The 230,686-nt window shown below is 61.2% G+C and carries 187 protein-coding genes and 3 tRNA genes (1 of these 190 only partly in view); 140 read left to right on the forward strand and 50 right to left on the reverse strand.

Annotated features, from left to right (window positions below; translation table 11 throughout):
• On the reverse strand, nucleotides 1-240 hold the 5' portion of the coding sequence (locus LG373_RS09840; RefSeq protein ID WP_225749689.1) for a peptidase M6. 3,171 nt of this gene lie to the left of the window's left edge; the window shows 240 of its 3,411 coding nt (coding positions 1-240); it begins with the start codon at nucleotides 238-240; its stop codon lies off the left edge, out of view.
• A 158-nt stretch (nucleotides 241-398) separates the two neighbouring features.
• Between LG373_RS09840 and LG373_RS09845 the strand changes: the two genes are divergently transcribed.
• From LG373_RS09845 to LG373_RS09865, 5 genes are all read left to right on the forward strand, one after another.
• Entirely contained in the window at nucleotides 399-1,259 is an 861-nt protein-coding gene (locus LG373_RS09845; RefSeq protein WP_216530006.1) for an exodeoxyribonuclease III, read from the forward strand.
• Entirely contained in the window at nucleotides 1,252-2,430 is a 1,179-nt protein-coding gene (locus LG373_RS09850) for an SLC13 family permease (protein ID WP_216530005.1), read from the forward strand. Before LG373_RS09845 ends, LG373_RS09850 begins: the two co-directional genes overlap by 8 nt.
• Nucleotides 2,431-2,462: 32 nt before the next feature.
• Nucleotides 2,463-3,026 carry a GTP cyclohydrolase I FolE gene (folE, locus tag LG373_RS09855; RefSeq protein ID WP_114566396.1) on the forward strand — a complete coding sequence of 188 codons (564 nt, stop codon included), beginning with the start codon at nucleotides 2,463-2,465 and terminating at the stop codon, nucleotides 3,024-3,026.
• Nucleotides 3,027-3,128: 102 nt separating this feature from the next.
• Nucleotides 3,129-3,398, forward strand: coding sequence for an ACT domain-containing protein (locus LG373_RS09860; RefSeq protein ID WP_225749690.1), 270 nt, complete (start codon nucleotides 3,129-3,131; stop codon nucleotides 3,396-3,398).
• A 192-nt stretch (nucleotides 3,399-3,590) separates the two neighbouring features.
• Complete coding sequence (locus tag LG373_RS09865; protein ID WP_225749691.1) at nucleotides 3,591-5,051, forward strand: CorA family divalent cation transporter; 1,461 nt, start codon at nucleotides 3,591-3,593, stop codon at nucleotides 5,049-5,051.
• Between the two features lie 132 nt (nucleotides 5,052-5,183).
• Here the strand turns inward: LG373_RS09865 and LG373_RS09870 are convergent, their stop codons facing one another.
• Nucleotides 5,184-6,977: an FAD-dependent oxidoreductase gene (locus tag LG373_RS09870; protein ID WP_225749692.1), complete on the reverse strand. Its 1,794-nt coding sequence runs from the start codon at nucleotides 6,975-6,977 to the stop codon at nucleotides 5,184-5,186.
• Nucleotides 6,978-7,227: 250 nt separating this feature from the next.
• Between LG373_RS09870 and LG373_RS09875 the strand changes: the two genes are divergently transcribed.
• From LG373_RS09875 to nhaA, 3 genes are all read left to right on the forward strand, one after another.
• The gene (locus tag LG373_RS09875) at nucleotides 7,228-8,166 is read left to right on the forward strand and encodes a LysR family transcriptional regulator (protein WP_225749693.1); all 939 of its coding nucleotides are present in this window, start codon (nucleotides 7,228-7,230) and stop codon (nucleotides 8,164-8,166) included.
• 84 nt (nucleotides 8,167-8,250) lie between these two features.
• The gene (gene nrdD / locus LG373_RS09880; RefSeq protein ID WP_216529850.1) at nucleotides 8,251-8,601 is read left to right on the forward strand and encodes an anaerobic ribonucleoside-triphosphate reductase; all 351 of its coding nucleotides are present in this window, start codon (nucleotides 8,251-8,253) and stop codon (nucleotides 8,599-8,601) included.
• A gap of 114 nt (nucleotides 8,602-8,715) precedes the next feature.
• On the forward strand, nucleotides 8,716-10,206 hold the full coding sequence (gene nhaA / locus LG373_RS09885; RefSeq protein WP_225749694.1) for a Na+/H+ antiporter NhaA: 1,491 nt from the start codon (nucleotides 8,716-8,718) through the stop codon (nucleotides 10,204-10,206).
• Between the two features lie 66 nt (nucleotides 10,207-10,272).
• On the opposite strand, the gene mscL is transcribed toward nhaA, so the two are convergent.
• Complete coding sequence (gene mscL, locus LG373_RS09890) at nucleotides 10,273-10,725, reverse strand: large conductance mechanosensitive channel protein MscL (protein WP_216529848.1); 453 nt, start codon at nucleotides 10,723-10,725, stop codon at nucleotides 10,273-10,275.
• Between the two features lie 147 nt (nucleotides 10,726-10,872).
• Between mscL and LG373_RS09895 the strand changes: the two genes are divergently transcribed.
• The 9 genes from LG373_RS09895 (at nucleotide 10,873) to LG373_RS09935 (ending at nucleotide 25,226) form a co-directional block, all read left to right on the forward strand.
• Nucleotides 10,873-12,129: an isochorismate synthase MenF gene (locus LG373_RS09895; RefSeq protein WP_225749695.1), complete on the forward strand. Its 1,257-nt coding sequence runs from the start codon at nucleotides 10,873-10,875 to the stop codon at nucleotides 12,127-12,129.
• Complete coding sequence (gene menD / locus LG373_RS09900; RefSeq protein WP_225749696.1) at nucleotides 12,126-14,003, forward strand: 2-succinyl-5-enolpyruvyl-6-hydroxy-3-cyclohexene-1-carboxylic-acid synthase; 1,878 nt, start codon at nucleotides 12,126-12,128, stop codon at nucleotides 14,001-14,003. Before LG373_RS09895 ends, menD begins: the two co-directional genes overlap by 4 nt.
• 85 nt (nucleotides 14,004-14,088) lie before the next feature.
• On the forward strand, nucleotides 14,089-15,027 hold the full coding sequence (locus LG373_RS09905) for an alpha/beta fold hydrolase (RefSeq protein ID WP_225749697.1): 939 nt from the start codon (nucleotides 14,089-14,091) through the stop codon (nucleotides 15,025-15,027).
• An 842-nt stretch (nucleotides 15,028-15,869) separates the two neighbouring features.
• Complete coding sequence (menB, locus tag LG373_RS09910) at nucleotides 15,870-16,709, forward strand: 1,4-dihydroxy-2-naphthoyl-CoA synthase (RefSeq protein WP_225749698.1); 840 nt, start codon at nucleotides 15,870-15,872, stop codon at nucleotides 16,707-16,709.
• A 107-nt stretch (nucleotides 16,710-16,816) separates the two neighbouring features.
• Nucleotides 16,817-19,639, forward strand: coding sequence for an o-succinylbenzoate synthase (gene menC / locus LG373_RS09915; protein ID WP_225749699.1), 2,823 nt, complete (start codon nucleotides 16,817-16,819; stop codon nucleotides 19,637-19,639).
• 90 nt (nucleotides 19,640-19,729) lie between these two features.
• Nucleotides 19,730-21,259: a basic amino acid/polyamine antiporter gene (locus LG373_RS09920; RefSeq protein ID WP_225749700.1), complete on the forward strand. Its 1,530-nt coding sequence runs from the start codon at nucleotides 19,730-19,732 to the stop codon at nucleotides 21,257-21,259.
• 129 nt (nucleotides 21,260-21,388) lie between these two features.
• The gene (locus LG373_RS09925) at nucleotides 21,389-21,967 is read left to right on the forward strand and encodes a xanthine phosphoribosyltransferase (protein ID WP_114566449.1); all 579 of its coding nucleotides are present in this window, start codon (nucleotides 21,389-21,391) and stop codon (nucleotides 21,965-21,967) included.
• On the forward strand, nucleotides 21,964-23,397 hold the full coding sequence (locus tag LG373_RS09930; protein WP_225749701.1) for a uracil-xanthine permease family protein: 1,434 nt from the start codon (nucleotides 21,964-21,966) through the stop codon (nucleotides 23,395-23,397). Before LG373_RS09925 ends, LG373_RS09930 begins: the two co-directional genes overlap by 4 nt.
• A gap of 509 nt (nucleotides 23,398-23,906) precedes the next feature.
• Nucleotides 23,907-25,226 (forward strand): hemolysin family protein, encoded by a 1,320-nt coding sequence (locus LG373_RS09935; RefSeq protein WP_114566414.1) that lies wholly within the window; start codon nucleotides 23,907-23,909, stop codon nucleotides 25,224-25,226.
• 63 nt (nucleotides 25,227-25,289) lie between these two features.
• On the opposite strand, the gene LG373_RS09940 is transcribed toward LG373_RS09935, so the two are convergent.
• Nucleotides 25,290-26,081, reverse strand: a complete 792-nt coding sequence (locus LG373_RS09940; protein WP_225749702.1) for an amidohydrolase family protein — start codon at nucleotides 26,079-26,081, stop codon at nucleotides 25,290-25,292.
• A 343-nt stretch (nucleotides 26,082-26,424) separates the two neighbouring features.
• Between LG373_RS09940 and groL (LG373_RS09945) the strand changes: the two genes are divergently transcribed.
• The 6 genes from groL (LG373_RS09945) (at nucleotide 26,425) to LG373_RS09970 (ending at nucleotide 35,426) form a co-directional block, all read left to right on the forward strand.
• Nucleotides 26,425-28,011, forward strand: coding sequence for a chaperonin GroEL (gene groL / locus LG373_RS09945; RefSeq protein WP_225749703.1), 1,587 nt, complete (start codon nucleotides 26,425-26,427; stop codon nucleotides 28,009-28,011).
• Between the two features lie 208 nt (nucleotides 28,012-28,219).
• Nucleotides 28,220-28,855 carry a YigZ family protein gene (locus tag LG373_RS09950; RefSeq protein ID WP_216529838.1) on the forward strand — a complete coding sequence of 212 codons (636 nt, stop codon included), beginning with the start codon at nucleotides 28,220-28,222 and terminating at the stop codon, nucleotides 28,853-28,855.
• Between the two features lie 172 nt (nucleotides 28,856-29,027).
• The gene (locus LG373_RS09955) at nucleotides 29,028-30,947 is read left to right on the forward strand and encodes a serine/threonine-protein kinase (RefSeq protein ID WP_225749704.1); all 1,920 of its coding nucleotides are present in this window, start codon (nucleotides 29,028-29,030) and stop codon (nucleotides 30,945-30,947) included.
• Nucleotides 30,948-31,018: 71 nt separating this feature from the next.
• Entirely contained in the window at nucleotides 31,019-31,915 is an 897-nt protein-coding gene (locus LG373_RS09960; RefSeq protein ID WP_216529836.1) for an acetamidase/formamidase family protein, read from the forward strand.
• A gap of 173 nt (nucleotides 31,916-32,088) precedes the next feature.
• Nucleotides 32,089-33,768 carry an MFS transporter gene (locus LG373_RS09965; protein ID WP_225749705.1) on the forward strand — a complete coding sequence of 560 codons (1,680 nt, stop codon included), beginning with the start codon at nucleotides 32,089-32,091 and terminating at the stop codon, nucleotides 33,766-33,768.
• 35 nt (nucleotides 33,769-33,803) lie between these two features.
• Nucleotides 33,804-35,426, forward strand: a complete 1,623-nt coding sequence (locus LG373_RS09970; protein ID WP_114566421.1) for an amidohydrolase — start codon at nucleotides 33,804-33,806, stop codon at nucleotides 35,424-35,426.
• A 109-nt stretch (nucleotides 35,427-35,535) separates the two neighbouring features.
• On the opposite strand, the gene LG373_RS09975 is transcribed toward LG373_RS09970, so the two are convergent.
• Nucleotides 35,536-37,647 carry a helix-turn-helix domain-containing protein gene (locus tag LG373_RS09975; RefSeq protein ID WP_225749706.1) on the reverse strand — a complete coding sequence of 704 codons (2,112 nt, stop codon included), beginning with the start codon at nucleotides 37,645-37,647 and terminating at the stop codon, nucleotides 35,536-35,538.
• Here LG373_RS09975 and LG373_RS09980 point away from each other — a divergent pair.
• Nucleotides 37,627-39,171, forward strand: a complete 1,545-nt coding sequence (locus tag LG373_RS09980; RefSeq protein WP_225749707.1) for an MFS transporter — start codon at nucleotides 37,627-37,629, stop codon at nucleotides 39,169-39,171. The genes LG373_RS09975 and LG373_RS09980 overlap by 21 nt on opposite strands.
• Nucleotides 39,172-39,233: 62 nt before the next feature.
• On the opposite strand, the gene LG373_RS09985 is transcribed toward LG373_RS09980, so the two are convergent.
• Both LG373_RS09985 and LG373_RS09990 read right to left on the reverse strand, forming a co-directional pair.
• The gene (locus LG373_RS09985; protein ID WP_216529832.1) at nucleotides 39,234-40,103 is read right to left on the reverse strand and encodes a bifunctional hydroxymethylpyrimidine kinase/phosphomethylpyrimidine kinase; all 870 of its coding nucleotides are present in this window, start codon (nucleotides 40,101-40,103) and stop codon (nucleotides 39,234-39,236) included.
• 122 nt (nucleotides 40,104-40,225) lie between these two features.
• Nucleotides 40,226-40,423: a DUF6724 family protein gene (locus LG373_RS09990; protein WP_114566450.1), complete on the reverse strand. Its 198-nt coding sequence runs from the start codon at nucleotides 40,421-40,423 to the stop codon at nucleotides 40,226-40,228.
• A 148-nt stretch (nucleotides 40,424-40,571) separates the two neighbouring features.
• On the opposite strand from LG373_RS09990, the gene LG373_RS09995 reads away from it, so the two are divergent.
• The 11 genes from LG373_RS09995 to LG373_RS10045 all read left to right on the forward strand — a co-directional run bounded on the left by LG373_RS09995 (nucleotide 40,572) and on the right by LG373_RS10045 (nucleotide 54,116).
• Nucleotides 40,572-43,247 carry an ATP-binding protein gene (locus tag LG373_RS09995; protein WP_225749708.1) on the forward strand — a complete coding sequence of 892 codons (2,676 nt, stop codon included), beginning with the start codon at nucleotides 40,572-40,574 and terminating at the stop codon, nucleotides 43,245-43,247.
• 486 nt (nucleotides 43,248-43,733) lie between these two features.
• A complete protein-coding gene (gene serS, locus LG373_RS10000; protein WP_114566426.1) occupies nucleotides 43,734-45,023 on the forward strand; it encodes a serine--tRNA ligase in 1,290 nt (429 codons plus the stop codon).
• A 34-nt stretch (nucleotides 45,024-45,057) separates the two neighbouring features.
• A complete protein-coding gene (locus LG373_RS10005; protein ID WP_225749709.1) occupies nucleotides 45,058-46,371 on the forward strand; it encodes a hypothetical protein in 1,314 nt (437 codons plus the stop codon).
• On the forward strand, nucleotides 46,364-46,858 hold the full coding sequence (locus tag LG373_RS10010; RefSeq protein ID WP_225749710.1) for a hypothetical protein: 495 nt from the start codon (nucleotides 46,364-46,366) through the stop codon (nucleotides 46,856-46,858). Before LG373_RS10005 ends, LG373_RS10010 begins: the two co-directional genes overlap by 8 nt.
• 4 nt (nucleotides 46,859-46,862) lie before the next feature.
• The gene (locus LG373_RS10015; RefSeq protein ID WP_225749711.1) at nucleotides 46,863-48,149 is read left to right on the forward strand and encodes a PLP-dependent aminotransferase family protein; all 1,287 of its coding nucleotides are present in this window, start codon (nucleotides 46,863-46,865) and stop codon (nucleotides 48,147-48,149) included.
• Between the two features lie 55 nt (nucleotides 48,150-48,204).
• Nucleotides 48,205-49,200, forward strand: a complete 996-nt coding sequence (locus LG373_RS10020; protein ID WP_181792531.1) for a D-alanine--D-alanine ligase — start codon at nucleotides 48,205-48,207, stop codon at nucleotides 49,198-49,200.
• Between the two features lie 231 nt (nucleotides 49,201-49,431).
• Nucleotides 49,432-49,962, forward strand: a complete 531-nt coding sequence (locus tag LG373_RS10025; RefSeq protein ID WP_181792532.1) for a YtxH domain-containing protein — start codon at nucleotides 49,432-49,434, stop codon at nucleotides 49,960-49,962.
• A gap of 159 nt (nucleotides 49,963-50,121) precedes the next feature.
• A complete protein-coding gene (locus LG373_RS10030) occupies nucleotides 50,122-51,081 on the forward strand; it encodes a PRC-barrel domain protein (RefSeq protein WP_225749712.1) in 960 nt (319 codons plus the stop codon).
• Nucleotides 51,082-51,903 carry a TVP38/TMEM64 family protein gene (locus tag LG373_RS10035; protein WP_114566429.1) on the forward strand — a complete coding sequence of 274 codons (822 nt, stop codon included), beginning with the start codon at nucleotides 51,082-51,084 and terminating at the stop codon, nucleotides 51,901-51,903.
• Between the two features lie 180 nt (nucleotides 51,904-52,083).
• The gene (locus LG373_RS10040) at nucleotides 52,084-52,992 is read left to right on the forward strand and encodes a TM2 domain-containing protein (RefSeq protein ID WP_225749713.1); all 909 of its coding nucleotides are present in this window, start codon (nucleotides 52,084-52,086) and stop codon (nucleotides 52,990-52,992) included.
• A 185-nt stretch (nucleotides 52,993-53,177) separates the two neighbouring features.
• Nucleotides 53,178-54,116 (forward strand): aldolase, encoded by a 939-nt coding sequence (locus tag LG373_RS10045; RefSeq protein WP_114566431.1) that lies wholly within the window; start codon nucleotides 53,178-53,180, stop codon nucleotides 54,114-54,116.
• Nucleotides 54,117-54,338: 222 nt separating this feature from the next.
• Here the strand turns inward: LG373_RS10045 and LG373_RS10050 are convergent, their stop codons facing one another.
• On the reverse strand, nucleotides 54,339-55,508 hold the full coding sequence (locus tag LG373_RS10050; protein WP_225749714.1) for an IS110 family transposase: 1,170 nt from the start codon (nucleotides 55,506-55,508) through the stop codon (nucleotides 54,339-54,341).
• A 938-nt stretch (nucleotides 55,509-56,446) separates the two neighbouring features.
• A complete protein-coding gene (locus LG373_RS10055) occupies nucleotides 56,447-57,922 on the reverse strand; it encodes a response regulator transcription factor (protein WP_225749715.1) in 1,476 nt (491 codons plus the stop codon).
• 301 nt (nucleotides 57,923-58,223) lie between these two features.
• Here LG373_RS10055 and LG373_RS10060 point away from each other — a divergent pair, with 301 nt between their 5' ends.
• From LG373_RS10060 to LG373_RS10075, 4 genes are all read left to right on the forward strand, one after another.
• Nucleotides 58,224-59,720, forward strand: a complete 1,497-nt coding sequence (locus LG373_RS10060; RefSeq protein ID WP_216529826.1) for an FAD-dependent oxidoreductase — start codon at nucleotides 58,224-58,226, stop codon at nucleotides 59,718-59,720.
• A gap of 334 nt (nucleotides 59,721-60,054) precedes the next feature.
• Nucleotides 60,055-61,383, forward strand: coding sequence for a serpin family protein (locus tag LG373_RS10065; RefSeq protein WP_216529825.1), 1,329 nt, complete (start codon nucleotides 60,055-60,057; stop codon nucleotides 61,381-61,383).
• Between the two features lie 143 nt (nucleotides 61,384-61,526).
• Complete coding sequence (locus LG373_RS10070) at nucleotides 61,527-63,080, forward strand: catalase (protein ID WP_216529824.1); 1,554 nt, start codon at nucleotides 61,527-61,529, stop codon at nucleotides 63,078-63,080.
• 335 nt (nucleotides 63,081-63,415) lie between these two features.
• Nucleotides 63,416-66,880 (forward strand): S8 family serine peptidase, encoded by a 3,465-nt coding sequence (locus tag LG373_RS10075; RefSeq protein ID WP_225749716.1) that lies wholly within the window; start codon nucleotides 63,416-63,418, stop codon nucleotides 66,878-66,880.
• A gap of 92 nt (nucleotides 66,881-66,972) precedes the next feature.
• On the opposite strand, the gene LG373_RS10080 is transcribed toward LG373_RS10075, so the two are convergent.
• A tRNA-Leu gene (locus tag LG373_RS10080) sits at nucleotides 66,973-67,056 on the reverse strand.
• A 291-nt stretch (nucleotides 67,057-67,347) separates the two neighbouring features.
• On the opposite strand from LG373_RS10080, the gene LG373_RS10085 reads away from it, so the two are divergent.
• The 3 genes from LG373_RS10085 (at nucleotide 67,348) to LG373_RS10095 (ending at nucleotide 70,621) form a co-directional block, all read left to right on the forward strand.
• Complete coding sequence (locus LG373_RS10085; protein WP_216529822.1) at nucleotides 67,348-68,760, forward strand: Sapep family Mn(2+)-dependent dipeptidase; 1,413 nt, start codon at nucleotides 67,348-67,350, stop codon at nucleotides 68,758-68,760.
• Nucleotides 68,761-68,833: 73 nt separating this feature from the next.
• A complete protein-coding gene (locus LG373_RS10090; protein WP_114566436.1) occupies nucleotides 68,834-69,715 on the forward strand; it encodes a tyrosine-protein phosphatase in 882 nt (293 codons plus the stop codon).
• 192 nt (nucleotides 69,716-69,907) lie between these two features.
• Nucleotides 69,908-70,621 carry a LytTR family DNA-binding domain-containing protein gene (locus tag LG373_RS10095; RefSeq protein ID WP_225749717.1) on the forward strand — a complete coding sequence of 238 codons (714 nt, stop codon included), beginning with the start codon at nucleotides 69,908-69,910 and terminating at the stop codon, nucleotides 70,619-70,621.
• Between the two features lie 153 nt (nucleotides 70,622-70,774).
• On the opposite strand, the gene ngr is transcribed toward LG373_RS10095, so the two are convergent.
• On the reverse strand, nucleotides 70,775-71,548 hold the full coding sequence (gene ngr, locus LG373_RS10100; protein WP_225749718.1) for a nigerythrin: 774 nt from the start codon (nucleotides 71,546-71,548) through the stop codon (nucleotides 70,775-70,777).
• 201 nt (nucleotides 71,549-71,749) lie between these two features.
• Between ngr and LG373_RS10105 the strand changes: the two genes are divergently transcribed.
• The 13 genes from LG373_RS10105 to LG373_RS10165 all read left to right on the forward strand — a co-directional run bounded on the left by LG373_RS10105 (nucleotide 71,750) and on the right by LG373_RS10165 (nucleotide 88,000).
• Entirely contained in the window at nucleotides 71,750-73,462 is a 1,713-nt protein-coding gene (locus tag LG373_RS10105; RefSeq protein ID WP_114566439.1) for a glucose-6-phosphate isomerase, read from the forward strand.
• Nucleotides 73,463-73,480: 18 nt separating this feature from the next.
• Nucleotides 73,481-76,000, forward strand: a complete 2,520-nt coding sequence (gene hypF, locus LG373_RS10110; RefSeq protein WP_114566440.1) for a carbamoyltransferase HypF — start codon at nucleotides 73,481-73,483, stop codon at nucleotides 75,998-76,000.
• Nucleotides 76,001-76,031: 31 nt separating this feature from the next.
• Nucleotides 76,032-76,271 (forward strand): HypC/HybG/HupF family hydrogenase formation chaperone, encoded by a 240-nt coding sequence (locus tag LG373_RS10115; RefSeq protein WP_114566454.1) that lies wholly within the window; start codon nucleotides 76,032-76,034, stop codon nucleotides 76,269-76,271.
• An 8-nt stretch (nucleotides 76,272-76,279) separates the two neighbouring features.
• A complete protein-coding gene (gene hypD, locus LG373_RS10120) occupies nucleotides 76,280-77,374 on the forward strand; it encodes a hydrogenase formation protein HypD (protein WP_114566441.1) in 1,095 nt (364 codons plus the stop codon).
• A 615-nt stretch (nucleotides 77,375-77,989) separates the two neighbouring features.
• A complete protein-coding gene (locus tag LG373_RS10125; protein ID WP_225749381.1) occupies nucleotides 77,990-79,138 on the forward strand; it encodes a serine/threonine protein kinase in 1,149 nt (382 codons plus the stop codon).
• A 235-nt stretch (nucleotides 79,139-79,373) separates the two neighbouring features.
• Nucleotides 79,374-80,513, forward strand: coding sequence for a DMT family transporter (locus LG373_RS10130; protein ID WP_114567326.1), 1,140 nt, complete (start codon nucleotides 79,374-79,376; stop codon nucleotides 80,511-80,513).
• 84 nt (nucleotides 80,514-80,597) lie between these two features.
• Nucleotides 80,598-81,158, forward strand: coding sequence for a hypothetical protein (locus LG373_RS10135; protein WP_216529971.1), 561 nt, complete (start codon nucleotides 80,598-80,600; stop codon nucleotides 81,156-81,158).
• A 264-nt stretch (nucleotides 81,159-81,422) separates the two neighbouring features.
• Complete coding sequence (locus LG373_RS10140) at nucleotides 81,423-82,721, forward strand: MFS transporter (protein ID WP_114567324.1); 1,299 nt, start codon at nucleotides 81,423-81,425, stop codon at nucleotides 82,719-82,721.
• Between the two features lie 141 nt (nucleotides 82,722-82,862).
• Nucleotides 82,863-83,459 carry a TetR/AcrR family transcriptional regulator gene (locus LG373_RS10145; protein WP_114567323.1) on the forward strand — a complete coding sequence of 199 codons (597 nt, stop codon included), beginning with the start codon at nucleotides 82,863-82,865 and terminating at the stop codon, nucleotides 83,457-83,459.
• Between the two features lie 175 nt (nucleotides 83,460-83,634).
• Nucleotides 83,635-85,119: an amino acid permease gene (locus LG373_RS10150; protein ID WP_225749719.1), complete on the forward strand. Its 1,485-nt coding sequence runs from the start codon at nucleotides 83,635-83,637 to the stop codon at nucleotides 85,117-85,119.
• 169 nt (nucleotides 85,120-85,288) lie between these two features.
• Nucleotides 85,289-86,773: a glutamate decarboxylase gene (locus LG373_RS10155; RefSeq protein WP_225749720.1), complete on the forward strand. Its 1,485-nt coding sequence runs from the start codon at nucleotides 85,289-85,291 to the stop codon at nucleotides 86,771-86,773.
• A gap of 331 nt (nucleotides 86,774-87,104) precedes the next feature.
• The gene (locus LG373_RS10160; protein WP_225749721.1) at nucleotides 87,105-87,542 is read left to right on the forward strand and encodes a hypothetical protein; all 438 of its coding nucleotides are present in this window, start codon (nucleotides 87,105-87,107) and stop codon (nucleotides 87,540-87,542) included.
• The gene (locus LG373_RS10165) at nucleotides 87,530-88,000 is read left to right on the forward strand and encodes a hypothetical protein (protein WP_225749722.1); all 471 of its coding nucleotides are present in this window, start codon (nucleotides 87,530-87,532) and stop codon (nucleotides 87,998-88,000) included. Before LG373_RS10160 ends, LG373_RS10165 begins: the two co-directional genes overlap by 13 nt.
• Before the next feature lie 4 nt (nucleotides 88,001-88,004).
• Here the strand turns inward: LG373_RS10165 and LG373_RS10170 are convergent, their stop codons facing one another.
• The 4 genes from LG373_RS10170 to arcA all read right to left on the reverse strand — a co-directional run bounded on the left by LG373_RS10170 (nucleotide 88,005) and on the right by arcA (nucleotide 92,798).
• Nucleotides 88,005-88,592, reverse strand: a complete 588-nt coding sequence (locus tag LG373_RS10170) for a helix-turn-helix transcriptional regulator (protein ID WP_216529973.1) — start codon at nucleotides 88,590-88,592, stop codon at nucleotides 88,005-88,007.
• 223 nt (nucleotides 88,593-88,815) lie between these two features.
• Nucleotides 88,816-89,937, reverse strand: a complete 1,122-nt coding sequence (locus tag LG373_RS10175) for an aminotransferase (RefSeq protein ID WP_225749723.1) — start codon at nucleotides 89,935-89,937, stop codon at nucleotides 88,816-88,818.
• 105 nt (nucleotides 89,938-90,042) lie between these two features.
• The gene (locus tag LG373_RS10180) at nucleotides 90,043-91,479 is read right to left on the reverse strand and encodes a basic amino acid/polyamine antiporter (RefSeq protein ID WP_114567319.1); all 1,437 of its coding nucleotides are present in this window, start codon (nucleotides 91,477-91,479) and stop codon (nucleotides 90,043-90,045) included.
• A gap of 101 nt (nucleotides 91,480-91,580) precedes the next feature.
• Complete coding sequence (gene arcA, locus LG373_RS10185) at nucleotides 91,581-92,798, reverse strand: arginine deiminase (protein ID WP_114567318.1); 1,218 nt, start codon at nucleotides 92,796-92,798, stop codon at nucleotides 91,581-91,583.
• Between the two features lie 379 nt (nucleotides 92,799-93,177).
• Between arcA and LG373_RS10190 the strand changes: the two genes are divergently transcribed.
• From LG373_RS10190 to LG373_RS10200, 3 genes are all read left to right on the forward strand, one after another.
• Complete coding sequence (locus LG373_RS10190; RefSeq protein WP_225749791.1) at nucleotides 93,178-94,143, forward strand: helix-turn-helix transcriptional regulator; 966 nt, start codon at nucleotides 93,178-93,180, stop codon at nucleotides 94,141-94,143.
• A 268-nt stretch (nucleotides 94,144-94,411) separates the two neighbouring features.
• Entirely contained in the window at nucleotides 94,412-95,662 is a 1,251-nt protein-coding gene (locus tag LG373_RS10195) for an Nramp family divalent metal transporter (protein ID WP_114567317.1), read from the forward strand.
• 663 nt (nucleotides 95,663-96,325) lie between these two features.
• Nucleotides 96,326-97,102, forward strand: coding sequence for a carboxymuconolactone decarboxylase family protein (locus LG373_RS10200; RefSeq protein ID WP_114567316.1), 777 nt, complete (start codon nucleotides 96,326-96,328; stop codon nucleotides 97,100-97,102).
• A 260-nt stretch (nucleotides 97,103-97,362) separates the two neighbouring features.
• Here LG373_RS10200 and LG373_RS10205 read toward each other — a convergent pair whose 3' ends face one another.
• Nucleotides 97,363-97,647: a hypothetical protein gene (locus LG373_RS10205; RefSeq protein WP_147269873.1), complete on the reverse strand. Its 285-nt coding sequence runs from the start codon at nucleotides 97,645-97,647 to the stop codon at nucleotides 97,363-97,365.
• Between LG373_RS10205 and yedE the strand changes: the two genes are divergently transcribed.
• Genes yedE through LG373_RS10220 form a run of 3 tightly spaced genes read left to right on the forward strand, consistent with a single transcriptional unit; the run spans nucleotide 97,630 to nucleotide 99,264 of the window.
• On the forward strand, nucleotides 97,630-98,790 hold the full coding sequence (gene yedE, locus LG373_RS10210) for a YedE family putative selenium transporter (RefSeq protein WP_225749724.1): 1,161 nt from the start codon (nucleotides 97,630-97,632) through the stop codon (nucleotides 98,788-98,790). The two genes, LG373_RS10205 and yedE, sit on opposite strands and share 18 nt — an antisense overlap.
• A 17-nt stretch (nucleotides 98,791-98,807) precedes the next feature.
• A complete protein-coding gene (locus LG373_RS10215) occupies nucleotides 98,808-99,014 on the forward strand; it encodes a sulfurtransferase TusA family protein (protein WP_114567314.1) in 207 nt (68 codons plus the stop codon).
• 13 nt (nucleotides 99,015-99,027) lie between these two features.
• Nucleotides 99,028-99,264 carry a DUF3343 domain-containing protein gene (locus tag LG373_RS10220; protein WP_114567313.1) on the forward strand — a complete coding sequence of 79 codons (237 nt, stop codon included), beginning with the start codon at nucleotides 99,028-99,030 and terminating at the stop codon, nucleotides 99,262-99,264.
• Nucleotides 99,265-99,344: 80 nt separating this feature from the next.
• Here the strand turns inward: LG373_RS10220 and LG373_RS10225 are convergent, their stop codons facing one another.
• The 6 genes from LG373_RS10225 to pxpB all read right to left on the reverse strand — a co-directional run bounded on the left by LG373_RS10225 (nucleotide 99,345) and on the right by pxpB (nucleotide 104,825).
• Nucleotides 99,345-100,109, reverse strand: a complete 765-nt coding sequence (locus LG373_RS10225; protein ID WP_114567312.1) for a LamB/YcsF family protein — start codon at nucleotides 100,107-100,109, stop codon at nucleotides 99,345-99,347.
• A 12-nt stretch (nucleotides 100,110-100,121) separates the two neighbouring features.
• Nucleotides 100,122-100,961 carry a putative hydro-lyase gene (locus LG373_RS10230; RefSeq protein WP_114567311.1) on the reverse strand — a complete coding sequence of 280 codons (840 nt, stop codon included), beginning with the start codon at nucleotides 100,959-100,961 and terminating at the stop codon, nucleotides 100,122-100,124.
• A gap of 99 nt (nucleotides 100,962-101,060) precedes the next feature.
• Nucleotides 101,061-102,410, reverse strand: a complete 1,350-nt coding sequence (accC, locus tag LG373_RS10235; protein WP_114567310.1) for an acetyl-CoA carboxylase biotin carboxylase subunit — start codon at nucleotides 102,408-102,410, stop codon at nucleotides 101,061-101,063.
• 12 nt (nucleotides 102,411-102,422) lie between these two features.
• On the reverse strand, nucleotides 102,423-102,893 hold the full coding sequence (gene accB / locus LG373_RS10240) for an acetyl-CoA carboxylase biotin carboxyl carrier protein (protein WP_114567309.1): 471 nt from the start codon (nucleotides 102,891-102,893) through the stop codon (nucleotides 102,423-102,425).
• Nucleotides 102,894-102,919: 26 nt separating this feature from the next.
• The gene (locus LG373_RS10245; RefSeq protein ID WP_216529978.1) at nucleotides 102,920-104,095 is read right to left on the reverse strand and encodes a biotin-dependent carboxyltransferase family protein; all 1,176 of its coding nucleotides are present in this window, start codon (nucleotides 104,093-104,095) and stop codon (nucleotides 102,920-102,922) included.
• A 1-nt stretch (nucleotide 104,096) separates the two neighbouring features.
• Complete coding sequence (gene pxpB / locus LG373_RS10250) at nucleotides 104,097-104,825, reverse strand: 5-oxoprolinase subunit PxpB (protein WP_225749725.1); 729 nt, start codon at nucleotides 104,823-104,825, stop codon at nucleotides 104,097-104,099.
• A gap of 76 nt (nucleotides 104,826-104,901) precedes the next feature.
• Here pxpB and LG373_RS10255 point away from each other — a divergent pair, with 76 nt between their 5' ends.
• Both LG373_RS10255 and LG373_RS10260 read left to right on the forward strand, forming a co-directional pair.
• A complete protein-coding gene (locus tag LG373_RS10255; protein WP_114567306.1) occupies nucleotides 104,902-105,615 on the forward strand; it encodes a sulfite exporter TauE/SafE family protein in 714 nt (237 codons plus the stop codon).
• 63 nt (nucleotides 105,616-105,678) lie between these two features.
• On the forward strand, nucleotides 105,679-106,122 hold the full coding sequence (locus LG373_RS10260; protein WP_216529980.1) for a universal stress protein: 444 nt from the start codon (nucleotides 105,679-105,681) through the stop codon (nucleotides 106,120-106,122).
• A 287-nt stretch (nucleotides 106,123-106,409) separates the two neighbouring features.
• Here LG373_RS10260 and LG373_RS10265 read toward each other — a convergent pair whose 3' ends face one another.
• Nucleotides 106,410-107,579, reverse strand: coding sequence for an IS110 family transposase (locus LG373_RS10265; RefSeq protein WP_225749726.1), 1,170 nt, complete (start codon nucleotides 107,577-107,579; stop codon nucleotides 106,410-106,412).
• 1,318 nt (nucleotides 107,580-108,897) lie between these two features.
• Here LG373_RS10265 and LG373_RS10270 point away from each other — a divergent pair.
• Complete coding sequence (locus LG373_RS10270; RefSeq protein ID WP_225749727.1) at nucleotides 108,898-110,196, forward strand: hypothetical protein; 1,299 nt, start codon at nucleotides 108,898-108,900, stop codon at nucleotides 110,194-110,196.
• On the opposite strand, the gene LG373_RS10275 is transcribed toward LG373_RS10270, so the two are convergent.
• Nucleotides 110,150-111,070 carry a DMT family transporter gene (locus LG373_RS10275; protein ID WP_225749728.1) on the reverse strand — a complete coding sequence of 307 codons (921 nt, stop codon included), beginning with the start codon at nucleotides 111,068-111,070 and terminating at the stop codon, nucleotides 110,150-110,152. The two genes, LG373_RS10270 and LG373_RS10275, sit on opposite strands and share 47 nt — an antisense overlap.
• A 291-nt stretch (nucleotides 111,071-111,361) precedes the next feature.
• Between LG373_RS10275 and LG373_RS10280 the strand changes: the two genes are divergently transcribed.
• Nucleotides 111,362-112,546, forward strand: coding sequence for a pyridoxal phosphate-dependent aminotransferase (locus LG373_RS10280; protein ID WP_225749729.1), 1,185 nt, complete (start codon nucleotides 111,362-111,364; stop codon nucleotides 112,544-112,546).
• 161 nt (nucleotides 112,547-112,707) lie between these two features.
• Here LG373_RS10280 and LG373_RS10285 read toward each other — a convergent pair whose 3' ends face one another.
• Genes LG373_RS10285 through LG373_RS10295 form a run of 3 tightly spaced genes read right to left on the reverse strand, consistent with a single transcriptional unit; the run spans nucleotide 112,708 to nucleotide 116,686 of the window.
• Nucleotides 112,708-113,778, reverse strand: a complete 1,071-nt coding sequence (locus LG373_RS10285; protein WP_225749730.1) for a low specificity L-threonine aldolase — start codon at nucleotides 113,776-113,778, stop codon at nucleotides 112,708-112,710.
• 58 nt (nucleotides 113,779-113,836) lie between these two features.
• On the reverse strand, nucleotides 113,837-115,048 hold the full coding sequence (locus LG373_RS10290; RefSeq protein ID WP_225749731.1) for a 4Fe-4S binding protein: 1,212 nt from the start codon (nucleotides 115,046-115,048) through the stop codon (nucleotides 113,837-113,839).
• 48 nt (nucleotides 115,049-115,096) lie between these two features.
• The gene (locus tag LG373_RS10295; protein WP_225749732.1) at nucleotides 115,097-116,686 is read right to left on the reverse strand and encodes a response regulator transcription factor; all 1,590 of its coding nucleotides are present in this window, start codon (nucleotides 116,684-116,686) and stop codon (nucleotides 115,097-115,099) included.
• Nucleotides 116,687-116,846: 160 nt separating this feature from the next.
• Here LG373_RS10295 and LG373_RS10300 point away from each other — a divergent pair, with 160 nt between their 5' ends.
• Nucleotides 116,847-117,461, forward strand: a complete 615-nt coding sequence (locus LG373_RS10300; RefSeq protein ID WP_225749733.1) for an iron-sulfur cluster assembly scaffold protein — start codon at nucleotides 116,847-116,849, stop codon at nucleotides 117,459-117,461.
• Complete coding sequence (locus LG373_RS10305) at nucleotides 117,458-118,495, forward strand: hypothetical protein (protein ID WP_225749734.1); 1,038 nt, start codon at nucleotides 117,458-117,460, stop codon at nucleotides 118,493-118,495. Before LG373_RS10300 ends, LG373_RS10305 begins: the two co-directional genes overlap by 4 nt.
• A 740-nt stretch (nucleotides 118,496-119,235) precedes the next feature.
• Here LG373_RS10305 and LG373_RS10310 read toward each other — a convergent pair.
• Nucleotides 119,236-121,371, reverse strand: a complete 2,136-nt coding sequence (locus LG373_RS10310) for an aldehyde ferredoxin oxidoreductase (RefSeq protein ID WP_114567297.1) — start codon at nucleotides 121,369-121,371, stop codon at nucleotides 119,236-119,238.
• A gap of 354 nt (nucleotides 121,372-121,725) precedes the next feature.
• Here LG373_RS10310 and LG373_RS10315 point away from each other — a divergent pair, with 354 nt between their 5' ends.
• From LG373_RS10315 to LG373_RS10350, 8 genes are all read left to right on the forward strand, one after another.
• Nucleotides 121,726-122,493 (forward strand): 4Fe-4S binding protein, encoded by a 768-nt coding sequence (locus LG373_RS10315; protein WP_114567296.1) that lies wholly within the window; start codon nucleotides 121,726-121,728, stop codon nucleotides 122,491-122,493.
• Between the two features lie 61 nt (nucleotides 122,494-122,554).
• Complete coding sequence (locus LG373_RS10320) at nucleotides 122,555-123,238, forward strand: molecular chaperone TorD family protein (protein WP_225749735.1); 684 nt, start codon at nucleotides 122,555-122,557, stop codon at nucleotides 123,236-123,238.
• Nucleotides 123,239-123,290: 52 nt separating this feature from the next.
• Nucleotides 123,291-125,489, forward strand: coding sequence for a molybdopterin-dependent oxidoreductase (locus LG373_RS10325; protein ID WP_216529345.1), 2,199 nt, complete (start codon nucleotides 123,291-123,293; stop codon nucleotides 125,487-125,489).
• Nucleotides 125,489-126,031, forward strand: a complete 543-nt coding sequence (locus LG373_RS10330; RefSeq protein ID WP_114567294.1) for a 4Fe-4S dicluster domain-containing protein — start codon at nucleotides 125,489-125,491, stop codon at nucleotides 126,029-126,031. Before LG373_RS10325 ends, LG373_RS10330 begins: the two co-directional genes overlap by 1 nt.
• Nucleotides 126,032-126,037: 6 nt before the next feature.
• Nucleotides 126,038-126,931: an NrfD/PsrC family molybdoenzyme membrane anchor subunit gene (gene nrfD, locus LG373_RS10335; protein ID WP_216529346.1), complete on the forward strand. Its 894-nt coding sequence runs from the start codon at nucleotides 126,038-126,040 to the stop codon at nucleotides 126,929-126,931.
• A 237-nt stretch (nucleotides 126,932-127,168) separates the two neighbouring features.
• Complete coding sequence (locus LG373_RS10340) at nucleotides 127,169-128,350, forward strand: hypothetical protein (protein WP_225749736.1); 1,182 nt, start codon at nucleotides 127,169-127,171, stop codon at nucleotides 128,348-128,350.
• 229 nt (nucleotides 128,351-128,579) lie between these two features.
• Nucleotides 128,580-129,095, forward strand: coding sequence for a ferritin (locus tag LG373_RS10345; protein ID WP_114567291.1), 516 nt, complete (start codon nucleotides 128,580-128,582; stop codon nucleotides 129,093-129,095).
• 670 nt (nucleotides 129,096-129,765) lie between these two features.
• On the forward strand, nucleotides 129,766-130,560 hold the full coding sequence (locus LG373_RS10350; protein WP_114567334.1) for a ZIP family metal transporter: 795 nt from the start codon (nucleotides 129,766-129,768) through the stop codon (nucleotides 130,558-130,560).
• Nucleotides 130,561-130,635: 75 nt separating this feature from the next.
• Here the strand turns inward: LG373_RS10350 and LG373_RS10355 are convergent, their stop codons facing one another.
• Nucleotides 130,636-131,181, reverse strand: a complete 546-nt coding sequence (locus tag LG373_RS10355; RefSeq protein WP_114567290.1) for a hypothetical protein — start codon at nucleotides 131,179-131,181, stop codon at nucleotides 130,636-130,638.
• A 127-nt stretch (nucleotides 131,182-131,308) separates the two neighbouring features.
• Here LG373_RS10355 and LG373_RS10360 point away from each other — a divergent pair, with 127 nt between their 5' ends.
• Nucleotides 131,309-132,496, forward strand: a complete 1,188-nt coding sequence (locus LG373_RS10360) for an iron-containing alcohol dehydrogenase (RefSeq protein WP_216529415.1) — start codon at nucleotides 131,309-131,311, stop codon at nucleotides 132,494-132,496.
• Between the two features lie 35 nt (nucleotides 132,497-132,531).
• On the opposite strand, the gene LG373_RS10365 is transcribed toward LG373_RS10360, so the two are convergent.
• The 4 genes from LG373_RS10365 to LG373_RS10380 form a co-directional block, all read right to left on the reverse strand.
• Complete coding sequence (locus LG373_RS10365) at nucleotides 132,532-133,221, reverse strand: LrgB family protein (protein WP_216529348.1); 690 nt, start codon at nucleotides 133,219-133,221, stop codon at nucleotides 132,532-132,534.
• 3 nt (nucleotides 133,222-133,224) lie between these two features.
• On the reverse strand, nucleotides 133,225-133,695 hold the full coding sequence (locus tag LG373_RS10370) for a CidA/LrgA family protein (protein ID WP_114567288.1): 471 nt from the start codon (nucleotides 133,693-133,695) through the stop codon (nucleotides 133,225-133,227).
• A 230-nt stretch (nucleotides 133,696-133,925) separates the two neighbouring features.
• Nucleotides 133,926-134,297: a phage holin family protein gene (locus LG373_RS10375; protein WP_114567287.1), complete on the reverse strand. Its 372-nt coding sequence runs from the start codon at nucleotides 134,295-134,297 to the stop codon at nucleotides 133,926-133,928.
• Nucleotides 134,298-134,478: 181 nt separating this feature from the next.
• The gene (locus LG373_RS10380; protein ID WP_114567286.1) at nucleotides 134,479-135,255 is read right to left on the reverse strand and encodes a dimethylarginine dimethylaminohydrolase family protein; all 777 of its coding nucleotides are present in this window, start codon (nucleotides 135,253-135,255) and stop codon (nucleotides 134,479-134,481) included.
• Nucleotides 135,256-135,598: 343 nt separating this feature from the next.
• Here LG373_RS10380 and LG373_RS10385 point away from each other — a divergent pair, with 343 nt between their 5' ends.
• The 10 genes from LG373_RS10385 (at nucleotide 135,599) to LG373_RS10430 (ending at nucleotide 147,346) form a co-directional block, all read left to right on the forward strand.
• Nucleotides 135,599-136,252, forward strand: coding sequence for a GntR family transcriptional regulator (locus LG373_RS10385; RefSeq protein ID WP_216529349.1), 654 nt, complete (start codon nucleotides 135,599-135,601; stop codon nucleotides 136,250-136,252).
• Between the two features lie 16 nt (nucleotides 136,253-136,268).
• On the forward strand, nucleotides 136,269-137,567 hold the full coding sequence (gene rlmD, locus LG373_RS10390; protein ID WP_225749738.1) for a 23S rRNA (uracil(1939)-C(5))-methyltransferase RlmD: 1,299 nt from the start codon (nucleotides 136,269-136,271) through the stop codon (nucleotides 137,565-137,567).
• Between the two features lie 124 nt (nucleotides 137,568-137,691).
• Nucleotides 137,692-138,810, forward strand: a complete 1,119-nt coding sequence (tilS, locus tag LG373_RS10395) for a tRNA lysidine(34) synthetase TilS (protein ID WP_114567282.1) — start codon at nucleotides 137,692-137,694, stop codon at nucleotides 138,808-138,810.
• Between the two features lie 86 nt (nucleotides 138,811-138,896).
• Nucleotides 138,897-139,601 carry a nucleoside triphosphate pyrophosphatase gene (locus LG373_RS10400; RefSeq protein WP_225749739.1) on the forward strand — a complete coding sequence of 235 codons (705 nt, stop codon included), beginning with the start codon at nucleotides 138,897-138,899 and terminating at the stop codon, nucleotides 139,599-139,601.
• A gap of 221 nt (nucleotides 139,602-139,822) precedes the next feature.
• Complete coding sequence (gene hpt / locus LG373_RS10405) at nucleotides 139,823-140,365, forward strand: hypoxanthine phosphoribosyltransferase (protein ID WP_114567332.1); 543 nt, start codon at nucleotides 139,823-139,825, stop codon at nucleotides 140,363-140,365.
• A gap of 17 nt (nucleotides 140,366-140,382) precedes the next feature.
• Entirely contained in the window at nucleotides 140,383-142,641 is a 2,259-nt protein-coding gene (ftsH, locus tag LG373_RS10410; protein WP_225749740.1) for an ATP-dependent zinc metalloprotease FtsH, read from the forward strand.
• On the forward strand, nucleotides 142,638-143,945 hold the full coding sequence (folP, locus tag LG373_RS10415; RefSeq protein WP_225749741.1) for a dihydropteroate synthase: 1,308 nt from the start codon (nucleotides 142,638-142,640) through the stop codon (nucleotides 143,943-143,945). Before ftsH ends, folP begins: the two co-directional genes overlap by 4 nt.
• Nucleotides 143,942-144,769, forward strand: coding sequence for a biotin--[acetyl-CoA-carboxylase] ligase (locus tag LG373_RS10420; protein WP_225749742.1), 828 nt, complete (start codon nucleotides 143,942-143,944; stop codon nucleotides 144,767-144,769). The genes folP and LG373_RS10420 overlap by 4 nt, the downstream gene beginning before the upstream one ends.
• A gap of 386 nt (nucleotides 144,770-145,155) precedes the next feature.
• On the forward strand, nucleotides 145,156-146,556 hold the full coding sequence (locus tag LG373_RS10425) for an MATE family efflux transporter (RefSeq protein ID WP_181792592.1): 1,401 nt from the start codon (nucleotides 145,156-145,158) through the stop codon (nucleotides 146,554-146,556).
• A gap of 190 nt (nucleotides 146,557-146,746) precedes the next feature.
• Entirely contained in the window at nucleotides 146,747-147,346 is a 600-nt protein-coding gene (locus LG373_RS10430) for a biotin transporter BioY (RefSeq protein WP_225749743.1), read from the forward strand.
• Between the two features lie 112 nt (nucleotides 147,347-147,458).
• Here LG373_RS10430 and LG373_RS10435 read toward each other — a convergent pair whose 3' ends face one another.
• The 3 genes from LG373_RS10435 to LG373_RS10445 all read right to left on the reverse strand — a co-directional run bounded on the left by LG373_RS10435 (nucleotide 147,459) and on the right by LG373_RS10445 (nucleotide 150,602).
• A complete protein-coding gene (locus LG373_RS10435) occupies nucleotides 147,459-148,568 on the reverse strand; it encodes a 3-oxoacyl-ACP synthase III family protein (protein ID WP_225749744.1) in 1,110 nt (369 codons plus the stop codon).
• A gap of 688 nt (nucleotides 148,569-149,256) precedes the next feature.
• Complete coding sequence (locus LG373_RS10440; protein ID WP_225749745.1) at nucleotides 149,257-149,994, reverse strand: gamma-glutamyl-gamma-aminobutyrate hydrolase family protein; 738 nt, start codon at nucleotides 149,992-149,994, stop codon at nucleotides 149,257-149,259.
• A 44-nt stretch (nucleotides 149,995-150,038) separates the two neighbouring features.
• Nucleotides 150,039-150,602 (reverse strand): TetR/AcrR family transcriptional regulator, encoded by a 564-nt coding sequence (locus tag LG373_RS10445; RefSeq protein WP_114567272.1) that lies wholly within the window; start codon nucleotides 150,600-150,602, stop codon nucleotides 150,039-150,041.
• A gap of 204 nt (nucleotides 150,603-150,806) precedes the next feature.
• Here LG373_RS10445 and LG373_RS10450 point away from each other — a divergent pair, with 204 nt between their 5' ends.
• On the forward strand, nucleotides 150,807-151,298 hold the full coding sequence (locus LG373_RS10450) for an HsmA family protein (RefSeq protein WP_114567271.1): 492 nt from the start codon (nucleotides 150,807-150,809) through the stop codon (nucleotides 151,296-151,298).
• 14 nt (nucleotides 151,299-151,312) lie between these two features.
• On the opposite strand, the gene LG373_RS10455 is transcribed toward LG373_RS10450, so the two are convergent.
• Together LG373_RS10455 and LG373_RS10460 are read right to left on the reverse strand one after the other, a co-directional pair.
• Nucleotides 151,313-152,248 (reverse strand): HAMP domain-containing sensor histidine kinase, encoded by a 936-nt coding sequence (locus LG373_RS10455; protein ID WP_216529356.1) that lies wholly within the window; start codon nucleotides 152,246-152,248, stop codon nucleotides 151,313-151,315.
• Between the two features lie 110 nt (nucleotides 152,249-152,358).
• Nucleotides 152,359-153,054: a response regulator transcription factor gene (locus LG373_RS10460; protein ID WP_123192755.1), complete on the reverse strand. Its 696-nt coding sequence runs from the start codon at nucleotides 153,052-153,054 to the stop codon at nucleotides 152,359-152,361.
• Nucleotides 153,055-153,177: 123 nt separating this feature from the next.
• Between LG373_RS10460 and LG373_RS10465 the strand changes: the two genes are divergently transcribed.
• The 12 genes from LG373_RS10465 (at nucleotide 153,178) to LG373_RS10520 (ending at nucleotide 170,834) form a co-directional block, all read left to right on the forward strand.
• On the forward strand, nucleotides 153,178-153,987 hold the full coding sequence (locus LG373_RS10465) for a type III pantothenate kinase (protein WP_216529357.1): 810 nt from the start codon (nucleotides 153,178-153,180) through the stop codon (nucleotides 153,985-153,987).
• A 97-nt stretch (nucleotides 153,988-154,084) separates the two neighbouring features.
• Nucleotides 154,085-155,773 carry a formate--tetrahydrofolate ligase gene (locus tag LG373_RS10470; protein WP_114567268.1) on the forward strand — a complete coding sequence of 563 codons (1,689 nt, stop codon included), beginning with the start codon at nucleotides 154,085-154,087 and terminating at the stop codon, nucleotides 155,771-155,773.
• 424 nt (nucleotides 155,774-156,197) lie between these two features.
• A complete protein-coding gene (locus tag LG373_RS10475; RefSeq protein WP_114567267.1) occupies nucleotides 156,198-156,809 on the forward strand; it encodes a cyclodeaminase/cyclohydrolase family protein in 612 nt (203 codons plus the stop codon).
• 14 nt (nucleotides 156,810-156,823) lie between these two features.
• Nucleotides 156,824-157,675 carry a bifunctional 5,10-methylenetetrahydrofolate dehydrogenase/5,10-methenyltetrahydrofolate cyclohydrolase gene (locus tag LG373_RS10480; protein WP_225749747.1) on the forward strand — a complete coding sequence of 284 codons (852 nt, stop codon included), beginning with the start codon at nucleotides 156,824-156,826 and terminating at the stop codon, nucleotides 157,673-157,675.
• Nucleotides 157,676-157,679: 4 nt separating this feature from the next.
• Nucleotides 157,680-158,474 carry a nitroreductase family protein gene (locus LG373_RS10485; protein ID WP_216529359.1) on the forward strand — a complete coding sequence of 265 codons (795 nt, stop codon included), beginning with the start codon at nucleotides 157,680-157,682 and terminating at the stop codon, nucleotides 158,472-158,474.
• 105 nt (nucleotides 158,475-158,579) lie between these two features.
• Nucleotides 158,580-159,086: a tRNA (adenosine(37)-N6)-threonylcarbamoyltransferase complex ATPase subunit type 1 TsaE gene (gene tsaE, locus LG373_RS10490; protein WP_114567264.1), complete on the forward strand. Its 507-nt coding sequence runs from the start codon at nucleotides 158,580-158,582 to the stop codon at nucleotides 159,084-159,086.
• A 4-nt stretch (nucleotides 159,087-159,090) separates the two neighbouring features.
• Nucleotides 159,091-161,559 (forward strand): tRNA (adenosine(37)-N6)-threonylcarbamoyltransferase complex transferase subunit TsaD, encoded by a 2,469-nt coding sequence (gene tsaD / locus LG373_RS10495; RefSeq protein ID WP_216529360.1) that lies wholly within the window; start codon nucleotides 159,091-159,093, stop codon nucleotides 161,557-161,559.
• A gap of 1,087 nt (nucleotides 161,560-162,646) precedes the next feature.
• Nucleotides 162,647-164,422, forward strand: coding sequence for a potassium-transporting ATPase subunit KdpA (kdpA, locus tag LG373_RS10500; protein ID WP_216529361.1), 1,776 nt, complete (start codon nucleotides 162,647-162,649; stop codon nucleotides 164,420-164,422).
• Nucleotides 164,423-164,516: 94 nt separating this feature from the next.
• Entirely contained in the window at nucleotides 164,517-166,595 is a 2,079-nt protein-coding gene (gene kdpB, locus LG373_RS10505; protein WP_216529417.1) for a potassium-transporting ATPase subunit KdpB, read from the forward strand.
• A gap of 30 nt (nucleotides 166,596-166,625) precedes the next feature.
• Nucleotides 166,626-167,246: a potassium-transporting ATPase subunit C gene (locus tag LG373_RS10510; protein ID WP_225749749.1), complete on the forward strand. Its 621-nt coding sequence runs from the start codon at nucleotides 166,626-166,628 to the stop codon at nucleotides 167,244-167,246.
• A gap of 92 nt (nucleotides 167,247-167,338) precedes the next feature.
• Nucleotides 167,339-170,134: a sensor histidine kinase KdpD gene (locus LG373_RS10515; protein WP_225749750.1), complete on the forward strand. Its 2,796-nt coding sequence runs from the start codon at nucleotides 167,339-167,341 to the stop codon at nucleotides 170,132-170,134.
• The gene (locus LG373_RS10520; protein WP_114567259.1) at nucleotides 170,127-170,834 is read left to right on the forward strand and encodes a response regulator; all 708 of its coding nucleotides are present in this window, start codon (nucleotides 170,127-170,129) and stop codon (nucleotides 170,832-170,834) included. Before LG373_RS10515 ends, LG373_RS10520 begins: the two co-directional genes overlap by 8 nt.
• Nucleotides 170,835-171,251: 417 nt before the next feature.
• Here LG373_RS10520 and LG373_RS10525 read toward each other — a convergent pair whose 3' ends face one another.
• Entirely contained in the window at nucleotides 171,252-171,998 is a 747-nt protein-coding gene (locus LG373_RS10525; RefSeq protein ID WP_225749751.1) for a ubiquinone/menaquinone biosynthesis methyltransferase, read from the reverse strand.
• Nucleotides 171,999-172,156: 158 nt separating this feature from the next.
• Here LG373_RS10525 and LG373_RS10530 point away from each other — a divergent pair, with 158 nt between their 5' ends.
• Nucleotides 172,157-174,313, forward strand: a complete 2,157-nt coding sequence (locus LG373_RS10530) for a UvrD-helicase domain-containing protein (RefSeq protein WP_225749752.1) — start codon at nucleotides 172,157-172,159, stop codon at nucleotides 174,311-174,313.
• 143 nt (nucleotides 174,314-174,456) lie between these two features.
• On the opposite strand, the gene LG373_RS10535 is transcribed toward LG373_RS10530, so the two are convergent.
• Nucleotides 174,457-176,727: a TIGR04190 family B12-binding domain/radical SAM domain protein gene (locus tag LG373_RS10535; protein WP_255616297.1), complete on the reverse strand. Its 2,271-nt coding sequence runs from the start codon at nucleotides 176,725-176,727 to the stop codon at nucleotides 174,457-174,459.
• 750 nt (nucleotides 176,728-177,477) lie between these two features.
• Between LG373_RS10535 and LG373_RS10540 the strand changes: the two genes are divergently transcribed.
• The 8 genes from LG373_RS10540 to LG373_RS10575 all read left to right on the forward strand — a co-directional run bounded on the left by LG373_RS10540 (nucleotide 177,478) and on the right by LG373_RS10575 (nucleotide 184,883).
• Nucleotides 177,478-178,833 carry an amidohydrolase family protein gene (locus LG373_RS10540; RefSeq protein ID WP_114567256.1) on the forward strand — a complete coding sequence of 452 codons (1,356 nt, stop codon included), beginning with the start codon at nucleotides 177,478-177,480 and terminating at the stop codon, nucleotides 178,831-178,833.
• Between the two features lie 3 nt (nucleotides 178,834-178,836).
• Nucleotides 178,837-179,037, forward strand: coding sequence for a CASC3 protein CASC3 (locus tag LG373_RS10545; RefSeq protein ID WP_114567255.1), 201 nt, complete (start codon nucleotides 178,837-178,839; stop codon nucleotides 179,035-179,037).
• Between the two features lie 389 nt (nucleotides 179,038-179,426).
• Nucleotides 179,427-180,254 (forward strand): twin-arginine translocase TatA/TatE family subunit, encoded by an 828-nt coding sequence (locus tag LG373_RS10550; protein ID WP_225749754.1) that lies wholly within the window; start codon nucleotides 179,427-179,429, stop codon nucleotides 180,252-180,254.
• 3 nt (nucleotides 180,255-180,257) lie between these two features.
• A complete protein-coding gene (tatC, locus tag LG373_RS10555) occupies nucleotides 180,258-181,094 on the forward strand; it encodes a twin-arginine translocase subunit TatC (RefSeq protein ID WP_114567253.1) in 837 nt (278 codons plus the stop codon).
• Nucleotides 181,095-181,258: 164 nt separating this feature from the next.
• Nucleotides 181,259-181,642, forward strand: coding sequence for a hydrogenase maturation nickel metallochaperone HypA (hypA, locus tag LG373_RS10560; protein ID WP_114567252.1), 384 nt, complete (start codon nucleotides 181,259-181,261; stop codon nucleotides 181,640-181,642).
• A gap of 3 nt (nucleotides 181,643-181,645) precedes the next feature.
• A complete protein-coding gene (hypB, locus tag LG373_RS10565; protein ID WP_114567251.1) occupies nucleotides 181,646-182,299 on the forward strand; it encodes a hydrogenase nickel incorporation protein HypB in 654 nt (217 codons plus the stop codon).
• 104 nt (nucleotides 182,300-182,403) lie between these two features.
• Nucleotides 182,404-183,222 (forward strand): NAD(+) synthase, encoded by an 819-nt coding sequence (gene nadE, locus LG373_RS10570; RefSeq protein ID WP_114567250.1) that lies wholly within the window; start codon nucleotides 182,404-182,406, stop codon nucleotides 183,220-183,222.
• 146 nt (nucleotides 183,223-183,368) lie between these two features.
• Nucleotides 183,369-184,883, forward strand: coding sequence for an FAD-dependent oxidoreductase (locus LG373_RS10575; protein WP_114567249.1), 1,515 nt, complete (start codon nucleotides 183,369-183,371; stop codon nucleotides 184,881-184,883).
• A gap of 164 nt (nucleotides 184,884-185,047) precedes the next feature.
• On the opposite strand, the gene LG373_RS10580 is transcribed toward LG373_RS10575, so the two are convergent.
• A complete protein-coding gene (locus LG373_RS10580; protein WP_114567248.1) occupies nucleotides 185,048-186,541 on the reverse strand; it encodes an FAD-dependent oxidoreductase in 1,494 nt (497 codons plus the stop codon).
• A 310-nt stretch (nucleotides 186,542-186,851) separates the two neighbouring features.
• Here LG373_RS10580 and LG373_RS10585 point away from each other — a divergent pair, with 310 nt between their 5' ends.
• The 5 genes from LG373_RS10585 (at nucleotide 186,852) to groL (LG373_RS10605) (ending at nucleotide 192,742) form a co-directional block, all read left to right on the forward strand.
• Nucleotides 186,852-188,414, forward strand: coding sequence for a LuxR C-terminal-related transcriptional regulator (locus LG373_RS10585; protein WP_225749755.1), 1,563 nt, complete (start codon nucleotides 186,852-186,854; stop codon nucleotides 188,412-188,414).
• A gap of 61 nt (nucleotides 188,415-188,475) precedes the next feature.
• Nucleotides 188,476-189,756 (forward strand): sensor histidine kinase, encoded by a 1,281-nt coding sequence (locus tag LG373_RS10590; RefSeq protein ID WP_225749756.1) that lies wholly within the window; start codon nucleotides 188,476-188,478, stop codon nucleotides 189,754-189,756.
• On the forward strand, nucleotides 189,746-190,444 hold the full coding sequence (locus LG373_RS10595) for a response regulator transcription factor (protein ID WP_225749757.1): 699 nt from the start codon (nucleotides 189,746-189,748) through the stop codon (nucleotides 190,442-190,444). Before LG373_RS10590 ends, LG373_RS10595 begins: the two co-directional genes overlap by 11 nt.
• Before the next feature lie 326 nt (nucleotides 190,445-190,770).
• Entirely contained in the window at nucleotides 190,771-191,058 is a 288-nt protein-coding gene (gene groES / locus LG373_RS10600; RefSeq protein WP_114567246.1) for a co-chaperone GroES, read from the forward strand.
• A 46-nt stretch (nucleotides 191,059-191,104) separates the two neighbouring features.
• Nucleotides 191,105-192,742: a chaperonin GroEL gene (groL, locus tag LG373_RS10605; protein ID WP_114567245.1), complete on the forward strand. Its 1,638-nt coding sequence runs from the start codon at nucleotides 191,105-191,107 to the stop codon at nucleotides 192,740-192,742.
• Nucleotides 192,743-193,427: 685 nt separating this feature from the next.
• On the opposite strand, the gene LG373_RS10610 is transcribed toward groL (LG373_RS10605), so the two are convergent.
• Entirely contained in the window at nucleotides 193,428-193,853 is a 426-nt protein-coding gene (locus LG373_RS10610) for a DUF2510 domain-containing protein (RefSeq protein ID WP_225749758.1), read from the reverse strand.
• Between the two features lie 233 nt (nucleotides 193,854-194,086).
• Here LG373_RS10610 and LG373_RS10615 point away from each other — a divergent pair, with 233 nt between their 5' ends.
• The 4 genes from LG373_RS10615 (at nucleotide 194,087) to LG373_RS10630 (ending at nucleotide 196,080) form a co-directional block, all read left to right on the forward strand.
• Nucleotides 194,087-194,968, forward strand: a complete 882-nt coding sequence (locus tag LG373_RS10615) for an arsenic efflux protein (protein ID WP_216529365.1) — start codon at nucleotides 194,087-194,089, stop codon at nucleotides 194,966-194,968.
• 126 nt (nucleotides 194,969-195,094) lie between these two features.
• Nucleotides 195,095-195,697, forward strand: a complete 603-nt coding sequence (locus tag LG373_RS10620; protein ID WP_216529366.1) for an HD family phosphohydrolase — start codon at nucleotides 195,095-195,097, stop codon at nucleotides 195,695-195,697.
• Nucleotides 195,698-195,873: 176 nt separating this feature from the next.
• Nucleotides 195,874-195,949, forward strand: a tRNA-Lys gene (locus LG373_RS10625).
• A 57-nt stretch (nucleotides 195,950-196,006) separates the two neighbouring features.
• A tRNA-Gln gene (locus tag LG373_RS10630) sits at nucleotides 196,007-196,080 on the forward strand.
• Nucleotides 196,081-196,157: 77 nt separating this feature from the next.
• On the opposite strand, the gene LG373_RS10635 is transcribed toward LG373_RS10630, so the two are convergent.
• Complete coding sequence (locus LG373_RS10635; RefSeq protein WP_225749759.1) at nucleotides 196,158-197,084, reverse strand: FAD:protein FMN transferase; 927 nt, start codon at nucleotides 197,082-197,084, stop codon at nucleotides 196,158-196,160.
• Nucleotides 197,085-197,224: 140 nt separating this feature from the next.
• Here LG373_RS10635 and LG373_RS10640 point away from each other — a divergent pair, with 140 nt between their 5' ends.
• The 12 genes from LG373_RS10640 (at nucleotide 197,225) to eno (ending at nucleotide 206,837) form a co-directional block, all read left to right on the forward strand.
• On the forward strand, nucleotides 197,225-198,730 hold the full coding sequence (locus LG373_RS10640; protein ID WP_225749760.1) for a LuxR C-terminal-related transcriptional regulator: 1,506 nt from the start codon (nucleotides 197,225-197,227) through the stop codon (nucleotides 198,728-198,730).
• A gap of 132 nt (nucleotides 198,731-198,862) precedes the next feature.
• Entirely contained in the window at nucleotides 198,863-199,906 is a 1,044-nt protein-coding gene (locus LG373_RS10645) for a twin-arginine translocation signal domain-containing protein (RefSeq protein ID WP_225749761.1), read from the forward strand.
• Between the two features lie 112 nt (nucleotides 199,907-200,018).
• On the forward strand, nucleotides 200,019-200,588 hold the full coding sequence (locus LG373_RS10650) for an ECF transporter S component (protein WP_114567403.1): 570 nt from the start codon (nucleotides 200,019-200,021) through the stop codon (nucleotides 200,586-200,588).
• A 296-nt stretch (nucleotides 200,589-200,884) separates the two neighbouring features.
• A complete protein-coding gene (infA, locus tag LG373_RS10655; RefSeq protein ID WP_114567402.1) occupies nucleotides 200,885-201,103 on the forward strand; it encodes a translation initiation factor IF-1 in 219 nt (72 codons plus the stop codon).
• A 101-nt stretch (nucleotides 201,104-201,204) separates the two neighbouring features.
• Complete coding sequence (gene rpmJ / locus LG373_RS10660) at nucleotides 201,205-201,318, forward strand: 50S ribosomal protein L36 (RefSeq protein ID WP_006363204.1); 114 nt, start codon at nucleotides 201,205-201,207, stop codon at nucleotides 201,316-201,318.
• Nucleotides 201,319-201,340: 22 nt separating this feature from the next.
• Entirely contained in the window at nucleotides 201,341-201,709 is a 369-nt protein-coding gene (rpsM, locus tag LG373_RS10665; protein ID WP_114567401.1) for a 30S ribosomal protein S13, read from the forward strand.
• A gap of 11 nt (nucleotides 201,710-201,720) precedes the next feature.
• Nucleotides 201,721-202,119, forward strand: a complete 399-nt coding sequence (rpsK, locus tag LG373_RS10670) for a 30S ribosomal protein S11 (protein ID WP_009306916.1) — start codon at nucleotides 201,721-201,723, stop codon at nucleotides 202,117-202,119.
• Nucleotides 202,120-202,138: 19 nt separating this feature from the next.
• Complete coding sequence (gene rpsD / locus LG373_RS10675) at nucleotides 202,139-202,765, forward strand: 30S ribosomal protein S4 (protein WP_114567400.1); 627 nt, start codon at nucleotides 202,139-202,141, stop codon at nucleotides 202,763-202,765.
• Nucleotides 202,766-202,794: 29 nt separating this feature from the next.
• A complete protein-coding gene (locus LG373_RS10680) occupies nucleotides 202,795-203,745 on the forward strand; it encodes a DNA-directed RNA polymerase subunit alpha (RefSeq protein ID WP_114567399.1) in 951 nt (316 codons plus the stop codon).
• A gap of 12 nt (nucleotides 203,746-203,757) precedes the next feature.
• Nucleotides 203,758-204,321: a 50S ribosomal protein L17 gene (rplQ, locus tag LG373_RS10685; RefSeq protein WP_114567398.1), complete on the forward strand. Its 564-nt coding sequence runs from the start codon at nucleotides 203,758-203,760 to the stop codon at nucleotides 204,319-204,321.
• 183 nt (nucleotides 204,322-204,504) lie between these two features.
• Nucleotides 204,505-205,362 carry an energy-coupling factor transporter transmembrane protein EcfT gene (locus tag LG373_RS10690; protein ID WP_225749762.1) on the forward strand — a complete coding sequence of 286 codons (858 nt, stop codon included), beginning with the start codon at nucleotides 204,505-204,507 and terminating at the stop codon, nucleotides 205,360-205,362.
• 182 nt (nucleotides 205,363-205,544) lie between these two features.
• Entirely contained in the window at nucleotides 205,545-206,837 is a 1,293-nt protein-coding gene (gene eno, locus LG373_RS10695; protein WP_216529371.1) for a phosphopyruvate hydratase, read from the forward strand.
• Nucleotides 206,838-206,945: 108 nt separating this feature from the next.
• Here eno and LG373_RS10700 read toward each other — a convergent pair whose 3' ends face one another.
• Both LG373_RS10700 and LG373_RS10705 read right to left on the reverse strand, forming a co-directional pair.
• Entirely contained in the window at nucleotides 206,946-207,794 is an 849-nt protein-coding gene (locus LG373_RS10700; protein WP_225749763.1) for a cysteine hydrolase family protein, read from the reverse strand.
• Nucleotides 207,795-207,822: 28 nt separating this feature from the next.
• Nucleotides 207,823-209,205 (reverse strand): uracil-xanthine permease family protein, encoded by a 1,383-nt coding sequence (locus LG373_RS10705; protein WP_225749764.1) that lies wholly within the window; start codon nucleotides 209,203-209,205, stop codon nucleotides 207,823-207,825.
• Nucleotides 209,206-209,427: 222 nt separating this feature from the next.
• On the opposite strand from LG373_RS10705, the gene LG373_RS10710 reads away from it, so the two are divergent.
• The 8 genes from LG373_RS10710 (at nucleotide 209,428) to LG373_RS10745 (ending at nucleotide 220,304) form a co-directional block, all read left to right on the forward strand.
• Nucleotides 209,428-211,050, forward strand: a complete 1,623-nt coding sequence (locus LG373_RS10710) for a PucR family transcriptional regulator (protein WP_216529374.1) — start codon at nucleotides 209,428-209,430, stop codon at nucleotides 211,048-211,050.
• Nucleotides 211,051-211,222: 172 nt separating this feature from the next.
• Nucleotides 211,223-212,326 carry a ring-opening amidohydrolase gene (locus tag LG373_RS10715; RefSeq protein WP_216529375.1) on the forward strand — a complete coding sequence of 368 codons (1,104 nt, stop codon included), beginning with the start codon at nucleotides 211,223-211,225 and terminating at the stop codon, nucleotides 212,324-212,326.
• A 92-nt stretch (nucleotides 212,327-212,418) separates the two neighbouring features.
• Nucleotides 212,419-213,681 (forward strand): hypothetical protein, encoded by a 1,263-nt coding sequence (locus LG373_RS10720; RefSeq protein WP_216529376.1) that lies wholly within the window; start codon nucleotides 212,419-212,421, stop codon nucleotides 213,679-213,681.
• A gap of 68 nt (nucleotides 213,682-213,749) precedes the next feature.
• The gene (locus LG373_RS10725) at nucleotides 213,750-214,589 is read left to right on the forward strand and encodes a DUF2877 domain-containing protein (RefSeq protein WP_225749765.1); all 840 of its coding nucleotides are present in this window, start codon (nucleotides 213,750-213,752) and stop codon (nucleotides 214,587-214,589) included.
• Nucleotides 214,590-214,610: 21 nt separating this feature from the next.
• Nucleotides 214,611-216,155 (forward strand): acyl-CoA synthetase FdrA, encoded by a 1,545-nt coding sequence (gene fdrA, locus LG373_RS10730; protein WP_216529378.1) that lies wholly within the window; start codon nucleotides 214,611-214,613, stop codon nucleotides 216,153-216,155.
• A 15-nt stretch (nucleotides 216,156-216,170) separates the two neighbouring features.
• Entirely contained in the window at nucleotides 216,171-217,583 is a 1,413-nt protein-coding gene (locus LG373_RS10735) for a DUF1116 domain-containing protein (protein ID WP_216529379.1), read from the forward strand.
• An 801-nt stretch (nucleotides 217,584-218,384) separates the two neighbouring features.
• Nucleotides 218,385-219,641, forward strand: a complete 1,257-nt coding sequence (glp, locus tag LG373_RS10740; protein WP_225749766.1) for a gephyrin-like molybdotransferase Glp — start codon at nucleotides 218,385-218,387, stop codon at nucleotides 219,639-219,641.
• A 183-nt stretch (nucleotides 219,642-219,824) separates the two neighbouring features.
• Complete coding sequence (locus LG373_RS10745) at nucleotides 219,825-220,304, forward strand: molybdenum cofactor biosynthesis protein B (RefSeq protein WP_114567392.1); 480 nt, start codon at nucleotides 219,825-219,827, stop codon at nucleotides 220,302-220,304.
• Between the two features lie 64 nt (nucleotides 220,305-220,368).
• Here LG373_RS10745 and LG373_RS10750 read toward each other — a convergent pair whose 3' ends face one another.
• From LG373_RS10750 to LG373_RS10765, 4 genes are all read right to left on the reverse strand, one after another.
• Nucleotides 220,369-221,223, reverse strand: a complete 855-nt coding sequence (locus tag LG373_RS10750) for a DmsC/YnfH family molybdoenzyme membrane anchor subunit (RefSeq protein ID WP_114567391.1) — start codon at nucleotides 221,221-221,223, stop codon at nucleotides 220,369-220,371.
• Nucleotides 221,220-221,846, reverse strand: a complete 627-nt coding sequence (locus LG373_RS10755; RefSeq protein ID WP_225749767.1) for a 4Fe-4S dicluster domain-containing protein — start codon at nucleotides 221,844-221,846, stop codon at nucleotides 221,220-221,222. Before LG373_RS10755 ends, LG373_RS10750 begins: the two co-directional genes overlap by 4 nt.
• Before the next feature lie 124 nt (nucleotides 221,847-221,970).
• Nucleotides 221,971-222,603, reverse strand: a complete 633-nt coding sequence (locus LG373_RS10760) for a DMSO/selenate family reductase complex B subunit (protein WP_114567389.1) — start codon at nucleotides 222,601-222,603, stop codon at nucleotides 221,971-221,973.
• Nucleotides 222,604-222,618: 15 nt separating this feature from the next.
• Nucleotides 222,619-225,066 carry a DMSO/selenate family reductase complex A subunit gene (locus tag LG373_RS10765; protein ID WP_225749768.1) on the reverse strand — a complete coding sequence of 816 codons (2,448 nt, stop codon included), beginning with the start codon at nucleotides 225,064-225,066 and terminating at the stop codon, nucleotides 222,619-222,621.
• Nucleotides 225,067-225,279: 213 nt separating this feature from the next.
• On the opposite strand from LG373_RS10765, the gene LG373_RS10770 reads away from it, so the two are divergent.
• The 3 genes from LG373_RS10770 to LG373_RS10780 all read left to right on the forward strand — a co-directional run bounded on the left by LG373_RS10770 (nucleotide 225,280) and on the right by LG373_RS10780 (nucleotide 229,489).
• Nucleotides 225,280-226,878, forward strand: coding sequence for a helix-turn-helix transcriptional regulator (locus tag LG373_RS10770; RefSeq protein ID WP_225749769.1), 1,599 nt, complete (start codon nucleotides 225,280-225,282; stop codon nucleotides 226,876-226,878).
• Nucleotides 226,879-227,512: 634 nt separating this feature from the next.
• Nucleotides 227,513-228,904 carry an alanine racemase gene (gene alr, locus LG373_RS10775; RefSeq protein ID WP_114567386.1) on the forward strand — a complete coding sequence of 464 codons (1,392 nt, stop codon included), beginning with the start codon at nucleotides 227,513-227,515 and terminating at the stop codon, nucleotides 228,902-228,904.
• A gap of 12 nt (nucleotides 228,905-228,916) precedes the next feature.
• Entirely contained in the window at nucleotides 228,917-229,489 is a 573-nt protein-coding gene (locus tag LG373_RS10780) for a uracil-DNA glycosylase family protein (RefSeq protein WP_225749770.1), read from the forward strand.
• Between the two features lie 84 nt (nucleotides 229,490-229,573).
• On the opposite strand, the gene LG373_RS10785 is transcribed toward LG373_RS10780, so the two are convergent.
• The gene (locus LG373_RS10785) at nucleotides 229,574-230,497 is read right to left on the reverse strand and encodes a CorA family divalent cation transporter (RefSeq protein ID WP_225749771.1); all 924 of its coding nucleotides are present in this window, start codon (nucleotides 230,495-230,497) and stop codon (nucleotides 229,574-229,576) included.
• Nucleotides 230,498-230,686 lie beyond the last annotated feature (189 nt).

Here is a 230,686-nt window from a genome sequence, read left to right on the forward strand (position 1 = left end):
TTGTTCGAATGCCAAGCGGTTTTCGAACGAGCCGTCGGCAAGGTAGGCGGCCTTTTGCTCTGCGGTGGGCGTGCACGGGGATTCGCCTGTTTCGTGCGCGAGCGCCCAGCTCGGCGCAAGGAAAAGCGCGCATGTTAGGGCGATGCCCGCGGCAAGCGCGACCGCAATGCCGTGCAGTCGGCGTTGTTCGGGCGTGCGCTCGAGCGACAGGGCTGTTTCGTGGCGGGCGAAGCGGTCCATGCGGTCCTCTTTTCAAGAAAGAAATCGATAGCCCGTATAGTATCGGTTTGCTCGATCGGGCACCACCTTTGCCGAGCGCGAAGGTTGCATTTTCCTGCGGCAGGCTTCGCGCGCGCTTCCGCTATACTGGACGCGATCAATTCGAGGGAAGGATTCCCATGCGCTTTATATCGTGGAACGTGAACGGCTTGCGGGCCGTGCAGAAAAAGGGCTTCGAGGACATCGTGTCCGAACTCGATGCGGACATTGTGGCTTTGCAGGAAACCAAGCTTCAGGAAGGTCAGGCAACGCTCGATTTGCCGCAGTACCGCGAGTATTGGAGCTATGCGGAAAAGAAGGGCTATTCCGGCACTGCCGTGTTTTCCAAAGAGGTTCCTTCTCGCGTGATTCACGGCATTGGCTCTCCGTATCTGGATACCGAAGGCCGCGTGACGGCGCTCGAGTTTCCCCAGTTCTGGTTCGTTGACGTGTACACGCCCAACGCTCAAAACGAGCTTGCGCGCATCGATCATCGTATGGAATGGGACGATGCGTTCCGGGATTTCTGCAAGGGGCTTGAAGAGGGCGTCTTGCCTGCCGGCGTGCCGGTTGAAAGCCCTGCTCCGGGAGAGGGGCACGTTACCATTTCCGAGCTGCCCTTGACGCAGCCGGGCGATAGCGCCGATCCGAAGCCCGTTGTCGTGTGCGGCGATTTGAACGTTGCGCACCAGGAGATAGACCTGAAGAATCCCGGCCCGAACCGCGGAAAAGCCGGATTCTCCGATGAGGAGCGCGGCAAGTTCGACGAGCTGCTTGCGGCGGGCTTCACCGACACGTTTCGGCATTTGCATCCCGACGTGACGGGCGCGTACTCGTGGTGGAGCTATCGCTTCAAGGCGCGCCAGACGAACGCGGGATGGCGTATCGACTACTTCTTGGTGAGCGATTCCCTTGCGCCGAAGATTACGAGCGCGTGCATATACGACGAGGTGTACGGCAGCGACCACTGCCCGGTCGGGTTGGAATTGGACCTTGCCTGATAGCGCACGCCCTTCCTTGGCGGGGCGCGGTGCTTTGACGTGCGGCTGGGTTCGGGCGTGCGCGTGCGGGGTTGTTCGTCGTATGCGCCGCGAGCCGGTCCTGTGCGTTGCATTTCTGTGCGCCGCGCTTTCCGCGCTGTTCGTTCCGCTTGATGCCGCCTACGCTTCGTACATTGACGCACGGGTGTTGATCTTGCTGTTCTGCTTGATGGCAACGGTTGCAGGCTGCAAGGCAAGCGGCTTGTTCGACATGCTTGCAAAGCTGTTGCTGCAAGGGGACCGATCGTTTCGCGTGGTGTCGTTTACGCTGGTCATGCTTCCGTTTTTCGCATCTATGCTGGTGACCAACGACGTTGCCCTGATCGCGTTCGTTCCGTTTGCCGTGCTGGTGCTGACGCATGCCGGACGCACGCGCTCCTTGGCGTGGGTCGTGGTCTTGCAGGCCGTGGCTGCGAACTTGGGCGGCATGGCCACGCCTGTGGGCAACCCCCAGAACCTGTACCTGTTCCTGCGCTACGACGTGGGGCTTGCTGAATTTCTGGGGCTGCTCGCTCCCTACGTGGCGCTTGCCTTTGCGGCGTTGGCGGCAGCGTCGTTGGCGTCGGGGTCGGGACGCGCTCGCGTGGTCGTGCCCCTTGCGGCGAAGGGCGTCGACGTGCGGCGCGTGGCTTTGCACGGCGCGCTGTTCGCTGCGTGCTTGCTTGCGGTCGCGCGCGTGATGGACGCGTGGCTGCTTTTGGTTGCGGTGGTGGCGGTGCTGCTGCTGTTCGATAGGCCCGCGCTCAAGGCGGTCGATTACGGATTGCTGCTCACGTTCGTGTGCTTTTTCGTGTTCGCAGGCAACATGGGGCGCATCGACGAAGTGCGCGCTGCACTCGAGGGGCTTATGGACCAAAGCGCCTTGGCGGCATCGATTGCGGCGAGCCAGGTTATCAGCAACGTCCCGGCCGCAGTGTTGCTTTCGGAGTTTACCGCCGATTGGCGAAGCCTGCTGCTCGGCGTGGACATCGGCGGGCTGGGAACGCCGGTCGCGTCGTTGGCCAGCCTTATCGCGCTGAGGATATACTTGCATTCCGAAGGGGCTGGCATCGGGCGCTTCCTTGCTACGTTTGCCGTGGTGAATGTAGCATTTCTGGCGTTGCTGCTTGGCTTGTGGGCATGCATGCTATGATGCTGGGACAAAACGACGAAGGAAAGCTTGGTATGGATAGAGCGAAAATAGAACAAGGCGTACGGCTGATTTTGGAGGGCATGGGCGAGGACCCCGATCGCGAGGGCTTGCTCAAGACTCCCGAGCGCGTGGCCAAGATGTACGAAGAGGTATTTTCCGGTTTGACCGAGGATCCCTCCGAACATTTTGAAACCACGTTCGACGAGCACCATGAAGAGATGATCCTGGTTCGGGACATCCCCTTCTATTCCATGTGCGAGCATCACCTGGTTCCGTTTTTCGGCTTGGCCCACGTTGCCTACATTCCCGCCGCCGACGGCCGCATTTGCGGGCTGTCGAAGCTGGCGCGCCTGGTTGACGTGTTCGCCAAGCGCCCTCAGGTGCAGGAGCGCCTTACCTCGCAAATCGCCGACACGCTGATAGAGGAGCTGCATCCTCAGGGCGTCATCGTGGTTTTGGAGGCCGAGCACATGTGCATGAGCATGCGCGGCGTGAAGAAGCCGGGCACGAAAACCATGACGAGCGCCGTTCGCGGTGCGTTTGAAAAGAGCCAAGCTACCAGGGCCGAAGCGCTTTCGCTTATCTTCGCGCGCTAGAGCTGGTGGCGCCGCGCACGTGCTTCATGTGAAACATGGCCGCGCGGTCGGGTATTATGGGTGCGAGCAGATTGTGGATGCAGGCGAGAAAGGGATTACCTTATGAAGTGCGTAGTTTCCGTTTTGGGCAAGGATCGCAGCGGCATCGTTGCAAAGGTTTCGATGGCCCTTGCCGAGTGCGGCGCCAACATCGACGATATCAGCCAGACCATTCTGGACGACATCTTCTCGATGACGATGCTCGTCACGCTTGATACTAAGGTCGCCGATTTCAACACCGTGCAGGAAAAGCTCGAGGCGGTCGGCGAAGACCTGGGCGTGCAGATCATCATTCAGCGAGAAGACGTGTTTCAGTTCATGTACAAGATTTAGCTTCGAAGCTAAATAATCGCAGGGCCGATGCCGCTGCGATTGCAAACGTGCCGTCAGAATTTCCTGGCGGCACGTTTCGTTTGGTAACGTCATGGTCTTCGTCGCGGGCTTTCGCATTGCTTGGCTTACAATGTGCTCGCGTACGTGAGCTTCTTTGCCGAGCTTGTCCATCGAGCAAAATGTAGGTGATACATGCATCGCGGAAAAGAGAAAAGCCCTAAAGCGCTGCGCCTTGTGAGCGCGCTCCTTCTTGTCATTGCGTTGTTGGGGCTGGTTAATGCGTTGGTCCTGCTTTTTAACGTCCACGCTATCATCCAAGACCCCGAAAGCGTCAGGCAGTTGTTCGACGGGCAGGCTCTTGATAACGAGACCGTTATCTTGTTCGTGGCGGTAATCGCAGGCATAGGCATAGCGGAATCCTTGCTGCAGATTTTTTCAGCTGCGATGGGTTTTCGCGCCGCGCATGGAAAAGCTCCTGCCGAAACGTGCCAGGTTCTTGGTTTAGGGCTGATTGGCGCCGCGCTGATCTCCTCGTTGGCCACGGGTCTGCTTTCGGGCTTTACGTACCAGCATATTGTTTCGTCTGCGGCTTCCGTGATCTTGCCCGTTCTGTATTACGCGGCGGCTCGTCGTGCCACCGCGGAAACGTTTTGGCAGGGCATCAAAGAAGAGCAAGACCATGAGGACGAAAAGGCCGAAGTCGATTCGGCGGCTTCGCATGCTTTCGAAGCTCCTTGCTCGTACCGACTTGAAGGGCGGCTGGTTCCTGTTGCCGATTCCGACCAGGCGGACGTGTTCATTGTGGGCAGGGATCCCGCCTTGTGCGGCGAGGCGTGTTCGTCTGACGACTTTGCAGAGAATCTCGTGCGTCATTGTCATGCGGACGTGCTGCCGTCGAACGTGAGCGGAACCCTTTTGCTTCCGGTTGACATGCTTCCCGAGGAGGTGAAGAAACACGCCGCGCGCCCCCTTGAGGCTGCATACGTGTTGGACGAGGGGCACTTGGTTTTTGCGACCGAAGACCCGTTGTTTCCCGTGCTGTTCAAGCTGTACGTCGATCGGCAAACGTTTGAAAAGACCAGTTCAGCCGCAGTTCTATTCGAGTTTTTGCGCTATCTCATCGGAAACGACGCAACGTATCTTAACGAAGTTCTCGAGCGCTTGGACAAGCTTGAGGAGAACACGTCCGAAGAGGTCAACGAGATACCGAAAGACTTCGAGGAGTTCGTGATGTCGTTGCGCCGTTCGCTTCGGGAATTGCTGCGCTTCTACAAGCAGTATTCTCACATGGGGCGAACCTTGGCAACGGCACGCAGCTCGGCGCTTACCGAGGATGATCGTGCGCTTTTCACCATACTGGCCGATCAATCTCAACGGCTTGCCGATGACACGCAGGATTTGCTGGACTATGCTCTGCAAATCAAGAACCTGTACCAGGCGAAAATAGACGTACGGCAAAACAAGGTCATGCAGATTCTTACTGTGGTCACGTCCATATTCATGCCCTTGACGCTGATAACGGGATGGTACGGCATGAATTTCAAGGTTATGCCCGAACTGGGCTGGAGCATGTCCTACTTCGTCTTGATAGCGGTGGCTATCGTGATCGTGACGGTGGAGATAATCATCTTCAAGCGCAACAAGTGGTTCTAGCGGTTTGAATCGATTGGCTCGGCGGCGTTCTTGTGCAGGCTGCGCGCCCGGCTTGGAGCGGGCGGGGTTGCTGCAAAGCCCCGTCCCCTCCAAGCCGGGCGCGCTTTCGCTTCGGCGGGGCGCGCCCGGAATTTACTTATCGGTCTTGCCGTCCTGGCTCATGATGCCGCCAGCTGCCATGAATCCTCCTACGAATGCAAGTCCCAGATCGGCGTACATGCCGGTGAGGGGCTTGCCGGCGGGGTTGCCCTCGCCCGAAGAACCGCCTGCGGTATGCCATCCTGCGTACAGGCCGGGAATCGGCTTGCCGTCCGTGCTTACCACTTGCATGTGCGGCGTGATGCGCAAGCCGGTTTTCGAGCCGAATACGTGCCCGCCCAGCTTCGCTCCGTAGAACGGGGGCTCGTCTATGGCGATCATCCACTCGGGCGGGTACGGATAGGTTGCGCTGTAATCTTCGCCTTTCGCGCACGCTTCGTTCCATTGCCGTACCGCATCGGTGAGCACGCCTTGCCTGAGTTCAAGCTTTGCTTCCAGCTCTTCTATCGTGTCGCACTTGAAGACGGCTCCCCCGTCGATCATTTGCTGGAATCCGGTGTGCCAGTCGCGCAACCATTCGGGCACGCGGTCGATGAAGGGGTCGTCGGCTGCCACTATTTTTGCCTTTCGGCAAATAACCTGCCCGAAGAAGTTGTTCTGCACCAGTTGGTCGAATTTCGAATCAAAGCAGCAGTACGTTTTTCCGCCCGGTTGACTCATCTCGATGGCGGCCGTGTCGCACAACCCTGCCGACGACGGAGGGGCGTCGGTGGCGTACGGGTAGCTGGTGGCCGACGTGGATATGAAGGGTACGCGCTGGCCGTCGCGGTTGATGCGCAGCCAAGGCTGCCTCAATGCTTGGTTGCCGTCTTTGTTGATGTGGGAGTCCATCATGGTGTCGAACTCGTCGTAGTCGCGCCACCACACGCCTCCGTCGAACGCACCGGTTGAATCGTATCCCGAAAGGTCTGCGCCTACGCCTTGTCCCATGCGGATGCATTCTCCGGTGCCGTTCGGCGGGGTGGCGATGTTCGCTATGCCGGGCAAGCAGGTGGCGGAGTACTTGGCCATCATGGCGCGGTTCATTTCCATGCCGCCAGCCGTCAGCACCACGGCGCGCGTCGCTCGGACGAAGCGCTCCTCTTTCCGCTGCGTCGTCTTGACGCCCAGCACGCTTGTCCCGTCGAAAACGAGCGCGTCAACGTTGCAGCTGACGCGGATGTCGACGCCCGCGTTCCGAGCGGTTTTCTCCAGCTCTTGAAATGGGATGAGGTTGACGTTGATTCCGTTCGTGGGCGTGGACATGCCCTCCCATTCCAGCAGTCCGTTTCCGGCAGGCGAGGGATTCATGGGCACCCACTTTGCGTTTGCCTTTTCGTTCATCCAGTCGATGCACTTCGGTCCTTCGGCGGCCATAGCTCGAAGAAGATCGGGATCGCCCGTCATTTGCTGGCAGTCCATGACGAATTCTACGATGTTGTTCACGTCGTAGGGGTACGACGGGTAGGCCCAGTGAGCAGCTTCGGCTTGCTTGTGCCCGCCGAAGTTGGAGAACACCGACGAGTGCTTCGAGTTGCCTCCTGTTTCTTCGTTGCGCTCCAGCATGAGGACGCGATAGCCCGCTTGCGCCAATCGAATGGATGCGTTCATTCCTCCCGCGCCCGATCCCACCACGACGACCTCGGTTTCCTCGTCCCATGTTGAAGGGGGCTCCACCGGGTCGATGGGCGCCGCGGCTGCTTCAAAGTTTGCTTGCGCTCCCGTGCCCGCTGTAGTTGCGGACATGGAGGCGCCGCCCTGCGGCGAGCATCCTGCCAAGCCTGCAAGCGCGCCGGTTCCTCCCAAGATCGCGGCGCCTTTCAGAAAGCTTCTACGGTCAAGTTCCATGGTCGATTCCCCTTTCCCTGCGTTGTTCGGCTCCCCAGCCGAGTTGAAGCACGCCGTCCTATTCGCGGGTCGAGCGAGTTTGCTTTCGATGCCGCACGGCGCGTATCGCCATCGTATGCCCGGTTCCTCGCCCGCACCTGAAGCCTTTTCGCATAGGGCGAAGGTATTTTTGGGGCGCTGTCCAAAACGGGTAAGAGGGTGTAAAATTTTCTTTACAACTGTTCGTCGTTGGACCAGGGAGGGGACACCGATGGATACACGGTATGTGGAAGAGTTTTTGGTTTTTGCCGAAGATGCGAACTACTCAGCGGCTGCAAAAAGGCTGTTCATCACGCGTCCGACGTTAACCGAGCATATTCACGCGCTTGAAGACGAGCTTGGATGCTTTCTGGTGGGGAGATCTCAAGGCAAGGTGGTCTTGACTCCTGCGGGAAAGCAATTCGTGCAGTCGGGAGCGAAGCTTCTGGACTTCGTTCATGCTCTGGTGGACGACTATCAAAACATGGCCGACAATCTTTTGACGGTTACGGTTGCCCAGACCAATCTGCCTTGGCTGGAGACCATCTTGTACAAGGCGCGCTGCGAAGTGCAGCGTCGCTATCCTATGAAGCGCATCGACATCGTGACGGTTAACGGACCGTGCAGCACGGTCGAGGCGCTTAGGGATGCAACGAACGACATTGTGGTTGCAGGCGCGAAAAGCTATGTTTCCAAGGACGATCGCGGCGCGTATCCCGAAGGCATCCAGGGATTTCGCTTGGGGTCAGAGGAAATCCGACTGCTTGTTACGCAGGGAAACCCGCTGTTCGATCAAGATGTTGTTCGCGCTCGTGACCTGGACGGGATGGCCGTCATGCTGCCTCCCGACATCTACCGGGGCTATATCCGCGATGGGGTGGCGGACCGGTTTCGTTTGCGCGGCGCCGACGTTGATCTGAAGACCATGGGGTTCTCCGACCATTTCGAGTACTTCACGTACGATTTCAAAGACAGCATCGGCGTGGTTCCCACGACGCTCGTTCCCCGGTTCGGGCTTGACGAACGGGAAGAATGCCGCACGTTCGTCTTGGAGGATCTGCCGCTGCGTACCGATTTCTACGCGCTGTATACCGATGAATTTGCTCGCTCCGAAAACGGGTCGCTGTTGGTGGCCGCTATGACCAAGCTGGCTGCCGCGTCTGTTCGGTAAAGCCCCCTTGCTTCAATGATGCTCTTTTAGTAGCATATACGAATGCACGACAACCTCACCGCATGAGCAAAAAGGAGCACACGCATGACTCAGGCAACCAAGCAGACCATCGACGGCGTTGACGTCTCGATCGAATACACGAGCGCATCGGACGCCCCGGTTACCGACGCGGAGATTCGCGCCTACATCGATCGCGGTAACGCGCAGCACCCGAACAGCTCTGTGACCAGCCTTGATCTTGAAGTTGATGGCCAGGATGTGGGCATTCGCTACGGATTGGCACCCGTTCCGTTCGATCGTATTCGTCGCATTACCGGATACTTAGTGGGCACCATGGACCGCTGGAACGACGCGAAGTCTTCCGAAGAGCACGATCGCGTGAAGCACGGCGTTGCACGCGACGAGCGCTCGTTCGCCTGCGCGAACGGCTGCTAGCGATTTCGTACCACGCTGCGCGCTCGGGGTTTCCGGCGGGCGAAAAAATCGTATTCGTTGACGGGTCGCGACATTTGTTTGCGACTCGTTTCGTATACTAAAGCAATGACCGCGATGAAAGATACCACTGTGAAAACCCCGCAGCCTTCAGACGACCGAGCCGAGCGGCGCGAGCCGATCGGCTCTTCCGAAGATACGACGGCTCCCGCATGCTTGAGCGGCGATCCTTCGTGCGCCCCTACCGAGCGCATCCTGGAACCCGAAGTGCGCGGGCACCATCGCCGGCGTCGCAAGCTTTTGGAGTTCACGCACTCGTCCACCCGGGCTACCATGCTCATGTTGGCCGCTGCCGTGGCCGCGCTCGTTATCGAGAACACGCCCATCCTTCCGTACTTCGCCGAGTTTTGGCATTCGTTCAATATCGGGTTCTCGCTGGGCGATTTCGCGCCCCATCTTACGCTGGAGCACTTCATCAACGATTTCCTTATGGCGATCTTCTTTTTGCTGGTAGGTTTGGAAATCAAGTTCGAAATGACGGCGGGAGAGCTGACGAACCCCCGCAAGGCGCTGCTTCCCATCGTTGCCGCTGCGGGCGGCGCCGTGCTGCCCGCGCTTGTTTACTTGGCGGTGAACGCCGGTAGCGGCGCAATGCAGGGCTGGGGCGTTCCCATGGCCAACGACATCGCGTTTTGCCTGGGCATCCTTGCCCTTTTGGGAAATCGCATTCCATCGGGGCTGCGATCGTTCCTGTCTACGCTGACCATCGCCGACGACATGATCGCCATTTTGGTCATCGCCGTGTTCTATACGGCCAATCTGAACATCGTGTGGCTTGCGGGCGGCTTGGCGCTGTTTGCTGTGCTCATCTTGTTCAATCGCCTGCACATCTACGACCTGCCTCCCTACCTGCTGGTGGGCTTGCTCATGTGGGTGTGCTTCCTCATGTCCGGCGTGCACGCCACCATCGCGGGCGTTTTGCTCGCCCTGGCCATACCGGCGCGCTCGCAGGTCAAGCTGGATCGCGCGCCAAGCTGGTTCGAAGCCCGCGCGCGACGCGCCGACGAGCGCTACGACCCAGGCGAGCCCGACATCGTGCAGAAGGAGTATCTGAACGAGCTCAAGGAAATCGGCCGCGTTTCGCGCCTGTCCATTCCGCCTGTCACGCGGCTTGATCATCACCTGCACGTTCCCGTGTACTTCTTCATCCTGCCCCTGTTCGCGTTCTCGAACGCCAGCGTGGTGCTGGTGGGAATGGATCCGATGGCCATCATTACGAACCCGGTTACTATCGGCGTGTTCTGCGGTTTGCTGTTCGGCAAGCCGCTCGGGATTTTCCTGGCAACGTGGATTACGGTGAAGCTGAAGTTGTCCGATCTTCCTCGCGGCGTGAACTGGGGCCACATCGTTGGCGTGTCGGTGTTGGGCGGCGTGGGGTTCACCATGGCCATCTTCGTAACGAACCTGGCGTTCGTTGACGCCGCTACCATCGCGGTGGCGAAGGCGGCCATTCTGGCGGCGTCGCTCATTGCGGGCATCGTGGGCTTTCTGGTGCTGCGCAAGGTTACCGACGAAGTCGAGGTCGAATCCGAGGGTGAAGGGGCGTAGCGCGCGGATCTTGCGCGCCCTGCGCCCCGTTCGGCGGTTGCCTTGTGGAAGCGGTGCGCGATGCGCCTACTTTGCAACGATGGTCGGTTTTGCCGGCTCGGGCAGTTCTGCGGTGCAATGGGCGCAGCGCGTTGCCCCTTCCGCCACTTCTTCCAGGCAGTACGGGCAATGCGGGGCCTTCGTTTCCTCGATGGTCTTCCCGCGCTGCGCAAACGACTGCATCTTGTTCAGCGCCTTCACAATAAGGAACACCACCAGCGCGATTATCAGGAACTGGATAACTGCGCTGATGAAGTTTCCGTACGCGATGGCCGAATCTCCGGCGCCCAGGGGAATGAACAGCTTCATGTCGGAGAAATCGACGCCGCCGATGAATGCGGACACGATAGGCATGATAAGGTCTTGCACCACGGAGTTGACGATGGCGGTGAATGCGGCGCCGATAACCACCGCTACGGCAAGATCCATCACATTGCCCCTGTTGATGAACTCCTTGAATTCCTCTAAGAACTTCTTCATGGTTGTCCTTTCTGCTGAAAAGCGGTAGCTTGCGTGACTCTGCCAAGCGCCTTCCGTCAGTATAGAGGGGTCGTGCTAGAATGCCATGGTTGTAGCAACAATGAAGCAGGTCCGAAACCTTTTCGGATAGTCACGGATGGAGGCGCCATGACGCGGGTTTACTCGTACACGAAGCCGATCGAGGCCGATATGGTGGATGCGTTTTGCGTGCTTCAGAAGGGGTTCACCGATCAGTTCGTGTATTACCGCAAGGATCGACCGGTTCGTTTCATGGGACTGGGCCGGTGCATTGCGCTGCCGTCGCTGGCTGACGTGGAGTGCGATCTTGAAGGTCCCGCAGCGCAGCAACCCGTGTTCTTTTCCTTCAACCGTTTCGATGCCGAGAATCCGTCGCCTACCGACGAGCTGTTCGAGGCATTTCCTCGCTTGCGGTTCATGTTGCCGGAAATCGTGCTGATAGAAACCGAAGATGGCGTGCATTTGCAGGTGAATTCGCTCGGCCCCGTGTATGCCGGGCGCATCGAGCGCTTCGAGCGCCAGGCTCTTTCGGCCCCCAAGCGCCGCCGCGAAACCATTCCCTATCGCGTGGAGCCCGACTCGCGCGAGGCATGGCGCGAAGCCGTGGGCGTCGGCCTGGCTGCTATCGAGCAAGGACGCGTGGACAAAGTGGTGCTGTCCCGCCGACAGAAGCTGGTTGCCGACCGCCCCTTTTCGTCAAAGGATCTGCTGGTCAACCTCATTGACGGCGAGGCTCGCGGCACGGTGCTCCTGTACCGGTACGCCGACGTGTTCTTCTGCGGCTGCACGCCTGAACTGCTCGTGCGCAAGCGTGGTGCCGAAGTGGAGAGCATGTGCCTGGCCGGTACGTGCCCGGCCGGCGCGACGGAGCAGGAGCGCGCCCATCTGGCCGATGCGCTGGTGGGCGACCAGAAGAACCGGGCGGAGCACGACTACGTGGTTCGGTTCATCCGCGAAGTGTTCCGCCGCACGTGCTACGACGTGGACGTGCCCGCCAACCCGGGCATTCTGCCGCTTACGCACGTGCAGCACCTGTTCACGCCCGCGCGCGCTCGCATGCTCGAGGGCGTTGACCTGTGGACGATGATGGGCGACCTGCACCCAACCCCGGCGGTTGCGGGCACGCCGGTGGGCGAGGCCCAGATGCTCATTCGGCGCATCGAGGAGTACAACCGGGGCTTTTTCGCGGGGGCGTGCGGGTACGTTGATGGTGCGGGCGACGGTGAGTTTTCCGTTGCGTTGCGCACGGGCGTGTTCGACGGCGAGATAGGCTGGGTGTACGCTGGCTGCGGCATCGTGGCTGGTAGCGATGCCGACGACGAGTACGATGAGATCGGCATGAAGCTGAAGACGGTTCTCAGCGCCTTTGAAGGGAGCCAGGCATGAGCGAGGCGAAAGGGCGGGGCCAGCGCCTCGTTTCGTCCGAGTATAAGCCGGCGGCTTCGTCTTGCTATCTCGACGGCGTGGAGTTTTTGGCGGCGTTTTTCGACGAGCTCAGTTGCTGGGGCGTGCGAGACGTGGTGGTGAGCCCCGGGTCTCGTTCCACGCCGCTTTCGATGACCGCGTACGAGCTGTCGCGCCGCGCGCCCGAGCGCATGCGGGTGTTCGTCGACGTCGATGAGCGCGGGGCCGCGTTTTTCGCGCTTGGCATGGCGAAGGCGACCGGCCGGCCGGTCGCCGTGGTGTGCACGTCGGGGTCGGCGGTGGCGAACTACTATCCCGCCGTCCTTGAGGCGGAGTCCTCGCGCGTGCCGCTGATCGTTTTAACGGGCGACCGCCCGCCGCGCCTGCAGGGATTGGGCGCGCCGCAAACGTGCGACCAGCTCAATGCGTACGGCAGCCATGTTCGCGCGTTCAGGCAGATGCCCCTGCCCTCCGCCGACCCTGCGGCCGTGGGTTTTGCCCGCCAGGCGGCGCGCGAAGCGTGCATCGCGTCTCTGGGCGAAGGGGTGCTTCCCGATGAAGGCCTCCGATTGGCGGCAGCATGCTGGGGCGGCCCCGTGCACCTCAACTTTCCGTTCGACGAACCGCTCAAGCCCGACCTTTCCGCGGAAGGGGTGTTTGACGTCGGCAGGTCTTTGTCGGAGGCGTTCGGGGTCATGCGTTCGCGTGCATCGTTCGGCATGCAAGATGCCGCACGCGTTTCTTCGTTGCTTGCCAACCGCCGCACGCTCGTGTTGGCGGGGGAAGGCTCGTGCGCAACGGAGTTCGAGGCGCGCAAGGTGCTTGCGTGGGCCGAGGCGTTCGACCTCCCCGTTTTGGCAGATCCGCTTTCCGGCCTGCGCTGCTTTGCGGATAACGTGGTGATCGACAACTACGATTCTCTGTTCGGCGTTGGCGGGTCGGTCCCCGAAGAGCGCGCTCCGCAGGCGGTTATCCGCTTCGGGCGCTTCCCGGTGTCGAAGAAGGCGACGCAGATGGTGGCGTCGCTTCGCCCGATGCAGATTGTCGTCGATCCGCTTGAAACGCGCGATTGCAATGCGGCCACCGATCTGTTCGTGCGTTGCAAGCCGGTCGAGTTCGCGGGGTCGTTGCGCGTGGCTTGCGACCTGGGGACCATCGATCATGAGCCTTCGGATCGGCAGCGGGATTTCGCAGGCGCTTGGAAGGCCGCGAACGATGCGGCGCGAAGCTGCTTGCTTGCGGCTGACTCCGTCGAGGCGGGCTTCGAGGGCGCGTTCGTGCGGCGCGTCGTGGAGCTTACGCCCTCCGGATCGTGCCTGTTCGCAGCCAACTCCATGAGCGTGCGTGCCGTGGACACGTTCTGCCTCAAGGGCAACAAGTCCTTGACGGTGCTGTGCAATCGCGGGTTGAACGGTATCGACGGCACGGTGTCCACGGCGCTGGGCGCTGCTCAATCGTTCGCGCAAACGACGCTGCTCACGGGCGATCTTACCCTGCTGCACGACGTGAACGCCCTTGCCCTGCAACGCGAGCTGCGCGTTCAAGCGGCGCAGGGCGGCGGTTCGCCCAGCATCGTGATCGTGCTGCTCAACAACAACGGCGGCGGCATCTTCGACATGCTGCCCCAGAAATCCGACGAGGACTACTTCGAGCGGCTGTTCCTCACCCCGCAAGACGTCGATTTCGCCGCCGCTGCGCAAGCGTTTCGCGTGCCCTATCGACGCGCCGAGACCGTTTCGCAGTTCGACGAAGCGTACCGGGCATGTCTTGGCGTTCCCGGTATCAGTCTGATCGAGGTTCCGGTTCCCCTGGAAGGCCTGCGGGAGCGATACGCGCCGTATTGGAATCTTTCCTAATGGGGGCCGATGCGCGTGCGCTGCGCCGGTCCAGCCTGTTGAACCGGTTCAGATGCCCGCTTGCGCCATGCGGTTCGGAGGTGCGATGAGCGAAGTCTTGCAGCACGAGTTCGGAGATGCGATGAGCGGGGTTTTGCAGCATGAGAGCAGCTTCGATGTGCGCGGCGTGCGCTACCGCTACCTGATCTGGACGGGGGCTTGCCGGTCGCTTCCCCCGGTTATCTTGCTTCATGGGTTTTCCCAGAGCGCCGACTCGTGGGATCAAGTTGCCCCCTTGCTTGCTTGCCATCGCATGGTATATGCGCTTGACCTGGTTGGACATGGAGGGTCGGCCGCTCCTGCGGATTCGTTTTCCTATGCGCTGCAAGCTCAGGGGGAGGCTCTGCTTTCGTTTGCCGCGCACGCGGCGGCGGAAAACGGCGGGCGCCGCCCTGCGGTGATCGGGTATTCGATGGGCGGTCGTATTGCACTGTCTTCCCTGGTTGGACAGCCGGAAGCGTTCTCTCGTACGGTGAGCTCGCTTGTTCTGGAAAGCGCTGGGCTCGGATTCGCCACCGATGCCGATCGTGCTTGTGCGGCAGATCGCGATGCGGCCAATGCCTCCCGCTTGCGGGAGCAGGGCCTGAAGGCGTTCATGGATGCATGGGAGCGTCTTCCGCTGTTCGCTTCCCAACGACGTTTGCCCCCGAACGTGCGGTCGCACGTGCGCGCCGGACGGCTCGCTAATGACGCGGAGGCGCTTGCGCGTACGTTCGAGCATGCCGGCCAGCATTCTATGCCAACGCGCAAAGAGGTGCTTTCCGCGCTGGCTACTGTTTGCGACCAGGGAGTTTCGGTTCAGTATCTGACCGGGTCGCTCGATCGGAAGTACTGTGCGCTGTCCGAAGAGCTGCGCTGCGTTCCCGACGTTGCCGTCGAGGTAGTTCAAGGTTCGGGACACAACGTGCATCTGGAGGCGCCCGCGGATTTCGTTCGATGCGTCGAGGCGTTCCTGGCGCCCGCGCCCCTCAGGCCGCGCGCATAGCGTTGTTGGTTTTTGCTTTGCGGCGTAGGTGCGAAGCGTCCTCTCGGGCGGGAGGCGCGGTGTTTACGGGTGCGCCCATGGGGAGGGGTGCGCGCCTCCCGGTGCCCCTGCGCGTGAGCGCCCTTGCGCCAGCGGTCGGCGACGTCCTGAGCCAGCTCGATCGGCCGCGCCTCTGCTCCCTTGCCGACCGTCCGCCTGCTCCGCGCATGGGGAGCGCGCACGAAAAACCCCTGTCGCTGGCAGGTTTTGACGGTTTGAGGTCGTCGAGTCGAGCAGCGTGTTTGCCAAAGTTCGACCTGCTTTTCGTTTTGCCTGCTCACAGCCTTGATCTGCCAGGCTGCCTTTTCCAGAGCACCTGCCTTGCCAGATCAATCGACCTCAAACCGTCAAAACCTGCCAGCGAGGGCGGTTTTTCGTGCGCAAGCCTCTTTCCGGGTGCAGGGTTGCGGCTGGGCGCTGCCGCTGACGGGGTGCGACGGTTCTGACAGGGCGCCCTGCCGCCAACAAGGCGCGGCAGCGGCGTGCGGCGACGGCAGGACGCGGCGTGCGACAGCGCGTTCCGGCGCTGCCAGCAGGCCCCGGCGGTTCTGACAGCGCGTGGTAGCGGAGGGCTTGCGAGAGCGGTCGAACGGGCGCTGCTCGGCGCGCGGCTCGCCCCGGCGGCCTGGCTTGTGCGCGACGGCGGGCGTTTTCCGCCGATTCCCCAGGTTGCGTCGTTTCTTTCCGGAGATATTCTGCGGAGACGTGCGCCTTTTCCCATTACGCGTTACTATAAGCCAATCCAACCGAAAACCTCCCATACGGCGTGCTCGGCTGATCGAGCGCGTAATGAAAGGACGGCCATGAGCGATACTGCGTGGCAGGCGGGCAAATCGTATCGAGAAATCGTGTACGAGACGTGCGACGGCATTGCCAAAATCACCATCAACCGGCCCGAACGTCGCAACGCCTTCACTCCGCTCACCGTTACGGAGCTTTGCGACGCGTTCAGCGTGGCACGCGACGACGCTTCGGTCGGCGTCATCATCCTGACGGGCGCGAACCACGGCGGCCGTCCCGAAGACGAGGCGTTCTGCTCCGGCGGCGACCAGAAGATTCGCGGCAACGGCGGCTATGTGGGCGAGGACAACATCCCGCGCCTCAACGTGCTTGACCTGCAGCGCCTCATCCGCGTTGTCCCCAAGCCCGTTATCGCCATGGTCAACGGCTATGCCATCGGCGGCGGTCACGTGCTGCACATTTTGTGCGACCTGTCCATTGCGGCCGAAACGGCCAAGTTCGGCCAGACGGGTCCGAAGGTCGGCAGCTTCGACGCTGGTTACGGCGCGGGCTATCTGGCCAACATCGTAGGCCAGAAGAAGGCGCGCGAAATCTGGTACCTGTGCCGGCAGTACACGGCGGCCGAGGCTTTGGACATGGGCCTGGTCAATAAGGTGGTTCCCTTCGACCAGCTCGAGCAGGAGTGCGTGAGCTGGGCGCGCGAAATGCTGCAGTTCAGCCCCACGGCTCTGCGATTCATGAAGGCGTCGTTCAACGCGGCCACCGACGGTTTGGCGGGGATTCAGCAGCTTGCCGGCGATGCGACGCTTCTGTATTACACTACGGACGAGGCGAAGGAAGGTCGCGACGCGTTCAAGGAGCATCGCGCGCCCGACTTCACTCAGTTCCCGAAGTTTCCCTAAGATGGTGAATCCTGGCGTGCGGCGGCGTTCGCGCGCCAGGCGCGATGATAGTGCCTGGTCGTTGCGGCCAGCGACGAAGTGCTTGAGAGGCGGGGCGGAGTGCGGCGATGATCGGCGCATTTGAAAGCATGGTGCGGCAGTGCCCGCAACGTACGTGCTTCACGTACGTTGACGAAGCGGGTGCGGAGCTGTCGTTTTCGTATCGCGAAACGCGGATGCTGTCTGCGGCCATCGCGCGCAACTTGCAGTCCCATGGAGCGAATCCGGGAGACTGCCTTGTTGTCGATCTACCGAACTGCCCTGCGTACGTGTTCCTTATGCTGGCCGCTGCGTACGGCGGCTTCACGCTGATAGCGCTCAACAACCGTTTGACGAGCGCCGAGAAGATGAGTCGCGTCATGGAGGTGGAGCGCACGTCCGATGCGCGCATCGCCGCACGTATCGACGAGGGCAACGTGAAGCGTGTACTCGATCGGGCGTCGGCGCTTCTTGCCGGCGAAGAATCGACCGCGTCGCCTGCGTCGCGCGCTGCCGCTCGGCCGAGTCGACCGACGTTCTCCACGCTTGTTGCGGCCGCTTCGGCCGAGGCTCGCTCGACGAAGGCCCTGGGAAGGGCGGGTACGGGCAGGGCTTCCGCCCGTCGACGCGACGCCGTTGCTCGCCAAGATGCTCTTGAGGGCATCATCCACTTTGCCGAGCATGCCGCGCACGTGTTCGATTCCAGCATGCGAGCCGTGATCATGTTCACCTCGGGAACGACCGGCCGCGCAAAAGCAGTACCTCTCACCTGGGATAACGTGTGCCGTTCCTCGGAGATATCCAACACCGCCCTCAACCGTCGGGCCGAAGGGCTGTGGCAGGCCGCGCTGCCGCTGTACCACATAGGCGGGTTCCAGGTGGTGGTTCGCAGCTTTTTGAACAACAACAGCTTCGTGCTGTACCGCCGTTTCGATCCCGACCGCCTGTTGGGCGACGCTGCAAGCAAGGGCGCTACGCACGTGTCGGTGGTGGACAAGATGCTGCAGGATCTGCTTGCTTCGGGCCGTGCGGAAACGCTGAAGCGCTACGCCTGCATTCTTTTGGGCGGCGGAGCAACGAACCCGCAAACGCTCGAGCGCTCCTGTGCGCTGGGTCTTCGCGTGTACGCAAGCTACGGCATGACCGAGACTTCAAGCCAGATTGCCCACGCCCAGGTCACGTCTTCGTTCCAAGGCGGGCTGCGCCTGCTTCCCGGTTACAAGGCCCGCATTGTCGATCCGGGCGAGGATGGCTTCGGCCGTTTGGCGGTGAAGGGTCCCGGTGTGTTCGCGGGGTACCTGAACGCCCGCGCAGCTCATACGGTGGACGGGTACTTCCTCACGGGCGATACCGCCGCCATGTACCAGGGCTCCATCTACGTGAAGGAGCGTACCGAGGACATGTTCGTCTCGGGCGGGGAGAACATCTATCCCGCCGAGATCAAGGAACGGCTTCTGCGCGTTCCGGGGGTCGCCGATGCGCATGTGTTCGGGGTTCCCGACGAGCGATGGGGGCGCCGACCCGTGGCGTTCGTGGAGCGCGAACGGGCGCAGGAGGCATCAAGGTCGTCTGCGCTGGACAACTGCCGATTCGCGCATGCCGTGCGCGCTCATCTGGCGCCGCGGCTCTCGAAGCTGTACCTGCCGAAGCACGTGTGCGTGCTTGACGAGTTTCCGCGCAGCGGCATTGGCAAGGTGGACCGCGCTGCCCTCGAAAGGCTGTACGACCAGCGCATCGAGGTGGTGCGCGTAACCCTGCACCGCATTCGCCTGCCTTTCGAGCGCCCCTTTAAAACTCCGAAGGGCGTGATGGCCCAGCGCGAGTCCATCATCGTGGAAGTGACCGACCATGCCGGCCGTACCGGGTTGGGCGAGTGCGTCGCGTTCCCGACGGACTGGTATCTACCGGAAACGCTTGATCAGGATGCTCGGATTCTGCGGGACGTGCTGGCGCCCCTTGTGCTGCGCGCGACGATGCTCCATCCAAGCGAGGCATCCGCCCTGTTTGCCACGCAGCCTGAATCGGCTTCGTTTCCCTTGGCGTGCGGCGCCATGGAGCCTGCCCTGTGGGATTTGTACGGCAAGATAGTCGGTAAGCCGTTGTGGCAGCTCATAGGCGGGTCGAACAAGAAGTCGCCGCGCATCGGGGGACCGCTGTCCGCCTCCGTTTCCGCCGGGGCGGTTTTGGGGTTGGCTTCCGAAGCCGACACGGTGGCCTCGGCGCGCCGTTGCGTGGAGGCGGGCTACCGGCGCGTGAAGCTGAAGGTGGCTCCCGGTACGCTTGGATGCGTGCGCGCGGTGCGCGAGGCGTTCCCCGACCTCGCCATTACGCTTGATGCGAACCAGAGTTTTTCCGATCGCGACGCGGACGAGTTGCGCGCGCTCGACGCTTGCAACGTGGCTTGGATCGAGGAGCCGCTTGATCCCCGTCGCGTTTCGGGGTCGGATTCCTCAGATATCTTCACCCGGCTGGCGCGGCTGCAAAGAACCATGCGAACCCCGTTGTGCCTTGACGAGTCGATTGCCCGTCCGGCGGATCTTGCCCGCGCGCTTTCGCACCCCGAACTGAAATGCTATGCCGTGAAGATCGGCAAGTTCGGAGGCGTGCAGCCTGCGCTCGATTTTGTGAACGCAGCGGCTGAGCGCGGCATAGACGTATGGATGGGGGGCATGTACGACACGGGCATCTCCAAGCGTTTGCATGCTGCGTTCCAGACGCTGCCCAACGTTACGGCGCCGGGAGACATAGGGTCGACCGCTCGATATTTCTCGCATGACGTGACCGATCCTCCGTACACGGCTGAACGCGGCCTGGTCACGTTGAACCGGGAAGGCAACCCATACGGCATAGGATGCGATCTCAACCGCTCGGTTCTGGCGAACGTGCTTGTTGGTCGGACAGTGGTCGAATAGCTTTATCCAAAATGTTGCATAACCGTCTGTTCGAAAAGCGATGCAGTGGGGTATGATGCACGGTATCGTACAAAGAGGAACGGGGATTTCATGAGCGCACCCGCAGCGAATCACGCGGCCGCATCAACTTCTGCGGCGGGATCTGGCAGCATTACAGGAGCGGACGGGTCCTCTGGATCGCCGCAAATTCATGGCAACTTAGGAATATTTCGCCTGGTCACTACTGTCATTACGCTGATTGTCGGCGGCGGTGTATTCACGCTGGCGGGCGATCAGGCCGCTGGCGGCGCAAGCGGCGCGGCTATCCTTACGGCATGGAGCATTTCCGGTATCGGCGTGCTGTGCCTGGTGATGACGTTTTATGCACTCTCTCGCATAAAGCCTCAGCTAAAGGGTGGAATTTACAGCTACGCAAGCGCCGGTTTCGGCGACTTTCTGGGGTTCAACAGCGCGTGGGGCTACTGGATCAGTGCGCTTTTGTGCACGGTCAGCTTCTCTGCGCTGCTGTTCGGCGCCCTCTCGTACTTCTTCCCCATTTTCGGCGGTGGAACCAATCTGCCTTCCGTGATCGGGGCCAGCGTTCTCATCTGGTTCTACGTGTTCTTGGTGTCGCGCGGCATCAAGGAGGCCACGGGCGTGAACGCCGTCATCACCATCAGCAAGTTCGTGCCTATTTTCGTCGCCATCACGGCCATCATCTTCTTGCAGAAGTTCGATCCGGCGGTGTTCATGGCCAACCTCACCACGGGTTCCGATCCGGGGCTTCCCTTCTTCGACCAGGTGAGCAGCACTATGATGATCACCATCTGGGTGTTCGTGGGCATCGAGGGCGCCGTGGCCATTTCCGGGCGCGCCAAGAAAGAGCGCGACGTAGGCAAGGCCACTATTATCGCGTTCGTGTGCGTGTTGGCAATCTACCTGATGGTCAGCATGCTCAGCATGGGCGTGATGCCGCTTTCCCAGCTTGCCCAGCTGGAGAACCCGGCTTTGGCGGGCGTCATGGAGTACGCCGTTGGCCCGTGGGGCGCCATGCTCATCAACGGCGGCGTTGTGCTGTCGCTGGTGGGGGCCATGCTGGGATACACGGTGCTGTCGAGCGAGTCCCCGTATGAGGCCGCCGAGCAGGGCGTGTTCATCAAGGCGTTCGCGAAGACCAACAAAAAGGGCGCGCCTATCGTGACGCTGGTGGTCACGAACATTATCATCGAGGTGTTCCTGGTTCTCATGCTGTTCTCGGACAGCACCTACCAATTCTTCTACACGCTTTCGGCGGGAATGATCCTGCTTCCGTACTTGTTGTCGGCGGCGTACTTCGCCAAGATCACGTTCACCGAGCCCGGGGCGTTTAAGGGCCGCATCGGCGGCAACATCGTTTTGTGGCGCATTTTCGGAATCATCGGCGTGCTGTACAGCTTCTTTTTGGCGTGGGCAAGCGGGGCGGTGGGCCTTACCATCATGTCGCTTTTGTACGCGCCGGGCATCCTGATGTACATCAAGGGCAAAAAAGAGCGCAACGAGCCTTATCTGGTAAGCCTGCGCGACAAAGTGGTGGTGGCCGTCATCCTTTTGGCTGCGGCGGTTTCCATCGTTCTGATCGCAACCGGGCAGGTTGTTATCTAATTTTCCGCGTTCGAGTGCGCGCGTTCCTTTACACTGGTTCGCAGTAGAAATGCGGCTGGTGGCCGCATGGTAAGGGAACGCGCGGCTTTGTGCTGCGCGACGGACAATCGTGCAAGTACGGAGGAGAACGTGGAACTGCTGGAGGAACGCATCAGGCGTGATGGGGTGGTGAAGTCGGAGGGCGTCCTGAAGGTGGACAGCTTCCTGAACCATCAACTGGACATTGATCTCTTCGATGAGATGGGCGCCGAGTTCAAGCGGCTGTTCGCTGATGCTCCCGTAACGAAGATTCTTACCATCGAGGCTTCCGGCATTGGAATAGCCTGCGTGGTTGCTCGGCATTTCGGGGTGCCGGTGGTGTTTGCGAAGAAAGCTCAGTCGATCAACCTGGATGGCGAGATGTACACCACGTGCATCCAGTCGTTCACGCACGGTCGCGTGTACGACGTCATCGTGTCCAAAAAGTTCTTGGGGCCGAACGACCACGTTTTGATCATCGACGACTTCCTGGCTAACGGGTGCGCGCTGAACGGGCTGATCGAGCTTGTGGACGAAGCGGGCGCAACGGTCGAGGGCATTGGCATCGCGGTCGAGAAGGGCTTCCAGCCGGGCGGCGCCGATCTGCGCGAACGCGGGTATCGCCTGGAGTCGCTTGCCATCGTCGAGAGCATGGATCCGGAAACGGGCGAGATCGGGTTTCGCCGATGAAGACGTTCGCAACCGAGAACCTGTTCAAGCTTGACGGCGACATCCCCCTGCTTCGAGCCGTTCCTTTTGGCGTTCAGCACATCCTTGCGATGTTCGTCGCCAACCTCGCGCCCATCGTCATCGTGGCCAGCGCCGCCGGCTTGAGCGACGGGCAGACCGGCACGCTCATCCAAAGCGCCATGCTGATTGCGGGCATCGGCACGCTCATTCAGCTGTTCCCGTTGTGGCGTGTGGGGTCGGGATTGCCTATTGTCATGGGCATCAGCTTCACCTTCGTGACGGTGCTGTGCGGCATCGTGGCTACGTACGGCTACAACGTGGCTATTGGCGCCATCATCATCGGTGGCATCATCGAGGGCGTTTTGGGCCTGTTCGCGCGGTATTGGCGTCGCATCATATCGCCCATCGTTGCGGCGGTGGTGGTGACGTCCATCGGGTTCTCGCTTTTGGGCGTGGGCGCTGCTTCGTTCGGCGGCGGCAACGGCGCGCCGGACTTCGGTTCTCCGCAAAACTTGCTGCTGGGAACCATCTCGCTTGTTTCGTGTCTGGTGTTTCAGGTTCTGGCCAAAGGCAAGACCAAGCAGTTGTCGGTTTTGTTCGGCCTGATCATTGGCTATGTGGTTGCGTTGGTGCTGGGCGCGGTCGACTTCAGCGGCTTCGAGGGGCTTAGCTTGTTCGCATTCCCCCAGTTCATGCCGTTTGCTCCGGAGTTTAATCTGGGCGCCATCGTTTCGGTGACGCTGATCTTCCTGGTGTCGGCTACCGAGACCATCGGCGACACGTCGGCCCTTACCATGGTGGGCCTGAACCGCGAGGTCAAAGAGAAGGAGCTTTCGGGCTCGATCGCTTGCGACGGTTTCGTCAGCTCGTTGTCGGCGTGCTTCGGGTGCCTGCCCATCACGTCGTTCTCGCAGAACGTCGGCCTGGTGGCCATGACGAAGGTTGTGAACCGCAAGGCTATCGCCACGGGTGCGGCCATCATGATTTTGGCGGCGTTCCTGCCGGTCATCAGCGCGGTGTTCTCGTCTTTGCCCGAGGCGGTGCTGGGCGGTTGCACCATCATGATGTTCGGCAACATTATCGTGAGCGGTTTTCAGATGATCGCGCGGGCGGGCTTCACGCAGCGCAATATCTTGATCGCCGCGCTTTCGCTGGCGGTTGGCATTGGCTTTACACAGGTGGCGGACTTGTTCGCGGTGTTCCCGGAGCTGATCCAAAGCGTGTTCGCGCAGAACTGCGTGGCCATGGTATTCCTGGTTGCCGTAGTGGCGAACCTGGTGTTGCCCAAAAACATCAAAGTGGAGGGAGACCCGGGGGCGGCTGATTCTATCCAGGGCGACTCGCCTGTTGAGGGTGCCGCTGGGGAGGGAGTTGCTTCAGCCGGGGCGCCCTCGCAGTCTGCTGACGCGGGAGATCTAGCGCGCGCCTAGTATACGACGAAGCGAAGCGAGCGCCGTCGGACCTTGCGGGGTCCGACGGCGCTCGTGCGTGATGGGCGCCGCGCCGCGCCGGGCGCGGGTGTCGGGTACGCGCATCGGGCGCGGCGGGGCTGCGCGCCGGGCACGGCGGAGGCTGTCGGCGCCGCTGCAGGGATATTGTCGCCCGAAACGTACGGTTTTGCCGCGAAAACCGTACGTTTCGGGCGACAATGCGTTCTTCGTTGTGCGCTCGGACCCGCGACCCGCGCTCGGACCCGGGGCCCCGAACCCGCGACCTGCGCCCGGCCCCGAACCCGCGACCTGCGGCCCGCGCCGCGGCCCATGCCCTTGCGGCCCCTGGTTGTCCTTTGGTAACACTTCTGTATAAAGCGTAGTTTTTCACTCAGGCTCTCCTGCGAACTGGTACAAATAGTAGGGACAGCAAAAGCGCTGCTTGGCAGGTGGCCTAGGAAACCGCCTTCAGCAGACATTGACAACCGAACCTAAGGAGACCAGCTTTAATGCCTGTTGCGTTAAGCCTTTTTCTTGTCCTGTTCTTTCTCATCATGAATGCGTTTTTCGTCGCCGCCGAGTTTTCGCTCGTTCGCGTGCGCAAATCCCAGGTTGAGATCCTTGTCGAAGAGGGTCGTCCCGGCGCCAAGTACACCAAATTGGTCGCTGACAACGTTAACGCGTACCTTTCCGCTTGCCAGCTGGGCATCACCCTTGCCTCGCTCGCGCTGGGCTGGCTGGGCGAACCTGCCGTTTCCGCGCTCATTTCTCCGCTGCTTTCGGCGTTCGGTCTGCCCGAGGCCGCCATTCACGCTATCGCCATCGCCGTTGGCTTCATCATCATTACGGCGCTGCACATCGTGGTGGGCGAGCTTATTCCGAAGTCGCTCGCTATTTTCTCAACTGAAAAGTACTCCCTGCTCACGGCCACGCCGCTTGTGTGGTTCTACCGTCTGACCTACCCGGTCATGTGGCTGTTCAACACCATTACGAACGGCGTCATGAAAATGCTCGGCCATGATGCAGCCAGCGAGCACGAGGTGTACACCGACGAAGAAATCAAGCTGCTGATCGACGAGAGCACCGAAAGCGGCCTGATCGATCCCGAGCAGAACGCCTACGTGGACAACATTTTCGACCTGGGCGACAAGGACGCCGAGGCTATCATGACTCCGCGCACCGACCTCATCTGCATCGACCTGGAGGATTCGCTCGAGGAGAACATGCAGCTGGTGCAGCGCTACAAGTACACGCGCTACCCGGCATGCCGCGGGACGAAGGACCGCATCGTGGGCTTCGTGCATGTGAAGGACCTGTACACGCTGTCTGAGCATGCAACGGTGGATGACCTGCGCATCCGAACGATTCAGGCCGTCCCCGAGGGCGTGCCCATCGCCAAGCTGCTGCAGACGCTGCAGGAAAAGCGTACCAAGATCGCGGTGGTCATCGACGAGCACGGCGGTACTGCCGGCATCGTTACCATGAGTGACATCATGGAGCAGATCGTGGGCCGCATCGACGACGAGTACCAGCACGGCGACACCGACGAAGTGGTGAACATGGAAGACGGCAGCTATCTGGTGGACGGTTCGCTGCCTATCGACGAAGTGGGCGATCTGATCGGCTTCAAGCCCGTCGAGTCGGAGGAGTGCGAAACGGCGGGCGGCTTGCTGCTCACGCTGTTCGACCGAATTCCCGACGAAGGCGACTCGGTGTCGGTCGAAGGCGGCGGCAAGAAGGCGTCGTTCACCGTTGTGGACATGGACCGCCACCGCATTGACAAGATTCGCCTTGTGCTGGAAGACCTGCCGGAGGGCGAAGACGAATAACGCGCATCAAAAAGAGGGCTCGCAATTCTGCGGGCCCTCTTTTACGAAAGCGTGGTTTCTCGGCTACCCCACCTTCACGCCGGCGAACCGCTCGGCGTTGTGCCAAAGCATGTTCTCCAGCTCGTCTTCGCTGAAACCTGCGGTAACGAATTGGTCGTATTCGGCGGCAGGATCCCACATGGGGAAGTCCGACCCGAACATGATACGGTCGGTGCCCCACATGCGCGCCAACTCCACGGTGCGGCGTTGTCCCAGGAAGAACTGCGAACTGGACGCGTCCACGAACAGATTCTCGTTGTGCAGGATGTCGTAGCCTACGTCGTAGCGCGACCAGCAGCCGAAATGCGCGGCATCCACCACAAGGTCGGGGAACGTCTTCAGGACGTTCAGCAGCCGCTGTGGATGCGAATAGTCGTATCGGTAGTCGCCGGTATGCAGCACAATAGGCATGCGGCCTTCTATGATTTCGTACACGTTCATAAGGCGCGGGTCGTCCATATTCACATGCTGCGTGTCGGGGTGCAGCTTCATGCCGTGCAGACCCAGGCCGATGGCCCGCTCGATTTCCCTTTCGGGATCCGGGTAATCTTGGTGCATGGTCATGAAACCGATGAACTCAGGATGCAGCCGGCATTGCTCGGCGATGAAATTGTTGATGGTTTCCACGCTGCCCGGCGTGGTGGCCACCGAATGTACAATGAAGTGCGTGATAGGCGCACGCTCCTTCGAGGCCAGCAGGTGCTCCACCGTGCCTTTGCCGTACATGTCGATGACGTAGAAGTCCCCGATGGCGTCGACGGCGCGCGAGGCGATTTTATCCGGGTAGATGTGGGCGTGGGCGTCGATGACGGCCATGGACTCGTGCTCCTTTGCAATGTGCGGTTTGTGCGGTGCGACGTTGGGCAACGTATGCGGCGCATCGCTGTCCAAGAGCCGTGCAACTTTCGATTGTAGAACATCGCGGTTTCGGGCGCATTAGGCAGAAGGGTATTTCTGGGTGTCACTTTGCATTGGTCACGAGGAAAAAGGGCCGAAAGACTAGCACTCGAAGCAAAAGAGTGCTAACTTTTTCGACAGTGACTTTAACAAGCTCCCGCACGCCTGAAACGGCGATGTTGAACCGCTTGAGGGCGCGGGACGCCTATCGTGCGCGCGGTGATGGCGAAGCGCCGCACACCGATGAGAAGGGAACCGAACTATGTCCAAAGACATTGCTTTCGACAACGAAACCCGTGCGAAAATGGCCGCTGGCGTGAACAAGCTGGCTGACGCCGTAAGGGTGACGATCGGCCCCAAGGGCCGCTACGTTGCCATGCAGAAGGAGCACGAGAAGCCGAACGTTTCCAACGATGGCGCAACCGTGGCGGCCAACGTCGACCTTGAGGATCCCATCGAGAACATGGGCATGAAGATCGTGCGCGAGGCTGCTGTGGCGGCCAACAACGATGCGGGCGACGGCACCACGACGGCAACCATCCTGTCCGACGCCATTGTGAGCGAAGGCGTGCGCTGCGTTATCTCGGGTTCCGATCCGCTGGCGTTGCGCCGCGGCATCCAGCGCGCCGCAGACGCGGTGGCGCAGGAAGTGCTCAAGGACGCCGTCGAGGTTTCCACGCGTGAGCAGATAGCCGAGATCGCAACGGTTTCCGCAGGAGATCGGGTCATCGGCGAAAAGATCGCCGAGGCCATGGACGCTATCGGCAAAGACGGCATCATCTCTGTGGAGAAGTCCCAGAACTTCGGCATCGAGGTGAAGATCCTCAAGGGCATGATGTTCGACAACGGCTTTATCTCCCCTTACATGGCCGATGATCAGGGCCGTTTGGAAGGCGAGCTGAAAGAGCCCTACATCTTTCTGACCGATCAGCGCCTGGGCGACAATTTCGCCGACATCGTGCCCGTGCTGGAGGAGGTCATGCAGTCCGGCCACCCGCTGCTGATCGCCGCCGAGGACGTGCGTGGCGAGGCGCTTAACGCGCTGCTCATGAACCGCCGCCGCGGCACGCTGATCAGCGTCGCGGTAAAGGCGCCCGCTTTGGGCGACCGTCGCAAGGCGGAGCTTGAGGACTTGGCCATTCTTACTGGCGGCGAGGTCATTACTCCCGATCGCGGCCTGTCGCTCTCCGATGCGCGCAAGAGCATGCTCGGTCGCGCTGCAAGCGTGCAGATCACCAAGGACCGTACGACCATTCTGGGCGGCAAGGGCAAGCCCGAGGACGTCGAGCAGCGTTGCGCGCAGCTGCGCGCCGAGATCGAGCGCACGCAGATCGACTACGATCGCGACGTGCTGCGCGAGCGCTTGGCGAAGCTGTCCAGCGGCATCGCGGTGATGGAAGTGGGCGCTGCTACCGAGTCCGAGATGAACGAGATTCGCAGCCGCATCCAGGACGCCTTGCTGGCCACGCGCTCTGCCGCCGAGCAGGGCCTGGTAGCTGGCGGCGGCGTGGCGCTGCTGCAGGCTGCCGCTGTGCTGGACGATCTGAAGTGCGACAACCCCGAGGAGCAGCTGGGCGTGGACATCCTGCGCAAGGCGCTTGAAGAGCCGCTGCGCGCGCTTGCCGAGAACGCGGGCTACCGTGGCGACGTTGCGGTCGAGACGGTCAAGGAGCTGCCGCAGGGCCATGGCTTGGATTGCATGACCGGCGAATACGGCGACATGATTTCTCGCGGCATTGCCGATCCCGCCAAGGTGACGTGCACGGCGTTGCAGGCTGCGGCTTCCGTTGCGTCCCTGATCCTGATCACGAACGCGTCGGTGAGCGACATGGTTCCCGAAGAGGACTAGTGCTCGAATTCGCGTTCCTCGCATTCTGACACCGGCCCGCGCTCATGTGCGGGCCGGCGTTTTTTACGGGGCGGTTGCGTGCGACAAAGGCGGGATTCATGTTGAAGGTGCTTTACTGCCTTCGGGTTCGGAGCTTTCATCGCGGTGTTCTCACGCGATGCCCTCGGCGAGTTCTCGCAGATTCGCCCATCCGTGCTACACTTTTCCCATGACTTCCTACACCACCATAGAGGGGCGGGCAACCGCCGAGATCGAAGAGAAGAAGAGCCGGTTCATCGCCAGCTTGGCCCACGTGGAAACCGAGGAGGAGGCGCTCGCCTTCCTCGAGGAGATCCGCGCGGCGAACCGCATGGCGCGCCATAACGTGTACGCGTACGTGCTGCGCGAAGGCGGCGCAGGCTCTTCGGGCCGCGTGCGGTACTCCGACGATGGCGAGCCGCAGAAGACGGCCGGCCTTCCCACCCTCGAGGTTGTTCAGCACGCAGGTCTTACCGACGTCATCGTGGTGGTCACGCGCTACTTCGGCGGCGTGCTGCTGGGAACGGGCGGCCTGGTGCGCGCTTACACGCAGGCGACGCAGGCGGGCGTCGAGGCGGCGCAGCTCGTGGTGGTTTCGCGCTGCGTGGACATCCGCATTCGCACGGCGTACGCAAAGTACGACCAGCTGATGCGCATCGCGACGGACTGCGGCGCGAAGGTGCTCGATACGGTGTACGACGATGCCGTTACCCTGCAACTGCGCATGCTCGACGGCACGCAGGACCCGCTGCTGAAAAAGCTGACGGAACTGGAGCGCGGACAGGAAAACGTTACGGTGAGCGACCCCTTGGAGGCTGCGTTCTAGCCGTCTCTCGCTCGGCGCGTTCGCGCCCGCCGAGCTCGCACGCCCCGCGCCCACCGCGTCCCGCGCCTGCACACCGCCCGCCCTCCGCGCTCTGCCGTTATTGCCATCGCGGTGCCGTGGTGACCCCGGCATCTGAGCGCCCTTTGGACGCATCTGCTCTATAATGTCCCCCATGGCGCGCAACCAGCAACTCATATTGAATCGATACCGGCCAATCGCGGAAGCGGGGGCGGGTGGCTTCGGCACCGTGCAGGTGGCGTGGGACACGCGCATTCAGCGCCGCGTTGCCATCAAGTGCATCGAGCTGGACGACGTCGACGCTGCCCGGGCCGCTCTTCCGGGGGCGAATGCAGCGCCGTTGCCGAATGCTTCGCGCGATGCGGCTTACGACGATCCTCTGTTTTCCGACGACGAAGACGAGGCGCTGTTTTCCCAGATTGGCGCTTCGGTTGATCTGTTGGAAGATGCCCCGCTCGTGCGTTCTCTTGCGCATATTCCGGGCTTGGACGAAGCGCGCACGGCGGCCATGCTTACCGATGCGAGCATTGTGGCGGTGTACGATTTCGAGGTGCAGGACGCTACGGCGTACCTCATCATGGAATACGTCGAAGGCATGTCCTTGAGCGAACTGCTTCGCCGACATGGCGACCGTTTGACCCTCGATATTGTGGCGGCGGTATTCTCGGCGGTGTCGCATGCGCTTGAGGTGGCGCACAGCAACCAGGTGCTTCACCTGGACATCAAGCCCGACAACATCCTGATCAACCATCAAGGTCAGGTGAAAGTGACCGATTTCGGCCTGGCGACGTTGGCGGATGCTTCGGGTTTCGGCGCGGCTGGAGGCGGCACTATCGGCTACATGCCGCTTGAGCAAATGCGGCAGGAAAACCTGGACGTGCGCTGCGACGAATGGGCGTTGGCTTCGGTCGCGTACGAAATGCTCACAGGAGAAAATCCGTTCCTTGCGTCCGATTTGAAGCGTGCCGAGCTTGCAATCGAGGATGCGGAGCTCGTGTTGCCGTCGTTGTGTTGGGAAGGGCTTGACCCTGCAATTGACGACGTGGTGTTCTATGCGCTCGACCCCGATCGCGAAGAACGCTACGCAACGATTTCCGATTTCGCAGAGGAACTTGAGCCGTTCCTGGGCGATTCAAAGCGCGGCGTTCGCGAGCTTGCAGCTATTGTCGGATATGCCGATGAGCAGGATGAAGAACCTGTCGAGGACGAGCCTTGCCTTCCGCGCGTGCCTTTGCGCGAGCGCTTCACGCCGCTGCATCGTGCGATTGCGACCCATGCGGTGGGCGGTGCGGGCAGCGCGCTGCTGGCGTTCGTGGCGCTTTGGAACATGCCGCAGACAAGCGGTTTCGCGAATCCTCTGTTCTGGGGGATCTTCGCGCTCATCGTGCTTGCGGGTGCGTTGCGGCCGCACCTGGGCGCGCTGCTCGGGTATTTCGCGCTGGCTGCCATGTTCATCGTGCAAGGCGTTCCGGCGGCAGGGTGCGTGCTGCTGGCGGCTGCGGCCACGTGGTGGTACTTCGTTGGGCGCGAGGGGGACGCCGAAGCGAACGCTGCTTTGGCGGTGCCGCTTGCGGGCGCGTTCGGCTTGGGGCAGCTTGCGCCGTTGGCGGCCGGACTGAGCCTGGCTCCCGTGCGGGCTATGGGGACAGCTGCATTCTCGGTGCTGATCGCCGTCATGCTGGCCGCCTGCGGGTCCCATAACCTTCTGAGCTGGGACGTGCTTGCGAACTGGAACGTGGGCGCGCGCAGCGACCTGGCGGGCACCATGGGCGCGCTGCTCGTGCAGCCTCCGCTTTGGTGCGTTGCCGGTAGTTGGATCGCGTCGGCCGGTGCGCTGGCTGCGATTCGCTTGCGGCCGACGCGCGCGTTTGCGGTTCTGGGTACGTGCATGGCCGGTGCGCTTCTGCTTGGAGGCGTCGCCGTTGCGGCATGGGTTGCATCGGGTCAGGTTACGTGGATGCCCTCTCTCGGGAATCTGGGGCTCACCGCGATATCCATTGCGTTGGCGCTTGCGGCGTGCGCGTTCGTGCCCGACCCCGTGTACTACGACGAAGACGATTGGGCGGAAGAATAACCTGCTTATCGTACTGTTGGGCAGGCTTCGTACTATAATCGAGCCGAAAACCTGCGAGGAAAGGAAAACCCATGCAGCAACTGGGAGACGAACGTGTTCTGTTCGCGTTTGCGCGCGATTTGGAGCCGGCGCTTACCGTGGAATCGGGCGAGACGGTGCGTATTCGCACGAAGGATTGCTTCGGCAATCAAGTTCGGACGTCCGAGGACGCGCTTGACGAAATCGATTGGGACGCCATCAATCCGGCTACCGGCCCTGTTTTCGTGAAAGGCGCTCGTCCGGGCGGTGCGCTCAAGGTGGTTATCGAGAACATCGAGCTGGACGACCAGACCGCTTCGTGCACGGGCAAGGACGAAGGCGTGTGCGGCGATCGGTTCGATGCGTGGAGCACGCGCCTGTGCGCCATCAAGAACGACGAGCTGGTGTGGAACGACAAGCTGTCCATTCCGTTGAATCCCATGATCGGCGTTATCGGCGTTGCTCCGGCGGGCGACCCGGTGAACTGCGGAACACCAGGGAGCCATGGCGGCAACATGGATAACACCGCCATTACCACGGGAGCCACGCTGTACTTCCCGGTGGCGGTGGAGGGCGCGCTGTTCGGCTGCGGCGACATGCACGCCGCCATGGGCGATGGCGAGATCAGCGTTTCGGGCGCGGAAGTGGCCGGCTACGCTACGGTCACGCTTACGGCGCTGCCGGATCTGCACGTGACGGACCCCATCATCGAGAACGAGACGCATCTGGGGATCATCGCGTCCGCCGAGTCGCTTGACGCCGCCGCGGATCGCGCGGTGCACGAGATGGTGGATTTGCTGCATGACCGCACGGGCACGCCCCAGGACGAGTTGGTGATGCTGTTGTCCCTGGTTGCTGACGTGCAGGTCTGCCAAATGGTCGACCCGGAAAAGACCGTGCGCTTCATGGTGCCGAAGTACGTGCTGGAAGCGTTGGAGTTCAGCTTGTAGCGAAGCGATGCACGAAGACGCCCTTGTTCCTTTGCGACATCTTCGTGCTTCCTGCTTGTAATGGCATAGAACAATTACCGTTGAAACGGTAATTGTTCTATGCCATCTCCCCCTTATTCGTTCCTACAATGCATGGTGTTGAACGAATTGTCACTATACAAGGGGGTATGCACATGGCAGCGAAACCGGCCGCTTCGGCGGCTCAGGCGAAAGACGGGGCCTCGAAATTCCTGGTCCTTCCCATCATTATTCTCATCATGGCCCAAATGGGCACGTCGGGAGAGAACAGCGCTCTCAGCTTGGCGAACACGGAACTAGTTAACCAGCTGGGCGCGACGGTTCCCGATATTCAGCTGGCCAACATGGTCTATTCTCTCATGGCCGGTGCGCTGATGATCGCCGGCGGCCTGCTGGGAACCGTTATCGGCTGGAAGCGCAACTTCCGCATGGGCGCGTTGCTCTGCGCGGCCGGAGAAATCCTCATGGCGTTCTCTCCGAACATGCTCGTGTTCATCTGGGGCGGCCGCGTGCTCGTGGGCTTCGGCGCCAGCTTCATGATTCCGTCGGTGCTCGGCTTGATTCCAAAGATCTACCAGGGTAAAAACCGCGTGCAGGCGTACGGCTGCATCGGCGCCGCTTCCGGTTTGGCCGCCGTGCTGCCCTTGCTTTTGGGCGTGCTCATGGAGATGGCAGGCTTTCGCATTACGTATGTGGTGCTGGGCTGCTACTTCCTGGTCGTGTTTCTGCTTTCCTTCAAGCTCCCTGCCATCGAGGAAGGCGGCGAGCGCGCGAAGTTCGACGGCGTGGGCACCGGCATTGCTGCAGGCGGCCTGTTCCTGTTCCTCGTTGGCCTTTCCCGTATTTCGGTTTGGGGCCTGCTCGAGCCTTTCGAGGCTGCTCCGTTCACCATTTTCGGCATGTCCCCGGCTCTGCCGATGACGCTGCTCGGCCTGTTGATGCTGGTCGCACTCGTGTTCGTGGAGAAGCGCATCGAGAAGAAGAACGGCAGCGCGCTGCTTCCGCAGGTGTTCCTCAAGACGCCGCAGGTGCTTGCCGGCTTGGTCGCTTCGGCTCTGACCTTCTTCTTCATGGGCATCCAGTCCATCCTCCTGGCGCCGTATCTGATGCTGGTCGCCGGCTGGTCTCCGGTCACCATGGGCGCCATGTCCCTTATGGTGGGCATTCCCACCTTCCTGCTCTCGCTCGGTATTCCGAAGCTGTTCCCGAACGCCAATCCGCGCCGCGTGCTGCAGCTTGGCTACATCGTCATGGCTGGCTCGCTTGTTCTCATGTGCTTCTCGATTTCCGAGGCGGGCGTCGGTTTTGGTATGTACGTTGGATTCTTCCTGGTGGGCGTTGGCGCCGGCATTTCCAGCTCCCATACGAACAACGTGGTCGCGCTGGCTCTCAATGACCGCGACGCAGCGCAGTCGGGCGGCATTCAGACCACGATGCGCAACGTGGGCCAGGCCATCGGCGTTGCCGCGCTGGGCGCCGTGCTGCTGTTCGGCATTACGTCCAACATCGACTCCGCCATGAAGGCCGATCCCACCATCACCCCGGAGGTTCGCCAGGCTGTGTCCCAGCGTTCCATCACGCTCATGAGCGACGAGAGCTTCCTGGCTACTATCGACGACATCGAGATGAGCGATGCGGAGCGCGAGAGCCTGGCCGCCATCAACGCGACGGCGCGCGTGGACTCCACCAAGACCGCCTTCATCGTGGCTGCCATCATCATGGCTGCGGGCTTGCTGACAACGCCGTTCATCACGGTCCTTCGCAAGGAAGAGGAAGCGGAGACATCCGCTCGGCCCGCGGCTCTTGTGGCCGATGAGCTTGAAACGGCTCGATAGACAGGGAATACACGGAAGTAAGGAGGGCATGCGTTATGAAGACGCTGTATTGCAACGGAGATTTTGTTCCCATGACCGATGCGAACGCCACGTTCGAGGCGCTGCTGGTTGAGGACGACGGCACCATCGCGTTTGCAGGCGCCCTAGATGAGGCGCGCAATCGCGCGGGCGATGCTCGGGAAATCGATCTTGAGGGAAAGACCGTGCTCCCGGGATTCATTGACCCCCATAGCCATTTGACGGGTACCACGCAGTACATCTCCACGGCAAGCTTATCGGAATGCACGTCGTTCGACGACATCGTGAACGCGCTGACCGCCTTTATCGAGAAGCGCGGCATTACGGCCGACGGCGTGGTGATGGGCACGGGGTATGACCAGAACTTCCTGGTCGAAGGCCAGCATCCGACGAAGGACGTGCTTGATCGGGCGTCTCGCGAGATCCCTATTTTCATCGTCCACGCGTCGGGTCACATGGGGGTCGCGAACTCCCGATCGCTCGAACTGGTAGGCGTCACAGCTGAAACGCCTGATCCCGAGGGGGGTCTGTACGGGCGCGTCGAGGGCAGCATGGAGCCGAACGGCTACGCTGAGGAGCCTGCCACGCTGTTCAACTTCTACGCCATGTGCCAGCCCCGCATGAACTTGGACGTCCCGGCGATGTTTGATGAGATGCAGGATTACTATCTTGAGAACGGCGTAACCACTGCGCAAGACGGTGCCACGCAGCCGGATTTCGCGGATATGCTGGCTGCATTCGCCCGTGCGGGGAAGATGAAGCTCGACATCGTGGGCTACCCCATGGACGGCCACGGCGTCGAGGGCATGCTCGAGCGCAATGCTGACTTCGACAGCCAGGATTATATCGGCCATTTCCGCTTGGGCGGTATCAAGATGTTCTTGGACGGATCTCCGCAGGGCCGTACGGCTTGGATGACCCAACCTTACGAACCGGGCGAAGACGGAGCCACTGATTACGTGGCGTACGGTACTATGAGCGATGACGAGGCGTATGCGTTTATTCGCAGCGGCATCGACACCAATCACCAAGTGCTGTGCCACTGCAACGGCGATGCTGCAGGCGATCAGCTCATCGCCCAGTACAAGCGCGCGCTCGAAGATTCGCCGAACCCGAACAAGCATAAGCTTCGCCCGGTCATGATCCATTGCCAGACGATTCGCCAAGATCAATACCAGGCCATGGCTGAAATAGGGATGATCCCCAGCATCTTCACATCGCATATTTGGTATTGGGGCGACATTCATCTCAACAACTTCGGCCAGGCTCGCGGTGGTCGCATTAGCGCCGTGCGCGACGCTTTGGACGCGGGCCTTCCATTCACGTTCCATACCGACGTGCCCGTTGTTCCCCCGAAGATGCTGGAAACCGTCTGGTGCGCGGTCAATCGCATTACGAAAGCCGGCGTCCAACTGGATGAAAGCCAGAAAATCGACGTTTTCGATGGGCTGAAAGCTATCACCATAAACGGTGCGTACCAATACGGTGAAGAAGACCGCAAGGGTACGCTTGAGGTGGGAAAGCTTGCCGACCTAGTCATTCTTGATGCGAATCCGCTCAAGGTGGATCCGATGGACATCCGCTCCATAAAGGTTCTCGAAACCATCAAAGAAGGCACGTCGGTTTACCGCTGCGCGTAATCTTTCGTTCCGCGCAGCATGCAATGCCGAAAACGGGTTTTGCCCCAAAGCCCGTTTTACCTCCTGGAGCCCGCACGATTCCGTGCGGGCTCGCTGCGTAGCGGGGAGGTTAGGCGGGGAAATATGCCGTCAAGGCATCTTGGGAAACCTGGCGTTCGGTGAGTATTCGCTTGAACTGCTCGGTTAACGAAGATACGGCGCTGCGATCGTTTTCCGAAACCAACAGTACCGCCACTGTCTTTACAAGCGCGCCGATCAAGTTGAAGTTGTCCACAGGAAAGAACACTGCGCAGGTCGAGAGCACTTTGGAGCTGAACAAGGGAAGAACCAGGGTAGACCCCGAAGCAAAGAACGATGCCTCGAACAATCTTGCAAACTGCTCGTTCTTCATGTCGAGAATTTTCCGATCTGCCAGCTCCCGGTGCACCTCATGGGCCAACTCCCTCATGTCGTCTGCTTGCGTAACAGCGTCGACCTCTATACAGTGCAGCTGCGTTTCAAGGTCGTTATTGAGCATGGGGATGGATGTCATGATGCGCATGATGTCCTGCTCGTCGATGGCCTCGGAAACGGTGATCGTGGGGAACGTGCTATCCAGTGGCTCGAACGATATAAGGAAGTCGAAGCGACTGGATAGCGCTGTCGATTCAGCGGGGGACTGCTCCACATCGTTTTCCGTAATTACGTCTACGATTCTGATTTTGGATGCAAGCTTCTCGATGCGGTATTTGCCGTACGCTGCCTGCTCGACCCCTGCATTCACCACAAGGCCCACGCGGAACACGCGCTCGGTATGCACGTGGTCAAGGTATTCGAGCAACGCCATGATGATGCGGGTGTAGTCGGCCCCAAAGACATTGAAGTCTTGCAATTCAGGTGCGTCGTGCAATGCTTCGGATAGCAGCAGAAAGCCGTCCATGTTGTCGTATTTCACTACGTGTTCGATGGGTCCGGGAATGGAGAGGTTGCAGGATTTCCTTAAAAGGGCGCCGTCTGTCAGTACGAGCAGTCGTTGGCGCAGCGCGTGGTCGGGTGCTTGCCCGAAACGCTGTTCGAAGGTTCTTTCAATGCGCTCTACCGCCTCGATGGTGCGAGGGGCTGGCTCGTACTCTTCAATGTTTCGCCTGCTCCATTGCCAGGTGCCGCAGGAGAACAGGTTGGATGCCAGCGCTATCTCGTGGTCGTTGACGGGCATTCCCAGGTGTCGCTCGAACCGGGTTTTCAGCTTGCGAGCAAGTTGGGGGTGGGCTGCTTTGAACTCGGATGACTCGTTGAGCGTGTGGCCAAGCCTCAAGCGGGCGCACATCACTTTGAGGTAGAACGACGTTTGCTGCCGTGAGTTCTTCGAAAGTTGCAGCCCCATTTCCTGCTCGGCCTCATCGGCTACGGTCTGCAAAAAGCGCGCATCTTGCCCCATGAACGTTGGCTCGATGCGGTTTTGCATCATGCGTCGGTCAAGCTTGTAGAAAAAGTACTCTATAAAGAACCGTATCGCAACCTCGGATCCTTCGATGCTGAGCCTGTCTTTCTTGCGGATGGACAATCGAAACGACTTCAGCATGAAGCTCCACCATTTCATGTCCATTTGAAGTTGCTGCTTGTTCGTAAACAGGCTGTGCGCAAGGGAGTCTACGGTAAAAGCCTTTGGCGAGCAGGTGATAAGGAGAATCCCGCGGTAAAACCGCTCCAGGCGAGGTCTCATTTCGATGGCGTTGTCGGCGACCATGGCTTCAAGACGACTTTGCTCGCCGCGTGCGAGGGCCATGCGGATGCCGTTGCCGCGCTTGCTGCGTATGCGCGAAGCGAATCCGGCGTGTGCAAGGTGCTCGTTTACGACCTTTGCGTCGGTGCGCACGGTTTTTTCCGAACAGCCGATGATGCGCGCCAGCTCTTCAACGGGCGTGTAGTGATCAAGATACAGCAGGTGATTCAGCAGCATGCTTTGACGCACGTTCATGGCGGTCCTTCTTCGGTGTTCTGTCCGTCTGGCTGATGCGAGGGTGCGGGTGCACCGACACATCAATTTTACCGAAGATGCGGTAATTCTTCTACAGAAGGCGCGAAAAGGCGTGGGTACAATGGGTTGAGCGACGTGTTCAGCCAGCAGATAGCAGGGGGTGCTGACGTGGCATTGGGGAATAACTCTCGTGTTCGAGCTGCGGATAGAGTCGAAGGAGCGCCGTTTCTTGTAGCTCCTCTTGTGGTTATCGTTCTTGCTCAAATTGGAACGTCAAGCGACAACGCTGCGCTTGGCATTGCCGTACAGCAGCTGGTTGGCGCGCTTGGGGCGACCGTTGCCGATGTGCAGATGGCAAACCTCGCTTACTCCCTTATAGCGGGATCGTTCATGATCGCTGGAGGCATGGTGGGGGTGGTTGTCGGATGGCGCAAGACGCTGCGCATCGGCTTGGTTCTGGCTATCTTGGGAGAGATTGTAGTAGCGCTTTCTCCGAATATGGGCGTGTTCACTTGGGGAGGGCGCTCGATCGTCGGTTTGGGCGCAAGTTTCATCACGCCGTCGGTGCTTGGCTTGATTCCCGCATTGTACGAGGGCCGCGCTCGGGCGACTGCATTCGGATTCGTGGCTGCTGCATCGGCTGTTTCCGCTTTGGTTCCCATCCCTTTTGGTCTTCTGCTTGATACTGCGGGATTCCGCGTAACGTTCGGCGTGATCGCGGCTTATTTCGCGATCGTGCTTGTTTGCACGCGCTTGCTTCCGAACCTTTCGAAACCGGATGCTTCCATGAGCATTGATGTGGGCGGTATTGTGCTGGCAGCAAGCGGTTTGGCTTTCTTGTTGTTCGGCATCGCGCGCGTGTCTTCGTGGGGGTTCGTCGAGCCGTTGTCGGAATGTCCCTTCACTATTGGAGGGATTGCCCCTACGCTGCCTGCGATAGCTACAGGTTTGTGCCTGCTTACTTGCTTGGTGCTGTTCGAGCGCAGACGAGAGTCCCAGGGAAAGGCCGCATTGCTGCCCCGCGCGTTCGTGGATGCGCCGTGCGTCCGCGCAGGATTGCTCGCGGTGGGGGTGCCGTTGTTTTGCATGGGGGCTCAGGGAATCATCGTGACGCCGTACCTGCAGCTTGTAGCTGGATTCAGCGCGCTTCAGACGGGCTTGCTCTCGCTGCTTTCGGGCATCCCCATGCTCTTGTGCGCCATGCTGGTGCCAAAGCTCGTGAGGAAAACTCGCCCTCGCTTGGTCATTCGCGTTGGGTACGGCTTGATTATCGCGGGTGCGTGCAGCATGGCACTTTCGTTTGAGCCGCACGGTGTAACGCCGCTGCTGTTCTTTGCTACTTCGCTGGTTGGGGCTGGGTTGGGCGTTGTCAATTCTCAGGCGAACAATGCGGTGGCTTCGGTAGTCGATCCCGTTGCCGCTCAGCAATCGGGCGGCATTCAGGGCACGGCGCGTAACGTAGGCATGGCGCTCGGGACGGCGATCATGGGGTCTTTGCTGCTCGTGACGATGCAAGTTGGCGCTTCTGCTGAATTGAGCGCGCTTGAGGGAGACGCCGTGGGTTCTGCGGCCGTTATGGTCCAGGAAGAGATTTCGTTCTGCGACGACGCCACGTACGAGGAGCTTGCCGTTCGATCAGGTGTCGAAGGCGGCGACGAAAAGGTTGTTGTGGAGTCGCTTGCCGCCGCACGCTGCAGCGCAGCAAGCGTGTCGATGTTCGTACTTGCCGGGATTGTGGGTGTAGCCTTTATCGGCACCCGTCATATAGTTCGAGAGTTGCAGGGATAGAACAAGGGGGCAGGGTCGTGAATGAACCCTTGCCCCCTTGCGCCCCTCGCCCTGCCCTGGTTTTACAGAAGCCCGCAAACCTTTCCCAACAGGGGCTCGAAGCTGACGCCCCGGTCTTTGAATTCGGGCTGCTTCGCGCTGACGATCATGGCGTCGTGCACGAAGTCGCCGGCGAACGCAACTGCTTCGGCCAGGCTGCGACCAGCCATAACGGCTGCCAGCAGGCACGAAGCGTACAGGTCGCCCGTTCCGTGCAGCATGTAGGGAAGGTACTCGTTGCGCACTTCCACCGTATCGCAGTCTGCTCCGCCCACGAAGTTGCGTATGCAGGTTTCCCCTTCGCGCTGAATGCCTTTCAGCACAACGTGCTTCGCGCCCTTCGCCACCAGCGCGTCGATCATGCGCTTGGCTTCGTCGTCCGAAATGTCGGTGCCGCGCCACTCTTCGCCCAAGATGATGGCCGCTTCGGTCAGGTTGGGGGTCAGGATGTCCGCTCCGCACGCCAGCTCGGCCATGGCGGCGCAAAGCTCCGGGGTGTACGTGGGGTAAACCTTGCCGTGGTCGGCCATGACGGGATCGACCACGCGCAGCGCGTTGGGATACATGGCGTACAGGTCCCGAATGCGGTCGACCTGCTCCGGCGCGCCTAGAAAGCCCGAGTACACGGCATCTATTTCCACGCCGATCTTTTCCCAGGCGCCCAGGTAGTCCTCCAGCATTTCGGTGGTGTCGTGCATGTACCAACCCGGAAAAGCCGTGTGGGATGAAAACAGCCCCGTCGGAACGGGGCATACGTCGCATCCGGCCGCGGACAGCACGGGGATGGCCACGCCGAGCGAGCATTTGCCGTAGCCGCACAAATCGTGCACGGCGGCAACGCGAGGAATGTAGTCGCCTTCGCGACGGTACAGATACGTATCGGACTCTGACATGGATGGACCTTCCTGTTCGAGTTTCGCCGTCAGACAAGAGCGCTTCGGGCTGCGTGCAGCCACTGAGCCTCCATGCCTATGGTGAAGCTATGCGGATCGGTTGACGGGTCGAAAACGACGGATTACTTGCTTTCGTCCTCGTCATCGTCGTCGAAAAACGACCAATCGTCTTCACCGGGTTCCCGGTTGACGAACGTTTTGCGCGTACGGCGTTCCATGATGATGCACGCGATAAGGCTGATGACAAGTCCTGCGCCCACCAGGCATCCAATGCCGGCGTACGTTTCGAAAAGAAAGTGGTACAACGCACCGAAATCCATGATTACCTCGTTGTTCTGCCCGTGGCGATCGCTGTCGCCGCGGAAGGTTTGCACTCCAGCGTTAGAGTATACTATGCCCAACCGATTCCGATATGGGTTGGTTCCGAGATTCCTTTATTCTTTTCGCTCATCAAAGAAGGGCGTGTGCATGTCGGCTGTGAACAGGGGGAAGGGAGAGCGCCGCGCAATTGCGACGGCTGTCTCTGTTGCGGCCGTCCTCCTTGTGATCGTGGCCGTGTTCAGCCTGACCGCGTTCATCGATCAGAAGCTCAATGAAAGCGCCGAGCAGCAAGTGGTCACCTTCACCGAGCAGGCTGCGGGAAACGTGTCCGATCGCGCGGTCATGATGGAGGACGCGATCGGCGCGTTTACCGTGCAGTCGTCCGATCCGCAGGCTCTTCTTCCGGCTCTTTCGGCGTTGCAGGAGCGCTTGGGCTTGGCGGGCGCCGCCTTTGCGGGAATGGACGGCACGGGCGTGGAAAGCGACGGCTCGCCGTTCAGCGTCGATCAGATCGAAGGGCCTGAAACGGCCTTGTCCCAGGGCGACCCGTCGTATTCCGGAACCTTCACAACCCAGGACGGCGTTCGCGTGCGCACGGTGCAGCGCCCGCTGTACATCGACGGCCAGCAGGTGGGCGCGCTGTATGCGCAGATTCCATTGAGCCTGTTCGCCATGCCCGAGCATCTGGACATGTTCGACGGGCGCGGCTACTTTATTCTGTTCCAGGCCGATACGGGCGAGATCCTGGTTCCTCCCGCCGACAAAACCAAAACCGTTCTGCCTCCCGAGGCCAATCTGTACGAGTTTCTGGATGAGGCTTCTCGGTACGAAGAGCCCCTGTCTCTTGCATCTCCGGAAAGTTTGAACAACGCTCTTTTGTCGCTTCAGGCTCGGCAGGGAAGCGACCTGGAGGGCCTGTTCAATATCGTGTACGACCGCTCAAGCGGTTTGGTTACCGCGCCGGTTGACGGCAAGGTCTCGTACGTGTGCGTCGCTCCGGTAAGCAAAGGTCCTTGGTACGTGTGCAGCGTGGTGCCGGTCGAAAACGTGCGCGCCGAAGCGGCGGTGGTCACCACCACGTTCCAGGCGGTGTTCGGAATTGTCATGGTGTGCCTTATCGTGGCGGGCTTCATGGTGTTCGCCGCGTATCGCCGCCGGGTGCGCGAGCGAAACGTTGCCATGATGGCCCAGCTGTACCGCGCGCTTTCCGACAGCGTGGACCTTGCCGTTAACCTGTACCATCCCGAGGATCGCCAGGTTACGCCTATCGTGGCGAAATCGGCGGACATCATCGGCTACGCGCTGGACGATTTCCTGAAAAACGAGCGCTTGGCAAGCGAGATGGGGCTTTCCGAAAAAGGAGTCGATCTGTTCAACCGAATCAGAAAAGGGCTGGTCGACGAATTCGAGCACGGCGAATTCTCGTTTCGCAGCACGCGCACAGGCTCTGCCCGCTGGGTTGCCTATTCGGTTCGGCCGCTGGTGTTCGAGGGCAAGCAGCAGGTGCTTATCGTTTTGCGGGACTCCACGCCCGACAAGCAGATTCAGCTGTCCATGAAGGATGCCATGAATGCTGCAGAAGCCGCCAACCAGGCAAAATCTGATTTTCTTTCGCGCATGTCGCATGAGATTCGCACGCCTATGAACGTGATTATCGGCATGCTCCAGATTGCGCGCGGCAACGTGGACGATCCCGAGAAAATGCGCGTGAACCTTGCCAAGATCGGCACGGCGTCGGATCATTTGCTGGGCTTGATCAACGACGTTCTGGACCTTTCGAAGATCGAGAACGGGAAGATGACCCTTGCCAGCGATCCCTTCCGTCTAGCCGACCTGCTCGATCATGTGGAGGAAGTTATTCGCCCGCAGTGCGAGCAGCGCAGCCAGGAGCTCACGGTGCGCGGGCCTGCTTGTGCGGACGCCGTGTACGTGGGAGACACGGTGCGTTTGAAGCAGCTCCTGATCAACCTTTTGTCGAACTCCGTTAAGTACACGCCCGAGGGCGGCCACGTGAAGCTTGAAACGAACGCCGCCGCTGCTCCGGTCATGGGGTATCGTCAGGTGGTGTTCGTGGTGTCTGATGACGGCATCGGCATGTCGGAAGAATTCGTCGAGCGCATGTTCGAGCCGTTCGTCATGGAGGGCCGTTCGCACGAGCAGGGCACGGGGCTGGGCATGTCCATCGTCAAGAATGTCGTAACCATGATGGGCGGATCGATTGAGGTTGACTCCACTATAGGGAAGGGCACGACATTCACGGTTACGTTGAGTTTGCGAATCGCGTTTGAGGCTGAGCTCAAGTCGTTTGAAGACGACGCGCGCGACCGTGGCTCTAACGGGCCTTCGACCCCTCGCAGCGATGCTCCCGACGAAGAGGGGTCGCTTTCCCTTGCGACGCTTTCCGCCCCTCGCGCCATCGAGCGCAGCGAGCTCGAAGGGCTGCGCGTGCTGATTGCCGAAGACAACGATCTGAATGCGGAAATCGCTTGCGAGCTTTTGGCGGCAGAGGGTCTTTCCATCGAACGCGCACGGGACGGCGAGGAGGCATGTGCCCTGTTCGAAGCGTCTGACGTGGGGCATTACGACGTGGTGCTCATGGATGTGCAGATGCCCAAGATGAACGGCTACGACGCCACGCGTTGCATCCGTGCCCTTGATCGCGAGGACGCGCGTACCGTGGCTATTGTGGCTATGTCGGCGAATGCGTTTTCCGAGGACGTGAACGCGTCGCTTGCCAGCGGCATGGACGCGCACCTTTCCAAGCCCATCGAGGTTCGCCGCGTTCTGTCTACCATCGTGGAGTACACGCGCAAGCGCCGTTAGTTCGCTTTTCCGCCGTACGTCCCGGCGCGCTGCCGCGTGCTGCCGCTGGTGCCGTGCGCCCCCGACGCGCTGCCGCGTGCTGCTGCGGTGCGCTTCCGCGTGCTGCTGCGGTGCGCTGCCGAAAAGAACGAGTTTTGCGGCGATTTTCCGCCTTCGAGAGGGTTTCTTCTCGAAGGCGTTTTGCATCTCACCAGGTCACAAAGCTGCTAGGGGCTTTTATCCTGGTTTGAGGACCAGCAAAACTCGCTCATTTTGACAGCGCGTCGGGGCGTGCGGTTTGCGGGCGCGGCCGGGTCGCGCGGGCATGCGGCCGGGTCGCGCGGGCATGCGGCCGGGTCGCGCAAGCCCTCGGCGCACGGCTGGGGGATCGGGCATCCGGGCTCGAAGGCGGGCTGAACATGCCAACGGCGTGAAGGACCGGCAAGCTGCGCCGGGCGTGAGGTATACTGGTCCAATTATCGTATCCAACCAAGAAGGAGCGCTACCATGCTCGACATCAAGTTTGTCCGCGACAACCAGGAAGCGGTCGCTGAAGCGATGAAGAACCGCAATGCTTCATGGGATGCGTCGCGCTTCTCTCAGCTTGACGAAACGCGCCGCGCGGCCATCGCGAAGGAAGAAGCGCTGCAGGCCGAGCGTAATGCCGCATCCAAATCTATCGGGGCCATGATGGCCGCAGGCCAGAAGGACGAGGCCGAAGCCGCGAAAGAGCGCGTGCGCGCCATCAACGAAGAGATCGCCTCCATCGGTAAAGAGCGCGAAGCCGCCGACGCCGACCTGCGCGAGCTCATGATGCGCACGCCCAACATGCCGGCCGACTCCACGCCCGTAGGCCAGAGCGAAGACGACAACCCCGAGGTGCGCCGCTGGGGCACGCCCCGCGATTTCGCCGCTGAAGGCATCGAGGCGAAGCCGCACTGGGACCTTGGTCCTGAACTGGGAATCATCGACTTCGAGCGTGGCGTGAAGCTGGCCAAGAGCCGCTTCTACCTGCTGGGCGGCCTGGGTGCTCGCCTGGAGCGCTCGCTCATCAACTTCATGGCCGACACGCATGCCAGCCGCGGTTACAAGGAATGGTGGTGCCCGGCTATGGCGAACGGCACCACGCTTACGGGCACGGGTCAGCTTCCGAAGTTTGAAGAGGACCTGTTCAAGACCACGAACGGCCTGTACCTCATCCCCACGGCCGAGGTTCAGCTGACCAACATCCATGCGGGCGAAGTGCTCGATGCCGACCAGCTCCCCCTGCACTACTGCGCGTTCACGCCGTGCTTCCGCGAAGAGGCCGGCAGCGCGGGTCGCGATACGCGCGGCATCATTCGCGTGCACCAGTTCAGCAAGGTGGAAATGGTGAAGTTCGCGAAGCCCGAGGAAAGCTTCGACGAGCTTGAGGGCATGGTCGCCGATGCCGAGCACATCCTGCAGAAGCTGGAGCTGCCGTATCGCGTGATCAGCCTGTGCACGGGCGACATCGGCTTCTCCGCCGCCAAGACGTACGACCTTGAGGTGTGGCTGCCCAGCTACAACGGCTACAAGGAGATATCCTCCTGCTCGAACTGCGTCGACTTCCAGGCGCGCCGGGCGAACATCAAGTACCGCGATCCCGAGAACTTCAAGGGCACGCGCTACCTGCACACGCTGAACGGTTCCGGCTTGGCAGTGGGCCGCACCATGGCCGCCATCATCGAGAACTATCAGCAGCCCGACGGTACCATCAAGGTTCCCGACGTGCTGGTTCCCTATATGGGCGGCGTTGAGGTCATTGCGCCGGAATAGCAATTTCCAGGCGTTGTAGAGGAGTAACGCAAGCGTGGTAACGAAACGCAAGCGCACCGTTGAATCGAAGAAAAAGCCGGGAGATACCGGCAAGGTCGCGCGGGTTGAAGAACCCGCGCGCCGCGTTGCGCCGAAAAAAGTTGAGGCGGCGGATGATCGATCCGCCAAAGAGCAGGCGCCGAAGACGCCGTCCGCCAAGAAACCCGCCGGCAAGGATGCGGCGGCCAAAACCCCTACGCCGCGTAAGCCGAAGCGCGTGAAGGGCAAGCCCTCGGTCAAGGCTGCCGGCAAGCCGGTTGCCAAGCCCGCCGCGAAATCCGTTTCGGCTCCGAAAGCCGCCCCGGTTTCGAAAGCTGCTCCTGCGTCGGCTCCGACGTCGGATCCCGCAGCCTCTTCGTCGACGCCTGCGTCCGCCCACGATGCTCGGACTGCGGTACCGGCTTCCAAGGAAGCCGGCCGTCCCGCGCAGGCATCGGCTTCCCAAAGCGTCCCCAAATCTGCCCCCAAGCCTGTGTACAAGTCCGGCGCACAGGCGTATGCCCAGCCGGGCGCCAAGCTTTCGAACGAAGGCGATCCCGCCGACGCTTCCGATCAGATTGGGAGTCAGCGCAAGAAGGCGAAGACGACGAAGTCGTTCAAGCTTCGCTGGCCAGCGGTTGCGGCGTTGTCTGTTTTGACAGTGTTGGTGCTGATCGTTGGCGTGTTTTCGTGGGATCGATGGCTGCGTTACAACGATGCAGCCGAGTTTCAGGGCGAATGGCGCACGCCCGGCTCTACGGCGGTCGTCGTTATTGACGGCCAAACCATCAAGCTTACTCCCGATGTGTCGTACGCCTATACTTTGGATACGGGCGCCAAGACCATCTCGTTTACCTTCGGGAACATGCAGGGCGAGGGCCGCTATCGTTTTTCGCTCGATCGGTCCCAGCTGGTCATCACCGACGGAAAAGAGTACACGTGGTTCTCCACGCTGATCGACGATATTGGTTGGATGTTTGATCAGGCGTTGCGCTCGTTGCAGGACCAGCCTGCCGAGAGTCCGACGCCAGGCGAAAACGTGACGGTGCTCGATCGTTTGTCGGGCGACGCTTCGGCTTCCCCGCGCGAAGGAGCTCCCGTTGCTTCGGGCGAAGACTCTGCTGCGAGCCAGGACGCAGATGCGAACGGAGGCGAGGGTGCATCCGGCGATGCGAACGCGGGCGCTGCCGAAGGAGCGGCATCCGCCGATGGGACGGGCGCTGCCGAAGGAGCCCCTTCGGTCGAAGGCGCAAGCTCGACCGGCACCTCGAGCCCGGTCGATTCTGAAACCGCTGCTCCTTCGCAGCTGTTCGATGTGCGCGATGTCTAGTTCTCGGATTCACTGCGGTCGCGATGCAGCGCCCCTGTCGTCTTCCGGCCCTTTTCGCGCTCCCAAGCTTTCCCTTGAGCGCTTGACCGTTCGGGCCGACCGCGTTGTATGCGACGTGCTGCTGGCGTCGGGATCGCCGCGTATGACCTCGCCGGCGCTCATGACTTGCGTGTGTCGGGCATACCCGAACCTTCCGCGTCATGCGTGCGTGAACGATGCGGGCGACACGTTCGCGGACGTCATGAACTGCACGTCGATCCCGCACCTTCTGGAGCATTTGGTCATCGACGAGCAGGCTCAGTCGGCTTCCTCTCAGGCGCCGTCCGATGCGTCGACCGACGTCGGGCCGGTGTTTGTCGGGACAACCGAGTGGACGGACGAATTCGCGGGCCGAGCGCGGATCGAAGTGAGCTTCACCGACGATTTGGTTGCTTTGCGGGCTTTTCGCGACGCGGCCCGTTTTCTGAACGAGACGGTGGTACCCTGACCCCATGACTACAGCTCATCTGACATTTGACCAAACTGATGACAAGATAGCCGATCGCGTCAAGAAAATGCGATCGTCTGCCGTGCGCGACCTGTTCGCGGCTGCCACGCGCCCCGATGTCATCAGCCTGTCGGGCGGCATGCCCGATGTATCGCTGCTGCCCCAGGCTTCCATCAAGAAAGCCGTGCGCGCCGCATGCGATGACCAGCGCTCCGTTGCCTTGCAGTACGGCGCAACTGATGGTCGCAAAGAGACGAAGCAGGTGTTCTGCGATCTCATGCGCGATATAGGCGTGCGAGCCAAGCCTGAGAACATCCTGATCACGTCCGGTGCGCAAGAGGCGCTTGACCTCATTTCCAAAGCGTTCATCAATCCGGGCGACATCATCTTGGCCGAAGGCCCCACGTACCTGGGCGCGCTTCAGGCGTTCAGCGCGTACGAGCCGGACGTTCGCTGCATCGCGTTCGACGAAGAAGGCATGCGCACGGATCTGCTGGAAGCCGAGCTGAAGCGTATCGGCAAGGGCAATCCGCGCCTCAAGTTCTGCTACACCATTCCCAATTTCCAGAACCCCGGCGGCGTGACCATGTCGGCCGCGCGCCGCAAGCGTTTGCTGGAATTGGCCGACGAATACGGTTTCATGGTGGTCGAGGACGACCCGTACGGGCGCTTGCGCTATGACGGGGGCCACATGGTTCCGCTCAAGGCCATGGATGATCGCGTGGTGTACCTGGGAACCATTTCCAAGGTGTTCGCTCCGGGGTTGCGCACGGGATGGATCGTGGCGCCGCGGGACGTGCTGGCGAAAGTCAACCTGGTCAAGCAGGGGACCGACCTGTGCGGAAGCTCGTTCGATCAGGTGGTCGTAGAGCATTACTTCACCGATACCCCGTGGCAAAAAACGCTGCAGAAGTTCGTGCAGACGTACCATGTGCGTCGCGACGCGATGCTGTCTGCGCTTGAAGAGTATTTCCCGCCAGAGGCCTCGTGGACGCGTCCCGAAGGCGGCTTTTTCGTGTGGGTGACGCTTCCCGATTACTTCGATACCGGCAGCATGCTGAGCGAGGCGCTGGAAGCGGGCGTGACGTACGTGCCGGGAGACAGCTTCTTCCCGGGCGCGGTTGCGGGCAAGAATTCCATGCGCATCAACTTTAGCTTCGAAAGCCCCGAGAACATCGCGGAGGCCGTTCGCCGCTTGGCTCACGTGATCGAGGATCGTTTGGAGCTGTACCGTGCATTCCTGGAGGCCGGCGCCATCCAGGCTCCGTCTGCCAGCCAGCCGACGGACTGACGCCCTTGCAACGTTGGCGCACCAGTGATTTTGAGAACCGATTGTAGGAGCAAACATGGGCCTGAAAGTAGCAGTTTTGATGGGCGGCGCTTCGTTCGAGCGCGAGTTTTCCCTGGCCAGCGGCAAGCATGTGTGCGCAGCTCTTGAGGAAGCTGGCCACAAGGTGGTTCCTTTGGACACCACGTCCGACCTGGTCCCCACGCTTCGAAGCGAGCGCCCCGACGTATGCTACAGCGCGCTGCACGGAAAGCACGGCGAGGACGGTACCATTCAAAGCTTGCTCGAATTCGTGGGCATTCCCTTCGTGGGCTCCCCGGCTAGCGTGTGCCAGCGCACCTGGAACAAGGACTCGCTGCATTCGGAGATGGCCACGTATCGCGCCATCACCGGCGATGCTCCGGTTGCTTCGTGGCCGCAGGGTCTTTACATCGCTCGCGACGCGTTCAAGAGCATGGGCGCTGCAACGGCGCTCGACCTGGTGGAAGACCGCGTGATCGGCGGCTATCCCGTGGCGGTCAAGCCTGCTCACGGCGGGTCCGCCATGGGCGTGCATCGCGTGGATTCGGTGGATCAGCTGGGCGAGGCTATCTTGGACGCGCTGTCGTTTGACGAAGCCGTGGTCATCGAACAGTGGGTCGAAGGCGTCGAGATGGCCGTGTCCGTGCTGGGCAACGGCTGGGACGCGTACGCCTTGCCGCCGGTCGAGATCGTTGCGAAGAGCGGCATGTTCGACACCGAAGCTCGCATGACTCCCGGCGCGGTCGAGTATTTCGCGCCTGTGCGCCCCGCTTCTCTTTCGCAGGACGAGGCGGAGGCTCACGCCATTCGTGCGGAAATAGAGCGTGCGGCCCTCGAGGTGTATCGGGCCTACAACGTGCGCGACCTTGCCCGCATCGACCTCATCTGGGACGGTGCTCAGGCGCGCGTATTCGAAGTGAACGTGTCTCCGGGCATGGCGGAGTCGTCCTTGTTCCCCGCCGCGTGCGCCGCAGCAGGGCTTTCGCTTCCGGCTGTGCTTGACGAGCTGGTCAACAACGCGCTTGCTCGATAGCGCGGAACAGGGTAGGCAAGCAAGACGACGGAGCGTTTTTCTACAGTTCAGCCAAAAGGGGAGTCCGGGTGGCTTCCCTTTTTCGTTTCGCCAGCCTGCTCTTTTGCTGCATCCGCCTTCGCCACTCAACAAACCGGCAACCGAATAATAGAGCGCTGATGTTTTCCTATCCGGGCGGGTAAGGGTGCGCCTATAATAGTTGCACAGACAAACGTCCAAAAGGAGGCCGTTATGGGCAACAAATTCGGAGTTTTTCTCGCTGGCGGACTCGCTGGCGCTGTGATCGCGCTGCTGTACGCTCCCCGTTCGGGCCAGGAGACGCGTGCTCTTGTGACTGATAAGGTGAACGCCGCATGGGGCGAGGCTCAGGAGTTCGGCACCCAGGCTGCCGGCAACGTTCAGCATGTGTACCAGGATGTTGCCAGCAAGGGCCAGCAGTTCGCTCAGGACGCGCAGGCGAAAAGCCAGGAGCTGTACGGCCAGGCCAGCGCTCGCGTGCAGGAGGCTGCCGACAACATCAAGCCCGCGTTCTCTCAGAAAAACGACGAGCTTCGCGACAAGATCGAAGCTGCTCGTCAGCGCATTGCATCCCAGGTAGCAAAGAACGCGGAAGAGGCTCAGGCAACTGCCGCCGAGACTATTCCGGTTGCAGCGGATACCGCCCATGACGTGGTCGACGCTGCACAGGACGCCGCAGAAGAGGCCGTTGATGCCGCTGCTGACAAGGCGCAGGATGCTGCCGACAAGGTCGCCGGCGAATAAAGCGACGCGAGATATAGGCGAGGTGAAGCGGTTGCGCGGATCAAGCGGTCGGAAACGGTCGCGCCGCGCACCGCTTTTTACATATAGATGGTAGCGAAGGCGCCGGGACTGCGGAGGAGAAGCCGCGCCGTGCGCCCGATCGTTGCGGAGAAGAAGGTTATGGCAAGCAAACTTATCACGACCGACGAACTCACGGGGGTTCGCGTCATTGGCGGGAAGAACGGCACGAAGCGCATTGGCAAAGTGCGTCGTTTCGTGTTTCACCCGAAGGAAAAGCGCTGCGTCGGCTTCATCGTGAAGCGCCCCGACCTTCTATGGATGTTCCGACGGAAGGACAAGTTCGTGTCCATAGAGGGATACGACCTGGTGGATGGGCGTATTTCCATTCGCAACGTCCCTGAGGCGACGGATCGCGCTGCTTGCAAGGCGCTTGGCGTCGACTGGGACGAATGCGTGCTCTGGATCGGCCTGCCCGTGATGACTGAAAGCGGCGACGCGTTCGGAACGGTGGGCAACGTCACGTTCAACCGCATTACGGGAGAGGTTGTTTCGTTCGATACCGATTCCGGCGCTACTGCAAACGCCCTCTTGGGCAAGCGCACTGTTTCGGCGGACCTTATCAAAGGCTTTCGCCGCGGCATGGGAGCGGCCCTTGCGCAGGTTGGGCAGGAAGGCGTGGCTTCCGACGACGTCGTGCTGGGGGCCATCATGGTTTCCGACGAGGTGAAAGATCTTGCAGCTGAGGGCGGAGTTGCCGAAAAGGCAGGTCAGGCTACGGCTGTTGCGATGGACAAGGTTCATACGACCGTCGACAAGGTGAAGCCGGTTGCTTCCGAGGCGGCTAAGAAAACGGGCGAAGCCGTGAACAAGGGCGCCTACGCCACCGGGAAGCAGATTGCGAAATCCAAGACGATGTTCTCCGATTTCAAGGATGAGTACGACAAGGCGCGCGGCCCGAAGCCGAGCAAGCAAGAGAACGCCATCGAAAAGACGGCAAGCCCCTCCCCGTCAGTTGCCGAAAAGCAGCCGGCCAAGCAGCCTACGAAGAAGCCCGCGCCCAAGAAGAACATGTTCGCGGCGTTCAAGGATGAATTCGACAAAGCACGTCACGAGGATTAAATGGGCAATCATACAGAAGATCACGACTCTCGGTTTGATACGGGAAAGCTGAAGCAGAAAGCGGCTGAGCGCAAGCAGGAGCTGCATGAGAAGGCCGAGCAGGAAGTTACTGTGCGCGGCCATAAAATGGAGAAGGGCGACATCTTCAAGTTCGTCGGCCTGATCGGGTTCTTCGCGATCATGGTTTTGATCTGCGTGCTTCTGTGGCCGTACGTTCACGACGTGTTCGAACCCGGCGGCATCGATCGCATCATAAACGACGTGCGCGGCGCGGGTCCGGTTGGATTCCTTATTCTGCTAGGGCTTCAGTTTCTTCAAATCGTGGTAGCGTTCATCCCTGGCGAGGTTGTTCAGATTGCGGCTGGCATGCTGTACGGCCCTTGGATTGGCGGGCTGATCATCCTGACGGGTTGCGTCATATCGAGCGCTTTCATTTTCTCGCTCGTACACAAGCTGGGCGCGCCGTTCGTGCAAAGCATGGTGCCCACGCAGTATTTGGATAAGTTCCGCAGGTTCGAGTTGACCGGCAAATTGAACATCGTCGTGTTCATCTTGTTCCTGATTCCCGGCCTGCCCAAAGACGTGTTCACGTACTTGGTGCCGCTGACGGATATGCGCATGCGCACGTTTCTCATTCTTTCGAATATAGGGCGCATTCCCGGAATCATCGTGTCTACGTATGCGGCTGACGGCCTGGTGGACGGGCGCTTCATGGAGAGCGCCATCATATTCGTGGTGGCCGGTGCCATCGCCGTGCTGGGAATTGTTTTGCGCGACCCCATCATGCGCTTTCTGGAGAAGCGCTCGAAGGGCAATCGCTAGCGGTTCTCTTGCGCTACGCGGCGGGCGTTTTCGAGTCTGCGGGCACGGGCTGCTTCGCATACCTTAAGAAACTATGAGGACGTTAACGATATTATGACGGAACCCTCTGCGACGTTACGTCGCGCTCTACTATGACGTTGAAGAACAACGATGTTGAAACGCAGGACGAAAGAGGTCGCTATGACCAAGAAAAAACCTTTGAACAGCGCCGAGGACGCGGTTGCTGCTGCGGAAGCCGAGTTGAAGGCGGCCCAGGAAAAACTCGAGGCGGCAAAAGCGCGGCTGGCTGCCGAAGCGAACGACGAGAAGAAGGCGGATGGGCTCGATGCTGCCGAGGCGTCTGTTGAAGAGCCTGTTGAGCAGGAAGCCGAAGTCGACAAGGTCGTGGACGTGGTTGCAGTGGAGGCTTCGGCCTGCATTCTAGATGATGCCTCGACCGCTTCGGCCGACGACGAATCCACGGTCTTAGTTGAGGAAGTCGAGACAATCCAGGAAGCCGAGCCGGTCGAGCCGCTGGGGACGGCTGAGCAGGAGAGCGCCCCGTCCGCTCCGGAGCCTCCTGCGTCCCCGGCATCCGAGAATCCCCAGTGGGTTCCGTATTCGAGTGCGCAGGTCCCCCCGTACGGGGTCCCCGCACAGCAGCCTTCTTACGGCGCGCCGCAAACCGCACCGCAGGTGCCTGCGAGCGGTTCTTATGGCGGGTCCTCATCTCAGCAGCCTGGTTACGCTGCGCCCCAGACGCCGCATGCCGGTCCTGGCGCCGTGCCGCCGCAGCAGCCCTATTACGGGTATCAGCAGCCGTACTACCAGCAGCCGTACGCGCAGCCTGTTGTGGCTACGAAGGATCATGTGGCTGCCGGTTTGCTGGCCATCTTCTTGGGATGGCTGGGCATTCACAAGTTCTACTTGGGGTACAACACTTCCGGTTTCGTCATGCTGGGAGTTTCTATCTTGGGCGGAATCCTTACGCTGTCGCTTGCGTGCTGGGTGATCTGGGTCATCGCTATCATCGAGGGCATCATTTACTTGACGAAGTCGCAATCTCAGTTCGAGCAGATCTACGTCCTCAATAAGAAGGAATGGTTTTAGCGCATCGGCGGTCCGCTGTTTGCCCGCAGTTGCATTGCTTCGCCGCTCGTCCAAATGTTCAGGGGTTTTTCCATGAATAGGGGCGGGCGGCTTTTCTTTTTCGCTAGAATGGCGGTATCGATAAGGCCTAAGCGCAGGAATTCGCGCACCGCCTTCCCGAATAAGGATCCTATAAGGAGGAAATCATGCCCAAAATCACTCGTGACCAGGTGAGAGTTCCGGCTGACGTCATGCCGGAATCCCGTGACGAGTACATTGAGAACTACATGAAGGCTACCCGTGGCACGGGTCGTCTCATGCTGTTCGCGTGCGATCAGAAGGTCGAGCATCTGAATGCCGACTTCTACGGCGAGGGCATCGACATCGCCGACGCTCAGCCGGAGCACCTCTTCGAGATCGGTCGTCAGGGCGTGTGCGGCGTGCTGGCTGGCCAGCGCGGCCTGATCGCGCAGTATGCTGCCGATTATCCGGAGATCAACTACCTGGTGAAGATGAACTCCAAGACCAACCTCGTTGGCGTGAAGCAGGACGATCCCTATTCGCCGCAGCTGCATGATCTGGATGCTGTGCTGGCTATGCGCGAAGCTGGCGTGAACATCGTGGGTCTGGGTTACACGCTGTACCTGGGCAGCGAGTACGAGTCCACCATGATGGCCGAGGCTGGCGAGCTGATCGCCCAGGCTCACGCAAACGGCATGTTGGTAGTGCTGTGGATCTATCCGCGCGGCAAGGCCGTCGCGGCAGAGAAGGACCCGGATCTGATCGCCGGCGCTGCTGGCGTGGCGCTGTGCCTGGGTGCCGATTTCGTCAAGGTGAACCCGCCGAAGCCCGAAGACGGCCGCACTCCGGCCGAGGCTCTGAAGGTTGCCGCCATGGCTGCCGGCCGCACGGGCCTTGTGTGCGCGGGCGGTTCGACGGTTGACGCCGAGACGTTCCTGACCCAGCTGCACGACCAGATTCACATCGGCGGTGCCTGCGGCAACGCGACCGGCCGCAATATCCACCAGCGCTCGCTGGCGGAGGCCGTGCGTTTGACGAAGGCCATCAGCGCCATTACGCTGGCCGACTACTCCGTGGAGGACGCGCTCGACGTCTTCAACGGCGACGAAGATTTCTCGCTGTAAGTTTCGCCGCATAGAACATGCCGACGGGCCCCTTTCGAGGGGCCCGTTTTGCGTGCGCCGGGCATAGCGCTCTTGGCGTGCGGGGCGCGCAGGTTGCGGGGTGCGTGGGGGGGGGTGTTTCTATGGTTTTGTCAATTGCTTTTTCGGGATCGGGCCGTTTGATTCGGGCATGCTCGCGCAAACCCCGGCGGCAGGGCTCTTCTTCGGCGATTCGGCCGAGGACTAGGCTCGGACGTACGGGCGGGCGTCCCGCATGACGGCGAAGATGACCTTCAGCCTCTTTCGCGCCACGGCTTTGAGGGCCTTGTTGTGCCGCATTCCCCGCGCGCGGCACGCATCGTAGTAGCGGCCGAACTCGTTGTCAGTGCCGACGAGGGAGTTGCAGGAGAAGACGAGCAGGTTCTTGAGCTCCTTGTTGCCGGTCTTCGACGACGACGCCGAGTCCAGAGAGGTGCCCGACTGCCTGTTGCTCGGGGCGAGCCCGGTAAAAGACGCCAGCTTGTCGTGGCTCGAAAACAGGCCGATGTCGACTCCGGCGACGAGCGCCGAGGCGGTCGTCGGGCAGATGCCCGGAACGGTGAGCAGCGCCCGGTACACGGCGTCGCCGGCGAGCAGCGCGTCCATGGACTCCCTGACGGATGGCGCCCTGGGGAGGTCTTCCTCTATCCGCTCGGCGAGCATCCTCACCGCCGCGTCCTCCGCGGCCGTGTGCGGCCTGCCCGACTTCGCCGAAGCCAGGGCCGCGTCCCAAAGCCCGTCGGCCGCCGCCTCGGGCGCCCCCGACTTCTTCACGGCGAAGGTGCGGTAGCCCTTCCTGCCCGCCGCGGCTATGCCGGGGGCGCCCCCGAACCTGGACAGGACGCCCACCTGCCACGCCGCCCCCAGGTCGACGGCCGCCTCGAAGGCGGGGTCGACCTCGAGCAGCGCCGAGCGCAGGCGGTTCTTCGACTGCGTGGAGCATTTCGTCAGGAAGCGCCGCTGCGATGCGAGCAGCCTTATCTCGGCGCCGCTGCCGGCGTCCTCGGCCACGGGCCGCAGGCACCACGGCATCCCGATGGCGGTGCGCGCGATGACCTCGGCGTCTATCTCGTCGGTCTTGGCGGCACCGGGGAACATGTCCCGGGCGCGCTTCATCGCCAGGCCCGGCAGGTAGGCGACCTCCATGCCCGCGGCCCTCGCGCGCTCGAGCACGAGGGCCCCGATGTTGCGCTTCTGGTCGACGACGACGAGCGCCCCTTCGCCCGCGAGCGCGAGCGTCTCGTCTATGGGGCCCTCCCTGTTCTCAAGCGCCTTGTTGAAGAGTATCTCCCCGGACGCCCGGGAGACGGCGCACGCCCGATGCGCCGCCTTGCCCACGTCGAATCCGATGCAGATTGTCCTTGCGGCCTCCATGATGCTATCCTTTCGGCATGTTGGCTGACCGCGCGGGCCGCAGCTTCGGCACCCACATTACAGAGCCGCGCCCTTTCGGGCCGGCAGGTTTCTATCAGCCTTCGCCGCGGCGCCCGTCCCCGGTGGCAACACCCCCCGGGCCTTCGCGAGAGGCAGGGACGAAGGGCCATCCGGGGCGGGTCGGCCAGCAACCCCGCAGGGTCTGCTTCATCGTAATCCGCTTGCGGATCGAGCTGGAAAAGAAAAGACCCGGCAGAGCCAGGTCTAACTGTAATGGGTGCGAGTTGCGTGCAGGTCGCGGGATGCGCGGTGCGCGCGCGGTTCGCGCAGGTTGCGGATCGTGCGTGGGGTTCGCGGCGGCGTCGCCCTCCCGCGTGGATCGCGCAGGTTGCGGATCGCGCGGAGCGCGGGTCACGGGGTGCGTGGGGCGTGTGGCGCGTGCGGCGGCGTCGCCCTCCCGCGTGGATCGCGCACCTCGTGGTGAGCCCCCCAAAAAAATCTGGGCGCGAATCGGGACCTGTGACAATTTTAGACGTGGAAAAGCCGCGTTTTAACAGCGGACATACGCTTTTTGGCAGAGATTGGGGGGTTTGCGGCTCCTGAACGCGAGAAATTCCATCTATAGCGAACAAGTAATCGCATAATGCCTGGTCGCAGATTTTATCTTCCCTTTTTGTGCGCGCCGTCGCGCACGAAAAGCCACAAACCTCGGAATCTCTGCCATTTTCGAGCCTTCCGCGGGCAGGTTGCGGCAGCGCCTTGTCGGCAAAAAGCATGGCCGCGTTTTGGGATGCAGCCGATTGGCGGCTTCTTGCGCTCGTGAAATTGTCACAGGGGGTCCCGATTCGCGCTTCCGCAGCGCGGCCGCTGCGAGGCGGCCCGCAACTACCACCCCGCTCTATATCCGCCGTCCCGCCCGCGTCCGCGCGGGGATGGACTCACTCCGCTTGATCGGTGAACAGGTCGATGATCTCCTGCTTCGAGTGCACTTCCAGTTTTGCATAGATGTTCTTGATATGTCCGCGAACGGTGTTGGGGGACAAGTACAGAGCCTCGCCGATGTACGTGCTGCTTCTTCCGCGAGCAAGTAGCAGCAGTATTTCCGACTCTCTATCCGTTAGCTTGCATCGAACGGAAATCTCTTGTCCCGTCGCGCAAAACGAGCCGTTCTCGGTAGAAGAAGGTGCGCTTCCTTCCGCATCGTTGCTGCTGGTCGTTGTGGCGGAGCGTTTTCTGATGCGCAGCATGAACAACAGCGCAAGGGAAAGGAGGTATACGGCGATGCAGAACACGAGCATGGTCTTGAACGGCGGGTTTATGTCCAGTCCCGCTATGGCCGAGCCACCCACGATCCCCAGCATCGATGCCAGTCGAATAAGCACGACCGACGTTCCCATAAACACGTACGGGTTCAACCGGCTTTCGTGAGACTCGCGGACGATCAGGAACATGACGCTCGTCGATATCAGGCTATGGCCGGCTACGAACGCGGCGCTTACGAAGTAGCCGTATTGGAAGTTCGCGAACGGCCACACAATCAGCACTCCGGTCAGAAGAGGGAAGAGCGCGCGGTACGCGCGCGACGCGCTGAACGTCTTGGGGAATCCGTACGCCATGACAAAGAAAGCGACCGATGCGGCGATGACTCCCAAGGAGGAGGCAAGGGACGATCCTTCGAAGTTGTAATGCTGCACAACCATGAACCCGTTGATGATTCCGACGGTGCATCCCAGCACCAAAAGCGAGAGCAATCCCTCTCCGATCGAGAGGAACCCCTTCAGGTACGAGCGCGTCGCGTTGGTTCCAAGCTGCGACGCCGATCCGCGGGAAGGCTCGTTTTGCGGCGCCGCGTTCGCTTCGCATTTCGCCTTTCGGCAAAGGGCCACGTTTGCTAGTAGCAAAACCAGAACGGCGATCAGGATGACAGGGGAGGGGGCGTGCCGGAGAGCGTAGGAAACCAAAGATGCAAGCAGCATGGCGAAAGCAAGCGCCTTCATGCTGTCGGCGGGTTTCATGGTGGTGAACAGTTCTACCCAGGCCAGGGTCAGCATGGCGGTGGAGATCCCTTGGGCCAGCGCAAGAACCAGAAGAGAGACCGCTGGATCCATCGTGGAAAAACCACCGGCAAACGAAAAGCAAGCTGCGGCTGCGAGAATCGCCGAGGGAACAACGATCGGCACGGACATTGCGGGCAGCCGCCCGCGCAGCGCAGCTATGACGATGAGGGTATCGGCCAGCAGCACGAACAGGGCCGACGCAACGCTGAAATCAAAGCCGGCAATAAGCACAGTGGTTGTGTCGGACGTTAGCACGGCCGTTGAATACAGGACCGATTGGGCCGCTTTGAATGCCGAGAATCCAAGGGCGCACCACATGACAAGAAGGTGGCGCTGTTTAGAACGCACGTCGTCCATCAACCGCTCCCCTCCCTGGTCGTGTTGTTGGATCGCGATTCATTGTGCGACAGGATCGAGCTCGTGCCAACCCTGTTTTGGCCGAAAAGGTTGGGCGAGGGCGTATTCAACCCAAAATGAGGGAGGGGCTGAGCGGCGGATTCGACCCAGAATGGGAGATGTGCGGGCTTCGAGGGCACTTTAACCTGAGTTTGTCGAAGGGCTGTGCGAGCTTGTTTTCGACAGACGAATTGGTGTGGTCAGGACGGCGGTTTGCAGACGAAGTGCTTCTCGCTCGGTCTTGATCGGAATGGAGGGCATCATGCAGCAGGGGATTTCACGACGCAGTTTCATTGGAAGCGCCGCCGTTGGAAGCGCGGTTTTGGCTTTGGGGGCATTGGCCGGCTGCGCTCCGCAGGCGGATCAAGGAGGCTCCAGCACGTCGGCTGCCTGGGATCAGGAGGTTGATCTTTTGGTGTGCGGTGCCGGCGGGTGTGGGTTGGCGTGTGCGGTAGAGGCGAAGGACAACGGAGCAGAAAACGTTCTTGTTATTGAAAAGGGCGATATGATCGGCGGCACTACGGCCATGTCTCAAGGCATGATCGCTGGCTACGATACCAAGTTTCAGAAAGAACAAGGCATCGAGTTGACGTTTGACCAGATGTACGCGAACCTGATGAACAATGCGTCGTATCGCCTGGATCCCGCGTTGACCAAAATCACCGTCGAGAATTGCGGTAAGACTATCGACTGGTTGGCAGATCGTGTGGGCGTCTCTTTCCTTGACAGGATAGACATTTACTACGGGCCGTTGCAGATGATGCATAACGTGGACGGCGCGGGCGGCGGTTTCGCGATTGCCTTCTCGGCTTGTCTTGACGATTTGGGCGTGCAGGTTGAGAAGGGCACGAAGCTGGTGGAAGTGCTTCTGGATGCCGAAGGGCGCGTTGAAGGCGCGGTTGTGGAGTCCAAGGGCAAGCAGCGGCGCATCAAGGCAAAGGCGGTTATGCTGGCAACGGGCGGGTTTGCCCACAATGCCGAGCTGGCTGCTCGGTTCGATCCCGAAAAAGCCGGTACTTTCGGCATAGGGCATCCTAACTGCGAAGGCGATGGCTTGGTGGCGGCATCAAATTCCGGGGCGCTTCTGTCGCACATAAACCACATGATGTGCATCCTCAAGGATTACACCATCATGAGCGAACACGAGGGAACCTCGGCCAGTGCGAACTTGAATGGGTTCACGAATCTCCCGAACATGATTTTAGTTGGCTCCGACGGCAATCGATTTGTTGACGAGACCAGCAAGGGGTACATGAGCCAAGATCTCAACAGCCCTATTTTCGACAAGATGCATCGTGACGGTGCGGGGTATGTGTGGGAGATATCCGACGAGGCCACGGTTGCAGCTGCTGGTGGCAAGGTGGTTCGCGGCGAAGGTCTTGAGTACGTGAAGGGCTCCGATGCCGCAGAGCTTGCGAAGAGCATGGGCGTCGATCCGATCGCCCTTGCCGCTACGATCGATGCATACAATGCCGCGGTTGACGCTGGCGTAGACAAGGAGTTTGGCGGCTTCCCCACGACTAAGCTGGTTGCGCCGTATGTGGCTGTTCCCGTGGTTCCGTGCGAAATCATTACGTATGGCGGCGTTGCTCGAAGCGAAAAAGCCGAGGTCCTGCGTGCTGACGGACAGATTATTCCCGGATTGTTCGTAGGTGGCGAGGCAAGCTGCAATTCCGCCTACATGGGATTCACGCTTTCCAATTGCTTTACCTGGGGGCGCATCGGCGGGCAGAGTGCCGCTTCGTATATTCAGAGCTAATTACCCTCCTCCCTCCCTTCAGCGAAAAGGTCTGCTTTTCCAGATCTTCTTCGCTGGGCAGCCGCGCACGCAGGTCGTGCGCGGCTGCTTTTTTGCGAACAGGTGCGCGTCCGCTGCCCGCCCTCGTCCCCGTCCCCGCCCGCTTGCGTCCATCGTGGCGGTCGAAACCCCAGATGCATTTCTTTGGCCGAACGCCGACATAGTTCGATGCACGATCGTGTTATGGTTCAAGGCGACGATACGCCGCCCCCTCAAGGGCGCACGGTGCAGGGTGGAATCCATGCGCCCAGGTCATCGACATGTCGCGCGTGAAATTCGCATACGAGGAGGTTGCATGATGGATGACAGGCTGTTTCGCAAGGGCGCATGCGCGCTTGCGTTGGTTTTGACAACAGGCGCGGTCTTGGCGGCATGCTCGAACTCGAACGGCGGCGTTGTGTCTTCGTACGACGGCGTGGCAACGGTGCTGCAAGCCGCTCTTCCGCAAAAACCCGCTGCCGACGACTATGAAGCTCAGAGTAAAGTTCTCGAAGACAACAAACTTGACCAGGCGTTCCTCGATAACTTGAGCACGTTCTCCTACCGGAGCGCACCTGCCGTGTTTGCGGAGGCGTCCGAAGCAAACGAGAACTACTCGCCCGCAAGCCTTTACTACGCTCTGGCGATGACGCAAATGGGAGCCGCAGGCAGCACGCAGGACGAGATCGCGGCCTTGCTCGGTGCGGACAACGTCGACGTTACCGCGCAGCAGTGCGGTAATTTGCTGCGTCTGCTTGCCGCCGATCAATACTCGAACGTCAAGCTGGCCAACTCCGTATGGATGAGCCCCGACGCCGAATTCAACCAAGGGTTCGTCGACGTCATGCGCGATCAATTCTACGCATCGTTGTTCCAGACGGATTTCGGCACCCCCGAAGCGGACAAGGCGATGGGGCAATGGGTTGCCGATAACACCGAGGGAACGCTGGCTCCGCAGTTCAAAAGCGAGAGTCAGCAGCTGATTTCCCTGATCAACACTGTGTATTTCAAAAGCGAGTGGTCAAGGGCATTCGATGCCGAATCCGTTTCCCCCGAAACGTTCAACGCCGAAACCGGAAAAGTGACGGCGGATTTCATGGTTCAACGGCTTGACGGACCTCAGGAGATTCGCGCGACCGATACGTACACGCGCGCAAGCTTGGGCTTTGCGGACGGAAGCCAGATGACGTTCGTGCTCCCGGCGCAGGGCGTGCATGCTCGGGATTTGCTGGCCGATGCCGCCGCGCTCGAAGAGGCGTTCACGGCTGATTCGACTGGAGAAGCGTTCGTAACGTACCATGTTCCGAAGTTTAGTTTCGACAGCTCGTACGACTTGGTTTCATCGCTGAAAAAGCTTGGCGTGAACAGGGCTTTCAGCGATCAGGCGGATTTCTCGAACCTTACCGACATCCCGGCGTACGTATCAAGCGTGGCGCAGGAGGGCCACATCGGGCTTGACGAAAACGGCGTCGAAGCCAGCGCGTACACCAAGGTCGACATCATGGCCATGTCAGCCCTTCCGGATCCTGCGGTTGTGGGCGAACTGGATTTCAACCTGGATCGCCCGTTTTTGTACGAGATCAAATCCAAGCAAGGGGCGGTGCTGTTTCTGGGCATGTGCGGGGACCCTTCTGCAGGGAAGTAGCTCGCCAGTACGCAGGTGTACATAATTCGATACTGTGTTGTAAATAAGAATTTGTCTCATTAAGGGGCAACAATCCTTCCTACCCTGGTAAGATCGTCGCAACAAGACAGGCGATTCTCAACCAGAAAAGAAGGAGCCCTCCCATGACCGACCAGTTCGATACCACCAGGCTTACCAACGAAGTCGGAAACCCCGTCGCCGACAACAACCACACGCTGACCGCAGGAGAGCGCGGCCCCATGATGCTCCAGGACAACTGGATGATCGAGAAGTTGGCGCACTTCGATCGCGAGGTTATCCCCGAGAGGCGCATGCACGCGAAGGGGTCGGGCGCGTACGGCACGTTCAAGGTGACCGGCGACATCACGCGCTACACGAAGGCGAAGGTGTTCCAGCCCGGAGCCGAAACCGAGGTGTTCGTGCGCTTCTCGACAGTGGCGGGCGAGCGCGGCGCGGCCGATGCCGAACGCGATATTCGCGGCTTCGCCATGAAGTTCTACACGCCCGACGGCAACTGGGATCTCGTAGGCAACAACACCCCGGTGTTCTTCCTGCGCGATCCTAAGAAGTTCATCGACCTCAACCACGTGGTGAAGCGCGACCCGCACACCAACATGCACTCCGCCCAAAGCAACTGGGATTTCTGGTCCAGCTTGCCCGAAGCGCTGCACCAGGTGACCATCGTCATGTCGGATCGCGGCATCCCGGCCAGCTACCGCCACATGCACGGTTTCGGCAGTCATACGTTCAGCCTGATCAATGAGGAAAATCAGCGTGTGTGGGTGAAGTTCCACCTCAAGACCAACCAAGGCATCAAGAACCTCACCAACGAAGAAGCCGGCCAAATTATCGCAGGCGACCGCGAAAGCCACCAGCGCGACCTGTTCGGCGCTATCGAGCGCGGCGAGTTCCCCAGCTGGCGCTTCTGCGTTCAGATCATGGACGAAGCTACGGCGAAGAACTACAAGGAGAACCCGTTCGACATCACGAAGACGTGGAGCCAGAAGGAATTCCCGCTTATCGAAGTGGGCACGCTCGAGCTGAATCGCAACCCGCAGAACTACTTCGCCGAGGTGGAGCAAGCCGCGTTCGCGCCGACGCACTTGGTGCCGGGCATTGGACTGTCGCCCGACAAGCTGCTGCAGGGCCGCCTGTTCGCATACGGCGACGCGCAGCGCTACCGCCTGGGCGTCAACCACAACCACATTCCGGTGAACAAGCCGCGCTGCCCCTATGCCGAGTTCCACCGCGATGGAGCCATGCGCACGGACGGCAACTTCGGCAGCACGATTGGCTACGAGCCTAACAGTTACGGCCAATGGCAGCAGCAGGCGGACGCGGCCGAGCCGCCGATGGACCTGTTCGGGCCGATGGATGCATGGGATCCGGCGGACGACCCGACCGACGACACCTTCTATCAGCCGGGAGACTTGTATCGCCTGATGGAAGAGCCGCAGCGCGCCGTGCTGATCGCGAACACGGCGGCCGACATGAACGGCGTGACCGAGAACATTCGCTTGCGCCATGCGGCCCACTGCTACAAGGCCGATCCCGAGTACGGCGACCGTCTGGCCGACGCGCTGGGCGTGGACGTAGCTCGCGTGCACGAGTTGGCTGCGATGACGCACGAGGAACGCATGGCCGCTACCGGCCAGCAGGTTCCGGCTCGCAAGAAGGGCGGGGAAGCGCGCGCCTAGCTCCCAGTTCCTTCACCTTGCGCGCCCGAATGTTTCACGTGAAACATTCGTTCGCTATCAAGAGGGTTGATTCATACATTGCTTTCCCATATACGGCCGCTTCTGCTTGCTCCTTTGCAGAAGCGGCTCGTTTCGCGTGGCGTCGATAGGCAAGCCCGCAGGATCCCGATGCCGCTGCCGAGCTGCTTAGGCGATGACGCGCCTGCTTCGTCTGCTTCAAATATGCGCCGATCGGGGTATATTCGCACATTGCCTGCGCGCTTGCCTTACGCGTGCGGGGTCTTCTTGCTACTATGGCACCATCCGACTTCGCCTTTCACAGAGGGATGGACCACATGAGACGACTTTTTTCGCTCGTTTTGGCCGCAGTGCTTGCATGTTCGGCGGTCCCCGCGTTTGCCGATCCCCCTTCAGCGCCGAGCGATAACCCGATGGTCGGCATCGGCAGCGAAGCGCGTTCGATCGACGACCTGCTGCAGGCGGGCGATTATGCGCCTGGGCGCGTGCTCGCTCGTGTAACAAGCGAGTTCGCTCCCGTTGCTCCGCGCTCGAACTACTCGAACGATGCTGCTTCTTGGTCGGCGGAGTCGCTGTTCACGTACGAATCAGGCGCCTCCGAGCCCGCAGCGCGCATGCTGTCGGAAAGCGAAACGCCTGCCGATCAGGTGATTCTTATCCAGTCCGATACCATGACGACCGAGGATCTCCTGCGTCAGCTGGCGGGGACTCCGGGAGTGGTGGCCGCCGAGCCCGATTACGTGCGCACGATCAGCGACCCCGAAAGCGCGCCTTCCGTTCGACCGGAGCCTTCCGCCGGCGCAGCGCGCGCCGCCGACTCTGCCGAGGCCGCGACCAACGATCCGCTGCTTGACCAGCAGTGGCAGCTGTCTTCCACCTCCGAGGCGCCGGGCGGTTCGAATGCGCGGGCGCTGTGGCAGAAACTGGGCATTCCTGAAGATTCATCCAAGCTGAAGAGCGTTGTGGTCGCCGTGGTCGATACGGGCGTGGACTACACGAACCCCGATCTTCGGGACGTCATGTGGAGCAACCCCGGAGACATCGGCTTGCCCGGCGAGAAGGGAAGCGCCGGCTACAACTTCGGTGACAACGTCGACGATCCCATGGATGTCGACGGGCATGGCACGCATGTGGCGGGCATCGTTGCGGCTGCGAACAATAACGCCGAAGGGGGCTCCGGAGTGGCGCCCAATGTCCGAATCATGGCGCTTCGCATCGCTAATGCAGCGGGGCAACTTCCCACTTCGGCCCAGATAGGCGCGTATGATTATCTGAAGCGGGCAGCGCGCGTTGGCGTGCCGGTCGTGGCTGCGAACGATTCCTGGGGAGGGATGGGCACCAGCGGCATTCTTGACAGCGTGATGGATGATGCGTACCGCAGCGCCAATATCTTGTCGGTGTGCGCATCGGGGAACGAATCTCTTGATAACGACCGGTCGCCCGGCAATCCTTCCGGTGGTTCTTCGGAGGGCGTCATTGCCGTGAACGCCGTTGACCGCCAGGGTGCGCTCGCAGCCTTTTCGTCGTACGGTGCGGCGACGACCGATCTTGCAGCACCTGGCGACGCTATCTTGTCAACCGTGCCGGTAGGCCAAGGAATGGCCGATCTCGAGGATAAAGACCTCATTGTCTTGCAAGACGATTTCGAGAAGCCTGACGGCCTCTTCACGTTCGACGTGGCCGGAAACGCGCCGGCATCGGTCGTGCGTACCGGCGAGGCATGGGCCGGGTCCGCCGCATCGGGGCACAGCCTGCAATGGAGCCTGCCTGCTGCGAAGGCAGGCCAAGAGGCGCATGTCGTGCTGACTCCCGCCGATGGGGCATGGGCGGATCAAACGGCGGGCGCGTCGTTCGAGGACGCGCACTATCTGGCGTTTGACGCGAAGGTGACTGATTCGACCGCGTCCGGCTCCGCGCGCATTCTGCACGTGTACCTGTCGTCGACTGATCCGGACGATCCTTGGATCGAGCTGTCTCCGGGTAAAAATCTGGCCGTTTCCTACGACTCATGGTCGACTGTCGCAGCGCACATTCCCGACGAGGCGCGCGAATCGATCGATTGGAAGAATCTGTCCGTCAAGATCACGCGCAACCTGGTGCCGTTCGACGAGGGGTCCGACCTCCTGTTCAACATCGATAACGTCTCGCTGATAACTTCGATCATTCCGTACGACAATTTGAGCGGAACCTCGATGGCCGCTCCGGTGGTGAGCGGCGCCATCGCTTTGCTGGCAGGGAAGTTTCCCGATGAGGATGCATCGACGCTGCGTGCTCGCGTGCTGGGCGGCGTCGAGCGCACCACGAAGCTTGCCGGTACTTGCACCTCGGACGGCAAGCTTGACCTTGTGCGCGCGGCAACCGATCCGTATCCCGTTGTGGATGCGCTCGAGCCCGCCGCGCGTGAAGCCGCAGCTGCTCACGCTACGGCGACCATCCGAGGGAGCTGGTTCGGCGATGCTGAAGGGCGCGTTCTCCTTGATGGCGAAGAGCTTGCCGTGACGGCGTGGGGCGATCAGGGCATTGCCGTCGCGCTGCCCGAACAGCTTGAGGCGAAGATGCGCTACGTGCAGGTGGTGCGTGCCGACGGCGCATCGGGAAGGCACCTTCTTCTTGTGGGGCAAGAGGAGCCTCCGGTCTACTATGAAGATTTGCCTGCTCCTAACTTTCAAGATTTGGGGATAGTGGATACTGGGCAATCGACTTCGTGGCAGGTGGCGTCTGCGAACGCGACCGTATATGCAGCAAGCGAGAAAGCGGTCACGATGCAGGGGGACCAGTCGGTTTTCGTTTTGCTGGCGTACGACCCGCTTGCCAAGACGTGGTCGGTCGAGCGTGCGCTCGACGGCGTGTTCGATCATCCGTTTCTCATGGCGGCGCATGGCGACGTGCTTTACCTGTTCGATCCGGCCAAGTACCTGCTGTACCAATACGATACGGTTGCCCGTACGCTGAGCGATCCGCTTGACTGCTCGTCGCTGAAAGCCTGCGTGGATCAGGGAACTGAGCTTGTGTTCGGCGGTGTGGCATGCGACGGGGCATCGCTGTGGTTGAGCGGCGGGTGCTTGCCTGATGGCACCGCCGTGACGCTTGCCGCGCGCATCGACGTGCGAACGGGCCAGGCAACGGCTCTGCCTCCCCTGGGCAGCGGGCGCGTCACGCCCGTCGTGCACGTGCTCGATGGAACGTTGACGGTGGCGGCAGGCAATGCATCGGTCCAGCCTAGCAGCCTGGTTGGCTCGGTCGAGCAGCTTCGCGAAGGCGCTTGGAAGGCGACGGACGTTCCGGATGCCGTCGAGAGCCTTCAGAGCGGGGCCGTTGCCTCGGCGGTGCTTCCGAGCGGCGTGGGCATCGATGGCGTCGCGACCAAGGGCGAGCGACTTGTTTTCACGGGGCTCGTCAGCGCAGATGACGCAGGTGCCGACACGTACGTGTTCGATCCGGCAACGGGCGCATGGCAGGCGGTGCGCGAGCGCTTTTCGGCAGGGAAGATGGTCTACGGCGGCGCCACGGTGCTGAATGACGCGCTTTACGTGCTGGGCGAAGACGTGCTTTCCGGCTCAACCGTGTTTAAGCGCCTGGCGCTCGAGGCGGCTCCCGAGCCCACGCCGCCCACGCCTCCGGTGTCTCCGACGACGCCCGTGTCGCCTGAGAATGGGGCCGGGGCGGATCCGAAGGCGCTCGTGCGCACCGGCGACGTTGTGCCGCTTGCGTCGACCGCGATCTTGGGCGTGATTGCGATCGCCTGCGGCACGCTTGCGTTCGCGCATCGCAGGCGCCGGTAGTCTCGTTCGCGGATCCGTGCGATCGCGCAAAGCCGTGAAAAGCGAGTACCCCGCAAAGCCGAAGGGCCTTGCGGGGTACTTGATGAGCGAGATGGTGCCCGAGGCGAGAGTCGAACTCGCACGTCGTTAGACAACGGTTTTTGAGACCGCCGCGTCTGCCATTCCGCCACTCGGGCGCAGCATGAAAGTATACCCGAAGCTTGGCGACCCGTCGAGAAAAAACTCGGCATGTTCGCACCGCTATTCGCTCCGCACACCGTCGCACCTCTGTCGCGCTCCCGTTCGCTCCCTTTTCGCCGCGCGCGGGCAGAGCGCCCGCTGCCCGAACGACAATCGGTTAACAGGTGCACGTCTATCTGGCGCAGGATCTTGCCAAGGCTCATAATGAGGACACGTACCGTTGGCGGCACCATGCAAGCGAGCCTTGCCGCCAAGCTCGGCGCACTCGACAGAGAGGCGGAATCTTTATGGATCAAACGGAACTCGCTCAAAAAATCGACGCGTACCTCGAGGACAATTGGGAGGCGATGGTCGGCGACATCGAAACGCTCGTTCGCATTCCCAGCTTCGAGGAACTAGACAAGAAAGCCGAAGGCGCTCCCTTCGGCCCTGGCCCGAAGCAGGCGCTCACCGCAGCGCTCGAACTTGCTTCCGACATGGGTTTTGAGACCCATGATGCAGAAGGCTACATCGGGTTCGCGGACTTTCCCGGCGCAAGCGAAACGCAGATCGGCATCATCGGCCACATGGACGTCGTGCCCGCGGGCCCGGGGTGGACGTTCGAGCCGTATGCCGTCACGCGCAAAGAGGGCTACCTGGTAGGGCGCGGCACGTTGGATGACAAGGGTCCCAGCGTGGTGGCGCTGCATGCCGTGAAGTTCTGGAAAGATCAGGGTGTGGAATTCCCCTACACCGTCCGTTTTCTTTTCGGCGCGAACGAGGAATCGGGCATGGCGGATGTGGCGTACTACCACAAGCATTACGATGATCCGGCGTTTTTGTTCACTCCCGACGCCGAGTTCCCTGTGTGCTACGGCGAAAAGGGCGGTTTCGACGGCGTGATATCCAGCAAGCCCCTTCAGGAATGCGCGCGCGTGATCGTTTCGTTCGAGGGCGGCGCAGCCACCAACGCCGTGCCGGGCATAGCCCATGCCGTGGTGAAGGCGAGCGCAAGCGAGCTGCCGAGCACCGACCGTATTGCCATAAGCGAAGCCGGCGAAGGCCTGGCCCGCTTGGAGGCGTCCGGCAAAGGCGCCCATGCGTCGATGCCTGACGAAGGGGTCAATGCTATCGGCCTTATTGTGGACTACTTGCTGGATCAGGGCTTGTGCAGCGCCGACGAGCGCGCCTTCCTCGAGCTTGACCAGAAGCTTCTGAACCATACTGACGGCAGCGGTGTGGGCATTGCCACGTCGGACGAGTACTTCGGTCCGCTGACCGTTGTGGGGGGCACCATCAAGCTGGAAGACGATCGGTTCGTGCAGACGCTCGACAGCCGTTTCCCCACGTCGATTACGGCTGATGAGATAACCGACCGGCTGCGCAAGCTGACCGACGAAATTGGCGGCACGTTCGAAAGGACGCTGCTTATGGAGCCGTTCCTGGTGGAGCCGGATTCTCCGGTCATCCAGGCGCTGCTCAATGCGTACAACGAGGCAACCGGCGAGGATGCCAAGCCGTTCACCATGGGCGGCGGGACGTACGCCCGCGAGTTCAAGAGCGGCGCTAGCTTCGGGCCCGAGAAGCCTTGGGTCGAAAATCCCGAATGGGTGGGCATGATGCACGGCCCCGACGAGGCCGTCAGCGAGGAACTGCTCAAGCAGTCTTTCAAGATCTACGTGCTTACGCTTGATAAGCTGATGAAGCTCGACCTGCAATAACGGTAATGGATGCGACGCCCCGGCGGCTTTCGGCAATCGCCGGGGCGTCGTGCGCAAAAAGGAGAGGAAGCAGATGGTCGATTCCGTTCCGGACGATTTTTATCCCGCCCTTGGCATAGCGGACGCCGAGGGCTTCGAGCGGGCAGATGACGGGCGCATCGAGTTCGAGGGTCTTCCGAACACGCGTGACTTGGGAGGCCTCCCTTCGGTTGACGGGAGGTTCGTCAAGCGTGCGCGCCTGCTGCGCTCGGGCGCTCTTGCGCGCGCCACCGAGCGCGATTTGAAGGTTCTTGCGGATGAGTTCGATCTTCGTACGGTGGTGGACCTGCGAACCGAGGAGGAGCGCCGCGAGCATCCCGATCCCGAAGACGCCCTGCTGGACGTGCGGTTTCGCGATGCTCCGGTGCTGTCTGCATCCACGTTCGGGGTAACGCACGAAGGCGGGATCCTTTCGGCCCTCAAGGCGCTGCGGGCGGTTCAGAAGAACCCGGCCGGCATGATGATGGACGTGTATGCTCGCATGGTGCTCGACGAGCAAAGCCAACGCGGGTTCTCCCAGTTCTTCCAAGACGTTTTAGCTGCTGAACAGGGGGCGGTGCTGTGGCACTGCACTATCGGCAAGGATCGCGCCGGTTTGGCCACCATGCTGATGCTCCATGTTCTAGGCGTGCCGCGCAACGTTATCGTGAAGGACTACGAAGCCACGAACCGTTACGTGGAGGCGCGCTCGCAAGACATTATGGACGCGCTGGCCGCGTACGGTTTGGCGGACAAGCTGGATGCAAGCCTTAAAGTGCTCAACTCGGCCGACCCTCGGTTCTTGCAAGCGGCGTTCGATGCGGTGGACCGGGAGTACGGAAGCTTGGATGAGTACGTGCGCGTTGCGCTTGGCGTGGCGGACGACCAGCGCGATGCCTTGCGGCACCGGTATTTGGCGGACGGCCCGCAGGGCTAAGGCGTTCTCGCGAATCCGCAAGCGACCGCGCTTGTTGCGCGGTGCGTGCGCTCGCCTCAAGGCCTTTCGCCGCCGATTGCGGCCCTTGTTGAATTGGTCTAGCCCTATATTTCTGCTTTTGCGCGGTTTGGGCTTGCCATGACTTATAATGAAAGAATCTTTAAGCGTTTGTTCGGAATCTAGGAGGTATTAGTGTTGAAAGCCATGATTGCCGACGACGAGGCCCCCGCACGTTCTGAACTCAAGTTCCTGTTGGACGAGCTTGGGCAGACCGAGGTCGTGGCCGAAGCTGCTAGCGTGCGCGAGGCTATCGAAAAGCTCAAGGAGTATCCCGTTGACGTGATGTTCCTTGATGTCAACATGCCCGAGGCTACGGGATTGCAGCTGGCGGAGGCCTTGCAGCATCTCAAGTTCCCCCCTGCTGTTGTGTTCGTGACCGCGTACAGCGAATACGCCCTGGACGCGTTTAAGGTCAGCGCGATCGACTACCTGGTGAAGCCGGTTGAGACCGAGCGCTTGTCGCAGGCTATCTCGCGTGTTCGCGAGCATGTGTCCCTGCATTTGCAGGCCCAGAAATCGGAGCGTATTCCGGTGGAGAAGGGCGGCAAGAAGATCCTTATCGGCATCGACAAGATCCGCTTCGTTATGGCTCGCGACGACTATGCGTATCTGCAAACCGACACGGATCGCTATTTCTCGACCGTCAGCTTGGCTCAACTGGAGAAGCGCCTGGACGGGCACGGGTTCTTCCGCGTGCATCGCGGCTATCTGGTGAACCTGTCCATGGTCGAGGAAATCGAGTCCGTGTCTGGTGGAACGCTGCTGCTTACGCTGAACGCCGTGGAGGAGAAGATCCCCGTATCCCGTCGCCGCGTTTCGGCGCTCAAGAAGGCGCTCGGCCTGTAACGCCGCCCTCGCGCCCGTCTTGGCGCAGGACTTTTATCTGCATTTAGCAAGCGGGACCCGACACTATCGGGTCCGCTTTTTCGGTAGCGCGTCCGGCGGGGGCGCGTTTTCATTTGGTAGCGGGCAAGCGTTTCGGGCATGCCCGACGGCGGCTTAGTACGCCGTGAACGAGCTCTTCGGCGCCAAGCAGATGGGGCAGGCGGTGAAGTTCTCGCCCTTGTGGATGTAGCCGCAGATGGGACACAGGTAATAGCTTCCATCGAACGGCGTGTCGATGGTGGTGTAGGCGTCCATGTACAGCTTCGCGTGGTAGGCTTCCGCCAGCTTGGCGCGCGTGAACACCTGCACGGCCTTGTTGTTGCCCTCTTCCTGGGCTTTCTTGATGAACGAGGGGTACATGTCCGAAGTCTCGTAGATTTCGCCGTTCGCTCCGGAGATCAGGTTGACGTCGCTCTTGTGGCCCTCGACGGTGGGCGGCTGGGGCTTTTCCGTACTGGGATCCAGTTCCTTTGCCAGGTTGTATTCCAGCTCGATATGGATTTTCTCGGCATCGGCCGTGCACTGGAACAGGCGCGCGAGCGTATCGAACCCTTCATCTTTGGCAACCTTGGCGTACGCCTCGTACTTCGTGGTGGCACCCGTTTCGCCCTCGATGGCGGAGAGCAGGTTCTCATAGGTGGTCCCCACCGTGGTCTTGCTGTCGGGCACGATGTTGAAGTTGCTGGCAGTGCTCGCCTCGGGGATCGAGGTGGGGTCCAGCACCTCGGCCGTGTACTGCGCGGCTGCGGGATCGGTCGAGGCGGCGGGCTGATCCGTGCTGGCGGGCTGGCTTTCGTTGGCGCATGCCGCAAGCAGCCCCAACGTCGAAACCGATGCTGCTCCCACAGCGGCGCCCTTCAAAAGATCTCGTCTGGTGATCTCGGACATGGTGCTTCCTCCCTCTTGTTTTGAACGGGCGCAACGCCCGTTTCTTAAACGATACTTTATATTAATTAAAAATAAAAATCAATAAAATTGATACAAAAGAACTAGACGATCGTTCACAAGTCCACCACAAGAAATCTCCTCTTATACGCGCTGACCTCCTGCGTTTGCTAGAATGAAAAGACTTACGTGAAAGAAGGTATCATGCTGTCCGGTGACATGGAAAAACTGTATCCTTCCGCAAAGATACTCGTGAAAGAGTGCGTAGCCAGCAGGCTGCACGCGAAGGATGCTACTCTGTACGGCTTTTCCGAAGAAGCGCGCGCATGCGCCGAGAACTATATGGGATGGACGGATCTTGCAAGCAATCCGCCTTGTCCTCTGTCCGAGATCCAGTCGTTCGCCGACTCGATCATCGCGCAGGGCCTCGAAACGGTCGTGCTCATTGGGCAAGGCGGCTCCACGCAGGCTCCCATGACCATTACCAAGTACAACAAGCCGGACTCGTCTGCGGTCACGTTCCGCACGCTCGACTCCGATTCCCCGGTGCGCGTGCGGGCGATGCTCGCCGAAGCCGACCCGCACACCACGCTGTTCATCATCTCGTCGAAAAGCGGCGGCACCATCGAGCCGCGTCTGGCTCTGCGCGCCGTGCGCGATGCGGTAGCCGACCGCATCGGCGAGGAAGAGCTGGTGCAGCATTTGGTTGCCATCACCGATCCCGGCTCCCAGCTTGAGCGCCAGGCGCGCGAAGAGGGCTGGGCTGCGGTGTTCTCCGGCGAACCTACGGTGGGCGGGCGCTTCTCGGCGCTGTCGGTGTTCGGCCTGCTTCCCGCAGCGCTTGTGGGCATCGATCTTCAGGAGTTTATGCGGCACGCGGTCGAAGCCGAGCATCAGTGCAGCGAAGACGCCATCGACAACCCGGCCATCGTGCTTGCGGCGTTCCTGTACGACAACTACCTGCAGGGTCGCAACAAGTTCTCGTTCTTGACGCAGAAGCGCGGCCGCGTGCTGGGCTTGTGGATCGAGCAGCTGGTGGCCGAGAGCCTGGGCAAGGAAGGCCAGGGCATCCTGCCGAACATCGAGGTTGACACGCTGCTGCTCAAGAAGGATCCGGGCGATCGCAGCGTCATCACGTACCTGACGAAGACGGACTTGTGGGACGAGCGCCGCAACTTCGAGATGAGCCTGTCCTACATCGACCCCGCTATCCCTCGCCAGAACTATCGGATCGACTCCGTCGAGGAGCTGGCCGAGCATTTCGTGATGTGGGAATGCGCTATCGCCATGTGCGGCTACCTGATGCGCGTGTGCCCCTTCGATCAGCCCGACGTTGCGTCGGCTAAGGCGGTCGTGCTCGACATTCTGCGGGACGGCCAGCCTGAGCCCGATTTCGTTCAGGACTTCATCGGGGACGTGCTCATGGGCGAAGCCGAGGTGCGCTTGGCGCCCTGCTTCAAAGACTGCACCGACATTCGCGGTGCCTTGCGCGCGCTGCTGAGCAGCATCCAGCCGGGCGATTTCTTCGCGCTCAACGCGTTCTTGCCGTTTACCGGCGAAGGTCGGCGCGAAGCGCTCGAGACCATTCGTCATGGCGTAGCCGACAAGCGCGGCGTGGTATCGTGCTTGGAAGTGGGACCTCGTTACTTGCATTCCACGGGTCAGCTTCACAAGGGCGGTCCGAACTGCGGCGTGTTCTTGATCCTGTCGGCAGACGAGCTGAAGGACATCCCGCTCAAGCAGGAGGCCGAAAGCCTGGGATCGCTGGCGAAAGCGCAGGCTTCGGGCGACCTGCTCACGCTGGCCGAGCGCGGTCGGCGCGTAGTGCACCTGCACTTGCCCGACAACTCGGGCGTGACCCTGCGAGCGCTGGCCGAGGTGGTCACGAGCATTCTGGAGGAACTTGACGCGCGATAATCTTTGGGAGGCGTATTCATGAAAGAAGCGCTCAACATACAAGTCAAAGGTATCGTACAAGGGGTGGGCTTCCGCCCCTTCGTCTATCGTTTGGCTAAAAAATACCTGATCAACGGATGGGTTTTGAACGCTACCGACGGCGTGTTCATCCATGCCGAAGGAGATTCGAAGCTGCTTGACGAGTTCGTGATAGAGCTGTCGGAGAACCCGCCGGCGGCGTCGCAGGTGAACGAGATCGAGCTCAAGGAAGTTCCGCTGGAAGACTTCGAGTCGTTCGACATTCGGTTTTCCGATGCGGGCGAAGTCGAGCGAACCACGCTTGTCTCGCCCGATCTCGCAACGTGCGACGATTGCGCGCGCGAGCTGTTCAACCCGAACGACCGCCGCTATCGCTATCCTTTTATAAACTGCACGAACTGCGGGCCGCGCTTCACTATCATCGAGAAGCTGCCCTACGATCGCAAGAGCACGTCCATGAAGGATTTCCCCATGTGCGCGCGCTGTTCGTCGGAATACGCCGACCCGCTTGACCGTCGTTTCCATGCGCAGCCCGATGCGTGCTTCGAGTGCGGTCCGCATATCAGCTGGCGCGAGCACGAGGGCGGGGCCGTCGACGCTCCGTTAACCGAGGCGCTGTGGGGGGCGACGCGCGAGCAGAGCGATGCGATTTTCGCGCGCGCCGTCGAGCTGCTGCTGGCAGGCAAGATCATCGCCGTGAAGGGCCTGGGCGGGTTTCACTTGGTGTGCGACGCCAACAACGCGGACGCGGTTGCGCTGCTGCGCACGCGCAAGCATCGCGAAGGCAAGGCACTTGCGGTCATGGCGGCCGACGTCAAGGCGGCGCGCGCCGTATGCGAGGTGAACGAAGCCGAGGCGGGCGTGCTCGCATCGACGTCTCGACCCATCGTCTTGCTGCGCAAGCGCGCCGACGCGCAGGTGGCGCCCGGCCTTGCCGACGGTCTCTCCGAGCTGGGCGTGATGCTGCCCTACACCCCCGTCCAGCACCTGCTCCTGCACGATTTCGCCCATGCAGGCAGCTCGAAAGACCAGGGACGGGGCCTTGTTCCCCTGCTGGTAATGACGTCGGGTAACGTGCACGACGAACCCATCGTCATCGACGACGAAGACGCGTACGGCAAGCTGTTCGGCATTGCGGACGCGTTCTTGGGGCACGATCGCGCCATCCGCACCCGCTACGACGATTCGGTTGTGCGCGTCATCAGCGCTGGTGGTGCGGGCGATGCAGTGCAGTTCATCCGCCGTGCTCGCGGGTATGCGCCGTTGCCGCTTTCGCTGGCTTGTCCTAAGCCGGAGGAAGACCAGGCTGCGGCAAGCCCTGCGGCTGCCAGCCGGCAGGGCAAACGAGAAGCGCTGTCTATCCTGGCGGTGGGTCCCGAGCAGAAGAACACCTTCACCCTGACGCGCGACGCCGAAGCGTTCGTGTCGCAGCATATCGGCGACATGGAAAACGCCGAAACCTACGATGCGTGGCTGGCGGCGAAGGATCGCTACCAGCAGCTGTTCGAGATTTCCCCGCAGCGCTTGGCGTGCGATCTGCATCCCGAATACCTGACGTCGAAGTGGGCGCACGAGGAAAGCGCCGCGCGCCAGGTTCCGCTGGTCGAGGTGCAGCATCATCACGCGCACGTTGCGTCGGTGTTGGGAGAGCACGGGCTGTTCGGTCCCGCGTGCGGAATCGCCTTCGACGGCACGGGCTATGGCGTTGACGGGGCTATCTGGGGCGGCGAAGTGCTCCTGGCCAATGCGTCGGCGTTCGAGCGGTTCGCGAACTTCGCGTACGTGCCCATGCCGGGCGGTGCGGCCGCGGTGAAGCACCCGCTGCGCATGGCGTACGGCGTGCTGTGGGCATTCGACCTGCTGGAGCATCCTGCGGCGGCGGACGTTCTTGCGGCGCTGGGGCCGCAGGCCGCTTTGTGCGACCAGATGATCGAGCAAGGGATAAACACGCCCATGACCTCGTCGGTCGGCCGCTTGTTCGACGCGGCGAGCGCCCTTTTGGGGGTGTGCGCGGAGTCGCGCTACGAAGGCGAACCGGCTATCTTGCTGGAAGGCGCTCTTGCCGCCCCGGCTTCGCCCGATGCGAACGGCAAGGCGTCCGATTCCGATGCGGGCGATCGCTACGCTATCGCGGTGATTAAGAACACGGCAACCGAGAGCAGCACGGCGCAGGACACGTCGGTCGTCCTGTTCGACGCGGCCCCTGCTTTCGAAGCACTGCTTGACGACAAGGCCGCCGGCGTGCCCGTTTCCCTGATCGCCCGTCGCTTCCATGACGCGTTCGCCCAGGCTGTCGTTGCGGCGGCGGAACTGGTTCGCGGGCTGTACGGCATCGACGTGGTGGCCCTTTCCGGTGGCGTGTTCATGAATCGCTACCTGGTTGAACGCGCGCTCGCTTCCTTGGAGGCGGCCGGCTTCACGGTTGCCGTCAACCGCGATCTGCCGCCCAACGACGGCTGCGTTTCCTTCGGCCAGGCTGTGGTAGCATGGGCCTCGAACGACGAGGGCGGGCAAGCGTAGCGCTCGCATATATAAGAAAGAAGGCATGACCATGTGCTTGGCAATACCCGCGAAAGTGATCGAGCTCAAAGACGATCGTCTGGCAACGGTCGACATCTTGGGCGTGACGCGCGACATATCCCTTGACTTGACGCCGCAGGCGGCCGTCGGTGATTTCGTGCTGGTGCATGCAGGGTTTTCCATCGAGGTGGTCGACCCCGACTTTGCTCAGGAAACCATTGATCTGATCAGGGAGTTTCCCGATCTTGCCGGCGACGAGATTCCTGCCTAGGGGGAGCCATGGCCAATCTTGAACAAGAGCTGGCAGCGTTCAAGGATCCGAAACTGGCGCGCGGTTTGATCGACTCCATAGGCAAGCTAGCGCCTGTCCAGGGCGCTACGCTCATGGAGGTGTGCGGAACCCACACGGTGGCTATCGCGCGCAACGGCATTCGGAACCTCATGCCCGAAAGCGTGCGGTTGGCATCGGGTCCCGGTTGCCCGGTGTGCGTGACCTCGAACAAGGATATCGACACGGTGATCGCGCTCACGCGCGTCCCGAACGTCACCATTGCCACCTTCGGCGACATGACGCGCGTGCCAGGCTCAACGTCGAGCCTGCTTAAAGAGCAGGCGTCGGGACGTTCCGTGCAGATCGTGTACTCGCCGCTCGATGCCATTGCCTTGGCGCAGCAGCAGCCCGAGCGCCAGATCGTGTTCGTGGGAGTGGGCTTTGAGACCACGACGCCCTTGGTGGCCATGGCCATCAAGCGAGCCGCCGCGCTGGACCTGAAGAACTTCAGCGTGTTCGCCGCGCACAAGAACATGCCGGGCGCGCTGGAGGCCATCATCAACGATCCGCGCCTTTCGGTGGACGCGCTTATCCTGCCTGGCCACGTAAGCACCATCATCGGCGTGGAGCCGTACCGCTTCCTGGCTGAGAAGTACGGCATTCCGGGAGTCATCACTGGGTTCGAACCCGTTGACGTGCTGCAAGGCATCGCCATGATCATGTGTCAGCTTCACGAGGGTCGCGCAGACATCGAGATAGCGTATGCGCGCGGCGTCATGCCGCAGGGCAACCCCGTTGCGCTGGCGGCCATCGACGAGGTGTTCGAGACCTGTCCCGCTACGTGGCGCGGGTTGGGGGAGATACCTGGATCGGGGTACCGCATTCGCGAGCGGTTCGCTCGGTTCGATGCCGTAAGACGCTTTGCGCCGTCCGTGGAGCCTACGCAGGATCCGAAGGGCTGTCGTTGCGGCGACGTGCTGCGCGGCATCATGGCGCCTGACGAGTGCCCGCTGTTTCGCACGGTATGCACGCCCGAAAACCCTGTGGGTCCATGCATGGTTTCAAGCGAAGGCAGCTGCGCCGCTTATTACCGATATTACTAGCGGGCAAGGGCGCGTCCCGGTGCTTGCGGTGGGACGCGCCCTTGTTCGAGGATTTTGCGGTGCGCTGCGCCGTGCGGCATGCTGCTCGGCCGCGCGCCCAAAACCGATTCGTTTTGGCAAGGTGCTCAACTCTGTGCTTTTTCTTGCACCCTGCTTAAAGTTGGCAATAAATTTTTTTGCTTCGATATTGTGCATGCAGGGACGGTTTGCAGGGCGTTTTAGAGCCGCATCGTTGTGCATGCCCCTTCAATTTTTTCACGTTTTATACGAGCGCTTCTGAATATAATCGGGAAATATCCAATATGGGGGCAAAAATTGCATAATGGCCCGAAATAGCGCGTTCTCAATTATTGTGCAGTTGAACAATAATGATTTCAAAATGGTTAAAACTATTCGTAAATTTCATGTTGCAGGTGAACAAAAAAGATGGTATAACTTGCTCATCGGCAAATCTGGCAAACATGCCACGGTAGGATTCCGAGGAGCTTTCATGAACCATCTGTCTCCAAAGTTCTCCTGCAGCCGCGGCACTTTTGCCGGCTGAGCTGCAGTACACAATAGTGTGCCACCCATTTTAGGCAACGCAGGATGCGCTGCCGGAGAAAGGAGACTGTCATGGCGAAGATAGTCAATTCTTGGAACGACTGGGATCCGTTGAAGCGCGTGATCGTCGGCCTCTGCGACAACTCGGTCATCCCGCCCGAGGAGCCCGCGACCTCCGAGAAGGTGCCCGTCGACTCCGAGATGCGCGGCATGTGGGGCCTTCGCCCGCTGCGCACGGTCGAGGTCGGCAACGCCTGCCTCGAGAACCTCGTGAAGGCGCTCGAGGAGCGCGGCGTGGTCGTCGACCGCCCGACGCCCCTGCAGTGGAACCAGGCCATCGGCACGCCCGACTTCCGCAACGACTCCATGATGACCTGCATGCCGCCCCGCGACATCCTGCTCACCATCGGCAACGAGATCATGGCCTCCGCCAACTCCTTCCGCTGCCGCTACTTCGAGTACCTGGCCTACTGGCCGCTGATGAAGCAGTACTTCGACGAGGACCCGGACTTCCTGTGGACCCAGGCCCCCCGTCCCCGCTTGACGGACAAGTCCTACAAGCACAACTACTACGATGAGAAGATCAGCCTGGAGGAGCGCCTGGTGCGCACCGCCAACAAGGACTTCGTCACGACGGAAGTCGAGCCGATGTGGGACGCCGCCGACGTCATGCGCATGGGCAAGGACCTGTTCATCCAGCACGGCCTGACCACCAACCGCACGGCCATGGACTGGTTCCAGCGCTACTACCCCGAGTACCGCGTGCACGCCGTGAACTTCCCCGGCGACCCGTACCCGATCCACATCGACGCGACCTTCGTGCCGCTGCGCCCGGGCCTGATCATCAACAACCCGCAGCGCAAGCTGCCCGAGGAGCAGCGCGCGATCTTCGAGGCCAACGACTGGCAGATCGTCGACGCCGCCCAGCCGGCGCACTCCGAGCCGCCCGAGTTCTGCTACAGCTCCGTGTGGCTGTCCATGAACTGCCTGGTCCTCGACCCCAAGACGGTCATCGTGGAGGCCTCCGAGGTCTACCAGCAGGAGGAGATGGACAAGCTCGGCATGAACGTCATCCCCGTCGACCTGCGCGGCGCCTACGCCTTCGGCGGCGGCCTGCACTGCTCCACGGCGGACGTCTACCGCGAGGGCGAGTGCCTCGACTACTTCCCGAACCGCGTCGCCGACCCGACCCTGGTCCGTCCGGAGATGTGGAACGACTAGTCGCTTAACCTGACCAACCCTTGCTGAAGCAAGAGTAGTCTCGTACAACAGAAAGGGGATCTGGTTCCGAATAAGAGTCAGGTCCCCTTTTTGGTTCCAACCTACAACTACCGCATGTGTGATTCGGCCATATAAGGTCGAATAGGGCTGTCGCATCCCTAATTCGGTCTCGCATGGCACGAGTTGCGGAGGGGTAGAGGGGATTATTTTGTTGCTACTGGTTTAAGGAGGACCAATGGCAGACAACGCTAACAAGGAAATCAAGACCGCAACGGCCGATGACGGCTCGACCGGCTACGAGATGAAGATCGGCCTTGGCACCATTGCCATGCTGATCTCGGCGACGGGCATGGGCTTGGTGCCCCTGTTCAGCCGCTGGGCAACTCGTACGGACATGTTCGACGGAGCGATGGGCCTGAACGCCGGTGACTCCATCGGCGCTTTGATGGCCGTGGGCCGCATGAGCATGGGCGTGCTGTTCTTCGTCGTCATCATGTTCGCTACGGGCAAGGTTGAGACGTTCAAGAAGCTCAAGCTGACCCCGGCAATCGCGCTGGGCGGTTTGATGATCGGCATGTCGCTGGCGTGCTACGTAACGTCCACGCTGCTGACCACCATCTCGAACGCCGTTCTGTTCATCTACATCGGCCCTGTCGTCTGCGTAGTGCTCGCTCGCATCTTCCGCAAGGAACCCATGTCTGCATTGCAGTGGGTATGCCTGGTGGCAGTGTTCATCGGTATGTTGTTCGGCAACAACCTGATGGGTTTCAACGAGTCCGGCTTCTTCGTAGACTTCAACCTGGTTCCGTCCACGCCTGAGTTCCCGCAGAAGGGCCTCGGCGACGCATTCGGTTTGGCTTCCGGCTTCTTCTATGGCGCTTCGATGTTCTTCAACGGCTACCGCAAGGATGCCGACACCACGGCTCGTGGCGTGTGGAACTTCATCTTCGCCGTGCTCGGTGCCGGCGCCATCACCGTTGTGCTGAACGCCCTGGGTGCAAACCCCGGCATGGAGAACTGGGCTCTCAACATTCACTTCACCGCATTCAACTGGATCGGCGCCCTGCTTCTTTGGGTCATCTGCGGTCCTCTGGCTCTGGGCTTCCTGTTGGTGGCTGGCCGCAACCTGCCGGCTGCTGACTACGGCACCATCGCGTACTGGGAAGTTCCCGTGGCCATCTTCGTGGGCCTGGTTGTGTTCGGCGAAGCCTTGACCATCAACACGATTCTTGGCGGTATCCTCATCATCGGCGGCGGCGCTATCCCCTCCATCAAGGGCATGCTCACCGCTCGCAAGCAGAGGAAAGAGGAAGAGATTCGCGAGAATCTTGCCGCTCGCTTGGACGAGGAAGAAGCCAAGGAGCACCTGCAGTAGGTTTGGCGGCATGCACCCGATTTCCGGGTGCATGCCTTTCCGCTATCAAGCGGTAACCCATAACCGGAAAGGAAGGTGTGGTTTATGAAGATCACGAGCAACCTGACTCACATCGCCACCGAGATGGAGTTCGAAGCTCCGCTGACTGAAGAGGAGCTGCGCGCCGCGTTCGAGGGCAACGGCTTCCAGGGATTCGCCGCCGAGCTCGACATCGCCGAGCGCACCGAGGACCACGTGCAGATGATGTCGCTTGCCGATCTGCTCGGGTTCGCGAAGGCCTCCGGCCTGTCCGCGGTGACCTACGACGTGACGTACTTCCCGCATGCCGACGCCGCCGAGGTGGACTACCAGCTCAACCAGCTGGCCCACGACCTGGAGATCAGCGCCGAGGTCATCCGCGACCTGTGCGCCGACGAGATCCAGGAGTACCTGGCGCTCGACGCCAAGCGCGACGCGAGCCTGCCCGTCCACAGCATCGTGGAAGCGTACACGGGCGGCACGGCGTTCGCCTGGTACGGCATGCGCGACTACCCGCGCCTGAAGAGGGTCATCCTGGCCAAGCTGGCCCAGGGCGGCCAGAAGGCCAAGAAGTCCTTTATCTTCCGCGCCAGCAAGGCGCAAGCGGATCTGCTTGACGAGTACTGATAGTCTATTTGTGCAAAGGACCCGCTTATGCTGCAATAAGCGGGTCCCCCTTTTCCCGATGCCGAAATGGGGCTGGCATCGGTGCCCCTCGCTCCCAATTCGCGATACGTTAAGTAACGACTTGCATTGAAGCGGAGGCACTTGGGGTATTATAACCTCAGTAAAGGCGTTTTCCCGACTGTTAGGGGGCTTCAATGGAGCAACTTATACGCCGGCGGTCTGCGTTTCTTTCTGACGTGGCCGTTCATTTCTTAGGGGATTACCATGAAAGCTAATTCTGACACACAAGGCACGCTTAAAAAGGTAGCCGTATCGTCCTTTCTTGGCAACTTCATCGAATGGTTCGATTACGCTACGTACTCGTACTTCGCGATTGTGATCGCAAACGTGTTCTTCCCGAACGACGACCCGGCACTTGCGCTTATGCAAACGTTTGCCGTGTTCGCACTGTCGTTCCTTCTGCGCCCGATCGGCGCTATCTTCTGGGGCAGCATGGGCGACAAGAAGGGTCGCAAGTGGGCGCTGTCCACCTCGATCTTCTTGATGACGGGCGCCACGTTCTGCATTGGCTTGCTGCCCGGCTACCTGACCATCGGCTTGGCGGCTCCTATCATGCTGCTGTTGCTCCGCATGGTTCAGGGCTTCTCGGCTTCTGGCGAATACGCAGGTGCTGCAACGTTTTTGGCCGAGTATGCGCCGAAGGACAAGCGCGGCGTGTACTGCTCGCTCGTACCGGCGTCGACGGCGGTCGGCTTGCTGGTCGGCTCGACGTTCGCCACCATCATGTACTCGGTGCTTCCTACCGAGGCCGTGAACGATTGGGGCTGGCGCATTCCGTTTTTGCTGGCCGGTCCGCTTGGCTTGATTGCGCACTACATTCGTACCAAGCTTGAGGATTCTCCGACGTATCAGGAGATGCAGAAGGCCATCGACAAAACCGACGACTCGAACCATCCCATTCGCGACCTGTTCCGCCATCACTCCAAGGAGCTTTTCATCTCCTTCGGCGCCTGCGTGCTGAACGCAGTGGGCTTCTACGTGGTGCTTACGTACCTGCCCGTGTATCTGGAGACGGCCGTGGGCATGGATCCGAGCCAGTCGTCGCTGATCACTACTATCAGCTTGATCGTGTACGTGGCGTTCATTTTCGGAAGCGGTCATTTGTCCGACAAGTTCGGCCGCAAGAAGATGCTGATCATTGCGTGCGTGTCGTTCATCGTTTTGACGGTGCCGGCGTTCATGCTGCTCAACACGGCCGACTTCTTCATCGTTTTGGCTGTTGAGCTGGTGCTCTGCTTGGCGCTGACCATCAACGACGGTACGCTGTCCAGCTATCTGACCGAGACGTTCCCCACGGCTGTGCGCTACACCGGTTTCGCGCTGTCCTTCAATATGGCCAATGCGATCTTCGGCGGATCGGCTTCGTTTATCTCTACGGCGCTGATCGCCGCCACCGGATCCAACCTGGCTCCGGCGTGGTACATGGTGGGCGTGTCCTGCCTGGCGCTTGTTGCAATGATTCTGTCGCACGAGCACACGGGCAAGGATCTGGCCGACGTATAGGCTCTTTGAGCTGCTGTTTTAAGGGTTGTGCTTGCTGCACAACAAGGCATGAAAGAAGCGGCGCCGTTCGAGCTTGCTGGCTCGAACGGCGTCCGTGCACAAGGCGGCGCGAAGGCGTGCCGCCGAGGTGATGGAGGGCCTATGAGCGAGACAACGCAAACGCCTAAATCGTTGAAGGCGCAAATCACGCGCACATCGTTGGTTCTTGCGGCCGCGGCGCTTTTGCGCGAGCAGGGACCGAAGGCGGTCACGTACCGCAAGGTGGCGAAATGGGCAGGGGCCGCATCGTCCTCGGTGGGCTACTACTTTGATTCCGTGACACAGCTTCTTCATGAGGCGGGCCGTTACAACATACAGCTTTGGGCGGAGCGTGCGGAGAAGGCTGCGTCGGCGGCGGAGGGCATGGAGGTCGAAGAGTGCCGCAAGCATGTGGTTGACCTGCTGATTCGCGCGTGCTTGCCGGATGACAGCGTTGTTCCTTCGGCTCACTACGCTCAGCTGATCGCCGCTGCCGAATCCGAGGTGGTTACCGAAGCGTACCAGAAGGGCCGCGTTTCGTTGGACGCCGCTATTGGTCGCATTCTCTCGCACGCGCAGATCGACATGCCGCCGCGTATGGTGGGCACCATCGTGGACGGCGCTGCCGTAGCCGCCATTTCCGAAGGCTACGACGTGTCTTCGTTCGCATCCGAGCTGCTTGCTTCGGCGATCGAGGTGTACGGGCGCGCCGCCCGGTAGCAAGCAATCTACAGCCAACGTTTCAGCGACGGGAAGGTTAACGCCTTCCCGTCGCTGCTTTTGCGACTCCTTCCTTTGATACAACGGTTGCAGGCACGCGCGACCGTGCGCTCGCGTGCCGATTTGCAGCAATCCGTAGAAGCGCGCGCAGGTGCAAAGGAAGGAGTGAAGCAGTATGAGCGAACCTCGTCGACAAGCGGCAGCTGCCGCAGCCGATCCGGGTCCCGTAGGCAAAGCGAGCAGGCCCTCGTTTACGCGATCCCTGACGTTCTTCGGGTTCTTCGCTATCACCGCATCCATGGTGATGACGGTGTACGAGTACCCCTCGTTCGCCTCGTCAGGTTTTCAGCTGGTGTTCTTTTTGATCATCGGCGGAATTCTGTGGTTTCTGCCCGTTGCGATGTGCGCGGCGGAGATGGCCACGGTCAAGGGGTGGGAATCGGGCGGCATTTTTGCCTGGGTCGGCAATACGCTAGGGAGGCGTTGGGGCTTTGCGGCCTTGTTCTTCCAATGGTTCCAAATTACCGTAGGGTTCGTGACCATGGCGTTTTTCATCTTGGCGGCATTGGCGTACGTGGTCAAATGGGACGCGCTGTACGACAACCCGTTGGTGATGTTCTTCGGCGTGGCGGCCATCGTATGGATTCTTACGTTGACGCAGCTGGGCGGCACGAAGTTCACGGCGCGCATTTCGAAGGTCGGCTTCATCGGCGGCATTCTGGTGCCGGTCTTGGTGCTGCTCGTAGGGTTGATCTACTACTTCGCCACGGGCGGCGTATCTCAGATCACCATGGATGCTGCCACGTTCGTTCCCGATTTCACGAAGGTTGACACGCTGGTTATTTTTGCGTCGTTCATCTTGGCGTACATGGGCGTCGAGGCATCGGCTTCGCACGTGAACGAGCTGCAGAACCCGAACCGAAACTACCCGTTGGCCATGATCGTTCTAGCGGTGCTGACCATTGCGTTGGACGCGCTGGGCGGGCTGGCCGTTGCCACTACGCTGCCGGCATCCGTTCTGGACGGCAACCTATCGTTCGGCGTGATCGAGGCGTTCCGCGCTATCTTCGTGACGCATATCGGCCCTTCTATGGAGTGGGTCGTGTTCGTGGTTGCCCTGTTGCTGGCGTTGGGCGTTTTGGCGGAGATTTCCGCATGGATCGTAGGCCCGTCGCGCGCGCTTCTGGATACCGCGCATGACGGCATTCTTCCGCCGTCGTTCAAAAAGGTGAACAAGCATGGCGTGAGCGTGAAGACGGTCGTGATTCAGGCGATCATCGTAACAGTGTGGGACGCGGTACTGTGCGGCTCCATCGCGCTTTCCGGCGGCTCGAGCTCGTCGGTGGGGTACCTGACGGCTATCGGCTTGACGGTGGTCATTTACCTGGTGGGATACGTGCTGTTCTTCCTGGGGTACTTCGTCCTTGTTTTCAAGAAGAAGAACCTGCAGCGGTCGTTCCAGCTTCCCGGAGGCACGCCGTTCAAGGCTGTTGTGGCGGGGGCGGGGCTGTTCATGACGGTGGCAACGCTGATCATATCGTTCTTCCCGTCGTCGAACCTTTCGGATCAGGCGAACCTCGTGTACCAAACAACGCTGGTGGTGGCGTTCGCGGTCTCGGTGGCTATTCCGTTTGCGATTTACGCGCTGCGGCACCGGTGAGCGCCGGAAGAGGCTGCTTCCGATGGCCCTGCGGGACCGGGAGCAGCGGCGGGCACGGGCGTGTCCGGCGGTGCGGGCGTTGCGGCTGCTGCCGCGAATGCGCGCCTCCAGGACTTGGCGCGCGGCAATGACAAGCACCATACAACAAAGGATGCATAGGAGGCTCATCATGGACAAGCAATCTACTACGAGCAAGATTTTGGAGAACATGGACGAGGGAACGCGCTACTTGACGCCTATCTTCGGGTCTGAGGCAAGCGATGCGCAGATGCCGCTCATGAAGATGAACGACAAGCCGGTCGAGCCGCGCATCGCTTACGAGATGATCAAGGAATACCTGTCCATCGAAGGCAACGCAACGCAGAACCTCACCACGTTCTGCCAGACGTACATGGAGCCCATGGCCACGAAGATCATGGCCGAGACCATGGAGAAAAACGCCATCGACAAGGACGAATACCCCATGACGGCCGACTTGGAGAACCGTTGCGTGGCCATGATCGGCGACCTGTGGCATGCCGATTCGAACGAGCAGCCCATGGGCACGTCGACCGTCGGGTCGTCTGAGGCATGCATGCTGGGCGGCTTGGGCATGCTGTTCCGGTGGAAGAAGCTGGCTGCGGCAGCCGGGGTGGACATCTATTCCGCCACGCGTCCGAACCTGGTCATTTCGTCGGGTTATCAGGTGTGTTGGGAAAAATTCTGTCGCTACTGGGATATCGAGATGCGCCTGGTTCCGCTTGAGAAGGACCATCTGTCGCTCAACATGGACACGGTCATGAACTATGTGGACGACTACACCATTGGCATCACGGCAATTCTGGGCATTACATATACCGGCAAGTTCGACGACGTGAAGAAGCTGAACGAACTGGTGGAGGCGTACAACCAGGAGCACCCGAAGCTGCCGATTCGCATCCACGTGGACGGTGCGTCGGGCGGTATGTTCGCGCCGTTCGTGGAGCCTGACCTGGAGTGGGACTTCCGCTTGAAGAACGTGTGGTCCATCAACTGCTCCGGGCATAAGTACGGCCTGGTTTATCCGGGCATCGGCTGGGTCGTCTGGCGCAGCAAGGAAGCGCTGCCCGAGGACTTGATCTTCTGGGTGAGCTACCTGGGCGGCGAAGAGGCAACCATGGCCATCAACTTCTCGCGCTCGGCTTCCCAGATTGTGGGGCAGTACTACGTGCTGATGCGCAACGGCTTCGAGGGGTTCCGGGAAATCCAGGAACGTACGCTTGACGTGGCCCGCTACCTTGCCGCCGAGATCAAGGACATGGGCATGTTCGAGCTGTACGAAGATGCTGGCCACATTCCCATTGTGTGCTGGGGTTTGAAGGAAGATGCGGACGTGGCGTGGTCGCTGTACGACCTGTCCGATCGCCTGCGCATGAACGGGTGGCTGGTGCCCGCGTACCCGATGCCCGCCGACCTGCAGGAAACGACGGTGCAGCGCGTGGTGGCGCGCCAGGACTTTTCGATGCAGCTGTGCGTCAAGCTGGTGGAGGACATCAAGAAGGAAATCGATACGCTGAGCAAGGCTCGATTCGTGACGGGCAACACGCAGGGCGTCATCAACACCGGGTTCGATCATGGCGGGCGCAGCGCCGCCAGCGTAAGCGGCAAGACGGAGGACGCGGCCAAGGCGAGGTAGGGGCGGCGGCTTCCGCAGGATTGCAAGTGCCCCGGCCTACGTTGGCCGGGGCACTTGTGCGTGCAGGCAACGTACGGGATGGCAACGTGCGTGCAAGCAACCTGCATGCAAGCAGCGTACGGGATGGCAACCTGGGTAGCGTCCCGCGGAGGGCTCGAAAATGGCAGAGATTCCGAGGTTTGTGGCTTTTGGCTCGCGACGACGCGCACGAAAAGGGAAGATGAAATCTGCGACCAGGCATTATGTAATCACTTGCTCGCTATAGGCGGAATTTCTCGCGTTCATGAGCCACAAACCTTCTAATCTCTGCCAAAAAGTGTATGATGCGCGTATGGTTGTGATCATCGGATACGAATCGGCTCTGGAATACTGGCGCACGGTCGGCCCTCGATTCCTGCAGGGGTTGAAAAAGCGCCGGTCAGCCACCGCGCGCGCTCGAAAAGCGCTGCAGGCGCAGGAGAAGCCGCGTCTTTCTGCGGGCAATCGTCGACCGGGTGGATGCAGTATTCCGGTGCATGCGCTCGTCGGCAGCGCATCGGCGCGGACTCAAACGGGGAGCATCGTCTGTCACGTGCGAAGCTCGTTGCCGGAAGAGTCGGTGGTGGACGCGGGGCAAGGATTCTTCGTGAGCACGCCGGAATTTTGCTTTTTGCAGATGGCGAGCAAGCTGAGCCTTGCTCGGCTCATCCAGCTTGGCTGCGAGCGTTCGTCGAGAGTGCAGAGTACGCCTATGGGCGCACGGAGGCGCTGCGCGCGTTGGGCTTCGTGATGGAGAACGCCGCGTCTCCGATGGAGACCGTGCTGGCGCTTCTGCTGTGCCTGCCGTATCGGCTGGGCGGATACGGGATCGAGAAGCCGCAGTTTAACTACCGTGTGGACGTGCCTACCCATATAAGGAAACTCGCGGATCGAAGGTACTGCGAATGCGATCTGTGCTGGCCGGACTCGAATCTAGCGGCCGAATACGATAGCGCGCGGTACCATCTCGATCCCGAGCGGCAGGAGAGCGATGCGCGCCGGCGCGGAACGCTCGTCTCGCTGGGATTCACCGTGCTGACCGTCTCGCGAAAGCAGGTGATGGATGGCGGCGCGTTCAACCGGCTTGCCCGTCAGATAGCGAACCTGACGGGCAAGCGGCTGCGCTACGTCGATCCCGAGTTCACTCGAGCCCACCTCGCGCTGCGCGAGGAGTTGCTTCGGGGGATGCTCGTCGAGGAAGAGGCGTGACCGCTTATCCGAAGAACATGAAGCCGAAGTAGCCGAGGCAGGCGCCGACCGAGGCTCCGATAAGCATGAACAGGGCGGTTTTAAGCGGGCGATGCTCGCGAGCGCGCCTGCTGCTTCGGCAGTCCCGGTCGACGGGCTGACCTTTTTGGAAGGCCAGGAGCTCGCGGTACGTCACCAAGTCATGCTGCTTTTTAAGGCGCTCGGCTGCAATGGCGGCCGCCATGGCAACGCCGTAGAGCAAGAGAGCGATGATCGTGCTGGGCACGATGCCCCAGCCCCAAAACGAGATGCCCCCTACGACCATCACCACGGCTGCAAGGGCGAACGCGAGCATGACGAGTCCCAGGGCGTTCAGTTTCTTTCCGTCGTGTTCGACTGCTTCTTTCATGGCTTCCATGTCTCCTTTGATCAGTTCGTCGATAGTGACGTCGAACAGAACGCTTAGGAGCAGCAGGCTTTGCACGTCGGGATAGGTCTTGTCGGTTTCCCAGTTCGAGACGGTTTGCCGTGATACGTAGATCTTGCCGGCCAAATCTTCCTGGGACAATCCTCGTTGCATCCGATACCGCTTGATTTGCTTGCTTAGTTCCACGCGCGTCCTTTCGACGGCTAAGAGGCTGCCATGATGTTGGCCATGGTACCACCAAATGATTTCGACATAGGCTTCCGCGGATCGAGGATTTGCTGTCAAAAGGTTTTTGCATGCGTATGACCTGGGAAAATAAAACCCTCTTACGTTCGGGACGCGTTTGCGAGCCAAGCGTAAGAGGGCGTGAAAAGATGGGGGACGCGCGTTGCCGCCGGCGCGGTCGATGCTAGTCGAACTGCCTCAAGGCCGTGCTCAGGCGTGCAAGGCCTTCGCGCAGCGTGGCTTCAGCGGCGCAGTATCCCAAGCGCGCGCCGCGCGGCAGCTCGAAGCGACTGCCGGGAACCAGCAGCACGCCTTGATCGCGCAGCAGGTCGATGCAGAACTGCTCGTCGTCTACGGGAATGTCAAGCTGGATGTAGGATGTGGACACCGCTTTGGGCGGCACCCAGGAAACGCGCGGCTCGTTGTCGATCCACTCTTGGGCGATAGCCAGGTTGTTCAGCACGATGGCCCGGTTGCGCTCGAGCACCTTCTCGCGGTTCTTCAGCACGTGCACGGCAAGGGCGTCGTTGAACACGCCGTCGCAGATCATCGTGTAGTCGCGGTACACGCGGAAGCGATCGACCAATTCCGTGTCGTTGGAGACGATCCACCCGATACGCGCGCCCGGCACGGAGTACGTTTTGGAAAGGCTGTTGGATACCACGGCCTTGTCGTACAGGTTGGCCATGGAAACGAACGACTCCGTATCCTGCAAGGGGAGGTACACTTCGTCGGACAGTACGTACGCGCCCACCGAGCGCGCGATGTCGGCAATCTGCTGCAGCATGTCGGCCGAGAGCACGGTGCCCAAGGGGTTGCTGGCGTTGTTGATGCAGATGAGCTTCGTGTTGGGGCGTATCAGCTGTTCGAGTTCGCGGATGTCCGGGTTCCAGTCGTGCTCCTGGCGGATGTGCCAGTACTCCACTTCGGCACCAAGCGTGCGCGGAATCTCGTACAGCGGCTGGTAGGTGGGGTATTCCGCAATCACGTGGTCGCCGGGCTCCACCAGCGCCATGAGCGCCAGCAGGTTCGCGCCCGTTGCGCCGTTGGTTTGCAGGATGTTGCCCGGATTGCCAGCGCGGTACAGCTTGGCCACTTCGGCTTTGAATTCGGGCGATCCTTCGATCCAGCCGTAGTTCATCTTCTCGCGGTTCAGGCGCTCGTAAAACGTGGCGCCTTCCTCGTTGTCGAGCGCCAAAATCTCCCCCATGGTCATAGACGCGATGGTGGATTGGGCTATGTCGTACGTGGCGCTTTTCTCCCACACGTTGAGCCAGTCTTCCACGCCGATGGTTGCGATGTTCATGCGAAGCCCTCCTTTGTTGAAAAAGGGAGACGAGCCTGAGCCCGTCTCCCTTTGCGTGTTGGTTTGCGAATCCGGTGCGCCCGGATGCTTGCGGGGCGGGTGCGGTTAGATGGAGATGATGCCCATGCCCACCATGACCAGGGAGGCAACGCCCAGGGCAGCGATAACGCCCATGCCAACGATCTCGGACTTCTTGAGACCGACGCCCTGCTGCTTGCGCGCAGCGGCGAACACGAAGAAGCCGGGGATGTAGCCGACGCAGGTCAGAAGCAGGAAGCTCCAGCCGTTGTAGAGGCAGCCCACCACCAGGAACACGGTGGCGATGGCGCCGATGGCGAACTGGCCCCACTCCTTCTTTTCCGCGGAGTGCTTGCACTGGAACGCGGAGGCCAGCGCCCAGGTGACCACGATGGCCACCGTGCACATGCTGAACGCGAAGTTGTAGGCGTCCTGGCTGAAGATGGTGATGATCATGAACACCTGGGTGCACACGGCCACCAGCAGAAGGCTGAACTGCGGAGCGCCCTTGTCGTTCAGCTTGCCCCAGCCAGCCGGGAGCAGCTTGTGCTCGGCCATTTCGCTGGTGGTTTCAGCCGGCAGAATGGTGAAGGAAAGCCAAGAACCCAGAACGCTGATGATGATGGCGATGGAGATGAACGCGCCGCCCCAGCCCGGAGCCATTTTGTCGAACACGTACAGCATGGCGGGCTTGTCCATGGCGGCGATTTCCGTGTAGGGAAGGTAGCCGTACGGAAGCACGGACGCGCCAATGTAGATAACCAGCAGGCAGACCAGGCCGATAACGGTGGCCTTGCCGGCGTCGCTCTTCTTTTCGGCGCGAGAGGACACCACGGCAGCGCCCTCGATGCCGATGAACACCCACATCATGATGATCATGCAGTTCATGACCTGCTCGCCGATGCCGCCCAGGCCCACGGCCGTGGCGCCGTATTCGCCTGCGGCGACGGCGTTGTTGTACAGCGTGCCCCAGAAGTCGGCGGTGAACACGCCGGCGTTAAACATGAACAGGGCAAACAGGATGAAGATGCCGATGGAGGCAACCTTGCACACCATGACGATGGCGTTCAAGAACGATGCGCTTTCAACGCCGCGGATAACCAGCAGCGTGAGCAGCCACATGACCACCGAGGCGATGAGGATGCAAGGTACGGTGTTTCCCGGAAGGAAATCGGGATAGAAGTATCCCACCGTGGACATCATCATCGTTGCGAAGGCCACGTTGCCAAGCCAAGCGGAAAGCCAGTAGCCCCAGCCGGAAAGGAATCCCGCCAGGGGGCCGAAGCCCTCGCTTGCGTACGTGAAAATGCCGTGCAGGTCGGGGCGCTTTGCCACCAGGTTGTTCAGCGAGAGCGCCAGCAGCAGAAAGCCGATGCCGACCACAAGCCATGCCACCAGCGCGCCGCCGGGGGAGGCGACCTGGGAAAGCTGGCCGGTCAAAGCGAAAACGCCCGAGCCGATACACGAGCTGACGACCATGCCAATCAGCCCAAACAGGCTGATGCCCTTCTTCTTTTCTTCCATTGATTCTCCTTGCTCGTCCGAGGGGGGTAACTGTGCCCTGCATACATCAGCCCCGGTTCTCGTTCGCGTGTGGGGACCGGGGCTGATGGAGGGGGTAAAGATTAGTCTTCGCGCCAGATGGGCATGCTCATGCAGCGCGGGCCGCCACGGCCGCGGGACAGCTCGGCGGAAGGCACGACGACCAGGTTGAGGCCCTTGTCCTCAAGCACCTTGTTCGTCACGTCGTTGCGCTCGTACACCACGATGGTGCCCGGAGCGATGCACAGCGTGTTCGAGCCGTCGTTCCACTGCTCGCGCTCGGCCGCGATGCGGTCGCCGCCGCCGCAGGGGATGAGCTCAACAGGGCAGCCGACGTACTTCTCGAGGATGGCCTCGAGCGTGTCGTTCATCTCGCGGACCTTGATGCCGTCGCCCTCGGGGGTGATCTCGAACACGGTCAGCGGGCCCATGATGCCCGGATGGATGGTGAACTTGTCCACGTCGATCTGGGTGAACACCGTGTCGAGGTGCATCATGGCGCGGTTGTTCGGGATGTTGAACGCCAGGATGGTCTCGACGGGGCTGGTCTCGTCATGGAAGATGTTCTTAGCGATCTGGTCGATGGCGTCGGGCTCCGTACGCTGGGAGATGCCGATGGCCAGAACCTTATCGTTGATGTTGAGAATGTCGCCGCCCTCGATGTGGAACGTGTTGTAGCGGCTGTAGTACTCGGGGGTGCCCTTCAGCATGGGATGGTACTTGAAGATGTACTCGCCGTAGATGGTCTCGCGGTTGCGCGTCTCGGAGTACATGCGGTTGATGGACACGCCGTTGCCGATCATCGCGAACGGGTCGCGGGTGAAGTACAGGTTCGGCATGGGCTTGACGACCATCTTGGAAGACTCGGAAACCAGGTCAACCAGGGAGTTCGACTTGTCGGTGTGCAGCTCGGTAAGGTTGATGCCCTCCATGGTCTTCAGGACGAAGTCCTTGGCATCGGGGTAGTTCTCCTGCAGGTAGTCGAAGATGATCTTCTGGTAGCGCTCCGTGCGGATGCCGGCCTCTTCGATCCACTGCTTCAGGAACTGCTCGCGCAGCGCGGGATCGGCCTCCAGAACCTCGGCCATAAGATCTTCGAGGTAGAACACTTCAACGCCGTTGTCGCGCAGAGCCTGCGCGAAGGCGTCGTGCTCCTCCTGGGCGACCTTCAAGAACGGGATGTCGTCGAACAGCAGCTCTTCGAGCGTGTTCGGCGTCAGGTTCAGAAGCTCTTTACCCGGGCGGTGCAGCAGGACTTGCTTCAAAGGCTTGATTTCGCTTTTGACGTTTACTCCAGCCATTGCAACCCTCCTTCTTCCTTTCGTCGGGCCCCGGCGTCTTGCCGGGGCCTGCCGTGCCTCACGTGAGGCTATCTTCGCCAAGTTCGCGCCTCGGCGGCGATACCTCGGCGCGTTGGCTCCACCATGCGCCCTGGAGGTTGTGAAGAAAAGATGTAAAGGGGGTGTACCGATAGATGGATAGAGGGTGTACTCGTGCTGCAAGCCGCCCTACACCTTCGATAAACCCCAGGTGGTCGCTCGATTGATATATCCTGACCATTTTTCTTCCTAAGGTTGCCAAAGAGAGGGTAATGCCGCCCTAAACGCAAGGCGTTGCTGTATCATGGGAGCTGGTTCCCGACAATGCGAGAGAACTGAACGGAAGGGAAGGTAGTTGCCTGTGGGTCTCGTGCTCTTCCATGTCACCCTTATTGTGTTGTTGATATCGATCCTTGCTTCGGCCATGTGTCTTTCGGCGTACTTGGTTTCGCGCAAGCGGTTGATGCTGTTCGCCTTTTTCGCGTTTCTGTTCTATTTCTTCGACGTCGAGTTCGTCTTTCAGGACGAGTTTGTCTCGTATGTCCTTGGCTCCGAGCAGGGTCAAATCTATCTAGTTATACGATCGCTGACCAATGTTATTACGGGCGGCGGGTTCCTTGTCTCGTTTTGGTTTTTGGTGTGCGACTACCTGGGGGAAACAAGGCGCGCGCTTTTGGTGGCTCCGGGGGTTGTGTTCGCGGTGATGAGCGTGGCGGTGCTGGTGGCGCTGCCCGAGGGCGACTTGCAGCGTTTCTTGTTCTACGGCATGCGCGAGCTGTTCGTGTTCTGGATGCTGCTGTTCACGGGGTTTCGCTACTTCTCGTCGAAGGACGATGTCGAGCGCAGCCGCCTGTGGAAGCATCGGTGGCTGTACGTGATGGTGGCGGTTCTGAACACGGCTGTGCTGTTGGAGGACATGACCTTCTTCATGCTGCTGAACGAGCCTGTGATTCAGCTGGGTCCCATCACGTTTTCGGCTGAGCGCAACTATGCGGAAGAGGCGTTGCTGATGAGCTGCGCGTTCTTTGCAGGAAGGGATGCGCGCCGGGTTTTGCAGCTTCGCTTCGATCGTCCGCCGATGCGCGGCGATCAGCGGCAAGACGAGCAGATCAGCGAGAACCTTATGCTGTACGCGAAGCGCCATCAGCTTTCCGAGCGCGAGAGCGAGGTCCTACACCTGGTGTTGCTGGGGAAGGACAACCAGAACATCGCGTCCACGATGCACGTGGCGCTGAGCACGGTGAAGGTGCACGTGCACAACATCTTGCAGAAAACGGGCCGCACCAACCGCCAAGATTTGATCCAGGATTTCTGGAAGACGTCGTAGGGCGAGACGGCAGCGGTGGGTTGATTCGGCGACTCGTTTTGGGCGGCTGACCTGAAAACGGGCCGGCAATCACGCTTTTCCGTCTCATGCCGATTGCCTTGCCCGCGTGCCGCTTCGCTGTATACTCGCACGCTTTAATCTGCTAAAGTAAATCGGTCATTATGCCAGTTGCAGGCCTAGAAGGCCCGTAATGGAATCGGACGTGCCGGGGGGACGGCATGTCTGCTGCAGGCATATCGTTGCTTTAAGGGCTAAGAAAGGAGTGGGTATGAGCAGTACGCTGGTTCAGAAGTTCAAGAACGTCGGCCCGGGCGCACTGGTTGCCGCCGGCTTTATCGGTCCCGGCACGGTTACGACGTGCACGGTTTCCGGAGCAAGCTATGGCTACACCATGCTGTGGGCACTGCTGTTCGCCACCGTTGCGACCATTATCTTCCAGGAGATGGCGTCGCGCGTTGGTATTGTTTCGGGTAAGGGTTTGGGTGAAAACATCCGCGATCGTATTCCGAACAAGATTTTGATGTGGATTGCGATCGTGATTGTTATCATCGCCATTTTCGTGGGCAACATTGCTTACGAAACAGGCAACATCACGGGCGGTATTTTGGGCATTCAGGCTGTTGCGCCTGATGTTCCGATGATCCCCATCGTTGTGGTTCTGGGTATTTTGGCGTTCGCCGCCATGTGGATCGGCTCGTACAAGGTGGTCGAGGTTATCCTCACGGCTATCGTCGTGTTCATGGGCGTCGTGTTCTTTGTGACGGCTCTTGCTTCCAGCCCGGATTGGGGCGCCATTGCGACGGGCCTGTTCGTCCCCACGCTTCCGGAAGAAGGCTCGAAGGGCATCCTGACGGCAGTGGGCCTGATTGGAACCACCATCGTGCCGTACAACCTGTTCTTGCACGCGTCCGGCGCTTCCGAGCGCTTCAAGGATCCGGAGCAGGTATCCGACGCTCGTTTCGACACCGTTTTGAGCATCGGCCTGGGCGGCATCATTTCCATGGCGATTCTGATTTGCGCCGCCGCGAACATCTACGGCACCGAGGCAACCGTGGCCAACGGCAAGGACATGGCGCTTGCGCTGCAGCCTTTGCTCGGCTCGTGGGCTACGTGGATGATCGGCCTGGGCCTGCTGGCCGCCGGCTTCTCCAGCGCCATCACGGCTTCGTTCTCTGCTGCGTATGCGGTGAACGGCGTTCTGGGTTGGAAGAAGACGACCAAGGATATCCGCTTCAAGGCTATCTGGATTATCGTGCTGGTGGCTGGTTGCTGCATGGCCATCGTGCTGGGCAAGAGCCCGACCGAGCTTATCCTGGTTGCGCAGGCCGCAAACGCCATTCTGCTTCCCATTATGGCGTTCTTCGTGCTGTACTGCGCTAACGGCAAGGATCTGGGCAAGTGGAAGAACCACGTGTTCGCGAACTGCGCGGGCGTGGTCATCATCGTCATCACGCTGTTCATGTGCTATCGCAACATGTCGAGCTTCTTGGCGTCGCTTCAGAAGCTTATCGGCGGCTAACGCCTTCCCCTGTTGCTTGAGTTACGCGCGCCCGCCCTCTTGGCGGGCGCGTTGCGTTTTCGGGCTCGCGACCTGCTCTGGGCGTGAGGCGCACGGGAAGAACGCTGCTCGTTATGCGGTCGCGCGCCGGGCTCGATGCGTGCGGTGCAGGCTTTGGCGCGAAATTGCGGGTCTGCGCTCTCGGCCAAGAGCCTTCGGCAACCGTCGAATTCGTTGCGTTTCGATGACCTGGCATGTTGATGCAAGTGCTCAAAACAACTGCGGCTGATGGGTCGGTTGGGGAGCGCAGACCCGCAATTTCGCGCCAAGTTTTGCGTCGTGGGCTGTCGAACTGTTGCCGAAGCGGCCCCGGATGGCCCGCTTCGCGTGGTTCCGCCGGCGCTTTCGGGGATTTTCGGCGTTGGGGGGCTTCTGCCTCGCTCGGACGCGAGCGAGACGCCTCGAAACGCAGCCGACCGGACGACGCTGGTTTCGGCCTGTCGCCGTGCAAGGATTGGCGCGCGGGTTCGCCCGGGTTCGTCAAGGTGCTTTTCCCAGATGGTGCATGCGCCCCTATGGCATTGGTATGTTTCGTTTTGGATAACAGTTGACCAAGCCCTCTTTCGGCAGGGTATTATGAGCGCGAAACAAGAGCATAGTGTCTCAACGACCGAAGGAGCAAGTATGGAATCGAACATCGTCGAGCAAGCGCACGCTTACCGCAACCGTCTTTTCCCTGGATTCGACTCGCCGTTTTCCGTCACCGACCCGGAGTTTCAGGAGCGTTTCGACGCATTCGCTTTCGGAGAGGTTCCGGCAAGCGACAACCTTGACGACAAGACAAGGCTGATGGCTATTCTGGCGGCGCTTGTGGGGTGCCGGGGCATCGAGGCTTTTCAGGCTATGGCCAAGGGTGCGTTTAACGTGGGAGTTACCCCTGTTGAGGTGAAGGAAATCGTCTACCAGGCTGTTCCGTATCTGGGGCTTGGGTGCGCGCTTCCGTTTTTGCATGCGACCAACGAACTGCTGGAGCATCGTCTGGTTTCCCTGCCGCTTGAGGGCCAGGCTACAACCACGATGGCTACGCGTGCGGAAGCTGGCGCCAAGAAGAAGGCCGAGTTGTTCGGGGCTGATGCGGTAGGAACGGTTGCGTCGGGATATGCGGATGCGGCTCGCATCGACGGCTGGGTGGAATCCCATTGCTTCGGAGATTGCTATACGCGCACCGGTCTTGACGATGCTCAGCGCGAGATGGTCGCCTTTTGCTTTCTTGCTGCGCAAGGGGGCCATGACGAGCAGTTGACCGGTCACGCGCGAGCCAACATGCGTTTGGGGAACGACGCAGGGTTCCTGGTCAGCGTCCTGGCGCAATGCGTTCCCTACATCGGATACCCGCTTGTTCTGGATGCGCTTCGCTGCGTGGAACGCGCTGCTGGCACGTTTGAGGATGCTGACGCGTAGGTTTCGTATTGTGCGGGAGCGCGAAGTGCGCATTCCCGCTAACTTTGGCTGCGAAATAGGTCGTTCTTGTTCGACCGGGCTGGCTTTCGACGGAGGCTTCGCGCTCTTTCTGCGCGGGGCCTCCGCTTGTTTGTTGGCGGCTAGGTCGGGCGCGGTCCTCAATGCCCCGCTGCTCGCAGCGTTGAGGCCGCTGATCCCAAATTCTTGCACCTCATCTCTTCGATCGCGTATAGTCTTGGTTGCCTTCTTGGACGGTCGGGCTATTCTGCCGGCTCGACCTTCTGCACCAAGAGCGGCTCATATATTGCTAATTGAATAGGCTTCGAGGGAAGCCGACGGGTCGCTTGTCTGCTGCGCCCCGTGCGTTCTGCACCGCTGCTTGCTGTCGAACAATCCGCACCTTCCAATGTAAGGGCGCGCTTTGCGCCGCCTTCGATTGGAAGCGTGCTGTCGCGCGGTTTTTCGCTTGCGTAGCGTTTGCGCGCAGGTCGAAACGGGTGCGCGGTTTTGAAGGGAAAGGTGTTGTTATGGATCTGCTGAATCAAAAGAAAGGCCTGCTTGCCGTGGGGGTGGTTGCAGGGGCCATGCTCGCGTTGCTTGCTTACTTCGGGAATCCGGCGAACATGGCCATGTGCGCGGCGTGCTTCATTCGCGATACGGCTGGCGCGTTGAAGCTGCACAGCGCATCCGTCGTGCAGTATTTCCGCCCCGAAGTGGTGGGCTTGGTGGTGGGCGCGTTCGTGATCGCCCTGGCCACGAAGGAGTACCGCTCCACCGCGGGGTCGTCCCCGATGATCCGTTTCGTCTTGGGGTTCATCATGATGATCGGCGCGCTGGTGTTTCTTGGCTGTCCGCTGCGCATGGTCATTCGCATGGCCGCGGGCGACCTGAACGCTTACGTGGGCCTGATCGGCTTGGTGTTGGGCATTACGACGGGAACGCTGTTTCTGAAGAAGGGGTATTCGCTGGGGCGGGAGCGCGACACGAACAAGTCCGCAGGCGCCGTGCTCCCCCTTGTGCTGGCCGCGCTGATGATCATCGGGTTGACCGCGGGTGTGTTCGCCGCCAGCGAGACGGGGCCCGGCAGCAAGCACGCCCCCGTGCTCATTGCGCTGGCTGCTTCGCTTGTTGTGGGCATGTTGGCGCAGAAGGCGCGCATTTGCTTTGCGGGCGGTGTGCGCAACGTCATGCTCATGCGGGATTTCGACCTGCTGCTTCCCATTGCGGGATTGTTTGTGGTCATGCTTGTATACAACCTGGTCACAGGCAATTTCAAGCTTAGTTTCGAGGGTCAGCCCATCGCTCATTCCCAGCATCTGTGGAATATTCTGGGCCTGTATGCCGTTGGATTCGCGGCGGTGCTCGCCGGCGGCTGCCCGCTGCGCCAGATGACGCTGGCGGGTCAGGGGTCATGCGATGCCGCCGTCACGTTTTTGGGCATGCTGATCGGCGCGGCGTTCGCCCACAACTTCGGCTTGGCTGGCGCGGCGGCTTCGGCGGCTACGGCGGAAGCCGCAGCTGTGGCGGGCGGTCCTGCGCTGGCGGGGCAGATCGTGCTGGTAGGGTGCATTGCCGTGCTGTTCGTGATTGGCGCAGTCAACCTGCGCAGCAAACAGAAGAGCGCGGGCATTGCGGCGTCGTCGGCATCGGCAAGCGTTGAGGACGCATCCGCCGCAGCGGCGAACTAGACACGAAGGGAGCAACTATGATCGAAGTGGACGCGCGGGGCCTTTCGTGCCCGGAACCGGTGATGATGGCCATGCAAGCCGTGAAAGCGCACTCCGGGCAATCGGTTCGCGTGCTGGTGAGCACGGCTATCGCGCGCGACAACGTGATGGCAATGGCGCGCAGGAAAAAGAAGACGGCCGCGGTCGAGCAGATCGGCGACGATTTCGCCATCGTGATCGAGTGACGGCGAGGTTGGCATGCGGACGAAATCCCCGGTTCTTGTGGTTGCGTTCGGAACCACGACGGATGCGATGGCGATGGAGCAAGCGGGAAGGCGACGCGGTTTGCAGGGTCGGTTGATTCCCATACCGCGCCAGCTATCTGCGGGCTGCGGTCTGGCCTGGCGGGAGCCCGCATGCAACGGTCAGGCGCTGCGCCACGTGCTGGAGGCCGAGCGCATAGATTTCGACGGCCTGCATAGCATGGAGCTGTAGGGCTGTGGCCGCAAGTCGGCGTTGATGCATCAGGGGAGGTCGCGATTGATTCGCATCCTCCCCTGATTCGCTTTGCCGTGTTATTGCGCGCCGACCGGCTTGATGACGATGCCGTCCTCTTCGAGCGCGCTGCGCGTGCGGCTGACGAACGCGAGGGCGGTGGGGGAGTCTCCGTGCACGCAGATGGTGTCGGGGTGCAGATCGATCAGCTTTCCCGTTACCGAAAGGATGGCCCCGTCTCGAATGGCGTTCTTCACGCGCTCGATAGCCTGCTCTTCATCGCGAATGAGCGCAGCGGGATCGTTGCGGTTGACCAGCTTGCCCTCGTCGGTGTAGTTGCGGTCGGTGAAGAACTCTTCGGCCGTGATCAGCCCTTGCTTGCGGCCCGCGTCAACGAGCGCGCTGTTCGCCAGCCCGACCAGAACCAGGTTCGGATTCACGTCGAAGACCGCTTGCGCCAGCGCGGCAGCTAAGTCGGGGTTGATGGCCGCATGATTGTAGAGCTGCCCGTGCGGTTTGACGTGCGCAAGCTGCACGCCTTGCGCCTGGCAGAACGCTTGAAGCGCGCCGATTTGGTACACCATGTACGCGTACGCCTCGTCGGGCGACAGGTTCATGTCGCGGCGACCGAAACCTTGCAGATCGGGGTAGCCCGGATGCGCGCCGATGGCGATGCCGGCGTCCTTTGCCATGCCGACCGTCTTGCGCATGACCATCGGGTCGCCTGCATGCTGTCCGCACGCGACGTTCGCGCTTGAAACAAGCGGAATGATCTGGTCGTCCAGTCCCAGCGTGTAGCGTCCGAAGCTTTCGCCCAGGTCGCTGTTGAGGTCGATTCGGTACATAAGCCTGCCTTCTTACTCTTTCAGGTTGATGTTCTTCGTGTCGGTGATCAGCATGCAGCCCGGTGCGTGCGTGATGGCGAAGGGCGGCTTGCTGTTCATCACGATGGACTGAGGCGTGACGCCGCATGCCCAGAACACGGGAACTTCGCCCTCGCGGATTTCCACCGGATCGCCGAACTCGGGGCGCATGATGTCGTTCACGCCGATGGCGGTGGGGTCGCCGATGTGGATGGGCGCGCCGTGCACTTTCGGGATGGCGCCGGAGATCTGCACCGCCTTCACCACCTGGTTGTAGGGGATGGGGCGCATCGACATGACCATGTTGCCGGACATGCTGCCGGCGGGCGTGCACGGCACGCCGGTCAGGTACATGGGCACGTTGCAGCCCATGGTGTTGTGCCGAATCTCGATGCCGGCCTCGATGAGCTCGCTTTCGAACGAGAACGAGCAGCCGATGACGAACGACACCAGATCGTCGCGCCAGTAATCCTGGACGTTCTCCACTTCGGCCACCAGCTTGCCGTGCTCGTAAATGCGGTAGCGCGGGAAGTCGGTGGCGATGTCGCAGTCGGTGGCGCAGATGGTGGCCTCGCGCGCACCCACCTCGGTCACTTCGAGAAGCGGGCACGGCTTGGGGTTGCGCTGCGCGAACAGCAGGAAGTCGTAAGCTTGCTCTTTCGGCAGCACGATGAGGTTCGCCTGCGCGTATCCGGGGCATAGACCGCTGGTCGGCGCTGTGAACTGGCCGGTTCGGATGAGGCGCCGCGCTTCAACGGGCGATGCGGCAAGCATCTGCGCCCAAACGTCCTCGGCAACGCCTTCGGGTTTGGCGGGTTGCGGAGCATTCAGCATGGTAGAACTCCCTTCTTGGTAGCTGCGGTCTTGTCCAAGATGACGAAAGAGCTTCTCGATTTCGCGTTCGACGTTGCTAAACGAAGCTCCGTCCGTGAATCAAACCTCGCCCTTCATGAAGCGCTCGATGAAGCTGGTGTCGGCCGTGCCGGCGGCGAACGTCTCGTTCTCCATGATGGCGTACTGGAAGTCCAGGTTCGTCTTCACGCCCACGACCACCATTTCCTCAAGGGCGGTGCGCATTTTGGCGATGGCTTCGGTGCGGTCGCGTCCGTGCACGATAATTTTCGCGATCATCGAATCGTAGTAGGGCGACACGTCGTAGCCGTCGTACGCCGCCGTGTCCACGCGCACGCCGTTGCCGCCGGGCAGGTGCATCTGCGATATGACGCCGGGGGAAGGCAGGAAGCCGCGCTCGGGTTCCTCGGCGTTCACGCGGCACTCGATGGCGTGCCCGCGATAGGTGATGTCGTCCTGCGTGAACGTGAGCGGGTCGCCCGCCGCCACGCGAATCATCTCCTGCACCAGGTCGGTCCCCGTGACCATTTCGGTTACGGGATGCTCCACCTGAATGCGCGTGTTCATTTCCATGAAGTAGTAATTCAGCTGGTCATCCAGCAAAAATTCGATGGTGCCCGCCGACGAGTACCCCACGGCTTGCGCGGCGCGCACTGCTGCGGCCAGCATTTCGCTGCGGACCTCGTCCGTCATAACGGGCGAAGGGCTTTCCTCGATCATCTTTTGGTGATTGCGCTGCACGGAGCAATCACGCTCTCCCAGCGCCACCACGGTGCCGTGCGTATCGGCGATCACCTGCACCTCGACATGCCGCGGGTTCATGACGCAGCGCTCCAGGTACATGGTGTTGTCCCCGAACGCGCCCACGCTCTCGCGCTGTGCGATGTTGAACTGCTCGGCGAAGTCCGTTTCGGACAAGCTGACGCGCATGCCCTTCCCGCCGCCGCCCGACGATGCCTTGATCATGATGGGCCAGCCAATTTCGCGGGCTATGACCAGGGCTTCTTCCGGGTGGTGCACCGGTTCCTTCGTTCCGGGGACCACCGGGACGCCCGCTTCCATCATGGTCTTGCGCGCTTGGCTTTTATTGCCCATGCGGTCGATGACCTCGGGGGCCGGGCCTATGAACACGATGTCGTTTTCGCGGCAGAGCTTGGCGAACGTGGAGTTTTCGGACAGGAATCCGTAGCCCGGGTGGATGGCTTGCGCGCCCGTGCCTTTCGCCGCCGACAGGATGGCCGCGATGTTCAGGTAAGAGTCGCGCGCGGCCGGCGGGCCGATGCACACGCTCTCGTCGGCAAGGTACACGTGAAGCGAGTGCTTGTCGGCGGTGGAGTACACGGCCACTGTCTTGATGCCCATGGCACGGCATGCGCGGATGATGCGAACCGCGATCTCGCCGCGGTTGGCGATGAGGATCTTCTCGAACATGAGCGGGCCGCCTTAGGCGTGGTCGCCGGTGGCGATGCGGAACAGCGGCTGATCGTATTCAACTTGGGAGCCGTTTGCGGCAAGCACTTCCATCACGATGCCGGGTGCGGGCGTGGTGATCTCGTTCATCATCTTCATGGCCTCGACGATGGCCAGCGTTTGGCCGGACAGCACTTCCTGGCCCACCTTCACGAACGGATCCTCGTCCGGGCTGGGGGCAAGGTAGAACATGCCCACCATGGGGCTGCGCACCAGGATGGAATGATCGTCGTCGCTGGCATCCACGGCTGCGGCTTCGTGGCTTTCGGTTTTTCCGGCCAACAGGGCGCTGACGCGATCGGCCATGAGCGGCAAAGCGGTGGACGAGAGCGGCCCGTGGTTGCGCTCGAGCTCGATCTTCAGGTCGCCGTCGTCAACGCGCAGGGCCGTGAGCTCGGCCTTGTCCATAATGGCGATCAGCTCTTCGATGGCTTTCGTGTTCATGACGTCTCCTCGTATCTCTCGTTCGCTCATACCGTCGTGCGGTGGGCGGTGGTTTCCGGTGTTGCGATCTTCTCGTCGTTCGACGTGCGTACGGTTCCTAAAACGTTGCGGTTTCCGACGCGTTCAGCGCGATCGGCGCGGTCGATCCACAAGGTGTCGGCCTGCGATTTGCGCGCTTGCTCTTCCAAGATGGGGGTAAGCCTCCGCGCCGTTCGACGGGGCGATATGCCGTCGGCGCTTGGTCGGCGCACCTTGAGTGCCAGCGCTTCGAACAGGTGGGCTTCGTCGCGCAGCAAGCGCTGCGCTTCCTGGACGGAGATGGGCTCGAAGCGGATTTTGCGTCCCGGGGGTCGCTGCACGAGCCGGGGTATGTCCACCGTGGCCACCGTGCCTATTTTGGCGTATCCGCCGGTGGTCTGCCGGTCGGCCAACATGATGATGGGCCTGCCGTGCGACGGAACCTGCACGGCGCCAAGGGCGATGCCGTCGGACACGATGTCCGAGCCGTGCTTCGTCTTGATAACGGGACCGTCCAGGCGGTAGCCCATGCGGTCACATTTCGTCGTGGTGGTGAACGGCTGGCTGTAAAAGGTTTCGATTCCTTCGTCGGCAAACATATCCTCTTGCGGTCCGGGCACCACGCGTACCACGATTTCGTCTTGATCGAACTGGTAGAACTCGTCATCGTTGTCGATGCGATGGGACCCGAGGTTCGGCAGGAAGTCCACGCTTTTCGTGGTGAAGGGCAGGTAGTCCCCGGTAGTCAGCGCGCCTCCGCGCCATCCGCCCAGCTCGCACTTGAGATTGGTCGAGCGGCTGCCCATGATCTCAGGTACGCGCACGCTTCCTCCGGCAATGGCCAGGTAGCCGTAGCAGCCGGTTCGGGGTGCTTTGAACCGCAGTATGGAGCCGCGACGCACCGTGATTGCCGCGTACATGGGAATCGGCTTGCTGTCCAACGTGGGGGAGAAATCGCCGCCTGTGATGGCTATGATTGAGTTCGTGGTGAAGCGCACCGTGGGGCCTGCGAGCGCGAACTCCAGCACGGGGGCGTCGGGGTCGTTTTCCACAAGCAGGTTGGCGATGGCGTATGCTCGGCGATCCATGACGCCGTTCGTGGCGAACCCGCTGCCTTGGTATCCGAAGCGGCCGTTGTCTTGAACGGTGGTGATGACGCCGGGTTTTTTCACGACAAGACCCATGTTACTCGCCTTCCACGAAAATGCCGTACGAGTACGTGCCGGCGGCGAGCCGTGCCTCTATGGCGGTGTACTCTTCGGGCGTTATGGGCACGAATCGCAGGTATTCTCCCGCAGCGTACAGAATGGGATCCTCGCGGTCGGGGTCGTAGGGACGCAGCGGCGTGCGGCCGATGATCTGCCAGCCGCCCGGCGAAGCCAGCGGGTAAATGCCCGTTTGAGCGCCGCCGATGCCCACGCTGCCCGGCTCGATGCGCGTACGGGGAACGGCTAGGCGCGGCGTGTGCAGGCGTTCGTCCAAGCCGCCCAAATAGGCGAAGCCAGGAAGAAAGCCCAGCATATCTATAAGGTAGTCGCGCCCGGTGTGTATGGCGATGACTTCTTCTTCGGACATGCCTGCATGCTCTGCCACATTTGCCAGGTCGGGGCCGAATTCCCCTCCGTAGCACACGGGGATGGGGACGATCTTACGCACGCTCAAATCAGCTTCTTCCACGTCGCGCAGCTTGCCCCGCAGCTTCGCGGAAAGCTCATCGAACGTAACGATCAAGGGGTTGTAGTACACCATAAGCGAGCAAAACGTAGGCACCAGCTCGGTGACGCCCGCGATGGGGTCGGCCGTAAGGTTTTCCGCAGCCATGCGAATCTTGGCGCTGGTTTCCGCCGAAATCGTTTTTGCGAACTCGAGGTTAAGGGCCGAGTCTCCCGCGATGGTGATGGTGAATCCCGCCATGCTCGTCCATTCCTTGGCGTGTAGATGCTACACTGGTACGCTGGGTCGTTATGAATAAGGATTGATTGTAGCATATATGGAAAAAGCGCTCTTCTTGGCGGCGTTCTTCTTCGCCTACACCGTTCAGGCTATTACGGGATTCGCGGGCAATATCTTCGCGATGCCGGTGGGCACCACGCTGTTGGGGCTGCACTCCACCGTGGCGATTCTCAACGCCATGGGCTTTTTCGCGTGCGGGTTGCTGACCGTTTTGAACCTGAAGAGCGTGAACTGGCGCGAACTGGGCAAGATCATCGGCGTTATGGTGGTGTTCATGTTCGTGGGCATTTGGCTGGACACGCTTATGCCGCTTCACGTGCTGCTGAAGATATACGGCGTGGTTGTCATTGCGATCGGCCTGAAGAACCTGATTGTTCCCCAGCAGAAGTTCATGCCGGAGTGGGCCTTGTGGATTATCCTGGCGCTTGCGGGGCTTATTCAGGGCATGTTCGTGTCGGGCGGTGCGCTGCTGGTTATCTACGCCGTGCAGAAGCTGCGCGATCGTCAGCAGTTCCGCATCACGCTTTCGGCTACGTGGACGATCCTCAATCTCATCTATGCTGGCATTGCGTTTCAACAGGGGAATTTCACCGGGGACGTGTTGCAGATTATCGTGCTGTGCATCCCGTTGGCCGTGCTCGCCACCTTCTTGGGCAACAAGCTGCAAAAGAAAATCAGCCAGGAAAAGTTTCTCAAGCTTACGTACGTCATGCTGCTGTGCATAGGTGTCATCCTCCTGATAACTTCGTAGTTTCGCCGCCGAGTTGGAATTGGGTTACAATAAAGGCACGGCAACAGTAGGGAAGGAGCGGTCATGGCACAGCGGTACACGCGTATTTTTGCGGCGCTCGACGGGGCGTCGACGCAGGAGGCAGTGGCCCAGCGTGCAATAGCGCTCGCGGCGGACAACCACGCCGATCTGATGTTCGGTCATGTTATCGATTCGGTTCCGTACGAGGCTTCGGGCGTTGACTTCGAAGCGCTGTGCGTTGAGGGCAAGAAGCGCATCGAGGCTGATTTGGCCGATTTGCTGGCAGAGGCCCAGGCGAACGAGAACATCCCGTCGGTCGACTTGACCGTGCGCGCGGGACGCATTACCGACACGCTGGCGAAGCAGCTGATCGAGCCGGCAGACCCCGATCTGGTTATATGCGGAGAACGCGGCCTGTCCAACATCAAGTACGTGTTCGTGGGCAGCGTGTCCACGTTCCTGATTCGCAACATGCGTTGCGACGTTTTGGTGGTCAAGCAAGACTAGACTTGCTTGGGCTTGAGCGTGCGACGGCTCGGGCGTTGCTGCTTCGGCACGCGCTTGGAGCTTGCAGGTTGGGGCCGTGCGCGCTAGGTTGCGTGCGTGATGGGTTGCATCGTGTTTCAAGCGCCGTCCGTGTGGGCGGCGCTTTTGCTGGGATGCCAAGAACCCGAAACGTTTGGGGGGTGTTTCTATGGTTTTGTCAATTGCTTTTTCGGGATCGGGCCGTTTGATTCGGGCATGCTCGCGCAAACCCCGGCGGCAGGGCTCTTCTTCGGCGATTCGGCCGAGGACTAGGCTCGGACGTACGGGCGGGCGTCCCGCATGACGGCGAAGATGACCTTCAGCCTCTTTCGCGCCACGGCTTTGAGGGCCTTGTTGTGCCGCATTCCCCGCGCGCGGCACGCATCGTAGTAGCGGCCGAACTCGTTGTCAGTGCCGACGAGGGAGTTGCAGGAGAAGACGAGCAGGTTCTTGAGCTCCTTGTTGCCGGTCTTCGACGACGACGCCGAGTCCAGAGAGGTGCCCGACTGCCTGTTGCTCGGGGCGAGCCCGGTAAAAGACGCCAGCTTGTCGTGGCTCGAAAACAGGCCGATGTCGACTCCGGCGACGAGCGCCGAGGCGGTCTTCGGGCCGATGCCCGGAACGGTGAGCAGCGCCCGGTACACGGCGTCGCCGGCGAGCAGCGCGTCCATGGACTCCCTGACGGATGCCGCCCTGGCGAGGTCTTCCTCTATCCGCTCGGCGAGCATCCTCACCGCCGCGTCCTCCGCGGCCGTGTGCGGCCTGCCCGACTTCGCCGAAGCCAGGGCCGCGTCCCAAAGCCCGTCGGCCGCCGCCTCGGGCGCCCCCGACTTCTTCACGGCGAAGGTGCGGTAGCCCTTCCTGCCCGCCGCGGCTATGCCGGGGGCGCCCCCGAACCTGGACAGGACGCCCACCTGCCACGCCGCCCCCAGGTCGACGGCCGCCTCGAAGGCGGGGTCGACCTCGAGCAGCGCCGAGCGCAGGCGGTTCTTCGACTGCGTGGAGCATTTCGTCAGGAAGCGCCGCTGCGATGCGAGCAGCCTTGTCTCGGCGCCGCTGCCGGCGTCCTCGGCCACGGGCCGCAGGCACCACGGCATCCCGATGGCGGTGCGCGCGATGACCTCGGCGTCTATCTCGTCGGTCTTGGCGGCACCGGGGAACATGTCCCGGGCGCGCTTCATCGCCAGGCCCGGCAGGTAGGCGACCTCCATGCCCGCGGCCCTCGCGCGCTCGAGCACGAGGGCCCCGATGTTGCGCTTCTGGTCGACGACGACGAGCGCCCCTTCGCCCGCGAGCGCGAGCGTCTCGTCTATGGGGCCCTCCCTGTTCTCAAGCGCCTTGTTGAAGAGTATCTCCCCGGACGCCCGGGAGACGGCGCACGCCCGATGCGCCGCCTTGCCCACGTCGAATCCGATGCAGATTGTCCTTGCGGCCTCCATGATGCTATCCTTTCGGCATGTTGGCTGACCGCGCGGGCCGCAGCTTCGGCACCCACATTACAGAGCCGCGCCCTTTCGGGCCGGCAGGTTTCTATCAGCCTTCGCCGCGGCGCCCGTCCCCGGTGGCAACACCCCCCGGGCCTTCGCGAGAGGCAGGGACGAAGGGCCATCCGGGGCGGGTCGGCCAGCAACCCCGCAGGGTCTGCTTCATCGTAATCCGCTTGCGGATCGAGCTGGAAAAGAAAAGACCCGGCAGAGCCAGGTCTAACTGTAATGGGGGCGCGTGCCTGGAACGCGCCCCGGGGCATGTGCGGAGCGCTTTCGAGGCGTGCCCCGAGGCATGCTCTCCCAAGCGTGCCCCGAGGCGTGCCTCCCCCCAAACGTGCCCCAAAATCGCGGCTCTGCGCTCCACGAAGGCTTCCGCGCGCGCATGATTTTGAGCACTTGCATCAAAAGAGCAGGTGGGAAAACTCTAGTGAACCGGTCTATTATTTAAGGTGCGTTTTAGAGAGCACAGGCCCGCGATTTCGTGCCAAGTGGAGGCATGCCCGCTGCTAAATTGCCGTCGGCGCATGGTCGAGGGCCGCGTCGGTCGTCCGCCAGTTGACGAAGGCCATGAACGGGCGGTTTTCCGGGGTGGGTCGGCCTGCGCTCGGATGCGCGGCGTTCGCGCACGAACCCGCTCCTCCGCACGGATCCGCTCCCCGTGCAAACCCGCGTCCCGCGCGAACCCGCTCCCATATCCGCTTCGCACGCCCGCCGCTTGCCTGCGTTCGGCGGAATCGGTTTTGCAGCGAAAGCTTCTCGCTTGGTCAAATGCTGTTTGCTAGAGGGCCTTGCGCTTGAGGAGCGCCAAATCGGAATCAAGCGACATCAAGTTGACCGGGCGCGATTTGGGCATCCTTCTCGCAAGGCGCGCAAACCGGAATTCAACTTGCGAAAACCCCACTCTGATATTCGCCCAAGACGGCACGCGTTCTAGGTCGAACCTTTTCTCGGGTGCGGTCAAACGTATGTCAATGGGGTCCAACGGCGAAGAGACGTGCTGCCAAAAAGAACAGGACCCTGGCAAGGGTCCTGTTTAAAGGCGGGGCTTCTTGGAGCGCGGATTGTCGCGGATCCGCTCAGGCTGGAATTTATGAAAACAGCCCATACAAGGAGGTGCCAACGGCAACGAATGGGTGTTTCCAACGTTCCCGCCTTGCATATACTATAGTTCCTTGGCTACTGATTATCAATATATAAAAAATTGATACTTACTATATTGATAATTGATAGTATAGTTGCTTCAAGTTGATAGCAACCGGATGGAGGCGGCATGGGACGATGTGCGACCGAGGATATCGTAGAGCTTATGAACAACGAATGCTTCTATCGACTGCGCAGCGTTATCGACAGAGGGTTGCTGCTGTTCGAAGATCTCGATCAATACGAGCTCCCGGAGGGGTACACGAAAGACGAGATTTGGTTGATCTTGACTGCCATTCGCAAGCAGGTTGCCATATTCGTTCCCGACGATCCGTATCGCGAGGCCGATTGCTGGTTCATAACCACAAGCGCCATGGCCTTCGACTCGAAGATGTTGGAGATGCGGTGCATGGCGGGCTTTCCGCTGGACAAGGCGCTTGCGTCCTTGAAAGGATCTCCGTTTGTCACGCGCTACATCGAGCGCACGCTGGCTCGGGTTCTGGAAACGGAGGGCGCGCAGGTATCCGACGATCGGATACACGAGATATTCCTAGGCGGTCCGCTGCGCAGTGATCTTGACCGTGTGATCAGCAACTACTTTGAAGTGAGCAGCGACGCCGACCTGCTTGCCGAGCGCGATATCACGTACGGACTGGTCGAAACGCTGTACTATCGATTAACCGAAGGGGTCGACGTTCGCAACGTGCCGCGCAGGGGCGAAGTGTGCCCGCTTGACGAGCGCATTGCGCCGCCCACCTCGGCAGCCGCGATCGACGCCGTATGCCGCCGCGCCCGGCTTGACGACGACGAGTTCCGGTTTGGTCCCGTGCTGCGCATAATCAACGTGTCCTGGTTCTTTTGGAACTTCGACGTGTTTCCCTGCCTGAACTCGCTGGTGGGCGTTTTGCTCAGGAACATCATGGCCATCAAGTGGGGCTATCCGGTGCTGAGCTGGCTTCCCGTGGGATACTACCCCTTCGGGGAGTTGAACACGCCGCGCATGAAAGCGCTGTTTACCAACTGGTCGGTCGATTACGGGTTCGGTTTCGACTTCACGTCCTATTTCTCCACGTACGTCAAGCTGTACTTGGCGGAACTTGACAAACTGGAAGCGTCGGTCGAGCAGTTCCAGCGGCTTAGCGACCTGATCGGCCGCATGTTCGGCGCCGATTTGAATTACCGTCAGCGCTCCATTCTTGCGACCTTGTGCAAAGAACCCGACGCCCTGTTGCGCATCGGGCCTCATCAGCGTACGTTTCGTGTGGCGTATGCAACGGCTCGGGGCGATTTTCTGGAGCTTGAGCAGAAGCGGTACCTTGTACGGGAGCAGCGGGGACGAGCGTTCGTGTTCCAAGCATGCCCGGAGCTGCGTGAAAAGATCGTCAGCCTTGGCGAGGCGGCTTTCGAAGAGCCGGGGCAGCGCGAGTGATTGAGGGACGCGACTTGAGCCGAGCGCGTGCGAAGCTTTCGCTGAACAGCGCGCCTCCCAAGATGAGCGCACCGCCGACAACCTGGATGGGCGCGAGCGATTCGTGCAGCAAGGCGGCGGCTAGAATCACGGCAGAAAGCGGCTCGAGGTAGCCCAGCACCGCTACGGTTTGCGCGGAAACGCCGCCGAAAGAAGAAAAGTACAGGTAGCACCCGAGCCCTGTGTTGATCAAGCCCAACGTAAGAATCCAACCCCATTCATCGGGTGCTATGCGAAATCCCAGATCGCCTTTCCAAGCCATGAACAAAAGCACAAGAAAGAAGCTGGTCACCAGTTGAAGGGCGGAGCTTGCGACGCCGTCCACGCGGTCGGCTTTCTTGCTGAAGATCACCATGGCGGCGTGCATGATAGCCGACATCCATCCGCAGAACATGCCCCAAGCGGAACCGCCGCCGTCAAGCGTTTGCGCGTTCACCAAGACGGCTCCAACAAGCACGGTGCAGAATCCTACCACGTTGGAAAACGTAAGCCGTTCCTTGAAGAGAAACGGGGAAAGTATCATTACCATAATGGGAGCGCAGTAATAGGCGAGCGACGAGATTCCAACGCCTACCAGGCGATACGCCTCGTACAGAAAAATCCAGCTTGCACCCATGGCTGCGCCTGACGCTGCCAGGTACACAAGGTCGGCTCCTTTGGGCAAGCAGGCGGGCAAGCGTCGGGCGGCAATCAGGACGCACACCATCAAAGCGCTCCCTATAAGGGTGCGCAGCAAAACGATGGCATCGCTTGGCAGCGTGATGTGGGCGGCAATGATGCCGTTCGAGCCGAATAGGATCAGCGAGGCGATGAGTTTCACGTACGAAGATTTCATACGCGTTAGTGTGACACGACTTCATCGGATGCGAAAGCGCGCATCGCTCGCAAGCGCGTTTCGGATTGCCGCCGGAACGGTCGGACTTGTTTCAGGGCTGGTTTGGTTGCGGAAGCGAAAGCGGCGCTGTTGGAGGAAGGCTGCTTTTCGAGCGTGCGTGCAGTGCAGCCGGTTTGCACGTGAAGCTCCGCGCATCGATGACCTGCCGTTTGCGTGCGAAGACGCCTCGCGCGCATGACGTTGTGCTACTCTTGTCCGAAAACAATGCGAGACAAGGGAAGTGATGACGTCATGGTGAACGAGAGGATGTACGGGCTGGGGAACGAGCCGTCGGCGATTCGCGAGCTGTTCGCGTACGGGCTGGTGCGCAAGGCTGAAATCGGCGCCGACAACGTGTTCGACTTCAGCATTGGAAACCCGAGCGTCCCCGCGCCCGACGCGGTGAAGCAGGCTGCGCTCGAACTGCTCGATCAGCCAGCCGTGTCGCTTCATGGCTACTCGCCTGCCGCCGGCGTGCCCGAGGTGCGCGCCACCATCGCCGAGAGCATCCGCCGCCGCTTCGACGTGCCCGCTTCGGCTGAGCACATTTACATGACCGTGGGCGCGGCGGCCTCCATCGCCATATCCCTGTCGGCCGTCACGCAGCCGGGTGACGAGGTTATCGTGATCAGCCCCTTCTTCCCGGAATACAAGGTGTGGATCGAAACGGCTGGCTGCGCGTGCGTAGAGGTTCCCGCGCACGTGCCCGATTTTCAGCTTGACATCGATGCCTTGGCGGCGGCCATCGGCCCCAAGACCAGCGCCGTTATCATCAACACGCCGAACAACCCCGTGGGCGCCGTGTACTCGCGCGCGAACCTGGAGGCGCTTGCGAAGCTCCTGACCGAGAAAGAGGCTGAACTGGGTCGCGAGCTGTTCCTGATCAGCGACGAGCCCTACCGCGAAATCGTCTACGAGGGCATCGAGGTCCCCTACGTGCCGTCTTTGTACGCGCGCACCATCGTGTGCTATTCGTACTCGAAGTCGCTTTCGCTTCCGGGCGAGCGCATCGGGTACGTGTTCGTGTCCGACGCCATGGACGACGCGGACCGCGTGTTCGCCGCCGTGGCCGGGGCGGGTCGCGCGCTCGGCTACATTTGCGCTCCGGTGCTGTTCCAGCGCGTGATTGCCGCATGCGTGGACCAGCCGAGCGACGTGGAGGCGTATGCCGAGAACCGCAAGCTTCTGACCGACGGCCTGAGCGCGCTGGGGTACGAATACGTGGAGCCGCAGGGCGCGTTCTACCTGTGGGTGCGCGCGCTGGAAGACGATGCGCAGGCGTTCAGCGATCGCGCCAAGGAGCACGAGCTGCTGATCGTGCCGTCCGACAGCTTCGGCGTGGGCGGCTGGGTGCGCATCAGCTATTGCATCGCGCGCGAAACCATCGTGAACAGCATGCCGGCGTTCAAGGCGCTCATGGAGTCGTATCACGGCTAGGACCTGTCGTGCAGCTTGGTGAAGCTTCGGCTTGCCGGGTTTTTCGATGCTGGCGAATGCCGTCGTGTTCCGTTGGCATCGAAGCGCAGCGGCGCTTGTTTCGTCTTCCGATCTTCAGGGGGCGCTCCGGGGCGAGGATTCGTCTCGGAGCGCCCCCCTTCTTACAGCAGTTCCAGCAGCTGGTCTACGGCTTCGGGCCTGGTTGCCCAGCTGGTTGCGAAGCGAACGACGGTGCGACCGTCGGGCGTGCGCTCCCAGAATCCGAACGAGACGTCGCGTGCCAGGCGATCGCGCGTGGCGTCGTCGAGGATTACGAACTGCTGGTTCGTGGGTGAATCGATGGCTAGCTGGTAGCCCTTGCTGCGGAATCCTTGGGCGATGCGCTGCGCCAGATCGACGGCGTGGCGCCCCATCGCTTCGTAGCGAAGCTCGTCCTTGTCCTCCTCGAAGAGCGTAGCGAACTGAATGCCCAGCACGCGCCCCTTCGCCAGCAGGGCCCCGCGCTTCTTGACCAGCGTGAAGAAGCGCTCGTCCAGCGGATGCCCGAACGCGGCCAGGTTCTCCTGGGATGCCGGGCGCGAGAACACGACGGCTTCTCCGAACAGCGCTCCCACCTTGGTCCCGCCGATGTAGAACGCGTCGCACAGGCGCGCGATATCGCGCAGGGTGACGTCCGATCCAACGGCGGCCAGCCCGTAGCCAAGGCGCGCGCCGTCCAAGAACAGGCGCATGCCGAAGTCGTGGCACACGGCGGCAAGGTCTTCCAGCTCGGGCAAGGCGTACACCGTGCCGTACTCGGTGGGGTGCGATACGTACACCACGCCCGGCGCTACCATGTGCTCGTGGTTGGCGTCGTTCCAGTACGTCTCGCACAGGTTGCGCACGTCGTTGGCATGCAGCTTGCCGTTATGGTGCGGCAGCGCGAGCACCTTGTGGCCGCAGGCTTCCACGGCGCCTGCTTCATGCGTGTGGATGTGTCCGGTGTCGGCCGAGATCACGCCTTCCCAGGGGCGCAGCAGCTGGTCGAGCGCCACTGCGTTCGTCTGCGTGCCCCCAACCAGGAAGTGCACCGATGCTTCGGGTGCGTTGCAAGCGGTTCGCACCAGGTCGCGCGCCGCTGCGCAGTAGTTGTCGGTGCCGTAGCCGGGCGTTTGGTCGAGGTTGGTGGCTGCAAGACGTTCGAGGATGGCCGGGTGAGCCCCCTCCATGTAATCGCTGTCGAAGTGAAGCATGGCGTGCGTTCGGGTCCTTTCTTGCTGGGAGAGCGCACGGCTTTGCCCGTTCCGCAGTTCAGCGGCGACTTGGCAGTACGCGTCTTTTCGGGACGATGATCCGATGCGGCTCGAGCGCGAACAGCTCGGTTGCCGTTAGGGTTTCCTCGCATGATAGCGCACCGTAGCGGCAAGTTTCGGCGCAGACCCCGCAATCGCGGCAAAGGGGAGCGTCGAATTCGAGCACCGTGCCGCCGCCCGCCGCCTTGCCGGCCTTGCGCAGCGCGCCGGTGGGGCAGAACTGGGCGCACAGCGTGCATCCCGAGCAGTGGTCGACGTCGATGCTCAAGCGCGGTGCAAGGCTGCGCGGCACAACGGGGTTGTTGGCGGGCAGCCCGAAGCCGTGCAGGTCGTCGAGCAACTGCCAACGTCGGCGATCGGGTTCGGGGTCCGTTGCGGCGCGGTGCGGGTTGACCAGCGATTTTACAGGGGTTGGCAGCGCTTCGGCTGCCGCATCTGCCAACGTCGAGCGCGCCTGCGAAAGCAGATCGCGCCGCGAAAGCTGCCCGGCGGGGCTCTGTGCGTCCGCCAGGCTTTCGGCTTCCTCGCATGCGCATGTTGTTAGATCGATGCCCCAGATATGGGCGATGCGCTGGGCGTCCAGGGCGGCCTGGGGAAGCCGCGTCACGGCCTGACGATGTTCGCAGGAGGCGCAAGGAGCGCTCAGGAGGAAAACGCGCTGTGCGCCAGCGCATGCAGCATGCAGGATGAGTGCAGCGTCCACCCAGGCCAAGCAAGGAAGAATCAGGGTGCGTTCGACGTCGAGCCCCAGGTTCTCTGCGCCGCGCACGCAGGCGAATCCCATCGTTGCGGGGTTTGGGGCGAACGGCGGATCGTCCGCTTCGCCGTATTCGCACGCTGCACGCTGCTCTGCTTGGGCTTGCTCTCGGGCGGCGGATCCCGCCGCTGCGCACGCTGCGAGCAGCGTGTCGTCATCGTGCGGGGAGATTGCGATCAGCGCATCAACGGGGCAGGCAGTCACGCACGCTCCGCAGTACGCACAGCTTTGCAGATCGATGCGCGGGCCGGAAGCGGCGTCTTTGCCGATGGATTCGTATTCCCTGGCGCCGCAGGTTCCCGCTTCTACGCGTGCTGCTCCCGTGGGGCAAGCGTCAGCGCAGGTCGTGCAACTGGCGTGCAGGTCGCGCTCGGAAAGGCAGCGTCCGCTCGTCAGCACCGCCAGTGGCGGCCGGTCGACAATCCGCTGCGCAACATCTATAACGTTCGGCATGGCGCGTCCCCCTTGCTTGCGCGGTTTCGCAACGCCGTTGCACGGGCGCTACGACGTGTAGTGCTGCATGTAGTCCAAAATCTCCTGACGAGAGTGCAGGCCCGTCTTCGCGTAGATGCGCTTGATATGCGCATGCGTTGTGCCGGGGCTGATGAAGAGCTCTTCGGCAACGCGCTTTTGCGTGAATCCTAGCGCGTACAGGGCCAGTACCTCCACCTCTCGTTCGGAGAGCATGAACTGTTTGCCTATCTCTTCGGCGTTGTGCTGCATGGACGCTTGGCGCATGTCGGCAAGCGTTTCGTGCTCGTCGAGGCCCATGATCTTCGACAGCACGCTTTGCTGCTTCTCTTTCCGCTTGTCTTCCTTCTCGTTTTCCAGTTGGGCAACGCTTAAGAACTGCGTGAGGACCACCTGGGTTGACAGCACGATAGCCGTTCCCATGACGGCGCACATGAGCATGTCGTTGGCGGACAGCTCGTAGAACTCGATCAGGGCCACGCGCGTGACGGCGCGGCACCCCCAGCACACCATCCAGCCTGCGATGGCGTAGTAGTACGGGTCGCGCCAGCCGCAGCTCATGAACGCGATGATGATGTACCAGCTGAATGCCACCATGAGCGCGTTGAGCGTGGTGGTGAAGATGGCGCCGATGTCCAGCGCATCCGGAAACGCCGCATAGCAGATCAGCGCCAGGCATGCCAGCAGTTCCATCAGCACGAAAATCCCCACGGTCATGATGCGCTGATGCCGCTTCGCAACCAGGAAAACGATAGTGCCGCTGATGCCTACGACTACCAGGAATTCGATGAACCGCGTAACGGGCGTAAACGATATGGGCTGGCCGTTGGGGTATCCGCGCAGCATGCCGTCGACTGCGGCCAGGCACCCGACGCCGATAGCGGTAGCTATGAGGAATCGCTTGCTGGTCAGCATGCTCTTTGCAAATCCGAAGTAGTCGCTAGGAAGCGTAATGGAGCGGATGTCGTGAGCAAGCGCCTGCTTGCGTGCCCAGCGGATGCAGGGGTATTGCGCTAGAGCGAGGGCGCACGCCACCAGGTTTCCCAGGGCGATGGGCATGAGCGTGCACAGATAGATTTCAATTTCGCTGAGGATGAGCGCGGCGAACACGTACACGGCGGCCGTGATGGTTGCCGCCCCGCGCGCTCGCAGCAGCCAGTAGAAAATGGCCCCCGACGACGCAAGGGTGCACAAGGTGCTCATGGCGAAATGGGCTTCCCAGCTTTGCACGCCGAACATTTCGAACGCGCCCAGAGCTGCAAGGCCGACGGCTTCGAAGAAGATGCAGACGTGCACGAGCGCGTTGGTAAACGACTTCTTTACCCTTCGCTTCGTAATGGCGATGTACAAGAAGAACACGCCCAGGAAAGCGAGCGCCACCAGCATGGCTCCGTCGGTGAGCATGCCCGCATCGGTGCTGGTGTAGCTTCCGTAGCTTGCTACGATCAGGCCGGCGCGACCGAATGCCAAGCCCACGATCGAGGGCAGCAAAGGCGAGAATTTCCGAAATTCATTGCGAGCGCCGTCTTCCTGCTCGCCTTCGAGCGGTGCCGGGGCGAACAGCGACACCTCGTCATGCTGACCAGCTTCTCCTGCAGCATCGTGCAACCGATCGTCCAACCGTGCCCTCCCCCGAAGCGATCCGTTGATATTCCTGATAACAAGGCCTTTCTTGCAAATTATCCCCAAAGAGGGTACGGAAGCCTTGCGTCGAGGCTCATCATAGCACAGTGTTCTATTCAGGTTTGTAACGGGCGCTTGAGGCTAAGGAGGCGGGGTCGTGGGAGATACGAGAGACGTATACCTCGAGCCGAACGAGCGGGCGGTTATCCGCACCGCCGATGTGTACCAGACGATTATCGACGACGGGGTGTCGGGGTATTCCGATACCCTGCTTGCCGTGGTGGCGAACTTCAGCAACGGCGGCGCGCCCGAGGGTTTCAACGCGCAGAGCATGGTAGGGAAGTCCAAGCGCGGCGAGGTCGCGTTGAGGCTGTTCGCTGTGGTCGATCCGGCAACGGGAACGCTTGCGCGCGTAGGGTTCAAGACGCGCGGCTGCCTTGCCATGACGGCGTGCGCGAGCGTGGTTTGCTCTATGATCGAAGGGAAAACCTTTGACGAAGCGCTTGCCGTGTCTGCCGAGGACGTGAAGGAAGCGCTCGACGGCGTTCCGTGGGACAAGGCTCATACGCCGGTGTTCGCCGTGGAGGGCGTGCGCGCTTTGGTCGGCGACTGGCTCATCCGCCAAGGGGCGACGCTGGATCGGCTGAATCGCGAACTGCCGTGCGACGAATATTCGGTCACGTGCATGCTGTGCGAGCACTGCTCGCTGCGCGATTCGCGCATTGACTTGCAGGTGAGCGAGGCATTGGCGAAAGCGGGCGTGAGGGCATGAGCGAGGTGCAGGATACGCTGTCGGCGGGCGCCGATCTTCAGGATGCGCCCTGCGATTGTGAAGCGGCTGAAGAAGTTGTCGATCAAGAAGCGGTTGCGTTGGAACTTGCCGAGCGCAATGCGCTTGCGGCCGTGTTCGACGACGTGCGAGAGCAGTCGTCCGACAGCCAGTTGGTCGAACCGACGCGCTGGGTTGACCTGGAGTTGGTTCCTGCCCATATGACGGCGGACGAATTCGAGATGTTCGTGTACGAGTACCTTGAAGACCAGCAAGCTGCTGCTCAGGAGCAGGCGAGCGAGGACGAACCTGCCGTTGTGTATCGAAGCGCCACGCGCGCAGTGGGGGTTCCTCCTGCGATTGTGGCGCCCGCGCCTGTCGAGGAGCCGGACGGCGCCGCTTCCGTGGATTGCGCCTGTTCGCCGGCGTTGGATGACGCCGTGCTCGAGGTTGCCGATGCCGGCAATCTCGAGGTTGTTGATGTTGCCGTCGATCTGGACGAAGCGGCTGCTTCGGAGCCTTCTGTGCAAGACGATCGCAGCCCCTTCGCCAATTTGAACATTCCCGCAGGTTATCGGCTGGTCGAGCTTGAAGGGGAGTGGGTTTTGGTTCCGACCGACGAAGACCCGGAGCCCGTCGAGCGCGTGGTCGATTGTACCGGGATCGTGGCTTTGGTGGGAGCGCGCAGCTACTATCTGTACGACAGCGGCCGCATGACCGACACGTTTGCGCACTGGGCGTTTTTGGCGGCCGAGGACAACAACGTGGTGACGTTCGTGGATTGCATTCGCGAGGAATCCCGCGTCTACCCGCGTCCGCTGCCTGCATCGAGCTTGAAGAACCCGCCGTTTCGGTTGACTGACGAGGAGATTGACCGAGCATGGGACGAGGTGCGCGAATCGGGCCTCTATCCCGATGTTCAGCAGACGCGCGCATCGAACGGCGACGTGTACTACTTCTCGACCGAGTACCTTACGCCCACATACGCGGGCTCTCTTGCCGAGTGGGCTTCCGTCGAGCGCTACATGAACGTGTAGCTCGCTTTGCGGGCCGGGCCGGCGGCGATGCGCCGTTGCCCCCGCGTCTGCCGCCGACGTGAACCCGGCTGCGCGCGGCTCGGGGCGGGCCGCGGAGCCTTGCGCAGCCGGGCTCACGTCGGCCCCTTCTCATGGCCTTGCGCACGAAAAACCGCCATCGCTGGCAGGTTCTTGCGGTTTGGGGTCGTCGGAAGACTCCTTGCTTTTGGCGGTAATAGAGCGATCTCGCGTTACGCCAGGTCAAAAATCTATAGAAAATTGCTAGGTGTTCGGATGCCTCTCATCGCACTTCGACAACGACCTCAAACCGTCAAAACCTGCCAGCAAACGCGGTTTTTCGTGCGCAACGGGGCGAAGGGGGGCGCGGGGCTTGCGGATGCGTGCCCCATGCGGGATGCGGGCCCCGTGCGGGATGCGATCCCCCCGCAGCAGCGTGGGCGCAAATCGGGGCCTGTGGCAAAAACGGAGAACCTCGAGGGCGCCCGCACGAACGGCGCGCCGGTAAAAGGCGTGGTCACATTTGAAGTGCGGATGAAAAGCGGCTTCATTCGGTTTTGCGGGCGTTCGGGATTGTCTCAGCCCCCCTCGCGCCCAACTTTTCCACCGCCCCTCATCTGCCATTCCCGCTACCCTGTTACACAGCGAGGCCCCGGAGCAATTCCGGGGCCTCGTGCTTGGAGGGAGGGGGAGAGGGGTACGGGCATCTGGCTTGCGCCAAGGTGCCCGTATGCGAAATGGCGTTACGGCAGCAAGTTCAAGCCGGCAAGTTCTTCCTTGACGTCGGCCATGCCGTAGTAGTCCAGGCAATCCTTCGTCGGGCAGCCCAGCTTTTCGTCCCAGCCGAACTTAGCGTACGTCATTTCGAGCGCCTTGTTCCAGTCGTCGCGATCCATTTTGTCGGTGCCTTCGGTGAAGGGCTGCTTGTCGGGATCCTTGGTGAACACCCACTCGGTGATGACGTCGTGGACGTTGCGCATGTCGTTGCAGCCTATCGTGCCGTCGGGGTCCATCATGCCGCGCACCGTTGCGGCACGCTGCAGCGTCATGATGCGCGCGCCCGCTTTGTACAGGTCATCCGTGGACACCTGCTCGCCGGTGACGGCGGTGAAGAACTTGGCTTCCAGATCCAGGTCGCCGCGGTAATCGCGCGTCTTCGAGGGGCTCATGGACATGGGCCACACCCAGTTGCACAGCGTAAGCGAGTCGTGCAGCACGTCGGTCACGATGCTCCACCAAGCGAAGTTCGCCTTGTGCTCGTTCATGGGGGTGTAGTTCTTGTCGGCGTCGATGGCGTCCTCGCCGCCCCAGATCTCGGCAGCTATCTGCTTCTTTAGGTCGAAGGGCAAGCCGCAGCCCTGGAAGTTGACGGCGGAGTGGATCATGTCGTCGCGGTTGAACATCATGTTGTACACGCCGCCCACCTGGCCGAAGCATTCGATGGCGTGGTGCACGGGCCAGCCGCGGTAGTTGATCAGCGCGGAAGCCGGCTTGTCGAACCATCCCATGTCGTCCCAGCGCTTGCACCACACGATGGGGCCGTGCGCGATGTAGGACATCTCGTTGTCGCCCTTGGCAATGTGCTGCAGCACCTTCACCATCAAGCTGGGATCGTTGCTCTTGAGGCCCTCCCAGTCGAACAACGCGTATTCCTCGGGCGGCAGCACGCGCTCGAAGATGCCGGTCGCGTAGCAGTGCGCGATGTCGCGGTACAGCTGCGCGTAGTTGCACCACAAGCCCAGGTCGTCGACCGTAGAGCCCATAGCCTGGTTCCAAATTACAAAATCCTCGGAGCCGTTTTCAACGGTGGTCTTGTCTCCCAAAATCTTGATCATGTACAGGAACGGGAAGTTCGGCACGCAGGTGTTGCCCGTGATCTCGAAGCCGCCGTTGTCCTTGCTGCCGGGTACGCGCAGGTCCGAGTAACAGTGGATGGGGCAGCTGTGGCAGCCGTTCATCTTGATGGTGTACTTCTCGGCTTCAGGGCCGTCGTCCTTTACGGACTTCATGCAGCGGTAGCCCACCGTGTTCAATTCGCCGGGCTTGGGCTCGCCGGTTTCGATGGGGCCGCCTTCGGCCTGCGCCCAGTACAGACCCTTGCGCGCCGTCCAGCGGGAGCCCTTGTCGTAGTACTCGGCCCATTCCTGCTGCGTGGAGGGAACCACGTGGTTGTTGTTCGATCCCACGATATCGCGCAGCATGTAGTCGGACAGCTCCGCTACCGTTTGCGGGTCGGCTACGTTCACGCTGCCGTTGCCTTCGACCACCAGAGCCTTGATCTTCTTCGATCCCATGATGGTGCCCACGCCGGCGCCTGCCGAGTGGTTGCGCGAGTTCATGAGGCATGCGTACGGAACCAGGTTCTCGCCGGCGGGGCCGATGGTGGCCACGCATGCGCTCATGCCCTCGATGCGGTTCAGCGTTTCGGTGGTGGCGCGGGTTCCCATGCCCCAGATGAAGCTGGCGTCCTTGATTTCCACCTGGTCGTCTTTGATGTGCAGGTACACGGGCTTGCTGGAAGCGCCCTCAAGCACGATGGCGTCGTAGCCGGCCAGCTTGATCTTCGCGCCGATCATGCCGCCGCAGTGCGCATCGACCGGAAGGTGGTCGGTGGTGAAGGTGGACAAGAAGCTGATGGTGGTGCGGCCGGCCAAGGGCACGCCCGATGCCGTCAGGGGGCCAACGGCGAAGACGATCTTGGACTCGGGCGCCAAAGGATCGGTTCCTGCGGGAACTTCGTCGTAGATGATCTTGTTGGCAAGGCCCATGCCGCCGATGTAAGCCTTGTAGGGGTCGGTCGGTTGCGTCGTGATCGCGCCCGTGCTGAGGTCGACGCGGAGGATCTTACCGGCCCATCCGTACGATTTTTCGTCAGCCATGTTTGCATCTCCAAATTCTTGATAGTCGGCTCTTTGTTGTGTGAGAACCCAGGGGATGCGTGCGGAACACGGTGACAGAATTCGTCGCCGCCCAGTATGCCTTGCTCTTCTGAAGTGCGCGTACCCTGTTTGAGGGTATTTCGCAAAAATGCCCGATTAAAGCCAAAAGCACCTCAAAGAGGGTAGGGACGTTTGCGTAGGGTAGGCATACTGCAATTGTTGTGTGAACCAGGAAACGCAGAAATGCAAGGATAGCGCGGGACGGGCCTCCCTGGGCGCAAAGGAAAGCGCTCGCAGGGCGGCGAAACCACTGAAACGAGACTCACCATATATGTGAGGGGGGAGTATCAGGCTATGTCAGATACCAATCTGAACAACAACACCTCCGAGGAACAGCGCGCTCAGGCCAAGGAGCCCGCAGCGGCTGGATCCGCTGCGACGCCCGCCGCGTCCGAGGAGACTCCGAAGAAGAAAAACATCACGCGCCGCGACGTGCTGGCCATGGCCGGTTGCGGTGTAGCCGGCTTGGTGGTCGGTGGCGTGCTGGCTTCGTGGGGCGTGACGTCCGCCTCGATCGCCTCGGGGCGCATCGACATTCGCACGACGCCCACCAAGATGATCGTGACCGACCGTGCCCGCTGTTCGGGCTGCCAGCGTTGCGAGATGATGTGCACGCTGAAGAACGACGGTCGCGTGTGCCAGCACATTGCTCGCGTGCGTGTGTGGGAAAACTACAACTGGGGGGCCGGCCCCGACACCGGCGACGGCGTGTTCGGCGACGGCAACGGAGCTTGCGAGTTCACGGTGGAGCATTGCAAGCAGTGCGCCGACCCGCAGTGCATGAACTACTGCCCGGTTCACGCCATCTACTGCGACGAAGAAAGCGGCGCGCGCACGGTAGACGTCAAGAAGTGCATCGGATGCGGCATGTGCCACATGGCGTGCCCGTGGAACATGCCCGTGGTGGACTCCGAAACGGGCGTCTCGACGAAGTGCATTTCGTGCGGCCGCTGCGCCGAGCAGTGCCCCAATGGCGCCATCAAGTTCATCGACTGGGAAGACATTGCTCAGAAGGTCATCGATCAGGGCGTCGTGAGGACGGCGACCCTCGTGCAGGGATAACCCCGGTTCATCTGTTGTTGATGCGCGACAAGCGCATGATTCAAGGAGAGGAGGAAAGGCGATGATGAAAGACGAGGCCATGCTTTCGGTGCTGTCGATGTGCTTTGCGCCGGTTGAGGAAGCCGAATGGAAGCAGGCGTCGACCGGTGCCGCGTGGTCGGATTTCCTTGACGCCGCGCGTTGCGCCATGCAGGACGATCGAGCCTTCGGGGAAACTCCCAGCCCTATCGCCAATGCGCGCAGGCGTTGCCCGTTGCAGGAATTTCTTTCCGTCGGCGAGGTGAACGCCTTGTTCCGTCCTCCTACGTACCAGGAAAAGCGGGCGTTCGCGGCTCGGCATTTCGTTGGCGGGCTTCCCGAGTCGGCTTTGCCCGTCGAGTCTTTGTACCGACCTTGGACCAGCGCGGCAGGATCTTCGCCGTTCTTGCGCAATACGGGTGGATTGTACTGGGGGGATTCGGCGCTGTACATGCGCGATCTCATCGAGCGCTTGGGCTTTCAGGTGCCGCCGGAGTTTTCGGCGTGTCCCGATCATCTAGCCCTTGAGCTTGATCTTGCGGCAACGCTGCTGCGTTTTGACATGCGCGACGAAGCGCGACTGTTCCTTGTGGAACGGCTTGGCTGGCTTACGGCGTATCGGTTGCGGTTGCTGTCGCTTGAAGACGATGCGAGTTTCTACATTGGCCTGATCGACGTGCTCATGGGGATATGGGCGCAGGTTTCGCCGACGGAGATGAGCGCATGACGGGTGTCGAGCACATCGAATGCACGTGCATGCATATAGAGAGGAAACAACTATGTCAGAACACGCTATAACCAGGCGAGGCTTTCTGGCTGGGAGTGCCGGGGCGGTCGCGCTTGCGACGGCGTCCGGGTTCGTGAGCTTCGACGCGTGGCAGCAGGCTCACGCTGACGAGCCGACGAACGGGGAGACGAAGACGGTCCACACGCTGTGCAATGCTTGCTCGAGCAAGTGCGGCTTCTCCGCCTACGTCGTGAACGGGCGTTTGACGAAGCTTATCGGCGACGCCGACCATCCCTACGCCAAGGGCAAGCTGTGCGCCCGCGGCTACGGCTATTCCCAGATTGCCTATTCGAAGGATCGTCTGACCGATCCGCTCAAGAAAAACGACAAGGGTGCGTTCGAGGCCATCACGTGGGATCAAGCATACAGCGAGATCGCCGAAAAGGTGAAGGGCATCATCGCCTCCGACGGCCCTCAGGCCCTGGCCATGGTCCAGGACCCGCGCCCGTCGGGCAAGTACTACACGAAGCGCTTCATGAACGCGCTGGGTTCGGCGAACGTGTACACGCACGGCGCCGCCTGCAACCTGTCGAAGGAAGCCGGCTTCACGCAGGCTATCGGCGCGGGCAATTACTCCAGCGATGTGGCGAACTCCAAGATGACCATGTTCATCGGCCGCAGCTACGCTGACGCCATTCGCCCCAGCTCGGTGGCTTCGTTGCAGAAGGCTCATGACAAGGGCGCGCATATCGTGCTGGTGGACCCGCGCTGCAACAACTCCATCAAGTTTGCCGACGAGTGGGTGCCCATCAATCCCGGCACCGACCTTGCCCTGGTGCTTGCTATGGCAAACGTGCTGGTCACGCGAGACCTGTACGACAAGAACTACGTTGCCGAGAACACCGTGGGCTTCGATCAGTGGGCGAAAGAGCTTGAAGCGTATCCGCCTTCGTGGGCCGAAAAGGTCACGGGCATCCGCGCCGAGACGATCGATCGCTTGGCGGTGGAATTCGCCCAGGCCGCTCCTGCGGCTTCCATCGAGCCCAGCTGGCGCGGCGCGTTCGGCTGCTCGTACGTGAACTCCGGTGAGACGGCGCGCGCCATTGCGCTGTTCAACACGCTATTGGGCTGCTGGAACCAGAAGGGCGGCGCGCTGTTCACTTCGAGCGTTTCCGCTGGCGACGTGGACAAGGCGCAGTTCCCCAGCGTTCCCAAGCCCGAAGGCAAGATTGCCGGCTCCGAAGAGTATCCGCTGGCGCTTTCGGGAATGGGCACGAACCTGTTTGCGGCGCAGCAGGCCAAAGAAGGCGTGTTGAAGGGCATGTTCTTCTACAACTCGAACATGGCTGCCGGGTACTCCAACACCGCGTACCTCAACGAAGCGCTGTCCAATTTGGACCTGATGGTGGTCGTGGACGTGCAGATGTCCGAAACCGCCATGCTGGCCGACTACGTGCTGCCCGACACCAGCTACCTGGAGCGCTTGGAGCTGCCCGAGTTCATCGGCGGCAAGGTTCCGGCGGTGTCGTTGCGCGATCAGGTGCTCGACAAGATTCATCCCAATACCAAGCCGGTCGATCAGATTTTCAGCGAGCTGGCCGACGCGTGCGGCGTGGGAGAGTACTTCCAGTTCAGCGTGGACGAACTGGCTGACGCGCAGCTGAAGACCGTGGGCCTTTCGCTCGACGCGCTCAAGCGAACGGGCACGGCATACTTCCCCGAAAAGGAGTTCTCGTACGGAAACGCTCCCAAGTGGAAGACCCCCTCGGGCAAGGTTCAGTTTGCCAGCGAGGCGTGCGAGAAGGCGGGGCTGTCCGCGGTTCCCGTGTGGGTGGAGCCGGCAATCATGCCGATCGGAAACGAACTGCGTCTGATTGGCGGCAAGCAGGCTATCCACAGCCACACGCAGACGGCGAACATCGAAGACCTCATGCAGATCACGAAGGACTACGATCTGACGCGCGTTTGGATCAACGCCGACGTGGCCGACAGCCTGGGCATTGCCGATGGCGACGAGGTGGAGGTTTCGAACGATCAGCACACGGGTCGCGTTCGTGCAAAGGTGACGCAGCGCATCAATCCTACGGCGCTGTACATGCCCAGCCACTACGGCTGCTCGGTGCCCGATCAGCATACGGCGTACAACGTGGGCTTGCGCCAAATGGATTTCGTGCCCTTCCACATGGAGCCCGGATATGGGTCGGCGATGACGCAGGAAGCGGTCGTCACGGTTAAGAAGGTGGGTGCGTAATGGCTCGCTACGGAATGCTCATCAACACGAAGAAGTGCATTGGCTGCTACGCCTGCCGCGTGGCCTGCCAGCGCCAGAACGATCTGTTGCCTACGCAGCACTTCATTCGCTACGAGGAACAGGAAACGGGAACGTATCCCAACGTGGGGGTGGAGACGGTGCCGTTGCAGTGCATGCACTGCGAGGACGCTCCCTGCGTGGCGGTGTGCCCGACGGGCGCTGCGTTCATCGGCGCCGACGGCGTGGTGGGCGTTGACCACGGTCGCTGCATCGGATGCAAGTACTGCATGGCGGCGTGCCCCTACCAGGTGCGTTCGTTCAACGAGGAAACGGGAACCGTTGACAAGTGCCGCTTCTGCACGGTGTCGGCCGAGGTGACGGGCACGAAGATGTGCTCGTGCGTGGAGGCGTGCCTGACGGATGCCCGCATCTTCGGCGACTTGGACGATCCCGAGTCCAAGATATCCAAGGCCATTGTCGCGGAGGGCGCTCAGCCTATTTCCGGCGACTTGACCAAAGTCAAAGTATTCTACGTGAGGTGATGAACGATGACGTTTGAACCGATTTGGGGCTCCATCATCGCATGGTACCTGTTCCTCGCCGGTCTCGGCGGCGGCGCGTTCGTCACCTCCGCCTTCTTGGGCTGGCGTCATCCCGAAGCGGTGAACATGCGCAAGATCGGCCATATCGTGGCTCCTGTTGCGGTGGTCATCGGCTTGGTTTTGCTGATGTTCGACGCCGAGGGCGGCCTGCACAATCCGCTGCGCTTCGCGCTGCTGCTTACGAACTTCGGGTCTGTTATGACCTGGGGCGTGGTGTTCCTGGCTGGCTTCACCGTGCTTGCTCTGGTGGCGCTTTTGCTGGACATCCTGAAGAAGAACGTGCCGGTGTGGCTTGACATTGCGGGAACGGTGTTCGGCGTGGCCGTAGCCATGTACACGGGTGCCCTGCTGGGCGTGTGCAAGACGTTCCCCTTGTGGAACAACGCGCTGCTGCCTGTTTTGTTCCTGGTATCGGCTTTGTCGGCCGGTGCAGCTTCCGTGCTGCTCATCAGCATTGTGAAGCATGCCGACGAGTTCAACCGCGTGGGCGTGCTGAAGAAGTTCCACTTCTGCCTGCCCATCATCGAGTTGGTTTTGGTGGCTGCGCTGCTGTTCATCACGTCGAGCAACTCGGTTGCAGGGTGGAACTCGGTGGTCAGCTTGGTGTCCGGAGGATATGCGGCGCTGTTCTGGTTCGGCTTGGTGCTGATTGGCTTGGTGATTCCTACCGCCCTGGAGACGTGGCTGCTGTTCTTCAGCCCGAAGGAGTTCGAGGAAAGCCGCAAGGCACATTGGATCAGCTTCGGCTCCGATGCAGGCGTGCTCATAGGCGGCTTTCTGCTGCGCTACCTGGTGGTTGTTGCTGCGCTGCCCCTTACGATGGTCGTGCCTGCTCTGTAGTCCGAGGCACACGGCAAACGTGCGTGCGCGCCGCTTTCTTGGGAAGGCGGCGCGCTTTTTGTCGGGTCTGCAGGTTTGGCCCGCGCGCTGGGCGAGCGTGCGGAAGCGCTTCGGCTGACGCTGGATCCCTTGCGTTTCGGGGTTCTTCTTGGGATGGTTTCTCTTCGGAACCGCTTGGCACAATGTAAGGTTGGTTTTCTTGTATTGCTTTATAATGGGAACCTTCAAACGAAGGGAATGAGCATAAGCACTACGACGTCATACGAACGCGAATGGTCACCGGTGGGCCTTGCTTTGTCATGCGTGCTGGCCGCATTCGGCTTGTGCTTGCACGCCGACAACCAACTGCTTGCCGTGTACGCTCTCGAGGGCGTTGCGGGCCTGTTCGCATGCTCGTTTCTTATCGGGGTGGTGTCGCTTTGCATGGCGGTGCTGGTTTCGGCGCACGATGAAGAGCAACGACGCTGGTCGATAGGCATTGGCTTGTTCGCCAGCATTGTCGGCGTAGGGTTTGCCCTGCTGACGGGTCTGTTGCCTGCGGCGGTATGCGCTGCGGGATCGGGGCTGTTCCTGGGCTTTGGCCTTACCTGCCTGCTGCGCCAGTGGGGGCGTTATTACCGGCTGTTCACGCATCGCGGCGCGCTTCTGAACACGGCGCTTTCCTTTTTGGCGGCTGCATGTTGGTGGTTCGCGATGGAATTTGCCGGAACTCCCTTTCTGTTCTGCCTGGGTCTTCTTGTTCTGGCCGTTTGCGGAGGGCTGCCGCTTCTTGCGCGGGAAATCGTGCTTGCCGACGAGGTGCGCGCCGGTCTTCGCGACGACTACGTTGCGCCTAAGCCTATCTCCACCATGTCTCAGGCCATGCGCAACGGATGGGCTGCCGTGCTGGGCCTCATGTTCAACTTCTTCATGATCGGAGCGACGTTTTGGCCGTACGCGGGTGGATTGTCCGCAACGGGAATTTCCCCGAAGCCTTTGGCGTACCTGCTTGTGTTCGCACTGGTGTGGTGGGTTGTTTCTCGTACGCGTGAAATCGTCGGCGGCGCTATGGAGTCGTTCTACCGTGCGGCGCTGCCGTGTTCGGCGCTGCTTCTTCTGGCGTATCCTCTGCTGAGTTCGGTTGATGTTTTGCAGGGCTCGATCGCGCTCCAAGTGATTTCGTATCTGGGCGTGGCCGTGTTCAATATTTTGGGCCTGGTGGTGCTGTTCTGGACCGCCAAAAGCTCTGAGGTGGGCTTTTCTCGCGTGTTCGCCATGTTCTGCACAAGCTGCGCCGCAAGCGTTGCGGCGGGGATGGTTGCGTTTCAGTTGCTGGGCGACGGCGCTCAGAAAATCGCGTTGCTCATGTTGGCTGTCTACGTGGTGGTTGTCCTTCTTGCCCAGGTTAGGGCTCGCATCGTCCGGTCTATGGCGCAGTAGGTTGCGCGCCCGCCGCCGGGTGCGAAGGCATCGGCTGGCTGCCCGGTTGCCTAGTTGGGCGTGGCGCGCGGCTTCTCGCTCGGCGGCGGGTACGATCGGCCTCTTTCCTTGCGCACTCTGTGAATTCGCGGCAACGCGTATGTCTTAAATGATTGATCAGCGGTATCATAAATGCAGATGAACAGGGGCGTCGCATGCGGCGCTCGCGGTTACAAAGGAGGAGTTTTTCATGGATGCTCGCGTATACGAACTGCTGAACGACCAGATCAACAAAGAGCTGTACTCGGCGTACCTGTACCTGTCTTTCGCCGACTACTACGAAGAAGAGGGTCTGGAAGGCTTCGCCAATTGGTACGAGATTCAGGCCCAGGAAGAGCGCGATCACGCGATGATCTTCCGCAACTACCTGCATGAGAACGGCCAGAGCGTGAAGCTGCTGGCTATCGACCAGCCCGACAAGGAGTTCTCGAACTACTTGGAGCCGCTGGAGGCTGCTCTCGAGCACGAGAAGTACGTGACCAGCCTTATCAACGACATCTACAGCGCTGCTGCCGATGCGAAGGACTACCGCACGATGAAGTTCCTCGATTGGTTCATCGAGGAACAGCAGGAGGAAGAGGACAACGCCGACAAGATGATCACGCGCATGAAGCTGTTCGGCTCGGATGCCAAGGCTCTCTACGACCTGGATCAGGAAAACGCCGCGCGCGTCTACACCACGCCGTCGCCGCTGGCTAACGCATAGCCGCAAGCGATCTGCCTTTGCTTGTTGGACGCCCCCGCTTCGCCGGGGGCGTTTTTTCGTTCTGCATCCCGGGTGCCGAGGGCGGGCTTCATACGGCTTGGATGGCGGGCTTCGATCGCTTTTTCCGAGCCTTTCGCTTCTCTTTGCCGACCTTGCTGCCGAGTTCAAAAATGAATAAAATCCCCGTCTTTTTGTATATGAGTAGCAAGGTCCTCTTGATGACGGGCAAAGGTCCGTTAGGTAACAATTTCGTTGTTCACCTGCACAAAAACCCTGGAAAGGGTTCGCTTTTAGGGTAAAAGAGAGTACAATCGCGGTGTCCGACAGTTGAATAGAAACGCAATACGAACGATAAGACTATCTTCGCCAAGTAAACAGTCTCGTGCGGTTATTATTGCGGACATCGTGAAAGCGATGGGCTAGTAGGAAAAGCAGCAAAAGCCAAGCGATACTGTCGGTATTCCTTTCGATGAGGCCGGGGCGCAACCCCCGGCCTCATTACGTATTCCCCTGTTCGCGGCTCTCGAAAGCAAAGCGTTACGGTTTGCTTTCCGATCGTCCAGCCCTCGGAAGCCCCACAATCGTGTGCCAAATAGGTAGAGGGGGTTTTCTGGGTATGCGGTAAGGTGTACGGTAATGGTTCTGCGAAATGATCGAAAGGAAGTACAAGTTGCAACAGGCTTTGCTTTGGGCCGCCGCCGGTACCGGATTCACGTTTCTCATGACCACGTTGGGCGCTGCTTCGGTTTTCCTGTTCCGAAAGCGCGACAGCCTGCTGTTCCAGCGCATCTTCTTGGGGTTCGCCGCGGGCGTTATGATCGCGGCTTCAGTGTGGTCGCTGCTCATTCCGGCTATCGAGCGCGCTGAGGAAGCGGGCCAGATCGGATGGATCCCCGCAGCTGGCGGATTCGCTTTGGGCGTGGCGTTTCTTATGGCGCTGCATCAACTGCTGCCGCATTTGCATCCAGGAGATAGCAAGCCCGAAGGCTTGCCCAGCAAATGGAATCGACCCACGCTGCTGTTCACGGCGGTAACCTTGCATAACATTCCCGAAGGCATGAGCGTGGGCTTGCTGTTTGCTATGGCGGCGCAAAACGGCGGCGATCCTGCAATGTTCGGCATGGCCGTAGCGCTGGCTATTGGCATCGGTATCCAAAACGTGCCCGAAGGGGCGGCCGTGGCGCTGCCTATGCTGCAAGAGGGAATGAGCGCGCCGAAGGCGTTTGCGCTGGGTACGTTGTCGGGTCTGGCCGAACCCGTATTCGGCATTCTCGTGGTGCTTTTCGCGGGGCTTATCTCGCCGTACATGCCGTGGATGCTGGCGTTCTCGGCTGGCGCCATGATGTACGTTGTGGTGGAGGAACTCATACCCGAGGCGCATCTGGGCGACCACTCCAACGCCGGCACCCTTGGCGTGATGGCCGGCTTCTTGGTCATGATGGTCTTGGACGTGGCGCTGGGGTAAGGCGCTGCGAACAGGCATGAAAAAGCCCGCAAGCAAAGCGGGCTTTTTCATGTGCGAATCTCGAACAAGGTTGCGCTACTGCGCCGGAGGGGTGGGAGGCTGCTGCTGGTTTCCGGGCTGCTGTGCGTAACCGTACACGGGCTGCGCCTGGCCGTAGGGCACCATGGGCGCGCGCCTCAGCTTGTTGATGTACACGGCGGATACGATAAGCAGCACCATGGTAATAAGGTTGCCGCACAAAAACGAGAATACGGCGCCTGCGATGGCCCAGCCGAAAGCTCCGCCCAGTTTGTCCACGTTGTTGTAGTTGCGCATTCCCAGGATTGCCGCCACCAACGGAACGATGGAGCAGATTATCAACCAGCCCATGAACATGCCGAGAACGCCCAGGCTCAGCATGGCTAGGACAACGACCTCGTCGCCGCTCAGAGAGTCCGCGCTTATCCCCGAGCCGTTGTCGATCTCGATAGCAGCGGAACTCGCGACGCTTGGATCGCTGAGCGCTACGCCGCCGATGCCCAGAAAGATCATGACCAGCAAGGAGCCGGCAACGGCAAGTATGGACAGAATCAAGACGGCAATGCTCAGCCCACGAACTACTTTCGCATCAGAGTTAGGCATGGCAATTTCCTTTCGAACGGTGTACGGTACACGCGTATGTACTATGCTTGCTATTGTACGCTAGGCGGCAAGCCTGCTGCGCTCGGGGCGCGGTAACGGTTCAGTCAAAAGAAAGTTGGTCATGGTCATGGAGAACTTTGAATTCGTGTCGCCGACTCATTTCGTATTCGGCAAAGACGCAGAACTGCAGGTGGGGACAAAGTTGGCCGAACGTGGCGCCCGAAAGGTGCTGCTGCATTTCGGCGGCAAAAGCGCTTTGGCCAGCGGCTTGATCGATCGCGTCAAAGAGTCTTTGGAGGCGCACGGCATCGAGCACGTGACGTTGGGGGGCGTTCGTCCCAACCCTGAAATCACGTTGGTGCGCGAAGGCGTAGCGCTATGCAAGCAGCACGAGGTGGATTGGGTACTGGCTGTGGGCGGCGGGTCGGTTGTTGACTCGGCGAAGGCGATCGCGGTGGGCGCGCGCTACGAAGGCGACGTGTGGGATTTCTTCGAGTCGAAGCGGCCGACGAACGACGTGCTGCCCATTGCCGTGGTGCTGACCATTCCGGCGGCTGGCAGCGAGGCGTCGAAGAACACGGTGGTCTCGAACGATGCGTTGCAAATGAAAACAGGGTATGCGAACAACGCGCAGCGCCCGAAGCTTGCGTTCATGAACCCCGAGCTCACGTTCACCTTGCCGCCGTTCCAGACGGCTGCCGGCTGCACCGATATGTTCTGCCACTTGCTCGAGCGCTTCTTCGACGACGTGGGCGCGGTTCCGGTGACGGACAATCTGTGCTTGTCGCTTATGAAGACGGTGCGCGCCGAGGCTCCGCGTGTTCTGGCCGATCCCGACAATTACGATGCGCGTGCAAACGTCATGTGGGCGGGCATGCTGTGCCATCAGGGTTTGGCGGGCGTTGGTCGGCATGAGGACTGGGCAACGCACGGCTTGGAGCACGAGCTTTCCGCACTGTATCCGGAGATTACCCACGGCGCGGGCTTGGCCGTCATGTTCCCGGCTTGGATGGAATTCGTGTACGACGCGAACCCGGCTCGCTTCGCCTACTACGGGCGCGAGGTGTTCGGGCTGGCTCCCACGGGAGATGTGGCCGCCGACGCTCTGTCGGCTATCGACGAAACCCGTTCGTTCTTCGCGTCGTTGGGCATGCCGATGACCTTGGACGAGCTGGGCGTTGAAGAAGCCGATATCGATAAGCTGATTCCCACGCTCAAAGAGAACAAGGGCGAGCCGTTCGGCAGCTTCAAGAAGCTGAGCATGGACGACGCAAAGGCCGTCTATCGCATCGCTTTTGCATCGGGCGACGAATAGCATGTGATTGTCGGGGGCCGCATGCGGCCCCCGACTTACATGAAGCAGCTGGCTACGATCACGATGGCGGTTGTGAGCAGGCCCGCCACCGCGATGGCCACGCCGCTCATGGCGCCTTCGAGCTCTCCCATTTCGATAGCTTTGGTGGTGCCAACGGCGTGTGCGCAGGTTCCGATGGCCACGCCGCGTGCCACGCGGTTGCGCACGCGGAACACGCGCGTCATGAGCGGCGCGAATATGGCTCCCAGAACGCCGGTTACGATAACGGCCGCCACCGTGATGGAAGTGATGCCTCCAAGCTGCTGGGAAACGGCGATGGCGATGGGCGTGGTGACCGACTTGGGAACGAACGAAAGCGCCATGTCGTCGCCCAAACCGAGCAGTTTGCACAACCCGTACGCGCTGACCATGGAAACGATGGAACCTACCAAGCAGCCGGCGAAAATAGGTGCGAAGTGCTTCTTCAGGATCTGGCGCTGCTGGTATACCGAATATGCCAGCGCTACGGTTGCGGGTCCCAGCAAGAACGAGATCACCCGGACGCTTTCCTCGTAGGATTCCAGAGGAATGCGAAAGATGCTCAGCACGGCGATGACGAATACCACCGTGACCAGGAGGGGATTGAGAAGCGGGGAGTTAACGCGGCGGTACAGCAGGACCGAAAGCTTGAACGTCGCAACGGAAAGCACGGTGCCCACAATAAGCGTGAGAATAAGCGGCGCCATGCTCTACCTCTTTTCCCATCGATCCATCAGGCGCGATACGAACACCACGGTTCCTGACGTAGCCAAAAACACCAGCACGGTTGTTGCTACGCAGACCAGGGCAAACTTCGCCACGTTTCCTTCCAGCAGAGAAACGCACCCCATGATGGCAACTCCGGCGGGAATGAAGAACAGCGACATGTTGTCGATAAGGCACGTGCACGCATCGCCGACATGCCGCGTTTTCAGGAGGCCCGTTCCCAAAAGCGCCAGCAGCAGCACCATGCCCACGATGTTTCCAGGCAGGGTGATGGGAAGTACCGAGGCGAGCGCGCAGCCTGCGGCGTACACGCCCAGAAGCAAGACGAGTTGGGCGAGAATTTTCGCGATGCGCTTTGCGGCGGCGCCGGTTTTCGATCGCCATGATGCGGCGTTTTTCGGGGACGTAGACGCGTGTCCCGAGGCGTCGCGAGAGACGCCTTCGATGTGCTCCATGGTTCGGATCCTCACGTGATGTGCGGATCCGATGCCCGCGCGCGACGACGACGTGCGGCGCCCGCGGGCATCGGATCAATGCGAAGCGGCTAGTTCCTGTCCATCATAAAGCGAAATGCTCGGTTGTCCATGGAGGCTTTCTGGAGATAGAAAAACGATCCCTTTCGCACAAGGCGATCGGGACCGTCGGGCAGCGTCGAAAGACGCGGTGCTTGCGGGCGCTTGGCGTTCTAGTCGTCGGCTCCTACCAGGGAGTTCATGATTCCCGACACGATGCTGATCACGATGGATGCCACGAACGCGCTGCCGAAGGTGGCAATGGCGAACCCAACTTGGAAGATGCCGTTTGCAAGCCATGCGGCTACGTACAGCAAAAACGTGTTTACGATCAGATAGAAGATGCCCAGCGTGATGACGGTGATGGGAAGGCTCAGCACCTGCATGAGCGGTTTGATGCTGATGTTGACAAGCGCCAACATCAAGCCGAAGATGGCGATTCCCACCCATGCCTCGTTGCCGCCGATGATCTCGATGCCGGGAACCAGCCATACGGCCACGCCGACGGCGATAGCGGTGACCAGCCAGCGGATGATGAAGTTCATGGGAAGTCCTTTCACGTACGGTGTCTCGCAGACTACTATACCGTGCGTCGCTGAATGCTTCTTAAAAGAGTTATAGATCCGTTACCGCTTACGCTGGCGTTGTCCTTCGGTTTTGAGCGGGCTTATCTGCACGCAGGCCCGGCATGCTCATGCCGGGCCTGCGTATCAAGCGAGCGTTGGGTTAGAAGCGCAGCGACAGGCAGCTCAGGCCGCCGTCCAGCTTGCGGTACTCGGACGTGTCGACAGTCAGCGTCTGGTAGCCCGCGTCCTGCACGGCTGCCAAAACGGTCGGGTAGCCCTCGGGCACGATGACCGTGCCGTTCACCCAGATGCAGTTGGCGGCGTAGGCCTCGTCCTCGGGAATCTGGATCTTGTTGTACTGAGCGAAGTCGGGCTTCGTCACGAATTCGCCGGACACCAGCATGTTGTTGTCCTCGAGGTAGTTCACGCCCGTCTTCAGGTGCAGGACGAATTCCAGCGGCACTTCGGAGCCTTCGAGGCCCCAGCCTTCCAGGATCTCGAAGAACTGGCGGATGCCCTCTTCATTGGTGCGAGCGGAGCGTCCCACGTAGAAGTGGTCGCCCACCATCATGACGTCGCCGCCGTCCAGCGTGCCCGGGGCAACGATGTGCTTCACGTGCTCGTCATCGAAGAACTGGCGAACAGCGGGCTCGATCTCGTCTTTCTCGCCGTTGCGGCTGGCGGCGCCAGGGTTCGCGATGATGGCGCCCTTGCGCGTGATGACCGCCGGGTCCTCGACGAAGCAGGAGTCGGGGAACTGCTCGAGCGCGGGCAGGACGGTTACCTCGACGCCGCATTCCTTCAGGGCCGCAATGTAGTCGTCATGCTGCTTGCAGGCCAGCTCGTAGTCGGGCTTGCCCAGCTCGGGTGCGGAGGTGATGCCTTCGACCATCGATTTGGCGGGGCGGCGGACGATGACGTTCGTGAACTTGGTCATTGCGAATCCTTTCGCGCGGTTCGGTGCTGCCGGTATTCCTTATGGTGCAAACTGTAGCTTGGATATTGTATACAATCAAGGCGTATAAGGAAAAAGTTACCGCCCGGACACGACGCCTTGGCAACGCGCTCGGACGGCATGACGGTGCAAAGCCCGGTCGATCTTGGGGAAAGCAAGCGAGCACGCGTGAAGCGGGCGTGCGTGAAAAAGGTCGCCACCCCGGCGTTTGCGCCTGGCTGTTTTCGGGAATGTCTAAGGGCTCGTTTGCCCTGTTCTTCGCAGAGGGCAGGGTTGCGCGTATGATATATTGGTATGCAGTGCAGCAGCGTGACAGGCGGATTACATGACAAACGAGTACCGGTCGCTGAAGGGCCATGTGTACGACTACATCGTTGATCTTATTGACGGCGGTGCGCTGGCCGACGACCACAAAATCAGCGAGCAGCAGATATGCGAGGCGCTAGGCGTGAGCCGTACGCCGGTGCGCGAGGCGCTCATTCAGCTTGCCTCCGACGGTTATCTTGAAAACGTTCCGCGCAAGGGGTTTTACGTGAAAAGCGTGACCGAGGACAGCGCTCGGGAGATTGTCGAGGTCATCGGGCCTTTAGACGGGCGGGCGGCTCTGCTTGCGGTGGACCGCATGACCGACGAGGACCTTGCCCAACTGCAGTTTCTGCACGGTTCGATGGAGCTGGCCATCGAGAAGCGCCTGTATAAAAAATACGACGATCTTCAGCGCGACTTTCACGCCTGCTATATGGAGAAGTGCGGAAACGCTCGCTTGGTGGAGCTTATCCGGCAGTTGAACCGCTGCTTCATGAAGCGCGAGTACGCCCGCGTTGCCGAATCCGATTTGGACGGCCTTTTGCGGCAGGCAAACGACGAGCATGCCGAAATCGTGCGCTTGTTCGAAAGCCGCGACGGTGCGCGCCTGCAACGCTATATCCGCGATGTTCATTGGAGTGACGACAATGCAAAATTCCTCGTTTGGCAGTAAGGGCGCATGCGCAAGCGTGTTGGAAGATGCCGTGCCGCATCCCGAATGCCCCGTTGAGCGCCAGTGCGGTGCGTGCCAGCATATCAGCGTGGCGTACGCCGATCAGCTTGCTGCCAAAGATGCGCAGGTTGCGAAGCTGTTCGCGCAGGTGGCCGATCCGTCTGCGCTTCTGCCTATTTTGGGAATGGAAGACCCCTATTACTACCGCAATAAGGTGGCGTCTCCGTACGCGCCCGGTCGCAAGCTCCCTGCGCCGGGCGGCAAGGGAAAAGCCGATCGCTCGAAGGAAGGTCGAGGCAAGAGCGGCAAAGGCGGCAAGAACGGCAAGGGCGCAGCTCCCCGGCGCGAGATCTTGTGCGGCATGTATGCCGCAGGTACGCATCGCATCGTTTCCACCGATGCCTGCCTGCTGGAAAACCAGCAGGCCAAACGCATTATCCGGGCCATTCGCGATCTTATGCCGCGCTACGGCATAACGCCTTACGACGAAGACAAAGGGGTGGGGTTTTTGCGCCATGCCATTGTGCGCGTGGGGCATACAAGCGAAGAGGTGCTGGTTACGCTGGTAACGAACGGGCGGGAGTTCCCGGCGTCGCGGAATTTCTGCCGCGATTTGGTCAAGCGCTGCCCCGGCGTCACGACGGTCGTGCAGAACGTCAACGAGCGTCAGACGAATGTCATCTTGGGGCAGCGCGAGCAAACGCTCTATGGCCCCGGCTTCATATTGGATAAGCTGTGCGGACTGAGCTTCCGTATTTCTTCGCAGTCGTTTTACCAGGTCAACGCAGTTCAGACTGAAGTTTTGTACCGCCGTGCCATCGAGCTGGCCGAATTCACCGGCAGCGAGAGCGCCATCGACGCCTACTGCGGCACGGGCACCATTGGTTTGGTGGCGGCAAAGCACGGCGCCGCGCAGGTGACGGGCGTGGACAGCGTGGCTTCGGCCATTCGCGACGCGCGCGAGAACGCCCGGCACAACGGGGTGGAAAACGCCCGGTTCGTGGTGGGCGACGCGGGCGATTTCATGCGCGAGCAGGCGGCTGACGGCCAGCGCGTAGACGTGCTGCTGATGGATCCGCCGCGCGCCGGCGCGAGCGAGGAATTCTTGCACGCTGCCGTGGCGCTTGCCCCGAAACGCATGGTTTACATTTCCTGCAACCCTACAACTCAAGTGCGTGACCTGGCGTTTCTACGTGACCGAGGCTTTACGGTCAAGGTTGTTCAGCCGGTTGACATGTTCCCCCATACCGATCACATCGAGACGATTGCTCTTATCGTGGCTCCTGCAAACAGAAACCTCCCTTCCAGCTTCTGAGCCCTTAGGGAGGAGTATGATATCGCCAAGACGCTTGGCGTCCTGTTGGACTTGAAAGCCCCGTTTGGGCTTCGCCGCTTTCGAGTGGGTTCGATCGGCGGGATATGCGAGAAGGGGAGCGAACGTGAGCGAATCGAACATCCTGCGTCAGCGCATTGCTGCCGCCGTTTCCGAGCGCGACTTGGCGAAGCCGGACGCCCCGGTGCTTCTTATGGTGTCAGGGGGGTCGGATTCGACGGCGCTGGCATATTTGGCTCGCGACCTGCACGACGAAGGGCTGGTGGGCCCGCTTGCCATGTTGCACGTGAATCACAAGCTCAGGGGCGAAGACGCCGATGCCGACGCGCGGTTCGTGGAAGAGCTTGCCGAGCTTCTGGCTGTGCCGCTGTTCTTGTGCGAGGTCGATATAGCGCGCGAGGCGCAGCGCACGGGCGAGAACGTGGAGGCCGTCGCGCGGCGCGAGCGCTATCTTGCCGCGAACGAAGCGCTCGAAAGCCTGTGCCTGCACGCGTCCGCACCGCTTGCGGACGGGCGTATTTTCACGGCTCACACAGCCGACGACCGCGTGGAGAGCTTCTACATGAGGTCCATCGTGGGTACGGGGCCGGGCGGCTTTCGCGCGATGCGGTACCGAAACGGGCCGGTGGTTCGTCCGTTGCTGGACGCGACGCGCGATGATCTTCGGGCGTATTTGGACGACCGTGCACAGGCTGGCTTGCCGGTGGCGCGCGACGATTCGGGCGCGCTGTGGCGCGAGGATGCCACGAATGCCCATACCGACCGGTTTCGCGCGTACGTGCGCCACGAGATCGTGCCGCGTGCGAAAGAGCGAAATACCCAGCTCATGGAAGTGCTGTGCCGAACCATGAACCTGATCGCCGACGAAGACGACATGCTCGAGAGCCTGGTGGACGATCTGGTTGAGCAGCATGCGTCCTGGATCGAGCATGTTCCCGGGCAGTCCCCCGATTTCGATGCCGGTTGCGTTCTGGCCCCCGAGCTGGGAGAACAGCCCGTTCCGTTGCTTCGTCGCGTGGCGGTGCGCATCTTGCATCACATGCTGGGACCCGAAGCGCGGGTGGAGACTGCTTCCGTGGACGCCGTGCTGGCCGCATGGGGCGAAGCGCGCCCAAGGGGCGGGTACGTGGCCAACGTGCAGGGCGATTTGGCTATCAGCGCCAACAAGCAGGGCGTGCGCATAGAGCCCATGGCTGCGTTTCGTGCGCGAAGGAAGCGGGTCTAGCGCCTCGCGCGCCTGCGTCCATTCGGGCTTGTTGGAGAAGTGCGCCGTTTTCTTGTGCGCTTCGCCAAGGTGGTACAATACCCGTCATGGAAAACGAACAGAACATTTCATCTCAAGAGTCCGCAAGCGCCGAGGCTCAGTCGGCTGCGCCTTCTACCCAGCCCGCACCCGCCGTCGACGTCATTTTGGCCAGCGGGTCGCCGCGACGCCGCGAGCTGCTGGAGCGGGAAGGCGTGGAATTCACCGTCCGCGTGTCCGAAGTTGACGAAACGTTGGAGCCCGATTTGCTTGCCGACCCGCCCGAAGCGGCTAAAAAGCTGGCAGAGCGCAAAGCCGGAGCCGTGGTTCAAGAGGTCCTGTCGGGCGATTACACGGGCATGGCCGCCGTTTTGGGCGCCGACACCATGGTGGTGTGCGAGGGCGAGATTTTCGGGAAGCCCGTGAGCCTTTCCGACGCGAAGCGCATGCTGCGTCGACTGGCCGGCACCACGCACGAAGTGATCACCGCCGTATCCGTATGGCTGGTCGCCGCGCCCGAGCCCGACCAGGTATCGCTGGGCTTCCGCACGTTCGTGGACAGCGCTGCCGTGACGTTTCACGAGCTGAGCGACGACCAGATCGTCGAGTACCTGCGCAAAGGCGAATCGTTCGACAAGGCTGGCGCGTATGCCGTCCAAGGAGCCGGAGCCGATCTTGTGAAGCACGTGCAGGGCGACCTCGACACGGTTATCGGCTTGCCGGTAAAGCGCTTGCTCGAAGAGTTCCCGGACTTGAAGACTTCGCTCGCCTAGCGCTTCAACGACGGACGGTTGCTTATAAAGCCCCAGTTCCTGCGGCACAATGTAATTATCGTGGCATGTGGGGCGGCGTTACCGTATTGTCTCCTTTTGCTTGGAGGGCAATGGTACACTAACCGAACTCATGGTAAGCGTTGACGTCCTTGCTCACGTAATGCGCATTCGCGCATGGGCGGTCAAGGATACGAATGGAAAGCGACGAAGAGGCCGAAACCGTGCATCAAGACATTGCGGAGATCCTGTTCACCGAAGACGATCTAGCCCGGCGCGTGGGCGAAATCGGGGCGGCGATCACGAACGATTACGCGAAGGTCGCCGACGAGGGCATCGTGCTCGTGTCGGTTCTGCGCGGCGCTGCAATTTTCATGGCGGATCTGGCTCGTGCGATTGAGCTGCCGCTCGAGATGGACTACATGGCCATTTCGTCGTACGGCAACGGCGCGAAAAGCTCCGGCGTGGTGCGCATCCTCAAGGACCTTTCCTCCGAAATCGAGGGGCGGCACGTTATCGTGGCCGAAGACATCCTCGATTCCGGCCTTACTTTGAAGTACCTGTTGAAGAACCTGTCGTCGCGCGGTCCTGCCTCCATCGAGGTTGCGACGTTGCTGCGCAAGCAGACGCCGGCGCAGGCGAAGATTGATTGCAAGTATATTGGCTTTGAATGTCCCGATGAGTTTATCGTAGGCTATGGGCTCGATTTCGCGGAGCGTTACCGCAACCTTCCCTACATCGGCGTTTTGAAGCCGGAGATCTACTAACCCGAAAGCAAGGCTTTATGGCACAGCAAAACAAACAATCACAGTTTCAGCAGCCGAACCCTCGGACGACCGTCATATCGGTCATCTTGTTCATGATCATTGCCTTTTTCGTAGGGCAGCAGTTCATGAACATGTCCACGTCGGGGTCTATGCCTACCGATCGCCTGATCACCTCGGAGTTCGTTCAGGCCGTCGAGCAGGACCGCATGACGAAGGTGGTGTACAACGCGGGCGACTACACGGTGTCCGGCACGTACTACCCGGCTATCACCGCGGGCTCGACTGCGGCCGACGCGTTCAACGGGGCCTTCCAGGCGCTGAACGCGAAGATGGCAACCATCAAGAATCCTGAAACGGGCAAGGCCTTGGGCGGCGTGGGAACGTCCGACTTGAGTTCCGTGACCTTGGGCAGCGAGCACAAGTTCACGTCCACGTACGCAGGCGGTTCCATCGGCGAGCTGATGGCCGCTCACCCGAACGTGCCGTACGAGGTGCAATTGCCTAGCCCGTGGGCCAGCATTCTGTCCACGCTGCTTCCCATCATCCTGATCGGCGGCCTGCTGTTCTTCTTCTTCAATTCCATGCAGAAGGCGAACAACTCCCAGATGAGCTTCGGCAAGGCTAAAACCAAGAAGAGCATCGAGGAGCGCCCCGACGTCAAATTCTCCGACGTTGCCGGCGTGGACGAGGCTGTAGAGGAGATGCAGGAAATCAAGGACTTCCTGGCGAATCCCGCCAAGTACCAGTCCATGGGCGCGAAGATTCCGCGCGGCTGCCTGCTGGTGGGCCCTCCGGGCACCGGCAAGACGCTGTTGGCGCGCGCCGTCGCTGGCGAAGCGGGCGTTCCGTTCTTCAGCATTTCCGGCTCGGACTTCGTCGAGATGTTCGTGGGCGTGGGCGCGTCCCGTGTGCGTGACCTGTTCCAGCAGGCGAAGGAAGCTTCCCCTTCCATTATCTTCATCGACGAGATCGACGCCGTGGGCCGTCAGCGCGGCACCGGTTTGGGCGGCGGTCACGATGAGCGCGAGCAAACGCTCAACCAGTTGCTGGTGGAAATGGACGGTTTCGAGGCCAATGATTCCGTGGTGCTGATCGCGGCGACCAACCGTGCCGACGTGCTCGATCCCGCCTTGCTGCGCCCCGGCCGCTTCGATCGCCAGATTGTGGTGGACGCGCCCGACGTCAAGGGTCGCGAGCGCATCCTGCAGGTTCACTCCAAGGACAAGCCTTTGGGCAGCGACGTCGACCTGGCAAAGGTGGCGAAGCTCACCCCCGGCTTTACCGGTGCGGATCTTTCCAACCTTATGAACGAGTCTGCGCTGCTGATCGCCCGCCGTGGCAAGAAGATCATCACCCAGCAGGAAGTCAGCGAGTCGATGGAGCGTGTTATCGCAGGTCCCGAGCGCAAGGGTCGCGTGTTGGACGAGCGCACGAAGCACACCATCGCGTACCACGAGAGCGGACACGCCCTGGTGGGACACCTGCTGCCCCATGCCGATCCCGTGCATAAGATATCGATCATTTCGCGCGGCCGCGCGCTGGGCTACACGTTGTCCATCCCCAAGGAGGACAAGGTGCTCAACTCGCTGGGCGAGATGCGCGACGAGCTGGCCGTGTTCATGGGCGGTCGCGTGGCGGAGGAGATCTTCTGCGATGACATCACCACGGGCGCTTCGAACGACCTTGAGCGTGCTACCAAGATGGCGCGTGCCATCGTGACGCAGTACGGCATGAGCACCGAGCTGGGCACGCAGGTGTTCGGCCAGCCCAATCACGAGGTGTTCCTGGGTCGCGACTACGGCAACACGCAGGATTACTCCGAGGAAACGGCGCGCCGCATCGACGACGAGGTTGCGCGCATCATGAAGGAAGCGCACGATCGGGCGTACGACATTCTGGTGAGCCATCGCGAGCAGATGGACCTGATGGCCAACGTGCTGCTGGAGCGCGAAACCGTGGAGGGCGAGGCGTGCTTGGCCTTGCTGGACAACACGTGGGACGAATACCTGAAGCACGAGGACGAGATCATCGCCAAGAAGGAGGCGGAGGAGCGCGCCGCGCGCGAGCGTGACGAGAAGCTTGCCGACCCCAATTGGAAGGAAGAGCCGATCGAGCCGGGCGATCAGGATCCGAATCCGCCGTTCCGCGCGCCCGTTGCGCCGGATGCGGTGGCGCCCGCTGCGCCTTCGAACGACCCCGCTGCTCCTGCGCCGTCTGACGCTTCTGCGGGTCAGCCCCAGTCCAACGATGAGAAAGGCGACGGAACCGCACGATGATGTGGCGTTGCGCTGACTATACGTTTGATACCAGGATGCCCATCGTGATGGGCATCCTCAACGTTACCCCCGACTCCTTTTCGGACGGCGGTATGCACGATGCGCCCGAGGAGGCGCTGGCTCATGCGCGACGCATGATGGACGAAGGGGCCCGCATTATCGACGTGGGCGGCGAGTCCACGCGCCCGGGCGCGCAGCCCGTGTCCGAGGCTCAGGAGATTGCCCGCGTGCTGCCCGTGGTGCGCGCGCTTGCATCCGAGGGCGTGTGCGTGAGCATCGACACGCGACATGCGGCCGTGGCTCGCGCGTGCCTGGAGGCGGGTGCGGCCATCGTCAACGACGTGTCGGGATTCACCGATCCGGCCATGGTGGAGGCCGTGAGCGAAAGCACGTGCGGGCTGGTGGTCATGCACATGCAGGGCGAGCCTGCCACCATGCAGGACGACCCCACGTATCGCGATGTCGTGGTCGAGGTGCGCGACTGGCTGCGCGATCAAACGGCCATGCTGGAGGCCAAGGGCATCGCGCGCGACCGTATATGCCTTGATCCTGGTCCCGGATTTGGGAAAACGCCGCAACAGACACTGGAGCTGGTGCGCAATTTTCAGGAGCTGGCGCGCTTGGGCTACCCCGTGATGGTGGCGGTTTCTCGCAAGAGCTTCCTTGGATATGCGTACGGCATCGAAAACCCTGCCGATCGTGACGCCGTGTCCGCTGCTGAGGCGCTCATGGCTTGCGAGCTGGGTGCGAGCGTGGTTCGTGCGCACAACGTGAAGGCTACCGTGGAAGCGCTCAAGGACCTGCGTCCGTACGCGCTGGTCGGGCTGGGCTGCAACGTGCCCTTGGTGGCAAGCCCGGGCGAGGAGCGCGAAGGCAAGATCGCCATGCTCAATCAGGCCATCACCGAGATGTGCTCGCTGCCCGACACGCAAATCATCGACATATCGAGCTTTTACGAAAGCGAGCCGGCCTACTACCTTGACCAGGACGTGTTCGTGAACGCCGTGGTGCTGCTGCGAACCGGAATTGCCCCGAAAGAACTGTTGGGCTACCTGCAGGCGATCGAGAACAGCCTGGGCCGCGTGCGCCAGATCGAGAACGGTCCGCGGACGTGCGACCTCGACATTCTGGACTATCAGCTGTACGTGGTTGATTCGGAAGTGCTCACGTTGCCCCATCCTCGTTTGCTCGAGCGCGATTTCACCGTGAAGCCGCTCCTGGAACTGCATCCCGGTCATGTGCTGGCTAACGACGTTGTGGTGACGGACGAAGGCGTAACGGTGGGGAAGGCCGCTCGGTTGTGAGCCAGCTGACGCTTCGCGTGCGCGACCTTGATCGTGTTGCTTCGACGAACGACGAGGTGAAACAGGCGCTTGAGGCGGGCGAGGACGAAGGCCTGGTGGTGCGCGCTCGCGTGCAGACGGGCGGCTACGGTCGGCAGGGCCGTACGTGGGTCAGCCCCGAGGGCGGGCTGTACTGCTCGTGGCTGCTTCGTCCCGAGGTTCCCGCATTCACGCTGCCGACCTTGAGCCTGGTCGTGTCGATGGCCGTTCGCCGGGCGTTGGCTGGCCTTTCGCCTGACGCGGTTCAAGCTGTAGCGATCAAGTGGCCAAACGACGTGGTGCTGGTATCGACGACGGCTTCCTGCGCTAGCTCGGCGCCCTCTGCGACGCCGATCGCGATGGACCGTTCGATGTTCAAGAAACTGTGCGGCATCTCGCTGGAGGCGCATGCGGGCGGGGTGTGCGTGGGAACGGGCGTGAACGTCATTCCGCCGGTCGAGCGCGCCGAAGTGGGAGGCAAGAACGTACCCGCGTACGTTGCCGACATTGTTCCAGCGTTGGCGCACGAGGAACCCGCGGATGCGCTCGACCGCGTGTTCGATGCAATCGCAACCGAGTTTTCCCTGCTCTACCAGCTGTGGACGCGCGATGGGTTCGAGCCGCTTGCCGGTGAGTACAACGAGCATGCGCTTCTTTCGGGCAAGCAGGTGCGCCTGGTTGATCGAAAAGGGACGCTTATCGCGGAAGGGACGGTTGCGCGGGTTGATTCCTTCGGCCGGCTCGTGTTGTGCGACGACGCCGGCCTGGAAACCCCCGTCACTTCGGGCGAAGCCCATATCGCGTAGGGTTGCCCTTGCAGGGGAGATTGCGGCGTCGCAATCGCATTGTCGCCTGAAACGTACGCTTTCTGCTCGAAAAGCGTACGTTTCGGGCGACAATATGGATGGCGCCGGGACATTGAAGCCGCTGGGCCCTTCGCGCGTTCCGCGCTTTCCGCTTCCGCTTCCGTATCCGATCTCCGAGCCTTCGTGGAGTATGCATACGGTTCCTCGTAATGTGCTCGAAAGGGAGTACAATAGAGCGTTCTCTTTGTACGAAATGAGCGAAAGGCAGCATCGAAGGCATGGTAGCAACGAGTGAAACGACGCCGTCCGGGTCTCTTCAGACGGCGCCTCCGCAGGGTTCCGGATCGCCCGAACGAAAGCATCCGAAAGAAGATAAAGTCACGCGCATGGGCACGGCGTCCATTCCTCGCCTGATCGTGGAATTTGCCATCCCCTCTATCCTGGGCATGTTGGTGAACGGCGCATACAACCTGATCGACTCCATTTTTCTGGGGCAGGCCATGGGCGAGATCGGTCTGGCTACGGCAACGGTTGCCATGCCTATTATGACGGTGTTCATGGCTATCGCCATGCTGGTGGGCAATGGCGGCAACGCATTGGCCGCGCTGCGCATGGGCGAAGGCAAGCGCGACGAAGCCGAGCGAAGCTTGGGCAACACCGTTTCGCTTTCTATCGTCATGTGCATCATCGTGGCCGTGATCGTGCATATTCCGATTTGCATAGACGGATTGTTGAAGGTGTCCGGTGCAACGCCGGAAGATTGGGAATATGCGCGCTCGTTCATCCAAATTATCTCTCTGGGATTCATTTTCCAGTGCATCGGCATGGGCGTGAACAACTTTATCCGTACTGCCGGTGCTCCTAACCGTGCGCTCTCCACCATGATTATTGGCGCGGTGGCCTGCACGGTGTTCAATTACTTGTTCGTGATGGTGTTTGGCTGGGGCGTGCAGGGAAGCGCGCTCGCCACGGTGTTCGGCCAGGCAATCTCGTGCGCGTGCGTGCTGTGGTACTTCATCTTTACTAAAAACGTTCCCATGAAACTGCGCTTGCGCAGCATGCCCCTTCATGGTCGAACGGTGGGTCTTATCATGTCGCTGGGCCTGGCAAGCTTTGCGGTTCAAGCGGGCATGGCCGTGGTCAACTTCGTGCTGAACAACCTGCTGAATATGTACGGTTCCATGAGCGTTTTGGGTGCGGAAGGGGCCCTTGCATCTATCGGCGTGGTGCAACGCGTGGCCATGTTCGCCGTTCTGCCGTTGATTGGAGTTGCCATCGCGATACAGCCCCTGCTGGGCTTCAACTACGGCGCCCACCTGTTCGAGCGTGTGAAAAAGACGCTCTGGTACGGTATTTTCGGCGCTACGGGCATAGGTTTGGTGCTGTGGGCCCTCGTGCACATATTCCCGGAAGAGATCGTGGGCTTTTTCGGCATCGTGGATCCGAACTTGCAGAACTTCACGGTGTTCGCGCTGAAGGTGCAGCTGATCATGCTTCCGTTCATTGGGTTCCAGATCGTGGGATCGAACTACTTCCAGGCTACGGGTCAGCCTGCGAAGTCCATCTTCTTGTCGCTGACGCGTCAGATTCTGTTCCTGGTTCCGCTGCTTGTTTGCCTGCCGATGGTTTTGCCGGGTTGGTTCCCTCAGTTCACCAGCTTGGATGCGCTGTATTTCGCCACGCCGATCTCGGATTTCCTGTCCATTTTTGTTACGGTTGTGTTCATCGTTGTAGAAATGGGTCGACTCAAGAAGCTCGAGGCGGGCGAGATCAAAGCCAAGTTCTAAAAAGAAGCGCGGTATCGGACTGTTTGAACGATACCGCGCGTTCATGTTTGCAGCCGTGCGCTTGCTTCGGTTTGCTTTGCGCGAATCGGCGATTGTCACCCTTGCGATGACCTCTTGATTCACAATTAGGGCAACGTGCGCTAGCATAGACGCCTTGCAGTATCGAGTTGAGATGAAGGAGAGTCTTCGCATGGAAGAAGCACGCAGCAAGGTGCAGAAGAAGGGCGCGGCGTCCCGCACGCGCTCGATAGCGTTTGTCGGCCTTTCGATCGCCATCATGGCCGTTTCCGCTTGGGTGACCGTTCCGCTGGGTCCGGTTCCGTTCACGTTGCAGATGTTCGCGTTCGCGTTTGCCATTCTGGTGCTCACGCCCAAGCAATGCCTTGCCGCGATTGCCGGCTATCTGGTGCTGGGCGCTATCGGGTTGCCGGTGTTTTCCAGCATGCGCGGCGGCATCGGCGTTCTGGCGGGTCCCACGGGCGGTTACTTGTGGGGATGCCTGGTGGGCGCAGCAGTGGTGCTTCTGGTGCTGCATGCGCTGCGCGGGCGTTTCGAGGGCGACGGGAAAGTTTCCGTGGTGAAGGGGCTGGTGCTGGACGTTGCCGTTTGCCTGGTGTTTCTGTGCGTGGTGTACGTGTGCGGCTGGGCGCAGTTCATGGCGGTGACCGGGACCGATCCCATGGCTGCGTTCATGACCACGATTGCTCCGTTCGTGGTGGTCGACGTGCTGAAGATGGTGGCGGCTGCCATCTGCGCACGTGCCGTACGCGCTGCCGTGCCGCAGCGATAAGCGCGACGACAGAGCGCGCGTATCCGCGATGCGGGTTCGCACATGGAACGGGGAGGGGCGAGGTCGTTGACCTCGCCCCTCCCCGTCTATCTCACGCTAGAAGCGCAATTTCCTACGCTTGGTAGACGACGGCGCCCGAGGTGAAGCCGCCGCCGAAAGCCACAAGCACCACGATGTCGCCCGGTTTGATGCGCCCGTTTTCGTATGCGTCCGCCAAAGTCATCGGCACGCATGCGGCCGATGAATTGCCGCGATGGGCAATGGAAACCTGGAAGAAGTCAAGCGGACGCCCCATTTTCTTCGCAGCGTATTTGATGATGCGCTCGTTAGCCTGGTGGGGGACGACAAGCGCCACGTCATCAAGCGTCAGGTCCGCGCGTTCCAAAGCGGAGAACACGGCGGTGGCCATGGCGTCTGCCGCGAACTTGAACACCTTCGGCCCGTCCATGCGCAGCACCTGGCGCGGTTCGCCGGCTGCAATCAGCTGTGCTATGCCCAGTTCTTCATCGATGGACGTCAGCGATCGATCGTTCGATCTCGCATCGTTGTTCACGCCGTCCGCATCGAAGGGAACCGGGGAGTCGTAGGCGGCAGGGCATGTGAGCGCATTGGAAGGATCGTCCTCGTTTGCAATGAAGCTGCTCAAAATGCCGGCACGGTCCTGGTTCCATTCCACCACGGCCGCTCCGGCACCGTCGCCGAACAGCACGCACGTGTTGCGGTCGTCCCAGTTGGTGATGCGCGACAAGCGCTCCGAGCCCACGATGAGCGCCCGGCGAATGGGGTTGCGCCCCTTTGCGCCTGCGACGTTGGGCGCGCATGCCGCCATCATCGATTCTGCGACCGAGAGGCCGTACACGAATCCTGAGCATGCGGCGTTCAAATCAAATGCCGCGGCGTTCGAGAGCCCCAGGCGTTTGCGCAGCAGCCCCGCGCACGAGGGGACCATCACGTCGGGCGAGATGGTGGCGAAGATGACAAGGTCGATTTCGCTGGCGTCCACGACGCGCTCCGCGTAGCCGCCTTCGCTCCAGCCGAGTGCCTGACGCGCGGCGCTTTCGCTCAGGTCGGTGCTTGTTTCGTCAGAGGCGATGCGTCGGCTTTCGATGCCGGTGCGCGACGCGATCCATTCGTCGCTTGTGTCCACCAGCGTTGCCAATGCGTTGTTGTCGACGTCTAGCGCGGGAAGCGCTTTCCCGCATCCGATGATCGTGCAGCCCATAGTGCTCCGTTCCCGGCCGCCAGGCAGCCGTGCCTGGCGAGCAAATACTTTGATAATCAAACTAAAAGCAGTATAGCATCGGCGCCGAGGTTGCATCGGGCGGTGCGGCTTGCTTTACGGAAACATCAGGCTACCTTCACAATGGGATTCGGGCAAGGTGCGCTTTGAGGCGCGCTTTGAGGAGGGGGCGGCGGCGCGCGGCTTGAGGGCGGATGCGCTTTCGGCTGCGCTCCGCGCGGGCTCCCTGCGTGCGGTTCTGCTTCGGCTTCGCGCGTCCTGTCAAAACGAGCGAGTTTTGCTGGTCCTCGAACCAGGATAAAAGCTGCTGACGGCTGCATGACCTGGGGCGATGCAAAACGCGCCCCAGAAGCTGCTCCCTCAGGGGCGGAAAATCGCCGCAAAACTCGATTGTTTTGACAGGAAGCGATCGGGCTTTCGCTGCTGGGTTTGTTTGGCGCGGCTTGGGGCATCGCCGAGCGCCGCATGCTGCACGCCGTGGCGGCCGCAACGTGCGGCTTCGGCATGTTAGCGCTTTGCGCGTCGCACGGCCCCGATGCCATGTATCCCGCATCTCGCATCCCGCGCTTTGCGCGCCGCACGGCCCCGATGCCCGTGCATCCCGCATCCCGCATCCCGCGCTCTGCACGGACTCGGCGCGCCCGCGTTTCGTCCCGCGCGCTGATGCGCCCTAGCGCGCGGCGTCGGCGAGCGCCTGGAACAGGGGAGCGTTGTCGTCCAAGTACTCGGGGTGCCACTGAACGCCCAGGAAAAACGTGCGCGTGGGATCTTCCAAGCCTTCGATCAGCCCGTCGTCGCTGACGGCCGACACGCGAAGCGACGGTGCGACCTCGGATACCGCCTGGTGGTGCATGGAATTCACGGTGATCGTGCGTTGCGGGCCCTTGACCTGCGGATCTGCCTGAAGCGCGCGTCCTAGCGCGCTGTCGACAACAAGGCGAACGCTTTGCTGCGTCACGTCGTAAGGCGGCTTTTGCTGATGCTTTGTCAGGCCGCAGGCGTGCACGTCTTGGTGCAGCGTGCCACCAAGGGCTACGTTCATGACCTGCATGCCGCGGCAGATGCCCAGCGTGGGAACGTCGAGTTTGTGCGCGAGTCGGGCAAGCTCCAGCTCCAGCGCGTCGCGCGTGTCGAACACGTAAGTTGTTTCGGGAAGCTGTTCGCGGTCGCCGTATCGGGTCGGCGCGATGTCGCCTCCGCCGGCAAGCACCAGCCCGTCGATGCGTTCGATAAGCTCGCGTGCGATGCGTTCGTTGTCTTCGTCCGTGCCGTCTATCGGCGGCAGCAGAACAGGCACCGCTCCCGTGGCGGCAACGCGTCGCACGTACTCTGCCGTAACGCGTTCGACGGGAACGCGCTCGTCCTTTTGCTCTTCCACCACGAAGGTGGTCGTTATGCCGATGATCATGCGCTCGTTCCCCTTCCGGCGCGGGTTGCACCCTCTTTGCGTTCTTAGTACAGCGTTCGTCTGAGCAGCTCGAACAGCGTTTCGCAGGAAAAATCTCCCCGTTTGACGGAGGTGAGCATGCTGGCCCATACGAAAACGCACAGGGGTTCCGGCGCAAGGGGACCCTCGAGCCGTTCTTTGACGATGCGGGGATCGCGCTCGATTGCGTAGATCAGGCCTTTTCGGATGTGCGCAAAGCACGCTTCCTCGCGCAGGTGTGCGGCGGCAAGATCGTGCGTGTTGAGCGTAGATACCTCCGCCAGCCAGTCGTTGCGAAACTTCTCGAGGGCGACCGAAAGCTTGGCGGCAAGGTCTCGGCAGAGATCCACGAAGTCGCCGTTTGCAGCGGCCAACGGCATGAAACAGGAAAGCGATTCGTTCCAGAATTTTCCTACCACATCGTTGACCAGGTCGGACTTTGTGGGATAGGAGTTATAAACCGTGCCAACGGCAACGTCGCAGGATCGTGCGACCTCCCGGATGCTCAATCCCGAAAGGCCTTTCGTGCTGGCCAGCTCGAATGCTGCATCCAGTACCTGTTGCTTGGTGATGACGGGCTTATTACCCATGGAAGCCTCCCGTACGAAGGGTAGTCGGTGCGCGAACGACCCTCATTGTAGAGGAAGGATGCGAACGCGGGCGTGAAGAAACCGTGGCGATCTTCCAGACTGCTTGCCATGAGCGGGCCCTCTTTCTAATATGAACCTTGTTCATTAATGAACGAGGTTCATGTATATAGACGGGCGACAGCCCGATAACGAAAGGAGCATACAATGAGCTGGGATTTGATTGCAGCGAGCACCGCTATTACGTTTGCGCTGATCCTGTACACCATCGGCGTGTTCGGCGAGCGTCGGTCGGGGACGCTGTCGCTCCGTCACGTGGTTCTGTTCTGGGCGGGTCTGACTTGCGACACGACGGGAACCATGCTCATGAGCAACATCGCGCAGCAATCGGGCGCATCGGGCTTCGGCGTGCATGCGATCACCGGCATGCTGGCCATCGCGCTCATGTTGATTCACGCCACTTGGGCAACCGTCACCTACGTTCGTCAAAACGAGCGTTCGATGCTGCGATTCCACACGTTCAGCACGGTGGTATGGCTTGCTTGGCTGGTTCCGTACATTATTGGCATGCTGGTGGGCATCCCCGCCATTCACTTGCAGGCCGTGTGCGCTATCGGAACGAGCGTCGTGATCGTTGCCGTTCTTGCGTTCGTGCTTTTCCGTTCGACGCGCCGCCATGCCCATCACCCGGCACGCTAGCGTTTTCGCGCAGCTTACCGTCCCGGCTGGTCGGTGCGGATGTCGGCTGGGATGGACGGCAAGGCGATGATGAAGCAGGCGCCGCCGTCGGGCAGGTTGATGGCCTCGACGGTGCCGTCATGCGCTTCGACCACGGATTTCACGATGGCCAGGCCCAGCCCCGTGCCGCCCGTTCCGCGGCTTCGCGAGGCGTCGGTGCGGTAGAAGCGGTCGAACAGGAGTTTCGGATCTACGTCGCCGAAGCCGGTGCCGTCGTCTCTCACGGCGATGATGGAGTTGCCCCTCAACCCGAACAGCTCGATGGTGATATGGCCGCCCAGCTCGATGAATCGGCTTGCGTTCTCCACCAGGTTCGTGACGGCCTGCTTGAGCCTGTCGGGATTTCCCAGCACGTCGGGCGCTTCTCCCATGATCTCGGTGTGCGCCTGCCGGTCGCGTAGGATGGGCTCCAGCGCATCGACCACGCCCGAGGCAAGCTCCCGAAGGTTCACGCGCGAAAGCTCGAAGGGCATGCTGTCGTCTTCTATACGCTGAAGGGTGAGCAGATCGTGCGTCAGGCGGCTGAGGCGCTCGCTCTCGTTGATGATGATGGAACAGAACTTATCGTGCAGCTCCGCAGGAAGGTCGGGGTCTTCCAGCATTTCGGCGTTGCCGCGGATGGCGGTCAGGGGGGTCCGCAACTCGTGGGCAACGTCGCTGATGAAGGCAGCTTGGCGACGCTCTTTCAGCGCCAGATCGTGCTGCTGCGTCTTTGCCGTTTGAACAAGCGCACGGAAATCGTTTGCCAAATGGTCGGCCTCCAGCATTCTGCCATCCGCCTCGATGGACACGTCCATGCCGGATCGGTACGCGGCGGTTTTCTTGGCCAGCATGCGTAGCGGCTCTGACAGAAAATGACCGATGACCAGGCTTAAGGGAAACGTAACCAGCAGGACGGGAATCAGCAGCAAAAACGCCCTCGGCGGAGTGCCGAAGGCGAGAAGGCAAACCAGGAGAACAACTGCGCTGGCAAGCAGCGAAAGCAAGGTTGCCAGCAATGAAAAATATGTCTGTAGCCTTTTTATTGCTTGAACCTGTATCCGTATCCGCGTACCGTTTCTACCAGGCCGGGATCGTAACCGGCGGACTCAATCTTATCACGCAGACGCTTGATGTGCGTGTCCACGGTCTTGGTTTCGGTCAAGTATTCCCAACCCCAGGCGTCGCGGAGCAGATCTTCGCGCGAAACCACTTTTCCGGCGTTCTTCATCAGGCTGGCCAGTAGCTCGAATTCGCGCGGCGTAAGCTCGATTTCGCCATGCTGGCCCGATGCCGTGTGGGCGTCTTCATCCAGGGTAATACCGCTTGCGGTGACCGCATGGTTGGCTCCGGGGAAATCTCCGCCCGATCCGCGGCGCAGCAGCGCGCGCACACGTGCGATCAGCTCGCGCACGCCGAAGGGCTTGGCCAGATAGTCGTCCCCGCCAATTTCCAGGCCGACCACTTTGTCCAGCTCGGTGTCGCGCGCCGAAAGGAACAGGACGGGGACGGTGGTCTTCGAGCGCAGGCGACGGCACAGCTCGTAGCCGTCCATGCCCGGGAGCATGATGTCAAGAACGAACAGGTCGTAAGAGTTTTTCGTGGCCAGCGCCAGGGCGTCTTCGCCGTTGTCCACGACGTCGGTGTAGAAGCCCTCTTTTTTCAGAGCGTAGCTGACGAATTCGGTTATCGACGGCTCGTCGTCTACAACGAGGATGCGATGCGGGGTGTCGTTCATGTGGTGCCTTTCTATCAGATAGGTCCCGTGGCCGCTGCCTGACAGATGAGCGTAAGCGGGTTGCTATAATGACGAGAGCAACTATAAACATTTCGGGCGCCGTATAAGGAGACTGTCAGAAACATGTTACTTGCTATCGACGTGGGGAACACGCAAACGGTATTCGGCATCTACCAGGAAGGGGCTCTTCGGTTTCGGTGGCGCGTGGCCACCAACAAACGCCATACGTCGGACGAGCTCCGCGTCAAGCTGGTGCCTTTGCTGAGCTCCGAGGGGATTGCGTTCGACGACCTGGACGGCGTGGCGCTTGCTTCGGTGGTTCCGCAGCTGACGGCGGCGTGGTGCGATGCGACGAGGCGCATGATCGGCAAGCACGCGCTGGTGTGCTCGGCTGAAACCGCAGGGAATTTGTTCGAGGCTGACTATCCCAACCCGCACGAGATCGGCGCGGACCGCGTGGCCGACGCAGTGGCGGCGAAGGCGTTGTACGGCGCGCCGGTGATCGTGGTCGATTTCGGCACGGCCACCAACATGGAGGTAGTGGACGATCAGGGTCGGTTTGTGGGCGGCGTGATTGCCCCGGGCATCGAAACGTCGTCGTCGGCGCTGTTCGATCATGCGACCAAGCTGGGCGCCATCGACCTGGTCGATCCCCATACCGCCATCGGGCACAACACCGAGCAGGCCATTCAGGCGGGCATCGTTTACGGCGAGGCCGATCGTGTGGACGGGCTGGTGCGCCGTATCTTCGATCAGCTGGGCTACCAGACCACCGTGGTTGCTACGGGCGGGCTTGCTTCTCGCGTGGCCGCCCAGTCGCAGACCATTACGACGACCAATCCCGATCTGACGTTGGAAGGATTGCGCTTGGTGTACGAGGCGTCGGCGGATCAGGCGGAATGCGGATTGTGCGACCGCATTGCCCTATCCTAAGACCTTCGACCGCATGCCCGCCGTTTTATGCCGCTGCGCACGCTATACTTCATGATTCCGAAAAGTCCAGACCAAACCAAGAAAGTGAGGGCCCGACGTGTTGAGTGACATTGAAATTGCCCAAGCGACCACCCCCGAGCACATCAGCGCGATCGCCAAGAAGGCGGGCGTGCCGGAGTCGTACCTGGAGATGTACGGCACCAACAAGGCGAAAGTCGACTACAACTTGCTCGCGGACGTGGAGCACGCGCCGGGCAAGCTCATCCTGGTCACGGCCATCAACCCCACGCCGGCCGGCGAAGGCAAGACCACCACGACGGTAGGTTTGGCCGATGCGCTGGCCCTTCAGGACAAGAACGTGGTCGTGGCTCTGCGCGAGCCTTCGCTCGGTCCCGTGTTCGGCATCAAGGGCGGCGCGGCGGGCGGCGGATACGCCCAGGTCATTCCCATGGAGGACATCAACCTGCACTTCACGGGCGACTTCCATGCCATCGGCGCGGCCAACAACCTGCTGGCGGCTCTGCTGGATGCGCACATCCACAACGGCAACGAGCTGGGCATCGACGTGCGCAAGATCACGTGGAAGCGCGTGGTGGACATGAACGACCGCCAGCTGCGCAACATCGTGGACGGTTTGGGCGGCAAGGCGCATGGCGTGCCGCGCGAGGACGGCTTCGACATTACGGTGGCCTCCGAGGTCATGGCCATTTTCTGCCTGGCCACTTCCATTACCGATCTCAAGGAGCGCCTGGGCCGCATCGTGGTGGGCTACACCTACGACGACAAGCCGGTTACGGCGCACGACCTGCATGCCGAGGGCGCTATGACGGCGCTGCTGAAGGACGCCTTGAAGCCGAACCTGGTGCAGACGCTCGAAGGCACGCCGGCGTTCGTGCACGGCGGTCCCTTCGCCAACATCGCCCACGGCTGCAACTCCATCATGGCCACGCGCATGGCCATGGCGCTGGGCGATTACTGCGTGACCGAAGCCGGCTTCGGTGCCGACCTGGGTGCGGAGAAGTTCCTGGACATCAAGTGCCGCTTGGCGGGCCTCAAGCCCGACGCCGTGGTCGTGGTTGCCACGGTGCGCGCGCTCAAGAATCACGGCGGCGTGGCGAAGGCTGACCTCAATGAGGAAAACCTGGAGGCCCTGGAGGCCGGCCTGCCCAACCTGCTGCAGCACGTGGAGAACATCACGAAGGTGTACAACCTGCCGTGCGTCGTTGCCATCAACGCGTTCCCGACCGACACCAAGGCCGAGCTGGACCTGGTGGAAGCCAAGTGCCGCGAACTGGGCGTGAACGTCGCGCTGTCCGAGGTGTGGGCGAAGGGCGGCAAGGGCGGCCAGGCGCTGGCCGACGAGGTGGTGCGCCTGTGCGAAGAGGGCGACGCCGAGGGCCGCAGCGCCGAGACGTTCGAGTTCTCTTACGACGACGACCTGACGCTGGCTCAGAAGATCGAGGCCATCGCGAAGCGCATCTACCACGCCGACGGCGTGACGTTCGAGCCGGCTGCGAAGAAGGAGCTGGCGCAGCTTGAGGCGCTCGGGTTCGGCAACATGCCCGTGTGCATGGCCAAGACCCAGTACTCGTTCAGCGACGACCAGACCAAGCTGGGCGCGCCGCGCGACTTCACGGTGACCGTTCGCCAGGCGAAGGTGTCTGCAGGCGCTGGTTTCGTGGTGGCCCTGACGGGATCCATCATGACCATGCCCGGCCTGGGGAAGAGCCCGGCTGCGTTCAAGATCGACGTGGACGAAACCGGCAAGATTTCCGGACTGTTCTAATCGTGTTCCGCCGTTCTCCGAACGGCGGAACACGCCGACGCTGCGGGCTTCCACGGCACTCCATCTCGACCCTTTTTCGCTTGCCCTCACGTGCGAAGCACGCTCGGCCGCGAAACGGGCCGATCTGGGGCACCGTGGAAGCCCTCGCTGATTTACTACGCCAACCTGGGCGACCAAAGCTTCGGCGGGGCGCTCGCTCTCCGTCATCGGGCGGCCCTCTCCGCTCCCTCGCGCTCCCTCCGCCGTGGAATTCCTGCCAAACCGGCCTGTTTTTGGGCGGCAGGCGCTGTTCGGATGCGGGCTTTCTGGCACAATGACCGTTTCAAGAAAAGGCGCGTAGAGCGCGTTCGGAACGTGTTGCCGTCGCGCACCCGGTTTCCGGTCAGCTGGAATGCGCTTTGGACTTGCCTGCGAGGAGGCCCGAATGGATACGAAGTTCATCGAGGAATTGGCTAGCTCCGCTCCAACGCCGGGCGGGGGAGGGGCTTCCGCGTACGTGGGCGCGCTGGCTTCGGCCCTTGCTTCCATGGTGGGGAACCTGACCGTGGGCAAGAAAACGTACGCCGATGTGGAGGCCGACGCGTACGTGACGCTGGAAAAGCTTGCCGCCGTGCGGGAGCGTTTGATCGAGCTGGTGGACGAGGATGCGCGCGCGTTCGCGCCGCTGGCCGCTGCGTATCGCATGCCCAAGGCGACGCCCGAGGAGCAGGCGGCGAAAAACGAAGCGCTGCAAACCGCGCTTGTGGGCGCATGCGACGTCCCCCTGGAAATTATGCAGCGCATTGCGGAGGTGGTCGAGCTGACCGACTTCCTGGCGTACCACGGCAGCCGGATGGCCCTCTCCGACGCCGGCGTAGCTGCGGCGTTCGCGCGCGCCGCCGTGGACGGGGCGAGCCTCAACATATTCATCAACGCCGCTTCGATGGATGATCGCGACCGGGCCGCGCGCTATCGCGACCAGGCCAACGCCGTTGCCGATTCCGTTCGTGCTCAGTGCGACGATCTGTTCGCGCACGTCAAGCAAGCTGTTTCGTAAAGGAGCCTGATCGTATGGCCATTCAGCTGAGAGGGAAGCCCGTCGTCGATCGCATGGCGCAGGATATGAGCGTGCGCATCGAGGTTCTGCGGCGGGAGGGAATCGTTCCCACGCTCGCTCTTGTGCGCGTGGGCGCGCGTCCCGACGACCTGTCCTACGAGCGCACGGCCGTCAAGCGCGCGGAAAGCCTGGGCATCGCGGTCAAGCCGTACGTGCTGGACGAATTCGCTCCGCAGGCTGCCTTGCAGGCAACGCTCCAGTCCATCAATTACGACAAGACCGTGCACGGGTGCCTCGTGTTTCGCCCCTTGCCCAGCTTCATCGACGAGAAGGCCATGTGCAACGCGCTTGCTCCGGCGAAGGACGTCGACGGCATATCGCTTGCCTCGCTGGCCTCCGTGTTCACCGATGCGAGCGACGGGTTTCCGCCGTGCACCGCTGCGGCCTGCGTTGAAATGCTCGACCATTACGACGTGCCCCTGGTGGGCAAGCACGTGGTGGTGGTCGGCCGCAGCCTGGTGGTGGGCAAGCCGGTGTCCATGATGCTGCTGCGGCGCAACGCCAGCGTGACTATCTGCCATTCCCGGACCGAGAACCTGCCGGCCATTTGCCGCGAGGCCGACATCGTTATCTGCGCGACGGGGCGCGCGCGGGCGTACGGGGCCGAGTTCTTCAGTCCTGGTCAGACGGTGCTCGACGTGGGCATCAACTTCGATACGCACGGCAAGCTGTGCGGCGACGTGAACTTCGACGAGGTGGAGCCCATCGTGGGCGCCATCACGCCGGTGCCGGGCGGCATCGGAACCGTGACCACCTCGGTGACGATGGCTCATACCGTGGCTGCCGCGGAAGCATTGCTGAGGTAGCGCGATGCGGGTTGAGATCGACGAGGCTCGCTGCATCGGGTGCAGCAGGTGCGCAGACGATTGCGTAGCCGATGACCTGCGCATTCAGAACGGAATCGCCCAGGTTTTGGGTCGGTGCATCCTGTGCGGGCATTGCGTGGCCGTGTGCCCGACGGGTGCCGTGTCCATTTCCGGCTACGATATGGCCGACGTGGAGCCCGCCGAGCCGCTTTCTCGCTTCGTCGACGCGCACGATCTGCTGCAGGCGATCAAGTCGCGGCGCAGCATTCGGAGGTATCGGCCTTGTGCGGTGGAGCGCCAGAAGATCGACCTGATCTTGCAGGCCGGACGCTACACCGCCACGGCTAAGAACGCGCAAGGGTGTCGGTTCGTGGTGGTGCAGGACGGCCTGGACGAGCTCAAGCGGCTGGTGTGGGGCGGCATCGAGGACGTGCTCGCTTCGCCTGGATCCGATCGGCCCCGATGGGCTGCGCAATGCGCTCTGTTCCTGGAGGGCGTGAAGGCGGAACCCTCGCGCGACTTTCTGTTCCGTAACGCCCCCGCGGTGGTGTTCGTGGCGGCTGATCGCGCGGACGACGCCGGTCTTGCTTCGCAGAACATGGAGCTTATGGCCGCATCGCTTGGCCTGGGCATGCTTTTCAACGGGTACTTGTGCCGTGCGGCCGAGGGGCTTCCGGCGGTGAAGTCGTGGCTGGAGGTGCAGGATCGCCCGCTTCAAACGTGCATGCTGCTGGGATATCCGGCGGTGACGTACCGTCGCACCGCTCCGCGCCTGCCCGGCGACTTCGTGGTGAAGTAGCGCTTCTGCGCGCGTTCGGGACTTTCGGGGCAGGTACGCGCGCCTTGCATGGGGATATTCCGAAACGGCTCCCGCGTCTTGCCGGGTTGTCGTATCATACGGGGTATGGCTAACGGGTTAACATACACGCGCAAGACCACGTCGTCCGAGGCGACGAAGCAGCTTGCGGTCACGCTGGCGCCGTATCTGCACGCTGGCGACGTCATCGTGCTTACGGGCGATCTGGGCGCGGGCAAGACGCAGTTCGTGCAAGGCGTGGCGGCTGGCCTGGGCGTTCGCGACCAGGTGACCAGCCCAACCTTCAATATCTTGCTCACGTATCCCGGCGGCACGCTGCCGCTCTATCATTTCGATCTGTATAGACTGGACTCCGCCGACCAACTGGAGGACACCGGCTATTACGAAACCATAGATGCCGACGGCGCGTCGTTCATCGAATGGGGCGAGAAGTTTCCCGAGTCGCTTCCGTACGGGTATCTGGAGGTGTGCATTTCGGTGGATTCCGAAGGGAACCGCTCCGTGGAGGCGCATGCGTACGGCGATCGGTCGCGCCAGCTCTTGTTTCTTTGGGCGAAGGACTCCAAGTCGCGCCTTATGAAGTCTGCGAGGTAACCAGGTGGGTGAAGCTGCTCCGCGTCCGCAGGGCGCGTCTGCGCGTGCAACGTACGTGCTTGCATTCGACACGGCTAATGAAGTGATCGCCATCGGGCTGGGCGCGCTGCATTCCGAAAGCCGTACCGTCGAATTGGTCGCGTCGGTCGAGGCGGAGGCCCGCCGCGCGTCGAATACCCAGCTGCTGCCGCGCATCGACGCGGCTTTGGCCGAAGCCGGCGTCTCGCGCAAGCAGATCGCCTGCGTGGTCGTCGGGCGCGGGCCGGGGTCGTTCACGGGCGTTCGCATTGCCATGGCAACGGCGAAAGGCGTCGCTTCGGCGCTTGAGGTTCCCCTGATTGGCGTGTCGTCGCTTGACGCGGTGGCATGGAACGCGCAGGCCGACGGCGCGCGCGGCGCCTTGGCGGTGGTGGCGGACGCCATGCGCAAAGAGGTGTATCCGGTGCGCTACACCTTGAACGACCAGGGCATCGAGCGCTTGGAAGCCGATCGCGTGGTGAAAGTCGAAGCAGCTGCGGAAGAGCTGACGGCAGCGGGCCTGTCGAATCTGCTGATTGCCGGAGATGCGCTGCGCAAGTACGCGGACCTGTTCGATCCATGCGGATCGGCGCTTGCCGAAGCGCTCTGGACGCCTACGGGGCGGGGCCTTTTGCTGGCGCTGCAAGCTGCATGGCGTGCGGGCGATGCGGATCCGTTCGACGCGGTTGCGCACGATCCGGCGTTCGCGTTGCCGGTGTACACGCGCTTGTCGGACGCGGAAGAGAACGAGCGCATTCGCCTGTCCAAGAACGATCCGCGCAATTTGACGGCTGGTGTGCAGGACGTGGCGCCTCGGCGAGACCAGCGCGCCAGCATGCACGATACGGCGATTTTGAACGCGCGTCCCGATGCGAGCGGCATTACCTACAAGCCGCTTGACGCTGCCCATGCAGCCGATGTTGCGGCTTTGGAATCGACGGTCATGGGTTCGGATGCTTGGAGCGCAGCGCTGGTTGCAGACGAGCTGCCGCGAGGCGATCGCACCTGGTGGGCGGCGTACAGCCAGGATCATTTGATCGGCTATGCCGGCGGATGGGTGGTCGACGGGCAGGTGCAGATCCTCAAAGTGGGGGTGGATCCGTCGTGGCGTCGGTGCGGCATCGCTCGCGAACTGCTTGCGCGCGTGGCGTCCGATGCGCGCGATTTGGGCGCTTCGACGTGCTCGCTTGAGGTTCGCGCGGGCAACAAGGGCGCGCATGCGTTCTACGAGGCGCTTGGCTTCCGGTCGATCGGCACGCGTCCTCGGTACTATTCCGACGGCGAAGACGCGCTCATCCTGGAGGGCCCCTTGCCGCTGGCCCAGCACGACGTTGCGGGCATGGCGCTGCACATCGACGAAGCGCGCGCTTCGTCGCCTGCGGGCGCGTCCTCTTGCGCGGAGGCTTCCGATTTCGTGCGCCCGCTCATTTTGGCCATCGAGTCGTCGTGCGACGAGACGGCAGCGGCCATCGTGGACGGCGCGGGCACGTTGGTGTCCGACGTGGTGGCTTCCCAGATAGACTTCCACGCGCGGTTCGGCGGCGTGGTTCCCGAGATCGCCAGCCGAAAGCATATCGAAGCCATTTGCGGCGTGTGCGACGAGTGCTTCGACGTTGCCGCTGATCATCTGGGCGTTTCTCGGTTGAAGTGGAGCGACCTCGACGCTGTTTCCGTGACGTACGCACCGGGGCTGGTCGGCGCGCTGGTGGTGGGCGTCGCATTCGCGAAGGGCGCTGCCTGGGCTGTCGAAAAGCCGTTCATCGGCGTGCATCACCTGGAAGGCCATCTGTATGCGAACAAGATCGGCGCGCCCGATTTCGCGCCGCCGGCTGTGGTGTCGCTTGTGTCGGGCGGCAATACGCTGCTTGTGCACATGAAGGATTGGGGCGATTATGAAACTTTGGGAGCCACGATCGACGACGCGGTGGGAGAGGCGTTCGACAAGGTAGCGAAGGCGCTTGGCCTGGGGTATCCGGGCGGCCCTGTGATCTCGCGCGAGGCGGCCAAGGGCGACCCGCGCGCTATCGCGTTTCCGCGCGCCATGATGCATTCGGGGGATTTGCGCTTCTCGCTTTCGGGGCTCAAAACCGCCGTGGTCACGTACATCAACAACGAACGCGCGGCGGGCCGCGACGTCAACGTGCCCGACGTGTGCGCCAGCTTTCAGCAGGCGGTTGTGGACGTGCAGGTGAAGAAGGCCGAAATGGCTTTGCGGCAAACGGGCGCGCGCACGTTCTGCCTGGGCGGCGGCGTGGCGGCGAATCCGGTGCTGCGCGCTGCGTACGAAAGCTTGTGCGAGCGCTTGCGCGTACGCCTGGTCATGCCGCCCTTGAGCGCGTGCGGCGACAACGCCGGCATGATCGCGCTGGTGGCGCTCGATCGCTATCGGCAGGGCAAGTTCTTCGGCTTGGACGCCGATGCCCAGGCCCACGCCAACTTGGACGAGCCGTACTAGGAAGCCTGTCCTCCAGGTTTCTCCTTTGAGGTTGCGCGTCGCTCGGGGCTTGCGGGCCTGCTGCGGGCGCGCGGCGCGCGGCGCGGAACGGTCGGAGCAACAATTGCGTGATGGCGAGACGTCTGCCGCGCCGCGCCCGGCGCGCGCCGCGGGGTCGAGGGATTTCGCTTCGCGCTTGTTGTCGGCGCTCGCCGTCGACGCCGTCGGCGGCCCGAGAACCACGCTTCGTTTGCTCGAAACGGCAGCGTACGCGCGGAAAATCGCCCTCGCTTGCCCGGGATCGGCGCCTTGCGCACGAAAAAACGCTCCCGCTGGCAGGTTTTGACGGTTTGAGGTCGTTTGAGCCGACCGGGTAAGCGCCCGCGAAAGCGCAGCACAGCAGCCCAGCGCTGTGACCAGGCATAACGAAAGGCAAGCCGAACGGCAACGGGGGCGGCGCCAATCTCGACGACCTCAAACCGTCAAAACCTGCCAGCGAAGGCGGTTTTTCGTGCGCAACCGGGTGGCGAGGGGGCGGAGGGCCGCGGCTGGCGGCATCGCGCCGCGATGGCGGCGAACCGGTTGGCCGGCCGCGCCGCACGATCGCCCCCGCGCCCCGCGTTCCGTCTCGGTGTGCCATGCTGCGCCCCGCGCCCGCCGCGCCCGCGCTGCATCGAGGGCGCGTTCCCCGTGCGTCGCCTCGCTCCGCGCAACCAGCTCGTCAGTCCTCCGGCCCGCGCCGCAACAGCGGACCAACCGCAGCTCGCTTCAGCTTTCTCGATCGTCTTTACCCCATCTTAACGTTCACGCCGACATCTTTACGCCATGCTTGCGCGCTCCCTTCTATGCTGAGTATGTGGCGGTGTCCTGGCGCGTACTGCTAGCCCCGATCGAACGGGGGTTGACCTGCCGGTTTCTGCTGTATCGCCACACGAGGGTTTCGCGCGGCACGGGTCGCTCCTCTTGGGTGCAGCACCCGCGCGGAACCTGCGCAACGTAAAGAAGAAGGAAGGACCACGATGGAATTCGTAACGGGCTTCGTTGGCGGGCTGAGTGTGCTGCTTGCGTTCTACTTGTTCTGCAAGCTGCTGAAGGGCGGCGACGGACGATGACGGGAAATCTCTTTGAATACGGCATCTACCTGGCGTTGCTGGTTGCCCTTGCCATTCCCCTGAGCCTATACATCAACAAAGTCATGGCGGGCGAGCGCACCGTGCTGTCGCGCGTGCTCGTGCCTGTCGAGAATGCGATATGCTGCTGCATCGGCATCGACAAGGCCGAAGACATGGGCTGGAAGCGCTATCTTGCCAGCGCGCTGGTGTTTTCCGCCGTCTGCTTGGTTGGGCTGTTCGCTCTTTTGCTGCTGCAAGGAGTGTTGCCCCTGAATCCCGAAAAGCTTCCTGGCCTCCCGGTTGACCTGGCATTCAATACCGCAGCAAGTTTCGTTACCAACACGAATTGGCAAGCGTACAGCGGCGAAAGCACCCTCAGCTACTTCTCGCAGGCGTTTGGCCTTACGGTTCAGAACTTCGCGACGCCAGCGGTGGGCCTGGCCGTCCTGTTCGCGCTGTTTCGCGGCTTGGTGAGCGAAGGGGGCGAAGGCCTTGGCAACTTTTTCGTCGACGTGTCGCGCGCCATCCTGTTCATCTTCATTCCGCTTGCCCTGGTTGCGACGATGATCAACGTATGGCAAGGCTCTCCCCAAAACATCGACGAGTACCAGACGGTTCAGCTTTTGGAGCCGGTTGGCGTGAACGCCGAGGGAGAGGTGGTTTCCGCTAACGACCCCAACGCGGTTGAGACGATCGATCAGGCTGTGGTGCCCATGGGGCCGCAGGCCAGCCAGGTTGCCATCAAGCAGCTGGGCACGAACGGCGGCGGGTTCAACGGCGCCAACTCTGCAAGCGCGCTTGAAAACCCGACGCCCCTCACGAATCTGGTGCAGTGTCTTTCCATGTTGCTGGTTCCTATGGCATGCGTGTTCAGCTTCGGGCGATTCGTCATGGATCGCCGGCAGGGGCGCGCGATATTCGCGGCCATGTTCATCCTGCTCATAGGGGCGCTGGCGGCAATCGCCTTTTTCGAGCAGGCGGGAACGCCCCAGCTTGCGGCGGGCGGCCAGGTGTACATGGGCTTCGACGGCCAGTCCGGCGGGAACATGGAGGGCAAGGAGACGCGCTTCGGCGTAACCGATTCTTCCTTGTGGGCTGCGTTCACCACGGCGGCTTCGAACGGCTCGGTCAACGCCATGCACGACAGCTTCACGCCACTTGGCGGCATGGTCCCCATCGTTTTGATCTCGCTGGGCGAAGTGGTGTTCGGCGGCGTGGGATGCGGACTGTACGGCATGCTGGGATTCGTGATCCTGACGGTGTTCATCGCCGGGCTGATGGTGGGCCGAACGCCCGAGTACCTGGGCAAGAAGATCGGTCCGAAAGAGATGCGCATGGCCGTGATCCTGTGCATCACTACGCCGCTGCTCATCCTGGCGGGTGCCGCCATCATGAGCCTTGATCCCGCTACGGTTGCCAGTTTGGGAAACCCCGGCGCGCACGGGTTCTCCGAGGTGCTGTACGCGGCCGTTTCCGCCGGCGGCAACAACGGATCGGCGTTTGCCGGGTTCAACGCCAACACGCCCCTGATCAACACGGTCCTTGCCCTGGAAATGCTGGCGAACCGGTTTATCCCCCTGGCGGCGGCGTGCGCGCTTGCCGGCGGGTTCGCTCGTCGGCGTACGGTGGCTGCCAGCGCTGGCACGTTGTCCACCAGCAATGGGCTGTTCGTGTTCCTGTTGGTGCTTATGGTGGTGCTGATCGGCGCGCTGACGATGCTTCCGGCGCTTGCGCTGGGCCCCGTTGCCGAGCAGTTGACGATGGCTTTGTAGGAAGGTTGGTGAAGGCAAGATGACTGCTGCACAAGGCAAGGCCGCGCTGCTAGGCTCCCGCGGCGCCAAAAGCGGTTCGCGAAAAGACGCAGCGATGCGCGAGCTTGCGAAGCGCGCCGTGGCCGATTCGTTTGCGAAGCTCAAGCCGAACGAGCAGGCGAAGAATCCCGTCATGCTCATGGTGTACCTTTCGGCCGCCCTGACGTCGGTGCTGTTCGTTCTTTCCCTGTTCGGCGTGGCGGACGCGCATTCGGCTTTTACCCTGGCGGTTTCGGCGGTCCTGTGGCTGACGGTGCTGTTCGCGAACTTCGCCGAAGCTCTCGCAGAGGGTCGCGGCAAGGCTCAGGCCGACGCTCTGCGCGCCGCCAAGCGCGACATCGACGCGCACAAGCTCAACGAGGCCATGGTGGCCAAGGGCGCGCACGTCGACGATCCCGCCGAGTACTTTCGCCTCAATGCCGACGAGGTAAGCTCGGCGCTCCTCAAGAAGAAGGACGTGTTCTTCGTGTCCGCCGGCGAGCAGATTCCCGCTGACGGGGAGATTGTCAGAGGGGCGGCTTCGGTGGACGAGAGCGCCATCACGGGCGAATCCGCCCCGGTCATCCGCGAGGCGGGCGGCGACCGCTCAGCTGTGACCGGCGGCACTACGGTGCTGTCCGATTGGCTGGTGGTGCGCGTGACCGCCGATGCGGGGCACAGTTTCCTCGACCAGATGATCGCCATGGTCGAATCGGCGGCACGCAAGAAAACGCCGAACGAGATCGCGCTCGAGATCCTGCTCATTGCGCTGACTATCGTGTTTCTGACCGTGTCGGTGGCGCTGTTCGCTTTCAGCGGGTTCGGCGCCAACCAACAGGGCATGGCGAATCCTACGTCCATCACCTCGCTCGTTGCGCTGTTCGTGTGCTTGGCTCCCACTACGATCGGCGCGCTGCTCTCGGCTATCGGCATTGCCGGCATGAGCCGCCTGAACCAGGCGAACGTGCTGGCCATGAGCGGCCGCGCCGTGGAGGCGGCGGGTGACGTGGACGTGCTGCTGCTGGACAAAACCGGCACCATCACGCTGGGCAACCGCCAGGCGGCCGAGTTCGTTGCGGTCGACGGTGCCGACGAGCGCGATCTGGCCGATGCGGCCCAGTTGGCCAGCCTGACGGACGAAACGCCGGAAGGCCGCAGCATCGTGGTGCTGGCGAAGGAGCGCTTCGGCATTCGCGCGCGGGTGCTGGAGGGATCGGGCATGGCGTCGATCCCGTTCACGGCTCAAACGCGGATGAGCGGCGTGGATTTCGACGGCCATGAGATTCGCAAGGGCGCGGCCGATGCGGTGAAGAGTTACGTGGAAGCGGGCGGCGGGCGGTACAGCGCCCAATGCGCGCTTGCCGTCGAGCGCGTTTCGCGCGCGGGCGGTACGCCGCTGCTCGTCGCGCGCGATCATCGCGTGCTGGGCGTGGTGTACCTGAAGGACATCGTGAAGCAGGGCATCAGGGAGAATTTCGCCGACCTGCGCACGATGGGCATCAAGACCGTCATGATCACGGGCGACAATCCCCTGACGGCTGCGGCTATCGCTGCCGAGGCGGGCGTGGACGACTTCATTGCCGAGGCAACGCCCGAAACGAAGCTCGCCGCCATCCGCCAGTACCAGGCCGAAGGGCACATGGTGGCCATGACGGGCGACGGCACGAACGATGCTCCCGCGCTTGCGCAGGCCGATGTGGCCGTTGCCATGAACAGCGGCACCCAGGCGGCGAAGGAGGCTGGCAACATGGTCGACCTTGATTCCAGCCCCACGAAGCTGCTCGACATCGTGCGCATCGGCAAGCAGCTGCTCATGACGCGCGGAAGCCTGACCACGTTCTCCATCGCTAACGATATGGCGAAGTACTTCGCCATCGTTCCGGCGCTGTTCGTCCCGCTGTACCCTGCCCTCGATGCGCTCAACGTCATGCACCTGACCAGCCCGACAACGGCCATTCTGGCTGCGGTCACCTATAACGCGCTGATCATCGTGGCGCTCATTCCGCTGGCGCTCAAAGGGGTGAAGTACCGCGAGGCAACGTCGCAAAGCCTGCTGACGCGCAACTTGCTGGTGTACGGCCTGGGCGGAATCGTGCTTCCGTTTGTGGCCATCAAGGTTCTTGATATGGCTATCACGGCGCTGGGCATTGCGTAGCGCAGGATCGTTAGACGAGAGGAGATCATTATGTTGCATGTGGGAAACGGAGCGAAGCTGTGGGGAAGCGCAGTGCTGTTCTTCCTGGTGGTCATGCTTTTATGCGGCGTTGCGTACACGTTTGCCTGCACGGTTTTGGCTCAGCTGGCTTTCCCTCATCAGGCTAACGGGTCTACCATCGAAGTTGACGGCACCGCGTACGGCAGCGAGCTGGTGGGCCAGCCGTTTGCGGGCGAAGACCATCTATGGGGGCGCCCTATGAGCCCCGACGCAAAGACGTTCACCGACGATCGAGGATCCAAGGTGCTGTGGTATGCTCCGTCGAACCTCAGTCCGGCTGGCGACGAGTTCGCTGAAACCGTGCAGGCGCGCATCGACGCTCTTCGCGCGGCCCATCCGGAACAGGGCAACAAGCCCATTCCGAGCGATTTGGTTACCGAGTCGGGCAGCGGTTTCGACCCGCATATCTCTCCGGCGGCGGCCGAGTATCAAGTCGAGCGCTTGGCCAGGACCACGGGCAAAAGCCCCCGCGACATTCGCGCTATCATCGAGCGTTGCACGGAGCAGCCGCAAGGGGGAATTTTGGGAGACGCGCGCGTGAACGTGCTGAAGGTGAACCTGATGCTGGACGGCATCTTGCCGGTTCGGTAACGCACGTCGCACCGGCGGCGGCAACGTAGGTATGATGAACGGTGGGGCGGGCGCGACGTGCGTCGGCTCCACCTCCGGTTGGAAGGAACGCTATGGCTGCATCGATGGGCGATTTGGAGACGCGCCGCGACCCCGATGCTATTCTGCGCCAGATCGTCGAGGGGGAAGCTGCCGAGGGCGACGCGCGCGGCAAGCTCAAGATATTCTTCGGCTATGCGGCGGGCGTCGGCAAGACGTACGCCATGCTGGAAGAGGCCCATGCGGTGCTCGACAAGGGTTTCGACGTGGTGGTGGGCTACGTGGAGCCCCATACAAGAGTGGACACCATGGCGTTGACGGAAGGCTTGGAGCAGATTTCGCCGCGCGCCGTCACGCATCGAGGCATCACCTTGCGCGAATTCGACCTGGATGCGGTGCTTTCGCGCCGCCCGCAGATTGTGCTGGTGGACGAGCTGGCTCACACGAACGCCCCCGGGTGCCGCCATCGGAAGCGCTATCAAGACGTCGAGGAGCTGCTGCGCGCGGGCATCAGCGTGTTCACGACGGTGAACGTGCAGCATCTGGAGGGCTTGAACGACAAGATCGCCGCCATCACGCACGTAAGCGTTTCCGAGCGCATTCCCGATCGCATTTTCGACCAGGCGGCTTCGGTGGAGCTGGTGGACATCGAGCCGGACGATTTGATCGATCGTTTGGAGTCGGGGAAGATCTACCTGCCCGACCGTGCGCGCACGGCGCTCGGCAACTTCTTCTCGCGCAAGAACCTGGCGGCGCTGCGCGAGATCGCGCTTCGCCGCATGGCCGATCGCTTGACGCGCAAGGCCGAGTGCGGCGAGTCGGGCGCGCGCGTGGAGGCGGGCGAGGACGTGCTGGTGTACGTGACTCCCTACGCCGGCAACGTGAAGGCCATTCGCGCCGCGGCCAACATGGCGGAGTCGTACCATGGCGCGTTCACCGCGGTGGTGGTGGAGTCGTCGCAGAGCAAGAAACTCGACGCCGAACGGCGCGGGCGCCTGCGGGCGAACGTCGATTTGGCCGAAGAGCTGGGCGCGCATGTGGTCACGCTGTTCGGCGACGACATAGCGCAGCAGATTGCGCAGTACGCGGAAACCGCAGGGGCGACCCATATTGTGGTGGGAAACGCCATTGGCGGCTTCCGTGCGCTGGGGTGGGGGCCGGAAAGCCTGGTCAACCGGCTGATGAAGCTTGCACACGGTGCCGTGGTGGACGTGGTGCCCACCAAGGACCTGCCCGCTCAGTACGGGCGGCTGCGCGAGGCGACGGGCTTCCATTTCACGGTTGCCGATATATGGCGGGCCTTCGCGTCGGTCGCGCTTGCCACGGCCTTGGGCCTGGTGATCTACGAGCTGGGCTTGGCGGGGTCGGTGGTTCTCATGCTGTACCTCATCGTGGCGCTGCTCATGGCCACGCGCGCCGACGGGTTTTTCTACGCGCTGTTCGCCTCGCTCGGCAGCGTGTTCGCGTACAACTTCTTCTTCACCGTGCCGCGCTTCACGCTGCACGCCGTTGGGCTGAACTACCCGTTCATCTTCGCGTTTCTGCTGGTGGGGACGTTTGCTGCATCGTCTTTGGCCATCCGCATGAAACGCCAGGCCGAAAGTACCGCGCGTCGCGCGTACCGCATGGAGGTTCTGCTTGAGTCGAGCCGCAAGCTTCAGGGCGCGTCGACCGCCGACGAGTGCTTTCGGTTCGCGGCCGAGCAGGTCATCAAGCTGCTGAACCGCCCCGTGGTGATGTACCGGATGCTCGGCGACGGAAGCCTGGCGAACCCCGAGCTCCACGATGTTCCGGGAACGATAGGCGGCGCGACGGATACGGCCGTGCTGGCTTCCCCCGCCGAGGCTGCGGTGGCGGCGTGGTCGGCGTCGAACAACGAGCGCGCGGGCGCCACAACCGACACGCTGGCCAACGCGCACTGCCTCTACCTGCCCATTCGGTCGAAGGATGTCGTGTTCGGCGTGGCTGGCGTTGCCATGGACGACATCGACGGGGAAGAGGATTTCGGTGCGTTCGAAAAGAACTTGCTGCTTGCCATTCTTGACGAATGCGGGCAGGCGACCGAGCAGATCCTGTTCGCCGACGAGCGCCGCCGCATGGAGATGCGCATGGAAAAGGAAACGTTGCGCGCGAACTTGCTGCGGACGATCTCTCATGATCTGCGCACGCCTCTCACCAGCATTTCGGGGGATGCGGACATGCTGCTGCACGATGAGGACGCACTGACAGCGCAGCAGAAGCGGCGTCTGCTGCGCGATATTCACGACGACGCGCGTTGGTTGGTCACGCTGGTCGAGAACCTGCTGTCCATCACGCGCATCGACAACGGCACCATGCAGCTGGCGGTGCAGCCCGAGCTGGTCGGCGATGTGGTGCAGGAGGCGCTTCGGCATGTCGATCGGCGCATTGCGGATCGTTGCGTGCGCGTCGATTTGGAGGACGAGCTGCTTATGGCCGAGATGGACGCGCGCCTGATCGTGCAGGTTGTGATCAACCTGGTGAACAACGCCATTGCCTATGCGCCCGAGGGAAGCTGCATCGCTGTGACCGCACGCCGCGCCGTCGAGGACGGGCTGCCGCGCGTGCGGATCGCGGTTTCGGACGAGGGTCCGGGAATCCCGGACGAGGACCGCAAGCACATCTTCGATATGTTCTACAATGGCTCTACGGGCAAGCCCGGCGGCAAGAGCGGAGATTTCAAGCGCGGCATGGGCCTGGGCCTTTCGCTGTGCCGCTCGATCGTCGAGGTTCACGGCGGGACTTTGCAAGTGCGCAACAGGAAGCCTTGCGGCAGCGAGTTCTGGTTCACGCTGCCCGCGGTGGATGCTGAAGATGTGGTCGCTCGATCGGTGGAGGCGGTACGTGGCTGAACGGTATCGGATACTGGTTGTTGAGGATGATGCGGCGGTGCGCCGTTTGGTGACGACGACGCTCGAGCTGCACGACTACGCTCATCGAGAGGCGCGCTCGGTTGCGCAGGCGCTGTTGGAGCTGTCTTCGCATCCCCCTGATCTGGTCATACTTGACCTCGGATTGCCTGATGGCGATGGGGTCGACGTCATTCGCACCTTGCGCGGATGGTCGTCGTTGCCGGTGATCGTGCTGTCGGCCCGCTTGGAGGATGCCGACAAGGTGGAGGCGCTCGACGCCGGAGCCGATGACTACCTGGTGAAGCCTTTCTCGGTTGACGAGCTGCTTGCTCGCGTGCGCGTTGCGCTGCGCCGTCTTGATCGCGAGCGCGCCATGCAGGAAGGTGCCGAGGATCCGGTGTATCGCAACGGCGGCCTTACCATCGACTACGCTTCCACCTGCGTGCAGCGCGATGGGCAGGAGGTGCACCTCACGCCGTTCGAGTACAAGCTGCTGTGCCTGCTGGCGCGCAACACGGGCAAGGTGCTCACGCACAACTTCCTGCTCAAGGAGGTGTGGGGAAGCGCTTTGGCGTCCGATCGCTCGTCGCTGCGCGTGTTCATGGCAACCCTGCGCAAGAAGATCGAGCCCGACCCGGCCAACCCCCTTTACATCCAGACCCACGTCGGCGTAGGCTACCGCATGATGCGCGTCGAGTGAGACGCTGGCTTCGTCTTCCGGCTCCGTCTCGAGCCCGTTTTCCCGCTTCGTTGCAAGCCGCCCTGCTCGGAAGGCGGTGCGCACCGGTGCGCATCAGCGCCGATTCGACAGCGAATGGTCTGCTTGCTGCACGATTCTTCCCCTAATGTTGCGTTCGAGTGCATGCCGAAGCCTTTCTGCCGACAGCGAACAACCTGCGACCAGGCGAAACGCGCGATCGCATCGAAGGTTGCCTCTTGGCAGGTCCTTCGAACGCAACATTAGGGGAAGAATCGTGCATTTGAGCGCGCAAGCGGTAGCATCGAACCGCCGTTGATGTGCAGTTGCGTTTCGGCGTCGGTCGGACTTGGTGCTCGAGCGCGTCTCGACTAGCTCAGCCTTCTTTCGATCTAAGCGTCAGCCGGCCTTTCGCAGGCTTTAGGCCTCCGGCTTCTTCGCTACGTGGACGGCGGCGATGCCCCCGGTGTAATTCTTCCAGGTCACATCCGTGAATCCGGCGCGCGTCATCATGTCGGCCAGCCCTTGTTGGTTGGGGAACGCCTTGATGGAGCGCGACAGGTACACGAAGCCCTCGCGGTCGCCGGTGATCAGGCCTCCCCAGAAGGGGATCAGGTGCTTCAAGTAGAAGTTGTACAGGGCGCGCCATACCGCGTTCGGCGGCGTGGAGAATTCCAGGCACACGAGCGACCCGCCGGGCTTCAGCACGCGGAACATTTCGGAAAGCGCCCGGTCGCGCTCGGGCATGTTGCGGATGCCGTACGCCATGGTGATGACGTCGTAGCTCGCGTCGGCGTACGGAATGCTCTGCGCGTCCACCACCTCGAAATCAACCGGCACGCCGTCGGCCTTGCCGTCGGCGTAGTGCATGCGTGCAACGTCGAGCATCTCGTCGACCAGGTCGGTGCACTGGATGTGTCGCGGATGCTTCGCCCGCGCCACGGTGAAGGTCACGTCGCCCGTGCCGCCCGCGATGTCCAACACGTCTGCGTTGGGGCTGATGGGAGCCTGGCGCATCATGCCGGACAGCCACGCCTTGTAAGCGCCGAAGCTCGAGACGGCGTTGAAGCGCTCGTACTTCTTGGCGATGGTGGAGAAGATGTCTTTCACGCGCTCGGACGAGATGTCCGCAGGCGCTTCCTTGCCGGTGGCGGTGTCGATGCTCACAGGTGATGCTCCATTGCGATCGGGAATCGTGCGAGAGCACAGTATACGCCAGCCCGCCTGCCCCTGGGTTACGGTTTCAGCAAGAAGCGTGAAGTCGCTGGGAAACGCGGGCGCAGACCCGTATAATCTCCCCTTGCACATTCGATCAAGGAGTACCGTTGCACACCGACACCACGCACCTCGAAGCATCTTTGGCGCAAGACCCCGTATTCGAAGCGGAGCAGCGCCATCTGAGCGAAACGTACGCTACGCTGCGGTCGATGGCCGCCGATCTGGTGGCGAAAATGGACAAGAACAGCAAAGACGCCGCCGCCGACAAGCTTGCCATGGTGGACGAGCTGTCGGTGAACCTGACCAGCTACGCTGACGCCATGGAGACATACGCCGATTTCGCCACCGTGAACCGCGTGATCGACGCGTACAACATGACGCAGAGCGTCGATGCCGAAAAGCTCAACAGCATACGGCTGCTACTCGGCCAGCCCTACTTTGCGAAAGTGGTCCTTCAGTTCAAACCGGGCGAAGACCCCAAAGAGCTCTACATTGGCACTGCGGGCGTGTCCGACGATTCCTACCGCCGCCTGGTGGTGGACTGGCGCTCGCCGGTGGCCGAGGTGTACTACAACCAGGACAACGGTCCCACTTCGTACCAGGCCAACGGGCGCACCATCAATGTGGACCTTAAGCTGCGCCGACAGTTCGACGTGGACAAGGACCGCCTGAACGCGTACTTCGACACCACCGTGGCCATCCAGGATTCGCTGTTGCTGGCGTCGCTGTCCAAGCAGCGCTCGGCCAAGATGCAGTCCATCACCGCCACCATCCAAAAGGAGCAGAACCAGGTCATTCGCCATGAAGACGTGCCGGCTCTGCTGGTGAACGGCATTGCCGGCAGCGGCAAGACCTCGGTGCTCATGCAGCGCATCGCCTACCTGTTCTACCAGCAGCGCGAAAGCCTGGATCCTAGCCAGGTGTTCCTGATCACGCCCAACCCCGTGTTCCAAAGCTACATCGACAACGTGCTACCCGATCTGGGCGAGCGCAACCCCGAATGCCTTACGTGGAACGAGTTTTTGCAACAGCTCATGCCGCCCGATCGCACGGGCGGGCAGGTGAACGTGGCGCTCGACCGGCTTGAGCGCATCGATGCGGCGTGCGCGGGATTCGCGTTCGACCCGCACGACTTCAAAGAGGTGCACTGCAACGGGGATCGCCTGCTGTCCGTGGGGCAGATCCTTCAGGTGGCGGCCAAGTTCAAGAACATCCCGGCCGGCCCGCACCTGGTGTCGCTCATGCGCGACGAGCTGGCGCACCGTTTGGACACGCGCCTGAAGCAGATAGCGACGTCCGATCGAATCCTCGACGAGCTGTCGGCCTTGAGCCCCGACGAACAGGTGGCGCTCTTCCGCGAGACGTTCGACGCGCAGGACGAAGACGAAGCGCGCGTTTGGGCGCAGCAGTACGTGGACGATCGTTACGCTGCCGCGCGCAAAGCCGTCGAGAACGACGACTGGCTGCGCATCGACCGCATCGGCATGCGCCTGCTCGGCGTGGAGAACCTGGTGCCCGTGGAATGGCTGTACTTGAAGATGGCGCTCACGGGGCTGGGCAATCCGGATGCCAAGTACGTGATGATCGACGAGGTGCAAGACTACACGGCGGCCCAGCTTACGGTGCTGGCGCGCTATTTCCGCCGCGCTCACTTCTTGCTCCTGGGCGACCAAAATCAGGCCATCAGCCCCGATACGGCAACGTTTGACGACGTCAAAGCCGTATTCCAGAAAGCCCGCGGCTCGGTGGAGGAATGTCGGCTCATGACCAGCTACCGGTCTTCGCCCGCCATCACCGCGCTGTTCGCCGGCCTGCTTGCGGACGAGGAGCGCCTGCGCATCTCGTCCATACGCCGCCAGGAGGAAGCCCCGGCCATCATCGAGTGCGCCACCGAAGAGGAGCGCGATCGGGAGCTGGTGCGCGTCATCGAGGCGGCGTCTGCGGACGAGGGCCTTACGGCGGTGATCCTGCCGCAGAAGCACCAGGCGAAGCAGCTGCAGAAGAGGCTGGGGGACGGCGCGCCTCCGCTCATCGACGCCGAGGCGACGCTGCCTACGAGCGGCGTTGTCCTCACGTCGCTCAAGCTTGCGAAGGGCCTGGAATTCGACCACGTGATCGTGCCCGAAGCAAGCGAGCGCACGTTCCCGGACGATCCCTTGTCGCGCCGTCGGCTCTACACCACCGTGTCGCGCGCCACGGGAAGGATCACGCTGTTGGCGCAGGGGAGGCTGACGCCGCTGTTGAGCAGGGACGGGATCGGCTAGCGCGGCGCAAAGCGCCGGCGCGCCGGTCGGGTTGGCTTGCCGATGACAAAAAAGGGCGCCGCGACTATTTTTGCCGCGGCGCCCAGGCGGACGATCCCGCCGTCCAACTCGCTATCGAATGCCATGCAGCGGCGGATGCGCCGTTAGCTGGCAGGGTTCTCCGTTTTGCGGTCGCGCAGCTTCTCGAGCTTGCGCGCCTCGCGCGCGCCCTTGACGCCGCCCGCGCCTTGAAGGCCGCCGGCGTCGCGCGGCACCGTACGCGCGATCTCGCCGCGCGCCAGCGCTTCCTCGCGTTCGCGCTCCTCCGCCATCATCTGCTCGAGCAGGGGGTCGTGCTCCACCGTGCGCAGTGCTTCGGCCCGGATGGCCGCATGCCGTCCCGCTTCGATGCTCGTGCCCGCACGTCCGGCTTCCAGATGCGCGTTGGCGGCATCGAACGCCTCGTTCGTGTTCTCCTGGGAAAATCCCGGCGCCACCACGCTGCCGAACGCGGCTACCTGCGCGCCCGTATCGTCCGAAAGCGCGCGTCCGTCGGCGATGCCGTCCACGGCAAGCCCCTTGAACGTGCAGTTGGCCGTTCCGTCGGCGTTCCAGGCGGGGGAGAGCACGCCGTTCTCCTGATCGGGATAGTCGAAATCGCTTGCCGCAGGGCGCCATGTCCCGGTCAGCTTCGCCAGGGCGTTGGCGGGCTCGTTGGTGAACCAGAGCTTCGCCAAGTGCTTCGCATGCGTGGGCTTTACATCGAACGCCCAGTTCAACTCCGATTTTTCAGCAACCGTGTTCTCGGACAGGCGCTCGAACTCCTCCTTGAGCGTCGCCAGCCGCGCATCGATGCGGCCGGTGCCGTTGTACAGGACGTCGTCCAGGCGGTTCATCTGCTCGCGCGCCTCGCGGATGCGTTTGTCGGTGGCGGCGGCCATGCCCGGATCCAGGATGCCGTGCTCGCCTTTGATGCGGTTGAGGTCGAGCGCCGCGTCGTAGGTGGCGTCCACCATCTCGTCCACGGACATGTAGATGCTCTCGTAGTTCATGATGTGCTTCCACGAGGGCAGGATCATGCGCTCGCGATGCTCCTCGAACGTGCGGGCGCGCAGCTTGTAGCCGTACTTTTCCGGGTTGTCGAACGCGATGGATCCCACGTCCAAAAACGGCGCCATGGGGCTGGTCAGCACCACCAGGCGCGGATCGTAGTTCACGCGCTCGTACAAATGCTGCACGTACGCGCCTGTTTCGCGCACGCTGGCCGCCGTTTGCTTGGGGATGCCCGTCATGAAGTACAGGTCGAACCGTTCGCAGTTGGGGTGCGAAAGCGCGTCCACGATGGTTTCTTCCAACTCGGCCATCGTGTAGTGGCCCTTGCCGAACGCCGCGCGAACGTCGTCGTCGTGGCTTTCCGCCGAAATCTCCACCGACCAGTTGCCCAGGTTCTTGTCCAGTAGCTGGTAGAACTCGTCGCCGCCCGGCGGCGGGCCGAAGAACTCGAACCCGATGGGGTTGTGCACCTTGCCTTTGAGCCCCGTGATGAACTCGTGCGTGTAATCCTCGCCGGCTTGCAGGAAGTCGTTCAGCACGAAGATGGGGCCCCAGATATGGTCCTGCACGTGCTGAATGTCGCGGATCAGCAGCTTCGGATCGCGCCAGGCTACGCGCCGGCGACCGAAGTGGTTCTTGAACGCGTAGGCGCTGCCGCCGCACGTGGCGCAGTTGCGCGCGCAGCCGCGGCAGGTCAGGCTGGCGGTCACGGGGTAGCTCAGCCAGCCCTTCATAGGCAGGTAACTGGTCATGTCGTGGTGGCGCAGCACGCCCTTCATGGGGTAGTCGTAGTCCATGGATATGGCGTTCATGTCGTCGGGAACCCAGCTCAAGGGGTTGATGTGGATGGAGCCTTCGGCATCTTTCCAGGTGAGGTTGGGAATGTCCGACAAATCGCCCAGCGGCGTGTGCGTTTTGGCTGCACGCGCCACGCGCTCCACCAGCATGCGCATGGGCTCTTCGGTGGAGTCGCCGCGGAATACGAAGTCGATGCAATCGTACTTGATCAGGTCTTCGTGGAAGATCGACGACGACAGTCCGCCGAAGCTGATGGGCGTGCGCGGGTGCAGCCGCTTGAGGATTTTCGCCACTTCCACCGAGCCGTGGCAGTGCGGCATCCAGTGCAGGTCGATGCCGAACATGTGCGAGTCCAGGCGCGCGAGGTTCTTCTCTACGTCGAAGTTCTTCTTGTGCAGCATCATGGAAGCCAGGTTGTAGATGCGCGATCGCAGACCATGTCGTTCCAGGTACTCGCACAGCGTGGTCAGCCCCAGCGGGTACATTTCGAAGATGGGAGTAGAAGGCACCATGTCGGACACCGGTCCGTACATGATGGAGCGCTCGCGAAAGTCGTAGGTTGCGGGCGCGTGGATATATGTCATGTCTAATGTTTGCATACTGCCGAGAAGTATAGCGCGCCTGCCGATCGTTACCTTGTTGAATTTTGAGGTGCACGCGGATTATTTTTCGCGCCGAATAATGGGTGCGCGAAGTTTGCCGAGTGAGTTTTGCGCGCGCATGCGTGTCGCGTTGCCGAAACGGGCGCCCGCTGTCAAAACGGACGAGTTTTGCGGGGATTTTTCGCCCTGACGGCGTGGGTTGCTGACAAGCGTTTTGCATCGTGCCTGGTCATCGAGATGCGATGTGGCTTTATCCTCATTTGAGGACCAGTAAAACTCGCTCGTTTTGACAGCGGCTGGACTTCGGAGCCCCGGACTCGGGGGATTTAAGGTTCCGAAAGCCCGAAGCTCTGGAAATCAAGGTTCGGGGACTCCAAGGTTTCGGGGGTTTGGGGATTCGGAACCCCGGACTCCGGGGATTCGGCACCAAGGCTCTAGGGGCCCAGCCCCAGCCCAGCCCCAACCCCAGCCAACCCAGCCAGTCCCAACTCCTTCGCGCACCCCGCCTGGCGCCGAGGGCGGCACCCCGCTGCGGTCCCTCCCCGAATCGCCGCGATTTCGCGTCCAGCGCAATCCTGCCTTCTGCCGCCAGGATCACGCGCCTCGCAAAGGTCCTGCACCTCGCCGATTGGCCTGTGTGCTTTCGCGGAAGAGCGGTTGGAGAATGCTATGATAGCCGTTACACGAAAATGCATGAATTACGGGAACCATGGGAGAAAGGGCGGAGCAGCTATGCTCTTGTGCGCACAGTACGTTCTTCCCATCACGTCCGAGCCGCTGCATAACGGCGCGGTGCTCGTTCGCGACGGGGCTATTCGCGACATCGGCTCGATCGACATGCTCAAGCTGCGCTACCCCGACGAGGAAGTGGTCGACTTCGGCATGGCCGCCATTATGCCGGGTCTTATCGATTTGCACACGCATCTTGAGAACGCGGTCATGCGCGGAATCGTGCATGACGTTCCCTATACCACGTGGATCATGTCCATGATGGAAAAAAGCGCGAAGATGGACGTGAGCGACTGGTACGACTCCGCTATCCTGGGCGGTTTGGAAGCGCTTTCCAGCGGCATCACGTGCGTTGCGGACATCACGGCAACGGGCGCGGCGTGCACGGCCACGCAGAAGCTGGGCATGCGCAGCGTCATCTACCGCGAGGTGGGCGCCATGGACAAGCGTCGCGTGGACTACGCGATGCGCCTGGCGGAAAACGACATCATGCACTGGCGCGAGGAAGTGGACGGCGACCGCATCACCATCGGCGTGGCTCCCACGTCCATGTACGCATGCCATCCGTCCGTGTTCGGCAAGATATCCGAGTTCGCTCGCCGCGAGAACGTCCCCGTCGCCATGCACATGGCGGGCAACCGCGAAGAGTACAACTTCATCAAGTACGGCTCCTCGCCGTTCTCGGTGCACACCATGGACCAGAAGCGCGGTTTCGTTGAGATTCCGCCGTGGCTTCCCACGGGTACCACGCCGGTTCGTTATGCGCTGAACTGGGGCGCGTTCGAATCCGACAACGTGCTGGCCATTCATTGCGTGCATGTTGACGACAAGGACATTCAGAAGCTCAAGGAATACGACGTGGGCGTGGCCGTGTGCCCGCGCTGCAACGCGCAGCTGGGCATGGGCGTTGCCCCCATCGACAAGTTCATGCGCGCCGGCTTGCGCATGGGCCTGGGCACCGATTCGCCTGCCGCAACCGACTCCACGGACATCCTCATCGAGATGCGCATCGGCATGTTGGTGCAGCGCGCTGTGAACGTGGGCACCTTCCTGGATTCGCAGACCATGCTGGAGATGACCACCATCGGCGCGGCGCGCGCGTTGAAGCTTGACGACAAGATCGGCTCGCTGGAAGTGGGCAAGCGCGCCGACATCGTGGCGCTTGACCTGTCGGGTTCGCATCAGACGCCCACAAGCGATCCGGTTTCGGCCGTCGTGAACGCGTGCAGCGGCTCGGACGTGCTCATGACCATGGTCGACGGCGTTTCGCTGTACGAGAAGAACAAGTGGAACGTGGGCGTGGAGGTTGCCAAGAACATCGCCCGCGTCATCGAGATCCGCGGTAAGTTGAGGGTATAGCACATGGGAACGAATCAAAAGCTGACGGCAAAGCAGAAGAGCGACCGCATCAAGGCCGCTCAGGAGCGCGAGCGCAAGGACAAGGAGCGCCGAGAGGCCGCCGAGAAAACCAAGAAGCTGTTCACGATCGTGATATGCGTGATCTTGGTTTTGGCGCTGGGCATCCCAACGGTGGCCCTTGCGTTTTTGGGGACCGGCTCGTAGGCGCTGGTTTCCGGGTTGTTCGGATGAAGGCGGGGCGGACGCATGTGCGTTCGCCCCGTGCGTTTTTTGGCGTTGGTGCGTGCGTACGCGCCGCAGGAGTCGGCCGGTTTCGGTTCCGGGCATGTGGCGCGTACGTTGCTTCCTGGGTGCGAGTTCCGGGCGCATCGTCGGTGCGGGCGTCCCGTGATTTCATGACTTCGATTGTTGCCGCTGCGGCGATCACGGTGCTCGTCGTGCCCGGTACGCCCCGATGCCGGGGAGTTCTCGCACACTTTTTATTGCCAAGTAGACTCCTTTGCCTTACGCGGGCGCGGTTGTGATACTATAAATCGTTGCCGCGCAGAGGCGCGGCGTTGAGAAGATGATAAGACCGCACAAAGGGGTTTGCTTTGTTTGGTATCGGTGGATTCGAGTTATTCCTCATTCTGCTGTTCGGGTTCCTTATTTTCGGGCCCGATAAGCTGCCAGCAATGGCTAAGACGTTGGGGAAGGCAATCAGCAAGTTCAGAAGCGCTCAGGAAGAGATGAACAAGGTCATCAAGACGGAAGTCTACGACCCCACCTCTGACGAGCCGTTCAAGAACCCGCTCGAGGCCCTGTCGAAGGTGTCCGAGATCGGCAAGGACGACAAGAAGGAAGAGAAGACCGAAAGCTTCTCGGAGCGCAAGGCTCGTTACGACAAGGAGCGCGCGGCCAAGAAGGCTGCCGAGGCCGAGAAGGCCGCGGAGGCGCCGGCTGCCGCTGCTGCGACGGCCGCGGCTACGACGGCCGCTGCTGCGTCTGCGACGCCGAAGCCCATCGCGAAGCCGGACGGGTCGTTCGAAACGCCGAAGCCTGTCGAGGCTGCTGCCGCGCAGCCGGCAACCGCCGACGCCGCCTCCAAGGCCAAGCCCTCGCCCGACGAGCTGTACGGCACGAAGCCCGCAGCCAAGGCGTCGACGCCCGCCGCGAAGGCCCAGCCCGCACCCGCCGCCAAGCCTGCTGCAACCGCGACGGCCGCCAAGCCCGTAGCTGCCAAGCCGGAAGCCAAGGCCCCGGCGAAGTCCGCCGCGAAGAAGCCTTCTGCCGCTAAAAAGCCCGCAGCTGCCAAGACCGATGCTGAGAAGGCCGCCGCACGTTCCGCTGCGGCGAAGAAGGCCGCCGCTACGCGCGCCGCAAACAGGAAAGCCGCTGAAGCTGCCAAAGCTGCGGCCGAGAAGAACGAGAAGGGGGAATAAGCCATGCCTATCGGACCGGCACGTATGCCCCTGTTCGACCACCTGGGCGAGCTGCGCATGCGCTTGGTGCGCATCATCGCTTGCTTGGCTATCGCGGTGGTCGTGTTCTACATGGCGACGCCCATCATGGGCCAGTTCTTGCTGCTGCCTATTTCCGAATTCTTGCCTCAAGATGCAAGCGGGTTTGCATCGTTGCAGGCCATCGACCCCTTTGAGGCGTTCTCGACGCGTTTCAAGATTTCGCTGTGGGCCTCGCTTGTTGCCTGCGCTCCGGTGATCTTGTGGCAGATCCTCGCTTTCTTCCTGCCAGCGCTGAAGCCGAGCGAGCGCAAGTGGTTCATCCCCACGTTTGCCGCCGCCGTGGCCCTGTTCATCTTCGGCACGGTGTTCTGCTACCTGATCATCCTGAACCCGGCGTTCCAGTGGCTGACGGATCAGGCGGCAGGCCTGGGCACCGTCGCGCCGCGCATGTCGTCGTACATCGACATGATCATCAAGTTCGAGCTGGGCTTCGGCGTGGCGTTCGAGCTTCCCCTGGTCGTGTTCTACCTGGTCATCTTCGACGTGGTGCCCTATAAGAAGCTGCGCGGCAGCTGGCGCATGGTCTACGTGGTGCTCATGGTTATTTCCGCCATGGCCACGCCCGATGCCTCGCCGGTCACCATGCTGCTCATGTTCGCTGCCATGATCGGCATGTACGAGGTCAGCCTGCTTATCTCGCGCATCGTTCTGAGCAAGCGCATCAAGAAGCAGAACGAGGAGATCGAGCGCGAAGAAGCCGAAGAGGCGGCGCAGGATGCCGCATTGGCCAAGACGAAAGCAAAGAAGGCCAAGAAGTAACGGTTCTCTGATACTGCGTTTGTTTATGACGGCCTGTCGCGTTTGCGGCAGGCCGTTTGCGTATTCCGAGTGGCGTTCGCGCCAAGGCTTCGCATCTTGGCTTCGCGCGCCGCGAACATTCGGATACTATGGGCGGGGACGAAAAACAAGTGCGAAGGAGCGGCATGCACGAATTAGGGATCATGACGGGCGTGATGGAAGCGGTTCAGGAATCGGCGAAGCAAGCCGGGGCCACCAGCGTGCTCAAGGTCAACCTTTCGGTTGGCGAGATGACCGAAGCCATTGAAGACGCGCTGGTGTTCGCGTTCGAGGCGCTGTCCGAGAACACCATGGTGCAGGGCGCCGAGCTTCAGATCACCATGGTCAAGCCGAAGTCGCGCTGCCTGGAATGCGGTGCTGAGTTCGAGCACGACCGGTTCCACCTGCTCTGTCCCGAGTGCAACAGCTTCACGACCAAGCTCATTGCGGGTCGCGAGCTGCAGATCGACAGCATAGAAGTGGATATTCCCGATGAAGGCGAAGAGGACGAAGCGGAAGGCAAGGAGTAACGTATGCAGATTGACATGAAGCAGCCCATCCTCGACAAAAACGACCAGCTGGCAGCTGACTTGCGTCGACGTTTCGCGGAGAACCACGTGTTCGTGCTCGATCTGCTTGCCAGCCCCGGATCGGGCAAGACGTCCACCATTTTGGCTACCATCGACGCCTTGCGCGACGAGTTCAACATTGCCGTCATCGAGGGCGACATCGCCAGCAACGTGGACGCCGAGAAGATAAAGGCGCAGGGCATCGCGGCCGTGCAAATCAACACGGGCGGTGCGTGCCATCTGGAAAGCGCCATGATCAAGCGCGCCGTCGACGTGCTCGATTTGGAGCGGCTCGACCTCATCATCGTGGAGAACGTGGGCAACCTGGTGTGCCCGACCGATTTCGACCTGGGCGAGAACATGAAGGCTATGATCCTGTCGGTGCCCGAAGGGGACGACAAGCCCCTCAAGTACCCGGGCGTGTTCCAAGCGGCGGAAGCGGTGGTCCTCAACAAGGTGGACACGCTGCCCGTGTTCAATTTCGACCGCGATGCGTTCGAGGCGTCCGTCAAGCAGCTGAATCCGCAGGCTCCCATCTTCCCGATTGCCGCCACGAAGGGCGACGGCGTGGAGGAATGGGCGGAATGGCTGGCGAATCGCATTCGCGCAATCCAGTAGGCCCTCTTTTCGGGATGCGCCGCCCCGGTTTGGAGGTTGGCAACACCGATGTAACAAAGGGCTTTCATACTGGGCGGACAAGCGCGGATGAAAGGGTTGCTATCATGCACATTGACGAACGGTATCGCCTTTGCGTCAAGGCTCTGAAGGAGTACGTGGAGGGCGCGGGCTTTTCCGATGTGGTTATAGGGCTGTCGGGCGGAATCGACTCGGCGCTGGTGGCCGTGATGTGCGCAGACGCGTTCGGTGCCGAGCGCGTTCACTGCGTGCTGCTGCCGGGGCCTTACTCGACGCCGCACTCTCTTGAAGACGCCCAGGAGCTTGCATCCAATCTGGGGATGGAGTCGCGCGTCGTGTCCATTTGCGAGCCGTACGAGGCTTTTGAGCGCGCGCTTGCCGAAGCCTGCGGAGGGGAGCTGCGGGGTCTTGCGGCTGAAAACACCCAGGCCCGCTGTCGCATGACGTGCTTGATGGCGCTTTCGAACGCGCATGGCTGGATGCTGGTGAACACGGGCAACAAGAGCGAGGCCATGATGGGCTATTCCACGCTGTACGGCGACATGGCCGGCGCATTCGCTCCCTTGGGCGGCCTGTACAAGACCGACGTGTACGCGGCGTCTCGTTGGCGCAACGCGCAAGCCGCGTCGAACGGTCAGGTTCCGCCTATCCCCGAGCGCGTGCTGACCAAGCCTCCCAGTGCGGAGCTGTCTCCCGATCAAGAGGACGAGAAAAGCATGGGCATCGACTACGCGACGCTCGACAAGCTGCTGCTGGCCCATGTCGAACATGGCCAGGACGCCGCCGCCCTCAAGGAGTCGGGATTTGCCGAAGGGGACGTCGACCGCGTGCTCGCCACGGTGCGCGCTACGGCGTTCAAGCGGGCGTTGGAGCCGCCGTCGCCTGCTGTTTCGTTCTACGAGTGAGCGCGAAGCCGAGCTGACGCTCGACCCGTTTTCGCGCTTTGCGAAGATTGAGTGGCGGCTGGCAAGGATGTCGCGACAAGCGAACGCGGCCTCACTATACTCGGAGGCGATTCGTGCCTTTACCTCGAAACGAAGGAGCCTGCTGCATGGAGCGCCGCGCCTTTTTCAAGCTTGCGGGCCTTTCCGCTACCGCGTTCGCCGCTGGGGGCGTGCTGGGGGCATGCTCGTCGGTCGAGCGCATATCGAACACGCTGGTGCCCTCGGCCGATTCCGATGGCGCGTCGCAGGTTTCCACGGTGGTGGCGCAGCCGCCCGTTTCCTTTTCGAACTCGGTCGACGTGCTGATCGTGGGCAGCGGCGTTTCCGGTTTGTCTGCGGCCATGGCCCCTGCCGAGGCTGGCTACAAGGTGATGGTGGTTGACAAGTTGAGCCTGCTGGGGGGCGAAAGCTACGACGCGGACGGCATCATGCACGTGGCCGGCAGCAAGCTGCAGAAGAAAGCGGGTTTCGCGCAAAGTGCCGAAGACGCGTGGCCGGCTCGCAAGAAAGAGCTTTCCGCTGCAGGCGTGGGCAATCTCGATTTCGCGAAATCGTTGTACCTAGCCGCCCCGAGATGGGTCGACCGCCTGTCCGAGAGCTACGGTGCGCAGTTCGCCGACCCGTCCACCTACGGGAAGGAGGGCGTTAACGACGCTGTCATGCTGCCGAAAAACGGTCTGGGCGACATGCAGTCCGTCATGGTTCCCCTGCGCGATGGCCTGTCAAGCAAGGGCGCGGCGTTCCAGACGGGGTACCGCGCGGTCGCGTTCATCCTGGACGAAAGCGCGGTGGTGTGCGGCATGCGCTTTTTCGTGGAGGAAAGCGGTTCGGTCGTCGACGTTCGGGCTGGAGCGGTAGTGGTTGCCACCGGCGGGTTTGCCAGCAGTCAGCCGTTGGTGAGCGCTCATGCCCCCGCGCTGCTCAGGGCGGGTTGCTTCACGTACGCTTCCATGGGAGAAGGCCAGGAGCTGTGCCGACGGGCCGGCGGGCAGCTGTCGGGCATGGACGGGACCCTGCCTTTGACCAGCGACTTGCCGCAAGTGTCGGCCTGGGGCATGTTCGCTCCCACGCTGATCGTGGATGCGCAGGGGCGTCGCTTTGCGTGCGAGGACGACGTGAACGCGCCGGCGAACGCGTGCTTCAGCCAGGATCGCGGGTACTGGTGGACGGTGTTCGACAAGCGGATAAGCGACGGGTCGCAGTCTCGCAGCGCCGCTCAGATGACCAGCAAATACGCGAAGCGCCTGGTGGGGCCCTGTGACGACGCGGCCGAGCTTGCCGCGGCAATCGGGGTTCCAGCCGACGTGCTGCAAGCTACGATGGATCGCTTCGACAAACTGGTTTCGGCTGGAAAGGACGATGATTTCGGCCGTACGGTGAATTTGAAAAGCTTGCAGGCTCCCTATTACGCGATCAAGCAGCTTCCCGTTCGCTACCGCACGCGCGGCGGTGTGCTGACTGACGAAAACGGTCGCCTGACCGGTACGTCGGGGGCTTCCATCCGCAACGTGTACTGTTGCGGGTCGGTGGCTGCGAACGGAGGAGAGGGCCTGGCCTCGAACGGTGCGTTCGGCATGCTGGTGGGCGAGGCCGTGGTGTCGGCGCTCGAGGCGGCTCGCTAAACGCCAGGGCTTCGCGCCGCACAGGGCGCGTTGAATGCGCGGCGCGCCCTGTGCGGCAGGTCTGCGCGGGCGGCGTTCGGTTTCCTCCCGTCTTGTTCGATTGAAAAGAAGGGCTCGAGCCGTGCGGCTCGAGCCCTTTCCGAGGGGGAGGGGTGTGAATCGGGTTATGCCTTCAGAGCCTCAACGACGGCCTTGCCGCTGATCAAGCCGCTGCCGGCGTTGGGGGACAGGTCGCTGCCGCTGTCGGCCACGGTGGAGCCGCAGCAGTACACGTTGGGGATGGGGGTGCCGTCCTTGTCCGTAAGCTGGCTGTCGGTGGTGATCTTCATGCCGCCATGGGTCTTGTAGCGGTACGGGAAGTGCTTCATGGCGTAGTACGGAGCGGAAAGCGACTGCAGGAACAGCTTCTTCTTGAAGTCCGTGTCCTCGCCGGCGGCTACCAGCTCGTCGTAACGGGCGAACGTCTCCAGCAGGTTGGCTGCGGGAACGTCCATGGCGGTGGCCAATTCCTCAAGGGTGGAGCACGGGCCCACCAGGCGATCGGCGTTGCCCTTCATGTTCATCTCGACGTTCCACTTCTGGCTGCTGTTGATGGCCTGGTCGTCGAAAATGGTCCACCAGAAGCCCAAGCCCAGCTTGGCGGCGGCATCGGGGGAGTCGTGGCTCTGGTCCTCCTTGATGAAGCGACGGCCCTGCGGCGTCACCTGCACCTGCGGGGAGAAGTAGCCCCAAACGGTAACCTGCGCCAGGTCGCTCATGCGGTTCGCTTCCATGTCCATGTGCGTGTACACGCCGCCCAGTGCCTTGCACATCTGGTGGCCTTCGCCCATGGAGTTGACCGTCAGCGGCCCCAGGCGAGCCTGGCTGGGCAGGTAGGTGGACACCATTTCCTGGTTGCAGGAGAATCCGCCCGTAGCCACGATGATCTTCTTCGCCTTGATGTCGACGGTCTTACCGTTCTTCTCGTCGTTGAAGCGCACACCGATGGGCGCGCCCTCGCCGTCGACGATGAAGTTCGTGGCGCGCAGGTTCAGCTTGTACGTGGCGCCCTTTTTCTCCAGGCCCTTCTGCAGCGGCGTGAGCACGGCCTGCATGTCGCCGATGCCGTTGCCGGGCAGCAGCATGGACGTGGGCGCGCCCGTGCCCATGTAGTCGGTGATGGGCTGGAACACCGCGCCGTAGTCGGCGGCTACGCGGTCGGCCCACTCGGTCTGGTAGACGTAGACGTTGTGCTTGTAGTCCATGTCATCGGTCTCGCCCTTTTTCTCGAGGATGGGGAGGAACTTCTGCCAGTTCGTCTCGGGGTCAACCTCAAGGCCGGCGTCCTTCTGCATCTTCGATCCGACGACGTTCATAACGCCGCAGGCGATGAAGCTCTCGCCGCCCACGCGCTCCAGCTTGTCCACCAGCATGACCTTGTGGCCGGCTTCCACCGGATCCATGGCTGCGGACATGCCGGCAATGCCCGTGCCCAGAATGAGCACGTCGGTTTCGTCGCTGAACGAAACCGGGGCGGTTCCTACCACGTTCTCCGCGCCGGTGCTGCTGCCCGCCGTGTTGTTGCTGGCGCATCCGGCAAGCGCGCCGCCGGCGGCGATGACGGCGCCCGAGGCGATGGCCGCCTTCAAGAAATTACGACGATTCATGCTTGTTTCCATGATGGTCTCCCTCCTTGGGTCGCATCCTGCACCGAGCATGGTTTCGGTTGGCTGCGGCTCCTCCTGTTGTGCGTCGCCGTTGCTGTGCGACGGGGTTCACCATACGGATGCCGGCTTGTTCCGTCACCGTCCGTTTCGGACTATATTGCAGGAGGGTTTGAATTTCTGCTGGTGGGAAGGTTGCCCATACCGTATCATGCAGAGCATGAGGGAGAGAAGCCGGGGAAAAGAAACGCATTCGTCACGCGCGAGCGTGCGTCCTTTTGTGCTTTCTGCCGCGATTGTTTTGGGTTTCGGATTGTACCGGGGCGTGAACTCCAGCGCGTACCTTTCGGCCTTCGCGTTCGTGAAGTCGCCGTTTCTGTTCGTTCCCGACCTGTTCTTCAACGTGGTGGTGGCGTGCTCGGTGGTCGTGTGCGCGGGCATCGCCGTGCTGCTTGCTTTGACCGGTCGGCTCAAGGCGTTCTCCATGCCCTACGTGTTGCCGACGGGGCTTCTGATTGCCGCTAACGCTGCCGCCCTTGTGGGAGTGGTCCTTTCGCTTCCTGCCGACATGGCCCTGCTGATTCCGGGCGTGCTGTACGGCGCGGGGTCGGTGATGCTCTCGCTGTTTTGGATCGAAGTGTTCTCTGCGGAAAAGCCGAGCGTGATCGTTACGCAGATTGCGCTGGGCATGCTGTTGAACGTGGTGGTTTCGGCCGAGCTGACGCCGCTTGATCCCGACGTGCAGATGAAGCTGAGCTGCGTGTTGCTTGTGGTAGCGGCGCTGTGCGCACGGTTCGTCCGTCGTGCGCTGCCGCACGTGTGCGCCGAGGGAGCGCCGCCCGCGGGTGCCGAGGCCGGCGCGGGCGATGCGCGTGCGTGCGAGCAGGGCGAGGGCGCTCCCGCGTGCGTCAATGCTGATGCAGGAGCAGGCGCGGGCGCAATCGCAGGCGGCCAGGACAAGGCTTCCTTCCGCGCGCGGTTTGCCGCGTATCGCGATGCGTTTTTGGAGTTGGGCGATTCCGTAGTGGCGTTTTTCGTGCTGGAAGCCGTTATCGGGCTTTTGAACAGCTTCATGCTGACGGGATCCCTTGACTTCGAAGGTTCCGGCAAGGTGTCGTCCGGGGCCATTGTGGGCGCGATCATCGTGTTCTGCTTCGTCGTGTTCGTGATGCACCGCATGCCGAAGGTGTCGACGGTGTCGCGCGTCATCATGCCGGTGCTGGCGGCCATGCTGGTGTTCCTGCCGTTTCTCAGCGAAATGTACAACCTGGTGTTCTATATGCTCTTGCTGGGTAGCTACTACTTCGTGGCGCTTTTGATCACGTACCTGGTGGCCGAGGTCGCGCATGTGCGGCGCGTGTCTCCGTACGTGCTCATGGGCGTGACGATGGGCGTCGCGCGCGTGTTCTTGGCCGTTGCGCTGCTGGGCGGGTTCGCTGCGGCGGTTGCGGGAGGCGGGCCGAGCGACGAAGGCGAGCACACCATGCGCTTCTTGGTGATTATCGTGGTGGTGCTGTACGCGCTGTGCATGGCGCTCGTGTTCTTCTCGCGGGATCGGAAGCGCCGCCGCGAAGGGGCTGGCCAGCCGGCCGGCCAGGACGGGCCGGGCGTCGACGGCGCGCTTGCGGCGACGCAGGCCGATGCGGCGTCCGAAGGGGAGCGTGCGCTTGAATCGCGCTGCGCCGCCGTTGCTCGGGAGGGCGGCCTGACGGAGCGCGAGGCGGAGGTGCTGGTTTATCTGGCGCGGGGCCGCACGAAGGCATATATTGCCGAAGCGCTGTTCGTAACCGAGAATACCGTTCGCAGCCACGTGCGCAACATCTATTCCAAGCTGGGTATCCATACGCGCCAGCAGTTGATCGACTTAGTGGAGTCGCCTCGTCTGTAACGGTTTTGTTCCCTGCAGTACGCCTGCTGGTGTATGGCGCGCGTGTTCAAGGTCGCGTAGTATGGCACGCATGGATAACTATCTAGTACATAATCGTTCGATGACGCCTCGCGATTGGGGCATTGACGCGGCCGTCGCTTTGCTGGCGTTTCTGTTCGGAAGCGCGCAGCTCATGCTGACGGCTTCGTCGATTGTGATTCCCGATCTGGCGTTGCGCCAGTACCTGGGCATGGTGAACGTGATGCCGAACGTGCAGGTGTTCGTGGCGCTTGCCATCACCACGTTGCCGCTGGTTTTGCGTCGGCGCTTTCCCTGGCCCGTGTTCCTGTTCTGCTTCGTGTCGTTTCTTGGATTGCAGAATGCGTTCAGCGGGTTTTCCTTGACCGTGGTGGGGCCCGTGATAGCGGTGTACACCATAGCCAACGAGCGCGGCCGTGCGGAAGCGGCGCTTGCGGCGGTTGTGGCGGTTGCGGGGTTGTTGCTGATGGACGCGCCCTCGCGCACCGCCAGCCTGACGTTTTTCACGCGGTTCCAAAACATCGCGCTGGTGCTGGCCGCCGCCCTTGCGGGCTATGCGTACCGCACGCATCGCGCGTACGTCGAAGCCACCGAGCAGCGGGCGCTCGAAGCGGAGCGCTCGCGCGAAGAGGAGGCCGCGCGTCGCGTGGAGGAGGAGCGCGTGCGCATAGCGCGCGAGGTGCACGACATCACTGCTCATTCGCTGTCGGCCGTGAGCATCCAGGCCGCTGCCGCCGAGCGCTTGATCGACGTGGATCCTGCGGCGGCGAAGGAGGCCGTCGCCACGGTGCGGGCCACGGCTAAAACGGCGCTCGACGACATCCGCAGCATGATCGGGGTGCTGCGGCACGGCGACGAGACGGCCGAAACGGCGCCGGCATCGGGGACGGATAGGCTGGAGGACTTGGCCGCGTACCTGCGCGACGCGGGGCTTTCGGTGCGCCTCGACGCTGCGGGCTACGATCGCGCCGGCGTTCCTGCGCACGTCGACATGGCCTTGTTCGGCATAGCGCGGGAAGCGGCAACCAATATAGTCAGGCATGCGGGCGCCCGCGAGGTTTCGATTCGCCTTGCGATCGAGGACGGGCAGGCGCGCCTGACGGTGAAGGACGACGGACGCGGGTTCGAGCCCGCTGTCGGCGCGCTTGCGCTGCGCGACGGCCTTCCCCAGGCTGCCGACGGGGCGGGGCATGGTATTGCGGGAATGTCCGAGCGCGTTCATCTGCTGGGCGGAACGTTTTCCGCAGGCAACGCCGCGGAAGGCGGTTTCCGCGTGATGGCCAGCATTCCGGTTAAGGGAGCGGAGGCGCAGCATGGAGCGTAACGATGGAGGCAAGGTGCGCGTACTGGTGGTCGACGACCAGGATCTTGTGCGCAGCGGGTTTCGCCTGATCCTGCTTACGTACGGCGACATCGACGTGGTGGGCGAGGCGCGCGACGGCCAGGAGGCGGTGGAGCTGGCGCAGCGCTTGCGGCCCGACGTGGTGCTCATGGACATCCGCATGCCTCACATGAACGGCATCGAGGCCACGCGCGCCATCAGCAACGATCCTCGGCTCGAGGACGTTCGCGTGCTCATCCTGACGACGTTCGACCTGGACGAATACGTGTACGATGCCCTGGCCGCCGGTGCGAGCGGCTTTCTTCTCAAGGATGCCGAACCCGACGAGATCGCCGCTGCCGTTCGCGTGGTCGCGCGGGGAGACGCCCTTATTCAGCCGTCCATCACGCGCCGTTTGATCGAGGAGTTCGTCGCGTCGCGCCCGCTCGTTCCGGGGGACGGCGCGGGGGTTCGGTCCGCCATCGGCGCGCTGACCGATCGCGAGCGCGAAATCCTGGTGCTGGTTGCGCGCGGGATGACGAACGAGCAGATAGGGGCCGAGCTGTTCATTTCTCCCGCCACGGCGAAAACCCATCTGGCGCGCATCATGGCGAAGCTGGACGCGCATGATCGCGCTCAGCTGGTGGTGAAGGCCTACGAAAGCGGGCTGGTTCGGCCCGGCGTCGGCTGACGCGCTTGCCGTGGGGCGTGCGCGGCGCACGGGCCAGGTTTCGGCGCGACGCGCAGACCGTGCCGGTGCCGCGTGTGCGCGGCGGGCACGCGGCGCGGGCCGTCCGGCGGCCCAATTGTGACGATCGTTTGGCGATTCTGTCAAACCTGAAACGCATAGGCTTAGATTTCTCTGAATACTCTTGCAATCGGCGTTGAGGCTGCTATGATAACGCAATGTTTAGCACTCGCTAACGATGAGTGCTAGCAGTCACCGCAATCGAGTGGTTACATAGCGAACATCAAACGTTCCGCTACGCGAGTCGGACGACGAAAGGAAGGCACGTTATGAATCTGAAACCCCTGGGTGATCGCGTCATCGTCAAGCAGGACGAGGCCGAGGAGACCACGGCGTCGGGTCTGTACCTTGCGACCGAAGCGAAGGAAAAGCCCCAGAGCGGCACCGTTCTGGCTGTGGGCGACGGCAAGCTCGATAAGGACGGCAACCTGGTTCCCGTTCCGGTGAAGGTGGGCGACAAGGTCGTCTACGGCAAGTTCGGCGGCACCGAGATTCACGTGGACGGCGAGGACGTGCTCATTCTTCGCGCGGACGATCTGTACGCTGTCTTTGCATAAGCGAATATCCCGCTAACAACAACGCAGTTGAAAGGATAAAAGCATCATGGCTAAAGAGATCAAGTTCGAGGCTGATGCCCGCAGCGCGCTTGCTGCCGGCGTCAACAAGCTGGCCGACGCCGTCAAGGTGACGCTTGGCCCCAAGGGTCGCTACGTCGCTCTGGAGAAGTCCTACGGCGCTCCGCTCATCACCAACGACGGCGTGACCGTTGCCAAGGAAGTCGAGCTGGAGGATCCCGTTGAGAACATGGGCGCCCAGCTGGTGCGCGAAGTTGCCGTGAAGACGAACGACGTCGCCGGCGACGGCACCACCACCGCTACGCTGCTGGCCGACGTCATCGTGTCCGAGGGCCTGCGCAACGTGACCGCCGGCGCCGATGCCCTGGGCATCCGTCGCGGCATCCAGAAGGCCACCGACGCCATCGTCGCGTCCATCAAGGCCGACGCCACGCCGGTTTCCACGAAGGACCAGATCGCCAACGTGGGCACCATTTCCGCAGGCGACGCCAACATCGGCGAGAAGATCGCCGAGGCCATGGAGGCCGTGGGCAAGGACGGCGCCATCTCCGTTGAGGAAAGCCAGACCTTCGGCATCGACATGGACATCGTCGAGGGCATGCAGTACGAGCGCGGCTACATCTCGCCGTACATGGCTACCGACATGGAGAAGATGGAGGCCGTGCTCAACGATCCCTACATCCTCCTGACCGACCAGAAGGTCACCAACATCCAGGACATGGTTCCCCTGCTGGAGGAGATCATGAAGTCCGGTCGCCCGCTGTTCATCGTCGCTGAGGACGTCGAGGGCGAGGCTCTGGCCACCATCCTGCTGAACAAGCTGCGCGGCACGTTCAACTGCGTCGCCATCAAGGCCCCCGGCTTCGGCGACCGCCGCAAGCGCATCCTCGAGGACATCGCCGCCGTCACGGGCGCGCAGGTCATCGACAAGGACTTCGGCATGACCATGGCGGATGCTCGCGTCGACATGCTGGGCCACTGCAAGACGGTCAAGGTCACGAAGGACACCGCTCTGATCGTGGACGGCGCTGGCGACAAGAAGGCCATCGAGGATCGTATCGGCCAGATCAAGGCCGAGCTCGAGCGCGCCGACTCCGACTTCGACCGCGAGAAGCTGCAGGAGCGCCTGGCGAAGCTGTCCGGCGGCGTGGCCGTGCTCAAGGTGGGCGCTGCAACCGAGTCCGAGCTCAAGGAGACGAAGTCCCGCATCGAGGACGCTCTGCAGGCAACCCGCGCGGCTGTCGAAGAGGGCATCGTTGCCGGCGGCGGCGTGGCTCTGGTTGACGCGCTTCCCGCGCTCGACGACGTCAAGGCTGACGACAAGGACGAGGAAGTGGGCGTTGCCATCATCCGCAAGGCTCTGGAGGCTCCGATGCGCGCCATCGCCCAGAACGCGGGCTACGAGGGCAGCGTTGTGGTTGAGCATGTCAAGAACATGGGCAAGGGCGAAGGCCTGAACTGCGCCAACGGCGAGTACGGCAACATGATCGAGATGGGCGTCAACGACCCCGTCAAGGTGACCCGCACGGCTCTGCAGTCCGCTGCTTCCGTTGCGGCCCTTATCCTCATCACCGAGGCCACCATCAACGAAATCCCGAAGGAGGGTCCGGACCTGTCCGCGCTGGCAGCAGCTGCTGGCGGCGGCGGAATGGGCGGTATGATGTAAGCCCTGCGGCCTGCATCGCACAATTTAAACTCGGAAAGAAGGGCGGCCCGCGGGTCGCCCTTCTTGTGCTCGCAGCGGGATGCGAGTCCCGCATGTGCGCGCCGGTTCCGTTGCGTTCGTTGCGACGCGTTCGCTACGGCGCGCCCTCTTCGCCGGGATTCTGTCAAAACGAACGAGGTTTGATGGTCCTCAAGCCAGGATAAATGCAACAAGCAATCCCCTGACCAGGCATGATAAAAAACAGCCCTTGTCAACCTGCCTTCGCAAAGCGAAAAACCGCCGCAAAACTCGTCCGTTTTGACAGAGTCTGGAAACTTCCGCGGCAAATCGAAGCGTCCGAGTAGCGCCGACCCCGCCAGTCCCGTCGGCCCCGCCAAGCCCGAACGCCCCGCCAAGCCCGAACGCCCCGCCAAGCCCGAACGCCCCGCCAGCCCCGTTGACCCCGCCGCCCCGCCAGCCCCCCGTCGATCCTGTTGCCCAATTCGAAACGTCCTGACGAGTTTTCGGATCAAGCGCGATCGGGGGATTTCGATATCCCGTTGCTCAGGGCGCTTGGGGCGTCGAGCGACCTATGCGCGGCGCTCGCGAACTTTCCGAATTTGCCCCTCGACGCAAAACAGCCCGACCCCTGGGCGTGTTGCCGCCGGAGGAGTCGGGCTGTTCGATGGTGCTGCGTCTTGGTTTGCTAGGCGTCTTTTTTCGAGACCAGCAGGAGAATGCCGCCGATAAGGGTCACGAAGATGAGCGTGCATACGCCAAATGCCGTGGTGTTGGGCTTCGTTCCCTTGTAGATGTTCCAGCAGCGGATGCTCATGGGGATCATCCAGGCCAGGGGAATGATGAGCCAGCACACCGACACCGTGGACACGATGCACAGGATGAACGCGACCAGCCTGAGCGTGCGGTCGCTGTCGTTGCTGGCCGTTTGCGGGTAGTAAGCCTGGCCGCCCGAAGCTTGCGGGTAGACGGGAGCGGGGCTTCCGTAAGTCGGCTCTTGACCTGCGGGCTGAGCGTCGGCGTAGTCGTCGGTCCACTGCTCGCCGTTCCAGTAGCGAAGTTTTGCTGCGTCTCCCGAGGGGTCTGCGTACCATCCAGCTTGTGGGTTTGTCATACTGCCTCCATGAACGAATGGAAATTGAGTCCAGTATAACTGAATCGTTTGGCTCTTATTAGGTTCCAAGCGGGTTGTTACCTGTTCTTTCGATACTTCGCCGCCCGGCTCCGTCCGGATTTTCCGCCTTCGCGCGCCTCATTCGAGGCCTGCGCCCCGCTGCGGGCGGTCTTCCGTGCCCATTTCACGACGGGCGGTTGCTCCGGTTGAGCATTGGTCTACAATAAGTTGTTATGGAAGAATTCATACATATCGCAGGGCATGTTCTGGAGCATTCCGTTTCGGACACGCTGTATCTCATCCCGTTTTTGTTCGTCACCTATTTGGCGATGGAGTGGCTCGAGCATAAAACCGGCAGTAAAGCCCAAGCCGCAGTTCAGCGCGCTGGCGCGGCGGGCCCTATCGTCGGCGCCGTTGTGGGCGTGGTTCCGCAATGCGGGTTCTCTGCTGCCGCGTCAACGTTGTGGGCCGGCCGCGTCATCACGCTGGGGACGCTGTTCGCTGTGTTCTTGTCTACGTCGGACGAGATGCTTCCCATCTTCATTGCAGAGCAGGTGCCTCTTGCGGTGATCCTGAAAATCCTGGGGGCGAAAATCGTTATCGGCATGGTGATGGGCTTTATCGTGGACGCCGGCATGCGCCTCGCGCGGCGCATCGACGCGCCGTTGCACATTCACGATCTTTGCGAGCACGACCACTGCCACTGCCATGATGGCGAGGGCGGCATCTTGAAAAGCGCCTTTAAGCACACGGTTCAGGTCGCGCTGTTCATCTTTGCCGTGACCGTTGCGCTGAACACCGTTCTTGAAGTGGTGGGAGAAGATGCTCTGGCAACGTTTCTCGGCGCTAACCAGGCTCTTTCGGTGTTAGGTTCCGCGCTGGTGGGCTTGGTGCCGAACTGCGCCGCAAGCGTGGTCATCGCGCAGCTGTACGTGGACGGCGCCTTGGGCTCGGGGGCGATGCTGGCGGGTTTGCTGGTAAGCGCGGGCGTGGGCTTGTTGGTGCTGTTCAGGGCGAACCGCAACTGGAGGCAGAACGTTGCCATTGTGGTGGGTTTGTATTGCACGGGCGTGGCGTGGGGCCTGATTGCGAACGCGCTGGGCATCGTGTTCTAGCGATTGCGCAGACGCGGCGCTTGCTTGTCGGCTCTTGGCAGCGCGGCGCTTTGCTTGCCCGACGTGCTATGCGCTATAGTGGCAAGAAGCACTCGAGATCGATGTCAAGAAGGAAGAGAGGACATCATGTCAACGCTGGAAGCCGGTATGACGCGCGACGAGGCGTTCGCGCTCCTGCAAGCGCACAACAAGGATCCGTTCCATATCGAACATGGCGAAACGGTGGAGCAGACCATGCGCTACTTCGCGCGCGAGTTCGACCCCGAAAACGAAGAATTCTGGGGTATCGTGGGGCTGCTGCACGACCTTGATTGGGAAGAGCACGATGACGAGCCGGAGAAGCACACGCTGTACGCTGCGCCTTGGATCGAGGCTGCTGGCGGCACGCCCGAGCTCATCCGCGCCATCCAGAGCCACACGTCCGATTTCAATCCGGATCTGCCCAGACCCGAGCTTCAAATGGAGAAGGTTCTGTTTGCGGCGGAGGAATTGACGGGGCTTATCGGCGCGGCTGTGGTCATGCGGCCCAGCAAAAGCGTCATGGACTTCGAAGTGAAATCGCTCAAGAAGAAGTTCAAGGACAAGCGCTTCGCCGCCGGAGTCAGCCGCGACGTCATTCGTTCCGGGGCGGAAATGCTAGGTTGGGAGCTTGACGAGCTGTTCGCCCGCACCATCGAGGCCATGCAGTCGTTCGCGCCGGACAGGGACACGTTCAAGCCTGCCGAATAACGAATTCGCATTCGAGCGCCCGCCCAAAGCGGGCGCAGGTTTTCCAGACGAGCGAGGGGGAAGGATCCTTTCGCGAAGAGTCCGAGCGTTTTGTGGGCTTGCGGGGCCTTCAAACATTTTCATTGACCGGCCTTGTCCGCACGGCTAAAATGTATTCTCGCGCATTGGAGCGACGTGGGCCGTTAGCTCAGTTGGTAGAGCAGGGGACTTTTAATCCCAAGGTCGCGGGTTCGACTCCCTCACGGCCCACCATTTTTTTCCTTCCAATCGCGATGGCAGGGGCTTCGGCTTTTGCATGCCGTTCTGAACTGGGCCATCGTCCAACGGCAGGACTCTGGTTTTTGGTACCAGCTATCCAGGTTCGAATCCTGGTGGCCCAGCCACTTCACACCGCTCATGTCGTTCGCATCAGTGCATCGCGCACCGCATTTTGCTTCGCCGCTCCGCGTGGGCGGCGTTTTTATTCCAGCAGTTCGAAGGGGATGTCGCTTCCTATCCCGGATGTTGCCAGCACATCGCCCTCGTTCGTTACCAGCACGGCTTCCAACGACGGATGGCTCTCCGCAAACGCAAGCGCGCGATCGGCGCCCATGATGACGAGCGCTGTGGTGAATCCGTCCGCGTCAAGCGAAGCGCGCGAAACCACGGTGGCGCTCAGCAGGTCGGTCTGCGCGGGAAAGCCGGTGCGCGGATCCAGAATGTGGTGGTACAGCGTGCCGTCGCGCTCGAACGCGCGCTCGTATATGCCGCTCGTCACCACCGATCCGTCGCGAACGCTTACGCAGGCGAACGAATCTAGCATCGGCAGGGCGCTTGAAGGAAAGGGCTTTCGGATACCCACCCGCCACGGCGTTTCGTCGGGCTTGCCTCCCATAACCGCCACATTGCCTCCCAGGTTGACCAACGCGCGCTCGACGCCGCTCTCGCGCAACAGCGCAAGGATGCCGTCGGCGATGTATCCTTTCGCGATGCCGCCCAAGTCAACGCAGGCCAGCGGGTCGTACAGCGTCACGGTCGAGCCCGTCACGGCAACGTTTCGGTAGTCCACGTGGCGCAGCGCTGCAGCCAGATCGTCGGGGTTGGGGATCGTTTGCCGCTTGAAGTCCCAGAGTTGCGTTGCGCTTCCCATGGTGATGTCGAACAGCCCGTCGGTGGCGCGGCAGTATGCCAACGCCGTGTCGATGAACGTTGCCAGCTCGGGATCGACGTCGGTCGGAACGCCGCGCGCATGGTTGAGCCGAAACAGCTCGCTTGCGGGATCAACCCGCGAGAGCAAAAGCTCGCAGCGGTCGCACCATGCCACGGCTCGGTCGATGATGCTTGCATCGTCGGTCTCCGCACTGATGGTGTTGGTGGTGTTGAACCGAAAGAACTCCCGAGAAACCATACCGTTCCCTTCAACGTGAAGCGCCATACGCTACTGGAACAGTATACTTTCTTTGGAGCCGTGCTGCAGGTGCGGCATGCGACGCGGGTGAGCGGCGTCGGCCGATGCCACGGCGAACGAGCGGTGGAAGGAGAAACGCAATGCAGCCTGAAAAGCGAGGCCTCATCCCGCAGTTCGATGCGTTCGACACGGTTGCTCTTCTTTCCTTCTGCATGAGCGTTCCCCTGCTTTTGCCCGTTCTCGAGTTTTGGCAGCGCGCGACGACCCCAGCCCTTGGCGCGGGTTCGTTTTTGCCGGCCGTTTCGTTCTCGACGGCGCTCTCGCTTGCCGCCATGTTCACGTCGCTCGCGTTCCTGTTTGTCTGTTTGCTCAAAACGGCGCATGCTCGGCTGAACCGCACGGTCGTGCTATTGGCCTTAGGTTGTTACGCGCTTGGATATGCACTGCTCGATCTGTGGAGCTTCGGGGTTGTCGATGGATCCCTTGTTGAGGCGGGATGCGGCCTTATGATGGGGTTCGGAGCGGCCGTCATGAGCCTTGTTTGGGTGAGCCGGCTGCGCGTGCTCGCGTTTCGACGCGCGTTGGCGGTGGTTTGGGCTTCCGCGCTCGGCCTGTTTGCCAGCAGCGCTTTGTTGCCGATGCTCAACGTTGATGCGGCGCGCGTAGCGCTTACGTGCGCGGCGGCTCTTTCCCTTGCGGGATGCGCTCGGCTGTTCTTTCGCTCGCAGCGTGAGGACGATCGCTTGGCGCAATCGGGCGCGAACTGGTGGGACGTGTTCGGCCATCTGGACGTTTCCGTAGTGGAAGGGACCGGGGATTTCAAGACGCCGCTTTCCCGGGCACTGTTCTTCGCGGTCATGCCGTTTTCCATGTTGCTGCTGTTCGTTGCCGACAGCAGCTTGGCGCAGACGATGGAGTGGGGGATGGCGCCGTTGGCATGGGCTGGCTTGCTCGCCGAAGCCGCTATGGTGCTCCTTGCGTTTCTGAAGACGGACCAAGCCCTGATCAACTTTTCCTATCGCTTCTTCTTGCCGCTGATGGCTTTCGCGACGTTTGCCGCAACCGCGTTTGTCGATCCGCCGCTTCAGCGTTCGGCGATGGTGGTGGGTTCTCTTGCGTTCTGCACGGTCTACGCGCTCATTATGTCGGCAATGCTCGTTTCCATGGCGGGTCGCATGCGCTCTCTCGCGTTGCCCGCTGGCGGCATCATGATTATATTCAGCTGTCTGGTGTGCCTGCTTTCGGACGCCAGCGCCAACGCGGGCGTCCTGGGCGCGTATCGCTACCAGATCCTCATCGTACTGTTCGTGATCATGGCCGTTGTCCTCATGGTCACGCCCAGCTCGCGGCTGTGGCGCGTCATGCTTGAAGGCATCGATGCTGCGGAGTCGGCTTTGCCTGACGCGCGGGAAGATTACCTGCGTCGTTGCGCCCAGCTGGCGGAAACGCATCGTCTGACTGCTCGAGAAGCCGAAATCTTGCTGCTTTTGGGCCGCGGGCACACGTCGATTTTCGTTGCCGAAGAACTGACGGTGGCCGAATCCACGGTGCGCAGCCATCGCAAGAACATCTATCGCAAGCTTGGCGTGTCGTCGCACGAAGAGCTGTTCAAGCTGCTCGATGACCAGGCTGACGAAGGCGTTTGAACAATCTCCCCCTTTTCGTTTAGAAAGAACATGCCAGGTGGGGAGCAAGTCCCCTCGTTTTGACGATAGATTCCCCTTGCTTCGGCTCGTATGGTGGCCTCGTTGTTTGAAGATACTTCAAGGGAGGCTACCATGGAACTGCAAGTCACTCGTCGTGATTTTCTCAAGGGGAGCATTGTCGTAGCGCTGGGCGCGGCAGGCGCTTCCATGCTGGGTTCGTGCGCGCCAAGCGGCGCCGCTGCAACATCCGAAGGCGCGACGCCCGCAGTCGGTTCGGGCGGCTCCTCGAACGCGGTTACCCTTCATCGCGGCTACGGCGCGGCTCACGGTGACAAATGCTTCACAAGCGTGGTCGTCGCTACGGCAGATGACGGCTCGATCCTTGCCGTGAGCGTGGACGATTACCAATTCATGCCGGCCGGTTCGACGGGCATCACGCCGGTTCCGAATTCCGATGCCGGGCTTGCGGCCGGCTACGCAACGGGTCAGGTGCTCATGTCGAAAACCGTGAACACCGATGCGTATTCCGCAATGATGAAGGAGAAGGCGCAGGCCACGCAGCCTTGGCTCACGTCCATGCGCGCTATCGAAGACTACTGCGTTGGCAAGAAGCCTTCGGAGCTGAAGAAGGCCAGCATCGATACGGTGTCGGGGGCTACGCTCGTCGACGCTCCCAACTATCTTAAGCTGGTGTCCGAAGTTGCTCAAAGCGACGCCATCACCTCGTCGGGCACGTATTCGGGTGATGGATCGAGCCTCAAGCTAGGGCGCATCAACGCCGCTGCGCATGGCGACAAGGCGTTTGCCGAAGCCGTTTCGCTCGTGCAAGACGACGTGCTGGTTGCAACGAGCATCGACGAGTTCCAGTTCGTCGCCACGTCTTCCGAAGGCTTCGTTCCCGTACCGAATTCCGATGCAGCGTTTGCCGCCGGTTACGCCGAGGGCCAGATGCTCATGTCCAAGTCGGTGAACTCCGAAGCGTATTCCGCGATGATGAAGGAGAAGGCCCAGGCCACTACGCCATGGATTGAGTCCATGGCGGCCATCGAATCGTTTGTGGCTGGCCAGAAGATCTCCGACGTGAAGGCGAAGGGCCCCGACGCCGTTTCCGGTGCGACGCTTGTGGACACCGCCGGCTATGTGAAGGCGGCGGTAGAGGCTGCCAAGGCTGCTTAGATTCGCTGTTCCGTTCCCCTTGCGAAGCGAGCCGATTGTCGTACGCGTCGGCTCGCTTCGCCGTTGCTTGCCGAGCGCATTATAATAGGCGGAAAGCCGGATAGGAGACTCTATGGACGCATTGCCGTACGAGCGACGTAACCGATCTCCCAAGCAGGGTGCCGCCATCGGCCTGCTTGTCTTGATGGCGATGGTCCTCAGCTTTGTCGAGCTTCCAGTGGTCCCGGGCGCCGAATGGCTGAAGTACGACCCCTCCGGTGCGGTGTCGTTGCTGGCCACCGTGCTGTACGGCTCTTGGATAGGGGTCGGCGTGGCGGTTGCTTCGTGGATACCCCATTTGATTACCGACCCCTTGGGCGCGTTCATGAACATCATGGCAACCGTCTCCCTTGTTATGGTGGTAGGGGCGGTGTATCGCCGCAAACCATGCTTGCTGTATGTCGTGCTGGGCTGCGCGGCTGGCGTGGCCGCGTCTACGGCCGTTTCCGTCTGTTTGAATTTCGTGGTGATGCCGTTGTACGTTGAGGCGACGTATCAGCAGGTTGCCGCGCTCGTGTTTCCCGCGCTGCTGCCGTTCAACGTGCTCAAGGCGTTGGCGAACTCGGTTTTGGCCATTGTCTCGTACCGGAAGCTGGCGGCTTTGCTGGGGGAGTCGGATCTTGGCTCGTCTTCTTCACATTAAATACCCTTGACCTTGCAGGCAAAATGCCTATACTTATTTCTCTGGCGGAGCGTCCACCCTTAAAACGCGCCCGACCCCGTCGAAGCCGACAAGGCGGCTGCGCATCGCGCGAGTACCTGGCGGTCCTGCTCCTTATGCGGACTGCGCGGTTCCGAACCGCACGCCTGACATGCAGGCATATTCGAACCAACGGTTTGTTGGCTTTCTGTGCCCAAAAAATTCTCTTGCTCAATCTACACTTTATTTGGTAGAATCTATCGTTGCTGCTTATAACGACCTGCTTTGAAGGAGCACTTTTGAGCAAAGAAGATGTAATCGAGCTTGAGGGAACTGTCCTAGAAGCGTTGCCGAACGCTATGTTTAGGGTTGAGCTCGAAAACGGACACAAGATATTGGCCCATATCTCTGGCAAGATGCGTATGCACTACATCAAGATCCTGCCGGGAGACAAGGTGACGGTTGAGCTTTCCGTCTACGACCTGAATCGCGGCCGTATCACGTATCGTTTCAAGTAGGCGCAGTTTTTTGCGTCAAGCGCGTTAATCAGTTAAGAAAATTCTCACCTGCGGCTGGGTGTGGAGTATAGACGGGAACGCATAACCGAAAGGAAATGATTATGAAGGTACGTCCTTCGGTCAAGAAAATGTGCGACAAGTGCAAAATCATCCGACGCCATGGCAAGGTCCTCGTTATCTGCGAGAACCCGCGCCATAAGCAGCGTCAGGGCTAGGAAGAAAGAGGAGATATAACCTATGGCACGTCTTGTTGGTGTCGACCTTCCTCGCGACAAGCGCATTGAAGTCGGCTTGACCTACATCTACGGCATTGGCCTGACCACTTCCAAGCAGATCCTCGCCGAGACCGGCGTTGATCCGAGCGTCCGCGTGAAGGACCTCACGGAAGATGATCTGCAGAAGCTGCGCGACTACATCCAGGGCAACATCAAGGTGGAGGGCGACCTGCACCGCGAGGTTTCTCAGAACGTCAAGCGCCTCATGGAGATCGGTTGCTATCGTGGACTCCGCCATCGTCGCGGCCTGCCCGTTCGCGGACAGCGCACGCACACGAACGCGCGCACGCGCAAGGGTCCTCGTAAGCAAATCGGCGGAAAGAAAAAGTGAGGTAGCTAGAAGTGGCAGCTAAGAAAAACGTGCGCACGCGCATTAAGCGCTCCGAGCGTAAGAACATCGCCGTTGGCGCTGCGCATATCAAGTCTACGTTCAACAACACGATCGTGAGCATCACCGATCCTCAGGGCAATGTGATCTCGTGGCAGTCCGCCGGCACGGTGGGCTTCAAGGGCTCGCGCAAGTCCACTCCGTTCGCTGCTCAGATGGCCGCCGAGGCCGCTGCGAAGACGGCGATGGAGCATGGCCTGCGCAAGGTGTCCGTGTTCGTCAAGGGCCCGGGTTCGGGTCGCGAGACGGCCATCCGCTCTCTGCAGGCCGCCGGCCTGGAGATTGCCAGCATTCAGGATTGCACACCCATCCCGCACAACGGTTGCCGTCCGCGCAAGCGTCGTCGCGTGTAGCTGAAAGGATCTAAGTATTATGGCTCGTTATACTGGAGCGGACTGCCGTTTGTGCCGTCGTGAAGGTGCGAAGCTCTTCCTGAAGGGCGACCGCTGCTACACGGAGAAGTGCGCAATCGAGCGCCGTAACTACGCGCCGGGCGAAGCCGGCAAAAAGCGCATCAAGGAAAGCGAATATCGCACTCAGCTGCGCGAGAAGCAGAAGACCAAGCGTATCTATGGCGTTCTGGAGAAGCAGTTCCGTCATTACTACGATATGGCCAACCGTCAGCAGGGCGTTACGGGTGAGAACCTGCTTCGTATCCTGGAAAGCCGTCTGGACAACGTCGTCTACCGCCTGGGCTTTGCGAAGTCTCGCGCGGAGGCTCGCCAGCAGGTGCGTCACGGTCACATCGTTGTCAACGGTCGTCGCGTCGACATTCCGTCGTTCCGCGTTCGTCCGGGCGACGTGGTTGCCGTTGCTCCCAAGGCTCAGGACATGTTGGTCATCAAGAGCGCGCTGATCTCCAACGAGCGCGTGCAGGTGCCGGCATGGCTTGAGGTTGACATCGAGAAACTTCAGGGCAGCGTTCTCGCGCTTCCGCAACGCGACCAGATCGATCTGGATATTCGCGAGCAGCTCATCGTCGAGCTCTACTCGAAATAATCGCGGCATAGTAAGGAGGCTTACCCCACATGACAGAGTTCATGAGGCCTACTGTAACAACGGAAGAAGTCAACGATACTGTCGCGCGTTTCATCGTCGAACCGCTCGAGCGCGGTTACGGCTACACGCTGGGCAACTGCATGCGTCGCGTGCTGCTCTCGTCCCTGGATGGCGCAAAGGCTACGGCCATCCAGATCGAGGGTGTGCAGCATGAGTTCACGACGGCCGAGGGTGTCATCGAGGACATCACGGACATCGTTTTGAATGTCAAGGGACTCGTGTTCTCTGCACTGAACGACGACATCGAAGAGGCCACGGCGCATGTGTCGGTGGAGGGTCCTTGCACGGTTACGGGCGCGGACCTCGACATCCCGACCGAGTTTACCCTGGTCAACCCGGAGCACGTCATTGCGACGGTTTCCGATGGCGGCCAGTTGGACATGACGGTTCGCATCGGCGTCGGCCGCGGCTACGTGTCTGCCGAGCGCAACAAGCGCACGGAGGATCCCATCGGGGTCATCCATGTTGACTCGTTGTTCTCGCCGGTCCGTCGCTGCACGCTCAACGTGACCGACACCCGCGTGGGCCAGCGTACTGACTACGACAAGCTCGTGCTGGAGGTGGAAACGGACGGCAGCATCACGCCGACCGAGGCCATCTGCCGCGCGTCCAACATCGTGAACCAGTACATGGGCGCGTTCTTGAGCCTGTCCGATATGGCCGACGAGGAGGAGGGCGAAGTTCCGTCCATCTTCGCGCCGGAGGGCCAGGAGTCCAACGCCGAGCTGGACAAGCAGATCGAGGATCTCGACCTGTCCGTTCGCTCGTACAACTGCCTGAAGCGCGCCGGTATCCATTCGGTTCGCCAGCTGGTCGAGTTCTCCGAAAACGACCTGCTGAACATTAGGAACTTTGGTGCGAAGTCCATTGAGGAAGTGAAGGACAAGCTCATTTCCATGGACCTCAATTTGAAGCTATAGGAGATACGTATCATGCGACACAATTACAAGGGCCGCAAGCTGGGCACCGACTTCAGCCACACCAAGGCCATGAAGAAGAGCCTGGTGAACGCCCTGTTCCTGAACGACCGCATCAAGACGGTCGAGTCGCGCGCCAAGGAGATCCGTCCTGACGTCGACAAGATCATCACCTGGGCGAAGCGCGGCGACCTGCATGCTCGTCGTCTGGCCATCGCGGCTCTGGGCGACAAGGAACTCGTGCGCGAGATCTTCGAGAAGGTCGAGCAGGGCATGTTCCAGGACCGTCAGGGCGGCTACACCCGCATCATGAAGCTGGGTCCCCGCAAGGGCGACAACGCCCCCATGGTCATCATGGAGCTTGTGACCGAGCCCGTGAAGAAGAAGGACGAGGAGAAGCCCGCCGCCAAGAAGGCTGCGAAGAAGGTTGCTCCCAAGAAGGTCGAGAAGGTCGAGGAGGCTGCTGAGGCTCAGGCTGAGGAAGCCGCCGTCGAGGCTGCCGACAAGGCTGAAGAGGCTGCTGCTGAGAACGTGGAAGCCGTCGAGGCCGAGGTTGTGGAGAAGGAGAAGGCTGAATAGCTTTCGCTTCGCTTCATACTGATATGAGAAAGGGATCCGCATGCGCGGGTCCCTTTTTTTGAGTGTTCGGCGAGCATGATCGTCAAACTGCGGGCGTGACGTGCGCCTTGCGGTTCGCGCTCGCGTTAGCGTTGGCTTCGTGCAGTTCGTGCGCGCATCCTCCGATTGTGGCATACTGCCTGCATGCGAATCAACGTAAGCTCTTATATTCCCGGCGCCTCGCCGGTGCATGCGTGCGACGCACGGGTTAAGCTCGTGCTGCTTGCTGCATATTCCGCTACGTTGTTTTTGGTGCATACGTGGATTGGCCTGGGGTTGTGCGCGTTGCTGTTCGCTGCTGTTGCGATGGCGTCGACGGTGCCCGCTCGAAGGCTGTTCGGTTTGATGCTGCCGGTGTACGTGATCGTTGCGTTCACGGTGGTGTTCAATGCGTTTTCGTTCGATGTGGCCCAGGCGGCTGCTGCAGGCGCCCCTTCGGGGTTGGGCGACGTGTCGGCGGGTTTTTTGGGCGCATGGTCCCCAATTGCTTTGTTTGGCACGTTCGGATTCGTGCCTGCGGGATTTGCGCGCGGCTGCTTCTTCGCCGTGCGGATCATCTTGCTTGTGGTGGGCAGCCTGGTGGTTACCTACACTACTACGTCGACTGAGTTGACCAATGCGTTAAGCAGTTTTCTTCGCCCCTTGCGACGTCTTGGCGTTCCGGTGGACGATATAGCCATGGTGTTCTCGCTCGCGTTGCGCTTCATTCCCGTTACCGCCGAAGAGCTGGCGCGCGTGCACGATGCGCAGCAAGCGCGCGGCGCATCGTTCGACGTAGGCGGGTTGTGGCAGCGTTTGCGGGCTTGGCAGACGGTGCTCATCCCCTTGTTCGTGGGGTTGTTTCGCCGTGCCGACTCGCTGGCCGTGGCCATGGACGCGCGCTGCTACGGCGCCCCCGACGTGGAACGCACCTCGCTTGCGCCGCGCGCGTTCTCGTTGGCGAGCGGCGTGGTGCTGGCGGCAGGGTTGGCGGTGTGCGCGGTGTTGTCGATTTTGCTGTGAACCTGCATTCGAGACTGTACGTTTCTTAGCGCCTGGATGCCTCTTTCTTGATGCTCTTCGGTCTTGCGGGCTGCCGTTCGTCGCTGCGGTTATGGGAAACGCGCAGGGTTGCCGTCTCCCGGTTTCCGACGTGCTATGATTGCTCTTGATGTAAATCGTCATCATCCTACGAGGAGGCATTCATGAGCGTCATCATCGATGTGTTCGGTCGCGAGATTCTCGACTCGCGCGGCAATCCGACCGTGGAAGTTGAGGTCGTGCTGGAGGACGGTTCGTTCGGCCGCGCGGCTGTGCCGTCGGGTGCTTCGACTGGCGCGTTCGAGGCTGTTGAGCTGCGAGATTGCGATAAGGGTCGCTATTTGGGCAAGGGGACGCTCGATGCGGTTGCTCATGTGAACGGCGAAATCGCCGACGCCCTGATTGGCGTGGAAGCCGACGACCAGCGCTTCGTCGACGACATTATGCTGGAAATCGATGGCACCGACAACAAGGGCGCGCTGGGTGCGAACGCCATCCTGGGCGCGTCCCTGGCCGTGGCGAAGGCTGCTGCAGAGTCTGCCGAACTTCCTCTGTACAAGTACGTCGGCGGCGTGAACGCGCATCTGCTTCCCACGCCCATGATGAACATTCTGAACGGCGGCGCGCATGCCGACAACAACGTGGACTTCCAGGAGTTCATGATCATGCCGGTCGGCGCCGACTCGTTTGCCGAAGCGCTGCGCTGGTGCGCTGAGATCTACCACACGCTGAAGAAGGTTCTGCACGATGCCGGCCTTGGCGGCGGCGTGGGCGATGAAGGCGGTTTCGCTCCGAACTTCAAGACGAACGAAGAGCCGCTCGAGTACGTGATGAAGGCATGCGAGGCTGCTGGCTACAAGCCCGGTTCCGACATCATGTTCGCTATGGACCCGGCTTCGACCGAGTTCTACGATGCCGAGAAGCAGAAGTACGTGCTGGCCGGCGAGGGCCGCGAGCTGACGAGCGCCGAAATGGTCGACTACTGGGAGGCTTTGGTCAACAAGTACCCCATCATCTCCATCGAAGACGGCATGGCCGAAGAGGACTGGGACGGCTGGAAGCAGCTGACCGAGCGCATCGGCGATCGCGTGCAACTGGTGGGCGACGACCTGTTCGTCACGAATTCCAAGCGTCTTGCCAAGGGCATCGAGATGGGCTGCGCGAACGCCATTCTTATCAAGGTGAACCAGATTGGCAGCTTGACCGAGACGCTTGAGGCCATCGAAATGGCGAAGCAGGCCGGCTATGCGTGCGTCATGAGCCACCGCTCGGGCGAGACCGAGGACACCACCATCGCCGACCTGTCCGTGGCCTGCAACACCGGCCAGATCAAGACGGGCGCGCCGTGCCGCAGCGACCGCGTGGCGAAGTACAACCAGCTGCTTCGCATCGAGGAAGAGCTTGACGCTCAGTCGACGTATGCCGGTATGGCTGCGTTCTACAACATCAAGCGCTAGGGTTATCTGCAAAATCGAGAGGCGTGCGAAATTCATGCCTTTCGGCGGAAGAAGTCGCCAGCCTCCTTGAGGGGCTGGCGGCTTCGTTCTTGTGGTACGACTGTCTTTTTAGGCGGTTTTCATTGCCTCGATTGCTTGAATGAGTCGTTTCGAGTCGGTTACGTTGCCGAACACGCCTCCCTGCATCTTGATGGATTTAATGGCGGCTTCATGGTTGCCCGGGTCGGTGGCCCCTGTGCCGTCTTTCATGAGAATGCACCAGTATCCGTAATCGTTGGCTTCGCGCATGATGGTATGTACGCATACGTCGGTGGTGATTCCGCAGATGACGATATGCGTGATACCGAGATTTTTCAGTACCATATGGATGGTGCTTGAGCCGAACGCCCCTTTTCCTGCTTTATCCACTATGAATTCTCCTGGCATGGGCTTCACGCGTTCGTGCAGATTCCAATTCTCCTGACCGCGTACGAGTAGGCGTCCCATGCCCTGCTCTGGTTTATCGCCGATTCCTACGCCGTTGCCGATGATTTTGCTGCGTAGGATTTTATTGAACGGCGCATCGGATAGGTCGGGCAAGTGGCCTTCTCTTGTGTGGATAACGTTCATGTCGGTTGTGCGAACGGCGGCCAAGGCACGCTCGATAGGGCCTAGCGCTGATGCCGTCTGCTGAAGGTCGTAGCCCATTACGTCGACATAACCGTTCTTGCCGCAGAAATCGATTTGCATGTCAACGCAGATGAACGCCGTTCGTGCTGAGTCCATTTCGACATAGGCGGTGTCCCCGAAGTTCGGGCAGTCCTCCACGGGCAAGGTCACAAGGGTCCCGATCGGGTTGCCGTAGAGCCACGAGGGATAGTGAAACGTTCGGGTTTCGAGGAAGTCCTCGTAAGCTTCGTCCACCCGTTTCAGCATGGTGCCCCTGGCTTCGTCGTGGATTTTTGGCGCGTCGATCATATCTGTCTCCTTTTATGTTGTCGGACAACTACTTTGTTTCGTCGGTCGAGTTGGTGATACGGGGTGGGTTTTCGGCGCACGCCGTGCTGGTCGTATCGGCTGCGTAGCGACACTGCGGCTTTCTCATAACGAGTTGTTCCATGATTACCGTCAGGATGATCACCATGATTACGGGGTTCTTGAGCAGGGTGGAAACAAGGCGCGGGGTTTCGGAGAAGAAGGAATCGGGCAGAAACGATGTGCCGAGCGCAAGGAAGACCGAGAATCCGACGATGAATATTTCTCGCGTATTGAACGCGCCCGCTTGAACCATGGTGCGTGCACCAATCCCGATGAGCGTGCAAGCCACCCCTATGAGCACGGCTCCGGCTACAGATTCGGGCATGGCAGCCATCACTCCTCCGATGGTGCCGAAAAAACTCATGGCAATGCATGCGATGCTTGCACATATCAAGAAGAACCTGGAGGCTACGCGGGTTAGCAGCACGAATCCTAAGTTCTCTCCGTATGGTGCGGTCGGCGGGGCTCCCAAGGCGCCTGTTAGGCAATGCTCGATCAAGCCGAATATCGTGAACGTGCGTCGGTGTTCTCGTTCGGTTTGTTTTGCGTCGACGATTTCCGAATACCCTTCAACGTTGCCGTACGCGTTCGCCGATGCGAATATCGTCACTACGGTCATGGTGACGATGAGATCGATCGGCGGAAGCGATATGCCGTAAGGGAACAGTTGGGGAATGGTGAAAACCGGCATGGAAGCTACGAGACCCCAGTCAAATTTACCCAAGGCTATAAACGCAAGGTAGCCTATAACGATGGTTATGAGCACGGGGACGGTGGCAATCAGGCCGCGTCCTTTGATGGACAGCCATCCGCAGAACAACGCCAGCCCGATGCCCAGAGCGAAGGGCATCGAAAACCCGTCCGATGCCACCAAGCTGACGCCGGTGGTGCTGGTGGAGAGGCCCACCATGAGTATCATGGCTCCTGAAACAATCGGGGTCCATACGCTGCCAATCTTATCCATGATGCCAAGCGCACTCAAAATGGCTACGATGATGCCCGCTATGATGAAGGCGTTGAAAGACTCCAGGGCGTAATCTGCCCCTCCGACGGAACAGGCGGCCACAATGGCCAGCGAGGGGATGATGTTGGGACCCGAAATCATGGCAAGTCGATGCCCAAAGAGGGCTTGCAGCAAGGTTGATGCACCGATGACGAACACTACCCGCGTCATGTATAGGCAGAGATCCTGCCCTTCGAACCCAAGGCCTTTCCCAACGATGGAGTACCCCCAGACCACGGGATAGAACATGATCATAATCCATTGAGCCGAATACAGTATGGCGTCGCGCTTTGTCCGAGGCGTATCGTCCGGGCCATATACGAGCTTGTTGGCAGAGTTGGAGGACATGGGGCATTCCCTCCTTTCGACCATGCGTCCGAGCATGGCGAGCGGCTGAACAATGCTGGCGAGGAGGATGCGCGTCCTTGTGTAGACAATCTTACAGAATTGATGCATCGGGGTCTTTGTCAGTTGTTGCCAAAGACCCCGATGGTAATTTGGCAGCAGAAAATCATGTCTTTCCACTAGGATAAATAGTGCGCTTCCGTGTGCGATGGCAAAGGGGGCTTCATGCACAAAACAGTCAGGGATATGTTTGGTCTTGAAAGTTTCGAGGGCGCTAAGGTTGTCGCAGGGGAAAGCGGCTTGTCGAACACCGTTGTAGGGGCATCCCTTATGGAGGTTCCCGACGTGTTCCCTTATTTGGAACGGGATACGCTTCTGCTGACCACGCTGTTTCCCATTGCCGACGATGCCGAGCGCATGGATGACTTCATAGCCCGGGTATACGAGTGCGGCGTGGCCGGCGTGTGTATAAAGCCCTTGCGCTATATTGGGAAAATACCGGAACGTATGCTCCAGCAGGCTGATGAGCTGGGAGTCCCCGTGCTCGAACTGCCGCCTGACGCCAATCTTTCAAACATGGCCAACCAGATACTCTCCCTATCGTTGAACGAATACATCGCGCAGCTTCAATTCCGCAGCCATGTGCACAATGTGCTGGCTGAGCTTTTACTGAACGATTCGGATGTGCAGGCGCTCGTAGAGTGCTTGGGCGTGCTTGTGGAAAGGGATGTTTGCGTGCTGGACAAGGACATGAAGATCATGTGCGCCGCGTCGGCTGCCGGCCAGCTTTTCGAAGAGGGCGCGCTTGCCGATCGGGTTGATCCTCGGAGTATGCTGGAGCGCAGACGCAAATTATTGATCGACCACAGCTTGTATCCTATTGTCGCCGGCAAGCATCGATTCGGGTATGTTTACGTTTTAGACTATCCAGCCGATTCGAATGACCGCATCAGCATCGATATAGCTGTGGAGCAGTCTGCTATTTTGCTTGCAGCGCTGTTTCTTAAAACGGATGCGGTGTTTAAGAATCAGAAGAACTTTCGCGATGTGTTCATTCGAGACCTGTTGCAGGGCAAAGTGAAGTCACCTATCGAGATCGAGAATAAGACGAAGGCGTTCGGCATGTCCCTTGTGTTCCCGCAGCCGGTCATTTGCTTGAAGGCATTCACGGAGGATGAAATTGCCCGCAAGGAGTTCTATGACAGGGCGATCAACACCGGTCTTTTCGATGAATGGTACGCTAAGCTGGGGGATCGTTTGATCCAGCGGGTGTACCTGGTGTATTTCAATGACGCCATCGTGGTGCTGGGAGGCGTTGCCGACGAGGATCGATTAGTGGCTTTGTTCCGGAGCATCATGCCCGATCTTATTGCGTTGGCTCGTGCCAAAAGCGTGAAGATAGGAGTGGGAATATCAGACTCATGCGACCATATTCAGGCGCTCGATATGGCGTACGCGCAGGCTATGAGCGTGCTTAAAACGGGAGGGGCTCTGAACAAGCAGTCATTCGTCGACACGTACTCCAAGCATCGGGTGTTCTCTATTATCGAAAACGTAAGCAACGTTGACACGCTGAAGCAGTTTGTTCGCGACAAGATAGGGGTGCTTATTGATTACGATCATAAAAACGGCACCGATCTCATGGAGACGCTCGGACTTCTGATAGAAGGGGACCTGAACTACAAACGCGTGGCAGAGCGATCGTTCATTCATTACAACACCGTACGGTATCGCGTGAGCAAGATCGAGCAGTTGGGGGTTGGGTTGAAGCCTGGCCGCGATTTTGCGGAAGTGGTGGTCGCTCACGATTGTTGGGTGTGGCTTCGTGCGCTTGAGGATATGGAGTAGTTCCGTATAGCCGGTCCTTTCATAGGTGTTGGTTCGAATTGACAATGATCATCGCGATCCTTTGGTGACGAACGACAATGACAGGTAAAAATCGCGTCCATACAATGGGTGCATAGGGATAAGCCCATTGGCCAATGGTTCTGCCCAGTCACTTCAACCAGGAGGATGCTGTATGAAAAAGATCGATGTTCACAAGATCGAAATGTCCAGTCCTGATGACACACGTGGCTTGAAGAGCCTTATAGACGAAGGCGTCGTGGATCCGAAAACGATTATTGCCGTGCTCGGTAAAACCGAAGGCAACGGTTGCGTGAACGACTTCACGCGAGGTCTTTCGACCATCGCGTTCAAATTGCTCATTGCTAAGGAAACCGGCTGGTCTGAAGAGGATATTGCGAAGAAGGTCGCTTTCGTGATGTCCGGTGGCACTGAAGGCGTGTTAGCTCCTCATGCTTCCGTATTCTGCCGTATCGAGGCGGAGGGCGAGCCTACGTCTGCAAAGACGCTGGCCGCAAGCTCTGGCTTCACTCGAGAGTTTCTACCTGAAGAGCAGGGAACCATGGCGGTGGTGGAGGAATGCAAGCGCGTGACGCTGGAGCTTATGGAGCAGGCTGGCATCACGTCTGCAGAAGACGTGCATTTTGTGCAGATAAAATGTCCGTTGCTTACGTCTGAGCGGATTCTTGATGCGCAGGAACGTGGTCATGATGTTGTAGTTCATGACACATACGAATCTATGGGATACAACCGCGGAGCTTCTGCATTGGGCGTCGCGCTTGCGCTTGGGGAGGCTGCCGAGGGGTCCGTCACCGGCGATGCCATTTGCAGCGATTGGTCGCTGTACTCGAAAGTGGCATCGACGTCGGCTGGTGTTGAACTGCTGAATTGCGAAATCATCTTGATGGGCAATTCTGTCGAATACGATAGCGCCTATACCATTGGGCACAGCGTCATGAAGGACGCCATTGACCTCGAGGCTGTGTTGGAGGCCATCGAGAATGCCGGCATGGAGCTCGATGGGCTGCCTACGGCGCAGCAGAAGGCAAAGATCGTCAATGCGCTTGCGAAGGCAGAGGCCGACTCGACAGGTTATGTTCGCGGTCGTCGCAATACTATGCATACTGATTCCGATATAAACCATACGCGTCATGCGCGCGGTGCCGTAGGCGGTGTGATAGCTGCTGCTGTAGGGGATCCGATGATCTACGTATCGGGCGGTGCCGAGCATCAGGGTCCGGACGGCGGCGGCCCGATTGCCGTCATCGTTGAACGATAGTCGAATGCCCCATGCCCCGATCAGATGGGCATGGGGCTCCTTCTAAAACCGAAGTCTGCACCTCATAACCATTCCAGAGAGAGGATGGGAAGATGCAATTTGTCTTGAGTCTTGTTCCGCTCGCTGTCATCATCGTGCTTCTGGTCATGAAAAAGCACATGCTGTTCGCGGGCCTTGTCGGGGGCTTCGCCGCTATGATAATCGGCGGGATTTCCTTCGGCGATTTGGGCGGTGCCATGACCAAGGGTTTGGGAACCATGTTCGGCAATGTCGCGCCCATTCTGTACGCTGCGGCAGCGGCTATGGCCGGCAAAGGCGGTTGCTTTAAATCGCTGGTCAATCTCTGCGAAAAACTGCTAAAGGGTAAGTTTGCCGTGCTCGCCGCCGTGTTGGTTGTCGTGCAGGCTTGCGCTACGTACATGGCCGGTTTGTCTGCAGGGAATACCATGGTTATCGCACCTCTGGTGTTTGCCGCCATCGGCGCGGTCCCTGAAGTGGTTGCGGGCATGGCTATTGCGGGCGCCGTGTGCTTCATCACCTCCCCTGCGGGCGCGCAGGGCGTGGTCACGGCTGAGAATATTGGGATTGATGTAGTCGAGTTCGCCAATATCATGACGCCGTTCACTATCGTGTTGGTGTTGCTGGCAGCCGCCCTTGCCTTCTATGGGGTGTACCGTCGCGGCACCATGGTGGCCGATCGCGCGGCTAAGGCATCTGAGGGGGTTGTGGAGGAATCCGTCAGCAATGCGAAGCTGTTCGTGCAATCCATTCCCGTTATCGTGTTGCTGCTTATGGTGGTTCTTGGCGGTTGGGTCAACGGCTTGGTGGGCTCGCATGTTATCGTTCCCGCCGTCACCGTATGCGTCGTCTGCATTCTCATCGTCATGTGCACGCCGCTCGACATCGAGGGAACCTGCAATGCGCTTATCGACGGATCTCAGTTCATTCTGACGACCATGTTCTCGGTAGGCATCTTCTTGGGATTCATCAACCTTATGGAGCAGATTGGCGCATTTTCCAATATTGCTTCTATTGCGAGCGCGGTGCCGACGTTCATTATGCTTCCGGTGGCTATGATCATCGGTTTCTTGATCGCCATACCTTCGGGCGCGTATTGCGCCGGTGTGCTCACGCTGATTCTGCCTACCATGGCGCTTATGGGGTTTTCTCCTATCGCCATGGGCCTTATTGCGTTGGCTACCGGCTTGGGAACCCAAATCAGCCCTGTTCAGATCAATGTCGTTGCGCTTTCGAATGGATTTGACAAGAGCATAATGGATATCGTGAAGAACAACATGAAGTACATGGTTGGCATGCTTGTCCTGCTGATCGCGGTTTCGTTCTTCTTCGCATAAGGGTACGGTTGGGGGCGTTCATGCTCACGCTGCAAGCGCATGCGTGCGACGAGGAGTTTCGAAAGGCCATGGAAAGCCGAACGCCTCTTGAAACGATGCAGGTGTTCGACCATGCGGTGAACTTCCTGCTTGGGTCCAGCGTGTACTCTCTGGTTTCCCATCGCAGCTATGCGGCTCCGTGCACTGCAACAGTGGAAGATGGATTCTCGTTCCGCTCGCATCCGATTGTTGCTGGATGTACGGCGGTATGGGAGCGGGGCGACCTTGTGCTTGCTCCTTCGCTGCGGGTTGGTTTTTCGGCATGCGAGATTTCGGACGTGCGATGTTCGGCTCTTCCTTGGAGCAGCGAAAAGGCGATTGCGGGTCTAAGTGCATTCGATGAGCATCTGGTTTCTTGGGATTTCGATTGCGGCTGTCTTGCAGGGTACCGCATCCGTCGATTCAAGGAGAGCAGGCAGATGGACCCGATGACCGCCTGTGTCGAATGGCGGGCGATGCGCCTGCTGCGCACGGCGATGCAAGGAGACGCCGTTGGTGGGGCCGTTCGAGGATTGGTGGGAGCGGGTATCGGCTTGACTCCTTCGGGCGATGATTATATCGATGGATTCTTGTGCATGCTTGGCAGTATCGATCATCCCGATGCTGCGGCCGTTCGCGCACGTATCGTAAAGGATTTGCTGGAGCCGGGAGTGCTGCAGGCTACGACGGCGGTAAGCCGCCAGATGCTCATATGCGAATGCGCCTTTCGCTCTGCTTTGCCTCACTTGCGCTTGGTGAACGCCTTGCTCCGGGATGCGCAGGATATGCGTCCAGCTCTTTCCGAGCTTCTTGCAATCGGCCATACATCTGGAGCCGATTTTGCCTCCGGAGCCGCAAGCGCGCTCTGGGAGTTTGTATCCAACCATTAAAACTGAGGAAAGGACGCGATAATGCATTGCGTAACAATCGTTCAGAAGAATTCGTACTTCGATTCGGTGACCCTGATGTCCATTGGCAGTGAGATCAAGGGACAAGGCAGGGTGGAACAAGCTGTTGTAGCCATGGCTACCGAGCTGAACAAGGAGATACTCGAGAACGTTGGGCTTGCCACCGAGGAAGTCCGGGCTGCCGGTTCGAATGATTTCATCATTGCCGTGATGGCCGAAACTGAAGAGGAGTGCGAGCAGGCCGTTGCGTCGGTGCGCGAGAAGCTAAACAGAAAAAACGATGCTTCCAAGCAAGAGCAGGTCGAGGAGTATCGAACGGTGCGCCAAGTGGCTGCAAAGGGCATGGGTGACATCGCCGTCATATCGGTCCCGGGTCGGTATGCGGCTCGAGAGGCCATGCTGGCGTTGCGGCAGGGGCTCCATGTCATGATGTTCAGCGACAACGTGCCTGTTGAAGATGAACTTCGCTTGAAAAAGTACGCAGCCGCTCGCGGACTGCTTGTTATGGGTCCCGATTGCGGAACGGCGGCCCTCAATGGTGTGGGCCTATGCTTCTCTAACAGCGTCCGTCGCGGGTCGATCGGTCTTGTTGCTGCGTCGGGCACGGGGTTGCAGGAGGTCATGGTGCAGATCGATCGCATGGGAGGCGGCGTTTCTCAAGCTGTCGGCACTGGTGGGCGCGACTTGAGTGAAGCCGTAGGCGGCATCATGATGCTCGAGGGCATCAAGGCGCTTGATACAGATGGCGATACGAAGGTGATCGTGCTCGTATCGAAGCCTCCCGCGAAAACTGTGATGTTGAAGATCCTTGATCTGCTGGAGACGGTGGATTGTCCGGTGGTTGCATGCTTTCTCGAGGGCGACACGGGTCTTGCCGTCGCACCGCATATCCATTTGTGCGACAACTTGTACGACACAGCCGTCTTGGCGGTGGCGCTGGCCAACGGAAACGTTGCTTCCAGAGAAGATTTTGGTGAACCGGATGCGTGGGCGAATGCGATGGCCTCGCGCGTGGAAGGGCGCTTCCTGCCCGACCAGAAATTCGCTCGAGGTTTCTTTTGCGGCGGCACTTTGTGCGCCGAGTCCGTGTCTATCTTGCGCTCGCGCCTGGGCTCGCTGAAAAGCAACGTATCCCATCGGCCCGGCGAGGAGATGCATGGGTCGGATGGGTGCGTGGGCAACGTGCTGCTGGACATGGGCGATGACGAGTTCACGAACGGGCGGCCTCATCCCATGATCGAGCCTTCGCTGCGCAACGACAAGATCGTCGAGCAAGCGCACGATCCAAGCGTGGGCGTCATTCTTCTGGATTTCGAGCTGGGGTTCGGTTCGCACGAAGATCCGGTGGGCAAAACCATTTCTGCTATTCGCGAGGCACGTGCGGTTGCTGCGGCGCAAGGGCGCGAGCTGCTCTTCATCGGTTACGTATGCGGAACCGCCTCTGACAAGCAGGACCTGGCAGCCCAATGCGCGCTGCTCGAGCAAGAAGGCGTATTGGTCGCTGACAGCAATAAGGCTGCATCGCTCCTGGCCGCCGAAGTACTGTAAACGGAAGGTGACACCATGAACGCAATCAATGATCTGTTCGGCACCGCTCTGAAATTTGTGAACATTGGGGCTCCCAACTTTGCGGAAGACCTCAAGCTGCAGGGGCAATCGGTCATTCAGCTGGCATGGCAGCCTCCTGCTATGGATGCGTCGTTGCTCGAGGTGCTCGATGAGCTGATGGACGACGATGCCGTGCAGGCTGCGAATGAGGAAGCCGTGCGCCGAATCATGTCGTCTCAGACGAGACTGGTGGGTCTTGCGCGCGCGCTCGATGTGATTCCCGGTATGACAAACGATACCATCTTGCATGCCGGCCCACCCATTGCATGGCGGGACATGTGCGGCACTATGCAAGGCGCCATCGTGGGCGCGCTCCTGTACGAAGGCCGGTGTGCAACCGAGGACGAAGCGCGCGGGTTGGCGGCAAGCGGCGTCATAACGTTCTCTCCATGCCATGAGCACAATGCCGTGGGGCCTATGGCAGGCATCATATCCCCTTCGATGCCTGTTCATATCATAGAAAACGAACCATACGGAACGAAGGCTTATTGCACGGTCAACGAAGGATTGGGAAAGGTTCTGCGTTTCGGGGCGTTCGACGCTTCGGTGCTGGATCGTCTTTCTTGGATAGAAAAGGAGTTCGCTCCCGTGATGGACGCTGCCGTCCAAGCGCTCGGCGGCATAGACACCAAGGCAATTATCGCGCAGGCCGTGCAGATGGGCGATGAGTGCCATAATCGAAACAAGGCTGCTACCAGTCTACTGATTAAGGAGCTGGCGCCCGTGTTGATGGATTGCGGCGTGCCTGTTGGCGTGGCTCAACGAGTACTGCGGTTCATCGTGGCGAACGAGCATTACTTTCTCAACCTGTCGATGCCTTCGTGCAAGTGCTCGCTCGATGCGGCGATGGGCATCGAGCATTCCACCGTGGTTACGGCCATGGCTCGCAATGGTGTGGAATTCGGTATCAAGGTAAGCGGTTTGGGGAACGCTTGGTTTACGGCGCCCGCCCAAATGGTAGAGGGCTTGCTGTTTCCTGGTTTTTCAGCCGAGGATGCCAATCCTGATCTAGGGGACAGCGCCATCACCGAAACAATGGGGATTGGCGGATTTGCCATGGGCGCGTCTCCAGCCATCGTTAAATTCGTTGGAGGATCCGTTGGCGACGCGATACGCTACACCGAGAGCATGGGGGACATCACCGTGGCTGAAAATCCTGGCTTCTCGTTACCGTCGCTTGATTTTAAGGGAACGGCGACGGGTATTGATGTGTTGAAGGTGCTGGAGAGTGGCGTGCTCCCGGTTATCAACACGGGCATTGCCCATCGAGTTCCGGGCGTGGGTCAAGTGGGTGCAGGCATCGTGCATCCGCCGATCGAATGTTTTGAGGGGGCTTTGGCTGCGTTTGCGAAGACCCGTATGAACTGAAGTTTGGTTCAGGCGGTGCTGTGCCGCAGCTGCGTACGATCTCGCTGAAGGGAGGCGCCCGGCCAAGACACGGGATGAGGTTCGCGCTTTTTGGCGACGGGCCTTACCTGGCCAGGCGCCTTGTGCTTTTGGTGGCGGGATCTGTCATTTCGGCGTATGGCATCGCGCTTGCCATCGAAGCGGGTTTCGGAAATGTCGCGCTTGTCGTGTTGCGGCAGAGCGTGTCCCGAACGTTCGGCATCGCCATGGGACAGGCTTCTCTTGCAACATCCCTGATCATGATAGGTTTTGCATTCTTGTGCGATAGACGGCCGAGCCGAATGGGCACTCTGGTGCATCAGGTAGTTTGCAACGTGTTCGTAGATGCGTTTTCAAGGGTGCATAGCTACGGTGGATTCGTTCCAATTAATTCTTTTTTTGTCGATGATCGTGAGCATTTTGCTGTTTGCGATAGGGGCGGGAGCGTATGCCGCCACCGATACGAGCAGGGATTCGTGCGAAGCGGCGACGTTTGCGCTGACGGATAAAAACAGATGGTCCATCGGCGTTGACCGGATGATTGAAGACGCCGTTGTGGTTGCAAGGGCCGTCCTTCGGGGCGGCCTTTGTCGTGCGCGCATGTCGAGTAGGGGTCGGACTGTCGATTGCAATTGCTTAAAGATTGGTCATCGAACCGGAATCGCGCCGCTTTTCTATATCCTCTAAGCGCTATAATATGCGTTAGTGAATAAGCGGTTGCGCCGAGCTTGTGCGCGAGGGGTTGCGCGTGCAAGCTCGACTCGCCTGGTAGGGAGGATGCTCATGCTTGAAATGGTTTCGGTCGAAGAAGCTCGTGATCTGGTTCTTTCCCATGTTGAGACGTTGCCGGCCGAAACGGTGCCTGTTTTGGACGCCGCCGGGCGGGTTGCCGCAGCTAATTTGAAAAGCGACATCGACATTTCCCCGTTCGCGCATTCTGCTATGGACGGCTTCGCGGTTCGGGCCGCCGAACTTGTCGATGCGAGCCCGGAATCTCCGATGGAGCTTGACGTCATCGCCGAAGTGGCGGCGGGCGACACGTTCGACGGTCCCATTCGGGATGGGCAGTGCGTGCGCATCATGACTGGCGCCCCCATCCCCGATGCGGTGGACTCCGTGGTGAAGTACGAGATCGTGAAGGTGGTTACGGGCGATGGCAAGCCAAGCAGCCGGGTTGCCTTCACGGCACCGACCGCTGTGCGCTCGAACGTGCGCGAAGCGGGCGAGGAGGCTAAAGCCAACGAGGTGGTGGTTGAGCGCGGCGAGGTTATCAACCCTGCTGGCGTAGGCTTTCTTGCGGGATGCGGCGTGGTTGAGGCGCCGGTGCATCAGCGTCCTCGCGTGGCCATCATCTCCATCGGGTCCGAGCTGGTCGATCCTTCGGAGGTCCCCGCAGCGGGCAAGATTCGCAACTCGAACAGCTACGCCTTGGCCGCCTCGGCGCGCGCGGCTGGTGCAAAGCCCGTTGTACTGCCCATCGTCGAAGACACGCAGGAGGCTTTGGCGGCGGCGATCAACGCGGCGGTGCGCGACTTCGATTTCGTGGTGACCAGCGGCGGCGCGTCGAATGGCGACTTCGATTTCATCAAGCCGGTGGTGGAAGAACTAGGCGACCTGTTGATGACCACGGTGAACATGCGCCCGGGAAAAGCGCAGACGTTCGGCGTGGTGAACGGCACGCCCGTGTTCGGCCTGCCGGGGAATCCGGCGGCTGCTTACGTGGGCTTCGAGATGCTCATCCGTCCCGCACTGCGCAAAATGCAGGGCTATACGTGCTTCGAGCGCCCGTCCGTGATGGCCAAGTTGGCGCGCGACGCCAAAAAGCGCGACCCTCGTCGCATCTTCTTGCGTTCCACCCTGTCCAAGAACGAATCGGGGGAGTACGTGGTCGAGCCTGCTCGCAACCAGAGCTCCGGTTTGTTCGGCCCCCTTCAGAAAAGCAACTGCATGGTCGTGCTGCCCGAGGGCCTGGAGGGGCGTACGGAAGGCTCGCTGGTCAGGTGCATTCTGCTGGACGTCAACGAGGAAGTTTGCCTGTAAGGTTCCGCCGTTCTGCCGAACGGCGGAACGGCTCGACGCTGCGAGGGACCGGTGCACACCGAATTCGCGGGATCCCGGAAGCTCGCGTACCCAAGGTACGCTTCGCCTCCGCGATCCCGCGAATTCGGCGCACCCCAGCCCCTCTCGCTGACTGACTACGCCAACCGGTGAGAAAGGTTTACCATGGATCGAAACATCACCTTCGCTATTATCACGTGCTCCGATACGCGCAGCTTGAAGCAAGACACGGCCGGCGCGGCCCTCGAAGCGCTCATCGCCGATAACGGCTGGGAGTGCAAAAGCCACGTCGTGGTGAAGGACGAGCGTGCGGACATTTCGGCCGCCATCGTGCATGCGTGCGACGAGCTTGATGCTGACATCGTTTTGACCTGCGGCGGAAGCGGCCTTTCTTTGCGCGATGTGACGCCGGAGGCCACGATGGACGTGTGCGAGCGCAATGTTCCGGGCATTGCCGAAGCTATGCGCGCGCACAGCTTGGCCATCACGCCGTATGCGATGCTGTCCCGCGCGCTGTGCATGCAGCGGGGCCGTCATTTGGTGATCAATCTGCCTGGCAGCGAAAAGGCAGCTCGCGAGAATTGGGACGGCATCGCGGCCGCTCTTCCGCATGCGGCCAAGATGATGGCGGGCGGCGGGCACTAGACTCGACCGGCTCTGCCTAAGCGGGCGTCGGCGATGCTTTGGCGTTGCCGACGCCCTCCGTTTTCTAAAACCCTACCGTCATGTGTAGGTTGTAGAAAACGATGCGCGTGACAAGCACGGCGGCCAGCACCAGGACGCTTGCCGCAATGCGCAAAATGAACGTGAGACGTTCCGCCTGCCCGCGGCGAAGCGAGAAGCCGGCGGCCGCTACGCCCGCAACGCCAAGCACAAGGTGGGTTGCTATAGCCGCCGGATATCGTGGAGCCAGGGAAGTGGCGGCAATTTCGTTGTTCGCTATAAGCGATAGGCTGGCATCGTGCATGATCAGTACCGCAGTACCGGCGATCAAAGCCAGGCAGGCCGCAGCGAACAAGCCGATTTCCAGGCCGAAGGGCCGTGCGTGGGCCATTTCCAGGAACAGCATTCCCAGCACGGGCCCAGCCAGCAGGGCGGAAAGAACCAGGTTCGCCGGCGAGTACGGCGTGTCCCAGGTGGGAACCGTGTGCACGGAATACGCGGTGGACGTTGCCGCGATCAGCACGATGCCCGCGATGCACGAAAGCACGAGCCACGGCTTTGCCACGGCATCGGGAAAGCGCTGCTTGAACGCCGTCATCCAGTACGATCCCACAAGAAACAAAAACGCCACAGCCGAGAGCACTTCGTTCGACAGCGGCGATCTTCCGATGCCGAAAAACACGTGCAGCGCGTTTGCCGGCGTTCCCAGGTGCGTTGCCGAAGCGATGAACCCGATCAACGCCACGGAGAACGGAAGCGCGATCACGCGATCGATGCGCACGGCGGCTTCGTGGTTGCGGACGCCCAGTCGCGCGCAAGCCAGTACGATGAACGCCACGACGCCTGCCGGAGCAAGCGAGGTGAACAAAGCGAGCGAGAACGAATCGAATCCGCTGTTCATGCGATGCCCGCTTCCTGGCGGTTGGCGATGCGTCCGCCGCCGTCCGTCGCGCGCTCGGCGGCGGGCGACGGGAGTATGAACAGGTTGGGGTCGGTCGCATCCTCGGAAGGAAGCGGCATGATGGAGCGTACCGCGGTGGGGTACCGCTCGGCCAGCGTGCCCGCCGCTGCGAAGTCGAGCGCGCGCACGGGGCATGCTTCCACGCAGATGGGGGCCTGCTCGTTCGCGACGCGCGTGCGGCATCCGTCGCACTTGCTCGATCGCTTCAGCTCTTGATCGATGCGGGGGGCATGGTAGGGGCAGGCCATGGTGCAGTAGCCGCATCCGATGCACTTGCGTACGTCCGGCCACACCAAATCCAGGTCGTCTTTGTGCATGGCGCCGGTGGGGCATACCTGCGTGCATACTGGGCTGTTGCAGTGGTTGCAGGCGATGGAGATGTGATATGCGTAGGCATCTTGGTAAAGCGTGCCGTCGTTGGTGCGCGTCCAGCCGCCGCCTTCGTAGTCAAGAACCATGCGAAATGCCAGCTCGGAGCCATGGTCGTGGTAGTCCTTGCACGCAAGGACGCAGGTTCTGCATCCCGTGCATCTTGTGTTGTCGAAGAAAAATCCCCGTGGCATGGCATCGCTTCCCGTACGGCCGGCTGGTTGTCGGCTCCCTCTCGTCTGGGCCTATTATAACGGTAAGCCGGCGCGCCGCTTGAGTGCAGCGCGCCGGCCGGGGAGGGGTGCTTGGTTCGTCGGTCTATGCCAGCGTTACTTCCTTTTCGTTGGCGATGGCGCCGGTCTTGTCGCCGGGCTCTTTCGCCGCCGGGCAAGGCAGAATGGCGATAGAGGGGTTCGTCGTGTCGGGCGAGGGCATGGGCGCAATGCCGGCCACGGTGCCTTGGTGCTTCGCGCGCAGCTCTTCAATGTCGCCGAACTCAAGCGCACGCAGCGGGCACGCCTCCACGCAGATGGGGCTCTTGCCCTCGGCCACGCGGTCGGCGCAGCCGTCGCACTTCACGCCGCGGCCGATCTCCTTGTTGACGATGGGCACGTTGTAAGGGCACGTCTCCACGCAGGCCCCCACGCCGGTGCACTTCTCGTCGTCGATATGTACCAAGCCGTTTTCCGGGTCTTTCACGATGGCGCCCTGCGGGCACTTTGCCATGCAAGCGGGCTTTTCGCAATGCTGGCAGCCCAGCGACACGTGGTATGCGTACGTGTCGGAGGTGAACGTGCCGTCGCCTGCGTCCGTCCAGGAGCCGCCCTCGTAGTCGTATACGCGGCGGTACGCTATGTTGACGGGCAGATCCTTGTAGTCCTTGCACGCCATTTCGCAGGTGCGGCAACCCGTGCAGCGCGTGCTATCGAAGTAAAATCCATACTGAGTCATGTCGTCTTCCCCCCTTTATGCCTTGGTGACTTGAGCGATGATGGAATGCGCAGGACCGTTGCCCTTTGCCAGCGGCGTGGGCTTGTACGTGGTCAGCGTGTTGACGCATGCGCCTTCGTCCACGCGGTCACCGCTCATGTTGGCCTTGTGCCAAGCGCCCTGCGGAATGCCGATGGTGCCGGGCACGATACGCGGCGTCACCTTGGCTTCGATGCGGATCTCGCCTGCCGGGCTCTCCACGGCCACCTTGTCGCCGTCTTTGATGCCGCGCGGATCGGCGTCCATCGGGTTGATCCACAGCTGCTGACGGGCCACGGCTTCAAGCTCGGGGATGAATCCGAACGAGGAGTGCGTGCGGCTCTTGTGATGGAAGCCCGAGCAATACAGCGGGTACTCGTCGGTAACGGTGCCGTATCCCTGGAAGCCGGGCGTGAACACGGGGATGGGGTTGATGACCTCGTCCTCTTTGAGCTCCCACGTAGCGGCGATGGTCGCCAGCTGCTCGGAGTAGATCTCGATCTTTCCGGAAGGCGTGCCCAGCGGGTTTTTCGCCGGATCGTCGCGGAAGTCCTTCAGTCCGATGGACGGCTCGAGCGCGCGCTTGTAAATGCCCTGCGCCTTGATCTCGTCCCAGCTGGGCATCTCGCCGTCGGCCTTAGCGCCCTCTTCGTACAGGTACTGGACCCACTCGTCATGCGTGCGGCCTTCGGTGTACTCGTCCTTCTTGCCGAACTTGTCGGCGATGTCCGCGCACACGTCGTAGCTGGAACGGCACTCGCCCGGAGCCTCCTGCGCGGGCCCGCCCACCACGACGGCCGTGTAGTACTCGGAGTAGCCCTGCGTCTGCATGTTCAGCTGCTCGGAGCGCATGGCGTCGGGCAGCAGGATGTCGGCGTACTTGGCGGAGTCGGTCATCACCGTGTCCCACACCAAGATGAACTCGAGCTTGCTCTCGTCCTGCAGCACTTCGTGCGTGTAGTTGATGTCGCCGTGCTGGTTGGTGATGCAGTTGCCGGCGTAGTTCCACAGGAACTTGATGTCGCTGCCCAGCTTGTCGGCGCCGATGATTCCCGCATTGGTGGCGGTCATGTCCTTGCCGTGGTCGACGGCGTTCACCCACTGGTACACGGGGATGGCGGTCTTGATGGGGTTCTTGAACGGCAGGGAGCCGACCAAGTACGTGGGCGGCTCGGCCTCGCGCTGGCCCGTGTTGGTGCCCGGTAGGCCCAGCTGGCCGATCAGGATAGGCAGCATGCTGATGGCGCGGGCCGTGTCCTCGCCGTTGGTGTGGCGCTGCGATCCCCAGCCCTGGCAGATGAACGGAGCCTTGGCGGCGGCGATGGCAGCGGCCAGCTCGCGGATCTTGTCCGCCGAGATCTGCGTGATGGGGGCGGCCCACTCGGGGGTCTTCTCAATCATGTCGTAGCCGGTACCCATGATGTAGTCCTTGTAGGACTTGTTCTGGCCCTTGGCGGACTCGGGCATGGTGTCCTCGTCGTAACCGACGCAGTATTTGTCCAGGAACTCCTTGTTCACCTGGCCGTTGGCAATCCACTCGTGCGCGATGGCGGAGCACAGCGCAGCGTCGGTGCCGGGGCGGATGGGCAGCCACTCGTCCGGATGGCCCGATGCAGACTCGTTCAGGCGGTAGTCGATGTTGATGATCTTGCCGCCGCGGCCGTTGACGGCTTCGCGCACCTTGGCGAAGTCCCACACGGCGTTCGCGCCGCCCATGCGGGTTTCGGCGGGGCTGTTTCCGAACATGACCACCAGGTCGGATGCGCGCTCGGCCTCGGAGAACGAGGAGGCGTTCACGTTGTCGTACGGGCTGTAAACGCTGCCCTTCTCCTTGTCGCTGCCGAACATGTACGGCATGACGGCCGACATCATGTGCGTGGAGTAATCGTAGCCCTGGTTGATGAAGCCGCCTAGCAGACTGAGCAGGCGCTTGCTGGGGTTGCGCCCGGTGGTCGAGTACATGCCGGTGGCGTAGTTCACGTAGATGGCTTCGTTGCCGTACGTGTCGATGACGCGCTTGAGCTCGCTTGCAATGGTGTCGATGGCCTCGTCCCAGGAAATCTGCTCGAACTTGCCTTCCCCGCGCTTGCCAACGCGCTTCATGGGATACAGCAGGCGGTCAGGGCTGTTGATCCAGCGGCGCATGGAGCGGCCGCGCAGGCAAGCGCGCGCTTGCAGGTCGGCGTCGCCCGTGTTGTCGGATTCCATGTAGACGATCTTGCCGTCGCGGGAATGCCACTGGAAGACGCAGTTGCCGCCGCAGTTCACGTTGCACTGGCTCCAGGCAATCTGGTCGCTTGTCGCGGCAGCGCCGTCTTTCGCGGTTTCCTCGGCCTTGGGTGCGCAGCCGTAGAGCGCGGACCCGGTAGCTCCTGCGAGCGCGACGCCCGCGAGCGACCCTTTGACGAACGTGCGGCGCGATAGCGTCGATTCGTGTACGGTCATAGTTCCCTCCTCTGACTATGGTTGTTCCTCTCGCCGTGTTCAAAAGTACCGGAAACCGGCGGAAGAAGAATCACACTCGTCATGTGATTTAAGGGTAAAACCCCAGGTCGCGATATAACCATACCGCAAAAATCGCCAAGGTGCCTTCTTGCGAGACGACGCTCGTATGCTACCATGCTTTGCAGTATGGTACCGGAGGGGGGTGGCAGCTACATGACGCAATCGGCGGCGCGGACGCACGTGTCCAGTTGGGGCTATGCGTGCTTTTTGACGGTGAACGCGACGTCTATTTGGGGAGGCGTCTTTCCGTTTCTGCCGCTTGAGTTTCAAACGGCAGAAGTCACGCTGACCTTTTTCCTGGCGCAGGCTTTGGCGTTCGGCGGAGCCTTCGTTGCCAGCATGTTCGGTTCCTATTACGTTCCCGGCGGCGCCCGTCGCATGCTGGTTTCTTTGAGCGCGCTTTTGGTGTTCGGCGGCTCGGCGTGTCTCATCGGCGCCATGTACGCTACCGTGGCCACCCTTGTGCTGGTGGCTGGCGGCGGCGTTTTGCTGGGCGTCGGCTGTGCGGGCATGTTCATGTTGTGGCAGCGTTATTTCGCGTCGTTGCCGGCGGAGCGGGGCAACTTGCGCTTGATCGCGGGCACGGCCATAGCCCCGTTCATCTATTTCGCACTGTATTTGGTTCCTATTGCGTTAACGGCGTTTTTGATTCCGCTCGTGTTCGTTCCGCTGTGCGGTTTGTGCATTGCCCTTTCGGTGCGCGAGATGCGCGTTGACCAGCCGATGTTCGAGGACGTTCCACGTCAGCATCCGCGCGTGTACCGTCAGGCCGTATCCGATTATTGGCGAAGCGCCCTGTGCGTAGGATCGCTTGCTTTAGCCAGCGGCGTCATTCGCGGCATTGCGCTTCTGCACGAAGAGATCGCCGCGGTGGTGAACAGCGCGTCCATGCTGGGCTCGTTCGTCTCGGCGGCGGTGCTGTTGGTGCTGTGGTATCGCATGAGCTTTCGCTTCGGCCTTACGTCGGTGTTTCGCGTGGTGTATCCCGTTATCATCACGGGATTTTTGCTGCTGCCGTTTTTGGGTCCGATATACCTGAACCTGTTCGCGGGCTTTACGTATATGGTGTTCTCGCTTGTGCAGATGCTTATGATGATGCAGTGCGCGCAAGTTTCGCGCGACCGCGGTATCAACCCCGTGTTCATTTACGGGTTCTTCGGCGGTGTTGCCTACATTATGCAAAGCGTGGGATTCTTGCTGGGCTGGGTGAGCGATTTCGTGTCCGTGGACGGGCGCGAATGGCTGTTCATCGTGGCGATGGCGTCAAGCTACGTGCTGGGTCTTACCCTGCTTGCGGCAACGGGCACGCTGTTCAAGTCGATTGCTTCTAAGGGGACCGTGACGGCGGATCCTATCGAGTTTCTGCCTCTGGGCATTTCCCAGGCGTCGGGGCGCGCTGCCCGCAGGGCGATCGCCGGTGCCGATGGACCTACCCAGGACGCCGATCCGTCGTCGCGCAAGGGCGCGTCATCCAAGAAGCGTCGCAATCGTCCTTCGGCCTCCGAAGATGCGGGTGCCATACGGGACCGCACGTCGAAGCAGTGCTTGCAGCTGCAGGAGCGCTACGGCCTGTCCATGCGCGAGACCGAGGTAACCGAGCTTATCGCGCGCGGAAACAGCATGGCGACTATTGCCGAGCGCCTGGTCATCAGCGAGAACACGGTGCGCACCCACGCCAAGCACATTTACACGAAGCTGGACATCCACAAGCGTCAGGAGCTTTTGGACATGCTGCACGAGCTGGACGGGTAGGGCTTCTCGCGCGCCGCGTGGGCGGCGCGCGTGGAGGCCCCTGGTGCTGGGCGTCGGGCGTGCGCTGCGGCGGCGCGCGTGGAGGCCCCTGGTGTCGGGTGTCGCGCGGGTGCTGCGGGCGGAGGCCCCGGGCGTCGCGCGGGTGCCGCGGGCGCGGCATGCCGCTTGCGCACGAAAAACCGCTGTCGCTGGCAGGTTCTGACGGTTTGAGGTCGTCTGACCCGGCGGCACGAGCGTCATCGAAAGCGCGATGCGGAAGCCCGGCTTCCTGATCAGGCAAAACGAAAACCGGGCCGAACGACAGCGAAGCCGAGGCCCGGCATGACGACCTCAAACCGTCAGAACCTGCCAGCAAACGGGTTTTTTCGCGCGCAACCTCGCATGTAACCCTGTATGCAACTCTGCAGAGAAGCGCTTCCGGGATGGCTGCGCTCGGGAGGGGGAGGGTCGCTCGTGCGAACGGCGCCCCGCGCGAACGGCAGCCCTTGCGTTCGGATTCCGCCTGCGCGCAAGGCCGGAAGACGGCTGTGCGGCACGTACCGCTAACGTCGGGGTGTTGCGCTCGCGGCGGTCCCCGGGCCGGTCGAACATTGCAGTGCTATACTGGTGCCCGATCGACTGAAAGGCATGCAGCATGACGGCACAAGAGCTTCCCAACGGATTCACCGGCTTCGCGAATCGCAAGCCGCTCGGCTTCGAATCGGCGCGTTCGGCCATCAACGCGAACGCGCGCGGCGCGGGGTCGTCGGGCGGGCAAAGCGCGTACGAAGCGACCTCGGCGGCGTTCAACAGCGGCGCGGAAGGCGCGTTCCAGTACGCGCGCGACCATGCTCGCCCCGATGACGAGCCGGCGCAGTTCGATCCTGATAAACTGCGCCTGATCCCCACCACCGATCGTCGATGGGCCTGGACCGAGATCGACCTTAACGCGATTCGGTACAACGCCACCATGATCAAGCAGCGAGTGGGAGCCGGCGTGCGCGTGATGGCCGTGGTCAAGGCCGACGCGTACGGACACGGTGCGGTGAAGTGCGCCAAAACCGCGCTCAATTCCGGGGTGGACTACCTGGGCGTTGCTACCGTGGACGAGGCGATCGAGCTGCGCGAAGCCCTGGTGAACGCCCCTATTCTGGTGTTGTCCCAGCCGCCGCTTTCCGCTATTCCGCTGCTGCTTGCGTACAAGGTCATGCCAAGCGTGTACACGCCCGAGTTCGCTATCCAGTATGCGGAAACGGCCGATGCATACGGCATGAAGGCGCCCTACCATTTGGCGGTGAACACCGGCATGAACCGCATCGGCGTCCGTCACGACGAAGTGGTCGAGTTCATGGGGCAGGTGAGCTTCCATCGGGCGCTGGATTTGGTGGGCACGTTCACGCACTTCGCCACGGCGGATTCCGCCGAAACGCTGGATTTCCAGATCCAGGTCAAGCGCTTCATCGAGGCCGTTACCGCGCTGAACGTGGCGGGCTTCAACCCCGGCATCGTGCACGCGGCCAACACGGCGGCTGCCATTCGGTACCCCGACGTGCATTTCGACATGGTGCGCCTGGGCGTGGGCCTGTACGGCCTGCATCCCTCGTCGGTGACGCGTCCGCTGATCGATTTGAAGCCGGTCATGAGCGTGCATGCGCGCATCTCCGACGTGCGCACGGTGCCCATGAGCGAGGGCGTGAGCTACGGAATGAACTACCGCAGCCCCGGCAGCGTGAAGATATGCACGCTGCCTATCGGGTACGCCGACGGCTTGCGCCGCGGGCTTTCCGGTAGGACCGACGTTATCTTGAAGGGGCAGCGCTGCCGTCAGGTGGGCAACATTTGCATGGACCAGTGCATGTTCGAAGTGGACATGCGCACGTATGCGAACCGGCTCAAGCTTGACCCGCAAATTGGCGACGAAGTGCTGTTGGTGGGCCGCGAAGGCGATTCCGTTGTGACCATCGACGACATGGCGAACACCCTGGGGACCATCAACTACGAGGTTGCCATCGGGTTCAGCCATCGTATGCCCAGGTATTACGTGTAGACGGGGGACCGCATGACCAAACCGCACATCCCTTTGGACGATATTCGCGCGCAGGTGGAAGCGTGCCGGAAGTGCCCGTTGGCCGACGGCCGCACGCAAACCGTGTTCGGGGTGGGGAACCCCGAGGCGCGCGTGCTGATCATCGGGGAGGCGCCCGGTAAGAACGAGGACCTGCAAGGGGAGCCGTTCGTCGGCGCGGCGGGCAAGTACCTCAACGAGCTTTTGGCGGCGGCGGGCCTCACGCGCGAAGACGTGTTCATCGCCAACGTGCTGAAGTGCCGCCCTCCGGGAAACCGCAATCCGCGGCCTGAGGAAATAGAGCTGTGCGCTTCGTATCTGCGCGAGCAGACGCGCACCATCGATCCGGATTTCATCGTGACGCTGGGCAATTTCTCCACGAAGTTCATCTTGAAAACCGACATCGGCATCACGCGCTTGCACGGCACGCTGCAGCGCGCGGGCAAGTTCAAGGTGTTTCCCATCTTCCACCCGGCCGCAGCGCTGTACGACGGCAGCAAGCGCGAGGCGTTGGAAAACGATTTCACCACTTTGGGCGAGCTTTTGCGCGCGGCCGACGCCGAATAGCGTCGGCGCACGCCGTGCGCTATCCGTTGCATCATGCAGCCCCGTCCCCTGGCGAAGATGCCCTTCGCCGGGGGACGGGCGTTTCTACAGCCATTTCTTCCGTTTGAAAATCGCGAGCTCCACCAAGATGATGACGATGGACAGCGCGATGACCGCCTGGTAACCCCACGACCAGTCTATGCCGGGCATGTGCGCGAAGTTCATGCCGAACCAGCTGGTCAGCAGCGTAAGCGGGGCAAAGAGCGTGGTGACCACGGCGAAGAACTTCATGGTGTTGTTCTGCTGTATGTCTATCTGCGCTTGGTACAGCTCGCGCAGCTGCAGGCTGTACTCCTTGAGCGTGAGCGAGCGTTTGAGCAGGCGCTCCACCTGCTTTTGCAGCGAAAGGAACAGGCGCGTTTCTTCGCGCGCGAGCATCTTGTTCTCGTTTTCGGCAAGGCTGCTGGTCATGTCCACCAGCTGCTGATAGTACGTGTCGATGCGCAGTAGCTTGCGGCGGAACAGCAGCATGCGGCGATTGCTTGCGTCCATGCCGCGGTCGATGATGGCCTCCTCGACGTCCTCCATCTGGTCTTCCAAATCTGCCAGAAACGCAAGGTCTCCTTTTATGAGCAGCTTCATGCACTCGAACAGGCAGTGAGCCGTTGTGGGCTGCTTCAGTACGCCTTGTTCGGCAATGGCGCTCAGCAACCGCTCGCACGTACCGCTTTCGTCCAGGAAAACCAGTCGGTCCCTGTCGAGATAGAACGTGAAGCAGGTGGGGTCGTCAAGGATGCGCGCTTTGTCGGGGACGGCGAACGACCCGACCAAGCACGAGGGAAATACGTCGAGATACGTGTTTTCGGCCGAAGCGAGCAAACGAAGCGCTTGCTTCCCCTCTTCGCTCGGCGCGGTTAGGCTGTCGAGCTCCGGGGGCGCTGCCGCTATGGCGACGGGCCGGCCGTGCGCGAGATCCTGCAGGGAAGAGACGGGCGTCATGCGGTTGTCGAGGGCGTAGATGCGTGCCACGGGCTCCTCCTTGGGGTGCGAACATTCGGACGGCTCCACGTTTCGAGCCTACCATGCGGCCTGGACGGGCATACGGTCCGTCAACGGTTCGTTGCCGTTGCCGGCGCCGTTGGCGGGCCGTTGCGACCGCTCGCGCGAGGGGCTTTGCGGAAGGGCGCTCATCCGCGCGCGTCGGATACCTTTGGCCGT

The sequence above is a fragment of the Paraeggerthella sp. Marseille-Q4926 genome, assembly GCF_916618935.1.
GTDB lineage: Bacteria > Actinomycetota > Coriobacteriia > Coriobacteriales > Eggerthellaceae > Paraeggerthella > Paraeggerthella hominis.

Excerpts from the sequence above, each read along its gene's own strand:
- LG373_RS10025 (WP_181792532.1), top strand. The coding sequence starts at position 49,432 with ATGGGCAACAAATTCGGAGTTTTTCTCGCTGGCGGACTCGCTGGCGCT.
- hypF (WP_114566440.1), top strand. The coding sequence starts at position 73,481 with ATGAAAGAAGCGCTCAACATACAAGTCAAAGGTATCGTACAAGGGGTG.
- LG373_RS10230 (WP_114567311.1), bottom strand. The coding sequence starts at position 100,961 with ATGCTGAATGCTCCGCAACCCGCCAAACCCGAAGGCGTTGCCGAGGAC.
- tatC (WP_114567253.1), top strand. The coding sequence starts at position 180,258 with ATGCCTATCGGACCGGCACGTATGCCCCTGTTCGACCACCTGGGCGAG.
- LG373_RS10330 (WP_114567294.1), top strand. The coding sequence starts at position 125,489 with ATGGCTCGCTACGGAATGCTCATCAACACGAAGAAGTGCATTGGCTGC.
- LG373_RS10200 (WP_114567316.1), top strand. The coding sequence starts at position 96,326 with ATGGAATCGAACATCGTCGAGCAAGCGCACGCTTACCGCAACCGTCTT.
- LG373_RS10090 (WP_114566436.1), top strand. The coding sequence starts at position 68,834 with ATGGTCGATTCCGTTCCGGACGATTTTTATCCCGCCCTTGGCATAGCG.
- mscL (WP_216529848.1), bottom strand. The coding sequence starts at position 10,725 with ATGAAGAAGTTCTTAGAGGAATTCAAGGAGTTCATCAACAGGGGCAAT.
- LG373_RS10430 (WP_225749743.1), top strand. The coding sequence starts at position 146,747 with ATGGAAGAAGCACGCAGCAAGGTGCAGAAGAAGGGCGCGGCGTCCCGC.
- LG373_RS10400 (WP_225749739.1), top strand. The coding sequence starts at position 138,897 with ATGGAAAACGAACAGAACATTTCATCTCAAGAGTCCGCAAGCGCCGAG.
- LG373_RS09845 (WP_216530006.1), top strand. The coding sequence starts at position 399 with ATGCGCTTTATATCGTGGAACGTGAACGGCTTGCGGGCCGTGCAGAAA.
- LG373_RS10770 (WP_225749769.1), top strand. The coding sequence starts at position 225,280 with ATGACGCAATCGGCGGCGCGGACGCACGTGTCCAGTTGGGGCTATGCG.
- LG373_RS10735 (WP_216529379.1), top strand. The coding sequence starts at position 216,171 with ATGAACGCAATCAATGATCTGTTCGGCACCGCTCTGAAATTTGTGAAC.
- LG373_RS10705 (WP_225749764.1), bottom strand. The coding sequence starts at position 209,205 with ATGTCCTCCAACTCTGCCAACAAGCTCGTATATGGCCCGGACGATACG.
- LG373_RS10065 (WP_216529825.1), top strand. The coding sequence starts at position 60,055 with ATGATGGATGACAGGCTGTTTCGCAAGGGCGCATGCGCGCTTGCGTTG.
- LG373_RS10320 (WP_225749735.1), top strand. The coding sequence starts at position 122,555 with ATGATGAAAGACGAGGCCATGCTTTCGGTGCTGTCGATGTGCTTTGCG.
- LG373_RS10220 (WP_114567313.1), top strand. The coding sequence starts at position 99,028 with ATGCGGACGAAATCCCCGGTTCTTGTGGTTGCGTTCGGAACCACGACG.
- LG373_RS10060 (WP_216529826.1), top strand. The coding sequence starts at position 58,224 with ATGCAGCAGGGGATTTCACGACGCAGTTTCATTGGAAGCGCCGCCGTT.
- LG373_RS10260 (WP_216529980.1), top strand. The coding sequence starts at position 105,679 with ATGGCACAGCGGTACACGCGTATTTTTGCGGCGCTCGACGGGGCGTCG.
- LG373_RS10380 (WP_114567286.1), bottom strand. The coding sequence starts at position 135,255 with ATGACCAAGTTCACGAACGTCATCGTCCGCCGCCCCGCCAAATCGATG.
- LG373_RS10580 (WP_114567248.1), bottom strand. The coding sequence starts at position 186,541 with ATGGAAACAAGCATGAATCGTCGTAATTTCTTGAAGGCGGCCATCGCC.
- LG373_RS09930 (WP_225749701.1), top strand. The coding sequence starts at position 21,964 with ATGAAGACGTTCGCAACCGAGAACCTGTTCAAGCTTGACGGCGACATC.
- glp (WP_225749766.1), top strand. The coding sequence starts at position 218,385 with ATGCTTGAAATGGTTTCGGTCGAAGAAGCTCGTGATCTGGTTCTTTCC.
- kdpA (WP_216529361.1), top strand. The coding sequence starts at position 162,647 with ATGACGGGAAATCTCTTTGAATACGGCATCTACCTGGCGTTGCTGGTT.
- LG373_RS10015 (WP_225749711.1), top strand. The coding sequence starts at position 46,863 with ATGACTACAGCTCATCTGACATTTGACCAAACTGATGACAAGATAGCC.
- groL (WP_225749703.1), top strand. The coding sequence starts at position 26,425 with ATGTCCAAAGACATTGCTTTCGACAACGAAACCCGTGCGAAAATGGCC.
- LG373_RS10640 (WP_225749760.1), top strand. The coding sequence starts at position 197,225 with ATGCAGCCTGAAAAGCGAGGCCTCATCCCGCAGTTCGATGCGTTCGAC.
- LG373_RS09895 (WP_225749695.1), top strand. The coding sequence starts at position 10,873 with ATGACGCGGGTTTACTCGTACACGAAGCCGATCGAGGCCGATATGGTG.
- LG373_RS10325 (WP_216529345.1), top strand. The coding sequence starts at position 123,291 with ATGTCAGAACACGCTATAACCAGGCGAGGCTTTCTGGCTGGGAGTGCC.
- LG373_RS10725 (WP_225749765.1), top strand. The coding sequence starts at position 213,750 with ATGGAAAGCCGAACGCCTCTTGAAACGATGCAGGTGTTCGACCATGCG.
- pxpB (WP_225749725.1), bottom strand. The coding sequence starts at position 104,825 with ATGGCGGGATTCACCATCACCATCGCGGGAGACTCGGCCCTTAACCTC.
- menC (WP_225749699.1), top strand. The coding sequence starts at position 16,817 with ATGATCGGCGCATTTGAAAGCATGGTGCGGCAGTGCCCGCAACGTACG.
- LG373_RS10195 (WP_114567317.1), top strand. The coding sequence starts at position 94,412 with ATGAGCAGTACGCTGGTTCAGAAGTTCAAGAACGTCGGCCCGGGCGCA.
- LG373_RS10465 (WP_216529357.1), top strand. The coding sequence starts at position 153,178 with ATGTTACTTGCTATCGACGTGGGGAACACGCAAACGGTATTCGGCATC.
- LG373_RS10610 (WP_225749758.1), bottom strand. The coding sequence starts at position 193,853 with ATGACAAACCCACAAGCTGGATGGTACGCAGACCCCTCGGGAGACGCA.
- LG373_RS10780 (WP_225749770.1), top strand. The coding sequence starts at position 228,917 with ATGACCAAACCGCACATCCCTTTGGACGATATTCGCGCGCAGGTGGAA.
- eno (WP_216529371.1), top strand. The coding sequence starts at position 205,545 with ATGAGCGTCATCATCGATGTGTTCGGTCGCGAGATTCTCGACTCGCGC.
- menD (WP_225749696.1), top strand. The coding sequence starts at position 12,126 with ATGAGCGAGGCGAAAGGGCGGGGCCAGCGCCTCGTTTCGTCCGAGTAT.
- LG373_RS10305 (WP_225749734.1), top strand. The coding sequence starts at position 117,458 with ATGAGCGAGGTGCAGGATACGCTGTCGGCGGGCGCCGATCTTCAGGAT.
- LG373_RS10480 (WP_225749747.1), top strand. The coding sequence starts at position 156,824 with ATGGCCATTCAGCTGAGAGGGAAGCCCGTCGTCGATCGCATGGCGCAG.
- arcA (WP_114567318.1), bottom strand. The coding sequence starts at position 92,798 with ATGGCTGGAGTAAACGTCAAAAGCGAAATCAAGCCTTTGAAGCAAGTC.
- folE (WP_114566396.1), top strand. The coding sequence starts at position 2,463 with ATGGATAGAGCGAAAATAGAACAAGGCGTACGGCTGATTTTGGAGGGC.
- LG373_RS10715 (WP_216529375.1), top strand. The coding sequence starts at position 211,223 with ATGAAAAAGATCGATGTTCACAAGATCGAAATGTCCAGTCCTGATGAC.
- nrdD (WP_216529850.1), top strand. The coding sequence starts at position 8,251 with ATGACTCAGGCAACCAAGCAGACCATCGACGGCGTTGACGTCTCGATC.
- LG373_RS10310 (WP_114567297.1), bottom strand. The coding sequence starts at position 121,371 with ATGGCTGACGAAAAATCGTACGGATGGGCCGGTAAGATCCTCCGCGTC.
- accC (WP_114567310.1), bottom strand. The coding sequence starts at position 102,410 with ATGTTCGAGAAGATCCTCATCGCCAACCGCGGCGAGATCGCGGTTCGC.
- hypD (WP_114566441.1), top strand. The coding sequence starts at position 76,280 with ATGGCCAATCTTGAACAAGAGCTGGCAGCGTTCAAGGATCCGAAACTG.
- LG373_RS10710 (WP_216529374.1), top strand. The coding sequence starts at position 209,428 with ATGCACAAAACAGTCAGGGATATGTTTGGTCTTGAAAGTTTCGAGGGC.
- LG373_RS10645 (WP_225749761.1), top strand. The coding sequence starts at position 198,863 with ATGGAACTGCAAGTCACTCGTCGTGATTTTCTCAAGGGGAGCATTGTC.
- LG373_RS10750 (WP_114567391.1), bottom strand. The coding sequence starts at position 221,223 with ATGAACAGCGGATTCGATTCGTTCTCGCTCGCTTTGTTCACCTCGCTT.
- LG373_RS10085 (WP_216529822.1), top strand. The coding sequence starts at position 67,348 with ATGGATCAAACGGAACTCGCTCAAAAAATCGACGCGTACCTCGAGGAC.
- LG373_RS10105 (WP_114566439.1), top strand. The coding sequence starts at position 71,750 with ATGCTGTCCGGTGACATGGAAAAACTGTATCCTTCCGCAAAGATACTC.
- rpsD (WP_114567400.1), top strand. The coding sequence starts at position 202,139 with ATGGCTCGTTATACTGGAGCGGACTGCCGTTTGTGCCGTCGTGAAGGT.
- yedE (WP_225749724.1), top strand. The coding sequence starts at position 97,630 with ATGGATCTGCTGAATCAAAAGAAAGGCCTGCTTGCCGTGGGGGTGGTT.
- groL (WP_114567245.1), top strand. The coding sequence starts at position 191,105 with ATGGCTAAAGAGATCAAGTTCGAGGCTGATGCCCGCAGCGCGCTTGCT.
- LG373_RS10130 (WP_114567326.1), top strand. The coding sequence starts at position 79,374 with ATGGCAGACAACGCTAACAAGGAAATCAAGACCGCAACGGCCGATGAC.
- LG373_RS10475 (WP_114567267.1), top strand. The coding sequence starts at position 156,198 with ATGGATACGAAGTTCATCGAGGAATTGGCTAGCTCCGCTCCAACGCCG.
- LG373_RS10620 (WP_216529366.1), top strand. The coding sequence starts at position 195,095 with ATGTCAACGCTGGAAGCCGGTATGACGCGCGACGAGGCGTTCGCGCTC.
- LG373_RS10615 (WP_216529365.1), top strand. The coding sequence starts at position 194,087 with ATGGAAGAATTCATACATATCGCAGGGCATGTTCTGGAGCATTCCGTT.
- LG373_RS09860 (WP_225749690.1), top strand. The coding sequence starts at position 3,129 with ATGAAGTGCGTAGTTTCCGTTTTGGGCAAGGATCGCAGCGGCATCGTT.
- LG373_RS10510 (WP_225749749.1), top strand. The coding sequence starts at position 166,626 with ATGTTGCATGTGGGAAACGGAGCGAAGCTGTGGGGAAGCGCAGTGCTG.
- LG373_RS10140 (WP_114567324.1), top strand. The coding sequence starts at position 81,423 with ATGAAAGCTAATTCTGACACACAAGGCACGCTTAAAAAGGTAGCCGTA.
- LG373_RS10680 (WP_114567399.1), top strand. The coding sequence starts at position 202,795 with ATGACAGAGTTCATGAGGCCTACTGTAACAACGGAAGAAGTCAACGAT.
- LG373_RS10255 (WP_114567306.1), top strand. The coding sequence starts at position 104,902 with ATGGAAAAAGCGCTCTTCTTGGCGGCGTTCTTCTTCGCCTACACCGTT.
- LG373_RS10370 (WP_114567288.1), bottom strand. The coding sequence starts at position 133,695 with ATGGAGCACATCGAAGGCGTCTCTCGCGACGCCTCGGGACACGCGTCT.
- LG373_RS10115 (WP_114566454.1), top strand. The coding sequence starts at position 76,032 with ATGTGCTTGGCAATACCCGCGAAAGTGATCGAGCTCAAAGACGATCGT.
- LG373_RS10385 (WP_216529349.1), top strand. The coding sequence starts at position 135,599 with ATGACAAACGAGTACCGGTCGCTGAAGGGCCATGTGTACGACTACATC.
- LG373_RS10365 (WP_216529348.1), bottom strand. The coding sequence starts at position 133,221 with ATGGCGCCGCTTATTCTCACGCTTATTGTGGGCACCGTGCTTTCCGTT.
- groES (WP_114567246.1), top strand. The coding sequence starts at position 190,771 with ATGAATCTGAAACCCCTGGGTGATCGCGTCATCGTCAAGCAGGACGAG.
- LG373_RS10375 (WP_114567287.1), bottom strand. The coding sequence starts at position 134,297 with ATGAACTTCATCATCCGCTGGCTGGTCACCGCTATCGCCGTCGGCGTG.
- LG373_RS09995 (WP_225749708.1), top strand. The coding sequence starts at position 40,572 with ATGTCGGCTGTGAACAGGGGGAAGGGAGAGCGCCGCGCAATTGCGACG.
- LG373_RS10720 (WP_216529376.1), top strand. The coding sequence starts at position 212,419 with ATGCAATTTGTCTTGAGTCTTGTTCCGCTCGCTGTCATCATCGTGCTT.
- LG373_RS09920 (WP_225749700.1), top strand. The coding sequence starts at position 19,730 with ATGAGCGCACCCGCAGCGAATCACGCGGCCGCATCAACTTCTGCGGCG.
- rpmJ (WP_006363204.1), top strand. The coding sequence starts at position 201,205 with ATGAAGGTACGTCCTTCGGTCAAGAAAATGTGCGACAAGTGCAAAATC.
- LG373_RS10755 (WP_225749767.1), bottom strand. The coding sequence starts at position 221,846 with ATGCCACGGGGATTTTTCTTCGACAACACAAGATGCACGGGATGCAGA.
- LG373_RS10345 (WP_114567291.1), top strand. The coding sequence starts at position 128,580 with ATGGATGCTCGCGTATACGAACTGCTGAACGACCAGATCAACAAAGAG.
- hypA (WP_114567252.1), top strand. The coding sequence starts at position 181,259 with ATGCACGAATTAGGGATCATGACGGGCGTGATGGAAGCGGTTCAGGAA.
- tsaE (WP_114567264.1), top strand. The coding sequence starts at position 158,580 with ATGGCTAACGGGTTAACATACACGCGCAAGACCACGTCGTCCGAGGCG.
- LG373_RS09875 (WP_225749693.1), top strand. The coding sequence starts at position 7,228 with ATGGATACACGGTATGTGGAAGAGTTTTTGGTTTTTGCCGAAGATGCG.
- fdrA (WP_216529378.1), top strand. The coding sequence starts at position 214,611 with ATGCATTGCGTAACAATCGTTCAGAAGAATTCGTACTTCGATTCGGTG.
- LG373_RS10575 (WP_114567249.1), top strand. The coding sequence starts at position 183,369 with ATGGAGCGCCGCGCCTTTTTCAAGCTTGCGGGCCTTTCCGCTACCGCG.
- LG373_RS10590 (WP_225749756.1), top strand. The coding sequence starts at position 188,476 with ATGGCACGCATGGATAACTATCTAGTACATAATCGTTCGATGACGCCT.
- LG373_RS10690 (WP_225749762.1), top strand. The coding sequence starts at position 204,505 with ATGCGAATCAACGTAAGCTCTTATATTCCCGGCGCCTCGCCGGTGCAT.
- nhaA (WP_225749694.1), top strand. The coding sequence starts at position 8,716 with ATGAAAGATACCACTGTGAAAACCCCGCAGCCTTCAGACGACCGAGCC.
- hypB (WP_114567251.1), top strand. The coding sequence starts at position 181,646 with ATGCAGATTGACATGAAGCAGCCCATCCTCGACAAAAACGACCAGCTG.
- LG373_RS10070 (WP_216529824.1), top strand. The coding sequence starts at position 61,527 with ATGACCGACCAGTTCGATACCACCAGGCTTACCAACGAAGTCGGAAAC.
- LG373_RS10355 (WP_114567290.1), bottom strand. The coding sequence starts at position 131,181 with ATGCCTAACTCTGATGCGAAAGTAGTTCGTGGGCTGAGCATTGCCGTC.
- LG373_RS10425 (WP_181792592.1), top strand. The coding sequence starts at position 145,156 with ATGGGCACGGCGTCCATTCCTCGCCTGATCGTGGAATTTGCCATCCCC.
- LG373_RS10275 (WP_225749728.1), bottom strand. The coding sequence starts at position 111,070 with ATGAAATCTTCGTACGTGAAACTCATCGCCTCGCTGATCCTATTCGGC.
- LG373_RS10265 (WP_225749726.1), bottom strand. The coding sequence starts at position 107,579 with ATGGAGGCCGCAAGGACAATCTGCATCGGATTCGACGTGGGCAAGGCG.
- LG373_RS09970 (WP_114566421.1), top strand. The coding sequence starts at position 33,804 with ATGAAGACGCTGTATTGCAACGGAGATTTTGTTCCCATGACCGATGCG.
- LG373_RS10245 (WP_216529978.1), bottom strand. The coding sequence starts at position 104,095 with ATGGGTCTTGTCGTGAAAAAACCCGGCGTCATCACCACCGTTCAAGAC.
- LG373_RS09935 (WP_114566414.1), top strand. The coding sequence starts at position 23,907 with ATGCCTGTTGCGTTAAGCCTTTTTCTTGTCCTGTTCTTTCTCATCATG.
- LG373_RS10445 (WP_114567272.1), bottom strand. The coding sequence starts at position 150,602 with ATGGGTAATAAGCCCGTCATCACCAAGCAACAGGTACTGGATGCAGCA.
- LG373_RS10030 (WP_225749712.1), top strand. The coding sequence starts at position 50,122 with ATGGCAAGCAAACTTATCACGACCGACGAACTCACGGGGGTTCGCGTC.
- ftsH (WP_225749740.1), top strand. The coding sequence starts at position 140,383 with ATGGCACAGCAAAACAAACAATCACAGTTTCAGCAGCCGAACCCTCGG.
- LG373_RS10020 (WP_181792531.1), top strand. The coding sequence starts at position 48,205 with ATGGGCCTGAAAGTAGCAGTTTTGATGGGCGGCGCTTCGTTCGAGCGC.
- LG373_RS09865 (WP_225749691.1), top strand. The coding sequence starts at position 3,591 with ATGCATCGCGGAAAAGAGAAAAGCCCTAAAGCGCTGCGCCTTGTGAGC.
- LG373_RS09965 (WP_225749705.1), top strand. The coding sequence starts at position 32,089 with ATGGCAGCGAAACCGGCCGCTTCGGCGGCTCAGGCGAAAGACGGGGCC.
- folP (WP_225749741.1), top strand. The coding sequence starts at position 142,638 with ATGATGTGGCGTTGCGCTGACTATACGTTTGATACCAGGATGCCCATC.
- LG373_RS10180 (WP_114567319.1), bottom strand. The coding sequence starts at position 91,479 with ATGGAAGAAAAGAAGAAGGGCATCAGCCTGTTTGGGCTGATTGGCATG.
- LG373_RS09870 (WP_225749692.1), bottom strand. The coding sequence starts at position 6,977 with ATGGAACTTGACCGTAGAAGCTTTCTGAAAGGCGCCGCGATCTTGGGA.
- LG373_RS10700 (WP_225749763.1), bottom strand. The coding sequence starts at position 207,794 with ATGATCGACGCGCCAAAAATCCACGACGAAGCCAGGGGCACCATGCTG.
- ngr (WP_225749718.1), bottom strand. The coding sequence starts at position 71,548 with ATGTCCGAGATCACCAGACGAGATCTTTTGAAGGGCGCCGCTGTGGGA.
- LG373_RS10450 (WP_114567271.1), top strand. The coding sequence starts at position 150,807 with ATGAGCTGGGATTTGATTGCAGCGAGCACCGCTATTACGTTTGCGCTG.
- LG373_RS10155 (WP_225749720.1), top strand. The coding sequence starts at position 85,289 with ATGGACAAGCAATCTACTACGAGCAAGATTTTGGAGAACATGGACGAG.
- LG373_RS10010 (WP_225749710.1), top strand. The coding sequence starts at position 46,364 with ATGTCTAGTTCTCGGATTCACTGCGGTCGCGATGCAGCGCCCCTGTCG.
- LG373_RS10160 (WP_225749721.1), top strand. The coding sequence starts at position 87,105 with ATGGTTGTGATCATCGGATACGAATCGGCTCTGGAATACTGGCGCACG.
- LG373_RS10150 (WP_225749719.1), top strand. The coding sequence starts at position 83,635 with ATGAGCGAACCTCGTCGACAAGCGGCAGCTGCCGCAGCCGATCCGGGT.
- LG373_RS10440 (WP_225749745.1), bottom strand. The coding sequence starts at position 149,994 with ATGATCATCGGCATAACGACCACCTTCGTGGTGGAAGAGCAAAAGGAC.
- menB (WP_225749698.1), top strand. The coding sequence starts at position 15,870 with ATGAGCGATACTGCGTGGCAGGCGGGCAAATCGTATCGAGAAATCGTG.
- LG373_RS10035 (WP_114566429.1), top strand. The coding sequence starts at position 51,082 with ATGGGCAATCATACAGAAGATCACGACTCTCGGTTTGATACGGGAAAG.
- LG373_RS10280 (WP_225749729.1), top strand. The coding sequence starts at position 111,362 with ATGGTGAACGAGAGGATGTACGGGCTGGGGAACGAGCCGTCGGCGATT.
- LG373_RS10760 (WP_114567389.1), bottom strand. The coding sequence starts at position 222,603 with ATGACTCAGTATGGATTTTACTTCGATAGCACGCGCTGCACGGGTTGC.
- LG373_RS09985 (WP_216529832.1), bottom strand. The coding sequence starts at position 40,103 with ATGTCAGAGTCCGATACGTATCTGTACCGTCGCGAAGGCGACTACATT.
- LG373_RS10055 (WP_225749715.1), bottom strand. The coding sequence starts at position 57,922 with ATGGACGACGTGCGTTCTAAACAGCGCCACCTTCTTGTCATGTGGTGC.
- LG373_RS10040 (WP_225749713.1), top strand. The coding sequence starts at position 52,084 with ATGACCAAGAAAAAACCTTTGAACAGCGCCGAGGACGCGGTTGCTGCT.
- LG373_RS10765 (WP_225749768.1), bottom strand. The coding sequence starts at position 225,066 with ATGACCGTACACGAATCGACGCTATCGCGCCGCACGTTCGTCAAAGGG.
- LG373_RS10460 (WP_123192755.1), bottom strand. The coding sequence starts at position 153,054 with ATGAACGACACCCCGCATCGCATCCTCGTTGTAGACGACGAGCCGTCG.
- LG373_RS10485 (WP_216529359.1), top strand. The coding sequence starts at position 157,680 with ATGCGGGTTGAGATCGACGAGGCTCGCTGCATCGGGTGCAGCAGGTGC.
- LG373_RS10595 (WP_225749757.1), top strand. The coding sequence starts at position 189,746 with ATGGAGCGTAACGATGGAGGCAAGGTGCGCGTACTGGTGGTCGACGAC.
- LG373_RS10315 (WP_114567296.1), top strand. The coding sequence starts at position 121,726 with ATGTCAGATACCAATCTGAACAACAACACCTCCGAGGAACAGCGCGCT.
- LG373_RS09990 (WP_114566450.1), bottom strand. The coding sequence starts at position 40,423 with ATGGATTTCGGTGCGTTGTACCACTTTCTTTTCGAAACGTACGCCGGC.
- LG373_RS10290 (WP_225749731.1), bottom strand. The coding sequence starts at position 115,048 with ATGCCGAACGTTATAGATGTTGCGCAGCGGATTGTCGACCGGCCGCCA.
- LG373_RS10650 (WP_114567403.1), top strand. The coding sequence starts at position 200,019 with ATGGACGCATTGCCGTACGAGCGACGTAACCGATCTCCCAAGCAGGGT.
- LG373_RS10145 (WP_114567323.1), top strand. The coding sequence starts at position 82,863 with ATGAGCGAGACAACGCAAACGCCTAAATCGTTGAAGGCGCAAATCACG.
- LG373_RS10545 (WP_114567255.1), top strand. The coding sequence starts at position 178,837 with ATGGGAACGAATCAAAAGCTGACGGCAAAGCAGAAGAGCGACCGCATC.
- LG373_RS09940 (WP_225749702.1), bottom strand. The coding sequence starts at position 26,081 with ATGGCCGTCATCGACGCCCACGCCCACATCTACCCGGATAAAATCGCC.
- LG373_RS10270 (WP_225749727.1), top strand. The coding sequence starts at position 108,898 with ATGGGACGATGTGCGACCGAGGATATCGTAGAGCTTATGAACAACGAA.
- LG373_RS09905 (WP_225749697.1), top strand. The coding sequence starts at position 14,089 with ATGAGCGAAGTCTTGCAGCACGAGTTCGGAGATGCGATGAGCGGGGTT.
- accB (WP_114567309.1), bottom strand. The coding sequence starts at position 102,893 with ATGAACACGAAAGCCATCGAAGAGCTGATCGCCATTATGGACAAGGCC.
- LG373_RS10745 (WP_114567392.1), top strand. The coding sequence starts at position 219,825 with ATGGATCGAAACATCACCTTCGCTATTATCACGTGCTCCGATACGCGC.
- LG373_RS10285 (WP_225749730.1), bottom strand. The coding sequence starts at position 113,778 with ATGCTTCACTTCGACAGCGATTACATGGAGGGGGCTCACCCGGCCATC.
- LG373_RS10135 (WP_216529971.1), top strand. The coding sequence starts at position 80,598 with ATGAAGATCACGAGCAACCTGACTCACATCGCCACCGAGATGGAGTTC.
- nadE (WP_114567250.1), top strand. The coding sequence starts at position 182,404 with ATGCACATTGACGAACGGTATCGCCTTTGCGTCAAGGCTCTGAAGGAG.
- LG373_RS10050 (WP_225749714.1), bottom strand. The coding sequence starts at position 55,508 with ATGGAGGCCGCAAGGACAATCTGCATCGGATTCGACGTGGGCAAGGCG.
- LG373_RS10215 (WP_114567314.1), top strand. The coding sequence starts at position 98,808 with ATGATCGAAGTGGACGCGCGGGGCCTTTCGTGCCCGGAACCGGTGATG.
- LG373_RS10535 (WP_255616297.1), bottom strand. The coding sequence starts at position 176,727 with ATGACATATATCCACGCGCCCGCAACCTACGACTTTCGCGAGCGCTCC.
- LG373_RS10360 (WP_216529415.1), top strand. The coding sequence starts at position 131,309 with ATGGAGAACTTTGAATTCGTGTCGCCGACTCATTTCGTATTCGGCAAA.
- LG373_RS09960 (WP_216529836.1), top strand. The coding sequence starts at position 31,019 with ATGCAGCAACTGGGAGACGAACGTGTTCTGTTCGCGTTTGCGCGCGAT.
- rpsM (WP_114567401.1), top strand. The coding sequence starts at position 201,341 with ATGGCACGTCTTGTTGGTGTCGACCTTCCTCGCGACAAGCGCATTGAA.
- LG373_RS09955 (WP_225749704.1), top strand. The coding sequence starts at position 29,028 with ATGGCGCGCAACCAGCAACTCATATTGAATCGATACCGGCCAATCGCG.
- LG373_RS10125 (WP_225749381.1), top strand. The coding sequence starts at position 77,990 with ATGGCGAAGATAGTCAATTCTTGGAACGACTGGGATCCGTTGAAGCGC.
- LG373_RS10225 (WP_114567312.1), bottom strand. The coding sequence starts at position 100,109 with ATGTACCGAATCGACCTCAACAGCGACCTGGGCGAAAGCTTCGGACGC.
- LG373_RS10075 (WP_225749716.1), top strand. The coding sequence starts at position 63,416 with ATGAGACGACTTTTTTCGCTCGTTTTGGCCGCAGTGCTTGCATGTTCG.
- LG373_RS10340 (WP_225749736.1), top strand. The coding sequence starts at position 127,169 with ATGAGCATAAGCACTACGACGTCATACGAACGCGAATGGTCACCGGTG.
- kdpB (WP_216529417.1), top strand. The coding sequence starts at position 164,517 with ATGCGCGAGCTTGCGAAGCGCGCCGTGGCCGATTCGTTTGCGAAGCTC.
- nrfD (WP_216529346.1), top strand. The coding sequence starts at position 126,038 with ATGACGTTTGAACCGATTTGGGGCTCCATCATCGCATGGTACCTGTTC.
- serS (WP_114566426.1), top strand. The coding sequence starts at position 43,734 with ATGCTCGACATCAAGTTTGTCCGCGACAACCAGGAAGCGGTCGCTGAA.
- LG373_RS10540 (WP_114567256.1), top strand. The coding sequence starts at position 177,478 with ATGCTCTTGTGCGCACAGTACGTTCTTCCCATCACGTCCGAGCCGCTG.
- LG373_RS10635 (WP_225749759.1), bottom strand. The coding sequence starts at position 197,084 with ATGGTTTCTCGGGAGTTCTTTCGGTTCAACACCACCAACACCATCAGT.
- alr (WP_114567386.1), top strand. The coding sequence starts at position 227,513 with ATGACGGCACAAGAGCTTCCCAACGGATTCACCGGCTTCGCGAATCGC.
- LG373_RS10175 (WP_225749723.1), bottom strand. The coding sequence starts at position 89,937 with ATGAACATCGCAACCATCGGCGTGGAAGACTGGCTCAACGTGTGGGAG.
- LG373_RS10435 (WP_225749744.1), bottom strand. The coding sequence starts at position 148,568 with ATGGGCTGCACGATCATCGGATGCGGGAAAGCGCTTCCCGCGCTAGAC.
- LG373_RS10515 (WP_225749750.1), top strand. The coding sequence starts at position 167,339 with ATGGCTGCATCGATGGGCGATTTGGAGACGCGCCGCGACCCCGATGCT.
- LG373_RS09950 (WP_216529838.1), top strand. The coding sequence starts at position 28,220 with ATGACTTCCTACACCACCATAGAGGGGCGGGCAACCGCCGAGATCGAA.
- LG373_RS10045 (WP_114566431.1), top strand. The coding sequence starts at position 53,178 with ATGCCCAAAATCACTCGTGACCAGGTGAGAGTTCCGGCTGACGTCATG.
- rplQ (WP_114567398.1), top strand. The coding sequence starts at position 203,758 with ATGCGACACAATTACAAGGGCCGCAAGCTGGGCACCGACTTCAGCCAC.